Origin of the sequence: Dactylosporangium vinaceum (assembly GCF_019904175.1) — a bacterium.
Classification (GTDB): Bacteria; Actinomycetota; Actinomycetes; order Mycobacteriales; family Micromonosporaceae; genus Dactylosporangium; species Dactylosporangium vinaceum.
Window position 1 is genome coordinate 10,836,148 of sequence record NZ_CP061913.1, and the last position, 230,686, is coordinate 11,066,833.

Below are 230,686 nucleotides of genomic sequence, written 5' to 3' on the forward strand. Positions count from 1 at the left end.
GTCCGGGGCGACGGCTACTTCTTCGGCATCGAGCTGGTGAAGGACAAGGCCACCAAGCCGTTCTTCACCGAGGCCGAGTCCGAGGCCCTGCTGCGCGGCTTCCTGTCCAAGGCCCTGTTCGAGGCCGGCCTCTACTGCCGCGCCGACGACCGCGGCGACCCGGTCATCCAGCTGGCCCCGCCGCTGATCTGCGACGAGAGCCACTTCGCGGAGATCGAGCAGATCCTGCGCTCGGTACTCTCCGAGGCATGGAAGCACCTGTAGAGCGCACGCGGATCCGCCGCCTCCCCGACAAGGCGGTCCACGACCGCGCCGCGCTGCACGCCGTGCTCGACGCCGGGATGGTGGCCCACGTGGCATTTGTCCACGATGGACATCCGTTCGCCATCCCGGTGGCCTACGCCCGCGACGGCGAGTCGGTCCTGTTCCACGGCTCGACCGGCAGCCGCCTCTTCCGCCTCCTGGCCACGGGCGTGCCGTGCTGCCTGACCGTCACCCTGCTCGACGGGCTGATCCTGGCCCGCAGCGCGTTCGAGGCGTCGATGCGCTACCGCTCGGCGATGGTCCTCGGCGCCTGCGCCCCGGTCACCGAGAAGACCGAGGCGCTGCGGGCCGTGGCCGAGCACCTGATGCCCGGCCGCTGGGAGGTGATCCGCCCGCCGTCGGCCAAAGAGCTGGCGGCGACGTCGGTGCTGCGGCTGCCGCTCGACGAGTGGTCGCTGAAGGTGAGCGACGGCTGGCCCGAGGCCACGCCCGAGGACGAGGGCTGGTCCCCGCCGACAGGCGTCATCCCGATCCGCACCGAGCTCGGCGAGCTGATTCCGGGCGAGGTTACATGAGCATGAGCCTCTGGATGTCGGTGCTTCCACCGGAGGCTCCCCGCCCGCCGCTTCCGGGCGACGCGGAGGCCGACGTGTGCATCGTCGGCGCCGGGTTCACGGGGCTCTGGACGGCGTACTACCTCGCGGTGGCCGACCCATCGCTGCGCATCACGGTCCTGGAGGCGCAGACGGCCGGCTTCGGCGCCAGCGGCCGCAACGGTGGCTGGTGCTCGGCGCTGTTCCCCAAGTCCGTCGCCTATCTGGACCGCCGATACGGCCGCGCCGACGCCCTGGCCCTCAACGCGGCAATGGAGTCCACAGTGGACGAGGTGGGCCGGGTCGCCGCTTCGGAGGGCATCGACTGCGACTACGCCAAGGGCGGCACCGTCACACTCGCCCGCACCCCCGCCCAGCTGTCCCGCGCCCGCGCCGAGGTGGACGCGGCCGCGCACTTCGGCGTCGAGCTCCACCTGCTCACCGCCGACGAGGCCCGCACGCGCGTCGGCGCCACGAACGTCCTGGGCGCCACCTACACCCCGCACTGCGCCGCGATCCAGCCGGCGAAGCTGGTCCGCGGCCTCGCGGCGGCCTGCGAACGGCGGGGCGTACGGCTCTTCGAGCACACCCGGGTGACCCGGCTGTCCCCCGGCCGCGCCGAAACGCCGCTCGGGACGGTCCGCGCCCCGATAGTCGTCCGCGCCACCGAGGGATTCACCCCGCAGCTGCCGGGCCTGCGCCGCGCCATAGCCCCGGTGTACTCCCTGATGATCGCCACCGACCCCCTGCCCCCGGCGTTCTGGGCCGAGGCGGGCCTGGCCCGACGCGAAACGTTCGCCGACTTCCGCCACCTCATCATCTACGGCCAGCGCACCGCCGACGACCGCCTGGCCTTCGGTGGCCGCGGCGCCCCGTACCACTACGGCTCCACCGTCGACCCGACCTTCGACCGCGAGCCGAGGGTCTTCACCGACCTGCACCGCACGCTTGCCGAACTGTTCCCGGCCCTGGCCGCGGTGCCGATCGCCCACAGCTGGGGCGGCCCGCTGGGCATTGCCCGCGACTGGATGGCCTCGGTGGGCCTGGACGAGCCGACGGGCCTGGCCTGGGCCGGCGGCTACGTCGGCGACGGCGTGGGCACGACGAACCTGGCCGGCCGGACCCTGTGCGACCTGATCCGCGGCGAGCGCAGCGACCTGGTGCACCTGCCCTGGGTCGGCCACCGCTCCCCCCGGTGGGAGCCGGAACCCCTGCGCTGGCTGGGCGTGAACACCAGCCTCCGCGTCATGGCCGCCGCCGACGCCGCCGAGTCGCGCACCGGCCGCCCCTCGCGCCGCGCCGCCCTCATGTCCCGCCTGCTCGGCGACTGACCGGCCACCGCGTCCGGCGCCCGCCCGGCCGACGTCTCCGGTGCCCTGCTCATCAGCGTTGACCGGGCAGGCGGTCGCGCGGCGGCCCGGCGGGCCCGGCCGAGGTTGGTGGACCGGCACTAGTCGACAAGGCCGGCGCGGAAGGCGGCGATGGCCAGCTGGACGCGGTTGGTGGCGGCGAGCTTGTCGAACAGGTGGGTGACGTGGGTCTTGACGGTGGCCTCGCTCATGTGGAGGGTGGCGGCGATCGTGGCGTTCGCGTGGCCGTTGCCGATCTCGATCAGCACCTCGCGCTCGCGGTCGGTCAGGGCGTCCAGGCGGTCGAGGGCGGTCCGGCGGCGGGCGGTGCGGTCCTCGGCCGTGTAGCGGTCGATGACGCGGCGGGTCACGGCCGGGGAGAGCATGGCGTCGCCCGCGGCGGCCAGGCGGACCGCGCGCAGCAGCTCCGGTGGCGGGGTGTCCTTCAGCAGGAAGCCGGTGGCGCCCGTCTCCAGGGCGCGGAACACGGCGTCGTCCGTGTCGAAGGTGGTCAGGACCACCACCGCCGGCGGGTCGGGCAGGGCGCGGATGGCGGCGGTCGCGGCGAGGCCGTCCATCCTGGGCATGCGCAGGTCCATCAGGACGACAGCGGGCCGCAGTGACCGCACCGCCTCCAGCGCGGCCACGCCGTCCGGGGCCTCGCCGACCACCGCCAGGTCCTCGGCGGTGCTCAGGATCAGGCGCAGGCCGGCCCGGACCAGGGCCTCGTCGTCGACGAGCAGTACGTCGATCACCTCGGCACCTCCGCCGTCAGACACCATCCGCCATCATCCACGGGGCCGGCCTCCACCGTGCCGCCGACCAGGCGCAGGCGCTCCTTGAGGCCGATCAGGCCGGCGCCCGTCCCCGGGAGGTCCAGCCCGTGGTGGCCGTCGGCCGGGAGATTGCGCACGTCCACGACGAGCGTGTCGCCGGCGGTCAGGGAGACGGTGACCGGGGCGCCGGGGGCGTGCTTGCGGGCGTTGGTCAGGCCTTCCTGGACCACGCGGTAGACGACTCGGGCGGTGGCCGGGGGCAGCTCGCCGGCCTCGTCGTGGAGGGTGACCGGCTGGCCGGCCTGGATCGCGGCGGCCACGAGCGTCGGGAGGTCGGGCAGGTCGGAGGTGGGGGCGGCGGACTGCAGCACGCCCAGGACCTCGCGCAGCTCCTCCAGCGCCTCGCGGGCCGTCACCCGGATCAGGCCGGCGCCCTCGCGGACGCGGTCGTCGCCGGTGGCGATGAGCTCCAGGGCGCCGGCGTGCAGGGCGATGAGGGAGACCTTGTGGGCCAGGACGTCGTGCATCTCCCGGGCGATGCGGGTGCGCTCGTCGGCCCGCGCGCGGTCGTCGCGCAGGCGGCGCTCGGCGTCGGCCCGCTCGGCCCGGTCGCGCCAGGAGTCGGCCAGCTCGCGGCGGGTGGCGACGTAGACACCCAGCCCGGCCAGGAGCAGCGCGACGAGCGCCGCAGCCCCCATGTCCTGCGGCGCGACGCGGCCGGCGTCGATGAGCGACCAGGCGGCGTAACCGGCCAGGCCGGCGACGGGGAAGACCCAGGCGCGCGGGCGCGGCGCGTGGGCGGCGCCCGAGTAGACGCCGAACAGGATCGGCAGCGGGTTGCCGGAGAGCGCATAGGAGGCCGCGGCCACCAGCCCGGTCGCCACCGGCCGTCGACGCCGCCACCACAGGGCCGCGCTGCCGAGTGCGCCGGCGAGGCCGATGACGGGTGCCGGTACCGCCGACCAATGCCCTTTCACCGCCAGCGCGGCAAGCGCCAAGGAGGCCACCACCCAGGCGGCGTCGCCGATGCGTTCTCTGGTCATGGGCCAAATCTAAAAGCGCTGCCGGCGGTGTACCTCAGCCCGCGGTCGCGATGTCGCGCCGAGCTCCTGCGACTTTTGTCGTAGTCACCCGCCGACCGCGCTCCGATGTGGCGCCCGGCCCCGGACCGCCACCCTCGAACCCATGCGAAGGATTCCCGCTCTCCTGGCCGTCGCCTCGATCACCGTCATGACAGTCGTCGCGCCCACCGTCAAGGCGGCCGTCGCGGCACCGGCCGGCTGCGGGGACGTGCGCGCCGTCGGGAGCCTGTTCGACGAGAAGCTCGCGCCGCACATCCGCAACGACGAGATCCCGGGCGCGGTGGTGTCGGTGGTGGCGAACGGGCAGACCGTGTTCGACAAGGGCTACGGCCTGGCCGACATCGAGCACCGCACGCCGATGGACCCGCGGACCTCCGGCGTGCGCATCGCGTCGATCACGAAGCTGTTCACCTATACGGCGGTCATGCAGCAGGTCGAGGCCGGGCGGCTGCGGCTGGACGCGGACGTGAACACCTACCTCACCGCGTTGCGGATTCCCGCCACCTATCCGCAGCCGATCACCCTGCTCGATCTCATGAACCACACCGCCGGCTTCGAGGACCGGGTCATCGGCACCGGCGCCCGGTCGGCCGCGGACGTGCCGCCGCTCGGCGCGTTTCTGGCCGCGCACATGCCGCGGCGGATCCGCCCGCCCGGGGAGGTCTCCGCGTACTCCAACTACGGCGCCGCGCTCGCCGGCTACATCGTGGCCCAGGTGACCGGGGTGCCCTACGACCGCTACGTCCAGCAGCACATCCTGGACCCGCTCGGCATGGCGAACACCAGCGCGACGGAGCCGCCGCCGTTTCCGCCCGCCCGCAGCTACAACACCGAGGAGACCCCGGTGCGCACCGTGCCGTTCATCTTCGACCCGCTGACCCCGGACGGCTCCATCACGGCCTCGGCCGACGACATGGCCGAGTTCATGAAGGCCCACCTGGACGGCGGCGGCAAACTGCTCTCCCCCGCCACGGCCGCGCTCATGCACTCCCGCTCGTTCGCGGCCGACCCCCGGCTGGGCGGCTACGCCCACGGCTTCATGGACCGCACGATGAACGGCCACCGCGTCCTCATGCACGACGGCGGCTGGGAGGGGTTCGCCAGCCTGCTGCTGCTGGTGCCGGACTGCAACGCCGGCCTGTTCCTGTCGCTCAACTCGACGAGGGCGACCGACGCGCTGGACGTGGTGGCGGCCTTCATGGACCGGGTCGCCCCGAAGACGGCTCCCGAGCGCCGCGAGGCTCCCGCCACCGCCGCGCCGGAGCCGGGCTTCTACGCGCCGGCGCGGCACAACGACTCCACAGTGGAGCGTCTGCTCGTGCTGCTCGGCCCGCTGCGGCTGACCGTTGCCGGTGACGGGACGGTGCACTTCAAGGGCCACGAATACGCGGACGTCGGCGGCGGCCTCTACGCGCAGCGCGACGGCGAGGACCACCTGGTGTTCCGCGACGGGCGGGTGGCGACCGACGGGCCCGAGTACGAGCGGCTGGGCCCGGCCGACTCACTGCCGCTCAACCTCGTCGTGCTCGCGGCGTTCGTGCTCATCGCGCTGGGCACCCTCGCCGGCCTGCGGCGGCGGCCGCTGACGGCGGCGGCCTCGCTGCTCGGTGTGGTGTTCCTGGCCCTGCTGACGTGGACGCTGGGCTGGCACTCGCGGGACTTCATCTACGGGGCGCCGTGGTGGTTCCTGGCCCTGCTGACCCTGCCCGTCCTGGTGGTGCTCGGCTTCATCGCGGCGGTGGCCGAGACGATCCGGGGCTGGGCGCGCACCCGGCCGGGCGGCCGCATCCATCAGGTGGTGTCGCTCGGCGGCCTGGCCCTCGTCACCTGGTTCTTCTGGAACTGGAACCTGCTGGGGTGGCCGGTGTGAAACCAGCTAGCCCTCGAGGTCGTCCGGGGAGACGCCCAGGAGGTTGGCGACCTGCTCGAGGATCACGTCGTGGACCAGGTCGGCCAGGTCGTCGTGGTCGGCCGCGCGGAACTCGAGCGGGCGGCGGTACAGCACGATCCGGGGCGGCACGCCGTGGCGCCCCGGGCGGCCGGGCAGCAGCCGGGCCAGCGGGACCTCGCCGTCCTCGAGCACGTCGGAGTCGTACACGTTGAGGTCCGGCGGCACGTCCTCGACCGCGAACTCGACGCCGGCGAGCTCCTGGGAGAACCGCTGCTCGAGCTGCTCCACCGAGTCGAGGACGAGGTCGTCGAACATCTCGGCGCGGGTCCGGGACATCGGCAGGGACGCCGGCACCAACCGGCCGCGCAGGCCCCGGCCATGCCGATCGCGCCCGCGCCTTCCGGGTCCGCTGCGTCGTCGGTCTGGGCTCGCCACGATGTTCAGAGTAGCGCCGGGCGGCGGGATCGCCCGAGCGGGCGTGTCGGCGTGGTCACCCCGGCGTGTCGCGGGCCTTCCAGGACGACGCGAGGGGCTCGGAGCGATACCGTTCGGCCGTGAGGACCCCACGTCGATGCTCGCGCAACGGTTGCCCCCGATCGCCCGTTGCTACGTTGACGTACGTTTATGCCGAATCGACAGCAGTTGTCGGTCCGCTGGCCGCGTTCGCCGAGCCCCACTCCTATGACCTGTGCGAGTCGCACGCCCGCGGACTGACCGCGCCGCGGGGCTGGGACCTGGTCCGGCACGAGGGTGAGTACGGCCCCCCGCCACCGACGAACGACGATCTGGTAGCGCTCGCCGAGGCGGTGCGCGAGGCGGCCCGGCCGGCGCCCCACCGCGAGGAGCCCGACACGCAGCACCCGCTCGGCCGCCGCGGACATTTGCGGGTGATTCCCCCCGATGCCTAAAGAATCGCATACAAAAGGGCGCCGACCCCCAAATAGGAGATCGACGCCCTTTACTTGATAATCCGAACCTGCTATGCGGCGCGTCGCTTGAGTTTGCGGCGCTCGCGCTCCGAGAGTCCCCCCCAGATCCCGAAACGCTCATCGTGCCCCAGCGCGTACTCCAGGCAGTCCCCCCGCACCTCGCAGCGCGAGCAGATGCGCTTGGCCTCGCGCGTCGACCCGCCCTTCTCCGGGAAGAAAGCCTCCGGATCGGTCTGCGAACACAGGGCGCGCTCTTGCCACTCCGGAGCGTTACCCAGCAGGTCGGCCACGACTGGTCGGCCGTCCATCAGCGTGCCTCCTTCTTGCGCACCGGCGTCAGTGCCGGCGCAACCCCCCACGCGGAAGGCGCATGTCCTACAAGGTTGCTGTACCTCGGCGCGGTGTTCCTTATGTCCGCTTGGTGGGCTCTTGCGACTCACCCAGCGAACATCCCCCGTGAAATTACACGCGTGTAATGCGTGCGTCGTCAAGCCGAACCTGCTAAATAGGCCCGTTCTGGCGACCGCCTGCACCCCCGTGCCGTACCCATACCGACGGAGCCCCGCCCGAGGTAACGGGCGACACGCCGGACGCGCCGGAAGAGTCTCGGCAAGTTTTCTCAAGGCCCCCGCCGCCCGGCCGAAGGGGGCCGATGTGCGGCAAAAGCTGAGACCTACCCTCATGTCGGCCCGCCCATGATTCGTCGTCTGCTCCTTGGCGCGGCCGTCTCCATCGTCCTGTTCACCGTCGGCGTCGCCGGCCTGGGCTGGAAGCCCTACGTCGTGATGTCCGAGTCCATGGCGCCCGCGATGCACGCGGGCGATCTCGTGTTCGTGGACCCCAACGCCCAGTCCGTGGCGCAGTACGAGATCGTCACGTACGACGGACCGCCGGGCCCCATCACCCAGCGGGTGGTTTCCCAGCGCCCCGACGGAGCGCTGACGCTCAAGGGTGATGCGAACCCGCCCGCCGACTCACCCACCGTCGACCGCCACAGGGTGGTGGGCCCGGTGCGGCTGATCCTGCCCCACGCGGGCTGGCCGGTGATGCAGGTGCGCACCCACCCCGTGAAAATCGCACTCGGCGCGCTCCTGCTGGCGCTGCTCGTCCCCGGCCGCCGGATCTTCGGCCTGCTGCTGCTGGGCGGGCTGGTGGCCGCGGTGGCGATGGTCCCTACGACCGGCTGACGCTCCCGTAGACGGTCGTGCGCCGGCGGACCGGGCGGCCGGCGGCGTGGCCGATCGCCTCCAGCTCCTCGCGGGTGCGGGCGGAGCCGTGCTCGGAGCCGGCCATTCGCGAGATGGTCTCCTCCATCAGCGTGCCGCCGAGGTCGTTGGCGCCACCGCGGAGCATGGCGACGGTGCCCTCGTCGCCGAGCTTCACCCACGAGCACTGGATGTTCGGGATGCGGCCGTGCAGCAGCACCCGGGCCATCGCGTGCACCGCGCGGTTGTCGCGCCGGGTCGGGCCCGGCCGCGCGATGCCGGCGAGGTAGATGGGCGCGCTGTGGTGCACGAACGGCAGCGCCACGAACTCGGTGAAGCCGCCGGTGCGGTCCTGGATGCCGGCCAGCACCCGGAAGTGCCCGAGCCAGTGGCCGGGGTGGTCGACGTGGCCGTACATCATCGTGGAGCTCGACCGGATGCCGAGCTCGTGGGCGGTCGACACCACCTCGACCCACGCCGACGTCGGCAGCTTGCCCTTCGTGAGCACCCAGCGGACCTCGTCGTCGAGGATCTCGGCCGCGGTCCCGGGAATCGTGTCGAGCCCGGCCTCCTTGAGCTGGGTCAGCCAGTCGCGGATCGACACGCCGGCCTTCGCCGCGGCGGTGACGATCTCCATCGGGCTGAACGCGTGGACGTGCATGCCCGGCACCCGTGCCTTGATCGCGCGGACCAGCTCGGCGTAGGCCCCGACCGGCAGCTTCGGGTCGATCCCGCCCTGCATACAGACCTCGGACGCGCCGGCCTGCCACGCCTCCTCGGCCCGGTCGGCGACCTGCTCATAGGAGAGGCGGTAAGCGTCGGCGTCGCGCTCGCGCTGGGCGAAGGCGCAGAACCGGCAGCCGACGTAGCAGACGTTGGAGAAGTTGATGTTCCGGTTGATGACATACGTGATGTCGTCGCCGACCGCCTCCCGGCGCAGGTCGTCGGCGATGCGCACGAGCTCCTCCAGCCCGGCACCGTCCACATTGAACAGCGCCAGGGCGGCCGCCTCGTGCTCCGGGCGCAGCAGCGCACCGGGGTCGTGCGCGGCCAGATCGAGTCCACTGTGGACGTCGGATTCCAGACGCTCGGGAGCCTGCGTCCGTATCCGTCCGGCCACCGCTGTCCAGTCACCGTAGACGGTGTCGAAGTCACCGCGCCGGTCCGCGCTGCGGCCCTCGTCGTCGATCGCGGTGTGCAGGTCGGTGCGCCCGCTGTCCTCGTGCCCGCCGTCCGGCTCCTGCCACGGCCGGCCCACCGGCAGCGCGCCCTCGTCGGCGAGGAAGGAGTCGCGGTCGGCCAGCGCCTCGACGTGCGCGGTGAGGCGGGCATCCAGCCACGGGACGCCGCGGCGCGCGTACTCCGGATAGATGGTCAGGCGCTCTCGCAGTACGAAACCCGCGGCTTTGGTCTGTCGTGCCAGCTCGTCGAGGGCCGGCCAGGGCCGCTCCGGGTTGACGTGGTCCGGCGTCACCGGGGACACGCCGCCCCAGTCGTCGATGCCGGCCCGGATGAGCAGCGCGTACTCGTCGTCGATCAGGTTCGGCGGGGCCTGGATGCGGGCCTTCGGGCCGAGGACCAGCCGGGCCACGGCGATCGTCGCGGCCAGGTCCTGGAGCTCGGCGTCGGGCATCCCGCGCATCGCCGTGTCGGGCTTGGCCCGGAAGTTCTGGACGATCGTCTCCTGGATGTGGCCGAACTCGCGCATCGTGCGCCGGATCGCGAAGAGCGACTCGGCCCGCTCGTCGAGCGTCTCGCCGATCCCGATGAGGATGCCGGTGGTGAACGGCACGCCGACCCGGCCGGCGTCGTCGAGCACCCGGAGGCGCACGGCGGGCTCCTTGTCGGGTGAGCCGAAGTGGGGGCCGCCGGGCTCGGACCACAGCCGGGTCGCGGTGGTCTCCAGCATCATGCCCATGCTCGGCGCGACCGGCTTGAGCCGCTGCAGCTCGGCCCAGGACAGCACGCCGGGGTTGAGGTGGGGCAGCAGGCCGGTCTCCTCCAGCACCGCGATGGCGCAGGCCCGCAGGTAGGAGAGCGTCGAGTCGTAGCCGCGCTCGTCCAGCCAGCGCCGCGCCGAGTCCCAGCGCTCCTCGGGCCGGTCGCCCAGCGTGAACAGGGCCTCCTTGCAGCCCTGGGCGGCGCCGGCCCGGGCGATCGCGAGCACCTCCTCGATCTCGAGGTACTCGCTCGGCAGCCGGTGCGGCACCGTCGCGAACGTGCAGTAGTGGCACCGGTCCCGGCACAGCCGGGTCAGCGGGATGAAGACCTTCTTGGAGAAGGTGATGACGCCGGGGCGGCCGGCGTCGGCCAGCCCCGCGTCGCGGACCGCACCGGCGATGCCGAGCAGATCGTCCAGGGCCGCGCCGCGCGCGGTCAGCAGGACGGCGGCCTCCGTCGCGTCGAGCGTGCGGCCGTCCGCCGCCCGCCGCAGGGACCGCCGCATCGCGTTGCCCTCAGTACTTCTGCCCTCAGACGTCACCACCGAACTGTAGGCCGCCCGAGGGCGATTCCTCGCGCGCTCAGTGTGTGACGTGTTACCCGTGGCCGGGCCGGAGCGCGGCCACGGGTGCCTCACTCAGTTACCGGGCGGGATCGCCTGGGTGCGCTGCGTCTCCTCGCCGTCGTCCCCGCGCTTGTGCTCGGGCTTGAGCACCGTCGTGGCGTCGGGGTCGCCCGGCTCGGCGGCCGGCTCCGGGTCGGTCTTCACGATCGGCGCCTGCTGGGTGGCGTCGGCGTCGGTGTTCGCCGGGGTGAGGACCGCAGTACCCTCCTCCTCGGCGGCCGGGGCCGGGTGGGTCGACTGGCCGCCGGGCCAGCCGGCCGACGCGAAGCCGCCGGGCGGGGTCGAGGCGCTTGTCTCAACCGGCGACGCGGAGACCGGCTCGTCCTCGACCGGGGTCGGGGCGGGCGCGGTGTAGGCGGCGAACGGCGAGCTGAGCGGCGGGCCGGACGCCGGCCGGGCATCCGCGGCCGAGGCCGGGCTGTCCGCCGCCGGGGTCGCGGCCGCACCGAAGCTCGGCGCCGCGGCGGCCGGGGCCGTGTAGCCCGGGGTCGCATAGCCGGGGGTCGGTCCGCCGGTCGTCGGGGTGGCGTAGCCCGGGGTCGGGCCGCCGGTCGTCGGGGCGGCGTAGCCGGGGGTGGCATACGCGGCGGTGGCCTGCGCGGCCGGGGCGTCCGGGGCGGCCTGCTGCACCACCGGCGTGGCCTGCGTCGCCTGCGCCGAATGGGGCGGGTAGGCCGTCTGCGCCGCGACCGCCGGGTTGCTGCCCGTGGCCTGGGCGGCCTGCGCGGCCTGGGCCTGCTGGGCGGCGTACGCGGCCTGCTGCTGCGCGTAGTACGCCTGCTGCTCGGGCGTGGCCGCCGGCTGCCCGCCGGTGACGTAGCCGGTCTGCTGGGCCTGCGCCGCGGCGTACGCAGCCTGCTGCTGCTGCGCGTAGTAGGCCTGCTGCTGCTGGGTGTAGCCCTGCTGGTACGGGTAGCCGGGCTGGCCGTAGGGGGCGCCGACCGGCTTCGGGGCCGAGTAGGCGCCCAGGTAGACCCGGGCGGTGAGGAACAGCCCGAGGCCGATGAGGCCGAGCGCGGCCAGGTGCTCGAGGAAGCCGCCGAGAGCCCAGCCGACCGGGGCGTCGTCCTTGAAGTCGCCGATGAGCCCGCCGAGCAGCAGCACGAGGCCGATGATGGCGGCGATCGCGTATTCGATCATCGCGATCAGGACGACGGCCTTGGCCCGCGGGGTCACCGGGTCGAGCAGCAGGACGAGCACGACAGCGACGATCGGCAGCAGCACGACCTCGAAGCCGATGACGTTGCCGAACGAGGCGGTCGCGGTGGCCAGGAACGAGTTGAACAGGCCGGTGAGGAGGCGGACGAGCCCCGCCAGCAGGATCAGCCCGACGGCGCCGAGGAGGCCGAACGCGGCCAGCTCACGGTAGGGCTCCAGCAGACCGCGCGCCTTCTTGGCGTCCGGCGGTGCGACCGCGGGGGCCGGAACAGCCGAGACCGCCTGCGGAACGGCCTGGTACTGCTGCGCGGGCGCCGCGACGGGAACCGCCTGGGTCGGGGTCTGGTACTGGGCCGCGGCCGGGGTCTGGAACCCCCCGCTGGGGGTCGGATCGGGTGGCTGGGTGCTCACTGGCTCTCCCGAAGTTTCAACGGTCCGTGCAACAGGTCGCCAGCAGCCTAGCCGGAGACGGCGATTCCCGCGTGGGCGCCGGACCCCGAACGGCGCCGTAACGTGAGTGCGGCAGGATTGGACCCATGCGGATCGTGGTTCTTGCAGGTGGCATCGGCGGCGCGCGCTTCCTGCTGGGGGTGCGTGCGGTGGCCCGGGAGACGGGCGCCGACGTCACCGCGGTGATCAACGTGGGCGACGACGTGACCCTGCACGGGCTGCGCATCTGCCCCGACCTGGACAGCGTGATGTACACACTCGGTGGCGGCGCGGATCCGGAGCGCGGCTGGGGCCGGGTCGGCGAGACGTGGACGGTGAAGGACGAGCTGGCCGCGTACGGCGCCGAGCCCACCTGGTTCGGCCTCGGCGACAAGGACATCGCCACGCACCTGGTGCGCACCCGGATGCTGGAGGCGGGCTACCCGCTCTCCGCGGTCACCGAGGCGCTCTGCGACCGCTGGCAGCCGGGGGTCCGGATGCTGCCGGCCAGCGACGACCGCGTGGAGACGCACGCCGTCGTCGAGGTCGACGGGGCCACCCGGGCGATCCACTTCCAGGAGTGGTGGATCCGCTACCGCGCCGGCATCCCCACCCAGCGGTTCGTGTTCGTCGGCGCCGAGACCGCGAAGCCGGCGGCCGGGGTGCTCGACGCCATCGCGGCGGCCGACGTCGTGCTCGTGGCGCCCAGCAACCCGGTCGTGTCCATCGCGCCGATCCTGGCCGTGCCGGCCGTGCGCGAGGCCGTGGCCACCGGGCCGGCGCCGGTTGCCGGGTTCTCCCCGATCATCGGCTCCGCGCCGGTGCGGGGCATGGCCGACAAGTGCCTCGAGGTGATGGGCGTCGAGTGCAGCCCGGCCGGGGTCGGCGGGCTGCTCGGCGCCCGGTCGGCCGGCGGGGTCCTGGACGCCTGGCTCGTCGACGAGAGCGACGCGGGTGCGCAGGTCCCGGGGCTGACGGTCCGCGCGGTGCCGCTCTGGATGACCGACGAGGCGGCCACGGCCACCATGGTCCGCGACGCGCTCGCCACGGTCGGTGTGGCGTGATCCCGTCGCTGGAGATCCTGCCGGTCACCGGCATCGGCGAGGTGCGGCCGGGCGACAACCTGGCCGACGTCATCACCGGCGCGGCCGGCTTCATCCGCGACGGCGACGTGCTCGTGGTGACCAGCAAGATCGTGAGCAAGGCCGAGGGCCGCCTGGTCGACCTGCCGCCGGACGAGCCGGCCCGGGAGGCCGCCCGCGAGGCCGCGCTGCGGGCGGAGACCGTCCGGGTCGTGGCCCGCCGGGGCGCGACCCGGATCGTGCAGACCCACCACGGGCTCGTGCTCGCCGCCGGCGGCATCGACGCGTCGAACGTCGACGCCGCGCACCTGGTGCTGCTGCCGAAGGACCCGGACGCCTCGGCCCGGGCGCTGCGCGAAGAGCTGCGCGAGCGCTTCGGGCTCGACGTGGCCGTCGTCATCACCGACACGATGGGCCGGCCGTGGCGGCTGGGCCTGACCGACGTGGCGATCGGCGCCGCCGGCGTCGACGCGCTGCTCGACTACCGCGGACTGCACGACGCCTACGGCAACGAGCTGCAGCTGACCCAGATGGCCCAGATCGACCAGCTGGCCGCCGCGGGTGAGCTCGTGAAGGGCAAGACGGCGCAGGTGCCGGTGGCGATCGTTCGCGGGTTCGCGCCGCACTTCCCGGCCGCGCACGGCCGCGGCGCCGCCGAGCTCATCCGCGGCTCCGAGGCCGACCTGTTCTCCCTCGGCACCGCGGAGGCGACCGCGCGGGGCCTGCGGCTGGCCGGGGAGCTTCCGGACGCGACCGAGTTCGCGCCGGCCGACGCTGCGGTCCGCCTGCCCGATCTGCCGTTCCCGCGGACACGCAGCGTGACGGTTCCGGCGAACACCGTGGCCGCCGTCGTCGTGTGGGCACCCGCCGGCAATCTGCGGGCGGCGGCCGAAGCGGGCCGGCAGGCCGAGCGACTGCGGGCCGTCCTCGCTGCTGACGGGCTCGCGACGGCGTGGCTGGAAGTCACCGATCCGGCGGCCGTGGCGGGCGATGTGCCAGCGGGGGGCGAGCCCCTCGGCGTGCTCGCGATCGGGCGCGGTAGCCTACCGTCACTATGAGCCTGCACGAGAACGCTTTGGCTGTGCTGGAAGGGTGGGAGGCGCCGTCGGCGGAGGCCGAGGCGACCCGGAAGCGGTTCCTGGAGTTCGTCTTCCCGGACCCCACCACGGTCCTGCGGGAGCACGCCGGGGGCCACGTGACCGCGAGCGCCCTGATCGTGGACGCGGCGGCCGAGCGCGTGCTGCTGTGCCTGCACGGCCGGATCAACCGGTGGGTCCAGCTCGGCGGCCACTGCGAGCCGGAGGACACCACGATCGCCGGCGCCGCCCTGCGCGAGGCGACGGAGGAGTCGGGGATCCTCGGGCTGCGCATCAGCGAGGCCCCGATCAACCTCGACGTGCACCCGGTGCTCTGCTCGGGCGGGCAGTCGTTCCACTACGACATCCGCTACGCGGCGATCGCCCCGGCCGGCGCCGTCGAGAAGGTGAGCGCCGAGTCGAACGCGCTCGGCTGGTTTGCCCCGGACGACCTGCCCTCGCCCCTGGCCGACGCGACCGAAGTGCTTGTCGCGCCGGCGTTGGCCTGGGCGAAGCAGGGCTAGAGCAGCTCGCTGGAGCCGCGCTCCTTCAGGGAGTCGACGAGCTTCTTGACGTCCTGCGCGCGCGAGCGCGGGCAGATGAGCAGCGCGTCCGGCGTGTCGACGATGATCAGGTCACTGACGCCCACCGCGGCCACCAGCCGGCCCGAGCGCGGGACGACGACCACGCGCTCCGCGTCCTGCATGAGGACCGTCGGCTTGGCCGCGTAGGACGGGTCGTCGATGAGCCCGGCCAGCTCGACCACCACGTTGCCCTGGGTGTCGGTCTCGAGCAGCTCGCCGAGGGTGTGGAAGTCGCCGACGTCGTTCCAGCCGAAGTTGCCCGGCACCGTGCCGACCAGGCCGGCCGCGCCCGCGCCCTCCATGACGCCGAAGTCGACCGAGATCTTGGTCAGGCTCGGCCAGAGCTGGGCCAGGATCTCCTCGCGGTCGTGGGTGTCCCACGCCTCCGCGATGCGCCGCAGACCCTCGTGCAGCTCCGGCTGCTGGCGCGCGAGCTCGTCGAGGAAGACGTCGACCCGCCAGACGAACATGCCGGCGTTCCACAGGTACTCACCGGAGTCGACGTAGCGCTGGGCGACGTCGAGCTGCGGCTTCTCCGCGAACTCGGCCACCTTGCACACGTCGCCGGTGCCGGTGGGCTCGCCGACGTGCAGGTAGCCGTAGCCGGTCTCGGGGTGGGTCGGCGTGATGCCGATCGTCATGAGCAGGCCGTCCTCGGCGCCCTCGATCGCCCGGTGCAGGGTGTCCTGGAAGGCCGGCACGTCACGGACCAGCTGGTCGGCGGCGAAGGCGCCCATGACGGCGCTCGGGTCACGGCGGGCGATCACCGCCGCGGCGAGCCCGATCGCGGCGCAGGAGTCGCGCGGCGTCGGCTCGACGAGGATGTTGCCCTCCGGGAGGCCCGGCAGCTGCCGGGCCACGGCGGCCGCGTGCGCTACGCCGGTCACCACGTAGGTGCACTCGGGCGTCGCTAGGCCTTCGAGCCGCCCGTAGGTCGCCTGGAGCAGCGACAACGGGGTCCCGGTGAGGGCGTGGAGAAACTTCGGATGGCCGGCTCGCGACAGCGGCCAGAGCCGCGTGCCGCTGCCACCTGCAGGAATCACCGCGTAGAACACGGGCCCATCATGCCCGGAAAGGTGCACCGGTTGACAACTCGGGGGTGCCAATCCCGTTACCGAAATCGCCCAAAACCGTTTCGTATCGCCACCATCTTCGTCACCCAGGGTTAGAGACCGCGTGGGCCGGCCGCTCTGGCCCACGCGGCCAGATGGACTTCGGCGCTGGACTCCCAGGTGAACTCCTTGGCGCGCGCGGCGCCCGCCTTTGCCAAAGCGTTACGTCGCTCCGTGTCGTCGAGCAGCGCCGCCAGGTCACGGGCGATCTCCTCGGTGCCCGGCCCGGTGTACGCCACCGCGTCCCCGCCCACCTCGGGCAGCGACAGCCGGGGCGTGGTGAGCACCGGGGCGCCGCAGGCCATGGCCTCCAGGATCGGCAGGCCGAAGCCCTCGCCGAAGGACGGGTAGGCCGCGACCACGGCCCCGCCCAGGAAGCCCGGCAGGTCGGCGTAGCGCAGGTAGCCCGGCCGGAGTAACCGCAGGTGGCTCGGGACCTCGGCGATCGCGCCGTCGATCTCGTCGTCGTGGCCCTGGCCGCCGGCGACGACGAGCGCCGGCGGCTCCGGCCGGTCACGCACGGCCGAGATCCAGCCGCGGATCAGGCTCGGCACGTTCTTGCGCGGCTCCTTGGCGCCCAGGAAGGCGATGTACTCCGTCGAGCCGAGCCCCAGTCGCGCGCGCACCCGGGCCTTCTCGTCGTCGCTCGGCGCGTGGAACGCCTGCGGGTCGACGCCGTGGTAGGCCACGTCGATGCGGGTCGGGTCGGCGTCGAGCAGCCGGATGAGCTCGTCGCGGGTCGCCTTGCTCGGCACGATGACCCGGCTGGCCCGCCGCAGCGACGTCTTGATCGCCGAGCGGAAGAACGTGCGCCGGGACTTGTCGTAGTGCTCGGGCTCGGTGAAGAACGTCGCGTCGTGGACGGTGACGGTCACCGGGCAGCCGGCCCGCAGCGGGCACGTGTAGAAGGGTGAGTGCAGGACCTGGGCCCCGACCTGCTGGGCCAGCATCGGCAGACCGGTCTGCTCCCACGCCAGGCGGGCCGGGCGGTGCGCGGCCGCGGCCGGGGCCGCCATGATCCGGGCACTGGGCAGGAGCCGCCCGTAGCGCTCCGCGTCGGTGCGCTGACACACCACGGCCAGGTCGGTGTCGAGCGCGCCAAGCGCGCCCAGGAGACCGTCGACGTAACGCCCCACGCCGCCTCGGTCGGCTGGGACACTCGTGGCGTCAACGAGCACGCGTGGCGGACGGCCGGGGGTCACTTGGCGCTCCCTGTAGGACTCGACTACTGAACTCGGGTGGAACGGTCTTCGCGGCAAAGCCTACGCCCGATCCACCGGTGATCGATGTCCACGACGCGACTGGCTCACGAGTCCACCCAGGATTCAGCCTGAATGAATCCCGGTGCCGTCCGCAAAGTTCAAGTTTTGCTCAATTCAGCGGCATCGGTACGTCACCCGGCGCCCCCACCTCGTACTTCCCTACACCCTTCACGTCGAATCGCCCGTCGTGATACACCGCCAGGTCTGCCTTACCGTCCCCGTCGTACTGCCCGGGCACCGGTGTGTCGCCCGGATCGCCGAGCCTCGTCGAGATCTGGCGGCCGGCCGCCTGAGCGCCGATCGTGAACTGCTGGGTCGAGGGCGACCACACTGCCGCATCGATCTTGCCGTCACCGTCGTAGTCGGCCGGCACCGCGATGGCGCCGGGCTCACCGAACGTCCACTCGCGGATGGCCCGGACCGCCCACAGGCCCGTGGCCGGGCGCCAGATCGCCGGTTCGGCCCGACCGTCGCCGGTGTAGTCGCCGGGCACGGGCTGGTCACCGGGCTGGCCGAGCTGCTGCTCGCCGACGCCCTTGATGTACCAGATCCCGTTGCTCGGGCGGAATACGGCGAGGTCGGCCGCGCCGTCGCCGTCGTAGTCGGCCGGGGCCGGCACGTCACCGGGCAGCCCCCACTGGACCACCGAGCGGCCCTCGCCGGTCAGCAGCATCGTCCAGTTGCCGGTGATCGGCGACCAGGTGGCGACGTCGGCCTTGCCGTCGCCGTTGTAGTCGGCCGGCACCGCGATCTCGTTCGGACCCGAGGTGAAGATGGGCTGCGGGATGCCCTGCAGGCGCACGGTCCCGTCGGCCGGGCGGTAGGCGGCGAGCAGCGACCGTACGGTCGACGGCTTTGTCAGGTCCCCGAGCATTGCCGCCGCCCGGTCTCGGATGGCGGGCAGGACGTCCATACCCTTGGCGCCCGGGCACTCGGTCGGGTTCGTCTGCCGGTGCGGAAACACCCGCGGGACGGTGACGGTGGTGCCGACCGGATAGCGCGAGGTGGAGCCGCCCCCGGTGAGCGTCACGGTGCCGCGTGGGTCGATGGCCTGGCTCAGTGAAAGTTTCCATGCCGTGTACTTCGCGGCCGACTCCACCACGGCGTCGGGAACGGTGGCGGCGCCGTAGTCACCGATCATCGCGATGCCGGCGGTGCCGGTGTTGAAGCCGCCCGCCTGCGCGCCGACGACCGGCCGGGACAGCCCGCCGGCCCGGCCCTCCCAGAGCCGGCCGAACCGGTCGACGAGCACGTTGTAGCCGATGTCGCCCCAGCCGCGGCTCACCGTCTGGTACTGGTAGATCGAGCGCAGGATCTTCGGGACGTCGGCCTCGGCGTAGTCGTTGCCGGTGGCCGTGTGGTGCACCGCGATCGCCTTCACCATCGGGGCGTAGTCCGGCTTCCAGTTCATCAGTGTCTCGTTGGCGCCCCACGCGGCCCGGCGGTTGATGGCCGGCATGAACGGGCGCAGCGCCACCGGGGCGTCCTCGGCCACGGGCGGCGGCGTCGGCAGCACCGCATCGGCGGGTGCGCTGGTGGGGTCGATCAGATCGGCGGTGACATCGTGCGGGGCCGAGCCACCCGTGGAGCTGACGGAGACCTGCACGCCGTCGCTGGGCCCGACCCACACGAGGTCGGCGCCGCCGCGCTCGCCCGCTCCGCTCGCCGACGCGGACGGGGACGGCCGGCCTCGGGGCGCCACGGCCGCGTCCCGGTCGGCCTCCGCGGCCCCGACCGTCTGCCAGCCACTCCAGGCGCCGCCCACGGGGTGGTGGCGCACGGCCACGCTCACCGCGCCGACGCCGGTGGTCTCGCGCCAGGTGACGCCGACGGCGCTGAAGGGTGCGGTGGCCGGGCGGGTGACGGTGAGCGTCCGGCTGCGGGTCGTCCTGTGGTAGCCGCCGGCGAGCGGCACGTCCTCGAGCACGCCGCCCTGGGCGACCGCTCCGCTCGCGGGCCTGTCGAAGTCGCCGAGGGGCAGCCGGGTCACTGTCGTCGGCACGCCGGCGCCGCCCGGGGCCGTGGCCGCCGGGTTGGCCCACTCGACCGGCGCGGTGAGGCCGGGTGAGGCGACCGGCGGGTCGCTCGGGCGGGCCGCGGCACCGCCGCCGACGGCGCCCGCGGTGAGCAGTGCGAGCGAGCAGCCGGCGAGGGCGAGCACGCGGTTGTGTCGGTATCGTCGCGTTGCCCAGACACCCATCTCGCTTGCCCCATCTCGCTAGATATCCGGTGAGATGCTATGGAAGGGATTAATTGGACATATGGGGAATACAGTTCCTTCACTCTTTGCGGCAATTGTCGGTAAAGACCCGTCACTTCCGTTCCTGACGTTCTACGACGACGCGACCGGCGAGCGAACGGAACTGTCGGGCGCGACGCTCGCCAACTGGGTGTCGAAGACGGCGAACCTGCTCGTCGACGGCTGCGGCCTGGGCCCCGGCGACACCGCCGCGGTGCGGCTGCCGGCGCACTGGCAGACGGCGGCGATCCTGCTCGGCGCGTGGACGGCCGGGCTCACGGTGGCCTACGGCGAGCCGACCGCGGCCGGGGCCGACGTCGAGTTCGCGTCGCTGAGCGCGGCCGAGACCGGCGCGCCCGGGCCCGCGGACCGCTACGTGCTCGGGCTGGCGCCGATGGGGCTGCCGATGCGCGGCGGCGTCCCCGACGGCTGGGCCGACTACGTGGCCGAGGTGCGCCAGTTCGGCGACCACTACCCGGGCCCGGTCGGCGGCGCGGGCACCGAGGACCTGGTGGAGCGGGCCCGCGCCCTGGGCTACTCGGGGAGCCGGCTGCTCGTCGACGCGGTGGCCCACCCCGACCCGGTGGAGTGGCTGCTCGGCCCCCTGGCGGCCGGGGCCAGCATCGTGCTGAGCGTCAACAGCGACCCGGCGAAGCTCGCCGACCGCGCCTCGGCCGAAGGCGCGGCTCCGGTTTAGGGGCGGACGTCGACGAAGTACTGCAACGACTCGGGATTCGCCAGAGCACCCTTCGCCGCGGCCTGGTCAACCGGGGTTCCGGTCAGGATGCGCTTCACGGGCACTTCGAGCTTCTTCCCCGACAGCGTCCGCGGCACGGCCTCGACCTGGAACACCCGGTCGGGCACGTGCCGCGGGGACAGCGCCGTGCGCAGCTCCCGGGCGATGCGCGACCGCAGTTCGTCGTCGAGGGTCAGCCCGGGTGCGAGCACCACGAAGAGCAGCAGTTCCCCGGCCCCGCCCTGCGGGTCTTCGAGGTGTACCACCACAGAGTCCACGACCTCGCCGAGCCCCTCGACGACGGAGTAGAACTCGCTCGTGCCGAGCCGCACCCCGCCGCGGTTCAGCGTCGCGTCCGAGCGGCCGGTGATGACGCACGCACCGCGCTCGTCGATCGTGATCCAGTCGCCGTGCCGCCAGACGCCCGGGTAGGTCCCGAAGTACGCCTCGGCGTAGCGGCTCCCGTCGGCGTCGCCCCAGAACCCGACGGGCATGCTCGGCATCGGCGCGGTGATGACGAGCTCGCCGAGCTCACCGATGACCGGGGTGCCGTCGGCCGCGAACGCCTCCACCCGCGCGCCGAGAGCCCGGCAGGCGATCTCGCCGGCCCGGACCGGCAGGAGCGGGACGCCGCCGACGAAGGCGGTGCAGACGTCGGTGCCCCCGGACGCCGACGCCAGCAGCAGGTCGTCGGAGACAGTGGCGTAGACCCACTCGAAGCCCTCGGGCGGCAGCGGCGCCCCGGTCGAGCCGACCCCGCGCAGCCGGCTCAGGTCCGCGAGCTCCTTCGGCACCAGCCCGGCCTTGCGGCAGGCCAGCAGGAACGGGGCGGACGTGCCGAAGTAGGTCGTCCCGGTCTGCGCCGCGGCCCGCCACAGCCAGCCCGGGTCCGGAAACGCCGGGTTGCCGTCGACGAGCACGATCGCGGCGCCGACGGCCGGGCCGGAGACGAGGTAGTTCCACATCATCCACCCGGTCGTGGTGAACCAGAAGAAGCGGTCACCGGGCCCGAGGTCGTGGTGCAGGGCCAGCATCTTGAGGTGCTCGAGCAGGATGCCGCCGTGGCCGTGGACGATCGGCTTGGGCAGGCCGGTGGTGCCGGAGGAGTACAGGATGTAGAGCGGGTGCGCGAACGGGACCGGCTCGAACCGCAGCGGCTCGCCGGTCTCCGCGGTCAGCCCGGCCCAGCCGTCGTCCGCCTCGTCGAGGTAGCCGATGCGGACCAGGTGCTGCACCGACGGGAGCGCGGCCCGGATCGCCTCGACCTCGGCGGTGCGGTCGACGGGCTTGTCGCCGTACATGTACCCGTCCACCGCCACGAGCACTTTCGGCTCGATCTGCCGCCAGCGGTCGACCACCGAGCGGGTGCCGAACTCGGGCGCGCAGCTGGAGAAGATCGCGCCGAGGCTGGCCGTGGCCAGCAGGAGCACGAAGGTCTCGGGGATGTTCGGCGCATAGGCCGCGACCCGGTCGCCTTTCGTGACGCCGAGCCGCTCGAGCCCGGCCCGGGCCCGGCGGACCTGCTCGCGCAGCTCGGCCGCGGTCAGCTCGACCGGCCCGCGGGTCTGCGAACGGGCGACCACGACCGGCTCGTCGTCGGCCACGCCGGGCATGCGCAGGACGTTCTCGGCGTAGTTGAGCTCGGCCCCCGGGAACCACACAGCGCCCGGCATCCGGGCATCGGGCAGTGTGTCGGTGGGCGCCACATGGGCGACGACCTCGAAGTGGTCCCAGATCGCCCGCCAGAACGCGGCCGGCTCGTCGACCGACCACTGCCACAGCGCCTGGTAGTCGGCGAACGCGAGGCCCCGCTCGGCCTCCAGCCAGCGCAGGAACGCCCCGATCCGGGTGTGTTCGCGCACGTCGGTCGGGGGTTCCCAGAGCACCTTTGCCATTGGTCCATCTTGCCGTGCAGGTGAACGATCGCTCAGTGTGGGCGGCCCCTACCCGACCCCTCGGTCCGGTGTGGGCCGCCCCCGGTGCGGTTACGTCTCGAGCGTCTTACTTCTGGGCCTTCGGTGAGCCGTCCTTGAGCACCGGCGAGGAGGGGCGCGTGTCCGGGGCCGGGCGCGGCTGGGTGCCGTAGTCGACGAGGTTGACGTTGACCGTGGTGAGGACCAGGTTCTTCGCCGGCCAGGCACTGCCCGCGTAGCGGCCGGTGGCCGAGTCGAACAGCAGGCAGTCCAGGCTGCCGGCGGCGGCGTCGCGGTCCAGGCACAGCAGGTCGTACGGCCGGTTGTCGATCTTCGCCGTGGTCCCCTTCAGGTCCGGCATCTTGGCCAGCGCCCGGTAGATCGCGGTCCGCTGCTGCGGGGTCCAGAACGGCTCCGAGTAGTTGAGCAGCTCGAAGGCGTCCTTCCAGATCATGCCGTCGGCCGGCCGGTCCGGATACCGGGCCTGCGACCACTGGCGCAGGGCCGCGATCAGCTGGTCCGGGTCGGTGGGCAGGCTCGCCAGATACTGGGAGGTCGGCCGGTAGAGGCTCGCCGGCTCGGCCACGGCCGCGTCGATGTCCTGCTGGGTGCTCGTCGTGTCCATGGACTGCGTGTCGGTCCGCCGGATCCGCAGGGCGACAATTGTCTGCGGGTCCATCCAGACCTCGTGGATGTACTTCTCCGCGCCCCCGGTGAGGTTGTACGTCTTCACGTACAGGACCTGCCCGGCCCCGACCTGCATCGGCTGCGCGCCGGCTCCGGCTGCGGCCAGGCGATCCATCGCGGCGACCGCCTTGGCGTGCGTCGCGCCCCCGTCGCTGCTGACCTGGGCGTCGAGCGGCGCCCGGGTGCCGGGCGTCACCGGTAGGTCCTGAGCCTTCACGCCGCCCGCCGACTGGGCCGCCGATGGCCGCTCGGCCGGGGCCTGACCGCCGTCCTTCGCCGGGCCGCTGCCGTTGACCGCGACCGCCACGCCGACCACGACGGCGAGGGCCGCGGCGGCCCCGGCGCCCGCCAGCACCCACTGCCGGCGCCGGCTCGGCGGGCGGTACTCGCTGCTGGCCAGGCGGTACCGCCCGCGGACGAGTACACCTTCCGGCGGGTTGTCCAGAGCGCTGCGGAACTCGCGCAGTGCATGCAGATCTCGATCGTCAGTGCTGCTCATCGCCCACCCCTAGTTCTTCGACTCGTCGAGTGCCTTGCGCAACTTGGTGCGAGCCCGGTGCAGCGCCGACTGCACCGTGCCGAGGGGCAGGTGCAGCGCCTCGGCGATCTCCGCGTACGACAGGTCGGCCACCGCGTAGAGCAGCAGCACGTCGCGCTGGCGGGCCGGTAGCTTCGCCAGCACCCGCGCGATCGTGCGGGCCCGACGGCGGGCGTCGACCCGCTCGTCGGTGCGAGCCGCGTGACTCTCCGTCGACACCGGCACCAGCAGCGGGTCCGCGCCGGTCCGGGCCAGCGCCCGGTAGCCGCGCACCTCGTCGCGGCGATGGCGGAACAACACGTTGGTGGCGATGCCGAACAGCCACGGCAGCGGGTCGGCGCCGGCCTCCACGGTGTGCCGCTTCTCGTACGCAACGAGGAACGTCTGCGCCACCGCGTCTTCGGCCAGGTCCGGCCCCACCCGGCGGGCGCAGTAGCGGTAGAGCGCCTGCGCGTGCCGGTCGTAGAGGGCGCTGAAGCCGTCCGCGATCAAGAGGTTGCCTTCCGGGTCCACACACCTTCTTGTCCGATGCGGACGGTCGTGTTCCCGTAATTTTCCCTAGCGGCTCGATCGGTGCCGCTGGATGGCGTCCCGGCGGGCGAGACGGTGCTCGCGTCGGATTTCCGCCTCTCGCCACCGGCCCTCGTCGACCGGCGACTCGGGCCGGACGACCGGGACCGGCCGCGGCTTGCCTTCGGCGTCGATCGCGACGAACACGAGGTAGGCGGTGGCCACGACGAGCGGGGCCGACTCGCTGACCCGGTCCCACCGCTCCGACTCCAGCCGGACCCCTACCTCCATCGAGCTGGTGCCGGTCCAGTTGACCTGCGCATACGCGTGGACGAGGTCGCCTACGCGCAGCGGCTCCAGGAACGCGATCTCGTCGATCGAGGCGGTCACGGCGGTGCCACCACTGTGCCGCGCGGCCGCCGCTCCGGCCACGTCGTCGATGAACTTCATGATCACGCCGCCGTGGACTGTGCCGTACAGGTTCACGTCCACCGCCGTCATGATCCGGCTCAGCGTGACCCGCGAGTAACCGGTGGGACGGCTGGGCGGTCGGCCGGTGTGCTCGGTCATGACAAAGACGGTACGGTGCGAGCCATGCGACACGTCGGAAGCCTGATCGCGGGGATGTTGATCGCCCCGATCGCCTGGCTGCTGATCGCGATCGGTCAGCCAAAATCCGGGGAAACCGTCGACAAGTGGGTCAAAGCCGGCTCTTTCGACTCCGTCGACCTGCTGCTCCCCGCCGCATACCTGCTGGGCGCCGGCCTGCTCATCGGCCTGGTCGCCACTCTGCGCATCTCCCCGGTCGGGCCGATCGTCGCGGGCCTGGCGCTGCTGGCCACGTACGTCAGCCTGTTCATCGACCCGCTCTCGGTCATGAGCAGCCTGCCGGCCGACCTGAAGCTGGGCAGCCTCACGGTGGACCTCCGCATCCCGATCGTCAACGGCACCACCGCCGTGCTGGGGCTGGCACTGCTGATCGCCGCCTTCAGCATCAAGCGCTGGCGGACCTGGCCGGCCACGGTGCCCCTGATCGCGGAGCCGGCTGAGCCCGCCGACGTGCACGAGTACCCGCTGGGCCAGGGCCCGGGGATCGCGCCGCCGGTCGCCGCCCGGCCCGGCTACCAGCCGTCCTCGCCGACGACGGCGTTCCCGGCCGCGGCCGGCTCTTCGGCGACGACGGTGCTGCCGCCGCCTCCGGGGGCCGGGCCGTTCGCGCGGCCGGCCAGCGACGAGACGCAGCCGGTGCACCCGGTGCACCCGGTGTCCGGCAGCGGCGGCTACCCGGCCTACGCCCCGCCGGTCGTCTCGGGGCCGCCGGTGCCTTCCGCCGCGTCGGGGCCGCCCGTGGTGTCGGGACCCCCGATGTCCTCGCCGCCAATGTCCTCGCACCCGATGTCCTCGCCGCCGGTTTCCGGGCCGCCGCCGCACTCGCCGTTCGCACCGCCGGTTGCGCCGCCGCCGATCTCCGGGCCGCCGCAGTCGCCGTTCGCGCCGCCTCCGCTGCCGCCGACTTCCGCACCGCCCGTTTCGGGGCCGCCCGTCTCGGGGCCGCCCGGGCCGTTCCCGCCGACGCCGCCCGGTGTGGCGCCGCAGCCGGTCTTCACGCCGCCGCCGCTCTCGTCTGCTCCGGTCTCTTCGCCGCCACCGGTTCCTTCGGCTCCGCCAGTTCCTTCGGCTCCGCCGGTCTCTTCGCCGCCGCCGGTCCCTTCGGCTCCGCCGGCCGGTGGGAATCCGGCCTGGCTGACTCCGGAGTCGGGGGCCGCGCCGCCAGCTTCCATGCCGGCACCTGAGCAGGGGGCCGACGTGGGGGCTATCGGGTACAGCCGCGGTGCCGGCTCGCCGCCGCCGGCCGAGGAGGCCCCGCCGTCGTGGCCGGTCGCCCAGCCGACGTCGCCGCCGCCCGCCGACCTGGGCCCGTCCGGCTCGTGGCCGGTGGTTCCGGCGCCCGGCGGCTCGCCGGACACCGACGACGCCACCCGGCCGCTGCACAGCACGGCCTCCACAACGTCTTCGGCCTCCACGACGTCCTCCGCCTCCACCACCTCCGCGGCTCCCGCCTCGCCGCCGCCCGCCGCTGCGGCTCCGGCTTCGGCTTCGGCCGGCGACGCACCGCCCGCGCTGCCGACCCGGGCCGCGCGGGGGCGGGAGGAAGAGGAGGAGCAGTCGCTGCTGGCCGGCCCGTCGTTCGACGGCTTCGCCGTGCCCGGCCGGCCGGGCCGCGAGGAGGAGACCGAGGCGTTCCACCCGGGCCGCCAGTCCCCCACGCAGCCGCGCCCGCGCCACGCCGCCGCCGGCGAGCAGTCGATCGTCTCCACGAGCAACGACGCCACGACCGAGCACCGGAGCCGCTTCGAGCCGATGGCTCCCACGACGCCGCCGCCGACCGGGAGCGAGGGCGAGAAGACCACAGTCCTGCGGCCGTTCGCCAGCAGCAGCGACGTGGCCGCCGGCATGGGCGAGGCGACGACGAGGTTCGAGGCTCCCGTCCCGGACGCCGAGGCCACGGCCAACTTCGGCTTCGGCGGCGAAGCACTGACCCCCGCCGAGGCGGCCGAGCGCCGGTCCGCCTTCGCCCGCGGCGAGGCCGAGCGCCGAGCCACCGCCGCCCAGTCCCAGCTCGACCGCATCTCGGCCGAGCGGGCCACCCAGAGCCGGCCCGCCCAACCCCCGACCGACGAGCCGCCCGCCGCCGCGGACGCCTCCGCGGACCCGGACGCGACCTCGAAGCTCGAGAACGAGCCGCGCAAGGACAACACGGGCAACTCGCCCTGGGCCCAGCCCCCGCGCGAACGCTGACCCACCCGCACACCACTCCGGCCCCGCCGCTCCCACCGAGCGCCGGGGCCGGAACCACATTCGGCCCAGCTCCACGCCCCGACCGTCCCTCCCCACACCCGTTGCGCCGCGTCGCGCGCGGTCGCGGCCTCTCCCGCACCCGTCGCGGCCTATCGCGCACCCGTCACGGCCATCGATCTCTCGCGCCCGTCGCCCCCTCGCGGCCATCGCTTCCTCGCGGCCCGTCACGGTCGCCACTCCCTCGCGGCCCGTCGCGCCGTGTCGCGCGGTCACGGCCTCTCGCGCACCCGTCGCGGCCATCGATCTCTCGCGCCCGTCGCCCCCTCGTAGCCATGGCTTCCTCGCGGCCCGCCACGGCCGCCATGGCCGCCACTCCCTCGCGGCCCGCCACTCACCCGCGGCCCGCCACTCACTCGCCGCCGTCGCTCCCTCACCGCCCGTCGCTTCCCTCGTAGCCGTCTCGTCCATCACTCCCCTCACGCCCCTCACGGCTGTCGCGGCCTTCGCACGCTCGCAGCCCGTCGCGGCGCGGGTGCAGCACGGCGCGGCACGGCGCGGCGCGGCGCGGCACGGCGCGGCGCGGCGCGGCGCGGCACGGCACGGCACGGCACAGCGCGGCACAGCGCGGCACAGCGCGGCACAGCGCGGCACAGCGCGGCACAGCGCGGCACAGCGCGGCACAGCGCGGCACAGCGCGGCACAGCGCGGCACAGCGCGGCACAGCGCGGCACGGCACGGCACGGTGCGGTGTGCGGTGCGGGCCAGCGCTTCCCAGCACGGTGCGCGCCGGGGCCGGTCCAGCGCTTCACGGCACGGTGCGAGGCGGGCGGTCCGGCGCTTCACGGTCCGGCGCTCACGGCACGGCGCGGTGCGGTGCGGCACGGCGCGGCACGGCGCGGTGCGGTGCGGCACGGCGCGGCACGGCGCGGTGCGGTGCGGCACGGCGCGGCACGGCGCGGTGCGGTGCGGCACGGCGCGGCACGGCGCGGTGCGGTGCGGCACGGCGCGGTGCGGTGCGGTGCGGCACGGCGCGGTGCGGCACGGTGCGGTCCGGCGCTTCGCGGGACGGCACGGCACGGCACCGTCGCAGCGTGGTCCGGCGCTTCACGGAGCGGTGCGGCATGGTGCAGGGCGGGGCGGGCGGTCTGTGTGGTGTGCTCGCTGAGTGTTGGGCGGAGTGCTTGTGGGGCTCGATCGCTTTAAGGAAACCGACCCTTACATTTAATATTGTTAACTGATAGCGTCCCTGTTCATCGATCCATCGATGGGCAGGAGGTCCCGTGAGATCTCGTCGTCAGACATTCGCCCTGGTGACCGGGGCGGCCGCGGCAATTGTCGTCGCGTTGGCCCTCGCGCCAGTTCTCGGGGCCCAGGCCGCCACGAACGCCGCCGCTGCCGCCTGCAGCGCGCCGAACTGGGCCGAGGGCAACACGTATACGGCCGGCCAGCAGGTGACGTACGGCGGGCACACGTACCAGGCGCTGGTGACCCACACCGCCTATGTGGGCGCCGGCTGGAACCCCGCGGCGACGCCGTCGCTGTGGAAGGACCTCGGGGCGTGTACCGGCGGCAACCCGACCAGCTCGCCGTCGCCGTCGCCCTCGCGCACCGCCTCGCCGTCGCCGTCGGTCTCGCCCAGCCGGTCGGCGTCCGCGTCGGCGTCGGCCAGCCCGAGCAAGTCGCCGTCGACGACGCCGACCGGTGGTAGCTGCGGCGTGAAGTCGCGGCCGGCCGGGAAGGTGATCCAGGGCTACTGGGAGAACTGGGACGGCGCCTCCAACGGCGTGCACCCGGGGCTCGGCTGGATCCCGATCACGGACAGCCGGATCGCGCAGCACGGGTACAACGTCATCAACCTGGCCTTCCCGGTCATCCGCTCCGACGGCACCGTGCTGTGGGAGAACGGGATGGACGCCGGCGTGAAGGTGCCGACGCCGGCCGAGATGTGCCAGGCCAAGGCCAACGGCGGGACGCTGCTGATGTCGATCGGTGGCGCGGCGGCCGGCATCGACCTGAGCTCGTCGGCGGTGGCGGACCGGTTCGTCGCCACGATCGTGCCGATCCTGAAGGCCAACAACTTCGACGGTATCGACATCGACATCGAGACCGGGCTGAGCGGCAGCGGCAACATCGGCACGCTGTCGACGTCGCAGGCCAACCTGATCCGCATCATCGACGGCGTGCTGGCCCAGATGCCGTCGAACTTCGGCCTGACCATGGCGCCGGAGACGGCGTACGTGACCGGCGGCAGCGTGACCTACGGCTCGATCTGGGGCTCGTACCTGCCGATCATCAAGAAGTACCTCGACAACGGCCGCCTCTGGTGGCTGAACATGCAGTACTACAACGGCTCGATGTACGGCTGCGCCGGTGACTCGTACTCGGCGGGGACGGTCCAGGGCTTCACGGTCCAGACCCAGTGCCTCAACAACGGGCTCACGATCCAGGGCACCACGATCCGGATCCCGTACGACAAGCAGGTCCCCGGTCTGCCCGCGCAGTCGGGCGCCGGTGGCGGGTACATGGCGCCGTCGCTGGTGTCGCAGGCGTACAACAGCGTCTCCGGCATCAAGGGGCTCATGACCTGGTCCATCAACTGGGACGGCTCGAAGGGCTGGAGCTTCGGCGACAACGTGAAGTCGCTCGAAGGCCGGTAGTCAGGCGTTATGAGGGGCCGGGCGCGATGCCCGGCCCCGTTTTCATGCCGCCCGGTAGGCCGGCGGCGCCTCCAGCAGCGGCGGGATCGCGGCCGGATCGAGCGGCCGCTGCAGGTGAAAACCCTGACCCAGCGAACATCCCAGCTTCTGTACCGCCTCGAGCTGCGCCGCATTCTCGATGCCCTCGGCCACCACGCGAAGGCCCAGGATGTGCCCGAGCTCCAGGATGCTTGACAGCAGTGCCATGTCCCGCCCGGTGAGCTGGGTCCGGGCGATGAACGCGCGGTCCACCTTGAGCTCGTCCACCGGCAGGTCGCGCAGGTAGGCCAGCGACGAGTAGCCGGTCCCGAAGTCGTCGATCGACAGCTGGAGCCCGCGGGCCCGCAGCCGGTTGAGGGCCAGCACGGCCGGCTGCGGGTCACTCATCAGCACCGACTCGGTGAGCTCGAGCGTCACCGCGTTCGTCGGCAGCCCGGCCGCGGCCAGGATGCGGGTCACGTCCTCGACGAAGCCGGGCCGGACCAGCTCGCGCCCGGACACGTTGACGTTGAGCGTCAGCCCGGGCCGGCGCCGCCGCCAGGCCGCGACCTGCCGGGCCGAGTTGGCCAGGACCCACTGCCCGATCTCGGAGATCAGCCCGGACTCCTCGGCGATCGGCAGGAACTCGCTCGGCGTCACCACCCCGCGCTCGGGTGAGTGCCAGCGCAGCAGGGCCTCCACGCCGACGACCGACTCGACGTCGAGGCGGACCAGCGGCTGGTACTGCAGCGCGAACTCCCCGGCGGCCAGGGCCCGCTGGAGGTCGGCTCGCAGCGACAGGTAGTCCAGGGCGGCCGCGTGCATTGCCGGCTCGTAGACCACTACCCGACCGGGGCCGTCCTTCTTGGCCCGGTACATCGCGAGGTCGGCGCAGTTGAGCAGCTCGTCCGGGGCGGCGCCGGCGGTGCCGGGGAGGGCGACGCCGATGCTGGCCCCGATGTACACGCCGCGGCCCTTGACCCGGAACGGCTCCCGGACCGCGGCGATGATCCGCTCGCCGGTCGCCACCGCCGTGTCGCGGTGCGCGTCGGCCAGCAGCACCGCGAACTCGTCACCGCCGAGCCGGGCCACCGTGTCGCCGCTGCGGACCTGGGCCCGGATGCGCTCGGCCACCGCGGCGAGGAGCTGGTCGCCGGCGTCGTGGCCGAGGCTGTCGTTCACCGCCTTGAACCGGTCCAGGTCGATGAAGAGCACACCGGCCCGCGGGCGCCCGTTGAACGCCTTGAGGAACAGCGCGCGGTTGGGCAGGCCGGTGATGTGGTCGTGGTGGGCCTCGTGGACCTGCTCGACGGTCCGGGCGTCGGTGAGCGCCAGGCCGACCTGCTGGGCGAACGCCTCGACCTGGTCGGCGTGGTAGCCGGCCCCGGCGACCCGGGCCACGAGCGCGCCGGCGGTCTCGCCCGTCACGTGCACCGGCACGGCGATGACGGTCCGGCCCTCGGCGTCCTCGTCGACGTGCAGCTCGCCGGTGCGCATCGCCGCGGCGGCGGCCGGGTGGGTGGCCTCCGACTCGTTCAGGATCAGCTGCACGTTGGCCCCGCCGAGCAGCTCGGCCGCGGCTTCGGTGATCGTGTCGAGAATCTCCTGCAGCGGGCGCCGGCTGGAGATGGCCCGCTGGATGCGCAGCAGCGTCTCCACGAGCCGGGCCTCGCGCTCCCGCTCGGCCCGCAGCGTCTGCTCCGCGGCCAGGGCCCGGGCTCCGCGCAGGGCGGCGCCGAGCATCTGGGCCATGCCCTGCAGCGTCTGGCGCTCCTCGGGGCCGAACGCGTCGCCCGCCCGGCCGAGGATCAGGGCGCCGGGCAGCCCCGATCCGAGCTGCGACGGTACCGCGAAAACGTCGGAAAGCCCTTGCAGGCCCACTGTCGCGCCGGCCGGCGGCAGGGTCACCAGGTCCGGTCCGGGCGCCCGGCCGCCGAACCCCCAGGCGCCGCGGACGCGCCCGGCCAGCACGACGAGGCCGACCTCGGCCTCGATGATCTCCACCGCCCGCTCGACGGCGAGCGCGATGGCTGTCTCCTCGGAGGCGGCGGTGTTGACCGCGACGAAGTACTCCGTCAGCTGCTGCGTTGACCAGTTGGGCACGTCGCCCTCCTCAGGCCAGCGCCAGGGCGACCAGGGTGAGCTGGTGCAGGCCGGCCGCGCCGCGGATGCGGGCGATCTCGCCGAGCGTGTAGAAACCGGCGAACGGCCGGCCGAGCGCGGCGCGCATGGCCGCTACCTCCGCGGCGGTGCCGCCCTCGCCGAGGGTCAGCTTGCGCCCGCCGCAGTCGAAGGCGAGGGCGCCGAGCGGTTCGGCTCCCTGGAGACCGTCGACAGCGGCGCGCAGTGCGGCCGGCCCACCGGCCACGAGCTCGTCGCGCTCGGCCTCCATCAGCCAGACGAGGGCGCCCTGCTGGATTTCCGCGGTACCGAAGACCGATCGCTCTTCGTCGTCGCCCCCGTGCAGCGACCGGATGTCGAGCCCCGTGCGGCGGGCCAGCCCGACCGGGCACAGCTCGATCCCGCCCTGGAAGAGGTCGGCGGCGGTGCCGGTGACGCCACGGCGGCGCAGGAGGACGTCGAGGGCCGGCTCCCCGTCGAACTCGTAGATGCGGCCGCCGGTGGCGCGGGTCACCACGAGTGGCGGCTCGGCCGGCCGCCAGCCGTGGGCGACGCCGATGCCGATGGGCCGGTCCGAGCCGATGGCGACACCGACGACCCGGCCGGAGCCGCCGGTGGTGAGGCCGCCGACCAGTGGTACGGCCGCGCCGACGACCGAGTACGCGCCGCGGACGATCTCGTGCGGTCCGAGCGCCTCGCCGTCGGCGAGCAGCAGCAGGACCGAGTGGTGCGCGTCGACCTCGGCCATCATCTCGGTCATCGCCGTGGCCGCCTCCGCACCGGCGGCGCGGGCGCCGAGCGCACCGACGTCGGCCGTGTGGGCGCGCACGGTGAAGCCGGGGCCGCCGAAGGCCGCGACGGCCACGCCGTGCTCGGTCGCGCCGGCCGGGCTCAGCTCGCCGAACCCGGTGCCGGTGACGACCACCGCACCGCTCGCCTCGGCCCGCACGAGCTCACGGACGGCGGCCTCCATCGCGGCGGGGTCGTGCCCGCCGGATGTGAAGACGAACACCGCGGCGGGGGTACGCCCGGCGATCGCGGCGGCCGCGGCTTCCGCACCGGCCTTCGCGGAGTCGGCGGCCGTGCTGTGGCCGGCGCCGAACCAGCGCTCACTCGTGCTCGACATGGCACTGCTATCGGCCCGCGGCGGCCGAAGATGACTAGAGGCTCGCCGCGAATCCGTCGAGCAACCAGTCGAGACCCTCGTCGAAGTTGGCGATCCACTCCTCGATGCCCCCGCGCAGCAGTCCCGGCCGCCCGGCCTCGGCCAGCCGGGGCAGGTCTCCGGTCGCGACGAGGTCGGCGAAGTACGCGTCGGTCGTGGCCTTCCACTCCTCCTCGGTGAGGGAGTCGCGCTGCCGCGTCGCGAACTCCTGCGCGCCGAGCGTCACGAACCCCCAGAGGTAGGTGTCGACCGCCCGCAGCAGCCGCAGGGTCCGCTGCGGCGGCAGTCCGAGGCCGGCGACCGCCTGCAGGGACTGGTCGGCGTGCCGGGCCGCGTTGGGCCCGATCGGGGCCCGGGCCCCGAACACGCCCATCACCCACATGTGCCGGCGGCCGACCTCGATCTGGCGGTGCAGGACGGCCTTCAGCGCGGCCCGCCAGTCCTCCGGCAGTGCCCCGGGCACCAGCATCTCCCCCAGCACCCGGTCGACCATCAGGTCCACCAGGTCGTCCTTGCGCTTGAAGAACGAGTAGAGGCTCATCGGCCGGGCCGCGAGCTCGGCCGCCACCCGCCGCACCGATACCGCGTCGAGCCCCTCGCGGTCGGCCAGGTCCACCGCGCAGGCGACCACCGCGTCCCGGGTCAGCTTGGCCGGCCGGCCGGGGTCCGATTGCGTCCACACCGTCACTCCGGCATTGTACGGCGTACGACTTAGCGATACGGTGTATCAATGACCGATACGGCGTATCAACCGAGTGGGCGGCTGCCCCGGGATCTGCTCGCGCTCGTGGGGGCGATCCTGCTCGGCGTGTTCCTGGTCCAGATGGACTCGACGATGGTGAACATCGCGCTGGAGAGCTTCCGGCGGGACTTCGGGGCCGATCTCGGCACCGTGCAGTGGGTGAGTGCCGCGTACCTCCTGGCGATGGCCGCGGTGATCCCGGTGGCCGGCTGGGCGATCGACCGGTTCGGGGCCCGCTCCGCCTGGCTGGTGTCGCTCGGCCTGTTCACCCTCGGCTCGCTGCTGTGCGGGGTGGCCTGGTCGGCCGGCAGCCTCATCGCGATGCGGGTCGTGCAGGGCATCGGCGGGGGGATGCTCATGCCGCTCTTCCAGACGATCCTGGCCCGCCGGGCCGCCGGTCAGCAGTTCGGCAAGGTGATGGCGCTCGTCGGGCTGCCGATGCTGCTCGGGCCGGTGCTCGGCCCGGTGCTCGGCGGCGTCCTGGTCGACGGGGCCGGCTGGCGCTGGATCTTCCTGGTCAACCTGCCGTTCTGCGCGATCGCCGCCTGGGCCGCGCTCCGGGTGATGCCTGTCGAGCGGGTCGAGCGCCCGGCCCGCCTGGACGTGCTCGGCCTGACCCTGCTGTCGCCGGCCCTTGTCGGGATCGTGTGGAGCCTGTCCCGGGCCGGCACCGAGGGCGGCCTGCGCCCGCTGACCCTGCTCCTGCTGGCCGCGGGCTCGGCCTTGATGATCGCGTTCGTCGTGCACGCGCTGCGCAGCGCGGAGCCGGTCATCGACCTGCGCCTGTTCCGGAGCCGCAACTTCACGGCGGCGTCGGCCGTGATGTTCCTCGGCATGGTCGCGCTGATCGGGACCATGCTGCTGATTCCGCTGTACTACCAGCAGGTCCACGGCTACACCCCGCTGCACGCCGGTCTGCTCATGGCCCCCAACGGGGTGGGCTCGGCGCTCTCGCTGGCCCTGGCCGGGCGCCTCACCGAGCGCTTCGGCCTGCGCCCGGTCGCGCTCGCCGGAGCCACGCTGCTGATCGGCTCGACCCTGGCGCTCACGCAGCTCGACGGCGGCACCGATCAGTGGCTGCTGGCCGGCCTGATCGCGCTGACCGGGGCCGGCTTCGGGGCGGTCATGGTGCCAGCGCAGGGCGGCATCTACGCCGGGCTGACCCGGGCGCAGGTCTCGCACGCGACAGGCGCGGTGCGGGTCTTCCAGCAGGTCGGCGGCTCGTTCGGGGTGGCCCTGCTGGCGGTGTCGCTGCAGCGCAACGCGGCCGGGGCCCGCTCCGTGGACGCGCTCGGCGGCGCCTTCGGCACCACCTTCTGGTGGGCCGCCGGCGCCGCCGCGCTGACGCTCATCCCGATCCTGCTGTTCAGGCCGGCTGCTGCTGCTCCATCCGGGCCGCCCACGCCTGCCGGTGCCGCACGTAGCGGACGCTCCACAGCGCCAGCAGCACCATCGTCGTGACGAACAGGGCGGTCGAGGCGGTGACGGCGGCCGAGGTCGACAGGGCCAGCACCAGCGGGATGCGGACGACCGCGTCGAAGAGCAGGCCGCCGCCCCAGGCCGCGGACATCACCCGGAAGGTGTGCCGGAAGCCGGGCTGGTCGCGCCACTTTTGGTCAAACTCCGCGGCCCGGGCCGGGTCGCCCTCCTGCATCCGCAGGGCGGCGTGGTAGATCAGCGGGCGGCCGACGAAGCAGGACACGACGAAGGCCAGGCCGGCGATGCCGGTGCCGAAGGACTCCTTGACGAGGAGGAACTTCGGCGAGCCGGTCACGAACGAGAGGCCCAGGCCGGCCAGGAACACGCCGAGCATCACGGCGGCGAACATGTCGAACTTGCGGGCCCGGACCGCGACCCAGAGCATCCGGGCCAGGGCCGCAACCGACCCGCACAGGAGTGCGACGTAGTCGCTCGCACCGAGCCAGTGCGCCACGAAGTAGGCGCCGAGGGAAAGACCGACGTCCCACAGCAGGGACTTGAGGATGGCCAGGGCTCCGGGGGTTTTCATAATGCAACCGTGACATGTCACTTTCGACATGTCAAGCACGTCATGTCTTTCTCGACATGTCGAAGTCGAGAGGTTAGGCTTTGTCGCATGTCCCTCCGCCACGCCCTGCTGGGGCTGCTCGCCGACACCCCGCAGAACGGCTACGACCTGACCAAGCGCTTCGAGCGCACGCTGTCGGGCCACGCCTGGAGCGCGGGCCACAGCCAGATCTACCCCGAGCTCAAGCGGATGCTCGGCGATGGGCTGATCGAGGTCGTCGACGAGGGGTCCCGCGGCAGCAAGGTGTATGGCGTGACCGACCCCGGCCGCACGGAGCTGCGCCGCTGGATGTTCAGCCCGCTCGGCGACACGCCGCCGCGCAACGAGTTCGTGCTGCGCCTGTTCCTGATCTCCTCGCTCGACCTGCCCGACGTGCGCACGCTCGTCGACCAGATGGCGGCCGAGAGCGACAAGGAGGTCACCCAGATCGACGGCGCCATCAAGGAGATGGACGACGCCGGACTCCGCCGCGGTTATGCGCGCTTCGCGGCGGAGTTCGGGCGGCGGTACTTCGCCCTCCAGCGCGACTGGTCCCGCTGGGTGCTCGAGGAGCTGGAGAAGGACGACTAGCGCATCCCTCGGTACGCCCCGCGCAGCCGGTCGAGGCGCTGACGCTGCTCATAGGTCGCCCCGAGGCTGATGAGCAGCACGCCGGTGCCGGTGAAGAGCAGGAGCATCATCCAGAACGGCAGGCCGATCCGGAACAGCTCGTTCACGGTCGCGATCACCGTGACCGTGGCGCCCACCGCCACCGGGGCCTTCTGCTGCCGGGCCGCGCCGATGGCCACGCAGATGACCCCGGCCAGAATCAGCAGCACCCGGCGCAGCTCCGGCGAGTCGGGCTGCGCGACGGCGATCGCCAGGCTCGGGCCGAAGCCGGCCACCAGCGCCGGGCCGTAGGCCAGCCAGCTGCCCAGCTCGGGCCGGTTGCGGATCTCGATGAGCCCGGTGATCAGGGCGAGGGCGGCGAACGGGAGCGTGTACGCCTCCACCACCGCGACCCGCACCGTGATCAGCAGCAGCCAGATGGCGACCAGCTCGGCGATCGACGCGGCGACGATGAGCACCGTGCGCTGGCGCGCGCTGCGGCCCTTGCGCGCCGCCGACAGGCCGAGGATCGCCCCGACCGCGGTCAGCGCGGCCGCGGTGTGCGCCCACGAGCCGAGGGTGAGCAGCACCGCGATCCCGGCCCCGGCGTACCCGGCGGTCTCGACGGTCAGCGCCTCCCGGTTGATGCTGCGGGTGGGGCGCAGCCGCGGCAGCGCGGCCCCGAGCACCAGCAGCGCGGCGGCCACGATGAGCAGCGGGAACGCGCACTGCTTCAGGCCCAGGCCGGCGGCGAGCCCGGCGGCCACCGCGAAGCCCTGCGCGGTCGAGGCGGTCACGTGCCAGCCGAGCATCCGGCCGTTCGGGGTCCGGCCCCAGATGCCGGCGACCGCCCCGACCAGCACCGAGCCGGCCAGCCAGGTCAGGGTCTGGCTGCGGGTGGCCAGGCTGCCGGCGCCGCCCGCGCCCGCGGCCAGGACCGCGATCACGAACACCAGCCGGCGGGCACCGATCATGAGCCGGCCGTCGGGGCCGTCGGCCGCGGGCGGCACGGTGAGAGCCAGGCCGAGCCCGGCGATGGTGGCCACCAGCAGGGCCAGGGTCGGCTGCATCGGCCACGGCGCGTCGAGCGCGGCCGGGGCGATGAGCATCGTCAGGGCGGCGCCGGGCACCACGATCGCGACGGCCCGGTTGGCCATCGCCTGCCCGCTGCCGCCCAGGCCCACGGCCATCAGGGCCGCGGCCACGGTGAGCAGGAACGCGCCGAGCACGTGGGTGCCGTTGCCGGCGTACTGCGCGAACGACCCGAGGTCGGCGGCGTCGGCCGGGGTGCCGGTCCACGGGTGCTCGATCCACCGGTACGGCCCGATGAGCGCCGCGAACAGCGCGGGCGCGAGGAACACCACGACGATCGCCGCGGGGACCCCGGCCGCGGTGGCGACCCCGAAGGCGAAGTTGCGCGGGATGCGGACCTGGTCGCCGGCGGTGTCGACGGCGCGCGGCACACGCCCGGCCCGGTCCGGCCGGAAGCGCCCTTCGAGGTCGGGCTCTCGGGGGTTGTACCAGTTCGCCCGCAGCAGTTCGGCGAGCACGCCGAGCAGGGCGGCGGCCGCGGCGTAGACGACCGCGCCGTCGCGCTGGAAGAACAGGGCGGCGAGGGCGGTCGTGGTCGCGGAGACGGCGACCCCGGTGCTCACGTACGGCATGTAGCCGGGCGCCTGGTGCGCGCCGGCGGCCGCGGCGGCGAGGCCGAGGGCGGCGGTCGCGAGGGCGGCGACGAGGACGGTGCTGGGCCGCTCCGGGTAGAGGCTGCCGACCATCGCGGCGGCCGCGCCGGTGAAGGCGAAGAGCGCGCCCGCGACGCCGGCCCCGCCGACGACCGTCGACGGGCCCTCGTCCGGGTCATCGTCCTCGAACCGGGCGTCGGGAGTACCGATCCGGCGCACCGCCACCGCCCGGGCCAGCGCGGCGACGATGGCCGCGCTCACGCCGAGTGCGGCGAGCGTGCCGGCGGTCGCCCCGGGGCGCACGAGCGCCGCCCCGGCCGCGTAGAGCCCGGCGACCAGGGCCGCGCCGAGCCGGGTGTAGACGCCGCGCCAGCTGCGGGCGAAGCAGGCCCAGACGGCGACGCCGGTGGCCGCGGCCCAGCCGATGACCATCGGGGCCTGCCAGCCCAGGCCGAGTCCGATCGGAGCGCCGAGCGTGGCCAGGACGAGGGCGGCCGAGGCGATGTCGTCGCCGTAGGGCTGGGGCAGTGCGATCGCGGCCGCCCCGGCCAGCAGGAGCAGCGCGATCGGGATCTGCCAGCCGAACTGGGCCAGGCTGTGCGCGGACTCGGCCCAGCGCTCGTCGAGCGGGGCCGTCCACGGTGGGCTCGCGGCCCGGATCACCCCGATCGCGGCGACCACCGAGAGGGCGCCCGCATACAGTCCGGTGCCGAAGCCGACAACCGCGGCGCCCACGACCGGGCCGCGCCGCCACTCCTCCGGCAGCGACGAGCGGGCGGCGACGGCGACCAGGAACACCAGGAAGGCGAGGGTGACGACCTCGATGCCGGAGGCGGCCAGCGACACGGCCCGGGCGACCGCGCCGATCGCGGCGATCGTGACGGCCGCCGCGGCCGCGTCGGAGCCGGTGAAGGAGACGCCGAAGGTCTGCCGGTCGTCCATCCGCGGCGCCAGCCACAGCGTCACCGCGGCGACGACCATGAGCAGGCCGATGACGAAGTCGATGGTCGCGGCGCCGTCGGCCAGGACGGTGGCCAGGCCGACCGCGACCGCGCCGGCGGTGGCCCCGACCAGCAGCGGCACGCTCGGCTCACCGCCCCGGCGGTCGCGGGCCACCTGGGTCAGCGCGGCCACGCCGAGGCTTATCGCGAGAGCCAGGAAGCTGAGCACCAGCACGACCGTCGCGCCGCCGGGCAGGTCGCCGAAGACGATCGCGGCGGCCGCCGCGGCCGCGCCGGGCAGGGCGAACAGCGCGCCACCCGCGGCGGCGTCAGCGACCCGCTGCGTGGTCGCCATGCGGTTGCCGTCGGTCTGGTGGGGCCGCGGCAGCCAGGCGATGGCGGCCCCGGCGACGGTGATCGCGGTCAGGGTGAGCGCCGTCGCACCGGGCCGGACCAGGCTCGCCCCGGCCGCGTAGAGGCCGAGGACGAGCGCGGCGCCGAGGCAGACCCAGGCCGTGTGGGCGGCCCGGACGCGCAGCGCGGCCGCACCGGCGGCGATCGCCGCGCTGACCGCCAGGGCCGGGATCGCCAGCCAGCTCAGGCCGAGCGCGGCCGGCGCGACGAGCAGCGTGAGGGCCGCGCCGACGACGACGATGTCGGCCCGCAGCTCGTCCGGGGGCACCTCGGGCCCGGCACCGTCGCGCAGCGGCACGCTCACCGGGTCGGTCCGGCCGCTCAGCATGAGCACACAGGCGCCGGTGAGCAGCAGGATCGCGATGACGTACTGCCAGCCGTCCGGCCCGACGGCGTCGTGGATCCGGGTCTGGTACGCGCTCAGATCGGCCTTCCACACCGGCCACCCGGCCCGCAGTGGTGCCGCGATCCCCGGGTAGGCCCGCACGATCACCAGCAGCGCGGCGCCGGCGGCCGAGACCGACACGGCGTAGCGGGGCCCGCGGCGGGCGTCGGCCGGCAGGAAGGGCACCCCGGCGGCGGCCACGGTCACCGCGAGCGCCAGGAACAGCGGGGTGGAGCCGGGCAACCAGACGGCGCCGACCCGGGCGATGGCGACGATGACCGCGGCGGTGGCGACGCCTGCGGCGATGTCCGACAGTGTGCCCCGGCGCCAGGTCAGCGCTCCGCCGACGCCGAGCGCGGCCGCGATGAGCATGGCCGCGGCGGCCTGCAGGGTCGGCAGCTTCGCGTCGGTGGCCAGCATCCCGGCCCCGGCGGCCAGCAGCGCGACCCCGGCGGCCGCGGCGAACAGGACCCATGCGAAGTCACGCATCAGCCCGTCGGCGATGCGGTTGGTGCGGCCCGTGTGGGCGGCCTCGTCCTCGGCCGCGGCGTCCTCGTGGTGCGCGGCGATGCGGCGCTCGATCGACTGCTTGAGCCCGATCGCGAAGCCCAGATCGATGAGCGCGACGCCGCACAGCGCGACCGCCCAGCCGGTCGGGCCGTGGATCGCGTCGTAGAACAGCAGCGGCAGGACCGGCTGCAGGGCCAGCAGGGTCGCGAAGCGGGAGGCGATCAGGTGGCTCTTCATGCTGTACAGGGCGGCGACACCGGCCGTGAGCAGGCAGACCAGGCCGAGGTACGTGCTGAGCCGGGCCTGATCGGCACCGATCAGCCTCTCCGAGCGGACCACGTAGCCGTCGAGGAGCACGAGCAGCAGCGCGACCGAGGCGACGGTCTCGGCGGTCGCGCTCAGGCCGCGCCGCACCAGCACGAGCGGCAGCGCCAGGGCGATCGCGGTGATCGCGGCCAGGGACAGGATCCGCCCGGCGGTGCCGATGCTGCCGAACGCGTCGAGGGTGAGCACGATCGCGGCGCCGGCCAGCAGGAGCCCGCCCAGCGCCAGGACCGACGCCTGCATGCTGCTCTGGGTGGCCTCCGGCTGATCGCCGGGCGGGAGGGTCCGCTCGCCCCCGCGCGGGCGGCGGGGCGGCGGCGGGCCGTCGAACGGGGCGATGCGGGGGCGGCCGGCCGCCGGCACGTGCCCGCTCTCCGCCGGCTGCGCGGCCCGCGGCGAGAAGCGCTGCGGACCGGTCGGCGGGGCGGCGACACCGGTGTCGGTGGTGGCTCGCGTGCCCGCGCCGACGGCGGCCGGGGCCGCCTCGGTCACCGCCGGGGGGACGGCCTCACGCTGGCGACCGAGCAGCGGCCGCTTCGTCTTGGCCGCCTGGGCCGTCTGCTCGGCCTCGACGGCCGCGCGGACCTTGCGGCGGAGGCTGTCGCGCTGCGCGGAGGTGTGCGCGAGCTGCTTGCGCAGCATCTGTGTGTTTTCGGTGAGGTCCCGCTTCTTCTGCTCCAACGCGGCGACGGTCCGCTGGAACAGGGCGAGTGCGGCCGCGTCCGGGTCGTGCGGGCGGCCACACGAACGACAGCCGGTGGCCTCACTGGCCGGCCCGCCGCACGCCGGGCACGGGTACGTCTCCACGCCACTCCTCCCCCAGGCTTCCGACCGGAACCCCCTTCCCCGGGGGTCCCGGTCGTTCACGCCTTACTGGGAAGAATGCCTTGTTTCGCCGGGCGACGAAAGCGATGTGCTCGTTCGGGAGATTCTCTATGAAACGACGGGGCGACCCATGCCGCGGTACTCCCACCCCGCGGCGACCCAGACCGCCTGGTCGAGGCAGTTCCGGCCGTCGATGACCTTCTGCGCCGCTACCAGCGGGGCGACGGCGTTCGGGTCGGCGTTGCGGAACTCTTCCCACTCCGTGAGCACGCAGAGCAGGTCGGCCCCGGCCACCGCATCGGTGAGCGTCTTGGCGTAGGTCACGTCGTCGACCTCGGCCCGGGCCTGGTCCATGCCCTCCGGGTCGTAGACGGTGACGTCGGCGCCGGAGCGGGCGAGCTTGCGCACGACCGAGAGGGCCGGCGAGTCGCGCACGTCGTCGGAGTTGGGCTTGAACGTCGCGCCGAGCACCGTGATCTTGGTGCCGCCCAGGTCCGGGCCGGCCGGACCGTAGCCGCGGCCGAGCAGCTCGGCCGAGAGCTGGACGATCTTGTTGCGGCGGCGCTGGTTGATCAGGTCGACCTCGTGCAGGAACCGCAGCGCCTCGCCGACGCCGAGCTCCTGGGCCCGGGCCTGGAACGCGCGGATGTCCTTGGGCAGGCAGCCGCCGCCGAAGCCGACGCCGGCCCGGAGGAACTTGTTGCCGATGCGGGCGTCGTAGCCGATGGAGCGGGCCAGCTGGGTCACGTCGGCGCCGGCCGCCTCGCAGACCTCGGCCATGGCGTTGATGAAGGAGATCTTGGTGGCCAGGAACGCGTTGGCCGCGACCTTCACCAGCTCGGCGGTGGCGAAGTCGGTCACCACGACCGGCACCTCGCGGTCCTCGGTGACGGCCAGGTCGAACACGCCCTTGTGCGCGGAGTACAGCATCCCGGTCGCCCACTCGGACTTCACCCCGAAGATGACCCGGTTGGGCCGCAGCACGTCCTCGACGGCCACGCCCTCCTGGAGGAACTCGGGGCTCCAGGCGACCTCGACGCCGAGATCGGCGGTGACGTTGCGGGCGACCAGCTGCTCGATCCACTCGGCGGTGCCGACCGGGACGGTGGACTTGCCGACGATGAGCGCCTTGCGGGTCAGGTGCGGGACCAGGTTGGTGACGGCGCTCTCGACGTGCGACAGGTCGGCGGCCATGCCGTCGGCCCGCTGCGGGGTGCCGACGCAGATGAAGTGGATGTCGCCGAACTCGGCGACCTCTTCCCAGGAGGTGGAGAACCGCAGGCGGCCGGCCGACAGGTTCTTGCGCAGCAGCTCGTCGAGGCCGGGCTCGTGGAACGGCACGTCGCCGCCGGCGAGCTTGGCGATCTTCGCCTCGTCGATGTCGAAGCCGATGACCTCGTAGCCGAGCTCCGCGAAGCAGATCGCGTAAGTCGCACCGAGATATCCGGTGCCCAGGAAGGTCAACCGGGGCCGCGCCGATCCGGACGGCGGGGCAACGGCGGGTGAGGTGCTGGGGTACGCGATTGTCACGCCTGGTCTCCAACTCGATCGAGGTCCGCTCGGTGCGACCCTCACCTGGTGGGATCGGGCCGACGTCGCCACGGCGAGGATAGTCCCTTGCGAGGAGCCGTGCCTCCGACCGATTCATTACTCGTCGGTATGCTCACATCGGCGGGCCGCTGAACGGCGGTTCAGCAGCACTGCGACCAGGGGGTTTGCCATGTTCGACGCCTACTCGCTGCCCGAGGACCACGTCGCCGTACGTGAGGCCGTGCGCGCGGTGTGTGACGGCAAGGTCGCACCGAACGCCGCGGCGGCCGACGAAATGAGCGAGTTTCCCCAGGCCTCCTACGACGCGCTGCGCGCCTCCGACTTCCACGCGCCGCACATCCCGGTCGAGTACGGCGGCGCGGGCGCCGACGCCCTGGCCACCGCCATCGTCATCGAGGAGGTCGCCCGGGCCTGCGCCTCCTCGTCACTCATCCCCGCGGTCAACAAGCTCGGCACGATGCCCCTGCTCCTGGCCGCCTCCCCGGCGCTCAAGGAGCGCTACCTGCCTCCGGTCGCGCGCGGCGACGCGATGTTCTCCTACTGCCTGTCCGAGCCCGACGCCGGCAGCGACGCGGCCGGCATGAAGACCCGCGCCGAGCTCGACGGCGACACGTGGGTCCTCAACGGCGTCAAGCGCTGGATCACCAACGCGGGGGTGAGCGAGTACTACACCGTGTTCGCCGTCACCGACCCGGCCGCCCGCTCGCGCGGCATCTCCGCCTTCGTCGTGGAGAAGTCCGACGCGGGTGTGACGTTCGGCGCACCGGAGAAGAAACTGGGCATCAAGGGCAGCCCGACCCGGGAGGTGTACCTGGACAACGTCCGGATCCCGGCGGACCGCATCATCGGCGCCCCCGGCACCGGCTTCGCCACCGCGATGCGCACCCTCGACCACACCCGGGTCACGATCGCCGCCCAGGCCCTGGGGATCGCCCAGGGCGCGCTCGACTTCTCGCTGGGCTACGTCCAGGAGCGCAAGCAGTTCGGCAAGCCGATCGCCGACTTCCAGGGCATCCAGTTCATGCTGGCCGACATGGGCATGCGCCTGGAGGCCGCCCGTCAGCTCACCTACGCCGCCGCCGCCAAGTCCGAACGCGGCGACGCCGACCTGACCTACTTCGGCGCGGCGGCGAAGTGCTTCGCCTCGGACGCCGCCATGTCCATCACCACGGACGCCGTCCAGCTCCTGGGCGGCTACGGCTACACGCGCGACTTCCCCCTGGAGCGCATGATGCGCGACGCGAAGATCACCCAGATCTACGAGGGCACCAACCAGGTCCAGCGCATCGTCATGGCCCGCCAGCTCCTTAACGGCTAGCCAGCAACCTTTCCCTGCTTAGGCCGCTACTTTCAGTGGCCCTCACCTATCCATTCCCGCGAGGCGCGCCGAGATACCACTGATCTACGAGCACGCGGCTTCGGCCGGCTTGCGTGGCCGCGTCGATTCCGTTTCCGCAGGTGAGAGGCCAGGCCGCCAGACGGCGTCCACCCTCCGGTCGACTCGGTCGGCCGCGTCATTCCGGCGCAATCCTGGCCTCCAGCTGCACTATTGCAGATACATCGATGCAGGCTCTCCACTATGGACACGCGCCGTTGACCTCGACTGCATGTTGCGCACCGTAACGGCGGCCTTTGACGAGCAGGGTCGGTAGCATGGGCGTATGAGCGCGGAGGCCGTTGGCAGACATATGCCTGCCATCATCACGCTCGACGACCTGGCCGCCATGATCTCCGCCGACACACATGGCCGTCGGTATGAGACCAGTCCCGAGGGAGTGCTCTCCGTCGTACCACCCCCCGACAGCGAGCATGCCGTCATCGCCACACGTCTGATGCTGTGGCTCGGCCTCGCCGGCTGGCCCGCCGAGCAACTGATGCAGGCCGCCGGCATCCGCATCTCCGGCCCAGACGGCGACGGCGGCCGCATCCCCGATCTGACGGTATGGTCGCGACCCCAGCAGCACGCCGTATGGCTGGCCGTCACCGATCTCCTGCTCGTCATCGAAATCATGTCCCGCGGCTCCGAGGCAACCGACCGCGTCATCAAGGTCGACGAGTACGCGGCAGCGGGAATCCCTCAATACTGGACCGTGGCCCGCGACCCCGCGCAGACCGTAACTCTGCACTCATTGGAACTGGCCGGTAGATACGAACGAGCGGCACAAATGCCCCTCGCGTGGCTGCTCCAGACATCGCCCGGAGATCACCTTCCGCCAGTGTGACCGCAATCGAGCCTCCGGAAAGCCAGCGTCGCTGGCCCCGGCACCTTAGCTCAGTGTCGGTGGCTGTCGGCCTGTGGGCTGGCCACATCAGCAGGTCGAGCGAGATCGCCGAGGCTGGCAACCCCGTGTTGCGACCGTGCCGGTGCTGGCCTTGCCATGCTGAGCACCCGCACTGCGTCCGGATCGTCTGGCCCGACCCCGGATGATCGCGGCCCGCGCGTCCGCGATCCCGACCAGGATCGGCCCGGCCAGCCGGTGCGCGGTGGCCGCGTCGGTGTTTGCTTAGCAGGGGTCCGGTGCTTGGCGGCCACGCTGCACTGGCAGATGACACTTACGGATGGTAGTCGGTCAAATTCAGTTCTGAGATCTTCGCTCATATCCAAATAGTTCAGGATGTGATCTCTGGCGAATCCTGGACCGAGGTATCACGAGGTCAGTTTCCGCAACTAAGGACCTCTATACCCGCAGATCACCCAGATCTACGGGGGCACCAACCAGGTCCAGCGCATCGTCACGGCCCGCCAACTCCTCGCCGGCCGACGCCCCCGCGGCAGTCGGACGCCGACACGTCGCCGCGACAGGCGGCAAGGCTCGTCCGCCCGCACGGCGTGCCGGCGGCGGCGCATTCGGCGTTCAACCGGGCGTTGGTTGTCGCCGCACGAGGATCCGGGCCGAGCCGGTCGTCGACGGGTAGCTAGGACGCGGTCGCTCACAGTTCGACAGCCGCTGATACCCTCCCTGTCGATTGGAGGGTCTTCGATGGCTGCCGACACCTCGACGCAAGCCGAAGTCCACCTCACTGTCCGGCGGCCGCCCGCGGGGTTCTGGCTCCGCCCGCGGCTGCTCCTGTCGGTCGTACCGTTCGTGCTGGTGTTCGCGGTCGGGCTGGGGCTGCTCGCGCGGGCCGGCGAGGTGCTGCTGCCCTTCGAGCGGATCACGGTGGTCGAGGGCAGGCTCGCGTCGAAGGCGGACTTCTTCGCGGACCCGCAGGTGCAGCGGATCCTCCTGCGCCACCACGTGCGGGTGCACTTCACGCAGGGCGGGTCGCGGGACATCGCGCGGACGGCGCTGGACGGGCTCGACTTCGTGTTCCCGTCCGGGCAGCCCGCCGGGGACCTGATCCTGGAGCGGCTCAAGGAGCAGGGGCGCAGCACCACCGTCTACAAGCCGTTCACCAGCCCCATCGCCCTGGGCACCTACCGCGACTACGCGGAGGCACTGCGGGCGGCCGGGCTCGCCACGCCCGTCGACGACGGTGCCGGTCCGCTGTACTACCGGCTCAACCTCGGCGACTTCCTGACCGCCGTCGAGCAGCGGCGGCGGTGGAGGGAGCTGGCCGGGGGCGCGGTGGCCAGTGACAACCGGATCACCGCCTGGTCGCCGGACATCTGCCGGTCCAACTCGGCGGCCACCTACATGGCGCTCGTGGCCTTCGTGCGCAACCGGGCCGACGTGCCGCAGAGCGACGCCGAGGCCGAGCGGCTGGCGAACGAGGTCAAGCCGCTCGTCGGGGTGTTCGGGCTGCCGCAGGCGGACCTGTTCAACTCCTACGTCACGCCGGAAGGCAAGGGGCAGCCGATCGTGGTCGTGTACGAGCACCAGTTCCTGGCCTACCAGGCCCAGTTCCACGCGCGGACGCAGACGCTCGACCGGGATCGGGTGCTGCTCTACCCGTCGGTGAACTTCCGGACCGACCCCGTGTACATCCCGCTCTCGCGGACCGGCGAGGAGCTGGGCCGGCTCATCACGACCGAGCCGGACCTGCGCCACCGGGCGGTCGCGCTCGGCTTCCGGACCCTCAACGCCGACGCCGAGCCGGCCGGGCCGGAGTTCGGCGACTACCTGCGCAGCCAGGGCATCCCGGTCCCGACCTTCCTCACCGATGTCGGCACCAACGCGCAGCTGCCCCGCCTCGACCTTCTGGAGAAGATGATCACGATCACCGGGAACTGCGCATGAGGGCCTTCCGGATGGCATTGGCGGCGGTGGTACTGCTGGCCGGCGCCGGAGCCTGCACGAGCGAGGCGGCACAGCGGGTACAGCTGCGCATTGTCGCGTCTTCAGAGCTGGAAGGCGTCCGGCCGCTGCTGGCCGAGCTGAGCCGCGACACGGGAGTCGACGTCACGCTCGACGTGCGGGCGGGGCTGGACATGCTGCCACCGGCCGGGCTCGACAAGTCGTTCGATGCCGCGTGGCTGACGACCGGGGCCTACCAGCAGCTGCAGCTGCGCGGCGCCGACCGTCCACTTGCGACACCGACGATGCTGTCGCCCGTCGTCATCGGGGTGCGGCCCAAGGCGGCCGCGGCGCTGCGCTCGGCGGCGGGCGGGGCGGCGCTCACGTGGGCCGACGTCGCGGACGCGGCGGCGAGCGGCGCGCTGCGGCTGGCCATGGCCGACCCGAGCCAGGGCGGTTCGGGGCTGGCCGCGCTGATCGGGGTGGCGACCGCGGCGGCCGGGACGGGCTCGGCGCTGCGGCCGGAGGACGTGACATGCGACAGGCTGCGCGGGTTCTTCGCGGGGCGCTCGCTGACCGGGCCGACGTTCGCGACGCTCGCCGACGACTTCGTCAAGCGCCAGGACGAGCTCGACGCGCTCGTCGGCGAGGAGTCGGCGCTGCTCAAGCTCAACGACAGCGGGCAGCTCAAGGAGAAGCTGGAGCTGGTGTACCCGGCCGACGGCATCATCCAGGCCGACTATCCGCTGCAGCTGCTGCGGCCGGAGGCGCGGGTGGCCTACGACAAGGTGATCGGCTGGCTCATGGGGGCCCAAGGGCAGAAGCGGCTGACCGAGACGACGCTGCGCCGGCCCTTCGACCCGCGGGTGGCGCGCGACCTGCGGCTGCAGCGGCTGGCCGGCACCACCCTGTTCTACCCCGACCAGGTCGAGGTCGTCGACAAGCTGCTCTCCGACTACGCCGACCCGCGCTTGAGCATGCCCGACCACGTCTTCTTCGTGCTCGACTTCTCCGGCTCCATGCGCGGCGAGCGGATCGCCGCGCTGCGGGCCACGTTCGCCGGGCTCAGCGGCGCCGACCGCTCGGCCAGCGGCAAGTTCTTCCGGTTCTACCGCGGCGAGCGGTTCACCGTGGTGCGCTTCGGCGGCACCGTGCTCGGCGAGCAGACGTTCACCGTGGAGAACCAGGGCGCCCTGGACCAGCTCGGCGGCTTCATCGCGGCCGACGAGTTCGACGACAGCACCGCCGTGTGGTCGGCCCTCGACCACGCCGACATCGCCGCGGCGGCCGCGGCGACCGACCGCCCGGTCGCGGTCGTGCTCATGACCGACGGCCTGAGCAACGCCGGGATGGGCCTCGACGAGTTCCTGGCCCGGCACGACGCCGACCCCGCCCGCAAGGTGGTGCCGACCTACGCGATCCGCTACGGCGAGGCCGACGCCGCCGAGCTCGACCGGGCCGCGAAGGCGACGGGCGGCCGGATGGTCGACGCCAACGCCGTGTCCCTCCTCGACGCCTTCAAGGAGATCCGTGGCTGTCACTGACGCGGCGTGGTGGGGCGTGTGGTGGCCGTCGCTGCTGCTGTGGGCGGCGACAGCGGGCGCGCTCGTCGTCGCCGTGTCGATCGTCGTCGCGCAGATTCGCCGCTACCGCGGATTTCGGCGCCTCGACGTCGCGTTCTACCTCGACGAGACCGCGATCATGGACGTGTACCAGCAGATGCGGCGCGTGCCGGCGCTGCGGCGGGCGGTCAGCCACGAGATCAAGCGCAGCCGGAAGTTCGGCGTCCGCTCCACGGTGCCGGGCGTACCCGTCGGCGGCGACGCGGGCGGCCAGGTCGACGAGACGGTGGTCCGGCAGTACGTCGAGCAGGACGAGCCGATCACCGTCGTCGGCCTCATCGTCGACGTGCTCGAGAAGACCAGCAGCGTGGGCCGCATCGACCTGGAGCGGCTGACGTTCACGCCGAGCCACCCGGACGCCCCGGTCCCGTCGGCGGTCAAGGTCCACCGCGGCCGGGTCCGCCTGCGCGACCTCAAGTCGTGGGTGCTCGTCGACGGCCGCTTCGAGCGCGACGGCGCCCGGCCGGCGTTCCACGTCCGCGCCGACGACGAGGAGTCCGCCGCCGCCCGGGTCCGCGTCGACTGCGGCCCGGCGAGCGGCCTGCGCGGCGGCATCCCCGACGGGCCGTTCCTGGCCCGGTGCCTCGGCCGGGTCCAGGGCTGGGACCGGGCCGGGCAGGAGCTGGTGATCGACGCGTTCGCCATCTTCCGCTGAGCCGGCCGGTCAGCGCGGCGGGGCCGGGCTGTCCCGGGTGAACGGCAGGTCGGCGGCGAGCGTCTTGAAGTACCGCTGCGCCGACCACGCCTCCCGGTCGCCGATCACGTAGAGGCGGCGCTTGGCCCGGCTGACGGCCACGTTGAGCAGGTTCGGCCGGGCGGCCGCCCAGCGGCGGGCGCCCGGGCGGTCCGGGTTGCCGCCGAGCACCAGGATGACCACGTCGGCCTGCTTGCCCTGGGCGGTGTGCACGGTGCCGGCGGTGAGGCCCGGATAGCGGCGGCCCTGAGCGGCGATCCGGCGGGCGATGTCGCGGAACGGCGCGATGACCATCACCTCGGACATGTCCAGGCCGAGGGTGGCGAGCGCGCGCAGGATGCGGTCGAGCTGGCGGCCCTCGTCGGGGATCCAGTGGCCCTGGGCGGTGGCGCCGGCGATGTCCATCCACTTGGACTCGGGCAGCGTCGGGTGCTCGGCGTTGAAGCGGTCGCGGGCGGCGGTGCCGGTCCCGTTGATCATGAGGCCGTCGTAGGCGATGGCGTTGACGATGTCGAACATCGGCTGGTCGCAGCGGCGGTGGACGGTCAGCGGGACGCCGACCCAGGTGGACTCGCCGTCGGCGGTGGGCAGGTGGGTGCCGAGGCCGGTGAGGCGGTCGGCCAGGCGCTGCACCGAGGTGCGGCCGGTCAGCCACTCCTCGGACACGCCGAGCTCGCGGCGGATCGCCTGCTCGGCCCGGAACGGCAGCATGGTGACCGGCTCCAGCTGCAGCGGGTCGCCGACGACCACGGCCCGCTTCGTCCGCCACAGGGCGCCGGCGGCGTTCTGCGGGGTCGCCTGGCCGGCCTCGTCGATGAGCAGCCAGCCCAGCGCCTCCTGGCCGAGGTGGCCGAAGAGCCGGGCGTAGGAGGCGAACGTGGTGGACACGACAGGCACGACGAAGAACAGGCTCTGCCATGCGGCGAGGGCCGCGTCCTCGGCGATGTCGCGGGGCGCGTCGCCGCCGACGACGTCCATCGCCGCCTGAAGGTTGCGGCGCATGTCGCCGGCCGCGTGCCCGAGGAACGCCCCGTGCAGTGCGAGCGCGGCCAGGAACAGCTCGCTGCGGGCGGTGTTCCACTCCGGGTCCGTCCACAGCGCGGCCGGCTCGCGGCGCTCGCGGTCGCTCCACCAGGTGGCGTCCGGGTAGTAGCGGCCCAGACCCGCGCCGAGGCCGGTCAGCCGGTCGTCGAGGGCGGCCAGCCGCCCGCGCGCGGTGTGGTGGGCGGACTCGGCGTCGCTCAGGGCGCGCGCGGCCGCGGACACCTCCTGATCGGCCCGGGCCAGCTCCCGGCGGGCGGCCACGAGCGGCTCCGGTGTCAGGTCCGGCACCGGGACTCCAGCCGCCAGCAGCCGCGCGGCCTCGATCAGGTCGCGCTCGGCGTCGGCGGCGGCGCGCAGGGCCGCGTCGAGCTCCCGCTGGGCCGCGTCCAGCCCGGCCTGGGCCGCCGCCTGCGCCTGCCGGGCCGTCTGGACCTCGCCGTGCAGCCAGCGGTCCTGCTGTGACCACTTGCCGTCGGCCGCGCCGAGCGTCCGCAGCCGCTCCCACCAGTCCGGGCGCTGCTGCTGGTGCGCGGCGTGGGCCCACCAGCGCCGGCCCGCCTCGGCCGCGGCCGCGCGCAGGGCCTGCTCGGCGTTGGCCCGGCGGCCGGTGGTCAGCCGCTCGGCCTCGGCCCGGCGTTCGGCGACGGTCCGCTCGGCCGCCGCGCGCCGCTGCCGGGCCGCCTGCTCGGCCTGGCGCTGCTGCTCCTGAGCCTGGCGGGCGGCTTCGGCGGTCTGCTCGCGCTCGGCCTCGACCGCGGCCGCGCGCCGGGCGCGGGCGGTCTCCACCCGCGCGGCCGCCGTCCGGATGGCCGCCGCCAGGCTCGGCAGGTGCGCGTCGAGCTCGGCCCTTTGCCGGATGGTGCGGTACACCTCGGACCGCTCGGCCCGGATCGCCTCGACCCGCGCCTCGGCGTCGCGGAAATCGGCGGCGGCCCGCGCCCAGGACCGCTCGGGCGGGGTCTGCTCGTAGGACTTGAGCACCGTCAGGAGCCCGGTCCACGGGTTGTCGTCGTCGTCTTCCGGGGTGTGGTACCAGAACGCGTTGACGAACCGGCTGCGGTTGGCCTTGTTGCCGAGCCGGGCCGCGACGAGCGCCCAGGCCGCCCCGGGCACCGGCTCCTCGCCCTCCGGGGCCAGCAGCGCACCGGCGATCGCGGGGAAGTACCCGGCCGCGGCCGCCCGCTCGCGCCAGCACCCGGCGATCGCGGCGGCGGCCGGGATCTCGTCGGTGACGTTCTGCACGGCGCCGTTGTTGGCCGAGGCGACGACGATCTCGAAGCCGGTCAGCTCGGGCCGCCACACGTTGACGACCCGGCTGTACTGCCCCGTCTTCCAGCGCAGCTGCCGCCCGGTGAACGCCTGCCGGGGATCGGGCAGCGCGGCCAGCCGCCGGGCCCGCTCGACCACCAGCGCGGCGACGAGGTCGCGCAGCATCGTCGTCTTGCCGGTCCCGGGCGGCCCGTTGACCCCGAGGATCCCGGCGCCGGCGGCGCTCAGGCCGAGCGCGGTGTTGACGGCCAGCTGCTGGCTCAGCGCCAGCGCGTGCTCCGGATCGCTCGGCCAGCGGCCGGCCGGCACGGTGTCCGGCGCGGTCGCGGCGAACACCCGGTCGGTCCGCGCCCGGACGTCGACCCGCCCCGCGGTGTCGATCTCGGCCTCCGGGCGCAGGTACTCCCCCAGCGCCGCCCCGGCACCGCCCTTCGCCACCCGCTCGGCGACGAGCGCCAGGTCGGCCACGATGAAGCTGTTGAGGAACTCGTGCCCGCTCACCGCGTCGGCGCTGCGCCGGGCCACGATCTGGCTGCTGATGCGGATCTCGGCGCCCGACAGCGCGTCGCCGGTCCCCGCCGCGGCGACGGCCAGGGCCAGGCACTCCGCGAGCTCCTCGGGCCCGAGCAGGCGCGGCGGCCGCTCCGCGAACTCGCCGTCCGGCTCGGCCGGCTCGTGGGTGACCGCCTCCCGCCACAGCTCGCCGAACGCCATCGACGCGTCCTCGAACGCCGCGACCCAGTCCGTCGCCAGCCGCTCGGCCAGCACCTGTCCGGTGGCCCAGGCGCAGCTGGAGAGCACCTCGGAGCCGAGGACCGCGTGCCCGTCCTCGCCGACGGCGAACGCGGCGAACGCGCTCTCCCCGCCCGGGCGCTCGTCGTAGCTGTCCGGGTCGGGCGCCAGCATCCGCGACAGCACCGCGAACACCTCGTCGAGCCGGTAGATCCCCAGATACACGACGTGCCGCCACGCCTGGTTGGGCCGCAGCCGGCGCCGGGCGAGCTCGTGGCCGGGCTCCCACGGCAGCGGCGCGCCCGGCCGGACGGCGAACACGAGCTGCTCGCGGTCGACCTTCTCCACCTTCTGCGGGCTGAACATCTCGACCGTCTGCCAGAACTTGAGCACCTGCGCCCGTCGTGCGTCAGTCTCCCGCGCCAACCCCGGCCCCCACTCCGCCAGCCGTACCCCGGCACAGATCGTAGCGGGTCAATCGCTGAGGTACCGGACTCCGGTCAGCTCCTCCGCCGCCGTCCACAGCCGCCGGCCGGTCGCGGGGTCCGCCGCGGCTCGGCTGGGCTGGACCTCCGTGCTGCGGCCGCGGATCTCCCCGGGGCCGGCCGGGCCGAAGAACTGCCCGCCGCGCACGTCGGGTGCCGTCGCCGCCCGGAGCTGGGGCTGGGCCCCGCGCGCGACCGGCTGGGTCAGCAGCAGGAAGGTGCGGGACAGGGCCCGGCCCAGCGCGCCGCGGTGCTCCCAGGCCCGCGGGGTCAGGTTCGAGCGGGTGATGCCCGGGTGAGCGAGCACGCTGATGACCGGGGAGCCGGCCGCGCGCAGCCGCCGGTCCAGCTCCAGGCCGAAGATCGTGGTGGCGAGCTTCGACCGGCCGTACGTGCGCGAGGCGTTGTAGTCACGCACCGACATCAGGTCGCCGAAGTCGAGGGTCTTGCCCTTGTGCGTGATCGAGCTGAGGTTCACGATCCGGGGCCGCGCACCGGCGAGCCGGTCGAGGAGCAGCCCGGTGAGGGCGAAGTGCCCGAGGAAATTGGTCCCCAGGTGCAGCTCGAACCCGTCGGCCGTCTCCTGCCGGGGCCCCAGCAGGACCAGCCCGGCGTTGTTCACGAGCAGATGCAGCGTCTGTACTCCCTCAGCGAACGCCCGCACGGACGCCAACGAGGCCAGGTCGAGCGCCCGCACCTCGACGCGGGCCGCCGGGATCGCGCGGCGGATCTCCCCGGCGGCGCGCTCGCCCGCCGCGGTGTTGCGCACGGCCAGGATGACGTGGTCGCCGCGGCGGGCCAGTTCGGTGGCGGTGACCAGGCCGAGGCCCGAGTTGGCTCCGGTCACGACGGCGATGGTGTTCGGCATGCCCCGACGCTAGGTGCGCGTCGCCCCGGCTCACTCGCACGCGCATTCCTGGGTCCGCCAGACCCACCCAGGGTCATTGCCGCAGCGTCACTGCCGCGGCGTCGGCCCGGCGGCGCTCATGGCTGCGGCCAGACGTGCCACGACTTGATGTCGACGACCGCGGTGACCCGGCCGTTGCTCCGGTTCGCGTAGGGCTTGCCCGTGTAGTGGATGGCGATCCGGTCGATGTCGGCCATGTCCGTGTCGTCGTAGATCTCGGCGACGGTGCCGGTGACGGAGACGTGGGTGTACCAGTCCTCGCCGTCGAGCACCGTGAGGCTCACCCGCGGCTCCTGGCGCAGGTAGGCGAGCCGCTTGCGCCCTGCGTCCATGTTCACGATGATCCGGTCCTGCTCCAGCAGATACCAGGTGGCGACCGACACCGGCTGCCCGTCCGGGCGCACGGTGGCGATGACGGCGGGGTTGGGCCGGGCCAGGAGCTGCTGCAAATTCTCGGGAAGAGTCACGCCTTCCACCGTACGATGCCGATCATGACCCGGCTGCTCAATGTCATAGACGTCGAGGCGACGTGCTGGGAGGGCCCGCCGCCGCCCGGGCAGGTCAACGAGATCATCGAGATCGGGGTCTGCGTGGTGGACCTCGACGCCCGGGAGCGCGTCGGCCGCGACCGGATCATGGTGCGACCCGCCCGGTCGACGGTCAGCGCGTTCTGCACCCGCCTCACCGGCATCACCCCGGCCGAGGCGGCCGGCGGGCTCTCGTTCGCCGATGCGTGCGCACGGCTGCGCACGGAGCACCACTCGGATTCCCGCCCGTGGGCGAGCTGGGGCGACTACGACCGCAAGCAGTTCGAGCGGCAGTGCGGCGGGCCGGTGCGGTACCCCTTCGGCTCCCGGCACTACAACGCGAAGGCCCTCTTCGCCGAGGCCCGGGACGAGCGCAGACAGGGCATGGCCGGCGCGCTGCAAGCCGCCGGCCTGCCCCTGGAGGGCCGCCACCACAACGGCGCCGACGACGCCTGGAATATCGCCGCGCTCGTCCTGCACCTCGTCACCCGCGACCGCTGGCCCTCCTACGGGGTCTGACCCGCGCGGTCCACGACGGCGACGTGCAGCACGGCGAACGAGGAGAAGACGTCGCCCTTGTGGAGGCCATCGGCGGGTGAGTCGCGATACATGACCGCCCGGACGCCCAGGAACGCGTGGGTCTGCTTGTCGAAGACCAGCTCGGTGCGCATGCCCTGGACCTCGTCCAGCGCCACCGCCACACCGTGGCGGCCGGCCTGGTCGGTGACGTCGCCGACGACGTCGACGCCGGGGATCTTCGCCACCGCATCGAAGACGGCGGCGAGGGCGGCCGGGGACAGGTACGCCTCGCGGATCAGGTCGGCGGCCGTGGTGAACGCCTGCTGGTCGCGGGGGTTGCCGCCGCTGGAGTGCGCGTAGAGGTACTCGCGCATCCGATCGCTGTCGGTGGGCAGGTCGGGCAGGTAGCCGCGGACCGGCCGGCAGGCGGTGGTCTCGCTCTTGCCGCCCTTCGACTGGGTCTGCCGGCCGTTGCGGCAGCCGGGCACCGCGATGTCGGTCCGGTCGATGCGGATCAGGCCGTCCTGCGTGCCGTCGACGGACATCCAGACATCGCGGTGCCGGGTCTCCAACCTCGTCCCGGCCGGGCCGATCGCCACCCCCGAGTCGAATGATTCGACGTAGACGAACTGGTCGTCGCGCACCGTCACGTCCGGCCGGGTCAGGGCCGCCGCGGCCGCGCCGTGCAGCACCTCCGACGCCGCGGCCGAGGCGGCCGGCCGCCGCCCGAAGTCAGTGACCTGGGCGGTGAGCAGGGCGGCGGTGAGCGCTGCGGCAAGCGCACCGGCGAGGGCGAGCCGGCGCCTCCACGGGCTGCGGACCAGGCCCGTCAGCCCCCGTCGCCGGCGGGCCGGCCCGTCAGCGACGGCCTCGGCCGTGCGCAGTGCGCGGTGCCGCAGCCGCGGCGGCAGTTCGGCGCCCGGCGGGTCGAGGGCGGTGCCGAGCGAGTCGAGCAGGTGCATGTCGTTCACAACGTCTCCCGATCGAGTCCAGCGGCGCCGAGGGCCGCGCGGATCTGTTTGCGGGCCCGGTGCAGCCGCGAGCGCACAGTGCCCAGGCGGATCCCGAGCGTCTCGGCGACCTCGTCGTGGCTGCAGTCGCCCCATGCGATGAGCAGGAGCACGTCGCGGTCGCCCCGCGACAGGCGGGCCAGGGCGCCGGCCAGCGGGCCGTGCAGCGCCTGGGCGGACACGGCGGCGTCGACGCGTTCGGCGAAGCCCGGCTGGACCTCGTCGGCGCCGGCCCGGGCGAGCGCGCGATACCTGGCACTCTCGGCCCGGTGCCGGTGCGCCAACTCCCGGGTGAGGATCCCGAACAGCCACGGCCGCGCGCTGGGCCGCCCCGGGTCGTAGCGGTGCCGGCGCTGGAACGCGGCCAGGAACGTCTCCGCGACCGCATCCTCGGCCGGCTCCGGCCCGACCCGGCGGTGGGCATACCGGTAGAGCTGCGCGGCGTACCGGTCGTAGAGCACCGCGAAGTGTCGCGGGTCCCGCACGGCCGTCGCGTCGTCGACGCCGACGTCGAAGGTCATCACCACGATCCCATCCGACTTCCTCCCGTTGTAGCGCACGTGGGTACGACCATGTCTCTGCGCGAGGCCCGGTCTGCGTTCGCGGCCGGGCGACAACGGGCGCGGCGGCGGCCGGAAAGGTCGATCCGCGGCGGTCACGCGGGGCGGTCGAGGCACAACCAAATGCCGGTTTTTTCCGTTTATCCTCGGTGATCCTCCGTTGGACCTATCGAGCCCTCGTCGCCGCGACCGCCGTGGGCTCCGCACTGGTATTCGGCACCGCGGCCGCCGCCCCGCCCGGCGCCGTCCCCGCCCACGACCCGGCCCGCGCGGTCAGCAACGTGGTCATCACCGGCGTCACCGCCGCGACCCTGCTGCTCCTCCTGGCCGGCGCCGTCCTGGCCGCGGCCCCGCGCCTGCGCCGCCTGGTCCGGGTCCTCAACGCCCGCCGCTCCGTGCGCTAGGCCACCGACGAGGACGTCAAGGTGAGTCGCGCCGACGGCACGGGTGTACATATTTGGATCGCCAACTACGTTGATACAAGTCTGACCCGCCCGGAGCTGAGCACCGACGTGAATGCGCTGGTCGAGGTCGCGCGGTGGCCGGGCCCGACCTTCACGCCCTGACCGCGGGAAAAGGTCAGGCGTTTCGAACTTGGTGCGGTGACCCCACGCAGCCGTGTCGTAGCGGTACAGTGACCGCGACAACCGGACGGTGAGGGGGATCGATGTCCGATTACTCGGCGGTCGGCGGGGTCGAGTCATACGAGTGGAACCGGCGGGACAGCGCACGCTACGACGCGGCGCAGGAGGCCATCGAAGAGGCCATCGCCTGCTACACCCGCCTGCACAACCGGGCCGTCACCTCGGGCAACACCGCCGAGGCGGAGCGGCTGCGCAGTGAGCAGTACGCGTGCGTCACCGAGCAGAAACTCCTGCGCCCCGGCGACGCGGTGGCCGTGGACCGGGTCCTGGGCGAGTATCCGGCGCTCATCGCCTGGCTGCGCGACCGGATCGGTTGAGCACTCTCCGGTAGGTGCGGCGCGTGATCTCGGGCATGGTCCGTCGAGCCTAGAGAGCCGGGGCCGCCCCGCGCATCCATCGCGAGACATATCTTCGATACCTCTGACGGCCGACGCGGCTAGCGCGGCTAGGCAAGCACGGTGGGCGGCATGATGCAGCCCAACCGCTTGACCGCGTCGGCCGCTCTCCTCGGGGCCGTCGGCGCGTTGCTGGCCGCGGCGCCCGCGGCGGCGGCGCCCGACACGTCGTCCGGACGCCCGGGTGCGGCCGTGGACTGGAAGCCGTGCCCCGCGTACTCCGAGGGCGCGCTGCGGGCCCTGGCCCCGCCCGACAGGCTCGACCAGCTCAAGGCGCTGCTGGCCCGGCTGCAGTGCGGCACCGTCACCGTCCCCCTCGACTACCGCAGCCCACGCGGCCGCCAGATCACCGTCGCGCTGACCCGCCTGCCCGCCACCGATCGCGCCCACCGCCTCGGCAGCCTGGCCCTGAACCCGGGTGGCCCCGGTGGCAGCGGTTACCTGATGCCACTACAGGTCATCATCCAGAACGACGCGAACGCCGGGCTCAACACCCGCTACGACCTCATCGGCTTCGACCCGCGCGGCGTCGGCTACAGCACCAAGGTCGACTGCCCGCCGCCGGCCCAGCGCCCGGAGCGCGTGATCGGCACCCTGTCCAGGGACCAGGCCCGGCAGCTGTACTCCACCCAGGTCGCCGAAACCGCCGCGTGCGGCGACTACGACCCCTCCTTCCTCGGCCGGCTCACCACCGCCGACGTCGCTCGTGACCTCGACACGATCCGCGCGGCCCTCGGCGAGCGCCGGCTGAGCTTCCTCGGCGTCTCCTGGGGCACGTGGCTCGGTGTGGTGTACCGGACCCTGTTCCCGCACAACGTCGACCGCATGCTCCTCGACAGTGTCGCGATCCCGCGCTTCGACCTCACCTCCTTCGACAGCGGCCGCAACGCCGCCGCCGAGCGCAACGCCGGCCGGTTCGCCGACTGGCTGGCCGCCCGCGACTCGACGTACCACCTGGGCGCCACGGGGACCCGGGTGCGCGCAGCGATAGCGGCGATGGTGGCCGACTTCGACGCCCACCCGCGCACCTTCACCGACCTGCCCGAGCCGCTGGACGGCTCCCTCATCGCGCAGGCCGCGGCCGTGAACCACTACGACTGGGACCTGGCCGGGCAGATCCTCGGCGAACTGCGGACCGCCACCGGCCCGACGGCACCGCCGAAGACCAAGGAGGTCCTCGGTGGCGACGACGGCGGTCCGCAGGGCCCCCCACCGGCAGACCTCCCGGAGCAGACCAACCAGACGATGAACCACGCGGCGTTCTGCAACGAGGACACCGCCCGGCCCAGCTTCGACACGGCGTGGGCCGACTACCAGCGACGCTTGGCCGCGAACCCGATGACCGGCCGGACGCTGCGGTTCTCGGCCGGCTGCGCGGGCTGGCCGCTGCCGCCTCAGCCGGTGCGCATCGGCCCCGGCGGCGGCGAGCTGGTGCTGGCCGGCCACCGCTGGGAGACCCCGTCGCCCTACGAGTGGACGATCCAGACCCAGGCCCTGGCCGGCGGCCGGGTGTACACAGTGGACGACGACGTGCACGGCTCGGTCCTGCACGAGCCGGCGTGCGCCGCGGATGCGGTGCGGTTCTTCAACACGGGCCGCATCGACGCGGGCTGCCCCGGTGTCGTCTAGCGGTACTTGATGGGTACGTCGCCGGCGCTGGTTCGTGCAGTGACCGCCGCGCCGGCGTCGTACGCCCGTCGGCGTCTACTCCGGGGCGACGAGGGAGGCGGAGAGGGCGGCGTCCTTCTCCGCGACCATGGCCCGCAGCGACTCCTGGAAGTCGCGCACCTTCGCCAGCAGGGCCGGGTCGGTGGCGGCCAGGATGCGCACGGCGAGCAGGCCGGCGTTGCGGGCGCCGCCGATGGAGACGGTGGCGACGGGGATGCCGGCGGGCATCTGGACGATCGACATCAGGGAGTCGAGGCCGTCGAGGTACTTCAGCGGCACCGGCACGCCGATCACCGGCAGCGGCGTCGCCGACGCGACCATGCCGGGGAGGTGGGCGGCGCCGCCCGCGCCGGCGATGATGACCTTCAGGCCGCGGGCCACGGCGTCACCGGCGTAGTCGAGCATGAGGTGCGGGGTGCGGTGCGCGGAGACGACCCGGACCTCGTAGCCGACGCCGAACTCGTCGAGTGCCTCCGCCGCCAGCCGCATGACCGGCCAGTCGGAGTCGCTGCCCATGATGACGCCGACCTCGATCACTGGCGCGCTCAATGCTGGTACCCCTCCTCGAGAATGCGGGCGGCCCGGCGGGCGCGCCTGCGGCAGTCGTCCAGGTCGTCTCCCAGCACCGTGACGTGTCCGATCTTGCGGCCGGGGCGGACCTGCTTGCCGTACAAGTGGACCTTGGCTCCGGGCTCTTCGGCAAACAGGTGGTGCAGTCGTTCGTCGATCGACATGCCGCCCTTCTCACCGCCGAGGACGTTGGCCATGACGACGACGGGTGCGGTGAGGCGGGTGTCGCCCATCGGGTAGTCCAGGACGGCGCGCAGGTGCTGCTCGAACTGCGACGTGCGCGCGCCCTCGATCGTCCAGTGGGCCGAGTTGTGGGGCCGCATCGCGAGTTCGTTGATGAGCAGGCGGCCGTCGGTCGTCTCGAAGAGCTCGACCGCGAGCAGCCCGACGACGCCCAGCCCGGTGGCGATGTCGATGGCGAGCCGCTGCGCCGCGATCGCCGAATCTTCGTCCAGACCAGGAGCGGGCGCCAGTACCTCCACGCAGATCCCGCCCTCCTGGACGGTCTCGACCACGGGGTAGGCCGCGACCTGCCCGAGCGGCGAGCGCGCGACCACGGCCGCGAGTTCACGCTTGAGTGGCACCATCTCCTCGGCGATCACCTCGACGCCGGGCGGCACGTCGGCCATGGAGTTGGCGACGAACACGCCGCGCCCGTCGTAACCACCGGTGGCGGTCTTCACGATGATCGGCCACCCGACCTCGTCGCCGAACGCGGCGACGTCGCCATTTGTCCATCGCGGCATCGGGAACCCGAGCCCGCCGAGGTGCTCGCGCATGGCCCGCTTGTTCTGGGCGTACTGCAGGGCGTCGGCGCCGGGCAGGAGGTTGAACCCCTCGCCGGTCAGCTGCCTGATCAGGTCGCCGGGGACGTGCTCGTGGTCGAACGTGACGACGTCGCAGCCCTTCGCGAACTCCCGCAGCGCCTCGACGTCATCGTGCCGCCCGATCCGCACGTCGGCGGCGACGAGCGCGGCTCCGTCGTCGGGCGAGACGGCGAGCACGCGCAGCGATTGTCCAAGGGCGATGGCGGCCTGGTGCGTCATCCGGGCCAGCTGACCACCGCCCACCATGCCGACGACGGGGAGTCCGGTTCGGGTGTCCATAGGCTGGCCAGCCTATCGTCTGGCTCTCGCCGCCCGATGTTGGGCGAGGGGCCGATATGTCGGGCGCTGGCGCGCCGCGACATATCGGATTTATACCCCGACGCCAGGTATGTCGTATAAGGGACGGTTGGGCGCCGCGGCCTTCCGGATATGTCCGACGTACCCGGATCAGCGCGCGGCGCCCGTCGCGGTCAGACCGCCGGCCCGCGCCTGCGGAGCTCGTCCACGGACTCCATGGCCGATCGCAGCTCGGTCAGCCACGTGTCGGCGTGCTGCCCGACAAGCGCCACGCACCAGGCGAGCGCCTCGGAGCGGGACCGGGCCACGCCCGAGTCGACGAGCGTGTCGAGCACCTGGCGCTCGGCCTGCCGCAGGCGGGTCATCACCGGCGCCGAGTGGGTGGTGAACAGTTCGCGGGCCTCGCCGACCTGGACTCCCCAGGAGACTTTGCGGCGGTACCGCCGTTCGAGCTGCTGCGCGATCCCGATCCGCTGGTCCCGGGTGGTCTCCCGGAACCCGGCGATCCGCCCCTGCTCGGCGGCGGCCCGGTCGGCGTCGGACGCGTCATCGGCCAGGGTCGGCGCGCTGAGCCGGCCCACGATCAGGATCTCGTCGCGGTCGATAGTCACTTCGGCCGGCCCCTGGAACCAGGTCTCCGGCAGTGCCCCGCCGATCCAGGCGGTGGCGTCATCGGCGGGCGGGGGCTCACTGCGCGGCCCACCGCCCCGTCCCCAGGGGACGTCTCCTCGTCGCATCATCATGATTACACGATTACACCGTTGCACCTGTTAACCAAGACAGCGCGGGTACGCCGCCAGCGAAATGCCGCAGCAACCGGTAAATGGTGATGAGTCCGAAATATCAGGCGAGGAACGAGCCGGATATTTCGTGACCAGCCTCATGACCAGCCTTGACGTCGACCGAGAGACCGGCGTCAAGGCGGGACTCTAGCCCAGCTTCGCCACCAGATCCTCGAGCGCCGTCACGGGCGCATCGCACACGAACCCGCGGCACACGTACGCCGTGGCGACCCCATCGCGCAGCGGACGGGCCTCCAGCAGCGGCACGCCCGGCCGGTCCGGCGAGCCCGCGACCACCACGGCACCGGGCGGTGCGTGCCACCACGCCGCGGCCACGAGCGGATCGGCCACGTCGGCCGTGGCGATCGCGATCTCGAACGGGCCCGAGAGCAGCGCCTCCCCCGCCGCGGCCGCGTACCCGGTGAAACGGCCGTGCGTGGCGGCCACCGCCGACACCGTGGCCAGGGCGAGCAGGGCGGCCTCGCGGTAGGAGGTGTCGGCGGTGAGAGCCGAGTACGTCACGAGCGCCGCCGACACCGCGGACAGCCCCGACGGCGTCGCGTTGTCGGTGATGTCGGCCGGGCGGGCCACCAGCGTCTCGGCGTCGTCGGCGGTGTCGAAGAAGCCGCCGGAGTCGGGGTCGCGGAAGTGCTCCAGGGCCACGTCCAGCAGCTGCTTGGCCAGGCTGAGCCAGCGGCCGTCGCCGGTTGCCTGGTGGACCGCGCAGAACGCCTCGGCGACCGCGCCGTAGTCCTCGAGCACGCCGGCCGGCTCGCCCACCACGCCGTCGCGGGAGACGCGGCGCAGGCGGCCGTCGACGAGGTGGGTGTCGGCCAGGAACGACGCGGTCTCGACGGCAAGCGCGATCGCGTCCGCGTCGTTGTACGCCTTCCCGAACTCGACGAGTGCCGTGATCGCGAGCCCGTTCCAGGCCGCGACGACCTTGCCGTCGCGGGCCGGCTGCGGGCGTTTCGCGCGGGCGGCGAGCAGGCGGGTCCGGATGCCCTGCCAGCGCTCCACGTTGCCCGGGTCCTCGGGCAGCTGCAGGACCGACGCGCCGTGCTCGAACGTGCCTTCGGGGGTGACCTGGAGCAGGTACCGCGCCCACGCCCCGTCGATCTCGCCGAGGACTTCGTCGAGCTGGGCGGGCGTCCAGACGTACGTGAGCCCCTCCTCGCCGTCCGCGTCGGCGTCGAGCGCGGAGATGAAGCCGTGCCCGTCGTGCAGCTCCTGGGCGAGGAACGCGACGACCTCCCGCGCGACGCGCCGGCCGGTGTCGCTGCCGGCGATCCGGTCAAGGTGCGTGTAGACGCGCAGGAGCATCGCGTTGTCGTAAAGCATCTTCTCGAAGTGGGGGACGGTCCAGGTGCCGTCGACGGCGTAGCGGGCGAACCCGCCGGCGAGCTGGTCGTACATGCCGCCGCGGGCCATCCGCTCGCACGTGTGCCGCACCGCCTGGATCACGGCCTCGTCGCGGGTGCGCTGGTAGTGCCGGAGCAGGAACAGCAGCGCCATGTGCGGCGGAAACTTCGGCGCCCCGCCGAACCCGCCGTGCTCCGCGTCGTAGGACGCCATCAGGGTGGCGGCGGCCTGGTCGAGTACCCCCTCATCCATGGGGTTCGACGGGGGTCGCTCGGAGACCTTGCGGATCGCGTCGACCACTGCCGCGCTCTGCTGCAGCACCCCCTCCCGCTGCTCGCGCCAGGCCGCCGCGACCGCCTCGACCAGCCGCACGAACGCCTCCCGCGGGAAGTAGGTCCCGCAGTAGAACGGCTCCCCGTCGGGCGTCGCGAACACCGTCATCGGCCAGCCGCCCTGCCCGGTCATGGCCTGCGTCGCCGTCATGTACACGGCGTCGACGTCGGGCCGCTCCTCCCGGTCGACCTTGATCGGCACGGTGAGCGCGTTGACGACCCCGGCGACGCCCTCGTGCTCGAACGACTCGTGGGCCATGACGTGACACCAAATTGAGTTGCGGAAGCTACCAGTGGCAAGACGCATACCCGATAGAGATCAGAATCGGGACGTCTCGCCGCTTGGCTTCCGCAAAGGCATCACCTCCCCAGGGCCACCAATCCACAGGATTGTTGGCGTGCTGGAGGAGGTACGGCGAAGTCGCACTCCCAAGCCGGTTCATGCACCAACCCTCTCATACCGCCAGCGGATCGGCTGCGGCCGAGAACAAGGCCTAGGATCGGCGAAAATATCGCGGCGGCGAGGATCTGAGGAGAGCGAAAAATCCGAGGGAGCGAAAAAGCTGGACAGGCGAAGATATTCTCGCTTAGAGTTCAGGTAGCCCCGCCCGGAGGAGTAGCAATGCCTGTCGCTGCATCGACACACAAGGTCGAGAAGTTCTACGAGGCGATTCCCGTCTCACAGCTGAAGGTGGACAGCAGCCTTGACGCCCAGCGGATCTTCCAGCCCGAGTGGGCCAACAAGCTGGAGAAGATCTGGGACCCGAACCTTCTGCTGGTGGCTACGGTGTCTCGCCGAGTGGATGGCGACTACGTTCTCGACGGCCAGCACAGTAATGAGGTCGCCCGACGCATCGAGGGCCCGGACTTCCTGCGCGACTGCATGGTCTACAAGGGACTTACAACCGAGATGGAGGCCAAGCTGTTTCTCGCCGCCAACCGGGACCGTAAGCCGGTCAAGCCCTATGACAACTTCCGCGTCATGATCACCGCACATGATCCGCTCGCCATCCAGGTCGACGCAGAGGTCCGCAGCGTAGGTCTCGAAGTATCAAACGGCACTTCCACCAACCGTGTTGGAGCGGTGCAAGCGCTGATGCACCTCGGTTCCCGACGTAGCGGACTGATCGCCCGAGTGTTGACCGTGGCGGAGAGCTCCTGGGGCCGTGACGCTGGCACCTGGGACAACATGATGCTGCGCGCACTTGGCATGGTCCTAGTCGGCAATTGGGACAAAGTCGATGACAAGCGGCTGGTCAGGACCCTTGAGAAAGCTCCCGTCACTCGTTGGAAGGCCAATGCAATCGGCGCAACCACCGCTGGCGGCGGATCATCGTCTCGCTCAACGCCGCTGGCCGGCAATATCGTTACCGAGTACAACAAGCGCCTTGGGCCGGACCGCATGCTGGTCGCCCCGTAGGCTTCAGAGAGGCTGATCGGGCGGTCGCCGCGCCGTCCTTCCGTCGCAAGGCGTAAGTGGCGTCCGAGCAAGAGCCTGCCACCCCGGAGCACCTGACCCACGGAGCTTGCAGCGTCTATGCCCAAAAAAACGGCCCCCTAGGGGGCCGTCCTCGGCGTATCTCTCGCCGTTGTACCCCGAAGTCTACACCCCTGAAGTCGGCAGCGCACTCCTGGTGCACACGCCGACCCCTGCCATCCGCCAGACGGCGACTCGGCGCACCTACAGAAGGGTGAATGAGAGTGGCCATGGTCGCTGCCTACATCGATGGCTTCAACCTCTACTACGGCATGAAGTCGACATATCGTCGCAAATACATGTGGCTCGATGTCGTCGAGCTCGTCCGTCAACTCCGCCCCGGCGATCAGGTCGCGGTTGTCCGCTACTTCACCGCCATCGTCAAGGATGAGCCAGCGGCCGCTGCGAACCAAACCACCTACCTTGATGCCCTCAATGCGCACAACGGCGTGCTGGTTGATGCGCACGTTGGCCGTTTCAAGATCAAGACCATCGGGCGGTGCAAGGTATGCCGTCAGGACTTTCAGTGCACCTGCCCGGCGATCTACCAAAGCTACGAGGAGAAGGAGACCGACGTCGCCCTTGGTGTGGCGATGGTCGAGGATGCCGCCCTCGGCGTCGGAGACATCTCGCTGTTGATCAGCGCCGACTCCGACCTGCTGCCAGCTATCCGATCGGTGCAGAAGATCACCCCTGGCCGAGGGATCTATGTCGCCCTGCCGCCCTCCAATCAGCCCCGGTTCCGGTCAATCCCCGGTGCGGGCGTCTTTCACATCCGCGAGGCCGCTCTCCGTGCCGCCCAGTTGCCGCCGATCGTCAGTCACCCGAGCGGCCGCGCCCTCAGCCGCCCGACCAAATGGCACTGACTCAGTAAAGCCCATTGCCAGGCGTCCGCCTAGATCTCTTCATGCGGGCGATGCCATGGCTTGTTGGCGGGTGCGGTCTCACGTCGTCGACGTCGAGCACGGCTTGACGCACCTTGTTCTGCTCTGCCGTTGGCGGATGCAGGCTTGTAGGTTTGCGGGTCACTGACACCAGTGGCAGGCCGCGTACCCGACCGAGATGAGCACCGGCACGTCCCGCCGCCGCGCCTCCGCGAACGCCTCGAGCGACCACTGCCACCAGTCGACCGGGTTGTCCTTGTGCTGCTGCAGGTAGGGCGAGGTCGCGCCGGCGAGACGGTTGGCCATGCGAGTCAGGCTACCCAGGGCTGCTCGGTGCATGCCCGCAGCACGAGAAGGTCCAGCGCGTCGACGGCGGGCTGGGTCGGGTCGGCGGCGCGCAGGCGGGCCAGGCCGCGCTCGTAGGCCGCGTCGTCGATGAGCATCAGCGGCGTGTGGGCGGCGCGGTCGAGGTGCTCCACGAACCCGCCGAGCGTCGGTGCGGTCACCTGCGGGACGGGTTCGAGCGCGATCGTGCGGAATCCGGCGGTACCGAAGTCAGCGGCGATCGACGCCGCCGAGGGGTAACGGGCGTCGAGCGCGGTCGCCGCCTCCGGGAAGTAGTGGAAGAGCGAGATGCGGTCCAGGCGGCCCGCGAAGGCCGAACGGATCAGCACGCGGCCGCCGGGGCGCAGGACGCGGCGGATCTCGGCGGCCGCGGCGGGCCGGTCGGGAATGTGGTGGACGACCGTCGAGAGCCAGACGGCGTCGACGCTGTTCGCGGCCAGGGGAATGGCGGCCGCGTCGCCGGCGAGGAGCGGCTCGGCGGCGGCTTCGCGCATGGCCGGGGACGGTTCGACGCCGATGACGATGAAGGGGTACCACCGCCGGAATGCCGCCATCCAGTGACCGGTGCCGGCGCCGAGGTCGAGCAGGACGGCCCGTTCGTCGAGCGGCAGATGGTGCCGGATCCGCTCGCGCCAGGCGGCCAGCCCGTCGTCGTCGAGGTGCCGTCCGGCCACGAACGCTGTCGCCGCCCTCGCATCGTATTCAAGAAGCCCCACGCGAACAGTCTGGACAGCGGCGCCCGTTCGTGCCACAGTTCTAGAACAGTCGACAGTTCTAGAACAGTAGGAGGTTGTCGTGCCCGAGTTGCTGATCCGCCCGCGCCGCGACGTCGTCCGGGGCCCGCTCATGGGCGACCCGGGGGCGTCGGGACGCTTCGGGGAGTACGGCGGACGCTATATCCCGGAGTCCCTGATCGGCGCGTGCCGCGAGGTCGAGGAGGCGTTCCGCGAGGCGTGGGCCGACCCCGGGTTCCGCGGGCAGCTCGACCGCCTGCTGGCCACGTACGCCGGGCGCCCCACCCCGCTCACCCCGGCCATCCGGCTCTCCGCCGAGCTCGGCCTGACAGTGCTGCTCAAGCGCGAGGACCTGACCCACACCGGCTCTCACAAAATCAACAACGTGCTCGGCCAGGCGATGCTGGCCAAGCGCATGGGCCGCACCCACCTGATCGCCGAGACCGGCGCGGGCCAGCACGGCGTGGCCACGGCGACCGCCGCCGCGCTGTTCGGCCTCCAGGCGACTGTGTTCATGGGCGCGAAGGACATCGAGCGCCAGGAGCTCAACGTCTTCCGCATGCGCATGCTCGGCGCGCAGATCGTGCCGGTGACGAGCGGCGCGCAGACGCTGAAGGACGCGACGAGCGAGGCGATGCGCCACTGGGTCGGCGCGGTCGACACCGCGCACTACTGCATGGGCTCCGTGCTGGGCCCGGCGCCGTACCCGTGGATGGTCCGCGAGTTCCAGCGCGTCATCGGCGACGAGGCCCGCCGCCAGTGCGCCACCGAGCTGCCCGCGGCGGTCCCCGACTACGTCGTCGCCTGCGTGGGCGGCGGGTCCAACGCCGCCGGCACGTTCGCCGGCTTCGTCGACACGCCGGCCCGGCTCATCGGCGTGGAGGCCGACGGCGGTGCCGGTGCGAGCAAGGGCCGGTTGGGGGTACTCCACGGAGTGCGCTCGATGTTCCTCCAGGACGACGACGGCCAGGTCACGGAGGCCCACTCCATCGCGGCCGGCCTCGACTACCCGGGCATCGGCCCCGAGCACGTCCACCTGCGGGACCTGGGCCGCGCGCGCTATGTCACGGTCACCGACGACGAGGTGGTGGCGGCGGCCGTCCGGCTGGCCCGCACCGAGGGCATCATCGCCGCCCTCGAGTCCGCGCACGCCCTGGCCTGGATCATGCGCGGCGAGCTCCCGCCCGGGTCGACGGTCATGGTGACGCTGTCGGGCCGCGGCGACAAGGACCTGGGATCGCTGAAGGGGGCGCTGTGAAACTGCTGATGCCGTACATCACGGCGGGCATCACGCCCGACTGGACCGCGTACCTGCCGGCCTTCGCCGCCGCCGGCGCCTCCTACATCGAGGTCGGGCTCCCGTTCTCCGACCCCACCCTGGACGGCACGACGATCCAGGAGGCCACCGCCGTCGCCCTGTCCCGCGGAGCGACACTGGACCGCATCCTGCAAGACCTGGAAGCGGTTGCAGTGGGGGTACCGCTCGTCGCTTCGACCTACGCCAACCTCGTCATCCGGGCCGGGGCGGCCGAGTTCTGCTCCCGCCTGCGCAAGGCCGGATTCACCGCGCTCATCGTCCCCGACCTGCCGCTGGAGGAGTGCGCGGAGGTGGCCGAGCACATCGACCTGATCCTGCTGGCCTCCCCCGCCACGCCCGACGCCCGCCTGGCCGAGATCGCCCGTCAGAGCCGCCACTTCGTCTACGCCGTGACGGTCATGGGTACCACCGGCGAGCGCACCGAGCTGGCCGCCTCCGCCGCGACCCTGGCCGCCCGCCTCAAGCAGCGGACCGATCTGCCGGTATTGCTAGGATTCGGCATCTCGACGCCCGAGCAGGCGGCCGAGGCCGCGTCACTCGCCGACGGCGCCGTCGTGGGCGCGGCCCTCATGCGCCGAATCCTGGACGGCGCCGGCCCGGACGAGGCCGCCGACTACGTCCGGGCCCTGAGGACGGCGATGTCAGGAGGATGATCCACGTGCCCCGCGACGGCGAACCCCGCTACCGCCACATCGCCGCCGACCTGGCCCGGAAGATCCGGACCGGCGCCTACTCCCCGGGCGAGGCCCTGCCGTCCCAGCGCGACCTCAGCACCGCGTACGGCGTGACCCTCATGACCCTCCGCCAGGCCCTGCGCCAGCTGAGCGACGAGGGCCTGATCGTCCAGCAGCCGGGCCGCGGCACGTTCGTCTCCCCGCCGCACCTGGCGTATCGCCTGGGCTCCCTGCGCAGCCTGACCGACGACCTGCGCGACCAGGGCTTCCCGGTCCGCACCACCGTCATCGCGGTAACCCTGGCCTCCTCCCCCCGCTTCGGCGACGGTGCGCTGCGCCTGGAGCGCGTCCGCGAGTTCGCCGGGCGCCCATCGGTCCACCAGGTCTCCTGGGTCCCGTCGCCCTTCGCCGCCCCGCTGCTGGAGGTGGACTTCACGACGACCGCCCTGTACACAGCCTTGGCGGCGGCCGGCATCCCGGTCGCGCGGGCCACGGAAACCATCAGCCCCGGCCTTCTGGACGCCACCTCCCGCCCCCACCTCCACGAACCGGCGAACACTGCGGTGTTCGTCAGCACGCGGCTGACGTACACAGTGGACGACACCCTGGTGGTGGACGACCGAGCGGTGATCCTGGGCACCGCCATGGAGATCCGAGCCGAACGGGCCGCCACAGCCCTCTCCATGACCTGGTCCGGCACCAAGTCCTGACCCACCGTCCCCCTCAACTCCCGACCCCCGCTCCTCTCCCACACAAGCACCACGGAGTCCACCCGCGACGTCCACGGCACCGCCCGCTCAGGACCTTGCCGGAAGTCCTGTCCGCTGCGCCGACTCAGATGGCCGGGCCGTCTGCGCGACAGTCGCCGGGGTTACGCACAGGACTTCTGAGTAGGCGCTCAGACATGCCCCCGCAGCGATTCGTCATAGGTCACAACGGAATCCCTACCGACAACTCCCCGCGCCGCCCGCTGAAACGCCGTGGCCTGACTGCGCCGCTTGAGCTGCACCACCACTTCCCCACACCCACTGCGCCCGTCGAGCCGCGCCATAGCCGCCGCAGGCAGCAAGGCAACCGCATCCGGCTGCCCCGAGGGCCGAGCGACAACTCCCACCACGGTCCCGGCCACTCCCCGCCCGCCCCGGGTAACGGTCACCCGCTCCCCAAGCCGCAACCCCCGCCCATCAACCGCCAACATCTCAGCATCACCCTGCACCCCCCGCCCCTGCACCAACGCCGCCCGCTGCAATCCAGCACTCTTGACCGCCGTCAACACCGTCACCTGGCCGAGATTCAACCGCCCGGTAGCGATGCCGACGTCATAGAGCGTGTCATCGCACTCAACCGCCGCCGCCTCAGGCAACTGCCCGAGCCGCTCCACCTGCACCGGCGTGAACCGCCCCACCAGCCGCACATCAACCCCACCGGGCAGATCCGCAAACCGCTCAGTCCCCCCGCCACGATCAACGACCACGAACGCCCCGACAGCCGCGACCGCAAACCCCGCCATCCCAGCAATCCCCCGCCTGCTCACAATCCGTGACGCTAAGCCACCCCACCGCCAACCCCCGAACACCACTCCGGCGTGTCGCCCCCTTGCCCAGCGGAAACCCATCCCGCCCCTCCACCCACCCAGCGCACCACCGCAGCCCCGCCCCGACATCCGGCATGTCCCCGCCCGGCGTCAGCTCGGCACCCCAATTCGCCAGCGTCCCGACGACGTACTTTCAGCCGCCGCCCTGATCACCGGCCGCGGCGTGCGACATCCAGGACGGCATCTACGAAGTCGACGCCCCCAGCCGCCGCCACCAACAACAACAACAACACCAAAACCACAATCACCAGCCCACCGCTACCCGGACCAACACCAACCACGGCAACCGAGCTCAGCGCCCCGCACCAATGACCACTACAACCCTTAGGCCCGACCGCGGCCCCGAACGTGCAGGCATACCAACATCGACCATGCCCTACTCCAAGGGGTCCGGTGGGTTAGCCGAGATCCGATCCAGATATCGCAGCACCGCCGCCACACGCCGATCCTGCTGGTGCGCTCCAGGCGGCAACCCGAACTTGGAGAACACCGAGTTGATCTGATTGCTGACCGACTTCTCGGCAAGCATCAGCTCCTCCGCGATCGCCGCGTTGGACCGCCCGAGCGCCATCAGCCGCAGCACATCCAGCTCGCGCGGCGTCAACCCGTCAAACTCGGCCCGCCCGTCAAGCAGCTGTCCCACGACCTCGGGGTCCATGACGGTCCCCCCGCTCGCCACCTGCCGCACCGCCTCGGCGAACTGCGCAACCTCGCCAACCCGATCCTTCAGCAGATACCCAACCGCGCCCGCGCTGTCCGACAGCAGCTCCCGTGCATACATCCGCTCCACGTACTGCGACAACACCAACACCGGCAACCCCGCCACAATCCGCCGCGCCGCCAGTGCAGCCCGCACCCCTTCGTGCGTGAACGTCGGCGGCAGCCGGACATCGATGACCGACACATCGGGCCTTACCGCAACGAGCTTCTCAGCCAACCCCTCCCCCGAGGCCAATGTCTCCACGACCTCAAACCCGAACGCGGTGAGCATCCGACTCATCCCGTCCCGCAGGAGGGCCTGATCCTCCGCGATCAGGATCCGCACGACAACTCCATCGTCAGGACGGTCGGGCCGCCGAGCGGACTTGAGACGGACAGGCTGCCGTCGAACGCTGACAGCCGCCGCTGGATGCCCTGCAACCCGGTGCCGCGCGCCGGGTCGGCACCGCCGCACCCGTCGTCCGACACGTCGATCGCCAGCCGCTCACCGAGGTCGACCACGCGGATGCCGATCCGTTGTGCGCCGCTGTGCTTGAGGGCGTTGACGAGCGACTCGGCGATCACGAAGTACGCCGCGGACTCCACCGCCAGCTTCAGCCGCCGCTCCAGCCGCAGGTCCAGATCCACCGGTAGCCGGCTCGTCAGCCGCAGCGCCTCGATCGCCGCGCCCAGGCCGCGGTCGGCCAGCACCGGCGGGTGGATGCCGCGCACCAGGTTTCGCAGCTCGGTCAGCGCCGTCGCGGTGTCGGCCCGCGCCTCCGCCAGCAGTACCTTCGCACTGTCCACATTGGTGTCGATGACGTGCTCCGCCATCCCGAGGCTCATCGAGACCGAGACGAGCCGGGCCTGGGCGCCGTCGTGCAGGTCGCGCTCGATGCGCTGCAGTTCGGCCGCCGACGCGTCGACGGCGCTGGTACGGCTCGTCGTCACCCACGCCAGCCGCGCCTCCAGATTCTGCCGCCGGCGCTCGAGCAGGCTGACCGCCAGGAGCCCCTGCCATCCGACCAGGCGCCGCGCAACCCAGGGCAGCACCAGCACCAGCCCGATGCCGACCGGCACGAGCACCCAGGTCAGCGGCCCGGATCGCCCGGTCAGCTCCAGCACGGCCGGGTCGAACGAGGTCGGCTTCGGCAGCAGCACCAGGAGCATCGGGGCGGCGACGAACTGGATCGCGCTCAGCCATCCGCCCACCACGACGACGAGCGAGCCGACGCCGAGGGGGAACTGGGCGAGCACCCAGGCCAGATCCCGCCAGGTCTGGGGATCCTTCACGGCCGTGCGCAGCCAGGCGAAACCGAATCTCGGCGGCTCCACATAGATGTCGACAGTCCTCCATCGGGTTGTCCCGAACCGACGGTGCTGCACGTCCGCGAGCCCGCGCGCCGCCAGGATCACACCGGCCAGGAGCAGGAGGCCGAGCCCACCGACGAGGCTCAGCGGACCTGACAGCAGGAACAGCACCAGCAACGGCGGTGCGGCCAGGCCCAGCACCGCCCCGAACGCAAGCGATCGCACATCGTCAAGGTGCGCCTTGATTCTCCCCGTCACGCCTCGAAGGTAGGCGGCGGCTCGGTCGTGAACCAGGGTGCCTGCACCCCGATTGGATTCAGGTGCCTGCACCCTGGGCCCGCACCCACCCCAGCAACCATCCTCGACGCCGACACCAACGACGAGGAGCCTCGATGCGACGAATGTGGAAAGCGGCCGCGGCCCTGGTGGTCGGCTGCATGGCGACGCTGATCCCGGTCAATCCAGCGCACGCGGAGGCCGGCGACACAACCAGCGCCGATGTCACGTTCACCGGCAGCGGCGGCGTGGTCCTGCACGGCACCGTGCGCACCCCGCCCGGCGCCAACGGTCGCCATCCGGCGATGGTGATGCTCGAGGGCGCGGGCAACCGCGGACGTGACTATCTGCGGACGGAGGCGGAGGTGTTCGCCCGCCGCGGAATCGTCACGCTGATCTACGACAAGCGCACGGAGGGATACTCGCTGCTGCACCGCGACTACTCGGTGCTGGCCGACGACGCACTCGCGGGCCTGCAACTCCTGCGCTCCAGGCCGGACGTCGACCCCGCGCAGCTGGGCATGTGGGCCCTGTCGGAAGGAGCGTGGGTCGCACCGATCGCCGCCAACCGCTCGGACGACGTGAAGTTCCTGATCACGGTCGGCGCGGTCGGGACCACTCCGGCCGCCCAGACCGCGTGGGGATACGACCAGTACCTCCGCCACGCGGGAGTCGCCGACGCGGTGTCCCGGGCGCTGCGCATGGACGTCCTGCCCGCTGCCATCGCGGCCGGCCTCTTCCCCGAGGACGACTTCGACGGGGTACCGCAGTGGCGGCGGGTGCGGCAGCCGGTCCTGGCCGAGTGGGGCGAGCTCGACCGCGACAGCGTGCCCGCACAGAGTCGGCAGATCATCGGAGACGCGCTGGTGGCGGGGGGCAACTCGCGGTACCAGAGCCGAATCGTGCCGGGGACGAACCACAATCTGCACACCACCAGGGCCGAGGGCTTCGACCGGCAGCCGGAGATGCCCGACGACTATGGAGCCGTCGAGACGGCCTGGATCGAGTCCGGCCGCATCTCCGAGGTGACAGTCGCCCCGGCCTCGGACTCGGCGGCCGATCCGGTCGTCGCGGCGCCGTGGTACCACCGGCCGGTCGCGTTGACGGTCATGACGGTGCTGCTGCTCGCCGGGTTCCTGGTTGCGCCGATCCGGCGGCGGGAGGGGCGTACCGGCGCGGTGTGGCCGGTGCGGACGCTGGCGGTCGTGGGGCCGGTGGCCATGGTGGGCACTGTCGGGTACCTCATGTTCCTGCTCGCCTCCGCCGGCAAGGTCATCGGCCCGGTGGTGCTCGGTCGCCCTATCCCGTGGTTGGCGCTGGAGCTGCTCACCATCGGTACCGCCGCGGCGGGCATCACAGCGGCGGTCTCGTGGTGGCGATCGGGCCGCAGCCGGCGTGGCCGCGTGCGTCTGGGGATGGCCGTCGGTGCGGCGGTTCTGCTGGTGCCGTGGGTCGCGTCCTGGGGGCTGCTTGCGCCCTGACGATCGCGACTCATGAGGCATGAGCCATACGGACATGAGGGGCGATGCAGACGTGGCAACCGGCGGAGGGCAGTGTCCGTCGGGCGTAGGAGGGGTCGTCATGGCTGTTCCCCGCCTCCTCGTACGGGTCAGGTATGAGGCGCCGCCAAGACCGGCAAGCCCGTCGAGGAAGTGCTCGGAGGCGGCGAGGGGTGGAGGTGGGCCCGGTTGGAGCAGTTGGACGGAGTCACCGGCCGGAGCGCGGATGGGAAGAGCACGGATGGGCGTCCGGTCTGAGTCACGCGGCTGGGGTCCAGTGGGGGTCACGGCCGAGGTAGCGCAGGAGGGTGGCGGTGGTGTCGTCGGCGGGAGTGGAGGGGATCACGGCGGCGTACGCGCCCCAGGAGCGGAGGGGTTCGACCAGTTCCTGCGCGGCTTTCAGGAGATCGGCGGCGAGGTCGTTGGTGAGCAGGGAGGGCTGGGCGGTGGCTTTCGCGATATCCCAGGCGTGCACGGCGGCGTCCAGGGCGCAGGCGCTTGCGGCCAGCCAGCCCGGGAGGTTGCCCTGCGGGAGGGGAGTCGGCACTTCGACGGCGTCCGCGGGGACGGTTGACCAGGCGGCGGCCGCGGTCTGGAGGGTTTGCTCCGCGAAGGCGGCCATGTCGGTCTCGGGGAGGTGTCCGGACGGGGAGAAGGGGTCGAAGGTGGGGCCGCCGGTGCCGGTGAGGGCGGCGGCGTAGCCCAGTTGGTCGCCGGCGGCGTGCTGAAGGACCTGGGCGACGTTCCACTGGGTGCATGGAGTCGGGCGGGTCCAGTCCTCGGGCTTGAGGGCCGCGATCACGGTGCGGAGGGCTCGGTGGGCTTCGTCCAGGACGGGCCAGGTGTTCGTCATGCACTGACTCTATCAGAACGGAATAGTCTGTTCCAATAGCGAGGCGAAGGAGGAGGTCGAACTATGTGACCATCGACGTGACGGGCGATTGAAGGTCAGCGGGCGCGGTTGATTCGCTGGCGCCACCCACAACCCGCGCGCCTATGGCAATCCGCTGTCGTGGTCGGCCTGGTTGGAAGCGACCTCAATGCGAGGGACTGCGCCACTGCCGGTGCCGTGTCAGTCCGGGCGGCGATTGAGGGCGTTGGGCGGCTGGCGGTCCGGGCGTCGGGGCCTAGCGTCGGCGGTTCGGCGGACCGCATGGGGAGTACGGCTGTCGCTGCGCCTCGGACTCGTCGCACTGAATGGTGAGCACGGCCGTCGCTGCCGCTCGGCTCAAAGACTCGTCGGCTCAAAGGCTCGCCGGCTCGGTTGACTCGGTTGCGTGGATTCTGGATGTCCGTGCAGGTCTCCACGTTGTCGGATCGACCTGATGGCGGGTTGCTGCGGAGCGCTTCATGGCTCGCGTCGCTACACGGGTTCAGAGTCCCGGCGGTGTTGCGGAGGTTTGGCTGGGTCTTGTCGCTGGGCTTCGCTGCAGGACCGCAGCCGGACCCGCCGCCGCATTGCGGAGCAGCGGCGGGCGGGTCGGCGTTCCCGGTCTGGCCGGGTGCGGCTGGATTGGACGCCTCTCAGCGGGCCCCGCCTGGTCGCGCTGCGCCTGGCCGACCGCTTGGCCGTCACTCGTGGTCCTCGCGGCGGCCGTGTCCAGACGCCGGCGTGGTGCCGGTGCGGGCGTGGCGTGGCGTGGGCGTCGGCGGGGCCTCTGGACTTCAGGCGCCGCGTTGCCCTCTCGCTTGCAGCCGGCCGTCGGGCGCGACTCGTCGTGCGGAGCTGCGCCCTCGTAGTGCCGGACTGCGCGGCCCGGGGTGCAGGGGGCGCTAAGCCCCCTGCCCGGGGCGGGAGCGAAGCGGCCTCGGAACCGCTCACCGCTGCCGCTATTGCCGTCCTTGTGGTGGGTGGTCCCGTGCGGCCCTTGGGCCGCAACGCGTGGGGGTCTCAGCCGCCGAAGGGCTCGAAGTCGATGACCTTCACCTTGATGTTGGCGCCGTTGGGGGCCGTGTAGGTGACGTTGTCGCCGCGCTTCGCGCCGAGGATCGCCTTGCCGAGTGCGGACTCGGGGCTGTAGACGGTCAGGTCGGTGGTCGCGGCGATCTCGCGCGAGCCCAGGAGGAACTTCTCGGTGTCGTCCTCGTCGTCGTCGAACTGGATCGTGACGACGGTGCCGGGCGCCACCGCGTTCGAGGTCGGGGCGTCGCCGACGACCGCCTTCCGGAGAAATTCCTTGAGGTACAGGATGCGGCCCTCGGCCTTGCCCTGCTCCTCGCGGGCGGCGTGGTAGCCGCCGTTCTCGCGCAGGTCGCCCTCTTCGCGGCGTGCGTTGATCTCGGCGGCTACCGCCGGGCGGTTGGCGATGAGCTCGTCGAGCTCCGCCTGCAGCCGGTCATAGGCGTCCTGCGACAGCCAGGTGGTGGCCTGGTTGCCGTCGGTGGTCGACACTGAAGATCTCCTTACGGGCACGCTCGGTCAAACCACCAAAGTACCAGTGACCCGCATCACCGCGGCCACTTGAATTTGGGGTCGCGTTTGTCTATTTGTTCAGAGGGCCGCAGGCCGGGACCTCGACTGTGACCGGACGATCACTCGTAGCGAGCCGATATGTGACGTACGCCTCTGCCCCCGGCGGCACCTCCACCTGGGCCAGCCCGACCTCCTGGCCGCTGGCCGACCGGGCCCGGACGCTGCAGGTCGCGCGCTGGTCGGCGGCCTTGCGCACCACGAAGTCGACGGTGATCCCGTCGTCGGTGACGTTGTAGAAGCGCTGGACCTGCGGCTCGTAGTCCTGCGGGCCGTACTGCACGTACAGCTGCCAGGCGACCGCCAGGCCGGCCGCGGCCACCGCGGCGGCGAGCACGACTGTCAGGATGCGGCGTCGGGGCTGCGGCTCCCGGCGGCGCCCGTAGCGGCCCGGCGGGTATTTGGTTGTGGCGTGCGTCTCGTTCCCAGCGGTCACGGGAGTGCGTCCTCGTCGTTTTTTGTCAGAGGTAATGACCACAATAGGGTCGTGACATTCCAGCGCTCCGCGGTGGGTCTCTTTGGAGGGGAAAGCTCGTGACCGAGCAGTTGCGGTTGATGGCGGTGCACGCTCATCCCGACGACGAGTCGAGCAAGGGTGCGGCCGCCATGGCGATGTACTCGGCCGAGGGCGTCGACGTCCTGGTGGTGACCTGCACCGGGGGTGAGCGCGGCAGCGTGCTCAATCCGAAGCTCGACCGGCCGGAGATCTGGGAGAACATCGCCGAGATCCGCCGGGCCGAGATGGACCGGGCCCGCGAGATCCTCGGCATCCGCCAGGCGTGGCTGGGCTTCGTCGACTCCGGCCTGCCCGAGGGCGACCCGCTGCCACCGCTGCCCGACGGGTGTTTCGGCCTCATGGACCCCGAGGTCGCGGCCGAGCCGCTGGTCAAGCTCATCCGCGAGTTCAAGCCGCACGTCATCACGACGTATGACGAGAACGGGGGCTACCCGCACCCCGACCACGTCATGACACACAAGATCAGCATGGTCGCGTTCGAGGCCGCCGCCGACCCGGACCGCTACCCGGACGCGGGCGAGCCGTGGCAGCCGCTGAAGCTGTACTACAACATGGGCTGGTCGTTCAAGCGGATGACGCTGTTCCACGAGGCCATGCTGGAGCTCACCGGCGAGTCGCCCTACACCGAGTGGCTCAAGGAGATGCAGGAGCGGCGCACCGCGCGCGAGGGGCAGCCGGAGTGGCCCGACCCGGACAAGCGGGTCACGACCAAGGTGCCGTGCGGCGACTTCTTCGAGGCGCGCGACGACGCACTGCGCGCTCACGCGACACAGGTCGATCCGGACGGGTTCTGGTTCGCCGTGCCGCTCAATCTTCAACAGAAGATCTGGCCCACCGAAGACTTCGAGCTCGTCAAATCGTTCGTCGAGACCTCCATGCCGGAAGACGATCTCTTTGCCGGCGTAAGGTAAGGCGTATGAGCGCATTGGACGTTCTCGCCGAGAACAACTTCGGCGACACCCGCTCCGGGGGCCTGGCCGGCCCCATGGGGCTGCTCATCATCGTGCTCCTGGGCATTGCGACGGTTTTCCTGATCCGCAACATGACCATGCGAATCCGCCGCCTCCCGGCCGAGTTCCCCGACCCCGATGCCCCCAAGGACGCCGTGAAGCAGGACGACACCGCCGCGTCCGAGTAGTCACGCCGGCCGAATTTCCCGGCCCCGCGCCCCCAAAGTCGCCGTGAAACAAGTCGACGCTGCCCGGCCCCACGCCCCTGGGGGATGCCGCAAAGCAGGATGGCGGCTGCTCCGTCTGAGTAGTCGCGCACGTTGATCTGAGTTAGAAACGCATCGCCTGCCACTGTTGTCCCAATCCCGGGTGGCTTAGCCTTCACGAGGTGCGCGTTCGTTTTCGCCAGGCGTGCACCCCTGGGGGCAGGGAAGGGGGCACGTGGTGATCGCCTTGGCGCGCGCCCATCGTGCACTGCCGTCCCGCCTGGTCGTTCTCATGGTCGCGGCGGCGGGCCTGATCGTCATCACGGCCCTCGTGGCCTCCCGGCGCCTGCCCGAGGGCACGGTGGCCGCCGCGTTGAATCGGTTCAGTATCGAGGGGCTGCCGGCGGTACCGACGGCGATGCTCACCGGGGCCGCCGTCGCGATGGTCTCGCAGCTGGCCCGGCTGCGGGTCCGGGCCGGCGGCGGCCTGGCCCGCCTGGCCTGGGGCGAGGCCGCGGTCGTGGTCCTGCTGGCCTTCCTGCCGCCGGAGCTCGTCCCGCCCGTCGCCCTCCTGGGCTTCGCCGGTGCGCACGCCGCGCTCCACGTGTTCGACGCCCGGGCCAGCCGCGCCCGCCCGGTCCGCGAGAGCATCTACGGTGTCGCCGCCCTGACCGTCGGCGCCGGCCTGGCCACGCTTGTCATGGTCCTGATCTGGGGCAACGGGGCCGACCGCGCCGGCCTGCCGCCACGCTTCATCGTCGCGCTGTGCGTTGCCGCGGCCGTGTACTTCGTCGCCACGTTCGCCCTTGTCGTGCTGCGCATCGTCGCCGCCGGCGGCGACCTGCGGGCCAGCGTCACCACGATGGTCACCAGCACCCCGCTGATGCTCGTCGGCAACGTCACGGTGGGCCTGGTCGTCGTATGGGCCTGCGCGACGAGCGGCTTCCTGCTCCTCCTGCTGCCGCCGGTCCTGTGGCTGATGCACCAGTTCTACGCGAACCGCATCGGCGAGGACGACGAGCGCCGCACCTGGTCCGAGTTCGCCGACGTGGCCCGCGACCTCAACCGCCTCGACGAGCGCGACGCCGCCCGGGCCGGGATCGCCGGCGCCGTCCGGCTGTTTCACGTGCCCGCCGCCCGGATCGTCCTGGCCGGCGGCCGGACCCACGGCGACCTGCCCCCGGGCCCGTATTCGAGCCGCACCCTGACCGTCGGCTCGGTCGCGGTCGGCGAGCTCCACCTGGCCGGCCCGGAGCCCCACCGCCCGCGCGACCGCCTGATGCTCGCCACCTTCGGCGACGCCCTGGCCGCCGCGATGCACGACGCCATCACGCACGGCGAGCTGCGCGCGATGAGCGAGCGCACCACCTACGACGCCGTCCGCGACCCGCTGACCGGCCTGTTCAACCGGGCCGCCCTCCTGGGCCGGGGCAACGTCCAGCTGGCCGCCCGCCCCGCGGCCGACCCGGTGGCCCTGCTCCTGCTGGACGTGAACGACTTCAAAGAGGTGAACAACGCCCTCGGCCACACCGCCGGCGACGAGGTCCTGAAGGTCATCGCCCGCCGGGTCCAGTCCGCCGGCGCCTCCGACGACCTGCACGCCCGCCTGGGCGGCGACGAGTTCGCCGTCCTCATCACCGACCTCGGTGCCGGCGCCGACGACCTCGCCCTGGCCGCGGCCGTGGAGCGGGCCCGCCGGCTGGGCGCCCAGATCGCCGCCCCGATGCAGATCGACGGCGTGGTCCTGTCCAAGGAGACCTCGATCGGTGTCGTGGTCGCCCCCGCCGGCTCGGCCGACCTCACCGAGCTCCTGCGCCGGGCCGACATCGCGATGTACCAGGCGAAGGACGGAGGCCAGCCGGTCGCCTGGTACGACCCGGCCCGCGACGACGCCAGCACCGACCGCCTGGCCCTGCTGGCCGAGCTCCGCGAGGCGCTGAACGCCACGAACTCGGGCGACGAGCAGCTGACCCTGGACCTGCAGCCGGCCATCGCGCTGACCACCGCCTCGTCGGTGACGAGCGTCGAGGCCCTGCTCCGCTGGCGCCACCCGCGCCGCGGCCGCCTGATGCCGGCCCAGTTCCTGCCCGCGGTGGAGGCGAGCGAGCTGATCGCGCCGCTGACCCACTGGGTGCTGGAGCGGGCCATCTTCCTGGCCTCGGGCTGGCGGCGGGCGGGCCTGGCCACCCCGGTGTCGGTGAACATCTCCGCCCGCAGCCTGGCCGAGCGCCAGCTCCCCGAGACGATCAAGGATCTCCTGGCCCGGCACCGCTTCCCGGCCGAGCTCCTGGTCCTGGAGATCACCGAGACCGTGATGCTGTCCAACTCGGGCGTGATCGACGACGTCCTGTCGCGCATCCGGCGGCTGGGCGTGCAGCTGGCGGTGGACGACTTCGGCACCGGCTACTCCGCGTTCACGGTGCTCACGAAGCTGCCGGTCCAGGAAGTCAAGATCGACCGCGAGTTCGTGGCCCAGATGCTCGACTCCCCGAAGGCCGCCGCCATCGTCCAGACCACCGTCGACCTGGGCCGGAGAATCGGCCTGCGGGTGGTCGCCGAGGGCGTGGAGCACCCCGAGCAGCGCATCCGCCTGGCCGAGCTGGGCTGCACGGCCGCCCAGGGCTTCCTCTTCTACCCGCCGCTGTCCCCGGACGGCCTCCAGGCCGTTCTACGCGAACGCCGCCAGCTCCAGCGCCGCCACCTGAGAGCCGAGGGCACCGGCTGACCGGCGCCGACTCCCCCGGCGTTGCCGCGCAGGCGCGCTCAGGTGCCGAACGTGACCGTGTAACCCGCCGACCGCAGCGCGTTCACGAGCCGGTCGGAGTGCTCGGAGCCGCGCGTCTCCACGGAGAGGCCCAGCTCGACCTCGCCCAGCTGGAGGCGCGGGTCCTGGCGCCGGTGGGCGACGTCGACGACGTTGGCGCCCTGCTCGGCGATGTACGACAGGAGCTTCGCCAGGTGGCCGGGCCGGTCGCCGCAGCGGACGGTGAAGGTGAGGTACCGGCCGGCCGCGGCCAGGCCGTGCTCGATCACCCGGACCATGAGCATCGGGTCGATGTTGCCGCCGGAGAGCACCGCCACCACCGGCGTCTCCACCTGGACGGCCCCGGCGAGCAGGGCGGCCACGCCGACGCTCCCGGCCGGCTCGACGACCATCTTCCCGCGCTCCAGCAGCATCAGCAGCGCCCGGGAGATGTCCTCCTCGGTGACCGTGACGACGTCGTCGACGAGCTTGGCCACGTGCGCGAACGTGATGTCGCCCGGCCGGCCGACCGCGATGCCGTCGGCGATCGTCCCGAACTGCTCCAGGCGCACCGGCTTGCCGCGGGCCAGTGACTTCGGGAACGCGGCGGCCCCGGACGCCTGGACGCCGATGACCCGCACGTCGGGCCGCAGGGTCTTGACGGCCACGGCCAGGCCGGAGATCAGCCCGCCGCCGCCGGCCCCGGTGATCACGGTCTTGACCTCGGGCACCTGCTCGAGGATCTCCAGCCCGACGGTTCCCTGGCCGGCGATCACGTCGGCGTGGTCGAACGGGTGGATGAGCACGGCTCCGGTGCGCTCGGCGAACTCCTGCGCGGCGACAAGGGCCTCGTCGACTGTCGACCCGGCGAACTCGACGGCCGCGCCGTAGCCGCGGGTCGCCGCGATCTTCGGCAGCGGGGCGCCGAGCGGCATGTAGACGGTGCTGCTGATGCCGAGCAGGCTCGCGGCGAGCGCGACGCCCTGGGCGTGGTTGCCGGCGCTCGCGGCCACCACGCCGCGCCGCCGCTCCTGCGGGGAGAGCCGGGACAGCCGCACGTAGGCGCCGCGGACCTTGAACGAGCCCGCGCGCTGCAGGTTTTCGCACTTGAGCAGCGCCGGGCCGGCGAGCTTGGCGGACAGGGGCCGGGAGGGTTCCACGGGCGTCAGGCGGATCACGCCGGCCAGCAGTTCCCGGGCCGCTTCGATCTCGGCGAGGGTGACGAGATCCGATGCAACGGTCATGCCCTGATCGTGCCACCAACCAGCGCCACCGCATCGTCGCGGGCCCCCAGCCGCCGCCGGCCGACTGCGTCTCCACCGGCGAGGCCTGTGTCGCCTGACAGCCGCGCGACCCGGCCGTACTGCGCGCTCGTGACCCGGGCGATGAAGAGCAGCGCAAGCACCGCGACAAGCACGAACAGGGCGGCCGAAGGCAGGTACAGCAGCACCTCCCGGCCGAACAGGTGGGCCGCGAGCGCGTCGTCGACCGGGTGCCCCGAGCGGGCCTGCGCGCGCACGTCGGCGATCTCCCCCGCCGTGGACCGCCCGCCCAGCCAGGCCAGCAGCAGCGCCAGGCCGCCGGCCAGGACCGCGCCGCGCAGCGCCCAGGTGAGCGTCGTCATCCGGCGCCGCACGTCGGGCGCGCGCCCGATGCTGTCCACCACCCGCCGCGACCGCACCCCGAACCCCTGCAGGTTCTTGCGGGCCCGGCTCGACCAGCCGGCCCACGCCACCGCGAACGCGAGGGCGAACCCACCCAGCAGGACCCCGGCCACCAGGCGCAGCGCCGTGGCGAGTGCCGTTGTCGCAGGACCCGGATGGTGTACCGCGTGAAGGTCGACGACCGGCAGGAAGGCCATCGCGAGATTCGTCAGGGCCGCGGCGGCCGCGAACACCATGGCCGCCGTCGCCCACGAGGAGATGGCCCGGATCACTTGCGCTGCGCCGCCATCCGGGGCCAGCCGGGGGCGTGGCGCCGCCAGGGTGCGGCCTGCTCGATCTGCCCGGCCAGGGCGAGCAGCAGCAGCTCGGAGCCGGGCGGCCCGACGAGCTGCACCGCCGCGGGCAGGCCGTCCGCGCGCACCCCGACCGGGATGACCAGGCCGGGGAAGCCGGCGAAGTTCCAGGGCGCGGCGTAGGGGGCGTAGCGGGTGTTGACGAGCATGTTCGCCGACCACGAGCGGGCCGACAGGCGATCCGCGGGCGGCGGGGCGGCGGCCAGCGCCGGGGTCACGAGCACGTCGTAGCGCCCGGCCTCGAACCAGTTCCGGCAGCGCTCCCGCCAGGCGGCCCGGTCGGCGTCGCGGACGAGGCCCTGCCGGAGCGCCTGCTCGCCGAGCGTGATGTGGCGGCGGGTCCGCGGCTGCAGCGCCGCCCGGTCCAGCTCGGCGGCGTCGGCCGCGGCCGCCGCGAACCACGTGGACAGGGCGCGGGCGGCCAGCGCCGGCGGGTACTGCGGATCGGCCTTGAGGGCTCCGTGGCCGTGTGCGAGCACGAGACGTACAACATCCGAAACGCCCTTTTTGGCGGCGGCGTCCGCGAACACGCCGGTGACGGGGCTGCGCAGCGAGACCGCGATCCGCAGGCCGCGCGGCTCCGTGAGCGCCGCCGGAGTGCGGCCGGAGAGCACGGCGTAGCCCAGGTGCGCGTCGGCGACGGTCGTGGCCAGGATGCCGTTCTCGGCCAGGCCGTACCAGTCGTTGACCCCGAGCCCGGCCGGCACCGCGCCGCGGCCCGGCTTCAGGCCCACGATCCCGCAGCAGGCGGCCGGGATCCGGATCGAGCCGAGCCCGTCGTTGCCGTGGGCGATCGGCACCAGCCCGGCCGCGACCGCCGCCGCCGAGCCGCCGGAGGAGCCGCCGGGCGTGCGGTCGGTCCGCCACGGGTTGCGGGTGACGGTCTCGGCGTCGTCGGTGGTGGCCCAGAGGCCCAGCTCCGGCATCCGGGTCACGCCGACCACGACGGCCCCGGCCCCGCGCAGCCGCCGGACCACCTCGTGATCGGCGTCGGCGACCGGGCGCCGCGCGGCGGCCGAGCCGTTCCACGTCGGCAGCCCGGTGACCGCGACGTTCTCCTTCACCGCGACCGGCACCCCGGCCAGCGCCAGGTTGGCCAGGTCCGGCTGGTCGTCGACGATCTCCGCCTCGGCGATCGCGGCGCCGCTGCGGACCTCCCGGAACGCGCCGATGATCCGGTCATAGGCCCGGATCGAGTCCAGGTGGTCGGCCACGACGGCGGTCGCCGAGGTGTCGCCGCGGCGCACCGCGCGGGCGATCTCCCGGGCCGTCGCGCCGACCCAGGCGGTGGAGCGGTGCAGCATCGTCGACACCCTTTCCCGTACCTCGCTGGCGGTGCGGTGCGGTCTAGTGTGTCAACGAGCGAGGGCTTGCTCCAGATCGGCCAGAAGATCGTCGATCGTCTCGATTCCGACAGACAACCGGACGAGGTCGCCCGGTACCTCCAGCGGGCTCCCGGCGGCGCTCGCGTGGGTCATGCGGCCGGGGTGCTCGATCAGGGACTCGACGCCGCCGAGCGACTCGCCGAGCACGAACAGCTTCGCGCGGTTGCAGATCGCGACGGCGTGCTCCTCGCTCTGGGCGCGGAAGCTCACCATCCCGCCGAAGCGGCGCATCTGCTTGGCCGCCGTCTCGTGTCCGGGGTGCTCGGGCAGCCCGGGGTACAGAATCTGGCCCACGCTCTTGCTTCTCGACAGGAACTCGACGACCTTCTCGGCGTTGTCGCAGTGGCGGTCCATCCGCACGCCGAGCGTCTTGATCCCGCGCAGTGTGAGCCAGGCGTCGAACGGGCCGTTGATGGCGCCCATCGCGTTCTGGTGGAACGCGAGCTCGCCCATGAGGGCCTCGTCGGTGCCGATGAGCGCGCCGCCGACGACGTCGGAGTGCCCGCCGAGGTACTTCGTCGTCGAGTGCACGACGACGTCCGCGCCGAGGTGGAGGGGCTGCTGGAGGTACGGCGAGGCGAACGTGTTGTCGACGACGAGCAGCGCGCCGCGGTCGTGGGCGGCCTGGGCCAGCGCGGCGATGTCGGCGATCCCGAGCAGCGGGTTGGTCGGCGTCTCCACCCAGACGATCCGGGTCTTGTCGGTCATCGCCGCCCGCACCGAGTCGACGCTGTGAATCGAGGCGGCCGTCCAGTTGAGGCCCCAGCGCTCGGCGACCTTCGAGAACAGCCGGAACGTGCCGCCGTAGGCGTCGTCGGGGATGATCACGTGGTCGCCCGGCCGGCACACCGTGCGCAGCAGCGTGTCCTCGGCGGCGAGGCCGGAGGCGAACGTCAGCGCCCGGCGGCCGCCCTCGAGCGCGGCCAGGCACTCCTGCAGCGAGTCGCGCGTCGGGTTGGTGGTGCGGCTGTATTCGTACCCCTGCCGCGGGCTTCCGACGGCGTCCTGGGCATACGTACTGGTCTGGAAGATCGGCAGCACGACCGCGCCGGTGACCGGGTCCGGCTCCTGGCCGGCGTGGATCGCGAGTGTATCGAAGCCGTGGGTCATTTCTCCGACCCTAGTCTTGGATAGTGTGGGGCTCGTGTCGGAGTGCCTGTTCTGCTCGATCGCGTCGGGCGCCGCGCCCGGGTTCCTGGTGGCCGCCACGGACACCGCCGCCGCCTTCCTGGACATCCGGCCGGTGTTCAAGGGCCATGTGCTTGTCGTGCCGCGCACCCATGTCGTGACGCTCGTGGATCTACCCGAGGCGGACATCGCCAGCTATTTCGGGTTTGTGCAGAAGATCGCGGCGGCCGTGGAGACCGGGCTGTCCGCCGGCGGCACCTTCGTCGCCATCAACAACCGGGTCTCACAGAGCGTGGCCCACCTGCATACCCATGTGGTACCGCGAACGAAGGGCGACGGGCTCAAGGGCTTCTTCTGGCCGCGGACGAAATACGCGTCCGACGACGAGGCGTTGTCCTACGCGGAGAAGGTCGCAGCCGTAATGAGCTCATAAGGCACAGCGGCGTTGGACGAGGCAAACTTGAGCCTAGACGCATCAAGTTCTAAGGAGCGGATCGTGTTCCTGCGGTACACCAAGCAGCTTGACCTGCCGACCGCCGAGTCGGCCCTCACCGGGCGCGACACCCAGATGCCCGTAGCCGCGAAGCACACCGTCCTCGGCACCCCGCTGCGCGGCCCGTGGCCGGCCGGCCTGGAGGTCGCCTACTTCGGCATGGGCTGCTTCTGGGGCGCCGAGCGCATCTTCTGGCGCATCCCCGGCGTGCACTCGACAGCCGTGGGCTACCAGGGCGGCTTCACGAAGAACCCGACGTACGAGGAGACCTGCTCGGGCAACACCGGCCACACCGAGGCCGTCCAGGTCGTCTACGACCCGGCCCGCGTCTCGTACGAGACGCTGCTCAAGGCGTTCTGGGAGAACCACGACCCGACCCAGGGCATGCGCCAGGGCAACGACGTCGGCACGCAGTACCGCTCGGCGATCTACACCACCACCCCGGCCCAGGCCGCCGTGGCGGCGTCGTCGCGCGAGGCGTTCCAGCCGGTCGTCAGCAAGGCGGGCCGCGGCCAGATCACCACCGAGATCAAGCCGGCCGGGCCGTTCTACTACGCCGAGGACTACCACCAGCAGTACCTCTCCGACTCCAAGAACCCCGGCGGCTACTGCAACCACGGCCCCAACGGCCTGACCTGCCCCATCGGCGTGGGCACGCTCCCCGCCTGACCGTGCTCCGCCTGGCTTTTCCTTCCGCCGGGGCGGCATAGTGCGGCGGTGACGATTCCGAGAGCGGTCGCGGTGGTGACCGAAGCGCGTCGAGTGCTGGTGATCAAGCGGTTCCTTCGCCGGCACTCGTCCGCCGCCTGCGTCATGTGCGCGGAAGACGGCCGGCCCGGGCCCGACTGCCCGGGCCACCACTATGCGGTGCTCCCCGGCGGCGGCGTCGAGGCCGGGGAGAGCGCCGAGGCGGCGGCCGTACGCGAGCTGGCCGAGGAGACAGGCCTCGCGGCCACGATCGCCGGCCGGATCTGGACCAGCCAGGAGCGCGGCCGCACCGGCTTCTACTTCCTGATGGCCGACGTGACGGGCGTGCCGGCCCTCTCCGGCCCCGAGGCCGTCGCGAACGGCCCGGACAACAGCTTCGAACTGCTGTGGGCCACACCCGCCGAGTTCGAACCGCTCAACCTGCGCCCCGCCGACGTCCGCCCCGTGCTGACCGCCCTGCTCGCCACCTGAGCCGCGAGGCCCGGGCCGGGGCGGCCCACCGGACCCCGGCCGTGAAGCGGCATCGCGCCGATCGCCCTTTTCGCCCATTTCCAAGGTAATACGAGCGGATCTCGCGGATTGCCAGTTTTGAGAACCTTTCAGGTACCCCGCTGCTACTTTGAGTGACGTCCCGGATGCTGTGCGCTACCTCTGCAGGGAATCGCGCCCCCACCGAGCACTCCCACACCGTGGCAATCAACGGAGGAGACACTCAAGTGCAAGTCAGAAAGCGACTCGCCCGCGCGGCCGTCGTCCTGGGCGTGGTAGCGGCCGGTCTGGTCGCCACGTCAGCCCCAAGCTTTGCGGCCACCGACCCGATCACGACGGTCACCCCGGCCCATGGTCCGAGCGGCGGCGGCAACATCATCTCGCTCACGCCGACCACGGCGAGCAAGTTCAGCGGCGCCAGCGGCCCGGTCGCGCAGTTCTCGGCGACAGCGTGCGCCGACCCGTACGACGCCCCGGTGCCCATCGCGTCGGCGTCCGGCTCCATCACCGCCGGTATCGTGCAGGCCACCACGGTCGCCGTCAGCGGCAGCAACCTGAACGTCACGGTGCCGTCGTCGCTCAACCTGCCGCCCGACGTGACGGCGCCGGCCTCCTTCTACGTCTGCGTCTACGACGGCTCCACGGTCGGCACGACGGCCCTGCTGGCCAGCACGGCCACCGCCGCGTACACGGTGAACCCGATGCTCGTCGCCAGCCCGACGAGCGGCGCCAGCGGCGGTACCTACAACGTCGACCTGATCACGGCGAACGCGGCCTTCACGCCGTACTCGACGAGCTACACGGTGCAGTTCCAGGCCAAGACCGCGGCCGGAGCCGTCTGCGCCGCCACGCCGCCGAGCGCCTCCGCGCCGAGCGCGTCGAACTCGACAACCATCACCGGCGGCGTGATCCAGGTCCCGGCGGCCAACCTCCAGGTGCCGTCGTCGCGGACCATGAAGGTCAACATGCCGGCGACGATGATCCAGCCGTATCTGACGACGCTGCCGACGGTCATGAGCACCGACTTCAACGTCTGCGTGTACGCCAGCAACGCCCTGGTGGCCGAGACGCTGACGAGCTCGCCGTTCAACCTCAGCGGCAACGTCGCGCTGAGCGCCGCCACGGGCTCCAGCGCCGGCGGCAACTCGATCACGCTTACCGCGTTCGCCCCGATCTTCACCAGCGGCCAGACGTTCGTGCAGTTCCAGAGCACCACCACGGCCCCGGGCCAGTGTGACCAGTTCCCGCAGTCCAGCGGTGCGATCACGCCGAACGTGTCGGCGATCCGGTTCATCTCGACCTCGAAGATCGCGGTCACGGTGCCGGCGATCGCCGCCAACTCGTACAAGGTCTGCGTCTACGACTCGGCCAACGCCAGCTCCGGCAATCACCTGGTGGCCCAGGGCTACAGCACCTACGTCTCGGGCAACATCCCGGCGATCGTGTCGGTCCTGCCGGCCACCGGCCCGGCGCAGGGCGGCTCCACGATCGTGGTGACCGGCACCAACCTGCCCAGCACGCTCGGCACGATGACCGCCGCGATCGGCGGCGTGCCGATGACGATCACGGCCCAGACCTCGAGCAGCTTCACGGCGGTCACGCCGGCGCACGCTCCGGGCACCGGCTTCGACATCACGATCACGCTGACGAACGGCACGACCTACACCGGCAAGCAGCTGTTCACGTTCACCAACGGCATCACGGTGACCCCGAACACCGCGCCGAACTCGAAGGCGACAGGCACCGACCTGGACATCCAGGGCGTGGGCTTCCTCGACCTGACCTTCGCCGCGCCGGGCAACTACGACTCGTTGAGCACCAAGGCGCACGTGTACCTGGTCAAGGGCACCTACGACCCGAAGGGCTCGGGCACCACGAAGACCGTCGGCCCGACCGCCGAGTGCGCGGACGTGCTCGTCGTCTCCGACACCAACCTGATCTGCACGCTGTACACGATGGGCAACGGCCCGCTGCCGTCGACCACCGGCCGCAGCGTCCAGGGCTGCACCGGCTCGAACGCCGGCACCACGCTGACGCCGGGCGGTGCCTGCACGTTCAGCGCGGCCGACGTCGGCCTGACGATCATCGGCACCGGCATCCCGGCCGCCACGACCATCACCGCGGTCAACGCCGGCACCGGCGTGGCGACGATCAGCAAGCCGATGACGGGTGCGGTCACCGGTACCACGGTGGTCAACGTCTACTCGGCGACGGGCGTGAAGGCGCTGACCGACGCGGCCGGCGCCAGCGGCCAGAAGGTGCTGACCACCACCACGGCGATGTTCGCCGCGACGGACGTCGGCAAGGCGGTCTCGGGCGCGAACATCCCGGCCGGCACGGTCATCACCGGGTTCACCGACACGAAGACCGTGACGCTGTCGAACAACCTCAGCGGCCTGCAGAACGCCGCGGGCAGCCTCGCCCAGCCGATCTACGTGTACGGCACCGGCGCGATCCCGAACGGGACCTACACGGTCACCGTGGTGAGCAGCGGCGCGGTCAACGCGAACGTGGTCTCGGCCACCAACCCGAACGCCGCGAACTACATGCAGTCGATCCTGTCGAGCGGCTCCACGTTCACCGTGGCCGACTACAACTAGTGGCCATCGTCTAGACGGTCCGACCACACACGAACGGCCCGGGGTCGCGAGACTCCGGGCCGTTCGCCGTGCGGGTGAGCATGCACAACAGCGTTGGTATTGGCAGGCGAGGGCACAATTCGCGATATATGCGGGGGAACCACGAGAAGTGCCCTCGCCTGCCGGGTAGACCCGCTCGATCCCTGGGGAGGACGCCTGGCCGGAGGCGTTCGGAGCCGGCGGAGGCATGCCGGCAACCGTGTCCGAGCGGGTCTTTGTGTAGCGGGACTGCACTGCACTGGCGGGGCGCACTGGAGTCTCGCTCGGTTCAACGATCGGTTCAGAGGAAGGTTCCTCGGTTTCCACCGGCGCGATGCCAGCCGCCGCGCTTCTCACTCGGACGGCCGAGGTCGATGCGCCAATCGGGCATGGTGCGCAGGCTGTACAGGTCGTGGCGGGCGGTCCACGCCTCGTTCCACGGGCGGCGCGACGCCTCGGCGGCGTTCTGCGCGAGCCGGCGTGGGGCGCAGGGCCACTCACGCCCGCACCAGAGGCACTGCCCCTCACCGTCGGACTCGCTGTGCCGAGTCAGGATCTGCGTGGCGTCCCGCCACAGCAGTCGGTCGACGACGTCTGTTGGCTCGGACTGGTCAAGACTGACCAACTTCCCTACCCCCAGTCTCATGAGGTTCCTGAGCACCTCCGGACGAAACGTTAAACAATCGGGCCGGACGGTGGAGCGGACAACAAGTGCGACTCTCTTCCGACCACACGAAAGGGGACGGCGTGGCGCGGCGGATAATGGCCGCCATGGAAAGCGCCCTCTTGCAGCGGATCCGCGCCGCAGTCATCGGAGACGACCAGGTGATGTGGGGGCCCTACGGCGCCCGTCGCGTGACCTACGCGGACTACACCGCCTCCGGCCGGGCGCTCGACTTCATCGAGCGGTTCATCCGTGAGGAAGTGCTGCCGCGGTACGCCAACACGCACACGGAGTCGTCGGGCACCGGGCTGCAGACGACCCGGCTGCGCGAGGATGCCCGCCAGATCATCAACGAGGCCGTGGGCGGCGGGGCCGACACCGTCGTGATCTTCACCGGGTCCGGCTCGACCGCGGCGATCGACAAGATGGTCCACATCCTCGGCCTGCGGGTGCCGGCCGGGCTCGACGACCGCTACGACCTCTCGGCCCACATCCCGCCGGCGGATCGCCCGGTCGTGTTCATCGGCCCCTTCGAGCATCACTCCAACGAGTTGCCGTGGCGCGAGTCCATCGCGGATGTCGTCGTCATCCCCGAGGATCACAACGGCCACATCGACCTCGACCGGCTCCGCGCGGAACTCGCCCGGCACGCCGATCGGCCGCTGAAGATCGGATCGTTCTCGGCGGCCTCCAACGTGACCGGGATCGTGAGCGACACGCACGCGGTCTCGGCGCTGCTGCACGAGCACGGCGCGCTGTCGTTCTGGGACTTCGCGGCCGCGGCGCCCTACGTCGACATCGAGATGTCAGGGCCGCCCGGCCAGGAGAAAGACGCCGTGTTCATCTCCCCGCACAAGTTCGTCGGCGGCCCCGGTACCCCCGGCGTCCTGGTCGTCCGGAAGGAACTGCTGACCAATCGCGTCCCGACAGTGCCCGGTGGCGGGACGGTGGACTACGTCAACCCCACCGACCACCACTACATCGCCGACCCGGCCCACCGCGAGGAGGGCGGCACCCCGGCCATCGTCGAGTCGATCCGGGCCGGCCTGGTCTTCCAGCTCAAGCAGGCGGTCGGCACCGGCACCATCCGGGCGCTGGAGGAGCGGTTCCTGCACGAGGCCATCGCGTCGTGGCAGACCAACCCCAACATCGAGATCCTCGGCAACCTGGACGCGTCCCGGCTGTCGATCGTGTCGCTCGTCATCAAGAAGCCCGGCGGCCGGTACCTCCACCACAACTTCGTCGTCAGCCTGCTGAACGATCTCTTCGGCATCCAGGCGCGGGGCGGATGCTCCTGCGCCGGCCCCTACGGCCACCGGCTCCTGGGCATCGACGTCGAGCGCTCGCACCGGTTCGAGCAGGAGATCATCGCGGGCTGCGAGGGGATCAAGCCGGGCTGGGTCCGGGTCAGCTTCAACTACTTCATCTCGTCGGCGGTGTTCGAGTACATCGTCGAGGCCATGCATTTCGTCGCCACGCACGGCTGGGCATTCCTGCCGCAGTATCGCTTCGACCCCTACACGGGCCTGTGGAAGCACCGCGACGGCGTGGTGGAGCCGCCGCTACGCCTCGCCCAGCTGACGTACGCCGACTCCGGCGAGCTGACGTGGCCGGCCCGGCACGAGCGGGCCCCGGAGTCCGACCTGTCCGGATATCTGCGGTACGCACGGTCGCTCGTCGAGGCGCTGCCGGTCGTCGAGGAGCCGGACGGGGTCGTCTCGGCCAACTTCGAGGCGCTGCGCTGGTTCGACCTGCCGGCGAAATCGCTGTTGGCGTAACGCTGGGCGGCATGCGCGGGGCCTGGGCCGTGTTCGGGTGGACATGGATCCCGAAACCGATGACCCAGAAATCGATGCGCTCGACGCGTACAGCCGGGTCGTCTCCACCGTGGCGGCCACCCTGCTGCCGAGCGTGGCCAGCCTGACCGTGCGCAGCCGCCGCGGCGAGGGGGCCGGCTCGGCCGTCGTCTACACCTCCGACGGCTTCACCCTGACCTCGGCCCACGTCGTCGCCGGGGCCGACGGTGGCGTGGCCGAGTTCACCAACGGCGTCGAGACCCGCTTCGACGTCGTCGGCGCCGACCCGCTCTCCGACCTCGCCGTCCTGCGCATCCGCGAGCCGGGCGGGCCGCCGGCGACCCTTGGCAACGCCGACGACCTGCGCATCGGCCAGCTCGTCGTGGCCGTCGGCAACCCGCTGGGCCTGGCCGGCTCGGTCACCGCCGGCGTGGTCTCCGCCCTGGGCCGCTCGCTGCCGGTCCGCGACGGCCGCCACCTGCGCCTGGTCGACGACGTCATCCAGACCGACGCCGCTCTCAACCCCGGCAACTCGGGCGGGGCGCTGTCCGACTCGGCCTCGCGGGTGGTCGGCATCAACACGGCGGTGGCGGGGATCGGACTGGGGCTGGCGGTGCCCATCAACAACACGACGCGCGTGATCCTGTCCGAGCTCATGTCCACCGGGCACGTGCGCCGCGCCTGGCTCGGGGTCGCGGGGGCCACGGTGCCGCTCCCCCAGCCGCTTGCCGCGCGGCTGGGGCAGTCGAAGGCGCTGCGGCTGGCCGAGGTGGTCCCGGGGAGCCCGGCGGGTGAGGCCGGGCTCTACGTGGGCGACGTGGTGCTCAGTGCCGGCGGGAAGCCGATCACGGGCGTGCAGGACGTGCTGAAGCTGATGCTCGGCCCGGCGATCGGCGCCCGCCTGCCGATCACCGTGCTACGCAAGGGTGCGCTCGTCGACGTGGTGGCGGTACCGGCGCCGCTCGATTGATCCCGGCGCTTACGCCAGGCGCTCGATCACCATGGCCATGCCCTGGCCGCCGCCCACGCACATCGTCTCCAGGCCGATCGACTTGTCGTGCCAGTTCAGCGAGTTGATGAGCGTGCCGGTGATGCGGGCGCCGGTCATGCCGAAGGGGTGGCCGACAGCGATCGCGCCGCCGTTGACGTTGAGCTTCTCGACGGGGATGCCCAGCTGGCGGTACGACGGGATGACCTGGGCGGCGAACGCCTCGTTGATCTCGACCAGGTCGACGTCGTCGATGGTCATGCCGGCCCGCTTGAGGGCGCTGCGGGACGCCTCGACCGGGCCGATGCCCATGATCTCCGGGGACATCGCTGTCACGCCGGTGGAGACGATCCGGGCCAGCGGGGTGATGCCGAGCTCGCGGGCCTTGACGTCGCTCATGACGATGACCGCGGCAGCGCCGTCATTGAGGGGGCAGCAGTTGCCGGCGGTGATGCGACCGTCGGGGCGGAAGACCGGCTTGAGCCCGGCCACGCCCTCCAGCGTCACGCCCGGGCGCGGGCCGTCGTCGGTGGCGACCACCGTGCCGTCGGGCGTGGTGACCGGCGTGATCTCGCGGGCCCAGAAGCCGTTCTTGATGGCCGCCTCGGCGAGGTTCTGCGACCGCACGCCGAACTCGTCCATGTCCTCGCGCGTCACGCCCTCGATCTCGGCGAGGTTTTCGGCGGTCTGCCCCATGGCGACGTAGATGTCGGGCAACTGGCCGTCCTCCCGCGGATCGTGCCAGGCCTCGCCGCCGCCCTCGGCCCGCTTGACCGTGCGCGCATACGCCTCGGCGAACGCCGGATTCTGCCAGGGGCCGCCGACGGCCGCCTGGGCGTCAGGCGGAAGAGCATCGGAGTTTCCCCGGGCGTACCGCGACACGCACTCCACCCCCGCCGAGATGAACACGTCGCCCTCGCCGGCCTTGATCGCGTGGAACGCCATCCGGGTCGTCTGCAGCGACGAGGCGCAGTAGCGGGTGGTGGTCGCACCGGGAAGGTGGTCGAACCCGAGCAGGGTGCTGACCACCCGGGCCATGTTGAAGCCCTGCTCGCCGCCGGGCAGGCCGCAGCCCAGGTACAGGTCCTCGATCGCCCGCGGATCGAGCTGCGGCACCTTGTCGAGCGCGGCACGGACGATGGTGGCAGCAAGATCGTCGGGGCGGAGGTCGCGCAGCGATCCCTTGACGGCACGGCCGATCGGGGACCGGGCGGTGGCAACGATGACAGCTTCCGGCATACCGGAGATGCTACTCGGAGGTAACCCGCCACAAACCCGGCCCACCGAGCCAGAATTGTCACACCGGGTGCACAAACCCGCTGAAGATCAGGTCAGGTGCGCCAGCAGGTCCTGCCGCGTGATGACCCCGGCCGGCTTGCCGTCGATGAGCACCACGGCGGCGTCGGCCTTCTCCAGCAGCGCCACCGCCTCGCTCACCGGCTGCCCACCGCCGATCATCGGTAGCGGGTCGGCCATGTGGCGCTCCACCATGTCGTGCAGGTGGGCCTGGCCCGAGAAGAGCGCGTCGAGCAGGTCGCGCTCGGCGATCGCCCCCGCCACCTCGCCGGTGACGACCGGCGGCTCGGCCTTGAGGACGGGCAGCTGCGAGACGCCGTACTCGCGCATGTAGTCGATCGCGTCGCGCACCGTCTCGTTGGGGTGGATGTGCACCATGCCGGGGACGCGGCCGTCCTTGCCGATCAGGACGTCGGCGACGGTCGGCGTCTGGTCGGCGGTGTGCAGGAAGCCGTACCGGGCCATCCAACCGTCGTTGAAGATCTTGGAGAGGTACCCCCGGCCGCCGTCGGGGAGCAGGACGACCACGACGTCGTCCGGGCCGGCCGCGCGGGCGACCTTCAGCGCCGCGGCCACGGCCATGCCGCAGGACCCGCCGACGAGCAGGCCCTCCTCGCGGGCCAGGCGGCGGGTGAGGTCGAACGACTCCTTGTCGGACACCTCGACGATCTCGTCGCAGATGGTCCGGTCGTACGTGGTGGGCCAGAAGTCCTCGCCGACGCCCTCGACCAGGTAGGGCCGGCCGGTCCCGCCGGAGTACACGGAGCCCTCCGGGTCGGCCCCGACGATGCGCACCCGGCCCTCGGACGCCTCTTTCAAGAACTTTCCAGCGCCCGAGATGGTACCGCCGGTCCCCACCCCGGCCACGAAGTGCGTGACGCGACCGTCGGTCTGCTGCCAGACCTCGGGCCCGGTGGTCTCGTAGTGCGAGCGCGGGTTGGCCGGGTTGGCGTACTGGTCCGGCTTCCACGCACCGGGGATGTCCCGGGCCAGGCGGTCGGACACGTTGTAGTAGGACCGCGGGTCCTCCGGCGCGACGGCCGTGGGGCAGACGACGACCTCGGCCCCGTAGGCGCGCAGGACGTTCTGCTTGTCCTCGCTGACCTTGTCGGGGCAGACGAAGACGCAGCGGTACCCCTTCAGCTGCGCCACCAGCGCCAGCCCGACTCCGGTGTTGCCGGACGTCGGCTCGACGATGGTGCCGCCCGGCTGGAGCAGGCCCGCCTTCTCGGCCTCTTCGACCATCCGCAGCGCGATACGGTCCTTCACGCTCCCGCCCGGATTCAGGTACTCGACCTTGGCCAGGACGGTGGCGGAGATGCCGGCGGTCACGTTGCGGAGCCGGACGAGGGGGGTATTGCCCACCAACTCGACGACGTTGTCGTAGTAGCGCACGCCGCCAGCGTAGCGGGCCTATCGGATGACGTGTCCCGGGATCACTGTCTCGCGCCGCTTCTCCCACTCGAGGAAGCGCTCCAGCTCGTCCATCAGGGCGCCGGCGAAGTACCCGGCCACGGCCAGGTCGTCGACGAGCCCCAGCACGAACAGGAACGCCTCGGGCACCGCGTCGATCGGGGAGATGATGTACGCCCCGGCCACGGCCAGCATCGCCAGCCGCTTCCCGCCGTCGTACTCACCCTTCATCGTGGCCTTGACCATGCGCGGAATCGCCGCGATGCGCCTCCCGACACCCGGTGTGTCCGGTCGGAACACACGCGCGAGCGCCGTCCACGCCAACCGCCGCCGCAGCGCCCTGTCCGCCATGATGACCACCCTCTCTGCCCTTGCCTATGAATGTAACGGTGGCTGTCATCAGGTGCCGGAGTAAGAATTGCGTCATGGACCTTGATGAGGCTCGGACGGTACTGACGGACCAGCACCACGCCGTCCTGGCCACCCGCCGCAAGGACGGCGGCGTGCAGATGTCGCCGGTCGCGGTGGCCGTCGACGCCGAGGGCCGGGCGGTGATCAGCAGCCGGGTGCCGGCGTACAAGGTGCGCAACCTGCAGCGCGACCCCCGCGCGGCGCTCTGCGTGCTGCCCGACGGGTTCTTCGGCCGCTGGATCCAGGTCGAGGGCGAGGCCGACATCGTGCTGCCGCCGGACAGCGTCGAAGGTTTGGTCGACTACTACCGGCGGGCAACCGGAGGGGAACACCCCGACTGGGACGATTACCGGGCGGCGATGATCCGGGAACAGCGGGTCCTCATCCGGGTCACCCTGCACCGGGCCGGACCGGACAAGTCGGGATGAGGTCAGGTCGGGGTAGGGACAACGGCGGCGAATACTTGGGGGGCGGAGGTTAGCCTCGGGTTCGCGAGGACCGTGGGGTCGGAAAGGTCGGGGGCGGTGAAACTGCAGTCGGAGCAGGTCAAGCGGATAGCAACGGCGGCGGCGGTCGGCGGCGGGGGCGTGGCCGGGGCGGGCGTGTTGTTCTACGGACTGGTACTCGGCCAGGCACTCCTGGCCCGCAAGACGATCCCCCAGGTGGTGAGCCCACCCCCGCGCGCCGACGGCCTGTACGGTGCCGACTTCGGCGGCGAGCCGGTGCGGCTGGTGGTGCTCGGCGACTCGTCGGCCGCCGGTTACGGTGCGGAGAGCCCCAGCGAGACCTTCGCCGCCGCGGTCGCGGCCGGCCTGGCCGAGCAGCTGCAGCGCCCGGTGCGGATGCGCTGCCTGGCCGTGGTCGGCGCCGAGTCCAAGGGCCTCCCGCCGCAGACCGAGGTAGCCCTCCGCCAGCGGCCGGACATCGCCGTCATCTGCATCGGCGGCAACGACGTGACCCACCGGGTCCGCATCCCCACCGCCATCCACCACCTCGTGCGCTCCGTGCGGATGCTGCGCGACGCGGGCGTCGAGGTCGTCGTCGGCACCTGCCCCGACCTTGGCACGATCCGCCCGATCCAGCCGCCGCTGCGCTGGCTGGCCCGGCACTGGAGCCGCCAGATGGCCACCGCCCAGACCATCGCCGTCGTCGAGGCCGGGGGCCGCACGGTGTCACTCGGCGACCTGCTGGGCGAGCTCTTCTACGCCGAGCCCGACCGCATGTTCAGCCTGGACCGCTTCCACCCGTCCGGCGCCGGCTACCTGGCCGCGGCCCAGGCCGTTCTGCCGACCGCGGTGGCCGCCCTGACCGAGCCCGACCACCCGGCCGGCCTGCCCGCGACCGCGGAGGACGCCCTGACCGCCGGCGAGGGCGTGCGCTCCCTGCCCCAGGCCGCCGCCGAGGCCGCGCACAGCCCCGGCACCGAGGTCAGCGCCGCCCAGGTGGCCGGCCACGACCGCGGCCCCGGGGGCCGCTGGGCCCAGCTGCGCCGCCGCGTCTGGCTCCGCCTGCCGCAACAGTCCGCCCGCACGCCCGACCGGACCGCGGAGGCGGCATGAGCGCCCAGGCCGCTTCGTGCCCGTCCGCGCCTTCAGACCCCGGCCGGGAGGGCTCAGCGCGACGCCGCCGCTTCCACCGGCACCGGCCCGATCTCGGCAGCCGCCCGGTCGGCGCGGGGGTTGCTCCGGTCCGCGCGGAAGCTCCCGCTGCCCTGGTCCGCGCGGAAGTCCCCGCCGCTCTGGTCCGCGCGGAAGCTCTCACTGCCCTGGTCCGCGCGGAAGCTCCCGCCGCTCTGGTCCGCGCGGAAGCTCTCACTGCCCTGGTCCGCGCGGAAGTCCCCGCCGCTCTGGTCCGCGCGGAAGCTCTCACTGCCCTGGTCCGCGCGGAAGCTCCCGCCGCTCTGGTCCGCGCGGAAGCTCTCACTGCCCTGGTCCGCGCGGAAGCTCCCGCCGCTCTGGTCCGCGCGGAAGCTCTCACTGCCCTGGTCCGCGCGGAAGCTCCCGCCGCTCCGGTCCGCGCGGAAGCTCTCACTGCCCTGGTCCGCGCGGAAGCTCCCGCCGCTCCGGTCCGCACGGCCGCCGACCCGGTCGATGCCGGCCCCGCTTGGGTCGGTGCAGGCCGCGCTCGGGTCGGTGCGGGCCGCGCTCGGGTCGACGCCGGCCGCGCTCGGGTCGACGCCGGCCGCGCTCAGGTCGACGCCGGCCGCGCTCAGGTCGGTGCGGGCTGCACTCGAGTCGACGCCGGCCGCGCTCCGGTCGACGCCGGGCGCGCTTGGGTCGACGCTGGAGCGGCTGCGGTGCCATCATGAGCGTCCCCCGGAATTCGCCGGTCGTTGTGATGGGGTTCATTCGTCCAGATTTGCCCCTTGTTCGCACCGCCCGGCCCATGATTCGATGGACTGCCGGACACTTGCCGGAACGGAGGTGACGGCGTGGGTGTCGTAAAGCGCCTGGCCAAGCTCACGGGTTTCACGGTGGCCGCCGGTGCGGTCGGCGGGGCCGCCGTCCTCACCGCGCAGGCCGTCGCCGCGCGGACGCGCAACTACGCCAAGCCCGACATGCGCCTGGCGATGCGCTCGTCGATCGGCGGCACCGGCAAGCCCCCCATGCGCCTGGTCCTGCTGGGCGACGCGACAGCACTCGGCGTGGGCGTCGACCGCGTGGCCGACACGGTGGGCGGCCAGCTCGCCGCGCTCCTGGCCGAGGGCTCGGCCGGCCGCCGGGTGGAGCTGTCGAGCGTCGCAGTGGCCGGATCGAGGTCCTCGGACCTGGCCACCCAGGTAGCCCGCGCCCTGGTCGGCCCGGCTCCAGACGTGGCCCTGGTGCTGGTCGGCACCAACGACGTCACCCACCTGACCGGCATCACCGAGGCCGCCGAACACCTGGGTGCCGCCTGCCGCCGCCTCTACGACGCAAACATCCCCGTGGTCGTCGGCACCTGCCCCGACTTCGGCGCCCTGCGCGCCTTCGCCCCACCCCTACGCCAACTCCTGGGCCTACGCAGCCGCCGAGTAGCCCGCCTCCAGGCCGCCGCCGCCGGCGCCGAGGGCGCCGTGGTCGTGGACCTGGGCGCCCGCACAGGCCCAGTCTTCCGAGCCGACGAGGGCACCCTGTGCCACGACGGCTTCCACCCCTCAGCCGACGGCTACCGAGTCTGGGCCCACGCCCTCCTACCCGCCATCGAGGAAGCCGCCACCGTCCGCCGCACAGCATGACCCACTGAGGCCCGCACCAACGCTCCACCACAGCCGCCAGCACCGCCCGGGCTCACCCCACCGCATCCGTGCGCATGCCCTCCTCCCCACCGCATCCGTGCGCACGCCCCTCCTCCCCACGTCGAACAAGCCGCCACCGCGGCGCCGGCGTGCACACCGCGGTCGACACGAACCCGGGCCGGAAGTACAGCGGTCGACGGCGGCCGGTAGCACCGGGTGGTGACGCATTCGAAGGCCGGACTCGGCCCAACTCATGGCGCAACTGATTCCTCACTGCTGCATCCTCTGGCCCGTATTACTCGACCGGTACGCCAATCCGGCTGCGCTATAGGCGTCGCAGTGCGCTAGACGGTCGACAAACGAGCTCCGATCAAACAACGGCAAGTGCTGAGCGCCCCTTCCCAGTTCGTGGTTCGAGAGAAGCGTATGGATCGCGGCGTTAGCCCAGCGTTAAGGATTTTGCTAACGCTGGGTTAACACCGGGGCCGGGATGATAGTCATGTGGCTGGTCAGATGAGTCTGTTCGATCGGGCGGAAGTGGCCTTGATGCGCGATCGGACTCGTGTGCGGAATTATTCTCCGGCGAATGAGGAGTTTCGGCGGGAGCACGCCCGGCATCGGGATTGGGGCTTGGCGCAGCGGCACGCGGCCAAGCTCCGGCGCCTGCGCGACCGCGCGATTCAGGCACCCGCAACGGCCCCCACTCCGCAGCTGACACTCGCGCCGGTCACTCCGGCCACAACCACAACCACCGCTATAGCCCCGGCCGCGCCCGAATCTGAGCACCAGCCGCCCGTCGAACTGGTAACGACTGTCGAACCCGCGCCGGCCGCCGCCCCTGCGCTGACTATCGAGCTCGCGCCGGCTATCCGGCCCGTGTTGGCTGCCGAGTTCGCACCGGCTGCCGCACCTGCGCCGGCTGTCGAACTCCCCGCGCCGAATGCCAAGCTCGCAGCCACTGGCAAACCCACGCACGCCAGTCGCGCCTTGCCCGAGGCTGCACCGGCTGTCGAGCCCGCGCTAACTCGCGAGCCCACACATGTCGGTCGCGCCTTGCCCGAGGTCGCACCGGCTGTCGAGTCCGCATTAACTGGCGAGCCCACGCACGCCAGGCGCTCCTCCCCTAAGGCCCGGGCTGGTTGCCGAGTCCGCGCCAACCGGCTGGTCCGTGTACGCCGGACACGCCCTGCCCGAGGACCGCTGGCTGCCGAGTTCGTGGCGGCTGGCGAGATTGCGCGCATCGGCGCGGCTTGTCCGAGGGCATGCGGGGCTTTCTGCGGCTCTGGTCGCGGCTATCTCGGCCGCCCCCCCCTCGGCCACGAATCTGTGCCGGCCGTCGAGGTATCGCGTAGGTAGAGCCCAGAGGGACGTGCACCGCAGCAGGAAATGTCCCTGCGGGGACAGAGCTGAATAGCGTGGGCCCGACCGTTGTTTGGGGTGCCGTTTGCTCGCGGACTTCATCGGATTTTGGCACCGGAGGGGGTTGGTGGTTATGAAAAGTCGGTTCGGCGCTGGCGCGTTTTGGGTGCTGGGGGCTCGGCGGCTATTCGCTCGCGTATTGGTGGCGGCGATGGCGCGCCTATGGAAACAATGGTGAAGTGTGCGGATCGGCCTGACGATTGGGTGGGCCGAGCTGCGGTTGTAGTGCCCCGGTTGTTCAGCGCCCTCGTGTTGTATTGAGCGCGCCATGCCGCGTTCTGCGCCCAAGAGGAGAACGGAGAAGCGTAGAAACGGGCTCACGGTCGGTGGTCAGCTGAAGGCGCCGCGGAGTGCCGCGATGCGGGCTGCTGCTTCCTGCTGGACTTCGGGTGGGGCGTAGCGGGCCAGGTCGGCGGCTATGACCTGGAGTTGGTCGGGTAGGGCCAGGTCGTTGTCGAGGCGCGGTACCGGTAGCGGCGGGCGGGCCTCGGCCTCGGCGGTGCGGTCGGCCAGCCACTGGATGAGGTCGTGCATGAGGTCGGCGCGGGAGGCCCCGGACAGACCGGACGCCGCCCATCGGGGCGGCGTCCAGTGTGAGACCTGGCCGACCAGCTTGCGCACGGCGGCGCCCAGCTGATCGTTGGTGGGCATCAGCGGCGTAGGTAGCTCAGCAGGCGCAGGATCTCGTAGTACAGGAAGATCAGGCCGACCAGGATGCCGAAGGCGCAGTACCAGGCGTACTTCTCGGGCATGCCGTAGCGGGTGCCCTGCTCGATGGCGTCGAAGTCCAGGATGAACGTCAGGGCGCCGACGCCGATGATGACCAGGCTGAACACGATCGGCAGCCAGCTGACCTGGCCGTTCTGGCTGTACTCGCGCAGGCCCAGGTTGACGCCGAACAGGTAGAACAGCCAGTTGGCGAAGGCCAGGACCATGACGCCGATGAGGGCGCCGATGACGAACTTGGTGAAGCGGGGCGTCGCGCGCAGGACCTTCAGCTTGTAGAGCACCGCCATCACGGCGAAGATGCCGAACGTGCCGATGACGGCCTGCAGGACGATGCCGGAGTAGAAGCTCTCGAACGAGCGGCTGATGACGCCGAGCGCCACACCCTGCAGGACCGCGTAGGGCACGATCACGGCGGGGCTGGTGATCCGGCGGAACGAGATGACGAGGCCCAGGACCAGGCCGGCCAGGCTGGACACGATGGCCGCGAAGAAGGTCAGGCCGCTGCTCGGGGGCAGCAGGATCCACGACGCGGCGCCGACGACGCCTGTCACGGCCAACAGCGCGACGGTGCGGACGACGACGTCGTCCATGGTCATGGCGCGCGTGGGCGCGCCGGTCTCATAACGGGAAGCCCGCGCCGCCTCGCCAAGGCGGGTGAGCACCGGGTTCGAACTCTGCACGATCGGCCTCCATGGGCTCTCATCCACGTGTAGACCCAGAGTACCGCGAAGGAGCGCAAGAGAAACGGGCACCATACAGCGCAACGTGATGGTATGGACAAAACTCGTGCCCGGGGCGGGGTTCGAACCCGCATGCCTTGCGGCAGCCGCTTTTAAGGCGGCCGTGTCTGCCGTTCCACCACCCGGGCGTTGAACGCGATCTCACGGTAGCCCGTCCGATGAACTGTCAACACCGACAACGGGTTGGCCGTTACTGTCGTCCGGGTGACCAGCGGCCCACAGACCGACGAGGCGGGTACTGCTCCGGTTGACCATGAAACACCGGCCAATTCGCCGATGCGCTGGGGACGTCCATGGATTAGCGACGTCGCCGCGTGCGCGTTCATGGTGCTTGTCGCGGCCTTCGTCACCAGGGGCCTGCTGGCCGATCCGGCCGGTCGCGCCCTGAGCCTCAACCCCGGTGACCAGGCACTCGACGAGTGGTTCCTCGCCTACGCCACTCGAGCCTATCGCGGTGACTTCGCCTTCGTGACGGGTGCCCTGAACGCACCCGAGGGCATCAACGTCCTGGGCAACGCCTCGCTCATCGGGCTCGGGCTGCTGTTCGCCCCGCTGACCCTCGCGTTCGGCGCACCTGTGACGTTCGCGGTGGCGACCGGGTTCAACCTCGCGGCCAACGGCGCCGGCTGGTACCTCCTGCTCTCCCGCACCGCCCGCCTGCACCGCCTGGCCGCAGGCGTCGGCGGCGTCTTCTGCGGCTTCGCGCCGGGCATGGTCAGCCAGTCCAACGGCCACCTGCACATGACCGCGGCCTGGCTGGTCCCGGCCATCGTCTGGTGCGTCGTCACCCTCGCCCAGGGGACCCGGACGGTCCAGCGTGGCCTGCTGCTGGGCGGGCTCGTCGTCGCCCAGTTCTTCCTCGGCGAGGAGGTGCTGCTCCTGACCGCCGTCGCGCTCGCGCTGTTCTGCCTCGCCTTCGTCGCGACCTGCCGCCCGATCCCGCGGCACGTCCTGCCGTCGCTGGGCCTGGGCCTGGTCATCGCGGGCGGGGTGGCGCTGGCGCTGCTCGCGTACCCGATCTGGGTGCAGTTCCGCGGCCCGCAGAGTGCCCCCGGCGCCGTGTTCCGGCCGGAGTTCTACTCGGCCGACCTCAAGAGCTTCGCCGCCCTGTCCCCGCTGTCACTGGCCGGCGGCAACGGGGCGACCCGGCTGGCCAGCGGGCCCTCGGAGTACACGGCCTTCTTCGGGGCGCCGGCGCTCATCGCGGTGCTGGGCGCGACGCTGTGGATGTGGCGGCGCCCGGCCGTCGTGGCCTGCACGGTGGTGTCGATCGTGCTGTGGGCGCTGGCGCTCGGGCCGCACATCGTGGTCGGGCACGAGCGGACCGAGCAGTGGGCGCCGTACTCCCTCATCGCCGGCACCCCGATCGTGGAGTGGGCTCTGCCGACCCGGTTCGCCCTGGCCACGGTGCCGCTGCTCGGCTTCGTGCTCGCGTCGGTGGTGCACGCGGCGATCACCCAGACCGAGACCCTCAAGGTGCTCGTGCCGGTCGCGGTCATCGCCGCGCTCGTCCCGCTCGCGCCGCGCCCGCTGCCGACCGCGGACCGGGCCCCCGTGCCGCGGTTCTTCACGGAGGGGTACTGGCGCGGCTACGCCCCGCGCGACGGCACGATCGTCCCGGTGCCGCTACCGGACTGGCGCGACCCCCAGCCGATGCGCTGGGCGGCCGCGACGAACGTGGCCTTCGCGACGCCGCAGGGCTGGTTCATCGGCCCGTACGGCACCGACGGCACGTCGGCCGTCGGTGTCTTCCCGCGGCCGACGTCACAGCTGCTGCACCGCGCGCTCGCCAACGCCAACCCCCCGGCGCTCACCGACCAGGACCGTATCGACCTGCGCCGGGACATCGCCTTCTGGCACGCGTCCTGCTTCGTGCTCGCCGACGGCCAGGCCGAGGCCGGGGCGCTGCACAGCACCCTCGACGCCCTGCTCGGCCCCGGCGAGCACGTGGCCGACGTCTGGGTCTGGCGGGCGCGCGCCTAGGCGGCCTTGCGCTTGCTGTCGAACAGCGGGATCGGCTGTGCGACCTCCACGAACGCCTCCCGCGGCTCGTGCAGCGAGCCCAGCGCCACGACCTCGCGGCGCAGTACGAGCTGCAGCGTCCAGTCGACGAGCACCCGGATCTTGCGGTTCAGGGTCGGGATGCGGCTCAGGTGGTACGTCCGGTGCATGAACCAGGCCGGCAGCCCTCGGACCTTGATGCCGTACACCCGCGCGGCGCCCTTGTAGAGCCCGAGCCCGGCCACCGAGCCCACGTGCTTGTGCCGGTAGTCGACGGGCTCGCGCCCGCGCACGACCGCGGCGATGTTGTCGGCCAGCCGGGACGCCTGGCGCACCGCGTGCTGGGCGCTCGGCGAGCACAGCGCGGCCGGGTCGGACGAGGTCAGGTCGGGCACCGCCGCGCAGTCGCCGGCGCTCCAGGCGCCCTCGACGACGTTGCCGTCGGCGTCGACGACCTGGAGGGTGGGCTTGCAGGTGACGGCGCCGCGCGGGGTGCGCGGCAGGTCGGTCTGCTCCAGCATCGGGTGCGGCTTCACGCCGGCCGTCCACACGATGGTGTCGGCCTCGAAGGCGTCGCCGTCGGAGAGCTTCACGAGGCCGTCGACGCACGACTCGAGCCGGGTGCCGAGGCGGATGTCGATGCCGCGCCGGGTCAGCTCGACGGCGGTGTAGGCACCCATCTCCGGGCCCACCTCGGGCAGGATCCGGTTGGCCGCCTCGACGAGGACGAACCGCACCTCGTCGCGCGGGATCTCGGGGTAGTACCGCAGCGCGCCGCGGACCATGTCCTCCATCTCGGCCAGGGCCTCGACGCCCGCGTATCCGCCGCCGACGAACACGAACGCCAGCGCCCGCCGCCGGGTGGCCTCGTCGTCGGTGGTCGCGGCGACGTCGAGCCGGTCGAGCACGCTGTTGCGCAGGAAGACGGCCTCGCCGATGGTCTTGAAGCCGACCGCCTGCTCGCGCAGGCCGGGGATCGGCAGCGTGCGCGACACCGAGCCGGGCGCGACGACGATGTGGTCGTAGGCGACCTCGCGGGCCGGCCCGATGATCGGCTGGACGATCGCGACCTTCCGGGCGTGCTCGATGCTGGTGACCGTGCCGGACAGCACGTGGCAGCGCTCGAGCTCGCGGCGCAGCGGCACGACGGCGTGCCGGGGTGAGATGTTGCCCGCCGCCGACTCGGGCAGGAACGGCTGGTAGGTCATGTGGGGCTGGGGGTCGACCACTGTGACCTCAGCCTCGTGGAGGTTGAGCTTCTTGGACAGGCGCAGGGCGGCATAGAGCCCGACGTGCCCGGCGCCGACGATGAGGATTCGCTTCGCAGCCACGCCTCAACGCTAGGGACGTGACGGCGCTCTCTTCAGCCTGGTCACGGACAATGTAACGCCCATTACCAAGGGTGTAACCGCCACCACAGCAGGCTCGCGCCCCCCCGGGACCCCCTGCGACGCAGACGGCTACTGGGAGGCCCGGCGGGCGACCAGATACGCCAACGCGCCGGCCGCCAGCACTCCGACCAGTGACGCGGCCAGGAACACCGGGCCCAGCGTCACCTTCACCACGAGCAGCATGACCACGCTGACGAGCGCACTGACGGCCACGACACCCAGCGCCCGCAGCAGCCAGCCGCTCAGCACGCCCGGGGACACGATGGCGTCGTACGGCAGGACGGCGGCCAGCGCGGCCAGTGAGTGCATGAGGTACAGCGTCGTCGACAGCCCGACCAGGTGCGGGATGGAAGGGATGTAGCCGTATACGAACTTGCCGATCAGAAAGCCGAACGCGCACGAGAAGATGGCCAGCCCGACCAGCCGGGTGCGGGTGAAGACGGCGGGCAGCAGCGCCACGATGCCGGCCAGCACGATCCCGGCGAAGTTGCGCATGACCTCGGGCGGGAACGCGAGGACCAGGCTCAGCGCGGCGAACACCGCGATCGCCGCCCGGATCATCAGCGGACCGGCGGCGGCCCGCTCGGCCATGTCGCGGACCCGGCCGACCCGGCCCGCGAAGTAGTCCTGGAGATCCTCGATCATGACGTCGTCACCGTCCGCCCCACCGCGAGGCGGGCCACGCCCCGCAGGACCTCGTCCAGGCTGCCGGCGCCGCCCCAGGCGACCACCGGCACACCGTGCTCGCGCAGCTGGCCGATGATCGCCTCGCGCTCCAGCCGCCACATGCGCCAGGCCACGTCGCCCCACTTGCCTATCGCGCGGACTCGCAGTACAGGGTCCGCGAGCGTGTCGACGGCGACCACGAATCGACCGGCCCGGGCCAGGTTGGCCAGCATCGCCGCGCTGCGCACGTCCAGCAGCGGGGTGAGCACCATGACAAGCGCATTGCCCTGGATCAGCTGCGGCCCGAACGACGAGGGCGGCGGCTCGTCCCCACCCTCGCCGGCCGCCACGTCGAGCAGGAACTCCAGCGTGGTCATGTAGTGCCGGCGACCGCTCGCGGCGCGCAGGTGGCGGACGGTCCCGCCGTACTGCAGCAGCGCCACCCGGTCGCCGCGATGCAGATAGTGCTCGGCGATGCCGGCCGCGGCCCGCACGGTGATGTCGAGCACCGAGGCCCGCCCGTCGATCCCACCCGAGCGGCCCGCCTCGTGCAGCGCGTCGAGGAGCACGACGACCTCGGCATCGCGGTCGGACAGGGTGCTGACCACGTGGATCTCGCGCGTGCGCAGCGAGACCCGCCAGTCGATGCGGCGCAGCCGGTCGCCGGGCCCGAAGCGCCGCACGCCCGCGAGCTCGCCGCCCTCGCCGGGGCGCCGGGAGCGGTGACCACCGACGTGCCCGGCGGCCCGGGGCATGGCCTCGGCCGCGTCGAAGCTCTCGGTCGCCGGGTAGGCCTTCAGCGGCAGCGGTGGCGTCGACACCGCCCGGCCGAGCAGCAGCCCGTCGGAGGCGACGGCGTGCGCGGTGACCGGGCCGAGCGGGTGGCGGCCCCAGCGCAGGACCCGGCCCTCCAGGTCCACGCCGGAGATCGTCCGGCCGTCGACGTTCACCGCGTATGGGCGGTCAGTGTGCTTGAGACGGACCCAGCGCGGTATCACCGAGCGGACCACCACCAGGTCGAACCCGGCCGGGTTGGGGTTGCCGATGTTGATCGTGACACCGAGGTCGGCCCCCTCGACCAGGAACGGCTCCGCGGCCGTCACCTCGACCGTCGGCGCCCGCCGAGGCCGGCGCACCAGCGAGACAGCGGTGCCGATGGCGAACGGCGTGGCGATGACCACCAGGTCGAACTGGCCGGTGAGCACGGCGACGAGCATGAGCACCCCGGCGACCAGCACGGCCCGGCCCAGGGCGCGGGTCGGGTCGAACGCCCGGTCGGGCCAGCGGGTCTCGTTGGACTCAGCCACGCCTTCCGCCGTAGGTCGGCAGCGCCCCGCTGGCCGGGGCCGGCGTCTGGGCCAGCACCTCGCCGACCACCGAGCGCGGGTCGATGCGCTTGAGCCACATCTCCGGCCGCAGCGAGATCCGGTGGGACAGGGCCGGGATGGCGACCGCCTTGACGTCCTCGGGCACCACGTAGTCGCGCCCGCTGAGGGCGGCCGACGCCCGCGCCAGCAGCAGCAGCGCGAGCGAGCCGCGGGGCGAGGCCCCGACCAGCACGTGCGGGTGGACGCGGGTGGCCGCGGTCAGGGCGACGATGTACCGCCCGATCGAGTCCTCCACCATGACGTCCTCGAGCGCACCCTGCATGGCCAGCAGCGTCTCGGAGTCGACGACGGGCTCGAGGTTCGCCTCCTCCTGGCGGCGCGACATCCGCCGGCGCAGCACGTCCCACTCCTCGTCGGCCTCCGGGTAGCCGAACGACACGCGCAGCAGGAACCGGTCGAGCTGGGCCTCGGGCAGCGGATAGGTGCCCTCGTACTCGATCGGGTTGGCCGTGGCCAGGACGTGGAACGGCGCGTCCAGCCGGTAGGTGGCGCCCTCGACCGAGACCTGCCGCTCCTGCATCGCCTCCAGCAGCGCCGACTGCGTCTTCGGCGGCGTCCGGTTGATCTCGTCGGCCAGCAGCAGGTTGGTGAAGACCGGCCCGGCCCGGAACGAGAACTCGTGGTTGCGCTGGTCGTACAGGAACGAGCCGGTGACGTCGGCCGGCAGCAGGTCGGGGGTGAACTGCAGGCGGCGGAAGCCGATGCCGAGCGCCTGGGCGAACGAGCGCGCGGTGAGCGTCTTGCCCAGGCCCGGGAGGTCCTCGAGCAGCACGTGGCCGCCGGCCAGGATGCCGGCCAGGACCAGCTCCAGCGAGTCGCGCTTGCCGACGACCACCGTGCCGACCTGGTCCAGGACCACCTTGGCGATCCGGCCCACCTCGCCCGGAGCGAGCGTCTTCATAGCGCCTCCACCTTCGCGACGATCGATGCTATGTCCTGCGGGCTGGGCACGCGGGACGGCGTGTAGTGCAGCAGCTTCCAGAGGTCCTCGCCGACCAGCTTGCGGGCCTGCTCGGGGTGGCCGGCCAGGGTGATGCCGTGGCGCTGGCGGAGCCGGGCGTCGACGAGGTCGGTGAACCGGGGCACGACGACGGCCGAGAAGCGGTTGGGGTCGCGCTCACCCCAGACGAACCGGTCGTCCCACTTGGCCACGGCCAGCAGGATGCCGTCGCCGGTCGGAATCGCGTCGCGCAGGTCGCGGCGGCCCGGGGAGCGCGGCGGCCCCGGACGCTCCGGGCGCCGGCCGGCCGGCTCCAGGCCGATGCCGGTCACCGTGGCCGGCAGCTCCTCCGAGCGCACCTGCACCAGCATCTCGCGCATGACCTGCACGGCGACGATGGTGAGCAGCATCAGCGGATACGACACCTGGTAGCCGAAGATGTACAGCAGGGCGTAGGCGACGGTGGTCAGCGCGACGGCTACGAAGAGCCGGCGGACCCACCAGCGCCAGTCGAACGGGCGTGCCGGGCGGCGGGCCGGGCGGGGCGGCTGCTCCCGGCGCGGGACGGGCGGGCCGTCGTCGAACAGCTCGTCGAGGCCGACCACCTGCTCCTCACGGGGCACGGCGCTCACCTCCCACCGGCGGTGCGGCCCCGGCGGCCTGACCCGCGAGCTCGGTGCGGATCTGGCGCAGGGCCCCGATAGCGTCCTGGCGTGAGCGCTCGCCGACCGGGTGGGTGGCGTAGCGGGCTTCGCGGTACACCTCAGCAAAGCCTTCGAGTGTCGGGCGGCTCACCTGGTGGGCCGAGAGCAGCCGGGTCACCAGCTCGGTGGGGCTGTCACCGGTCAGGCGCGGGGTGCCGGCGGCCGCGGCGGCCCGCTCCAGGCGCACCCAGCAGGCGATGACGGCCCGGCGGGGATCGGTGTCGGTGTCGCTGAGCTCGACGATGCCGGCCTCGACAGCGGCCATGACCTCCTCGGCCGAGCCCTGGACCATCGGCCGCGGCGCCTCCGGCTCGACGAAGATCCGCGGTTTCTGCTTCGTCGAGCGGTTCGTCACCAGGAACCAGATCAGGCTGCCGACGAGCGCGAGCACGAGCGCCCCGCACAGCAGCGTCCCGCCCAGGATGGCCCAGTCGGGCAGCCCGCCGCCGCCGTCGGTGTTGCTGTCGCCGGCCGGCTCGGGCACGTCCTGATGCTCGGGTGCCAGGACGCTCGGCGTCGGCTCGGGGACAGCGGGCCCCGGCACCGGCACCCGGGTGATCTCGGGCGAGGACATGGACGCGGCCAGGCCGCCGATGAGGAGGACGGCGATGACGCCCAGCACCGGCAACCAGCGGCCGAAGGTGCGGTCCATGAGATCCCGTCGCTCTTAAGTGACCCCGGCGAGCTGCTTCGCCCGGGTGAAGACCTCGTCAAGCATTCCTGGCGTGAGCCGACCGGTAAAGGTGTTCTGTTGACTCACGTGGTAACAACCGAGCAACGCGGGAGCACCTTCGGCCTGCCACAGGGCGCCGTGGCCGAACGGTACCTTCCGCGCCGGTGCTACACCGTAGACGGCGCGGAGGGCAGGCCAGAAGGCGGCCCACGCGAACGCACCGAGCGCGATGACCACGCGCAGGTCAGGGGCGATTTCCCGCAGCTCACGGTGCAGGAACGGCGCGCACGTGTCGCGCTCCTCGGGCGTGGGCTTGTTGTCCGGCGGGGCACACCGCACGGCGGCGAAGATCCGGGTGGCGGTCAGCGTGAGCCCGTCGTCACGGGCCGTGCTCGTGGCCTGGTTGGCCAGGCCGGCCCGGTGCATCGCGGCGAAGAGCACGTCACCGGAGCGGTCGCCGGTGAAGACCCGGCCCGTGCGGTTGCCGCCGTGCGCGGCCGGGGCGAGCCCGAGGATGCCGATGGGCGCCCGGTGCGGGCCGAAGCCGGGCACCGGGCGCCCCCAGTACTCCTGATCGCGGAAGGCGGCCCGCTTGGTGGCCGCGACCTCCTCCCGCCACGCCACGAGCCGCGGGCAGCGGCGGCACTCGGAGATCTCCTGATCCAGCTCGTCGAGTGCGTCTCCCACGCCCTCGACGTTAGCGGGGCGGCGACACCGACGGGCTCCCGGAGGGGCTGGGGCTCGCGCCGGCGGAGGGGACGGTGCTCACCGATGGGGCGGAGCTCGCCGAGGGGTCGACCCGGCCGAGCGGGCACAGCGGGTAGGCGGGCCTCGTCGTGTGCACCCCGCCGGTGTCCTGATCGTTGTCGCAGCGGTAGGGGTCGCCGATGGTGATCGCGTTGCCGTCCTGGTCGTACAGCGTGACGTTGTGCAGCGGACGGCCGTTCTCGTCGACCGGGTAGACGTCGATCACGTTCGAGTACGGGTTGTAGGAGCCGTTGTCGTAGGACCGGCTGGAGTCGGAGAGGCGCCACAGGGAGCCCGGGAGGTTTACCGCGATGAACAGCAGGCCGAGCACCGCGACCACGCTGACCCCGATGCCGACGGTCCTGGGCACGCGGGGCCGGCCGGTGGCCCCGATGCGCACGGAGAACACCGCGGCGGCGGCCATGAGCACCAGCCCGATCGGATCGTCCAGGCGGTCGGTGGGAATGATGTCGAGCGCGAAGATCAGCACGACGATCGCCACCCCGCGGGCGATCCACCAGGCCGGGCGGAGCAGGCGCAGGAAGTCGGTGGCCCGCTCGTAGCCGATGACCTGCCCGGACCGCTCGTCGAGCGTGCCCAGGCGCAGCCGCAGCAGCTCGACGTCGATGCCGCCGCGGGCCGCCGCCGGGGCGCGCCCGGCCTCGATGCCGGCCGCCGCGCGCAGCTCGGCCGCGTAGGCGTCGGGCGGGCCGAGCCGCTCGACGAGCGAGCCGCCCTGCTCCTCGAGGACCTCCGCGAAGTGCGCGGGCAGGTCCTCCATGAGGTCGTCGCGCACGTCCGGGGGCAGGTCGGCGAGCGCGGCCGCGACCCGCTCCAGGTAGTAGTCGATCTCCAAGCTGGAGCCACTCGGCGCAGTCGTCATGCCGCCTCTCCCCCTATGAGCGTCTGCATCGTCTGCGCGAAGCCGTGCCAGACCTTGCCGGACTGGGCGAGCTGGGCCCGGCCGGCGGCGTTGAGCGCGTAGTACTTGCGGTGCGGCCCCGACTCGCTGGGCACGACGTAGGTGGTCAGGGCGCCGGCCTGGAAGAGGCGGCGCAGGGTGCCGTAGACGGAGGCGTCGCCCACCTCGTCGAGGCCGGCCGAGCGCAGCCGGCGCAGGATGTCGTACCCGTAGCCGTCCTCATCCCGCAGCACGGCGAGCACGGCGAGGTCGAGCACCCCCTTCAGCAGCTGAGTGGTGTCCACGCCAAGCAGAGTAGTACGCAATGCACAGTAGTATCAAGCGCGGAGGTCGGGGCGCCGGGCCTGCTCCGACCTGCACCCTCGCGGCGCGGCGGCAGATCGACCGGGTGGCACGCGAAAGGCGGCCCACCACCGGCGGACCGCCTTACGGAGAAGAGTGTGGTTACTTGGCGTCGTCGAGGCAGAGGGCGTCGCCGCTGGTGACGTCGGTGCCCTGCCAGAGCACGTACTTGGCGTCGGACCAGGCGTCACACACGGTGGCCTCGTCCTTGAGCGCCTCGGTCTGCGAGACACCGTTCTTGATACCGACGACCTTGTACTTCGCGGTCGAGTCGTCGCACTTGACGATCTTGACCTTGACGTCCTTGGACGTCGAGTCGCCGATCGAGTCACCGGCCAGGCAGTCGCCGACGGCCGCGTTCTTCGGGTCCGAGTTCACGCTGTCGACGATGTCGTTCCAGGTGCTGCGGGCGAAGAGGAAGATGCCGCCGCAGCAGACGAGCGTGAGGACCAGGATGACACCCACGACGATCAGGATGATCTTGCCGGCGCTGCTCTTCTTCGGCGGCGGCGGGGCGCCGAACGGGGCACCGGGAGCACCCGGGGCACCGTAGGCCGGCGGCTGGTCGTACGGCGAGCCGGACGCCGGAGGCTGTCCGTAGGCCGGGTCGTACGGGGCACCCGACGAGGGCTGCTGACCGTACGGCGCGCCCGACGCGGGCTGCTGGCCGTACGGCGCGCCCGACGACGGCGGCTGCTGGCCATAGGGAGGCTGCTGCCCGTACGGCGGCTGCTGCCCATACGGCTGGTCACCGCCGTATCCCCCGCCACCGGGTGGCGGGTAGCTGCCGGGCGGCGGGTACTGATCAGACATGCGTTTCCTTCCGGGGTATGCCGCAAAGATCACCCTAACGGGCAAAAAGACGGTTGAGCTTGGGAAACCGACCTCCGACCCACTGGAGACGGCTCACGATAGCCGGAGAGGGCCAGCCCGCGCAGCACAGAGCGTGCTCGTATTACGGTGTGCGCCGTGACCGATCTGTTGAAACGGCTCGCCGCGGGGCCCGGCGTCTACCGCGGCCGCGGCGACGGGCTGGAGTCCGGACCTTTCGTGGCCCGGATCAAGGTGACCTCGGTGGTGCGCGGCAACGCCATCACGCTCGACTATGAGGCGGTCAGCGACAGCAAGGGACTGCAGCACGTCGAGCACACGATCCTCACCGCGAGCGAGGCCGGCCGGCTGGAACTGCACGTCACCTGCCTCGAGCTGCCCGGCGTGACGCGGTTCGTGCAGAGCGAGCCCGGAGTCTTCAACGCATACGAGGGCGCCCTACCAGCCAAGATCATCATCACGATGCCGAGTGACGGCGTGCTCACCTACGGCTGGTGGTACGCCCGCGACGACGCCGAGCCGCGCGAACAGTCCCGGGCCGAGGTCCGCCGCACGGGCTGACCAGCTCTGACACAAATCCGACAGCGCAACGTTACGGTTGGCATCGCAACTTACGAGAGCGACAGCGCGATGCCGTCCAGAATGTCGGACTCCGAGGCGATCACCGAGTCGATGCCCGCGGACGAGCCGAGCTGCTCGACGATCACCCGCAGGATCAGCGCCCCCGCGCCGATGACGTCGGCGCGGCCGGGGTGCATGACCGGGTGCTCCAGCCGCTGCGCGGCGCTGCGCCCGAGCAGGTCGGCGGTCACCTTCGCCACGTCCGCGGCGGAGATGCGGGCCCGGTGGATGCGCTTCGGCTCGTACTCCCCCAGCCCGAGCGCCAGCGCGGCGACTGTCGTCACCGAGCCGGCCAGGCCGACGAGCGTGGCCGCCCGCGCCCCGTCGACCGAGGCCAGCGCCCGGTCCACGGCGGCCGCGACGTCGGCCTCGGCCGCCGCGATCTCCCCGGCCGTCGGCGGGTCGGAGTGCAGGTGCCGCTCGGTCATCCGCACGCAGCCGATGTCGACGCTTATCGCCGCCTCGACGTCGCCGGCGCCCAGCACGAACTCGGTCGAGCCGCCCCCGATGTCCACGACCAGGAACGGCGCCGCGGCCGTCAGCCCGCGCACGGCGCCGGCGAAGGACAGCCGGGCCTCCTCGTCGCCGGTGATCACCTCGGGCGCGAAGCCGAGCGTGTCGAGCACCATGGCCCGGAAGTCGGCCGCGTTCTCGGCGTCCCGGGAGGCGCTGGTGGCCACCATCCGGGCCGCGTCGACACCGGCCGCGGCGATCTCGGCCGCGTAGTCGACAAGGGCCACCCGGGTCCGCTCGATCGCGGCCGGAGCCAGCCGTCCGGTCTGGTCGACACCCTCACCCAGCCGGACGATCCGCATCTGCCGGGTCACGTCCGAGATGTCGGACTGTTCGGAGACGTCGGCGATCAGGAGCCGGACGGAGTTGGTGCCGCAGTCAATGGCCGCCACTCGTTTCACGGTCAAAGCCTACAAATGCAGCAGCATGCGGTGGTTGCCCAGGGTGTTGGGCTTGACCCGCTCGAGGTCGAGGAACTCCGCGACCCCCTCGTCGTAGGAGCGCAGGAGCTCCTCGTAGACCGGGTGGGTGACCGGGGTGCCATCGATCGGCACGAAGCCGAACGAGCCGAAGAAGCGGGTCTCGAAGGTCAGCACGAACACCCGGCGCACCCCGATCTCGCGGGCGGCGTCGAGCAGCTCGGCGACGATCCGGTGGCCGATCTTGTGCCCGCGCAGGAGCGGGTCGACCGCGACCGTGCGGACCTCGGCCAGGTCCTCCCACATGACGTGCAGCGCGCCGCACCCGACTATCGCACCGTCATCCGTGCGCTCGGCCACCCAGAACTCCGGCACGGCCTCATACAGGGCGACGGTGGGCTTGGACAGCAGCCGGCGGTCGGCGACGTACATCGCGACGAGCCTCCGGATGCCCCGGACGTCGGCGGTTCGTGCCCGCCGGACGATTACCTCCATGGCGCAAGGGTAGTGGCGCGCGGATGTGGCTTCTGACACGCGATCGGGTGCTCATCCTCACCACGGCGCTCATGACGGCGGTGGCCGCCACCATGACCGTGCTCTATATCAACAAGAGCCCGCAGCCGATGACACCCGTGGCGAGCACGACCGGCCCGCCGAAGGCCAGCCCCGGGGCGAGCGCCCGGGCCACCGCCGCCCCCGGCACGGTGAAGGCCGACTACGCGGTGCGCAGCAAGTGGAAGGACGGCTTCAACGCCGAGGTCACCGTCACCAACCTGGGCAGCCGGCCGCTCATGGGCTGGATCGTGCAGCTGGAGCTGCCCAAAGACGTCGACGTCACCTCGACGTGGGGCGCCAAGACGGAGCAGGCGCCCGGGCGGCTGGTGCTGCGCTCCCAGGCGTACAACACCTACCTGGAGGCGGGCGGCGCGATCCGGATGGGCTTCGAGGCGAAAGGGCCGGCACAAGCACCTACCAGCTGCTCCGTCAATGGCACGGCGTGCTGAGTCATTAATCCGACTGTTTGCACGTGGCGGGCATCCGACCCCGCTTCGGCAAGAAGTCTGACGTACCTTCTTTGGGTGCTGACCCCACCGGCCGGACTCCCCGAGGACGCGCTCGGGGCCCTGATCGGCCGAGAGTGGGGCATTCCGGTCAAATCGCTCGGCTACCAGCCCGTCGGCTTCGGCTCCCATCACTGGGAGGTCGTCGACACCGCGGGCTTCCGCTGGTTCGTGAACGTCGACGAGCCGGCCGACCCGGCCAAGCTCGACGCGTCGCTGCGCACGGCGGCCGACCTCCACGCCACCGGGCACGCCTTCGTCGTCGCCCCGATCCCGGCGCTGAGCGGGGCCAGCACGGTGCACCACGGGCCGTTCACGATCGCGCTGTACCCGTTCGTCGAGGGCGCCAGCTTCGACTGGAACGCGTTCACCGGCCCGACCCACCGCCAGGCCACCCTGGACATGATCATCCGGCTGCACACGGCGCCGCCGATCGCGCGCCGGCACGCCCGGGTGGACGACTTCGCGGTGCTCTACCGCGACGAGGTCGAGCAGGCATTGCGGCAGCCCGGCGAGTCGGCGGGCTGCGGACCCTACGCGGTGCCGGCTGCCGACCTCCTGGAGGAGCACCGCCGGCCGCTGCAGAGGGTCCTGGCCCGCTACGACGAGCTGGTGCTGCAGAGCCGCACCGAGCCGGTCCGGGCCGTGCTCACCCACGGCGAGCCGCACTCGGGCAACACCATGCGGACCCCGACCGGGTGGCGGCTCATCGACTGGGACACGGTGCTGGTGTCGCCGCCGGAGCGGGACCTGTGGCTGATCGAGCCGGGCGACGGGTCGATCTTCGCGGCCTACGCCGAGGCCACCGGCGTGCTGGTCCGCCCGTCGACGATCATGCTGTTCCAGCTGCGGTGGGCGCTGTCGGACATCGCTGTCGAGGTGCGCCGCTTCCGCCGGCCGCACACGGGGACGCAGGACGAGGCGGAGGGGTACGAGATCCTGCGGTCAGTCGTCACCAGCATCGAGTGAGTCCGCCGGGGCACTGTCCGGCGCAGACGCGGCCGGCCGGTCGACGCAGGGGCCCTGGGCCCACCACTCGCCGGCCAGCTTGACTGTCTCGTCACCGAACGGGTTGACGCCCTCACCCACGGCCAGGGCGTGGCCGAGGTGGACGTGCAGGCACTTCACCCGGGTCGGCATGCCACCGGCGGAGACGCCGTCGATCTCCTGGACGTGGCCGACCGACTCGCGGCGGCGCAGGTAGTCCGCGTGCGCCAGCTGATACTGCGCGGCCAGCTCCGGGTCCGCGGCCAGCCGGGCGCCCATCTCGCGCATCAGGCCGGACGACTCCAGGCGGCTGCACTCGTGCACCGCGCGCGGGCAGGTCAGGTAGAACAGCGTCGGAAACGGGGTGCCGTCCGGCAGCCGGGGCGTCGTCTCCACGACGTCGGGCAGGCCGCAGGGGCAGCGGTGGGCGACCGCGCGGGTGCCGCGGGGCGTGCGGCCGAGCTGGGCCGCGACCACCGCGAGATCCTCGTCGGTGGCCGGCTGGAATTCCGTCACTGCTTGTCCGCCGCCTCGATACTCGACCAGAGCTTGCCGTACCAGGGCCGGGGCGGCTTCGGGGCGCCCGGGACGTCGTCGGGGTCGGCCTCGGCGTTGTTGGCCGGGTCCACGACCACGTAGGGCTTCTCACCCGGCAGCACCATGTGCAGCCGCTGGCGGGCCTGGGAGATCACGTATTCGGGATCGTCCCACTTCTTGGCCCGGGCCTGCATCTCGGCGACCTTCGCGGCCTGGTGCGCCTGGCTCTCCTCGAGGGCCGCGATCTCGGCCTGCTGGGCCAGGTAGACCCGCACGGGGTACGCGTAGGCGAGCAGCAGCACCAGCAGGACCAGGCTGAGCACGACGGCGCGGCTGGTGAACCGGCGCGGCTGCGGTGCCCGGGTGCGCATCGCGGCGCCGCCGGGCGAGACCGCCCGCCGGGCCACGGGCCGGGACGGTGCGCGGCCGGCGCGCTGGGAGCCGCGCGCCGCAGCCCGGGGAGAAGCGCCGCGTGGGCCGCCGCTGCGCCCGCCCGGCCGCCTGCGTGGCTGCATCGCTCCTCCCGGAGTCCGTACGGCCCGCGGCCCCAGAGCGTGAGGCCGCGGGCGGTCAAGAACGGTTAACGGTACCGCGGGAAGGCGCCCCGGCCCGCGTAGCGCGCCGCGTCGTCCAGCTCGTCCTCGATACGGAGCAGCTGGTTGTACTTCGCCACCCGCTCGGAGCGGGCCGGCGCGCCGGTCTTGATCTGACCGGTGCCCAGGGCCACGGCGAGGTCGGCGATCGTGGTGTCCTCGGTCTCACCGGAGCGGTGCGACATCATCGTGCGGAAGCCCGCGCGGTGCGCGAGGTCCACGGCGTCGAGGGTCTCGGTCAGCGAGCCGATCTGGTTGACCTTCACCAGGACCGCGTTGGCCGTGTCGGTGGCGATGCCCCGGGCGATGCGCTGCGGGTTGGTGACGAACAGGTCGTCGCCGACGATCTGGATGCGCGAGCCGAGGGCGTCGGTCATCGCCTTCCAGCCGTCCCAGTCCTCCTCGTTCAGCGGGTCCTCGATCGAGACGATCGGGTACGCGTCGACGAGCTGGGTGTAGTACGCGATCATCTCGGCGGACGACTTGGTGCCGCCCTCGAACGCGTAGTTGCCGTCCTTGTAGAACTCGGTGGCGGCCACGTCGAGCGCGAGCACGATGTCGCTGCCCAGCGAGTAGCCGGCCTTCTCGACGGCCTCGGCGATCAGGTCGAGCGCGGCCGCGTTGGTCGGCAGGCTCGGGGCGAAGCCGCCCTCGTCGCCCAGGCCGGTGGCCAGGCCCTTCTTCTTCAGCACGGACTTCAGGGTGTGGTACACCTCGGCACCGGTCCGCAGCGCCTCGCGGAACGTCGGGGCGCCGATCGGCGCGATCATGAACTCCTGGATGTCGACGTTGGAGTCCGCGTGGGCCCCGCCGTTGAGGATGTTCATCATCGGCACCGGCAGCAGGTGCGCGTTGGGGCCGCCCAGGTACTTGAACAGGCTCAGGCCGGCCGAGTCGGCGGCCGCCTTGGCCACGGCCAGTGAGACGCCCAGGATCGCGTTGGCGCCGAGCTCCGACTTCTCCGGCGTGCCGTCGAGGTCGAGCATGGCCTGGTCGACGAGGCGCTGCTCGGTGGCGTCGAACCCGCGGACGGCCTCGGCGATGCGCTCGTTGACGTTCTCGACGGCCTTCTCGACACCCTTGCCCAGGTAGCGCTTGGTGTCGCCGTCGCGCAGCTCGTTGGCCTCGAACGCGCCGGTGGAGGCGCCCGAGGGAACCGCCGCCCGGGCCAGCGTCCCGTCGTCGAGAACGACCTCGACCTCGACCGTCGGGTTGCCCCGCGAGTCGAGGATCTCCCGCGCGCCGATTGCTTCGATAGTGGCCACTGTCGTGTCACTCCTTGCAGAATTTTGTTTGGTCGGCCGCCACGGTGCGGCACGGACAGTATTTCGCGCTCCCCTCGGTCGCTCCCCAGCGGGGGGCTCCGCCCACCCGCACCCCCTGGCACGCATTGGTCACCGTTGTGGGCCGGGAGCCCGCTCGGGAGCTGCGCACGGCCTTCGCCAGGCGCAACGCACCACCGCCGCGGGAGTCAGTCGAGATCCAGCAGCGTGCGCAGGTGGCGCGGCGGCGGGGAACCGTGCGCGAGCATCCGGTCGTGCCAGTCGCGCAGCGTGACGCCGGACGGCCGGGCATCGGCGATCTCCCGGATTTCGGTGTACCCGACGAAGTACGTCGAAAGCTGGGTCGAGCTGAGCAGCGCGCGGCGCCACTTGCCGGCCGCCTCGCCCTCCTCCTGGAAGCCGCGCTCCATCATCAGGGTCATCGCCTCGGACTCGGTCATCCCGTCGCAGTGGACGCGCTGGTCGATGATCGCGTTGATGCTCATCCGGAGCTGCATCTTGAGCTGCTGCAGGCGCACCGGCAGCCCGCCGAAGCCCCGGTCGGCCATGAACTCCTCGGCGTAGACGGCCCAGCCCTCGACGAACGGCCCGCTCCAGCCGATGGCCCGGGCGCGGGTGCGGCCGCGGAACCGCCGGGCGTGGGCCAGCTGGAGGTAGTGCCCGGGCGTGGCCTCGTGGACGGTGAGGTCGCGCAGCATGTGGCTGTTGTACTCGCGGAAGAACGACGCCACCCGCCCGTCCGACCAGTCCGAGGGGGTCGGTGAGATGCAGAAGAACGTCGGCAGCTCGGCCGGCTCCAGCAGCCCGGGCGGGTCGCAGTAGGCCACCGCGACGCCCCGCGCGAACTCGGGCATCTCCATGATGACGAGCGGGTCGTCGATGAGCGTGATGAGGTCGTGCTCCCGGGCGAACGCGGTCGCCTCGTCGAGCGACACCTTGGCCAGCTCGACGATCGTGTCGTTGTCCGGCGCGTCGGCCGCGGCCTGCGCGAGCGCCGCCCGCACCGTCGCGTCGCTCTGCGGCCCCCCGGTCAGCTCGGCCGCGGTCGCCCGCAGCGCCGCGCTCACCCGCTCCAGGTTGGCCTCGGCCCGCTCCAGCACGGTGGCCGCGCCGAGCTCGGTGTCGAGCGTGTGCCAGAGCCGCGCCTCCCACAGCCGCCGCCCGAGGCGCGGGTCGCGGTCGGACGACTCCAGGCGGCCCTTCAGCCACTCCGCGAACGCGTCGAGCTCGGCCGCGGCCCGCTCCTGCGCCGGCGCGACCACTTCGGCCATCCCCGGCGCCTCCTTGAAGAGCTCGTTGAGCTCCTCGCGCACCAGCCTTGCGGTACCCCCGAACTGGCCTATGGCGGTTTCGACGTGCACCCGGGGCGCGTCGCCAAGCACTTCGCGCGCGGTGGCGAGGGAGTCCGGAATCGCACTGAGCCGGGCCGCGATCGACATGAGCCGCTCCTCGGCCGGCGCGAAGGGCCGCGAGATGAGCCCGTGCAGCAGCGAGCCGGGGTTGTGCACCAGCGGGTTCCACTCGTGCTCGCGGATCTCGGTCCGCTCGAACAGCATCCGCTCCACCCGCGCCAGCAGCACCGCGTGGTCGACCTGGTCCTGCGGCTCGAGCTCGTCGACGTCGACCTGGCTCAGCGCCGCCGCCGCGTCCCGCAGCATGTCGACGTCTCCGGCCACCCCCTCCGCGGAGTAGTCCGGCAGCCGCGTGTCGAACCGATGATCCCCGGCGCTGGCCGCGAGCGCGGGCGCACATTCGAGCAGCGCATCGGCGACGTGCTCGGCAAGTGGAACGAATTGCTGCGACATGCCTCCGACGGTAGCCGCTACCCCACCCACCGAGCAGCACCACGGCGGCGACTGTCACAGGAGCGTCGCCAGCTTCCGGACGGCGGTCGTCAGCTCGTGCGGGGTGTGGGCGGCGTAGCCCAGGACCAGGCCGCCCGGGCCGGACTTGCGGATGCGCAGGGTGGACAGGGCCAGCGGGCCCAGGCCGGCCGCCGCGGCCCGCTCGGCCAGAGCCAGATCGTCGACGCCGGCCGGGAGCTCAACGACCAGGTGCAGGCCCGCCGCGATGCCGGTGATCCGGGCGCGCGGCAAGTGGCGGCGCAGGGCTGCGACCATGGTGTCGCGGCGTTCCCGGTGGAGGCGGCGGGCCCGGCGCAGGTGGCGGTCGTAGCCGCCGCCGGACAGGAACTCGGCGAAGGCCAGCTGCTGCAGCGCCGGGCCGCCGTTGTCGGCGTCGTGCTTGGCTGCGTACAGGTCGGGCAGCCAGTCGGGTGGGGCGGTCAGCCAGCCCAGGCGCAGGCCGGGAGCCAGGACCTTGCTCACCGAGCCGACCAGGGCGACGCGGTCCGGGGCCAGGCCCTGCAGGCAGGCTACGGGCTCGCGGTCGTAGCGGTACTCGGCGTCGTAGTCGTCCTCGACCACCAGGGCGTCCGTGCGGCGGGCCCAGGCGATCACCTCGGCTCGGCGGCCCGGGGCCAGCACCACGCCGGTCGGGAACTGGTGGGCCGGCGTGAGCAGGACGGCGCGGACCCGGGTGCGGGTCAGGGCGGCCACGTCCAGGCCGTCGGCGTCGACGGGAACGGGGATCACGTCCAGGCCCAGGCGGGCCAGGTGGTCGCGGAGGGCGGCCGAGCCCGGGTCCTCCAGGGCGATCCGCCGGGTGCCGCGGGCCAGCAGGACCCGGGCCAGCAGGGCCAGGCCCTGGGTGACGCCGGCGGTGACGATCAGGCCGTCGGGCGGGATCAGGGCGGCGCGGACGCGGCCCAGGTAGCCGGCCAGCTCGGTGCGCAGCCTCGGTACGCCCGTCGCGTCGCCGTAGTCGAAGTCGGCGTCCAGGGCGCTCGTCAAGGCCGTCTCGTATGCGCGGCGCCAGGCGGTGCGCGGGAAGGCGCCCAGGTCGGGGACGCCGGGGCGCAGCGGGGCCACGGCGGCCCGGCGCTCGACCAGGTCGCCGCGGCGGCGGGGGACGGCCGCGGCCACCTCGGCGACAACGGTGCCCGAGCCGCGCCGGCTGACCAGGCGGCCCTCGGCGGCCAGCTGCTCGTAGGCGCCGACCACCAGGCCGCGCGAGACGCCCAGGTCGGCGGCCAGGTCACGGGTCGAGGGCAGGCGGGTCCCGGGCGCCAGGCGGCCCTGCCTGATCGCTTCCCTCAGCGCTCCGACGAGCTGCTCCCCCACCCGCGGCCGGGTGCGGTCGAGCTCGACGAGCGCCTCCCACACCGACACGAAAGTGGCCCCCTAAAAGCCGCACTCGGTGGCACTGTAGCGGGTACCACTGGCGCTCGTAAGGTCTCGCTCATGACCCGTCGCCACACCATGTACTGCATGCTGACCTGCGCGATTCTCGGCAGCTCGTTCGTGGTGAGCCGATCGATCGTCGCGTATCCGATCCTCACCGGCCAGGCGATTCGTTACGCGCTGGCCGCCCTCGCCCTCTTCGCGCTGGTGCTGCGCGAGCGGGCCCGGATTCACCCGTCCGGGAGCGAGATCGTCAGGCTCGCGCTCGTCGCCGCGACCGGGCTCGTCGGGTTCAACCTGCTCCTCCTGTACTCCCTCAAGCACGCGGACCCGGCCGTCATCGCCACCATCGTCGGCGTCAGCCCGCTGCTCCTGGCGCTGCTGGGTCCGCTGCAGGAGGGTCGCCGCCCGGCGCCGCGGCTGCTCGGCGCGGCCGCTGTCGTCGTCGTGGGAGCCGCGCTTGTCTCCGGCTTCGGCGCGCACGACACCAAGGGGCTCGTCGCGGCCGTCGGGGTGCTGCTGTGCGAGGCCGCCTTCTCGCTGTTGGCGGCGCCGCTGCTGCCCCGGCTGGGGCCGGTGCGCGTCTCGGCGTGGAGCACGGCTCTGGCGGTACCACTGCTGCTGGTGCTGTTGCCCTTCACGGCGGAGCGCCCGCGCCTGCCGGACCCGTCGGAGGCGGCCGCTGTCGCGTTTCTCGGGCTGATCCTGACGGTCGTGGCGTTCGTCTGCTGGTACACGGGGGTGGCCGGGCTGGGGGTCGACCGGGCGGGCGTGTTCGTGGCCCTGGTGCCGGTGTTCGCGCTGATCACGGCGGCGATCGTGGACCGCGCGCTCCCGGGCCCGGCGAAGATCACGGGGGTGCTCCTGGTCGGCGCCGGTCTCCTGATCGCTGCGGCCGGTTCAACATCGCGTGTTAAGCAGGATGGATGCAACGCACCGCGCTCGTCCTCGGCGCCGGAGGGATCACCGGCGTCGCCTGGCAACTCGGCATCCTCATCGGCCTGCACGACAGGGGTGTCGACCTCGCCCGGGCCGACCTGATCCTCGGCACGTCCGCCGGCGCCATGACCGGCGCCCTCATCGCCGCGTTCGGTGATCCGCGCACCGCGGCCGCCGTCGAGGCGCCGCTCGGGCCCGCCGACCCGCCGCTGGAGGCCGACTGGAGCCTCGGCCCGATCGCGTTCGGGCTGCTGCAGGACGAGTCGCTGGACCCGGCCGACATGCGCCGGCAGATCGGTGCCATAGCCCTGCGGGCCGCGGTGGGGCCGCCGGAGCCGTGGCTGGCCGCGTTCGGGCGGCGGCTGCCGATCGAGGGCTGGCCGGAGCGGCTCACGGTGACGGCCACCGATTGCCGGACCGGGGATCCGGTCGTCTGGAATGCCGCTTCGGGTGTACCGCTGGTCCCCGCCGTCACCGCCAGCTGCGCGGTGCCGTGCCTCTTCCCGCCGATCCCGGTCAACGGCGGGCGGTACATGGACGGCGGGCTGCGGTCCCGGACCAACGCCGACCTGGCCGCCGACTACGACACGGTGACAGTGCTGGCGCCCCGGATGCCGCTGCTCCAGCGGGAGTCGCTCGACCCCCGGTTCACGGTCATCGAGCCGGACGCGGCCTCGACGGCGGCGATCGGCGGCAACGTGTTCGACGGCGGCCGCTGGGCCCCGACCCTGGCCGCGGCCGAGCGCCAGGGCCGGGAGCTGGCACTACTTTGAGCCCTTGGCCGCCATCGGCTTGAAGTACGCGTCCTGGGCGATCGACGAGCGGAACGCCTCGAGCACGCCCGGGTCGTCGGACACCATGTACTGGTTCGTCGGGCCCTTGTTCTCGGTGGGGTCGGACTCGAAATAGAGCACCGCGCGGATCTGCGGGTTCACCTTGAACGTCATCGAGGCGTCCCGCAGCCACGCGGCCCGCTGCTCGGTGCCCCAGCTGCGGGCGATGCCGAACTCGCCGATCATCACCGGCTTGCTCGGGTGCTTCGCGCAGAACTCGAGGAACGGGCGCATCAGGTCGCCGATCTCGCCGTACTTCGTGCCGGCGTAGACGTCCACGCAGGCCCAGTCGACCTGGTCGTCACCGGGGTAGAAGTCGGCCGCGTAGCCGCCCTGGAAGCCCTCGGCCGTGGGGCACCACACCCATGACGCGTTCGTCGCGCCCTCCTGGTTGAAGATGTTGCGCACGTACTTCCACGCCGCGATGTAGTCCGCCCCGGACCACATCTGGGCCCGCAGGTTGGGCCGGTCCATCTCCCAGCGGTAGCGCAGCAGCACCGGGCGCCCGAACGCCTTGAGCTCCTTCGCCCGCTGGCGGATCAGGTCGTCGTAGCGGCCCATCGTGATGAGCCGGGTGTCGCCGCCGGCCCACGACAGCATCATGGTGCTGCCGCGGGCCGCGAACGCACGGTCGGAGTCGTTGATGAAGTTCTCGTCGAAGCGGCGGTACGTGTTGACGATCGCCATCTTCCGCCCGAGCTCCTGCTCGTAGGCGGTCATCGCGGCCAGCCGGCCCGGCTCGGTGAGGTGGTCGGGCCGGACCCAGGCGCCGAGGTAGGAGCCGTGCTTCGGCGGACCGACGGGGCCGGCCGCGAACGGCCCCTGCGACGTCGCGATGGCCGGGGGCGACCCCTTGTCCACCGTGTCCACTGTGGACGAGGGGGCCGCCGACGGCGGCTGCTCGCGCTTACCCTGTTGCAGCACGACAAGCGTCACTGTCGCCGCGACCGCGACGAGCACGGCCACGACGACACCGGTCACGACGATCCGCTTCACAACCAACTCCTACTTGGGGATCCTCCTGGCTACATAGAGAACGTCGGTAGCCACCCCGGAGAGACGGCGTGAGCGGGTGGCGAGGTCGTCGGCCCGGCGGGCCATGGGCCGCAGCCACTCCCGGCGGTAGGCGCCGGCCGGGAACACGGCGAAGCCGCGGCGGTCGATGACCTCGAAGCCGTGCCGGGCCAGCAGCTGCTCGACCTCGGCGTGCTGCAGCTCGGCGAACCACGTGTTGCCGCGGTGCCGGCGGTGGCGCAGGTGGCGCAGCGACGAGCGGTTGCCGTGGTTCTCCACGACGAGCAGCCCCGAGTCGGCCTCCGGCAGCAGCCGGGCGGCGAACGCGATCGCTCGGTCGCGCACGTCCTTCGGGGCGTTGAGCAGCAGCCGGAACACCGTGACGAGCGCCGGCCCGTCGGTGGTGGCCGGCTCCGGCACCGGCCCGTCCTCCGCCACCTGGTGCAGCTTCGCGTAGACGCCCGCCTCCCGGGCCTTGGCGAGCATCTGCTCCGAGGTGTCGTACCCGTGCGCGGCCCGCACCACGCCGTGCAGCAGCTTGATGGCCCGCCCGGTGCCGCACGCGAAGTCGTGCTGGACCGGGCGCCGCGCCGTGAACTCCCGCCGCACCAGCCGGCGCAGGAAGGCCCGCTGCCGCCCGCTCACCGCCGTTGCGTAGGTCTCCGGCGCGTACACCACCCGCTCGTACTTGTCGACCGCCGCCTCCGACTGGAAGACCTCCGCGTAGTCCGTTCTCATCGTCCTCGCCCCCCTTGCATCAGCACTGTTCTCAAGCGCACCGCCGCGTAGCAGTACGCGACGGCACCCGCCCCCGTGGCGGCGAATTTCACGATCAATCCGGGGTGCAGCGGCCACAGCACCAGCTGCGGCACGGCGAAGCACGCGGTCGCCATGGCGGCGGCGATGAGCGTGGCCCGGCCGAAGGGGTGCAGCCCCAGCCCGCGCACGACCTGCACGAGCGGGACCAGGTTGTTCACGAGCACCGCGGCCGCGAGGCCGGTGGCCGCGCCGAACGCGCCGCTGCGGGGGATGAGCAGCGCGTCGACGCCGAGCATGACGAGCAGGGCCAGGCCGACGTTGGCCAGGTTCCACCAGGTCCGCCCGGCCATGGCCAGCACCACGTCGACCATGCCGCAGGCGGTGGCCACGAGCATCGCGGCGGCGAGGACGCGCACGACGCCGACGCCGTTCTCGTAGTGCTCGCCGAAGAGGCCCAGGTACAGCGGGGCGTAGGTGAACACGAGGATGTACAGCGGCCAGCAGCACAGCACGACCCACGCCGTCGCCTGCCGGTAGAGCAGGTTGGCGCCGTCGGTGTCGCGGACCGCCAGGCGCTCGGCCAGCCGCGGCTGGACCGACTGGGAGACGCCCTGGTTGACGAACTGGCCGAGGATGACGAACCGGCCGGCGACCGCGTACATGGCGGCGGGGGCGAGGCCGGCCAGCGCGGCGACCATGAGCACGTCGACGCGCTGGAGGGCCATCTGGGCGAAGCTGGCGACGGCCCTGGGCGTGGTGAAGTACCAGAAGCGCCTGGGCGTGAAGTCGGTCTCGTCGGACTTGTCGAGGCGCAACGTGCTTTTCAGGGATCGCATGGCATAGCCCGCGAGCAGCGCCGTCGGGATGTACGGCAGGGCCCACAGCCCGGCGAAGACCTGCTCGCCCCAGCCCGCGGCCCAGACCAGCACCAGCAGCACCAGCTGGGCGGCCGGGCGCATGACCCGGTCCAGCAGCACCGTGGGGCGCATGGAGCGCAGCCCGCGGGTGGTGGACAGCAGCACGTCGGTGAACGCGGCGGCCGGCAGGAACAGCGCGAGGGCGCGCACCAGGTCGGGCCGCCCGGGCAGCAGGTCGGCGGCGAACCAGAGCCCGGCGGTGATGCACAGCGCGGCCACCGCGACCGGGGCCATCGCGATGCGCAGGCACTCGCCGAACCGGGACAGGTCGCCGACCGCGCGCATCCGGGCCGGCCAGTACACAAGCGACGTCTGCACGCCGAGCTTGGCCACCGTCACGCCCAGGCCGAACGTGGCCGTGGCGGCGAAGAACGCGCCGGCCGCGTGCGGGTCGAGGGCGCGCGCGGCCAGCCAGGTGACGCCGACGCCGGCCAGGCCGGTGCAGACGGTGCCGGCCAGGTTGGCGATGCCGCCGCGGGCCGCACCGCGCAGCATCCCGCCGGGCGACTCGGCCGTGGGCCGCTCGAGCGTCCGCAGCCCGCCCGAGCCGGACCACGTGGTGGTCACTGCCGCATCCAGGAGGGCTTGTACCCCAGGAAGTTCGCCAGCCGCTCGTCGTAGGGGGCGTAGTGCGCGGCCAGCTGCTGGGCGATCGAGTCGTCGAGGCGGTTGCGGGGCCGGGCGTTGTGCCTGTCGAAGAGCGGGTAGGAGTTGACGTGCGGCAGGCCGAGGAACTCCACCACGGCGTCGTAGACCGGCTCGGGCCGCTCGAAGAACTCGCTGCTGTCGATGACGTGGATGCGGTCGCGGCCGAGCAGGCGGGCCATCGGCTCGATGTACTCGATGTACTCCCCGCGGGCCCGGTAGGCATGGTGCTGGTGGGCGAAGCTGTAGGCGAACGGGTCGGCCAGCAGCTTGTCCCGCTGCCCGTCCAGCCGCTCCTGCTCCAGCTCCAGGGCCCGGGCGAACTCGACCTCGGGCTCGAAGCCGCGGGCGACCTCGTGGGCGTGCTGGGAGTAGGCCCGCTCGACCGGGTCGCGCACGAGCACCACGAGGCGGACGCCGGGCAGGTCGGCGGCGATGCGGGCCAGGGCGTGCGGGTGGTACATGTAGTACGGGCTCGACTCGAACGTCTGGGCGGGCACGCCGAACTCGGCCCGGACCCGTTCGGCCCGGCGCTGCAGGGGGAAGTGCCCGCGGTACCAGCGAAGGCCGTGGTGGTATCCGACGTCGAAGTAGTGCACTCCCTTGTGCAGCACCGCCTTGATGACCGCGGGGTGCGCGGCGAGCGCGCGGTAGAGCGAGGTCGTGCCGCACCGCTGCCCGCCGCAGATGAGGAACTGCGGCAGCATCCGCCGCCCGGCCGTGAGCTGGCCGTAGTTGCGGGATCCGAAGTGGACGATGCGCTTCATCGTCTCGGGTACCTGCACGGGCATGGTTACAGCGCCTCCACTCGCGCGACGAGGACGGGCAGCAGCCAGCTGCCGAGGACGCCCAGCCGGGCGCCGGCCTCCGCCTGCCGGTCGGTGACGTACCGGGTGGCCAGGTCGATGAGGTACAGCAGGGCGGTCACGTCGACCGCCTGCCGCCCGGCCACGCCGAAGGGCAGCAGCAGGTCGGGCGCGGCCGCGACGAGCTCGTTGACGGCGTCGCCGGCCGAGGGCGCGCGGGCGATGCCCAGCTGCAGCGCGTGGTGCAGCCCGTCGTAGCCGACCGGGACGCCGGGGGTGAACCGCTCCCAGTCCCAGACCAGCACCGAGCCCTCGACGGTGGCCATGTTCCACGGCGACCAGTCGCCGTGCCAGGAGCCGAAGCGCAGCTCGACGTCGCCGGCGGCGCGGGCGACGCGCTCCGCGGCGGTGCGCAGGGCGGCCCCCTCCGCATGCCCCTCGACCGCGTCGAGGCGCGCGCGCAGCCGGTTCCAGTAGCCGCTGCCGTTGAGGCGCCCCTGGCCGGTACCGCAGCAGCGCGCGACCTCGAGCATGGCCGCGGCCAGTCGCGAGGCCGGCATGGCCACGCGGGGCTGCCACACGGGGAGCGCGGACTGCACCAGCACCTCGTGCTCGCCCCACTGCCCGGCGTGCAGCACCGATGGCACCTGGATCTGGGTCAGGCCCGCGGCCCCGACCGCGGCGAGCGCGTCGGCCTCGGCCCGCACGAGCCGGCGGGTCAGCGCCGCGGTCCCGAGCTTCGCGAAGGCGAGGGTGCGCCCGGCCCCGTCGAGCAGCTGCAGCACCGGCTTGCGGTTGGCCCGTGCGGGTCCGATGTGGACACTGAGCCGCAGCCCGGCGCCGAGGTGGCGGGCCAGGTAGGCGTCGATGCTGTCGGCACCGGGCCGGACCGTCAGGCGGTCGCGCAGCAGCATCCCGGACGCGCCGGTGCGCAGCGCGGCCACGACGGCGTCCCGCTTCAGCCGGGCCAGACGCGACTGCGGTTCGGCGTAACGGCGCACGGCTCCGGCGGCGACGCGGCGGTCGTCGGCCGGGACCAGGAGCCGGGGCTTGCGGGCGTTGGGTATCACCAGGTACTCGGTGGCGGTGGGCCCGGAGCCGGGGTACAGCACGCTCAGGACTTCCTCGATGTACCTGGCGCGCAGCTGCTCGTCGTCCACCTGCAATGCGGCCGGCGCGGTCTTGATCGGACTCATGGCTGGCTGAAACCCCTCTGCTGGTTGCGCCACAGGACGGCATACGCCAGGAACGTCAGGGCCAGCGGGGTGACCAGGCTGTTGTACCAGAGCATGGCCGCGAAGCTGGACACGAGCGCGGCGCCTCCGGCGAGCCCGATCGGGCTGGTGTCGCGCCGGAACCGCCACAGGCCGGCCAGGAAGAAGCCGAGGTAGGACAGGGTGCCGAGCAGCCCGTGCGCGTAGAGCAGCTGCCAGAGCTGGCCGTTGCCGCCGATGGTGAAGTTGCCGCAGCGCTCGCAGTCGGCGCTCTCTCCGACGGCTATCGAGTTGCGCCCGCCGATGGTGCTGCGGGTGGAGCCGAAGCCGATGAGCGGCGACTCCTGCATGCCGGTGACGGCTTTCACGGTGGTGTACATCCGCACGCCGTTGGACTTGCCGTTGTCGACCCGCGCGTTCACGACGTCGCCGAGCGGGGTCACGGCCAGGGCCACGGCCAGCCCGACCGCGACGACGGCGATGAGGCCGAGCGCGGCGAGGCGGCCCTTGAGCGCGAGGCGGACGGCCACGTAGAACGCCATCACGCCGAGGCCGATCCACAGGCCGCGGTTGAGCGAGTAGACGATCGGGACGACTGACACGAGCAGCGTCGCCGCCGCGAAGATCTTCGTGCGCCGCTTGCGGGCCAGCCAGAAGCCGGCCACCGCGAGCCAGCCCACCAGGAGGCAGACGTTGTTGCCCCAGGTGTTGGTGTATCCCCACGGCGCACCCGGCCGCGGCGTCTCCCCGCCGAGCAGGTTCATGATCTGCGCCGCCGTCGGGTGCATCATCGACTGCACGAACCCGTCGTTGCGCACGTGCTTGGGCAGCAGCAGCTCGAACGGTGCGGTGAACTCGAAGCGCGGCGCGAGCATGCCGAGCACACCGCCGGCGACGGTGACCACGAACAGCCAGCTGAGCAGCCGGACCAGGCGCTCCTGGGTGAGCGCGCGGCGCTCGACGTTGCCGGCGTAGACGAGCAGCACGGTGAGGGCCGCGTAGCCGCCCAGGCGGAACGCGTAGGACACGAAGCGGCTGTGCCACGTGCCGGGGACGGTCCCGGCCGGGTCGGCGCCGAGCGTGAACAGCCCGAAGCCGACGACGGCCAGGAACAGCAGCCAGAGCATGAAGGCCGGCGGCAGCTTGACGACGTGCCCGGCCGCGCGGTGGCGGATCAGCGACCACAGCATGGGGACAGCGGCCAGGAAGAAGATCAGGACGCCGAGGCCCAGGGCCCACCACAGCGGGTACAGCAGCAGGATGCCGGTGATGGGCCAGGCGTTGAGCCGGTGGACCCGGCGGCGGACGGAGGGCGGCGCGCCGAGTGCCGGCTCGGCGGAGGGGTGGCTGGTCAGCATGGTCATCGGCGCTTGTCGGCACCGTTCTCACTGGGGGCCTCGGCCGGGATGCGCGTGACCGAGATCGTGGCGCGGGCCGGCCGGCTCGGCGGCGGCACGGTCTTCGTCTTGTTGACCGGCGGCGTCTGGGGGGTGCTGCGGATGCGCTTGGGCTCTTCTTCCTTCTCCGGCTCCTTCGCCGGGATCTTCTCGATCACCGCGGTCATGTCGTCGGCCATCGTCGGCAGAGCCGGGGCGGCGGCTTGATCGTCGGAGGCCCGCGGCGCGGCGAGCTTCGGCAGCACCACCGCGCCGAGCAGCGGGGTGCCGACCCGGCGCAGCTGATCGGCGGCGTCGGCGATCTCGGTGTTGCGGGTCCGGCGCAGCTCGACCGCGACGATCGCGGCGTCGGCCAGCGCGGCCAGGCTCTGGGCGTCGGCGCTGGTGGCCGTCGAGGGCGCCTCGACCACCACGTAGGCGGCCCGCTCCCGCAGCGTGGCGAGCGTGTCGCGCAGGGCCTGCGACTGCAGCAGCCCGCCGGCGCTGGCGGTGCCGCCGGTGGTCACGACGCTGAGGTTGGGGTGGCGGGGCGCGCGCTGGGTGGCGCTGCTGAGCGAGAAACGGCCGGCCAGGACGTCGGAGAGGCCGGGGACCGCACGCACGCCGAGCATCCGGTTCACCGAGGCGGTGTCGACCATGCTGTCGGGTAGGTGGGCGCAGACGAGTACGGTCTCGGCGCCGGTGCGGGCGAACGCGGCGGCGAGGTTGGCCGCGACGACCGTCGACGCGGCACCCCGGCTCGCCCCGGCGACGACCACGACCTGGCCGGCGAGCGCGACCCGGGCGTCACCGCCGGCCGGGGCCGGGATGCTGGCCAGGACCTCGTTGCGCAGCCGGTTGAAGATCCGCCCGCCCGCGCCGAACGGCGCGAAGACGTCGTCGAGGCGCGGCTTGACCCGGCCGGGTACCGCCGCGAGCACGCCCATGTCGACCCGGCGGGGCAGGTCGGAGGGGCGGCGCACGCGCTGGTCGAGCCGCTCGCGCAGCATCGCCGCGCCGACGCCGAACAGCAGGCCGACCATGGCGCCGCTGGCCAGGTTGAGCAGCCGGTTGGGCTTGACCGGGGTGCTCGGCAGGTCGGCGTCCCGGGTGATCTTGCCCGCGCTGACCGTCGTGGTGAGCAGCTGGTTGAGCTGGCCCGCCAGGGTGTTGATCTGCGCGGTGGCGGTGCTGCGCTGGCTCTCCAGGTTGGGCCGGTTGGGGTCGGTCTGCTTGAGCACCGCGAGCTTGGTGTTGATCTGGGTCAGCCCGGCGTTGAGCTGGTTGATCTTGTCGTTGAGGATGGCGATGCGCCCGGCCACGTCGGCCTTGGCGGACTCCTCGCGGTTGCGCAGGTACGCCTCGGCGAACGCGTGCGAGCCGGCTTGGGCCTGCCCGGCGGTGCTGGCCGAGAACGTGATGACCAGGAAGGTCGTGTTCGGCGGCACCTCCACCCGCACGCTGGCGGCGAGCGTGTCCGGTGGGACCGTCGAGCGCATCAGGGCCGCGGCGTCGGTGGCGACGGTGGTGCTGGCGACCAGCTGTGCCTCGTTGTCGAGGTTGATGTCGCCCTTGGTGCGCCCGGAGGTGGAGTTCGCGTCCTGGCCGTTGCCGATCGGCGAGACGAGCACGGAGGTCGACGACTCGTACACCTTGGTCTGCAGGCTGGTGAACTGCATCGCGCCGGCCACCCCGACCAGGACGAGCACCAGCACCAGCCACCAGTGGCGCCGGGCCATGCCGAGGAGATCGACGCCGGAGGAGTCGGGTTCGGCGGTGTGCAGGCGGTTGGCGTCCATTGAGCGGCGGCCCCTTCGGCGTCAAGGTTCTCCAGCCCTTAACGCCGTCACCGCACACTTCGTAGTGGGCGATTCGCCCTATTCACCCGTCCGTCTCGTCAGGGGATCGGCCGGGGGTCGAGCCAGCCGTTGCTCCCGAGGTAGCGCAGGACCGTCGTGACCGCCTCGCCCTGGGAGCGGTCGGTGGTGTCGATGGTGAGCTCCGCGTCGAGCGGCTCCTCGTACGGGTCGTCGATGCCCGTCATGCCCTTGATGATCCCGGCCCGGGCCTTCGCGTAGAGCCCCTTGCGGTCGCGGCGCTCGCACTCGGCCAGCGGCGTCGACACGTGCACCAGCACGAACCCGGCCCCGGCGTTGTGCGCGAACTGGCGGGCGGCCGCGCGGGCGTCCCGGTAGGGGGCGATCGGGCAGCAGATGGCCACCCCGCCGTGCCGGGCGGCCTCGGCCGCGACCCAGCCGATGCGCCTGACGTTGGTGTCGCGGTCCTCGGCGGAGAAGCCCAGCCCGGCCGAGAGGTGGCGGCGCACGATGTCGCCGTCGAGGAGGGTGACGGTGCGCTCGCCGGTCTCCAGCAGGACGTCGGCCAGGCCGGTGGCCATGGTGGACTTGCCGCTGCCGGACAGGCCCGTGAAGAACACCACCAGGCCGCGCTGCCGGCGGGGCGGGCGGGCCCGGGCCAGCTCCCGGGCGACCGCGGGCGGGGTGTGCCACTCGGGCAGGATCGTGCCGCGGTCCAGGTGATCGTCGATCTCGGCGAAGGTCAGCGGCAGGCGCCGGTGCCGGGGCGGGATGTCGTCCAGGGAGCGCCACTGGCCGTCCCGTCCGTCATAAGCCAGCTCCCGTGGTACCAGCACACGCAGGCCGCCACCGGAAAGCATCGACTCGCTGGAGGCGAGCAGGTGCGTGACCCCGTAGGACGCGGCGACCCGGGTCCGCAGCATCGCGTCGCGGATGTCGTCGCCGTCATGGTGCGGCAGGGGCAGGGCCACGATCGTCGAGGCCGGCATCCGGTCGCGGGCCGCCAGGACGCAGCGCACGAGCGCCTCCGGGGCGAGGCCGTCGGGGCCGGGGCCGTCGACCGGGATCAGCACCACCAGGTGGGCGGCGAGCGTCCGGGCCGCCCGCGCGATCTGGGCCAGCTGCGGGCGGTGCAGCGGCCGGTCGGCGATCACCCCGAGAATCCGCCCGGCCGGCAGCGAGCCGCGGACCTCGGCCGGGGTCCGGCGCATCCGGCGGAACGCGCCGTGCCCGCCGTCGCCGAGCCGGCGCACCCGCCCGGCCACGCCCATCGTCGTCTTGCGGGCCGGGTACACCTCGGTCGTGTCGAGCGCCGCGACCGGTGCGCCCTCCAGGTCGGCCAGGATCAGCACCCGTTTGCGCGGGTCGGCCACGTCGAGCTGCTCCGCGACGGGGCGGGGCAGCTCCAGCGTCACCGGGACCGGCCAGGCGGTGCCGTCGGCGAGCCGCCCGGTCCGGCGCAGCGCGATCAGGTCGGCCGAGCCGAGGAAGCCGGTCAGGGGCGCGTACGCCCCTGACACCAGCAGCTCCAGGTCGGCGAGCTCGGACGGTTTGGGCGTGTAGGTAGGAGCGTCGCGTAGTACGTCATCCGGCAACGCAAATCCATCTACAGACACCCCGCAAGACTGCCATAGGCCTCAGCCGGTGTTGCGCATGCCCGCCGCGATCCCGTTGATGGTCGTCAACAGCGCCCGCTCCAGGGCCGGGTCCGGCGACGAGCGGCGGCCGGTCGGCCAGTTGCCGCTGTCCGCCGACTTGCTGGCCCGGTACTGGTCGAGCAGCGACACCTGCAGGTGGTGCAGCGGCAGCAGGTAGCTGTCGCGGACCCCGAGCGTGCGCTGGAGCACCGGCTGGCGGTCGAGCAGCGCCGCCTCGCCGGTGATCGCCAGGACCTCGGCGACCGTCTGCTCGTACTCCGCGCGGATCACGTCGAAGACCGGCTGCAGCGGCTCGGGCACGAGCGTCCCGACGTAGCGCCCGGCGATCTCCAGGTCGGTCTTGGCCAGCATCATCTCCACGTTGGACAGGAACGTCGCGAAGAAGTGCCACTTCTCGTGCATCTCCCGCAGCACGTCGCCCAGGCCGGCCTCGCGGGCCGCCTTGAGGCCGCTGCCGACGCCGAACCAGCCGGGCACGATCTGCCGCGACTGCGTCCAGCCGAACACCCACGGGATCGCCCGCAGCCCGGACAGGCCCGCGTCGGCGTTGGGGCGCTTGGCCGGCCGCGAGCCGATGTTGAGCGCGCCCAGCAGCTCGGTGGGGGTGGCCGCCCAGAAGTACGCCGGCAGGTCGGGGTTCTCGACAAGGGCCCGGTAGTTGGCGAAGGCCGCCGTCGACACCGTCTCCATCGCCGAGTCCCAGCGGGCCAGGGCCTCGGCCGGCTGGCGCGGCTCGGTGTGCAGCAGCGCGCTCTGCAGGACCGCGGCCAGCGTCAGCTCGAGGTTTTCCCGGGCCAGGGCCGGCAGCGTGTACTTGTCGGAGATGACCTCGCCCTGCTCGGTCACCTTGATCGCGCCGTCGAGCGTGCCCCACGGCTGGGCCAGGATCGCCTCGTGCGTCGGGCCACCGCCGCGGCCGACGGTGCCGCCCCGGCCGTGGAACAGCCGCAGCCGCACCCCGTGCCGGGCCGCGACGTCGCGCAGCTGGCGCTGGGCCTTGTGGATCATCCACTGCGAGGTCGTGATGCCGGCGTCCTTGTTGGAGTCGGAGTAGCCGAGCATCACCTCCTGGACGTCTCCGCGGGCGCGCACGATCGCGCGGTACACCGGGATGGACAGCAGCTCATCGAGCAGCTCACCGGCCATCTCCAGCTCACGGGCCTGCTCGAGCAGCGGCGCGAACCCGACCCGGGCCCGGGCCGACTCGATGGAGGCGCCGCCGAAGCCGGCCCCGGCGCTCACCTCGACAAGGCCCCATTCGCGGGCCAGGACCACGGCGGCGAGCACGTCGTCGATGCCCGTGGTCATGGAGATGATGTACGTCTCGACGACCTCGGGCCCGAAGCGCTCCTGCACCTCGCGGATGGCCGCGAACACCTCGAACGTCTTGCGCGCGGTGTCGGTCAGCCCGGTGTCGCGGGTCGCGAGCGGGCGGCGGCCGTTGAGCTCGTCGGTGAGCAGCTGCTGGCGGGCGTCGCGGCTCAGCGCCGGGTAGTCGACCTCGCCGACCCGCTTGTACAGCTGGGCCAGCACGTCGTGGTGCGCGTCGGCGTGCTCCCGGACGTCGAGCGTCGCCAGCTGGAGGCCGAACGCCGACAGCGTGCGGATCGCCGAGGCGAGCTTGCCGGTCGCGGCCAGCTGACCGCCGTTGCGGGCCAGCGACGCGCGCATGAGCTCCAGGTCGGCGATGAGCTCACCGGTGCCGAGGTAGTCCCGGCCCGGCTTGTGCGGGGTGCCGGTGGCCAGGCGGGCCCGGGTGTGGCCGAGCTTCAGGCGGATGCAGCGCAGCTTGAGGCGGTAGGACTCCTCCATGTTGACCCGGCGGTAGCGGGCCGGCAGCTCCGGGAGGTTGTCGAGGTCGGCGGCGAGGCTTGCCGACAGGTCCAGGGAGACGCCGCGCAGGCGCTTGGACACCGAGATCTCGTCGATGAGCGTGTCGATCACGCCCTCGGCCATCCGGATGCCGTACTCGTGCTGGATCAGCAGCACGTCGCGGGTCACGGCCGGGGTGACGAACGGGTTGCCGTCGCGATCGCCGCCGATCCACGAGCCGAAGCTCAGCGGGCGGGCCGTCGGCGGCAGCTGTACCCCGAGATCGCGCAGCGTGTCGTAGAGGTCGTCGAGCACCTGCGGGGCGGCGCCCTCGGCGAGGTCGGCCAGGTAGTAGACCGCGTTGCGGGCCTCGTCGCTGGGCTCGGGCCGCTCCAGGCGCAGCTCGTCGGTCTGCCACAGCAGGTCGAGCAGCTCGGCCAGGCGCCGGTCGGTGCGGGCGGTGCGGGTCTTGTCCGGCTCCAGCGAGCCGTCGAGCGCGGTGGCCAGGGCCTCGGCGTCGAGCTCGTCGCCGACGGCGCGCAGCTTCGTCAGGATCGAGCGGCGGGCGGCCTCGGTCGGGTGCGCGGTGAACACCGGGCGCACCGCCAGCTTCGAGGCGATCGAGCCGATCTCGCGCACGCCCACGCCGCGGTCGGCGATCAGCTTCGCCGCGCGCTCCAGCCAGCCGCCCTCGCGGACCCGGATCCGGCGCAGCTCGCGCGCCCGGTGGACCTGCTCGGTGATGTTGGCCAGGTGGAAGTAGGTCGAGAAGGCCCGGGCCAGCTGGGTGCCCGTGACCACATCGAGGCCGTGCAGGCGCTCGGCGGCCGCCTCCGGGTCGGTGCGCACCGTCGCCCGGACCTCTTCGACGAGGTCGAGCAGCTGCTGGCCGTCCTGGCGGACCAGGCTCTGGCCGAGCAGCGAACCGAGGCGGCGGATGTCGGCGCGCAGGGCTGCGTCGGCGGCGTCCGCGCGCGACTGTTCGAGGGCGTCGGCAGACATGTGTCCCCTCCAAGGTGTTCGGCTCGGCTGGGGGACGGCGCTGTCCGGTATTTCACTGTTTTTATCCCTGTCGTACCCGGGCATCGTATCGGCTCCGTCTTCCCGCCGTGCTGTTCCGGTGAGCCACGTCTCGGTTTCTTGTCGTGTTCGGCCGATCGCGTTTTTGTCATACCCTCCGGCTACTCTTGAGTCTGCATCGACCACCCCCGCCCGCTCCGGGCGCCGGGGTTGTTTGCCGTGCGTCTTCGTTCTTCCTGAGACAGTGCGTTTCGTTGTTCCTGAGACATTGGGCGGAAATCACCATGAAGCTCGCAGGACTCTCCGCCGCCGCGCTCGCCGACCCCGCCCTCACCCGGGCCCGTGACCTCGCCCGCTCCGGCCACAGCGACCAGGTCGACCTGACCGGGCCGCCGGCCGTGCGGGCCTTCGTCGCCGCCACCATCGCCGCCGAGCGGCCCGTGCTGGCCGTGACCGCCACCGGCCGCGAGGCCGAGGACCTGGCCGCCGCCCTCGCGTGCCTGCTGGAGCCGGAGTCCGTGGCCGTGTACCCGTCGTGGGAGACCCTCCCCCACGAGCGGCTCTCCCCGCGCTCGGACACCGTCGGCCGGCGGCTGTCGGTGCTGCGCCGCCTGGCCCACCCGACAGCCGACGCGCCCCGGCCGCGGGTCGTTGTCGCCCCGGTCCGCTCGGTCCTCCAACCCCAGCTCAAGGGCCTCGGCGACCTGGAGCCGATCGAGCTGCACCCCGGCGGCTCGGCCGACCTCGACGCGCTCACGCAGCGCCTGGCCGAGCTGGCCTACGCCCGGGTCGACCTGGTCACCAAGCGCGGCGAGTTCGCGGTCCGCGGCGGCATCCTCGACGTCTTCCCGCCGACCGAGGAGCACCCGCTGCGGGTCGAGTTCTGGGGTGACGAGGTCGAGGAGATCCGCTCCTTCGCCGTCGCCGACCAGCGCACGATCGAGAAGGTCGAGCGGCTGTGGGCCCCGCCGTGCCGGGAACTGCTGCTCACCGACCAGGTCCGGGAGCGGGCCGCGGCCCTGTCCACCGACCACCCGCAGCTGGCCGAGATGCTCGACAAGCTCGCCGGCGGCATCCCCGTCGAGGGCATGGAGTCGCTGGCCCCGGCCCTGCTCGGCGGCACCGACTCCCTCGAGCTCGTCCTGCACTGCATGCCCGAGGGCACCCACGTGCTGCTGTGCGACCCGGAGCGGATCCGGACCCGGGCCCACGACCTGGTCCGGACCAGCGACGAGTTCCTGGAGGCCAGCTGGGCCGCGGCCGCGGTGGGCGGGAAGGCCCCGATCGACCTCGGCGCGGCGGCGTTCCGCCACCTGGGCGATGTCCGGGCGGCCGCCGCCTCGCTGGGCCAGCCGTGGTGGTCGCTGAGCCCGTTCGCCGCCACGCTCGATTCGGCCGCTCCCGACGAGCCCTGGCGTCTCGGCGAAGACGCCGTCGTCGCCGTCTCCGATGATGCTGTGGCCATAACGCTCTCGGCTCAGGCCGTGCCGCTGTACCACGGCGAGACGGCCCGGGTGGTCGACGATCTCAAGCGGCTGACCTGCGACGGCTGGCGGGTCGCGCTGGTGTTCGAGGGCACCGGACCGGCCCAGCGCGCCGCCGAGGTGCTGCGCGGCTCCGACCTCGGCGTCAACGTCGTCGACCGGATCGACGCGCCCCCGGCGACGGGCGTCGTCACCGTCACCACCGGATCGCTCGAGCTCGGGTTCCTCGACGAGGGGGCCCGGCTCGCGGTCATCACCGGCACCGACATCTCCGGCGGCCGCGGCGCGTCCACCAAGGACATGCGCAAGATGCCCAGTCGGCGGCGCAACCAGATCGACCCGCTGGAGCTGCGGGCCGGCGACTACGTCGTGCACGAGCAGCACGGCATCGGCCGCTACGTGGAGATGGTCCAGCGGACGGTGAACGGGGCCGACCGGGAGTACCTCGTCCTGGAATACGCCGCGACCAAGCGCGGCCAGCCCGGTGACCGGCTCTTCGTCCCCACCGACCAGCTCGACCAGCTCTCCCGCTATGTCGGCGGCGAGGCCCCCACCCTGCACAAGATGGGCGGCTCCGAGTGGCAGAAGGCGAAGTCGCGGGCCCGTAAGGCGGTGCGGGAGATCGCCGCGCAGCTGATCCAGCTGTATGCGGTACGACAGAATTCGCAGGGTCATGCTTTCGGGCCGGACACCCCGTGGCAGCGGGAGCTCGAGGACGCGTTCCCCTATCAGGAGACGCCCGACCAGCTCGCCGCGATCGAGGAGGTCAAGGGCGACATGGAGAAGTCGGTCCCGATGGACCGGCTGATCTGCGGCGACGTCGGCTACGGCAAGACCGAGATCGCGGTGCGGGCGGCGTTCAAGGCGGTGCAGGACGGCAAGCAGGTCGCCGTGCTCGTGCCGACCACGCTGCTGGCCCAGCAGCACTTCAACACGTTCTCCGAGCGCGTCTCGCAGTTCCCGGTCGAGGTCCGGCAGCTGTCGCGGTTCCAGACGCCCACCGAGACCAGGCTGACGATGGAGAAGGTCACCGACGGCACCGTCGACATCGTCATCGGCACCCACCGCCTCCTGCAGACCGCGACCCGGTTCAAGCAGCTCGGCCTGGTGATCGTCGACGAGGAGCAGCGCTTCGGCGTCGAGCACAAGGAGTTCCTCAAGCAGCTGCGCGCGTCGGTCGACGTCCTCACCATGTCGGCCACCCCGATCCCGCGCACGCTGGAGATGGCGATCACCGGCATCCGCGAGATGTCGACGATCGCCACCCCGCCCGAGGAGCGCCACCCGGTCCTCACGTTCGTCGGCGCCCAGGACGACAAGCAGGTCTCCGCGGCCATCCACCGCGAGCTGCTCCGCGACGGCCAGGTCTTCTACCTGCACAACCGGGTCGAGTCGATCGAGCGGGCGGCCCGGCGGCTGCGGGAGCTGGTGCCCGAGGCCCGGATCGCCGTCGCGCACGGCCAGATGACCGAGGACGCCCTCGAGAAGATCATGGTGGGGTTCTGGGAGAAGGAGTACGACGTCCTCGTCTGCACCACCATCGTCGAGAGCGGCATCGACATCCCCAACGCCAACACCCTGATCGTCGAGCGGGCCGACCTGCTGGGCCTGGCCCAGCTGCACCAGATCCGGGGCCGGGTCGGCCGCGGCCGCGAGCGCGCCTACGCCTACTTCCTGTACCCGCCCGACAAGCCGCTCACCGAGCACGCCCACGAGCGGCTGGCCACGATCGCGCAGCACACCGAGCTGGGCGCGGGCATGTATGTGGCGATGAAGGACCTCGAGATCCGCGGGGCCGGCAACCTCCTCGGCGGCGAGCAGTCCGGCCACATCGAGGGCGTCGGCTTCGACCTCTACGTGCGCATGGTCGGCGAGGCGGTCCAGCAGTTCAAGGGCGAGCGGCCCGAGGAGGACGAGCCCGACGTCAAGATCGACCTGCCGGTCGACGCGCACCTCCCGCTGGAGTACATCGGGGCCGAGCGCCTCCGCCTGGAGATCTACCGCAAGATCGCCGGGGCCAAGGACGACGCCGCCCTCGACGAGATCGTGGCCGAGATGAAGGACCGCTACGGCGAGCCGCCGGAGCCGGTCGCCAACCTGCTGGCCGTGGCCCGCTTCCGCTTCCTGGCCCGCGCTTACGGCCTGACCGACGTGTCGCTGCAGGGCAAGCACGTCCGCTTCGGCCCGCTGCCGCTGCCCGACTCGAAGCAGATGCGCCTGAAGCGGCTGTACCCGGAGTCGGTGTACAAGGCCGCGGCGGACACGGTCTCGCTGCCCCGCCCGTCGACCCGCCGGGTCGGGGGCGAGCCCATGCGTGACACGCAGTTGCTGGACTGGGCGGCGGAGCTGCTGCGGACCGTTCTGGGTGACCCCGTCGCGGCGAAGCCGTGATTCGGGCGACGGCCGTGAGATCGTTGCGCACTATGGGTGCTCGTCGTCTCGCGGCCGTCTTTGCCCTGACCGTCGCCGCCGGTTCCGCACTGGCGGGTTGCCGCTCCCAGCCGGACGTCGCCGTGTATCTGGGTGATCGGACGGTCTCCACGGCCGAGGTCGACCGGATCGTCAAGGACGTCAACGCCGAGGCCGACCGCCGCATCGCCGACTGGGGCCGCAAGCGCGCCGCCGACCCCAACCTCCTACCGCCGCCGATCGTCCACACGACCGGGGACGAGGTCGTCTCCCTCATCGTCCTGGCCGACGCCGGGCAGCGGATCATCGCCGAGCGCGGCCTCGGCACCCGCACCGCGCCGGCCGACACGATTGCGGAGACCTTCGGCCTGCCGCCGACCGACACGTACGTGCAGCTGTGGACGCGGTACCTCACCGGCCTGCAGTCAGTGGCCGCCGCCGAGCTGGCCCGCCCCCTGACCGACGACGAGGCCGACCGCCTCTTCGAAGCCGGCGCCGCCGACCCCGACGCCGACTACGACGAGGCCGTCCACACCTTCAAGACCAACATCAACCTGGGCCCGCTCTTCGGTGCGCAACGCCGCTTCGGCGACGTGCTCGACGCGGGGACCATCGCCGTCAACCCGCAGTACGGCCCGGTGGTCATGCCCGTGGTCATGGAGGGCCGCCACCTTGCCGTAGACTTCCCGGAGCACTTCGAGGAGGGCTGACGGCCGTGGCGGGCAGCGTGATCTTGCTGGTGACCTCTCCCCGTCTCCCGGCCGAGGTGCTCACCGCACAGGCCTGGGACCTGGTCCGCGCCCACCCTGTCCTGACCGCCTCCGAATCCGCGCAGGTCTCCGCGCTGCGGGCCGCGGGCGCTTCGGTCACGGTCATGGCTCCCTCCGTCGACGAGCTGCTGGCCCACGTCGACGCGCACGGCACCGTCGTGTGGCTGGCCTCTCCGCCTTCCTCGTCCCCTTCCGCCTCGCAGTCCTCTTCCTCCTTGTCCTCTTCCTCGGACGACGGCTCATCCGATGCGCGGTTCGCCCGGGAGCTCGGCCTGCGCCTGGCCCGCGAGCCCGGCCTGGCCGAGCTCGAGCTGGTGTACGGCTCGTGGGACCCGGCGGGCGCCCGCCTCCTGGACGTGGTCACGGTGATGGACCGCCTGATGCACCCCGAGGCCGGCGACCCGTGGAAGCGGGCCCAGACCCACGCGAGCCTGGCGCACTTCCTGCTCGAGGAGTCATACGAGCTCTACGACGCCATCCGCGACGACGACACATCCGCGGTCCGCGAGGAGCTGGGCGACGTGCTGCTCCAGGTGATCCTGCACGCCCGCCTGGCCGAGGAGACGTCCGGCTTCACCATCGACGACGTGGCCGGCGACCTGGTGGCCAAACTGATCCGCCGCAACCCGCACGTCTTCGCGGACACGGAAGTCGGCGGCATCGACGAGATCATCGCCAACTGGGAGCAGATCAAGAAGGCCGAGAAGTCTCGCGCCTCGACTGTGGACGGCGTGGCCCTCTCCCAGCCGGCGCTTGCGCTTACCGCGAAACTGCTCCAACGCGTGGAGCGGGCCAGCCTGCCCGTACCTCTACCCCCACCGACGTCACTGGGCGGCCGCCTGTTCGCGGCGGTGGCCGAGGCCAGGTCAGCGGGCGAGGACGCAGAGGCCGCACTCCGAGAAGCCGCACTCCACTACATGGACACAGTCCGCGCGACGGAGCTGAACTCGTAGCTACGTAGGGTTGTTGTTGCGTTACTATTTGCGCTTTACTCCAAGGTCGATTAGGACGTGTGAGCTAAGCTAGAAGTGCAAATTGGGAACGGCGCCGGCAGTCACACACGGGCCGAACCCCACGTTTGGGAGCGCCTTCACTCAACCGCAAATCGCGTAGACCAGCCCCGATACGCCGAGCCGGCCTCTCGCGCTTTGCCAGCTTGGATGCGCGCGTTACCAGCCTCGATGCGCGTGTCCTTGCCGGAAGCGTCGGCGGGGTTGCTCACGCCGCCGTGTTGGTGGTGGTGGTCAGGCCCAGCGGCGTTGGCGTTGCGCCTGCGCAGGTGGTTATGCAAGTCGTATTGGTCCAGGACGAGTAGGTCGGGGTGCAGCTCAGCTCGACCTGGTTGTGAACGGCTGGGGCCCGGATCTGCTTGCCCTTACGCGCGGGCACGTTGATCCAGGATCACAGAGATCGGCCGCACTGTCTGGCCGTGCCCTGCGGATCGGTTGCCGCGGCCACGGGTGTTACCGGCGGGTTTGCGGTGCCCCATGACGCCCCCGTGGTGTCTTCGACGGCGCTTTCGCAGGTGGTTTGCGCAGGCTTCTACCGGGTGAACGGTTGCCCGAGCGCCTGAGGGGCCGACTAGACGAGTGAGTTCGAAGTCTGGTCAGCGGTCGTAGGCGATCAGTGACCTGGTCATGGGTTGTCTGCGGCGCGGTTGTGCCAGATCGCGGCGTTCATGGCCTGGAGGCGTTGAGCGACGCGGGCTGCGACGCCTTCGATGCTGCGGCCGCCGTGCAGTTCGAGGTCGAGCTGGCCTTTCAACGTGGTTGACCGAGCGGTACGACGGGCGTAGCAGCCGCGCTCCGCGCTCGGCCGGCCACCGGTCCGGTTCCGCGGACACATAGTCCTTGTCCGCGACGATCAGCCGACCGGGTCGCTCGGTCATCAGGTCCGGGTCGTGGTCCAGGACCGCCGTCAGGACCTGCCGTTCGTCGACCTTCGGGGACCCGTTAGGACTTACTCGTCCAGAAGCGAACCTTGGACGGCTTTGCGGTCCCGGGCGGCAGGTTGCGCGCGGCGGGTGGGCGGTGATTGGACGTCTCGAGGCCGGTTGGCTGGTGGTCGGGATTTTCGCCGGTTTGGGCGGCCGGTGGGAGAGCGCTAATTTTTGTCCCGATTTATTGCTTTTGAGGTAATTAGGCGCGGTGGGCTGGGCGGCGGGTTAGGCGGTGGTGGAGGGAACGGGCCAGGAGGGCGGCGGCGAAGGGGGCGTCTTCGCGTAGGTAGCGGCGGGCCAGGCGGCGGGGTTCGCGGGCCAGGCGGTCCAGCCACTCCAGGCCGGCCTTCTGCAGCGCTGGGCGGGCGCGCTGGACGTCGCCGGCGACGAAGTTCACGGCTGCGCCGCAGCCCAGGAACCAGGTGGACGGGAGTGCCTCGCGCAGAGACGCGATCAGGTGCTCCTGGCGGGGGAAGCCGATTCCGACGTACACCATCTGGGGTTGGGCCTTGATGACGCGGGCGCAGACCGACCGCAGGCGGCGCGGGTTGTGGTCGAAGCCGAACGGTGGGCAGTGGGCGCCCGCGATGCGCAGGCCGGGACACTCCGCGGCCAGGCGGGAGGCTGCTCGGCGGGCGCCGTCGGGCTCGTCGCCCTGCGCCGGGGTGCCGCCCAGGACGAAGACGCTGCCGCCGCGGGTGGCCAGGCCGCGGGAGAGGGACCAGATCAGGTCCGAGCCGGGCACGCGGGCCGGGAGCGCCCGGCCGGCCAGGCGGGCGGCCCAGATCAGCGGTGCGCCATCGGCGACCACGAGGTCGGCCGCGCTGAGCTGGGCGCGGAGAGCTTTGTCGCGGGCGACCTGGCGCAGGATGTCGACGTTCGGCGTGACGATCCAGCCGCCGCGGCCACGTTCGAGTGCGGTGAGCACGCGGGCCACCACCTCGTCCTCGGTGACGGGGTCGATCGGCAGTCCACCGACGGGGACCCGGCGGGTGTGGGAGTAGCTGCGCAGCATCGTTCGTCCGCAATTCCTCGTTAGACCTCACAGATGCCAGCGAAACTGGCATATCTACCAAAACGACCAAGGAGGACGCTTTGGTACGCGTTCTGTTCCTCGGGGGGCTGGGGCGAAGCGGCACCACGCTGCTCGAACGCCTGCTGGGGGAACTGCCCGGCGTGTGCCCGCTTGGGGAGGTCGTGCACCTCTGGGAGCGCGACATCGCCGGCGACGAGCGGTGCGCGTGCGGGGACCACTTCTCCGAATGCGGGTTCTGGCAGGCGGTCGGCGAGAAGGCGTTCGGCGGCTGGCAGCACGTCGACGTGTGGCGGGTGCTGGCGCTGCGGCACGCGGTCGAGCGCACGCGGCACATTCCGCGGCTGGCCAGCCTGCGGATGAGCCCGGCCCATCGGCTGCTGGTGGAGGAGTACGCCGACTGGTACGCCCGGCTGTATGAGGCGGCCGCGATCGTCTCCGGGGCCGACGTGCTCGTCGACTCCTCGAAGCACGCCGCGCTCGCCTACTGCCTGCGCTTCGCGCCGAGCATCGACCTGCGTGTGGTGCACATGGTGCGGGACAGCCGGGGCGTGGCGTACTCGTGGACGAAGAAGGTCTCGCGACCGGAGACGGACAACGCCGAGGAGATGACGCGGTACTCCCCCGGCCGCTCGGCTCTGCTGTGGAACGCGCACAACATGGCGTTCTCGGCGCTGCATCGCTGCGGGGTGCCGGTGCAACGGGTGCGGTACGAGGAGCTCCTGGATCAGCCGGAGACGACCCTGCGGGAGCTGTCGAAGTTCATCGACATCAAGCCGGGGGGCCTGTCGTTCATCAACGACGGCGTCGCCGAGCTCGGGGCGTGCCACAGCGCGGCGGGCAACCCGATGCGGTTCACCGTCGGCCCGGTGCCGCTGCGCCGCGACGACGCCTGGCGCACGGCGCTGCCCCACAGTCAGCGCCGGGTCGTGAGCGCCCTGACCGCGCCGCTGCTCGGCGCCTACGGGTACCGGGGGGTCCGATGATCCCGACCGGCCACTGGCCCAGCGTGGGCGTGATCATTCCGACCCGCAACCGCCCCGAGCTGCTGCGGCGCGCGGTTGCCGGGATCGTGGCGCAGGACTACCCGGGCCCGGTCCGGACCATCGTGATCTTCGACCAGCACGATCCGGACGCGAGCCTGTGCCGGGGTGGTGAGCGGCCGCTCGACGTGCTGCCCAACCTGCGCAAGCCCGGCCTGGCCGGCGCCCGCAACACCGGGATCGTCGCGCTGGACACGGACCTGGTCGCGTTCTGTGATGACGACGACGTGTGGCTGCCGACGAAGCTGCGTCGCCAGGTGCACGCGCTGCAGCAGCGGCCGCAGGCGGAGTTCTGCACGTCGGCGATCGAGGTGGAGTTCGGCGACCGGCTCACGCCGCGGCTGGCGGGCGCCTCGCTCGTCGGGCTGGACGACTTGATCCGCTCGCGCATGTCGATGCTGCACTCCTCGACGTTCCTGGTCCGGCGGGCCGCGTTCGCGGCCGACGAGATGGGCCTGGTCGCCGAGGACGCGCCCGGCAGCCAGAACGAGGACTGGGATCTGCTGCTGCGGGCCGTGAAACGCGGCGAGATCGTGCACGTGGACGATCCGCTGGTGCGTGTGCTGTGGGGGCGGACTTCGATGTTCGCGTACGAGTACGGGACAAAAATGGCCTCTCTGCGCTGGATGATGTCCCGCCATCCGGAGATTGCCGGATCCACCACGGGTGCGGGTCGGGTCTACGGGCAGCTGGCGTGCTGGTCGGCCGCCACCGGCAATCGGCGCGACGCGTGGCGGTGGACGAAGGCGGCGATGCGCTCGAACTGGCGCGAGCCGCGCGCGGCTATCGCGTTGGCCGCGGTGACGGGCGTCGTGAAGGTGGAAAGCGTGCTCGGCGCGCTGCACCGCCGGGGTCGCGGCATCTGAAGGCCGCTGCCAGAGCACCCTTGACGCGTAATAGTTGATGTCGGATAGTTGGGCTCAACTATTACGCGTCGAGGGAGCTTGTCATGAGCCCACGCACCATGGCCGCCGGAGCGGTCGCCGGCCCGATCCTGTTCACCGTGGCGTGGCTGATCCTCGGCTTCGTCAGCCCGGGGTTCACGCTGTTCGACGTCCGCGTGGAGCCGTACTCCGCGATCAGTGCGCAGATCAGCGGACTCGGCCTGGGCCCGACCGCGCCGTACATGAACGCGGCGTTCGTCCTCACCGGCGTCCTGCTCGGCGTCGGGGTCGTGGGCAGCCTGCGGTGCATCACCGCACTGACACCGAGGTCGCGGCGGACCCTGACGGCGCTGCTCTCGCTGGTGGCGATCGGCTGCGCGGCGGACGGCATCTTCACGCTGGAGTCCTTCAAGCCGCACCTGCTGGGTGCCATGCTCGCCTTCTGCAGCCCCGTCATCAGCTTCTGGGTCACCGGCTCGGCGCTGCGCCGAATTCCAGGCTGGCGGCGGTTCGGCACCTGGCTGCGGTTCGCGGCGCCGGTGACGCTCGGGCTCGTCGCGGTCTATCTGGCGACGTTCGACCCCACGGTCGAGGGCTCGACGACAGGCGTGTCCGGGCTGCTCGAGCGCATCGTCGTCATCGAGATCCTCGGCTGGTTCGCGGCACTCGGCTGGCTGGCCCGCCGGCGCGCATTTTCCGGGCCGACCGGGGTCGACGGTGGGCACGGCTCGGCCATGCAGTACGCTCGTACTGCTAAGCGGCCACGAGGACTTTGAGTGTCCGTCCGGTGGAGCGCGGCGAAGAGTGCTGGAATCAGCGAGGACTGTCCGACGGCGGAGTCGCGGGAGGGCAGCGCGAGAGGAGCGCCCGGCCGATGGCGAAGATCAAGGTAAACAACCCTGTCGTCGAGCTCGACGGCGACGAGATGACCCGCATCATCTGGAAGCAGATCCGCGAGCAGCTGGTGCTGCCGTACCTCGACGTCGACCTGAAGTACTACGACCTGTCGATCGAGTACCGCGACCAGACCGACGACCAGGTCACGGTCGACGCCGCGAACGCCATCAAGCAGTACGGCGTCGGCGTGAAGTGCGCGACGATCACGCCCGACGAGGCGCGCGTCGAGGAGTTCTCGCTCAAGAAGATGTGGCGCTCGCCGAACGGCACGATCCGCAACATCCTCGGCGGCGTGGTCTTCCGCGAGCCGATCATCATGTCCAACGTGCCTCGGCTGGTTCCCGGCTGGACCAAGCCGATCATCATCGGCCGGCACGCCCACGGCGACCAGTACAAGGCGACCGACTTCGTGGTGCCCGGCCCGGGCAAGGTCACCGTCACCTACACCCCGGCCGACGGCGGCGCTCCGATGGAGTTCGAGATCGCCAACTTCCCCGGCGGCGGCGTCGCCATGGGCATGTACAACTACGACGACTCGATCCGCGACTTCGCCCGCGCGTCGTTCCGCTACGGCCTCGACCGCGGCTACCCGGTGTACCTCTCCACGAAGAACACAATCCTGAAGGCGTACGACGGCCGGTTCAAGGACCTGTTCGCCGAGATCTTCGAGACCGAGTTCAAGGACGACTTCGCGAAGGCCGGCATCACCTACGAGCACCGGCTGATCGACGACATGGTCGCCGCGGCGCTGAAGTGGGAGGGCGGCTTCGTGTGGGCCGCCAAGAACTACGACGGCGACGTCCAGTCGGACACCGTCGCGCAGGGCTTCGGCTCGCTCGGCCTCATGACCAGCGTCCTCATGACCCCGGACGGCAAGACCGTCGAGGCCGAGGCCGCCCACGGCACCGTCACCCGGCACTACCGGCAGTGGCAGAAGGGCGAGAAGACCTCGACGAACCCGATCGCGTCCATCTTCGCCTGGACGCGCGGCCTCGCCCACCGCGGCAAGGTCGACGGCACCCCCGAGGTCACGAACTTCGCCAACACCCTGGAGCAGGTCTGCATCGACACCGTCGAGGGCGGCCAGATGACCAAGGACCTGGCGCTGCTGATCTCCCGCGACGCCCCGTGGCTGACGACCGACGAGTTCATGAACGCGCTGGACCAGAACCTCGCGAAGCGTCTCGCCGCCTGATTGCACCCTCCGACCATGAGGCTCAGCCGTTTCGGCTGGGCCTCATGGCGTTCATGCGGTCAGCACGCCGATGCCCAGGCTGAGCGCACCCGCGGCCAGGGCGGCCGCGCCCAGCCAGACCAGCGCGATCGCGCCGTTCGGCCGCGTGCGGTCCTTCCCCGCCGACGAGGCGAAGAACCCGCCGGGCATCAGGATCGCCGCGGCCAGGATTCCGGCCCGCCCGAGCCAGCCCACGACGCCGTCGAGCCGGGCGAGGTCGGCGTAGAGCACGCCGACCAGACCCAGTGTGACCAGGACGCCGGCGTGTGCGTGCCCGGCCCGCGCGAACGCCTGCTGGAACGGTGTCATCGGCACGGCTCCGCGCACGACCCGGGTCAGGAAGTATCCGCCGAACTCGATGGTGACGATCGACAACAGCGCGATCCCGGCCAGGATCCGGCCCGCGTCAGTGAACTCGAACTGCATAACGCTCTCCCCCGTCACTGCCTTGGTAGGCTATGCCAGTGACGGTAGCGGGCGGCGGCATCACTGGTCAAGTCGCGATAGACAGTTACGTGGCGGACTGGGTCGAACTCTGTCTGGAGCTCGTCAACGACCTGGCCATCGACGCCCGGCAGGGCCGCCCGATCGCCGGCGACACCGGTCTGGGCGAGGCCTTCGAGGAGCTGGCCGGCAACGCGCTGACCCGGCAGTTCGAGCTGTCCCTGGCCGACGTCGACGACCTCGCCTCGGCGGCCCGGCGCCTGCACATCGCGATCGAGGCCTGTATCGCCGGCGACATGCTGATGGCGGCCTTCGCGCTCAATACGGTGCTGGCGGAGTTCGGGGCAGTACCGAACCTGCATGCCGCGCCCGGTGAAGCGCCGCACCTGGCGTTCCACGCGGCCGACGCGCCGATCGTCGACGCCTGGGCCGCCGAGTCCGCGACCGCGCTGGCCTTTCTCGTCGGCACCCACCAGACGCATCGGCTCGGCCAGTGCTCCGCGGACGTCTGCGACGCCTACTACCTCGACTCCACGAAGAACGCGTCGCGCCGCTTCTGCTCACTCGCCTGCCAGAACCGCGCGAAGTCGGCCGCCTACCGGCAGAAGCGCCGTGACCGGCCCAGGTGAGAAATTGTCGTACCCACCCGTCATCCTGTCCTCGTGAACCTCACCGCACGCGCAGCCGGCGTCGTCGTCGTCGGGCTCGGTATGGTCGCGACCATCACCGGCCTGGCGCTGCCGTGGACGATCGCCGGCGGCCGGCACCCCGACCTGACGACCATCGCCGGCGTCGCGTTCCTCGGGCCGCTGCTGAGCGCGCTGTGCCTCGTCTACGCCCGCTCCGACCCGCGCCGGTCCCGGATGGTCGCGATCGTCGCGGGGGTGGCCGGCATCGCGGCGGGCGTGATCGCGGTGGCGCTGGCCCGCCTGGTGGAGCCGAGCGCCGGCATCGGGCTCGGCGGGCCGGTCACCGTCGTGGGGGCCGCGGCGCTGGTCCTGGGCTGGGCGGTGCTCGTCGCGACAGGTGTGGGCCGCCTTCCAGGCGCTGACTGGCGGCATTGGGCTCCTGCGGGCATTTTTTCGGTGGTACTCGCACTGCTGGCGGGGTTCGCCATCTCCTGGGCACGCGAAGGAAGGTTCGTGGACGCCACGACGGCCGGCGGCGCCACTGCGGGCCCGCAGACGCAGACGTGGCCGCAGCCCTTCGCGGGTGTGCAGCTCGTCGGGGCCCGCAAGGACCGGGCGCTCGTCCGCGCCGCCGACGGCGTCCGGGCGGTCCGGCTCAGCAGCGGCACCATCGCCTGGCAATACCTGCGCTCGGACCTGCCCACGCAGGCCGCGGGGCTGGTCGACGACGCGGTGGTGCTCGCGTTCGGGACCGACGACGGAGTGCTCGTCACCGCCCTGGACGCGGATACGGGCGCGGAGCGGTTCTCGAAGCGGTACCGGTCGGGGAAGATGGCGACGGTCCACGCCGCCGGCCGCACCGCGATCCTGTCCGGGACGGGGTCCGGCGCGGGCGTCGTGCTCGGCATCGACGCGCGCGACGGCACCGAGCGCTGGCGCTGGACCCCGGCCCGCGGGGGCGCCCCCTGCGACGTCACCGACCTGGCCGGCTCCCCCGACACCGCCGTGGTGGCCCTGCGCTGCCGCGCTCAGGGCGTCGACGACGTCGCCGTCGGCCTGGCCGCCGCGACCGGCGCCGAGACCTGGTCCTGGCACGCGATCCAGCGGGGCACCGCCGAGCTGCGAGTGCTCTCCGTCGGCCCCGGCTTCGTCACCCTGACCGGCGCCGCACCACAGCGGGCGACGTACATGGACGCGGCCAACGGCTCCGTCGGCACCCGCCACGACGCCCCCGGCACCCTCTCCGCCGCCGCCGGCGCCAGCCTCATCTACGCCGACCCCGGCTCCGCGCAGGCCCACCTGTCCTCGGTCGAGGCCCAGACCGGCAAGGTCCAGTGGAACGTGGGCCTGGGCGGCCTGGGCGGCTACCAGCCGGTCGCCATGACCGCAGCGGAGGGCTACGCCTACGTGCTGTGGCGCAACACGGCGGGCGCCCTCCGGCTCCTGACCATCGCCACGGCCGACGGCTCGACCAAGGAGGAGCGAGCCGTGGCCTGCAACACCGCCTGCCCCGAGGCCCAGCTCACCGCCACCGCCGGCCACGCCGTGATCGCCACGCGAGAGGAGAAGTCCACCCGGCTGTACCTGACCGTCACCTGACCCGCCTACCGCCGATCCCGCACCCGCCGCCTTGCCTCGCCTCGCAGCGGGCCGGCTTCACCGTGCGCGACGAGCTACACCACGAGGTACACCGATGATCGGCGCCGGCGACCTGCGCCCGGCGGGGCCTGAGCTACGACGCCTCGCTTGCTGCGCTGCGTCGGTTGATGCGGTGTCTGGCTCGCGCGCTGCCTGGCTTGCTGCGCTCTGCTTCGGTTGCTGCTGTGCTTCGGTTGCTGCGGTGCCTGGCTCGTTGCGGTGCCTGGCTCGCTACGGTGCCTCGCTTGCTACGGTGTCTGGCTCGCGCGCTGCCTGGCTTGCTGCGCTACCTCGGTTGCTGCGCTCGACCCGGCTCGCTGCGGTGCCTGGCTCGCTGCGGTGCTTCGCTTGCTGTGCTCGGTGCGGCAACGCCCGCCGGCCAGCCGCGCGACGGGCCGTCCGCTCCGCCAGGCTCATCAGCTCTCGGCTGATCACCGGGCCGCGCTTCGGTCGGTCGCCGGCGGCCTTACGAACGAGCCGCGCGCGGCGGGCCAAGCGGGTGGGGCTGCTGTGTGGCGCTCGTTCGCCGCACTGCGGTCGGCAATTCGCCTCGGTTGATCGGGTGATGAACTGCTCCATCGCACCTCAGGCACCGCGCCGCCTCAGGATGACTCCGCTGCCGAATTCGCCGCCGCACTCCAGCCGCCACACCCACAGCCCGCCGCGCTCCAAGCCGCACCGCGCAAACCTCGCCCCGCCAGTCGGTCAGCGGACCGTTTCGCCACGCCGAAGCTCGCCGCCGCGCCCTCAGCCGCCGCACCCACAGCGCGCCGCACTTCAAGGCGCACCGCGCGAACCTCGCTCCACCAGTCGATCCGCGGGCCATTTCGCCACACCGAAGCTCGCTGCCGCACCCCAGCCCTCGCGTCGCACGAGGAGCGCCGCACGAGGAGCGGGGCACGAGGAGCGCCGCACGAGGAGCGCCGCACGAGGAGCGGGGCACGAGGAGCGGGGCACGAGGAGCGCCGCACGAGGAGCGGGGCACGAGGAGCGCCGCACGAGGTGTGGAGGCGATGGAACGCTTCGCCGTGCTTGGAGTCGACGCGGTGCACCCCTCAAGTTGGGCGTCAGGCGTTTGTCGAGCGGCGTTCGGCCAGGTCGACCACGTTCGCCAGGAGCATGGCTCGGGTCATCGGGCCTACGCCGCCCGGCATCGGGGCCAGGTAGCCGGCGACCTCGGCCACGTCGGGGGCTACGTCGCCCACCAGGCGGGCCTTGCCTGTCGTTTCGTCGACGATCCGCGTCACGCCCACGTCCAGGACGGCGGCGCCCGGCTTGACCATGTCGCGGGTCAGGAGGGCGGCGGAGCCGGCGGCCACGATGATGATGTCGGCGGTGCGGGTGTGGGCGGCCAGGTCGCGGGTGCCGGTGTGGCACAGGGTGACCGTGGCGTTCTCGGATTTGCGGGTGAAGATCAGGCCCAGTGGGCGGCCGGCGGTGGTACCGCGGCCGATGGCTGTCACCTCGGCGCCGTTGATGGGGACGTTGTGGCGGCGCAGGAGCTGGACGATGCCGTTCGGGGTGCACGGGAGGGGGGCCGGGATGTTCAGGACCAGGCGGCCCAGGTTTGTCGGGTGCAAGCCGTCGGCGTCCTTGTCGGGGTCGATCAGCTCCAGGATGCGCTGCTCGTCCAGGCCGGCCGGCAGTGGCAGCTGCACGATGTAGCCCGTGCAGGCCGGGTCCTCGTTCAGGGCGCGCACCGCCGCCTCGACCTCCTGCTGGGTGGCGGTCGCGGGCAGGTCGTAGCGGATCGAGGCGATGCCGACCTCGGCGCAGTCGCGGTGCTTGCCGGCGACGTACGCGTGTGAGCCCGGGTCGTCGCCCACCAGGATCGTGCCCAGGCCGGGCGGCGCGGGCAGCGCGGCCACCCGCGCGCGCAGCTCGTCCTTTATGGCGGTCGCCGTTGCCTTACCGTCGAGAATCGTTGCCGTCACGGAACCCGATCCTGCCATTAGAGTGCAGGGCGTGCTGGTCCGGCGCGGCGTTGTCGCCCTCTTCACCCTGCTTGCCCTCGCGGCGTGTGGCGATGACGCCAGCGACGACCCGCATGGGCTGCTGCCGCAGGTGTCCGCCAGTCAGGCCCGGCAGGCCGGCGACGGCGGTGGCGGTGGCGGGGACAGCGCGGCCGGGCTCGAGGCCAAAGGGTCGGCCGGCGGGAGCACCAAGGACCGGACGACCGCGTTCGTGCAGAAGCTGCCGGGGACGTTCGGGATCATCGTGCGCGACCGGCAGAGCGGGACCGTGTTCAAGGCCGGCAACACCACGGCGACCACGTGGACGGCGTCGACGATCAAGCTGGCCATCGCGACCGACCTGCTGGAGCGGCAGCAGGCCAAGGAGATCACGCTCGACGCGACCGACAGGGGCAACCTCGACAAGGCCCTGATCAACTCCGACAACGACGCCGCCACGGCCCTGTGGAACAAGTACGCCGGGGCCGGCACTGTCGCCAAGTACAAGGCGCAGTACGGGATGGGGAGCCTGGCCGTCGTCGACGGGATGGACACGTTCTGGCGCAACCTGCGGTGCAGTGCCGAAGACCTGCAGAGCCTGATGTCGTACGTCCTGGAGAAGCTCGACCCCACGAGCCGGACCTACCTCGTGACAACCCTGCGCAAGGTCGCCGGCAACCAGCACTGGGGTGTCTGGGCGGCCGGGTCGGGGCTCAAGCCGGGCAACAAGGACGGGTGGGTCGAGAAGCCGGTCAACGGCACCGACGTCTGGATGACACACACCGTCGGCTTCGCCGGTGACTCGGAGCGGTACGTCGTCGCCGTCGTCTACGAGCAGAAGCCCGGCGGATCCCTGGAGAAGGGCGCGCACGCGGTGAGCGACGCCGTGGCCACCTACTTCGGGGCCAAGGTGCCGGCCCCCGTCACGCTGCCGTAACGGGGACCGGCCGGCCTGCGCTAGTGGAAGAAGTGCCGGGTGCCGGTGAAGTACATCGTCACGCCCGCAGCGTTGGCGGCCGCGATGACCTCTTCGTCGCGGATCGAGCCGCCGGGCTGGACTATCGCCTTCACGCCCGCGGCGATCAGGGCCTCGGGGCCGTCGGCGAACGGGAAGAACGCGTCCGAAGCGGCGACCGAGCCTCTGACCCGCTCCTCGCCGGCCCGGCTGATCGCCAGGCGGACCGAGTCGACCCGGTTGACCTGGCCCATGCCCACGCCGACCGTCGCACCGCCGGACGCGAGCAGGATCGCGTTGGACTTGACCGCGCGGACCGCCCGCCAGGCGAAGGCGAGGTCGCGGAGGGTCTCCTCGTCGGCCGGCTCGCCGGTGACGAGGGTCCAGCGATCGACGGCGTCCCCGTCCGCGTCGATGCGATCGGCGGCTTGGACGAGTACACCCCCGGAGATTTGCCGCTGTTCGAAGGACGCGGGCGTCCAGGCCGGAGCGCGCAGGATCCGCAGATTGCGGCGGGCCGAGAGCAGCTCGAGCGCGTCGGAGGAGTAGGACGGCGCGACGACGACCTCGGTGAAGATCTCGCTGATCTGCTTGGCCAGGTCGGTGGTGACCTCGGCGTTGACCGCGATCACGCCGCCGTAGGCGCTTACCGGGTCGCAGGCGTGGGCCTTGCGGTGGGCCTCGGCGACGTCGGCGCCGATCGCGATGCCGCACGGGTTGGCGTGCTTGATGATCGCGACGCAGGGGTCGGTGAAGTCGTGCGCGGCGCGCCAGGCGGCGTCGGCGTCGACGTAGTTGTTGTAGGACATCTCCTTGCCGCCGAGCTGCTCGGCCTGGGCCAGGCCCGGGGCCGCCGCGGGGTCGGTGTAGAGGGCGGCCGCCTGGTGCGGGTTCTCGCCGTAGCGCAGGGTCGCCGCGTGGCGCAGGGCCGTGCCCGCGAACCGCTTGTCGTCGCGGGCGAACCAGGCCGCGACGGCGACGTCGTATTCGGCGATGTGGGCGAACGCCTGACCGGCCAGCGCCCGGCGCTCGTCGAGGGTGAAGCCGCCGTCGGCGACGGCCTGCAGTACCGAGTCGTAGGAGGCCGGCGAGGTGACGACGGCGACGCTCGGGAAGTTCTTGGCCGCCGCGCGGACCATGGCCGGGCCGCCGATGTCGATCTGCTCGACGCACTCGTCGTCGGTGGCGCCTGACGCGACGGTGTCCGTGAACGGGTACAGGTTGGAGACGAGCAGCTCGAACGGCTCGATGCCGAGCTCGCCGAGCTGGGCGGCGTGGGCCTCCAGGCGCAGGTCGGCCAGCAGGCCGGCGTGGACCTTCGGGTGGAGGGTCTTGACCCGGCCGTCGAGCGTCTCCGGGAACCCGGTCAGCTGCTCGACCCGGGTGACCGGCAGGCCGAGGGCCTCGATGCGGCCCGCGGTCGAGCCGGTGGAGACCAGCTCGACGCCGGCCCCGGCGAGGGCGCGGGCGAGCTCCTCGAGACCTGTCTTGTCGTACACGCTGATGAGCGCGCGCCTGATGGGACGGCGGTTAGCCACGGCCCAGCCTGACCTTTCGTTCGTTGACGGTCCAGCCGTCGCGTGCCATCCGCCCGACCGTGTCGACCAGCTGGCGGCGCTCGGCCACTTTGATCCGCTCCAGCAGCGTGTCCTCGGTGTCGTCGTCGAGGACCGGTACCGCGACCTGGGCGATGATCGCCCCCGTGTCGACGCCGCTGTCGACGAAGTGCAGCGTGGCCCCGGCGAGCTTGACGCCGTAGGCGAGCGCGTCGCGGGGGCCGTGCGTGCCCGGGAACGCGGGGAGCAGCGCGTTGTGGGTGTTGATATAGCGGCCCTCGTACTCCCCCAGGAACCGCGGCCCGACGAGCTTCATGAACCCGGCCGAGACGATCAGGTCGGGCTTGTATCGGGAGCACTCGGCCAGCAGGGCGGCGTCCCAGTCGTCGCGGGTCGCGAAGTCGGCCACCCGGGCCACGAACGTGGGCACGCCGTGACGCTCCGCACGCGCCAGGCCCTCGACCGCGGGGCGGTCGGCACCGACGGCCACCACCTCGGCCCCGTAGGCCGGGTCGGCGGCCGCGTCGAGCAGGGCCTGCAGGTTTGACCCCGAACCGGACACGAGCACGACAAGCCGAACTGTCACCACGAAACTCTAACGACCCGGTCGGCCCTGCTCAGCGGCGGGTCGCCGGGCATTTGCGGATAAACGTGTCCAAAGTACATTACGCGACTGCGCAGAGTTGATCCGGGCGGTTAGGCTGCCGTGGTTCTATATCCCCTCGGGATTACCCTGGTGCGGACCACCACCCAGCGATAGTCCCCAGCTTTAGGAGCCAGAAGTCATGGGCTACCCACCACCGGGCCAGGATCCGTACGGGCAGCAGCCCAACCAGGATCCCTACGGTCAGCAGCCGCAGTACGGACAGCCGCAGCAGCCGCAGTACGGGCAGCCGCAGCAGCCGGGTTACCAGGACCCGTACGCGCAGCCGCAGCAGCCCGCGTACCAGGACCCGTACGCGCAGCCGCAGCAGCCGGCCTACCAGGACCCGTACGCGCAGCAGCCCCCGGTCTCGGGCACACCGTACCCGACCTCGGGCGGTGGCTACCCCACGTCCGGCGGCGCCTACCCGACCTCCGGCGGCGCGTACCCGCAGCAGGGCTACCAGGCGGGCTACGGCGCGCCGGCGCAGCCGCAGAACACGCTCGGCCTGGTCGGCATGATCCTGGGCATCGCCTCCATCCCGCTGGCGTTCTGCTGCTCCATCGGCCTGCCGCTGGGCATCGCCGCGGTGATCTGCAGCTACCTGGGCCAGAACAAGGTCAAGCAGGGCCTCGCGAACAACGAGGGCAACGCCAAGGCCGGCCTCATCTGCGGCGCGATCGGCATCGGCCTCACGATCATCGTGATCATCGGGTCGTTCGCCCTCAACTGGGGTCTGTACAGCTACCCGTAACAAGCACCACCCGCTGACGGGCGCGCGAGCTACTCGCGCGCCCTTTTGGCGCGCAGGGCCAGCTTCGTGGCCGCCGTCGACAGCAGCGCGCCGATCGCGACCATGAACATGGCGACGAACCCGACAGCGCCCGACTGCGGCCCGACGTCGCTGAGCCCGCTCGCCCCCAGCGACCCGCTCGCCGCCCGGCTGACCAGCGCGAGCAGCGCCCCGGCCACCGGGCCGGCCAGCCCGGCCGCGCCGAGCAGCGCATACCAGGAGCGGTCGGGGTCGAGCCGCTGCGAGCGCCGGGCCAGCAGCCAGCCCGCGATCAGCGCGGCCAGCAGCGGCAGGCCGAGCAGCAGCGGCGCGTAGCCGGTGGCCGGCGTCGAGGGCAGACCGGCCAGCAGGGGTACCGCGGGCAAAGGGCCGACTGTCACGTGGGCCGCGCTGATGTACGTCTCCGAGCCGATGGTGAAGCCGGGCCCCACCAGGTAGCTGGCCGTCCACGCGGTGACGTCCGGCGCAAAGAACCCGCACACCACGACCAGCCCGATCTGCCCGGCGATGCCGGTGTGGTAGTCGTCGATGATCTGGCTGGCGTCGCCGCCGCTGAACGCGACAGCCATGCCCGTCGTCGCCGCCCCGGCGCCCAGCACCAGCAGGGCCGCGACGGCCCCGGTCCGGGTGGCGTCGCGCAGCACCCGGGGTGTGCGGGAGGCCAGCCGGGCGATGCCGCGGGCCTCGGCGAACGCCCCGAGCAGGCCGCCGGCCAGGCCGAACGCGCCGAACGTCAGCGCCGCCCGGACGGCGGAGACCTCGACACCGCGGTGGTCGGCGATCAGCGCGGCCGCGGCGCCGAGCACGGCGTAGACGACCCCGACCCCGAGCCCGGCGCGCGCCGCCGGCCAGGGTGACCAGGGCCGGCCGCGGTGATGGGCCCGGGCGCCGATCGCCCGCGCGGTGTGCACGCCGGCCCGGTAGACCCGCCACGCGGCGATCACGGTGAGCCCGAGCGGGGCGAGACTGATCGGGCCGATGCCGGTCTGCAGGGGCACCCAGTGCGCCAGCAGCCACCCGGCGAGGCCGAGGCGCAGCACCTCGGGCAGCGGGGCGTCGGCGCCGTCCATCGCGAACAGGCCCCAGACCACGAACAGGGTCGGCACCAGCGAGACGAGCGCCGCCCACAGCGAGTTGACCACCGCCGCCAGCGCGAGCGGGGCACGCCGGGCCGGGCGCTTGGCGGGGTCCTTGCCTCGCACCGCGCGCCGCTGGATCGGCAGCTTGACGGTCTCGCGGTCAGCGAGCCGGGTCTGCGCCCCCTCGTCCGGGTCTTCAGGGGTGGTCGGCATCGCCTTGTACTCTGCCAAAGTCCGGACGGCCGGTCACTAACCCCGGCCGTCCGGACTGCTGGTCACGATGATTTTGTTCAGAGCGCGGTGACGATGTCGCGCATGAGGTTGGCCGTCTCGGTCGGGGTCTTGCCGACCGCGACACCGGCCGCCTCGAGCGCCGCCTTCTTCGCGTCGGCGGTGCCCGCCGAGCCGGAGATGATCGCGCCGGCGTGGCCCATGGTCTTGCCGGGCGGGGCCGTGAAGCCCGCGATGTAGCCGACGACCGGCTTGCGCACGTTGGCCTTGATGAAGTCCGCGGCCCGCTCCTCGGCGTCGCCGCCGATCTCACCGATCATGACGATGGCCGCCGTCTCGGGGTCGCCCTCGAACGCGGCCAGGGCGTCGATGTGCGTCGTGCCGATCACCGGGTCGCCGCCGATGCCGATGGCCGTCGAGAAGCCGATGTCCCGAAGCTCATACATCATCTGGTACGTGAGGGTGCCCGACTTGCTCACGAGGCCGATCTTGCCCGGGCCGGTGATGTCGGCCGGGATGATGCCGGCGTTCGACTTGCCGGGGCTGGCGATGCCGGGGCAGTTGGGCCCGATGATCCGCGTCGCGTTGCCCGTCGCCTGCGCGTGTGCCCAGAAGTAGGCGGTGTCGTGGACCGGCACCCCCTCGGTGATGACCACGGCGAGCGGGATCCGCGCGTCGATCGCCTCGATCGCGGCCGCCTTGGTGAACGCCGGCGGGACGAAGATGACGCTGGTGTCGGCGCCGGTCTGCTCCATCGCCTCACCGACGGAGGCGAACACCGGCAGCTTGGTGCCGTCGAAGTCGACCTGCTGGCCCGCCTTGCGCGGGTTGACGCCGCCGACCACGTTCGTGCCCGCGGCGAGCATCCGCCGGGTGTGCTTGGAGCCCTCGGCGCCGGTCATGCCCTGCACGATGACCTTGCTGGACTCGGTGAGCCATACCGCCATGGTCGTTACACCCCACTCGCTGCGAGCTCGGCGGCCCGGCGGGCGGCGCCGTCCATCGTGTCGACCCGCTCGATAAGCGGGTTGGCGGCCTCATCGAGGATGCGGCGGCCCTCCTCGGCGTTGTTGCCGTCGAGGCGGACGACAAGCGGCTTGGTGACCGCCTCGCCCCGGTCCTTGAGCAGCTGCAGCGCCTGCACGATGCCGTTGGCCACCGCGTCGCAGGCGGTGATCCCGCCGAACACGTTGACGAAGACGCTCTTGACGGCCGGGTCGCCCAGCACGATCTCCAGGCCGTTGGCCATGACCTGGGCGCTGGCGCCGCCGCCGATGTCGAGGAAGTTGGCGGGCTTGCTGCCGAGGCCCTCGCCGGCGTACGCGACGACGTCCAGGGTCGACATGACCAGGCCCGCGCCGTTGCCGATGATGCCGACGTTGCCGTCGAGCTTCACGTAGTTGAGGTTCTTCTCCTTGGCCGCCTGCTCCAGCGGGTCGGCCGCGGCCTTGTCCTCGAGCTCCGCGTGCTCCGACTGGCGGAAGTCGGCGTTGGCGTCGAGGGTGACCTTGGCGTCGAGGCAGAGCACGGTGCCGTCGGGGGTCTTGGCCAGCGGGTTGACCTCGACGAGCGTGGCGTCCTCGGCGACGAACGCCTGCCACAGCTTGACCGCGATCGACACGACCTGGTCGGCGACGTCGGCCGGGAACTTCGCCTGCTCGACGATCTGCCGGGCGAGCGCCTCGTCGACACCCTTCGCCGCGTCGATGGCGACCTTTGCCACCTTCTCCGGGGCGTCGTGCGCGACGGTCTCGATCTCCATGCCGCCGGCGACGCTGGCGATGCACAGGAACGTGCGGTTCGCGCGGTCGAGCAGGTAGGAGAAGTAGTACTCCTCGGCGATGTCGGCCGTGGTGGTGACCATCACCTTGTGGACCGTGTGGCCCTTGATGTCCATGCCGAGGATGTTGGTCGCGTGGGTGGTCGCCTCGTCGGCGTTCTCCGCGAGCTTGACGCCGCCGGCCTTACCGCGGCCCCCGACCTTCACCTGGGCTTTGATGACGACCCGGCCGCCGAGTTCTTCGGCGATCGCCCGGGCCTCTTCCGGGGTCTCGGCGACACCGCCGCCCAGCACGGGCAGCCCGTGCTTGGCGAAGAGGGCGCGCCCCTGGTACTCGTACAGGTCCACAGTTGGTCCCGTTCCGTCAACCGTGCCGCCTGCCCCATCGCGAGGACGGCTCAACGATCGCAGCCTAACCACGGCCTCACCCGCCGGCACCGCGCGGGTTGCCGATGTGCCCCATTCCACTCTCTGTGACGTTTTCGCCGCTCTGTTTGCACTTCCAGGTGACACGCGAGTGATCGCGTAACCGCCCCGGCGGACCGTCGTTGAGAGCAGTGTCGGCCCGCCCACGGGAAAACCTGGGGGCGCGGCCGGCACCAGAAACGGCCGATGCCCTGTCGGTCGAGGGGTGGCGGCGGGGCATCGTGCGATAGAGGGGCCGGACGTGTGAGGGGTGCGTCCGGCCCCTCCCCCTGTCTTCATTCAGGCGGGGGAGCGAGCTCCACCCGCACCCCCCTCAAGCTGACCCGAATCCCTGCGGGAAACCGAATTACTTGTCGCTGACGCGCGTCTATTCGGCCGCCAGATTCTTTTGCGCCCAGTCGACGATCGACTGCGTCGTGGCGCCCGGGGTGAAGATGGCGGCGACACCCAGCTCCTCGAGCTCGGGCAGGTCCTCGTCCGGGATGATCCCGCCGCCGAACACGGTGACGTCGGCGGCGCCCCGCTCGGCCAGCAGCTCGATGACCCGCCGGAACAGGGTCATGTGGGCGCCCGACAGCACCGACAGGCCGACGGCGTCGGCGTCCTCCTGGATCGCGGTCTCCACGATCTGCTCAGGCGTCTGGTGCAGGCCGGTGTAGATGACCTCCATACCGGCGTCGCGCAGGGCCCGGGCGACGATCTTGACTCCTCGGTCGTGCCCGTCGAGTCCAGGCTTGGCGATGACGACGCGGGTCCGCGCGCTCATCCTCACGGTCCTTCCCGGCCGTTCGTGGCGGCCACAGTCAGGCGACACCGCACCGTTGCGGCGATCTCAGCCGAAGGTACCGCAGCTCTATCGGGTTTATCGGGGACCGACGCAACGACCGCATCACAGCACGGTTACGCACAACCAACCCGGCGGGCATAAACGCGCACGTGAATCGGCGCGGCGCTTGTGCAAAAGATTCGGAGGTGTCTACGGTGACGATCGGCTCAAACGCTTGATGACTTCTTTTCGCAATTGTACCGCCAATCAGTCGCCAAATCTTTCGGAGGTTCGCGGTGCCCTCAGCAACCCAGCGCGCGAACTATCGGGGCCGGCGGCGTATGGAGAATCGGCGCAGCCGATTCCTGGCGGTGCTGACAACGGCGGTCGTCGCGTCCGGGGTTGTCGCAATGGGCACGGCCACGACGCTGCCCGACCCGCACACCGACGGCCTGACGATGGAGTCGGCCGGCAACTACGGCGACATCACCACCCGTTCGGGCGAGCGAGCCTCACGCGGCGACGCGAAGACCACGCTCTCCACGGCCAACCAGCCGGCGCCCGACGTGTGGATCCTGCCGCTGCACAACTACACGCTCACCTCGTTCTACGGCGAGCGCTGGGGCCGCCTGCACCCCGGCGTCGACCTGGGCGCCGCCACGGGCACCCCATTCGTCGCCGCCGCCGCGGGCAAGGTCATCCTGTGCCGCTGGAACGCCGGCTACGGCAACAACGTCATGATCGACCACGGCGGCGGCATCGTCACCGTCTACGGCCACGCCTCCAAGCTCCTGTGCAAGGAGGGCCAGCAGGTCAAGGCCGGCGACCGGCTGGCGCTGGTCGGCAACACGGGCCACTCGTTCGGCTCCCACCTCCACTTCGAGGTGCGCGACAACGACAAACCGATCGAACCCCTGGCCTTCATGCGCAAACACGGCGTCGACATCCAGCAGCACACCGAGGCCATCTACTCATAGCCTTTTTCAGGTTTCACATTTCTGCGCGACCGGCCTTTCGAGCTCAGCTTCACGCCTTTAGCGCCCACCTTTCCCGGCCCCACCTTTCCGCGCTCACTTCTCCGCTTCCCGACCCGCCGCGGACGCAATAGAGACACAGTGGCGCCAGGCTCTCGAAAGACACTCGAGCGCCGGTACCTTCCGGGACGCTCCAGCCCCAGGCTTTCGAAAGGCGTTGCAACGCCGAGCCTTCAGAGGCCGCTCCAGCATCGACCTCTTGAAAGCGCGACGACGCCGGGTCTAAGGGCCACTACGAGACCGGGTCCTCGACGAGCGCTCCAGCACCAGGCCCTCGACATGCGCTGCAACACCGGGCCATCAAGGGCGCTACAACGCCAGGTTCTCAGAGGCGCGCCGGCGCCGGGCTTTTCCGGGACCCACGGACGCCGAAGGGAGACGCCCCGGCGTCGACCGGTGTCTCGCGGGAGGAGCGGTCGCAAGCCCCACGGACCCGAGCAATGCAATTGCTCCGCTTTGTCATGAAGCTCTGCCAGAAGCTCGCTCGTCAAGGCTTCGACCTACTCCCCGCTTCGGCCCATCCCTCACTGCGGCCGATCGCGCGGCTGCGGCCGATCGCGCGGCTGCGGCAGGGCGTTCGCTGCGGCCGGGCGTTCGCTGCGGCAGGACGTTCGGCGCCGCTACAGCTTCTCGATCGCCGCGTGCCTCAGCACCAGCCACACCACCTGATCGCCGAAGTCGATCTGGGCCTGGGCCCGCGGCCCGGCGCCCTCGACCGCCAGCACCCGGCCGAGCCCGTAGCGCTGGTGGTTGACGCGGTCGCCGACGGCGAAGTTGGGGACCTCGCGCTGCAGCTCGCTGGCCGTGGACAGCTTGGACGGGTCGAGGCCCAGCTTGGCCGCCAGCTGCGCGGCCTTGGGCGTGTTGCCGACGAACGACGAGGTGCGCGACTGGGTGGCGCCCGACGAGCGGCCGCCGACGCCGGCGCGGCCGGACCAGCTCGTGTACGCGGCGTCGGTGCGCTCCCAGCGGACAAGCTCCGGGGGGAGCTCCTCCAGGAAGCGCGACGGCGGGTTGTAGGAGGGGGCGCCCCACGCGGAGCGGGTCACGGCGCGGGAGATGTAGAGGCGCTGGCGAGCCCGGGTGATGCCGACGTAGGCCAGGCGGCGCTCCTCCTCCAGCTCCTTCTTGTCGCTCATCGCGCGCTGGTGCGGGAAGATGCTGTCCTCGAGGCCGGTGAGGAAGACGACCGGGAACTCGAGGCCCTTCGCGGTGTGCAGGGTCATGAGCGTGACGACGCCCGTGTGGTCGGGGTCGTCGGACGGGATCTGGTCGGCGTCGGCGACGAGGGAGACCTGCTCCAGGAAGCCGGCGACGCTCGGGGGCGGCGCGACGGTGGCGTCGCCCTGCTCGGCCGCGACTGCGATGGTGGCCTCGGCGCGCTCGGTGTATTCGCGGGCGACGCTGACGAGCTCCTGGAGGTTTTCGACGCGGCCGGCCTCCTGCGGGTCGGTGCTCTCCTCGATCTCGGCGAGGTAGCCGGAGCGATCGAGGGCGGCCTCGAGGACCTCCTCGGGCATCGCCGTCGTGGCCAGGGTGCGCAGGTCGTCGAGCAGCGCCACGAACTCGTTTATCGCGTTGACGGCGCGGGTGGAGATGCCGGGGGCCTCGCTCGCCCGGCGCAGGGCGGCGCCGAAGGAGATGCGGTCGCGGCTCGCGAGGGCCTCGACGCACGCCTCGGCCCGGTCGCCGATGCCGCGGCGCGGGGTGTTGAGGACGCGGCGCACGCTCACCGTGTCGTCCTCGTTGGCCACGGCCCGCAGGTATGCCAGCGCGTCGCGGACCTCCTTGCGCTCGTAGAAGCGGACACCACCGACGACCTTGTAGGGCAGGCCGAACCGGATGAACATCTCCTCGAACACGCGGGACTGCGCGTTGGTGCGGTAGAACACCGCGACGTCGGCCGGGCGGACGCCCTCGTTGTCGGAGAGCCGGTCGATCTCGCGGGCCACCCAGTCGGCCTCGGCGTGCTCGGTGTCGGCGACGTAGCCGACGATCTGCTCGCCCTCGCCCTGGTCGCTCCACAGCCGCTTCGGCTTGCGCTCGGTGTTGCGGCCGATCACGGAGTTGGCCGCGGACAGGATCGTCTGGGTGGAGCGGTAGTTCTGCTCCAGCAGGATCGTGCGGGCGTTGGGGTAGTCGCGCTCGAACTCCAGGATGTTGCGGATCGTCGCGCCGCGGAAGGCGTAGATCGACTGGTCGGCGTCGCCCACCACGCAGAGCTCGCCGGTGTCGCCGACCAGCTCCTTCACCAGCATGTACTGCGCGTGGTTGGTGTCCTGGTATTCGTCGACGAGCACGTGCCGGAAGCGCCGGCGGTAGCTCTCGGCGACCTCCGGGTGGCTCTGCAGCAGGTGGACCACCCGCATGATCAGATCGTCGAAGTCGAGCGCGTGGGCCTCGGTGAGACGCTGCTGGTACAGCGTGTACGCCTCCGCCAGCGCCCGCTCGGCCGGCCCCTTGGCGGTGCCGGCGAACTTCTCGGGATCTATGAGCTCGTTCTTCAGGTTCGACACCTGCGTCGCCAGGCCCCGGGCCGGGTAGCGCTTCGGGTCGAGGTCCAGCTCCCGGGCGACGAGCTGCATGAGCCGGCGCGAGTCGTCGGCGTCGTAGATCGAGAACGTCGACTTGAGCCCCGCGTGGTCGTGCTCGTTGCGCAGGATCCGCACGCAGGCCGAGTGGAACGTGGACACCCACATCAGCCGGGCGCGGTTGCCCACCAGCTTGGCGACCCGCTCCTTCATCTCGCCGGCGGCCTTGTTGGTGAACGTGATCGCGATGATCTCGCCCGGGTGCACGTGGCGCGCGGCCAGCAGGTAGGCGATCCGGCTCGTCAGCACCTTCGTCTTGCCGGACCCGGCGCCGGCCACGATGAGCAGCGGCTGCCCCTCGTGCGTCACCGCGTCGCGCTGGGGGCCGTTGAGCCCGTCCAGCAGGTCGCGCATCGGAGGTCGGGCGGGCACCGCCGGAGCTTCGGGCTGCGGCGGGCGAGACTGAGGTACTTCGAAGAGAGCATGCATCGCAGGCGCGACTCTACGCCGCCGGTGTGACAGTTTCCGGGGCGCGACACCCCTTGCGGTTCGTACGGGTGGCCGAAAACCGACGCGTCCCAAGTTTCGGCAACGTCTTTCCGGTCGCCTGGGCGCCGTGCCATACTCGGCTACGTGATCGAGCGGGCGCGCTACTTTTTTTACGGCTACCGGAGTCCGGCAGCCGTAGGTCGCGCCTGATCGCAAAACCTACCGACGCCCCGGGCTCCGAGCCCGGGGCGTTCGCGTTCCCGGGGCCGGAGGCACCAGGCCCGAAACACAAGGGACGAGCAGAAATGGTCACCACCACCATGGAGCAGCAGCAGCCCGCCGCCACCCCGGACGAGCACATTCAAGGTCTGCGACAGCGCATCGACGAGATTGACTCCGCCATCGTGGCTCTCTGGAAAGAGCGCGCCGCGATCTCCCAGGAGGTCGGCAAGACCCGCGTCGCCGCCGGTGGCACCCGTCTCGTCCTCTCCCGCGAGCGCGAGATCCTCGAGCGCTTCTCCCAGGACCTCGGCGCCGACGGCACCCAGCTCGCTCTGCTCATCCTGCGCGCGGGCCGCGGACCGCTGTAGCGGCGGACGGGTCGCGGCAAGCGGTACAAATAGGAACATGACCTTTCCTCCATCGGCCGTGCCGCTCACCGACGTGCAGCGCGCGCTGTGCGTCCTCGCGCACCCCGACGACGTCGACTTCGGCTCCGCCGGCACGATCGCGACCTGGGTCGATGCCGGCATCGAGGTCAAGTACCTCCTCGTGACCAGGGGCGACGCGGGCGGCTTCGACGACACGCCCCGCGCGGAGATGCCGATCCTGCGCGAGCGGGAGCAGCGCGCCGCCGCCGCGGCCGTGGGGGTCAAGCAGGTGGAGTTCCTGGAGGGGTACCGCGACGGCGTCCTCGAGCCGACGATCGGGCTGCGCCGGGACATCACGGCGGCCATCCGCCGTTTCCGCCCCGACCGGGTCCTGACCAGCTCGCCGCTGCGCCGCTGGGAACGCCTGGCCGGCCCGAGCCACCCGGACCACCTGGCCGCGGGCGAGGCGACGACGTGCGCCGTGTATCCGGACGCCCGCAACCCGTTCACGTTCACCGACATCGGCCTGGACGCCTGGACGGTCCGCGAGATCTGGTACAGCGGCGGCCCGAACCCCGACCACATCGTCGACATCACCGACGTCTTCGACCGCAAACTGGCCGCCCTGCGCGCCCACGCCTCACAGACCAGCCACCTGGACGGCTTCGAGGAGATGCTGCGCGACCGCCACGCCCAGGTCGCCCGGGCCGGCGGCCTTGCCGAAGGCCGGCTCGCCGAGGGGTACTCGGTCTTCTCGACGGCCTGAACGCCTGCTTTCCCGACATGTCGGACACTGCGTGCCTCGACATGTCGTATTTATCGCCTGCCGGGGTATAAGTCGGATAAGTCGCGGCGCGCCAGCGCCCGACTTATCGCGACACGCCGGAGAACGGTTGTGGCAGCGAGCGCCGCGCGCGGCTGAACGTCGAGCCAGCGTCGATTGCGGCGGCGCGCTCGGTGTTGCCGGCGGAGCTGCGCCGATAGGCCCATTCGATTCGCGATGCGGTTGAAGCGTTCGACCCTGCCGTTGGGTCCAGTGGCAGTGGGGGTTTGACGCACTGCTGGACGGGCGCTGAGGTCGGTGACGGGCTGCTGGAACACCGTGCCGGCGCGGTCGACGGCGGCGGCGTGGACGTAGGAGTGGCCGATGTCACGGACCGGTTCGCTGCGGCCAAGGAGGCAAGCGGGAAGTCGGGGGTCGGCCTGCGCCGCGGCCGGACGGAGCACCGCGGCGCAGGTCGGTGGCGCTGTGCTCAGTGCCAGGTGGCGATGACCGTCTGGCCGCCGATCACGCGGTCGCCCGGGGCCACCTCGGCGGTTGCCCGGTCGGCCGGCAGGTAGACGTCGGTGCGGGAGCCGAAGCGGATCAGGCCGAAGCGCTCGCCCTTCGCCAGCAGGGAGCCGATGGGGGCGCGCTGGACGATGCGGCGGGCGATCAGGCCCGTGCGCTGGACCACCGCTACGGGGCCGTGGGCGGTCTCCAGGAGGGTGTAGGCGGCCACGTTGTGCTCGGCCTCCGGCTTCATGGCGGCCGCGTAGCCGCCGTCCTCGACGAAGTAGTCGATGACCTTGCCGGCGACCGGGGCGCGGTTCACGTGGACGTCGAGGACGGAGAGGAAGACGGCGATGCGCAGGAACTCCTGGTCGCCGAAGCGCTTGTCGTACAGGCGCTCGACGCCCAGGACCTTGCCGTCGCTCGCCGCCACCACGGCGGAGGCGTCCTCGGGGACGTCGCGCTGCGGGTCGCGGAAGAACGCCGCCACCGGGGCCGCGGCCAGGGCCGGGACCAGCCACAGCTTCGACTTCGGGCGGGCCGCCTTGGCCAGTGCGGCCAGGCCCAGGGCGATGCCGGCCGCGGCCACGCCGTTGGAGTCGATGTTCATGCCCCGGGTCAGCGGCACGCTCGACGGGCGCAGGGCGGGCAGCAGGTTCGCGGCCGCGCTGTGGTGGGCCGGGGTGTGCCGGAGGCGGTGGACGCGGACCGGAGGGACGTTGCGCAGGACCAGGTCGCTGCCGACGCCGTACAGGGCGGCCTGCCGCTCGACCTCGTCGGCCGCGCCGCTGGGCAGGCGGGTCGCGGGCACCACGACGGTGAGCACGCCGCCGTCGGCGACCAGCTTGGCCAGGCCGGCGAGCACCTCGCGGGCGTCCTCGGCGGTGCCGCTCAGCGCCTCGGCCAGGATCACCACGTCGGCGGGCTCGGCGGCGTCGATCGAGTCGATCACCCGGGTGCGCTCGACGACCCAGCGGCCCTGGCGCTCCACGTGCTCGCGGAGGGCGGCGCCGCCGCCGGGGCCGGGGGCGACGACTGTCAGCCGGTCGTCGGGCAGCAGCGCGTCGATCACCGCGGCCAGGGCCGGGGAGCCGGCGACGGCGCCGACCACCAGGCCGGTCTTGGGGCCGCCGTGGCGGGCGAGCTCGGAGGCGAGGACCCGGGCGGCCCGGTCACCGATCTGGGTCGGGCGGCGGGAGGCGCCGGACGGGCCGCCAACGGGAAGCTGGGTCATCTCGGAAGGGCTCCTCAAAAGGTTGTCTGGGCTACGTAGGGTTTCGGCCCGGCAACGGACAGCTGGCCGACGGGGTATCAACCCCGTCGGCCAGCATATTCCGTGCCGCGATGCGCCGTTCTCCATCCTTGACCGCCGGCCCGGGCCCCCGCCCGAGCCGAGCCTGACCCCCCGCCAGGCTCAGTCGGCGTCCAGGTCGTAGTCGGGCCCATCGCCGTTCGGCCCGGCCGTGCTGCGCTGCGGTTTGTCCGAGCGCAGCGCCCCCAGCAGGCCGAGCCCTCCGAACAGGATCAGGCCCACGGCCACGATCCAGCCGGCGTTCAGGTGGACCGAGACGGCCTGGTTGAAAAGCCAGACCACCACGATTCCCAGGAAGATCAGGCCGAACGTCAGCGAGACGCCGTCCAGACGGTGCGGCTTCATCGGTCCACCCTCACATCGCCGAATTGCAGGTCCAGGTCCAGGATCAGTGCGCCGCCCTTGCCCTTGCCGTCGGCCCCGTAGTCGGTGACCGTGGTCGTCTGCTTGAAGCCTCCGCACTGGGTCTCGAAGACCTGGCAGTCGCCGGCCTGGAGGTGCACGTTGACCGTCACGTCCACGTTCTCGGGCACCGTGATCCGCATGTCGCCGGCCCCGGTGTGGAACGCGATGGCGATCGGTGACTCCTGCCCCGCGAAGTTGAGTTCCGTGAGGTCGGCCCGGATGTCGCCGATATCCGTGGAGTATTCGTCCTGCAGCTCCGAGAAAGAGCTAGGAGCGATATTCACATTGGCTGTACTGCGAGGCAGCGCGGTCTGCGCCGCCGCTGTCGCGATGGCCAGGGCGATGCTCAGCACCACGCCGAGCAGGATGAGCACCCGGGCCCGGCCCAGCCACGCACCGGTGACGAGGCCGAGGGCGGTGATGGCCAGCGGCACCGCGAAGTACGTGCTCGGCTTGAAGTCGACAACCGTCACGTCGAGCGCCGCGAGCACACCGAGCGCGAGCAGGATCAGCGAGAACGTGATCCGGCCCAGGCGGGACTTCTCCTTGGGCTTCTTGACCTTCGGGACAACCCCCAAGCCGGGGTACGGCGCGCCGGGTACACCGGGCGGGTAGCCGAGACTCGCGGCGTACGGGCTGCCGCTGAACGGGCCGCGCGGCGCGAACGGCGGGCGGTACCCGGACTGGGCAGTCCCCGGCATCGGGGGCAGCGGCGGCAGGGGTGGCAGCGGCGGGAACGGGGTCACGGTGGGCCCCTTCGGCTCCGCATACGCGGTCGGCGGCTGCAGCGGCGGACCCGGCTCGCCGTCCGGCGCCACGGCCGTCTCGCCGGCCAGGTCCTGGGTCGTGCCCACGCCGCCCGGCCGCGGCGCGGACGCCTCGGCGGCACCGGTCATCTCGGGATCTCCTGTCGCGGTCGGCGCCGACGGGCGCGATGGTGCGGACCCGAACGACGGCGACCCGAACGACATGGGGCCGAACGAAGGGGCCGGGCCGGGCTGGTACTGCGGTGCCCCGTACGGTGCGCCGGCCGCCGCGAACGGGCCCGGGGCCGGGTTGGGGATCGGCGGCGGCACGAACGGGCCGGGCGGCGGCGACTGCTGGCCGCCGGCGCCCTGGCCCCGCACGACGAGGGCGACGACGCCGATGACCACGGCCAGCCCGACAAGCGCGGCCCCGAAGTTCTGGGACATGACGAGCAGGAACGCGAGCACCGCGAACACGCCGATGATGATCGCCACGGGCGCCGAGGTGCCGGAGCGGCCGCGGCCCAGCAGCGCCTCCAGCGGCGAGCCGGTGTCGCCCTCGGCGGGCAGCAGGAGCCAGCCCAGCAGGTACGCGACGATGCTCACGCCGCCGGCCAGCGTCAGCACGGCGAAGATCACCCGCCAGAGGGTGGGGTCGGTGTTGGTGGCCCGGCCGATGGCGGCGCAGACACCGGCGACGTACCGGCCCTGCTGCGGCCGGACGAGCAGGGCCCGGTTGAACCCGGCCCCGAACGGCGGCGGCGGAGCTCCGAACGGCGGCGCACCGAACGGCGGCGGCATCCCTCCCCCCGGCGGCATACCCCCACCCGGAGGCGGTGTGGCCCCACCGAACGGCGGCGCCGACGGCGGAGCGTCCTCGGCGGCCGGCGGCGGCGTGGCGGCGCGCTCGTCAGTGGTCTCCGTGATCCTCGTGGTCTCTGCGGTGTCAGTGGGCCCCGCGGTGTCAGTGGGCCACTCGAACGTCGCCGACGGGCCCGACGGGGTGTAGTCGGCGGCGAAGCTCGGGGCGACGGCCTCCGGCTCGTCCTCGTCGATCTTCCCGGCGACCGGGCCGGCGTCACCGGCGTCGCGGGCGTCGCCGACCTCGTCCGCGTCGGCGGCCTTCACCGCCGGTGAGGTCTCGGCGTCGGGGTCCGGCGCGGTGCCGGCCGCCGCGGCGGCGGGCTCTGTGGTGTCGGCGGCTTCGGGAAGTACCCCCGGAGCAGGCTTTGCGGTTTTTGCATCGCCGGCGCCGAGGGAAGCGGCGGCGGCGGCCGGCTCGTCAGCGGCGGGCGGGTTCGTCATGCCGTCAATGCTCGCGGACTCGACCCGGGACCGCCTCAGGCATCGACCCTGAGGGCACCCTGATTCTGCGGCTCCGGGCCGCTCGGAGTGGTTTTGGGCGGTGCATCCGTGTGACGATTCGGGGGTGAGCAGCCCGTTCCCCGTACGCCGCCTGTACCGCGAACCCGCCGACCGGGTCGTCGGAGGCGTCGCCGCCGGCCTCGCCGCGCACCTCGGTGCGTCGGTGGTGCTGGTGCGCGTGGCGTTCGTGGTGCTCGCGGCGTTCAACGGGCTGGGGGCGCTGCTCTACGCCGCGTTCTGGGCGGTCCTGCCGATGCCACCGCACGGGCGGGGCGGCGGGCGCAACGTCAACCAGCTGTTCTCGTTCCTCGCGCTCGGCGTCGGCATCGTCGTGCTGCGGCTCATGGTGCAGCCGGAAGGCGGCGGAGGCGTCTCGGCGGTGATCGGCTGGCTCGCCGCGATCATCGCCCTCGGCGCCGGCATCATCTGGCACCAGGCCGACCCGAAGCGCCGGGAGCGCTGGTCGGCGGCCGTGCCGGGAATGCCGTGGCTGGGCGCGGTGATGGACACCAACCGCAAGTCGTATCTGGTGCGCTTCGTCGGCGGCGGCCTGCTCGTGGTGGCCGGGATCATCGGCGTGTTCGTGGTCGGGGTGCCGCTGCGGGGCGTGCCGTTCTCCTCGATCGGCTACGGCCTGGCGTTCGCCGCCGTGGCCCTCGCTGGCGTCGGGCTGGCCCTGGCGCCGCTGCTGTACCGCATGTTCACCCAGCTCAGCACCGAGCGCGAGGCCCGGGTGCGGGAGCAGGAGCGGGCCGAGCTGGCGGCGATGATCCACGACCAGGTGCTGCACACGCTCGCCCTGATCCAGCGCAACGCCGGGGACGTCAAAGAGGTCCAGCGGCTGGCGCGGGGGCAGGAGCGCACGCTGCGCAACTGGCTGTACAAGCCGACCGCCTCGCCCATGGAGAAGTTCAGCGCCGCCCTCGAGGAGGCGTCGGCCGAGGTCGAGGACACCTTCGCGATCGCCGTCGAGACGGTGGTCGTCGGTGACGTGGACGTCGACGAGAAGGTCGGCGCGATCGTCGCCGCCGCCCGGGAGGCGCTCGTCAACGCGGCCAAACACGCCAAAGTGCAGACGATTTCCCTGTACGCCGAGGTCGAGCCCGACTGCGTGAGCGTCTTCGTGCGCGACCGGGGCGCCGGCTTCGACCTGGCCGCGGTGGACGATGATCGCCACGGGGTCCGCGGCTCGATCATCCTGCGCATGCAGCGCCACGGCGGCAGGGCCGAGATCCGCAGTACCCCTGGTGAGGGCACCGAAGTGCGCCTCCACATGCCGATCGACACCGAGGCCAAGCGCCGCAAGCCGGCGACAGCATCGGCTTCAGCTACGGCCCCGAGCGAAGGCGGAGAACGATGAGCACCGACGAGACCACCCAGCGCCTGCGCGTGTTCCTGGTCGACGACCACGCGATGTTCCGCGCGGGCGTCCGCGCCGAGCTCGGCCTGCACGTCGACGTGATCGGCGAGGCGAGCGCCGTGGCCGAGGCGGTCCAGAAGATCTCCGCCCTGGAGCCTGACGTCGTCCTCCTCGACGTCCACATGCCCGACGGCGGCGGCCGCGCGGTCCTCGACGCCATGCGCCGCACCCACCCGAACGTCCGCTTCCTGGCCCTCTCGGTCTCCGACGCCGCCGAGGACGTGATCGGCCTGATCCGCGCCGGCGCCCGCGGCTACGTCACCAAGACCATCTCCCCCGACGAGCTCGCCGACGCCATCCGCCGCGTCGCCGACGGCGACGCCGTCTTCTCCCCGCGCCTGGCCGGCTTCGTACTCGACGCGTTCGCCGCCCGCCCCGACACCCCCGTCGCCGACCCGGAGCTGGACCAGCTGACCAACCGCGAGCGGGAGGTCCTGCGGCTGCTGGCTCGGGGGTACGCGTACAAGGAGATCGCGAAGGAGCTCTTCATCTCGATCAAGACGGTCGAGACGCACGTATCGAACGTGCTGCGCAAGCTGCAGATGTCCAACCGGTACGAGCTGTCGCGCTGGGCCGCGGATCGCCGGCTCGTCTGAGCCGCCGCGCTTTCTGGTCAGGCGTCCGCCAACGGCCAGGTCGCGGTAGCGGACACAGACACCGATTCCTGGCCTGCAGTCAACCGGCGGGCCGTCAACGGCCGCATCGCCGGGTCGGTGTCCAGCAGCGCGTATGTGGGTCCACCCCACGCGTGACCAGCGGGCTCGTCGGACACCGCCCGACGGCTCCCGCTGCACGTGACCGCCCGGCGGGCACCCGTCGCATGCCGGTGTGCCCGACTGACCGTGGAATCGACACTCACCGGCCAATCGATACTCCTGGCAGCATCAGCAGCCGCCCGGACCTGCACCCACGCCCCGTCCCGCCATCGGACCCCGGCCACGAGGTCTCTGCTGCACCGCCCACTGCGCGCCGGTCAGGTCATGGCGCCTCGCTACCGCCACCCTCGCCATGAGGTCTTCAGTTATCGACCACCGCCACACCAACACACGGACGCCTTACGAACACGGGTTAGCGCGTGACACCTGCCGCAGCAAGGGCCGTCCGGCGTGTCCCCGATAAGTCGGGCGCTGGCGCGCCTCGACTTATCGGACTTATACCCTGTCCCCGGTTTCAAGGGATCGTTGCAACACCTGACCTGATCAGGGGTTGTCATGTTCAAGATCCGGGAGAGTCGTCGCCCGCAGGGATGTATGCCGTTGCTGGCTGAGCGCGCTGCCTATTTCGAGTTCGTTGGGCAGGGGGTGCGGACGGGTGTGGCGTGCCGGCTGGTCGGGGTGGCGGAGCGGACGGGGTGGCGGTGGCGGCGGGTAGCCGCCGAGGCGGCCGCTGCGGAGGCGGCTGTGGTGGCGGCTGTGGTGGCGGCGCGGCCACCGGTGGTGGTCTCGGGCCGGTAGCTGTCTGTGGATGAGCGGGTGGTGATCGCTGACCGGGTCCGGGCCGGGGTGTCGCAGGCGGCGATCGCCGCTGAGCTCGGCCGGCCGCGGTGCACGATCAGCCGGGAGATCGCCCGCAACGGCGACCCGGACGGCGGGTATCAGCCGTTCGCGGCGCAGCAGCGGGCCGAGCGGCGCCGGCCCCGGCCGACACTGCGGAAACGTGCTGGGAACCCCGCCCTGCGCGACGCGGTCCAGGACCTCCTCGCGGGCTGGCACAGCCCGGCCCAGATCAGCGCCCGGCTGCGCCGCGATCACCCCGACCGACGCGAGCTGCGCGTGTCCCACGAGACCATCTACCAGGCGTTCTACGTCCAGGGCCGGGGGGCACTGCGCCGGGAACTGGCCGCGGCGTTGCGGACCGGCCGGGCCGTGCGCCGGCCCCGCAGCAGCACGGCCCGCGGGTCGCGGTTCACCGCGCCGATGCTGATGATCAGCGACCGGCCCGCCGAGGCCGACGACCGCGCGGTCCCCGGCCACTGGGAAGGCGACCTGATCATCGGCAAGGACGGCCAGTCCGCGATCGGCACCCTCGTCGAACGCGCCACAAGATATGTGCTGCTCGTGCACCTCGGCAACCGTGGCCGCAGCGCCGAAGTCGTCCGCGACGCCCTCCTCGACACCGTCGCCACCCTCCCGCAGCACCTGAAACGGTCCCTGACCTGGGACCAAGGCTCGGAAATGGCGCTGCACCACGAGTTCACCCCGGCCACCGACATGCCCGTGTACTTCTGCGACCCGCACAACCCCTGGCAACGCGGATCGAACGAGAACACCAACGGCCTGCTCCGCCAATACTTCCCGAAAGGCACCGACCTCACCGAGCACAGTCCCGAACACCTCGCCGCAGTCGCCGCCCAGCTCAACGGCCGCCTCCGCCAAACCCTCAACTGGGACACCCCAGCCGAACGCCTCGCACAAGTCCTCACCATCACCAACTGAAAACACTGTGTTGCAACAACCCCTAGAAACCGCCGACAGGCGATAAATCCGATATGTCGCGGCACGAAGTGCCCGACATATCGGTAAAGAGTAATTCGTCCGCACGGGAGCCCGAAGCCAAGACCTCGCAACCGCCGCGATGGTGGAGCCCATGCGACAGGAGATGCGCCCGCGCGGGCGGTGGTGACGTGGCCGGCCTGTGCGGTTACGTCGTGGGATCACGGGCGGAAACGGCGATCGGCCCCGGCTCCAAGCGTGCGGAGCGGGGCCGATCCCGAGCAGTCGAAGGTCAGGCGGTCTGGCTGTTGCGCTGCTTCAGCCAGAGGAGCGGGCCGCTGATCAGGTAGGCCAGCACCACGACCACGAAGGTGACGCGGTAGTTCACCAGGGCGCCGACGACCGGAAGCACCAGCAGCCACGGCGGGAGCTTCAGGAGGCGGGCCAGTTTCGCGTACGGGAAGCTGGAGACCATCGCCAGGCCCAGCAGCACGACGCCCGCGACGCGGAGGGCGGCCGGCATCTCCGGGGCGATGAGGGTGCCCAGGGCCAGGACGGCGGCGCACATCGTGGTCGGGACGCCGCAGAAGAAGCGGCCGTCCTTCGGTGAGACGTTGAAGCGGGCCAGGCGGATCGCGGCGGCCGCGGCGACCAGGGCGCAGGCGGGGACGAGGAGCCAGCCGGGGGCCGAGCCGTTCAGCCAGGCGTAGACCACGACCGGCGCGGCCAGGCCGAAGGAGCACATGTCGGCCAGCGAGTCCATCTGCGCGCCGAAGGGGCTGGCCACGCCGAGGCGGCGGGCCAGGAAGCCGTCCAGGCCGTCGAAGATGACGCAGGCGATGAGCAGCGAGGCGGCGACGCGCACGTCGCCCTGGTTGACCGCGATGAAGATGGCCGACAGGCCGAGCATGAGGCTGCTCAGGGTGCAGGCGTTGACCAGGGCGAAGCGGATGCGGCGGGCGACGGTGCGCTCGCCGGGCAGGAGGGGGATGGCGAGCGCGGCGGGCTCGTCGACCGGCGGGATGACCGGGGTGGTGACCGGCGGAGGGCTGACCGGTGCCAGGGTGGTCAGGTCTCGTGACAGTCCGTCACGACGGCGCATCCGCAGGCGGGGCAGGCGGACGCGGCCGGTGCGGGTGTCGGTCTCCGCGGCGGGCACGAGCAGCGAGGTGGCGCCGGCAACGTTACCCTCGCCGCGGCGGGCGACCCGTCCGGCGAAGAGCACCTGACGGGCGAGCGAGCCGCTGCGTCGCAGCCGCCCCGCCCATTGCCGTCCGCCACCGGGGCGCGGGCTGTCCGTGGTGCGTCGTCGCTGCCAAGGTGTGCTCGGCACTGATCCTCCATGTAGGAACGAGGTTCCCACGGTCCGTTTTTCGGGGCCTTTCGACCCGCGATGTCCGTTTCGCGAGTAGGTCTCGCGATCTACACGGTCTCATATCAGGTCGCGATTGGCGATGCCTCAGGTAGGAAACCGCCGGTTAGGACGAACCGTAGAACTACTCAGTGTAGTTTTTTGTTAACCTCTAGTCCATTGTAACGACGCTTGTCACTCGCTCGTTGCGGACAGTCCTGTAGCCCACTGGACAACTTCGGTGACCGTCAGGCCCGCTACCTCGCCGGGCTCGAACCAGGCCGCGCCGGCTGTCGATCCGCCGACCTCCTCCGTCACGCTCGGTGTCGATGGCTCAGGCACCAGCACCCGGTAGAGGGCACGGACGGCGTGCCAGTTCATGGGGTACCCCTCCGGCCCCACGAGCCCCGAGGAGCGCCTGTGTGTCACGCCGAGCAGCTCGACGATCCGGCCGCGCTGACCCGTCTCCTCGTACAGCTCCCGCAGCAGCGCGTCGGCCGGCTGCTCGCCGACGTCGGTGCCGCCACCGGGCAGGTGCCACCGGCCGGCGCCGGGGAAGCCCTTGGCGATCTCGGTGAGCAGGACGCGGCCGGCCGGGTCGGTGACGTACCCGTACGCCGCGAACCGCTGGCCCTTCGGCAGGTCGGAGCGCGCCTCGACGAACGCGTCGGCCACCTCACCGGCGGAGGCGGGGACGACGTCGTAGACGACCCGGTCCTCGTGGAGGCCGGGCGTCGTCAGTGCGAGCACTTCCCGTACCCGCGAAACGACAACCGGTGTGCCGGAGCTCTCACGGAACAGCCGCACCACGGCGGACGCCGGGTTTTCGCCGTGGCGGATCGGTCCGCCGATCTCCTCGGCCGCGTCCGGCAGCCGGCCGTAGACGGTGATCACCCGTGTCTGCGTCATGGTGATCAGCGTAGGCCGACCCCGCGGAGGGCCTCCTCCGTCACCTCGGTGAGGGGCAGCTCGTCGAGCTCCTCGGGGTCGAACCAGCGGGCCTCCGCGGTCGAGCCGCCGACGTCGTGGATCACCGGGCGGCTGGAGCGGGCGACCTGGACGCGGTAGAAGGCGCGCACGCCGTGCCAGTCGATTGGGTAGCCCTCGGGGCCGAGCTGGGCGGCGTCGCGGTGGCTGGCCACGCCGAGCAGTTCGACGATCTTCCCCTCCTGGCCGGTCTCCTCGACAAGCTCGCGGATGAGGGCGACTCCGGGCTGCTCGCCGAAGTCGGTGCCGCCGCCGGGCAGGTGCCAGCAGCCGCCGCCCGGATACCCGTCGGAGATGCGGGTGAGCAGGACGCGGTTGCGCCGGTCGGTGCACACCGCATACGCGGCGAAGCGCTGGGCCCGGTGCAGCCCGTCGGGGCCGGGCACCGCATAAAAGGACGGGATCTGGGGGGTACCGTCAGGGCGCACATCGGCCGCCGCCTCCGGCAGACCGAGCGCGTCGGCGGTGAACCGGCGCAGCGGCAGCGTCTTGGCCTCCTCCAGCGTCACCCAGCGGGCCAGGTCGGTGGGCTGGCCGACCCGGTCGCGCAGCGCACCGCCGCGGACCGACACCTCGTAGATGAGCCGGTCGGTGTGGATCGTCAGCTCACGGGCCGGCAGCGCCCGCATGTCGGCGAGCACGTCGCGCAGCTTGACCACGGCGACGGACAGGCCGGTCTCGGCGGCGGTCTCCCGCACGACGGTGTCGACCGGGTTCTCACCGTGGTCGACGGCGCCGCCGGGCAGCGACCATACGCCGGGCGTTCCGGACTTGGCCGAGGCCCGCACGAGCAGGAACGTGTCGCCGTCCGCGCATACGCAGTAGGCCGCGATGCGCCGCAGCGGTTGTAACGCTGGAGTCACGGAGATAAATTGTCCGGCTTTTGACGGCCAGAGCAAGAGGTCAGACACCCTGAAGAGGGATTCATTCCCATTCAATGGTGCCCGGCGGCTTGGACGTAACATCCACGACCACGCGGTTGACCTCCCGGACCTCGTTCGTTATCCGGGTCGAAATCTTGGCGATCAGCTCGTGCGGCAGCCGCGACCAGTCGGCGGTCATCGCGTCGTCGCTCGAGACCGGGCGCAGCACGATCGGGTGCCCGTAGGTGCGGCCGTCGCCCTGGACGCCGACACTGCGGACGTCGGCCAGCAGCACCACCGGGAACTGCCAGACGGTCCGGTCCAGGCCGGCCGCGGTGAGCTCCTCGCGGGCGATGAGGTCGGCCGCACGCAGGATCTCCAGCCGCTCCTCGTCGACCGCGCCGATGATCCGGATCGCCAGGCCCGGCCCCGGGAAGGGGTGGCGCATGACGATCTCCTCGGGCAGGCCCAAGGCGGCGCCGATCTGGCGGACCTCGTCCTTGAACAGCGTCCGCAGCGGCTCGACCAGCTGGAACTGCAGGTCGTCGGGGAGCCCGCCGACGTTGTGGTGCGACTTGATGTTGGCCGTGCCGGTGCCGCCGCCGGACTCGACGACGTCCGGGTAGAGCGTGCCCTGGACGAGGAACTCGACGTGGTCCTCGGCGTCGAGCTCGCGGGCCGCGGCCTCGAACGTGCGGATGAACTCGCGCCCGATGATCTTGCGCTTCTGCTCCGGGTCGGTGACCCCGGCCAGCGCGCCGAGGAACGTCGCGGACGCGTCGACCACCTTGAGGTTGATCGCGGTCGCGGCGACGTAGTCCTTCTCGACCTGCTCGGCCTCGCCCGCCCGCAGCAGCCCGTGGTCGACGAAGATGCAGGTCAGCTGGTCGCCGACGGCCTTGTGCACGAGGGCCGCGGCCACGGCGGAGTCGACGCCGCCGGACAGCCCGCAGATCACCCGCTTGGTCCCGACCTTCTCCCGGATCGCCGCGACCTGCTCCTCGATGATGTTGTTCGAGGTCCAGGTCGGCTCCAGGCCGGCGATGTCGTAGAGGAACCGGCGCAGGATCTCCTGGCCGTGCGGCGTGTGCGCGACCTCGGGGTGGAACTGCACCCCGGCCAGGCGGCGCTCGGTGTCCTCGAACGCGGCGACCGGCGCGCCCGGCGAGCCGGCGGTCACGGTGAAGCCGGCCGGGGCGGCGGTGACGCAGTCCCCGTGGCTCATCCAGACCGACTGGTGGGCTTCCAGGTCGCGCAGCAGCACTCCCCCGCCGGCCGCGATCGTCAGCGGGGTCCCGCCGAACTCGCGGTTGCCCGTGTGGGCGGCCTCGCCGTGCAGGGCGACGGCCATCGCCTGGAAGCCGTAGCAGATGCCGAAGACCGGCACGCCGGCCGTGAACAGCGCGGGGTCGACCTGCGGCGCGCCCTCCTCGTAGACCGACGAGGGGCCGCCGGACAGCACGATCGCGGCGGGGCGCTTGGCCAGCATGTCCGCGACGGGCATCGAGCTCGGCACGATCTCCGAGTAGACGTTCGCCTCGCGCACCCGGCGGGCGATCAGCTGGGCGTACTGGGCCCCGAAGTCGACGACGAGAACCGGTGGAGGCGTTGTCATGCCGAAAAGGGTAGTCGCAGCGCCGCCGGTGCCTCCGCCGGGACCGCGGGACGTGACGGAGGTATCGGCGCGACCGGGCGGTAGCGCGCGCCCAGCTCGGGGCGCGGGTCGGGCTCGCCTCGGTTGGGCCACATCGACGCCGCCCGCTCGGCCTGGGCGGCGATCGTCAGCGACGGGTTCACCCCCAGGTTGGCCGAGACGGCGGCGCCGTCGGCCACGTGCAGCCCCGGGTGGCCGAACACGCGCTGGTAGGCGTCGACGACACCGGTCTGCGCGGAGTCACCTATCGCGCAGCCGCCGAGGATGTGCGCGGTGAGCGGGATGTTGAACACCTCCGACCAGCCGCCGCCGGGCAGTCCGCCGATCTCCTCGGCCAGCAGGCGGACCGCCTCGTTGCCGGCCGGGATCCACGCCGGGTTGGGCTCGCCGTGCCCCTGCGTCGTCGTGAGCCGCCGCCGCCCGGTCCACGAGCGCCTGTAGTGCACGTCGAGCGAGTTGTCGAGGGACTGCATGACGAGCGCGATCACCGTCTTGTGCGACCAGCGGTGCACCGAGAGGACCCGCAGGTGCCGGATCGGGTGGCGGAAGAACGCGCCGAACCAGCGCAGCGGGCGCCACGGTCCGCCGTCCGTGAGCACGGTCTGCAGCAGGCCCATCGCGTTGGAGCCGGGGCCGTAGCGGACGGGCTCGATGTGCGTGCGCGCATCCGGATGAAACGAGCTCGTGATGGCCACACCATCGGTGAAGTCGGTCCCCTTCCGCAGGGACCGGGCGCCGACGATCGACTCCGAGTTGGTCCGGGTCAGCTTGCCGAGCCTTGGTGAGAGCTTGGGCAGTACCCCCTCGGCCTGCATTTTGAGCAGAAGGCGCTGGGTGCCGAGCGCTCCGGCGGCGAAGATCACCTGGTCCGCTTCGAACTGCCGGCGACGGCGGCGCCGGTCCGTCCCCCGGGTCGCGACGACGTAACCGCCGCCGGCCGCGGGCCGCACCTGCGTCACCGTCGTGAGCGGGTGCACGCTGACACCGAGCCGCACCGCCAGGTGCAGGTAGTTCTTCACCAGCGTGTTCTTGGCGCCGACGCGGCAGCCGGTCATGCAGGAGCCGCAGTGCTCGCAGGTCTGGCGGATCGGGCCGGCGCCGCCGAAGTAGGGGTCGACGCCGGGCCGGCCGAAGTACACGCCGACCGGTGTGGGGTGGAAGGAGTCGCCGACGCCCATCCGCTCGGCGACCTTGCGAAATGCGCGGTCGGCGGCCGTGGTGCGGGCGTAGGTCGTCACCCCCAGCATCCGCTCGGCCTGGTCGTAGAACGGGGCGAGCTCGCGCTCCCAGTCCGTGATGGCGCGCCACTGCGGATCGTCGTAGAAGGCCGGCATCGGCCGGTACAGCGTGTTGGCGTACACCAGCGAGCCGCCCCCGACCCCGGCGCCGGCCAGCACGAGCACGTTGCGCAGCATGGTGATCCGCTGGATGCCGAAGCAGCGCAGCGCCGGCGCCCACAGGAACCGCCGGGCATCCCACGATGTCTTGGGAAACTCGTCGTCGGCGAAGCGGCGCCCGGCCTCCAGGACGGCTACCGAATACCCCTTCTCGGCCAGCCGCAACGCCGTCACACTGCCGCCGAACCCGGACCCGATCACCACAACGTCGTAGCGCATGCCCCATGATACTCACCGGTAACTTAGTCGGAAGCCCCTTCGGTTTCCGCGGTCGATTGCGGCAGACTGGGCAACTATGGCGAGACTTCCCGGCGGGCTGCCCGTCTGGCGTGGTCGCCGGCTGCTGGGTGGCGCGGAACCGCCGTCGTCACCGCCCACCCTGCCGGCCGTCGATGCGGCTCATCACGCGGCACTGCACTCGGTGGTCCTCGACGCGCTGAAGTTCGCCGACGCGGCCCCGCCGCACTCGGTGCACCTCGGCGGCGCGGCCACCGTCCGCACCGACGGCGGCTTCCTGGTCATCGGCCTGCCGCTGGTCTGGGGCCTGTCGGGCGACGAGCTGCGGGTGCTGCTGGCCCACGAGCTGGCCCTGCCGCCGTCGCGCCACCCCGACCTGGTCCGCAACCTGCTCAACGCCCGCCGCCACACGGCCCACTCGGAGAAGGCGGCCGCCCGCCACGCCCGCCTGGTCGGGGCGACGGGCGAGCTCCTGGCCGAGGCCGAGCAGGTCCGCGACGCCACCGCGATCACCGCCGCCGGCGGCGGCCTCTCCGCCGTCGAGGACGCGGCCCGGGCCCTGCTCAAGGCGGCCGCGACGGAGGCGGGCTTCGCCGCGTTCGCCGCCGCACCGCTGGCCTCCGGCACCGCCCCGACCCTCGACACCGGCTCCCTGCCCACGACCGCCATCGTCCGGGCCGAGGACCTGCACGCGGCCTGGCAGCTGCGCCTGGCCCGCTGGGGCGCCCCGGCCGCCCGCCTCTCCCGCGAGGACCTGGCCGCCCGCCACCCGGGCCTGGCCGAGGAGCTGCTCACTCCGTCGATCGTCTCGCTCGTCACGCTGGACCCGGACGCGGTCCCCCTCGACGAGCTGGGCCCGGCCACCCTGCGCACCCTGGCGGCCGAGGTGCTGCCGGACTCGGCCGACCCGTGGGTCCGCCTGGCCGACCTGCCGGTCGAGTCCTACCTGCCGGACGTGGAGCGGCGGGCCCGGCAGTACGTCGAGGCGGTCACCGAGGTCCTGGGCCGCACGCCCGACGACCGTGACGAGCTGGCCGGGACGCTGCTGCGCCGCCCGGTGGACGTGGAGCGAGCCCGGCGCGGCCTGCCGCCCGAGGCCGACGCGGAGACACCCCCGCCGTGGATGGGCGCGGCGCTGCTGGCGGTCGTGGTGGAGTACGCCCTGCTCCGCAAGGGCTGGCGGCGCGAGCACCCGCTGCTGCCCCGCTGCCTGGTCGCGCCCGACTCGGCGTCGAGCATCGACCTGAACGAGCTGGTGCGCAGCGACCCCGGAGCCCTCGTCACCCACCTCGGGTAGGCCGGGCCCGCCGCCTACAGCGCGAGGGCCTGGCTGAGCGCCAGCTCGGCCGGGTGAATGAGCGTGTAGCCGTTCTGCGTGCGCTGCTCCACGACCCCACCGGCCAGCTGGTTCACGCCGTTGCCGTCGAAGCGGACGCCGTTCCAGGGCATGATCATCTGGGTCGCCGGGAGGTTCAGCTGCTGCACGGCGTTGCGGACGGCCTGCTTCGAGTATTCGGCCGACTGGTCCATCGCCAGGGCCAGCGTGAGCGTCGCCATGAACGCGTCGGCCGCCACCTCGGTCAGCTTCGTGTGGAACGCCTGCTCGAACATCGCGCCGATGACCTGGGCGATCGGGTTGCGGGCGGCGAACTCGTTCGACCAGCCGGAGGCGCGCAGGGCCGTCGGGTTCTTCACGGCGTCGAGCGCGCCGACGGCCGGGCCCATGGCGATCACCGGTGCGGTGCCCTTGAGCTTCACGGCCAGGTCGTTGGCCGCGCTCGCCTCGGCCGGGCTGGTGACGACGGCGAGGACCGCGTCGCCCTTCTGGACCTGGCCGTTGGGCTGGCCGGCCTCGCTACCGGTGAGCGGCAGGATCTTGTCCTTGCCGGCCACGTCGTAGCCGGCCGCCTGGCTGAGGTCCTCGATGGAGTTCTTGAGGCTGGCGACCTCGTCGCCGAGCGGGCCCGCCGGCGTGCCGGCCGCGGTGACGATCCGCTTGATCTGCTTGTCGCCGCCCCGCTGGCGGTAGAGCAGGTCGAGCGCGGTGGTGACCTCGCGGCGGTCGGTGGGCTGGATGCGGAAGTGCCCGGTGCGGTTGAGGTCGCCGAACGTGTCCGAGGTGCTCAGCGCGTCGACGAGCGAGACGCCCTGCAGGTCGGCGACCCGGCTGGTGGCCAGGGCCACGTCGATCGTGTCGGCCAGGACGAGCCCGAGGGCACCGTCGTCGATGAGCTTGCCGGCCTCTTTCTCGATCTTCTCCGGCGCACTCTCGGTGTTGCCGGTGAGCAGCGTCAGCTTGGTGCCGTTGCGCAGGCCGGCCCCGGCGCCCAGGGGCAGCGGCAGCGGCTTCGTCGGAATGTCCCGGTTGACCACCTCGATGGCCAGTTTGGCGCCCAGGGTGGCCTGCTGGCCGAGCTGCGCGTTGGGGCCGCTCGTCGGGACGAGCAGGCCGATGGCCACGGTCGTGGGCGCGGTCGCGGCCGGCTTCTCCGCACCGGAGGTGCAGGCCGACATGAGTAACGCCGACGCCAGCACCAGGGCGGTCACTGCGGGCCGCAGGCCCCGGGTGAGCACGGCGTATGACTCCTCGCGAAGCGTGGCTGGTCGGACGGCCGTATCCTTCCCCTCTGGTCAATGGCTAGCAAGTCCGGTGTCCGGCTTCGAGTATTGTGACCTGCGCCACTATGAGGCGGTTGGACAGTCGCCGCAACCCTGGTTTGATAAGTCCCGCACGCTGCTCAGCAGCGCGATGACGCATGCGAAAGGTGTGGAGGGGTGCAGACCTTCGCTACGCCGCCTTCGACGAGGGCTCCGGCCGTCGTGATGAAGGTGAACAGCCATCGCCGTCGGCGGCCGGGGGAACCGCAACGGCGCAGCGCATCGCTTTTCCGGGTGCGCGACTGGCGCGTGCCCACGAAGCTCGCCGCCGTCCTGGTGCTGCCCGCCGTGGCCTTCCTGGTGATCGCCGGCGTGCAGATCAACGTCTCCGTGCAGGACGCGACGAAGCTGGACCAGTTCGCCCAAGGGGTCAAGGTCGGCCGCCAACTGACCGATCTCATCCACCAGTTGCAGCTGGAAAGGGACCGAACGGTCGGATTTATTGCCAAGTCGAACGGCGGCGCTCAGCCGTCCGGCGCGAACCCGGCCGCCGACGACCTGGCCTCCAGCCAGGCGGCGACCGACGCCTCACTGCGCGCCTTCTCCGAGCAGGCCCGCCCGCTGCTGCGCAACCCGATCTTCAGCGGTGTGCAGAACCGGATGGCCGCCGACTTCACCGACCTCGGCCTGGTCCGCGACGGCGTGGCGCACCGGTGGCTTCGCGAGGAGGCGGTCTTCGACCAGTACTCCATCACCATCCAGCACCTCTTCGAGCTGGTGCCGGACCGGCCCGACATCGGCGGCGACTCGCAGTCGGTGGCCGAGGTGGCCTCGCTCATGGACCTCGCCCAGGCCAAGGAGCTCAAGGACCAGCTGCGCGGGCGGATCTTCGCCGCGGCCAGCGCCGGCAAGTTCGCGCCCGACGACTTCGAGACGTTCTCCGAGATCCAGGCCCGGCAGATCGCCGCGGTCGAGCGCTTCCGCAGCTCGGCCAGCCCGCGCCACCTCGCGATCTACGACAAGAACCTGCGCCAGTCAGCCGTCTCGACTGTCGCCCGGCTCCAGCAGGACATCATCTCCCGGGCCCGGGGCGCCGCGGTCGGCGTCAGCGCCGAGGACTGGTGGCGGGCCAGCACCCAGGAGCTGGAGTATCTGCGCAGCATCGAACGGCTGATGCTCGAGGACGCGATCAAGGGCGCCGGTGACCGCAGCGGCACCCAGCGCACCAACGCGATCGTCGCCACCTCGGCGATCGTGCTGGTCATGCTGCTGGCGCTGCTGTTGTCCTGGCTCATCGGCCGGTCGATGGCCCGCTCCCTGCGCCAGCTGCGGGCCCAGGCCCTCGACGTGGCCCAGCACCGCCTGCCCGAGGCGATCCAGCGGCTGCGGACGCTTCCCCGGGGCGAGACGGTGACCGTCGACACGACCACCCGGGTGCGCTCGTCCGACGAGATCGGCGAGGTCGCCGACGCGTTCACCGCCGTGCACCGCAGCGCGGTCAGCCTGGCCGTCGAGCAGGCGGTCATGCGGCGCAACGTCAACTCGATGTTCGTCAACCTGGCCCGCCGGTCGCAGACGCTCGTCGAGCGCCAGCTGCAGCTGCTCGACCAGCTGGAGTCGGCCGAGACCGACCCGGAGCAGCTGGCGAACCTGTTCCGGCTCGACCACCTGGCCACCCGCATGCGCCGCAACGACGAGAACCTGCTGGTCCTCGCGGGTAGTGAGGCGACGCGACGATGGGCCCAGCCGGTGTCCCTGTCGGCCGTGATGCTGGCGGCGATGGCGGAGATCGAGCAGTACGCCCGAATCCGCCACGACGTGTCGAACGACGTGTTCATCGTCGGCCACGCCGTATCCGACATCGTCCACCTCTTCGCCGAGCTGCTGGAGAACGCGACGACGTTCTCGCCGCCCGACACGGTGGTGACGGTCACCGGCTGGCCGGCCCAGCAGGCCCGCGAGGCCACGATCGTCATCGAGGACAAGGGCATCGGGATGACCGACTCCGGCCTCATCGAGGCCAACGAGCGCGTCTCCAGCCCGATCGCGATCGACGTGGCCGCCTCGGAGCGGATGGGCCTGGTCGTGGTCGGCCACCTCGCCGACCGGCACGGCGTGTCGGTGCGGCTGACGGCGAGCGAGAGCGGGGTCACGGCGTACGTGACGCTGCCGGCGCGCCTGCTCGCGGCCGCACCGGACGGCGCCGGGCTCTACGGCAACAATCCGGCCGGCCGGCTCGCCGGCGCCGCCCGCCTGCCGATCCCGGTCGAGGGCGGCGTCGACGCCGGGGACACGACCGGCCCGGAGCCGGAGGGGCCGACAACGGCGCTGCCCGCGCTGACCGCCGGCCCCGCCACCGACTCGGAGCCGGCGGCCGGCGACGAGGCGGACCCGGACGTGCCGGCGGTCGCCGCGCCGCCGGTGCCGCAAGAGGCTCCCGTGTCGGCGGTACCCGTCTCCGCGGTGCCGGTCTCCGCAGCACCGGTCTCCGCGGTACCGATCTCCGCGGTGCCGGTTTCGGCGGCCCCCACCTCCGCCCCACCCAACGGCGGTCCGGCAAATGGGGCGAAGCCCCGCCCAGCCCGGGCCGAGGAGATCATCGGGGCGGCGACCCGCGGCACCAACGGCGCGCCCGCCCCGGCCGCGAAGGGCACCCGCTGGTGGTCGCGCGGCGGCGGTGGCGGAGAAGCGCCGAGGCCGGCCATCAAGATCCCGGCCCAGCGCGAGCCGGTCACGGCCGGCACGAGCAACGCGGGCCTGCCGATCCGGGTCCCGCTGGCCCAGCTGCCGGGCGACCCCAACGAGCCGGCTCCGGCGCCGGAGGATACCCAGCCGGTCACCATGCCGCACACCGAGCCGGACCCGGCCAGCGTGGGCAGCATGCTCACCCGGTTCTACAGTGGCGTGCATCGGGCCGCGAACGAGGACGAGGTCCCCACGGTGCCGATCAACGAACATCGAGGGAGCACGGCGTGACCCTGAGCCAACAAGCACGGGACCTGAGCTGGCTGATCAACGCGTTCACCGAGCGGGTGCCCGGCATCGCCCATGCTGTTGTCGTCTCTTCCGACGGCCTGCTGGTGGCCGTCTCGGACCATCTGCCCCGTGACAGCGCCGACCAGCTGGCCGCGGTCACGTCGGGCCTGGTCAGCGTCACCAGCGGCGCCGCGCGGATCTTCGACGGCGACGAGGTCAAGCAGACGGTGGTCGAGATGGGCCAGGGCTTCTTCCTGGTCATGTCGATCCGCGACGGCTCGATCCTGGCCACGCTGGCAGGGCGCGACGCGGACATCGGCGTTGTCGGCTACGAGATGGCCCGCCTGGCCAAGCAGGCCGGGGAGATGCTGACGCCGGCGCTGCGGGCCGAGCTCCAGCAGGCGCTGCCCCGGTAGTCGCCATCCCCCGACAGCACCTCCGGGCGAGCCCGGGACGGTTCTCCAGCCGTCTCGAGCTCAACCTGGCCCAATCGTGCGAATACCCCGTCCGGCGAAAAGTCCGATATGTCGAGGCGCGCAGCGCCCGACATATCGCTCCCCGGAGCGCCAGGTGCGCACAAAAGGGCTCTCTTGACTGATCTGTGGGTTGGTTGGGGTGGCCATCGCCCGTGCAGGGTGGGTCGGTGGCCGCCCAGGCAGAGCATGGCCAAGGAGATGAGCGCGCCGGCGGAGTGGAACCCGAACGCCATCCGGGTGATCAGCCGGATTTTGGTGTTCGTCGACTCGATCCGGCCGTTGGACAGACCCGTCGGTGATGGTGGCCAGGATCGCCGCACGGTGAGCGGTGATGCGGCGTTGCAGGGTGACGAACGCCGGGATCCGGCTGCGGCGGGCCCAGCTGGTCCACGGGTCCAGGGCTACCACGGCGTCGTCCGGACTGACCTTGGCGATCTGGAGCACTGCCCGTAGCCCTTCCTTGAGCAGGTGGGCGCGGTAGAGCATCGGGCTGGTCCTGGCGATCCAGGCCAGCTTGGCGGTCTGTTGCTCGGTGAGGTTGCTGGGGTTCTTCCACAGCGCCCACCGGCAGCGTGCGTGCGTGCCGCGCCGACGGCTCGCTGGGTGGTCTTGCCCGGGCCCTGCACGTGCCGTCTGCTGCCGCCCGCTTCGTGGCGGGCGAGGTTCCACGCCTGCCGGCGTACCTGATCGAGGGCGTCGGTGGCCCAGGACACGACGTGGAACGGGTCCGTGCACACGACCGCGGCCGGACAGCGGCGGGCGACGACATCGGCGATCCAGTCCGCCCGCCAGCGGAGATGTGGATGATCTGCGCGCTGCGCGCGGTCCCCAGCGCGTCGAAGAACGCCCGCAGCGTGGCCCGATCACGGCCTGAGCTGGCCCGTACCAGCCGGCCGGAGTCGTGACAGACCACCACGGTCAGGTACTTGTGACCCTTCTTCCAGGAGATCTCGTCGATGCCGATGCGGCGCAGCCGCCACCACGACCCCGTGCCACGAACAGCACACCCGCGGCGCGTCGGCCTCCACGAACACCCGCACCCGGCCCAGGTCCAGCGCCCGCCAACGACGGCGCCCTCACTGTCGTCGAAGACGACACACTCAACGACCGCCTTCTCGACTCCCGCCAGCCGGGCCCATAACCTCGCCCTACGCACGCCGTCCTCCCGCCACCTCAGCTCCGACCTTCGACAAGCCAGAACCTAGGCAGGACAACGGCGTGCGCTATTCACGACGCGCTGCACCACCCACAGAAGCGTCAGGTGAGCCACAAAAGGAGGCCCTAAGGCCCCCTCAGTGTGAAATTTACAGATTCGCGCTATTTGTCAAGAATCAGACCGACCTTCTGGAACTCCTTCAGGTCGCGGTACCCGCACTTCGCCATCGCCCGCCGCAGACCGCCGAAGAGGTTCAGTGCGCCGTCCGGGTCCTCGGAGGGGCCGTAGAGGACCTTCTCCAGGGTGCCGAGCGTGGCCTCGGCCGAGCCGAACGAGCCGCGCGGCAGCTTCGGGTGGCTGGCCGCCGAGTGCCACCAGGCTCCGCCGGCCGGCGCGGTCTCGCTGCGCGACAGCGGCTCGCCGACCATCACCGCGTCGGCGCCGCAGCCCAGGGCCTTCGCGATGTCGCCCGAGGTCTGGATGTTGCCGTCGGCGATGATGTGCACGTAGCGGCCGCCGGTCTCGTCCAGGTAGTCGCGGCGCGCGTCGGCGGCGTCGGCGATCGCCGTCGCCATCGGCACCCGGATGCCGAGCACCCGGTCGGTGGTCGACCACTCGTCGGCGCCGATGCCCACGATGACGCCGGCGGCGCCGGTGCGCATCAGGTGCAGCGCGGTCTGGTAGTTGGTGCAGCCGCCGACGATGACCGGCAGGTCGAGGTCGGCGATGAACTCCTTGAGGTTGAGCGGCTCGTCGGTGGTCGAGACGTGCTCGGCCGAGACAAGCGTGCCCTGGATGACCAGGATGTCCACGCCGGCGTCGAGGATGACCGGGGCGAGGGCCAGCGTGTGCTGCGGCGAGACGCGCACGGCGACGGTGATGCCGCCGTCGCGCATCTCCTTGACCCGCTCGCCGATCAGCTCCGGCTTGATCGGCTCCGCGTAGACCTCCTGGAGGCGGGCGGTGGCCGGCGACTCGTCGTCGAGCCCGGACAGCTCCTCCAGGATCTTGGTCGGGTCGGCGTAGCGGGTCCAGAGCCCCTCGACGTTGAGCACGCCGAGCCCGCCGAGCCGCCCGAGCGCGACAGCGGTGGCCGGGCTCATCGTGGCGTCGGAGGGGTGGGCCACACATGGGATCTTGAACGGGTAGGCGTCGAGCTGCCAGTTCGTGGACACGTCGTCGACGTCGCGGGTGCGGCGCGTCGGGACGATCGCGATGTCGTCCAGGTGGTACCCCCGCCGGGCGCTCTTGCTCAGCCCGATCTCGACCACGTCACGCATTGTCAGCTCCTGTTAATCCGGGGTGTACACCGCGCACAAGTATCTAGCGCGAGTGGTAGTTCGGGGCCTCGACGGTCATCTGGATGTCGTGCGGGTGGCTCTCCTTGAGCCCCGCAGCGGTGATCCGGATGAGCCGGCCGCGCTCGTGCATGTCCGGGACCGTGGCCGCGCCGACGTAGCCCATGCCGGAGCGCAGGCCGCCGACCAGCTGCTGAGCGACCGAGGAGAGGGGGCCGCGGTAGGCCACCTGGCCCTCGATGCCCTCGGGGACGAGCTTGTCGTCGGAGTTGACGTCGTCCTGGAAGTAGCGGTCCTTGGAGTACGAGCGGGCCTGGCCGCGGGACTGCATGGCGCCGAGCGAGCCCATGCCGCGGTAGGTCTTGAACTGCTTTCCGTTGATGAAGATCAGGTCGCCCGGGCTCTCCTCGCAGCCGGCCAGCAGGCTGCCCAGCATGACGGTGTCGGCGCCGGCCGCGATGGCCTTGGCGATGTCGCCGGAGTACTGCATGCCGCCGTCGGCGATGACCGGAACTCCCAGCGGCGCACAGGCCCGGGACGCCTCCATGATGGCCGTGATCTGCGGCACACCGACACCGGCGATGACCCGGGTGGTGCAGATCGAGCCCGGCCCCACGCCGATCTTGACCGCGTCGGCCCCGGCCTCGGCGAGCGCCTTGGCGCCCTCGTAGGTGGCCACGTTGCCGCCGACGACGTCGACCGACGTCTCCTTCTTCAGCCGCTGGACCATCTCCACGACCTGCCGGTTGTGGCCGTGGGCGGTGTCGACCATGACGATGTCGAGCCCGGCGTCGATGAGCGTGCGGGCCCGCTTGTAGGAGTCCTCGCCAACGCCCACCGCGGCGGCCACGCGCAGCCGGCCGGCCTCGTCCTTCGTCGCGTGCGGGAACTTCTCGCTCTTGGAGAAGTCCTTTACGGTGATCAGCCCGCGCAGCTTGCCGGCGCCGTCGACGATCGGCAGCTTCTCGACCTTGTGCTGGCGCAGCAGCGCGAGGGCCTGGTCCTTGCTCACGCCGACCGGTGCGGTGATGAGCGGCGCGACGGTCATGATCTCGCGGACCCGGATGTTGGGGTCGGACACGAAGCGCATGTCGCGGTTGGTGACGATGCCGACGAGCTGGCCGTCGGTGTCGGTGACCGGCACACCGGAGATCCGGTAGCGCCCGCAGAGCCGGTCGACCTCGCCCAGCGTGTCGTCGGGCGAGCAGGTCACGGGGTTGGTGACCATGCCGGCCTCGGACCGCTTCACCAGGTCGACCTGGATGGCCTGGTCCTCGATCGACAGGTTGCGGTGCAGCGTGCCGATGCCGCCGTTGCGCGCCATGGCGATCGCCATCCGGGCCTCGGTGACGGTGTCCATGGCTGAGGACACCAGCGGTATCCGGAGGGTGATGTTGCGGGTGACCCGGCTCGACGTGTCCACAGCGCTCGGGACGACGTCCGACTCGCCCGGAAGCAGCAGCACGTCGTCAAAGGTCAGGCCCAAAGGCAGCACGTCAGGTCGCGAGAAATCCATGAAGCGCATCCCAGCTCTCGGTCGTCCGGCGGGTGCGTCTCATCGTACTTCTGCCCCGGCGGCGCACCCGTCCGCCATGGCAGAGCCGTGCCCGGGCCCACATCGGGGCCGAAAAGGTCTACCGTTGAGGCGTGCACGAAGAGCCCATCGACCCGTTCGCCGGCGACCCGGCCGATCCCTCGGCCGAGCTCGACGAAAGCGGGAACGAAGACCCGTTGACGGCCGCCGAGCGCCAGGACGTTCTCGAGGACCTTGCGGACCTCGAGATCTACCAGGCGCTGCTCACGGCGATCGGCGTGCGTGGGCTCGTGATCGAGTGTGAGGACTGCCACGAACCGCACTATTTCGACTGGGACCTGCTGCGGGGCAACTTGAAACACCTGCTCACGTCCGGTCGTCCCCGTGTGCACGAGCCCGCCTTCGACCCCGACCCCGACCATTACGTCACATGGGAGTACGCGCGGGGTTACGCTGACGGGGTCCACGACGCACTCGCGAGTGCGACCGACGACGGTGAAAGCTGATCTGCCCGTCGTTTAGGTTTGCCGGGCGGCGGGTACCGCTGCGGCATGCCCAGGATGGCCCTCGCTAGCTCACGAGCCCGGCTCGGAACGCCGCCGCTACGGCGTGTGCCCGGTCGCGTGCACCGAGCTTCCGGAACAGCCGGCGAGCGTGCGTCTTGACCGTATCCTCGGAGACGAACAGCTCGCGGCCGATCTCGGCGTTGCTCTTGCCGTCCGCCATCCCGCGCAGCACCTGCAGCTCGCGCTCGGTCAGCTCGACCCGCCGCCGCGGGGGCTCGCCGGCAACGTCGCCGCGCTGGGCCGGCACGCCCGCTCCGGCGACCCGCGCCCCGGGCACCCCGACAGCGGTCCTGGCCGCGCCGGGCGGTAGCCCGCGGCCGGCCTGCATCATGCCGCCCGCCGCCTGGGTCGGCGCACCCATGCGCGCCTGCAGCACCGGCTCGCCGTTGCCGCCGCGGCCCACCTGGCTCAGCACCAGCAGCACCGCCTTCGCCAGCGTCGTGACCGGGTCCGCCGTGTCGACGCGGATGACCGCCCGCGCGCCGGCCGCGATCGCCGCGGCGGCCGCCCGGGGCTCCTCCGTGCCGAAGAAGACCACCGTCGCGCCCGGCGCCACGGCCAGCACGCGGCGGGAGAACTCCGCGCTGTCGGGCCGGGCCAGCGTCGGGTCCGCCAGCACCAGGTCGGCCGGCTGCTCAGAAAGACGCGCCAGGGCCTCGACCATCGTGACGGCGGTCCGCACCGCGTGTGCCACTCCCAGCCTGGCCGCGGCTGCGGCGACCGTCTGTGCCGCGACCTGTGTTCGCACACACACCAAAATCGTACGCACCGTCGTGCTCCTCTCTCTCGTAGAGAGAAACACGAAAAGGCGAGATCTAGACGCGGTTTCGCAGCGATTGGCCTTCGAGAAATTGACCGACGACATGCCGTTACCTGTGGCGGTCTCGCGCGTTGTACAGGGATTGTGCAACGCACGAATTCCAGGCCACATGCCTGGAAGGAGGAGCGAATGACGAATGTTACTCGCCTGCCCGGTCCGATCGCGGACATTTGGGACTGGCAGCGACTCGGCCTGTGCCGCGGGCGTGACAGCGCCCAGTTCTTCCATCCGGACGGTGAACGCGGCGCGTCGCGCGGCCGCCGGGAAACGGCCGCCAAGAACGTCTGCCGGGCGTGCCCGGTCCGCGCGGAGTGCGCGGCCCAGGCGCTGACGACCCGCGAGCCCTACGGCGTGTGGGGCGGCTTCACCGAGGGCGAGCGGCTCCGGCTGCTGGCGCTGGGCTGGGAGGACGCGGCCGACCGCCGCAACACGCGGGTCGACGTCGCGCGCCTGGAGGCCAAGCTGGGCCTGCGCCCGACCGCACCCACGCCGGCCCCGAACGCGGGCGCTCAGCAGCCGCTGCGCGCCGTGCCGGGCCGCCCGGGCTCGACGCACCCGGCGCCGGGCGTGCCCTCGCAGCGGCGCCCGCAGGTGTCGGCCGGCAACTCCCGGTCGCGCACCGCCGCCCGGTAGAGCCGCTACTTCACTTCCACGTCAATCGAGTGCCAACCCGTGGCGCCGTCGGGGTCCGGCGGCGCCACGGCGTCGGTCTGCGTGTCGCCGCCGTTGTCCGTGGCCCGCACGGTGATGCGGTGCTTGCCCGGGGTGGCCGGCCACTTGAACGTCCACTGGCGCCAGGTGTCGATCGACGGCACGGGCAGCAGCGTCGCGCTCTGCCAGGGACCGTCGTCAACCCGAATCTCCACCTTGGAAATGCCGCGCCGCTGCGCCCAGGCGACGCCGCCAATCATGATCTCGCCGGCCCGTGGACTGCTCCCGTCCCGCGGCGTGTCGATTCTTGACTCGGTCTTGATCGGCCCCTGCGCCGACCATCCGCGCTTGATCCAATAGGCGTCGAAATCGGCGAACGACGTCAGCTCCAGTTCGACGAGCCATTTCGTCGCGGAGACGTACCCATACAGACCCGGCACCACCATCCGCACCGGGAAACCGTGCTCGACCGGGAGCGGCTCCCCGTTCATGGCGATCGCGAGCATGGCGTCGCGCCCGTCCAGCAGGGCGGCGGTCGGGGTGCCCGCGGTGAACCCGTCGATCGAGCGGCTCACCACCTGGTCGGCGCCCGCCTTGGGCCGGGCCTCGGCCAGCAGGTCGGCCACCCGCACGCCCTGCCACTTGGCGTTGCTGATGAGGTTGCCGCCGACCTCGTTGGAGACGCAGGCCAGGGTGATGTACCGCTCGATCATGGGCCGCTTCAGCAGCTCGTCCCAGCTGATCGTGAGCTCCTTCTCGACCCGGCCGTAGATGCGCAGCTTCCAGTCCTCGGTGGTCAGCTGCGGCACCACGAGCGCCGTGTCGATCTGGTAGAAGTCCTTGTTCGGCGTGACGAACGGGGCCAGATCGGGCAGCGTGGCGTCGGCGTCGGGCGGCAGCGGCGCCACGGTGTTGGGCGGCACGCTGGGCAGCTGGACGTTGGCCCGGTCCGCCTCGACCCCGCGCCGCGTCGACCACCAGCGGCTGGCGAACCCGAGCACGGCCGCGCCGAGCAGCGTATATCCGGCCGAACGCAGAAACGCGCGGCGCTCCTCCGGGTCGGCGTTGTCGCCGGCCTCGAGCGTGAACAGCCAGTGCAGCACGCCGGCACCCGCAGCCGCTCCGACAAGGGTGGGGACGAAGGCGTACCAGGGCGCATTGTGGCGGCTGAGGGCGGCGGCGATCCCGATGACCCCGAAGACACCGATGCCGAGATATCCCCACAGGCGCCGCTGCCGCGCCAGCACCCCGATCCCGGCGGCAAAGGCGGTCAGGACGACGAGCGTCCCGATGCTCAGAGCCAGCTTGTCGTAGGTGTAGAAGACCGCGACCGCGAAGTCCTTGACCTTGGCCGGAACCGCGTCGATGACCACGCCACCGACGCTGACCAGAGGCGACGTGGTGGCCCCGGTGAGAATCGCGACCGCCTCGGCGACCCCGACCGCTACTCCCGCGGCGGCGATTCCGGCCAGGGCGGCGAACCTGCGAGTGTGCACGCCCTAAGCATGCGGCGGTCATCCCGGCCGCACCAAGCCATGTAATGGGACGCTAAGAAATGCGAGGGCCCCGAGCGATGATCGCCCGGGGCCCCGTGTTGCAAGTCCGGTCAGAAGCCCGGGCCGTGCGAGTGGCCGTGACCGTGGCCACCGGCGGGAGCCGGCTCGGCGGCGGCCGGCTTCTCGACGATCAAGCTCTCCGTGGTGAGCAGGAGAGCGGCGATCGACGCGGCGTTGGAGACCGCGCTGTGGGTCACCTTCACCGGGTCGACGATGCCTGATTTGACCAGGTCGACGTACTCGCCCGTGGCCGCGTCGAGGCCGTGGCCGAAGTCGAGCGCCTTGACCTTGCCGACCACGACGTAGCCGTCGAGGCCCGCGTTCTGGGCGATCCACCGCAGCGGCTCGACCAGGGCCTTGCGCACGATCGACACGCCGACCTTCTCGTCGCCGGTCAGGCCCAGGTCGCCGTCCAGGACGGAGGCCACCTGCGCGAGAGCGGCGCCGCCGCCGGGGACGATGCCCTCCTGGACCGCGGCCTTGGTCGCCGAGATGGCGTCCTCGATGCGGTGCTTGCGCTCCTTCATCTCGACCTCGGTCGCCGCGCCGGCCTTGATGACCGCGACGCCGCCGGAGAGCTTGGCGATGCGCTCGTTCAGCTTCTCCTTGTCCCAGTCCGAGTCCGACGCCTCGACCTCCTTGCGGAGCTGCTCGACGCGCGCGGTCACCTCCGACTGCTCGCCGCCGCCGTCCACGATCGTGGTCAGGTCCTTGGTGACCACGACGCGCCGGGCGGTGCCGAGCTGGTCCAGGGTGGCGCTCTCGAGCTTGTAGCCCAGCTCGGGAGCGATCAGCTCGGAGCCGGTCAGGATCGAGATGTCCTGCAGCATCGCCTTGCGGCGGTCGCCGAAGCCGGGGGCCTTGACCGCGACGACCCGGAAGGTCTTGCGGATGGCGTTCACGACGAGGGTCGACAGGGCCTGGCCCTCGACGTCCTCGGCGATGATCAGCAGCGGCTTGCTGTTCTGGACGATCTTCTCCAGGAGGGGCAGCAGCTCCTCGATGGCGGAGATCTTCTGGGTGGTGAGCAGGACGTACGCGTCCTCCAGGACCGCCTCCTGCGCCTCGCCGTCGGTGACGAAGTGCGGGGAGATGAAGCCCTTGTCGAACTGCATGCCCTCGGTGATCTCGAGCTCGGTGGTGAGCATCGAGCCCTCTTCGACGGTGATGACGCCGTCGCGGCCGACGCGCTCCATGGCCGAGGCGATCAGGTCGCCGATGGTGGCGTCCTGGGCGGAGATGGTGGCGACCTGGGCGATCTCGGTGTGGCTGTTGACCGGGGTCGACTTCTCCTTGAGCGCCTTCACGACCGCGGCCGTGGCCTGCTCGATGCCGCGCTTGATGCCGGCCGGGTTCGCACCGGCGGTCACGTTGCGCAGGCCCTCACGGACCAGCGCCTGCGCCAGCACGGTGGCGGTCGTCGTGCCGTCGCCGGCCACGTCGTTGGTCTTGGTGGCGACTTCCTTGACCAGCTGTGCGCCAAGGTTCTCGTAGGGGTTGGCGAGCTCGATCTCCTTGGCGATCGTCACGCCGTCGTTGGTGATGGTCGGGGCGCCGAACTTCTTGTCCAGGACGACGTTGCGTCCCCGGGGGCCAAGCGTGACCTTGACCGTGTCGGCCAGGCGGTTGACGCCGTGCTCCAGAAGGTGGCGCGCCTCGTCGGAGAAGCTCAGGATTTTCGCCATGCTTGTTGATTCCCTTCAAAGCGACACCGCCCCGGAGCCGACAGGCGACACATGCCTCGTCGGTCGAGGCGTAGTCGACCGGCGGCTCGCGCCTACGCGCGGTCCGGGGCGGTGGCCACTGCTTCTAGAAAACTCTTACTTCTCGATGACGGCGAGCACGTCGCGGGCCGAGAGCACCAGGTACTCCGAGCCGGCGTACTTGACCTCGGTGCCGCCGTACTTCGAGTAGATGACGGTGTCGCCGACCTTCACGTCAATCGGGACCCGGTTGCCCTTGTCGTCGATGCGACCCGGGCCGACCGCGATGACGGTGCCCTCCTGGGGCTTCTCCTTCGCGGTGTCCGGAATGACGATGCCCGAGGCGGTGGTCGTCTCAGCCTCGTTGGCCTGGACCAGGATGCGGTCCTCGAGCGGCTTGATCGCAACCTGCGTCGCGGTAGTCACGGGCATACCCTCCTGGGGTATCGAGCTTGCTTATCGAGTGCCCGGTGAAGCCGTCGTCGCGGGTGCCGGCCCCGGCCGGGTATGTCTGGCACCCTCGGCATGAGAGTGCTAACTCGGAGGTTATGCCGGTGGCTAGCACTCCGTCAACTAGAGTGCCAGACACGCCACGAAATCACCCGAGGAAAAACCGTGCGCTTAGAGGACGTTCAGGCCCTGACCAGCGCGGACGGGCAGGATGCGCTGGCCGCCGCGGCCACGCTGGCGGCAAGCTCGCCGCTGGTGGCGGCCGAGAAGCTGCGCGCGCAGGGCTTCTCGCCGGCCCTGGCTGCCGCGGCGCTCACGCAGGCCGAGCTGCGGCGCCGGGCGGTGGCGAAGTTCGGCCCCGACGCGCAGCTGATGCTCTTCACCCGGGCCGGCCTGGAGCAGGCGACCCGGGCCCCGGTGGCGCGGCGGCGGGCTGAGCGGCTGGCCGCGGCCGGTGCGCGCCGGGTGGCCGACCTGGGCTGCGGCGTGGGCGCGGACACGATCGCGTTCGCGCGGGCCGGGCTGCGGGTGCTGGCCGTGGACGCCGACCCCGTGACGTCCGCCGTGACCGCCGCCAACGTCAAAAGCCTCGAACTGGACGATGTCGTACTCGTAGAAGCCCGCGACGCCACCGAAACCCCTCTGGTCGCGGTGGAAGCGGTGTTCTGCGACCCGGCCCGCCGGACGTCGGGCGGCCGCCGGGTGTTCGACCCGCGCGCCTACTCCCCGCCGTGGGACTTCGTCACCGCCCTGCCCGCCCGGGTCTCCAACACCGTGCTGAAGCTCGCGCCCGGCATCGACCACGCCCTGTTGCCGAAGGGCGCCGAGGGCGAGTGGGTGTCGGTCGACGGCGACGTGGTGGAGGCGGCCGCCTGGTGCGGCCCCCTGGCCGAGGTGCCCCGGCGGGCCACGCTGCACCGGGGCGACCAGATCCACGAGCTCACCGGCGGCGGCGACCGGCAGGCCCCGGTCGGCCCGGTCGGCGCCTACCTCTACGACCCCGATGGCGCCGTGGTCCGCTCGCACCTGGTGGCGGAGCTGGCGGAGCAGCTCGACGGCCACCTGCTCGACGAGTCGATCGCCTACGTGACCACCGGGTCGGATGTGCCGACACCCTTCGCCCGGAAGTACGAGATCATCGACCGGCTGCCCATCGCCCTCAAGAAGCTGCGCGCCGCACTCCGGGAGCGCGGCGTCGGCGCCCTGCAGATCCTCAAGCGCGGCTCCGCCCACGACGTGGACGAGCTGCGCAGGCAGCTGAGGCTGGAGGGTGGGGCGAGCGCCTTCCTCGCGCTCACGAGAATCGCCGGCGAGCCGGCCGCGCTCCTGCTCAGACCAGCGGATGGCCCAGGCGGCGCTGCAGGTCGTTGAGCGTGTCCGCGGCCAGGAGGTCCGGCGAGCGCAGGCCCAGCTGGCTCAGCAGCTGCCGGCCCGTGTCCCGGCACATCTCGTAGGTCAGGCGGTCGTTCAGCCAGCGCAGCCACTCCACGATGTCGTTGATGTAGAAGGCCACGATCTGCTCGGAGTTGCGCTGCCGCCGCTCCTCGGCCACCACCAGCAGCGCCGCCGCCAGTCGCCGGTGCGCGAAGTCGTGGCCGCTCAGCGCGTCGGCGAACGCGTCGGCCCGGTGCCGGGGCGCGGTCGGCGAGACGGTCAGCTTGGGAAACGGCGGCTCGCCGGCGGTCCACACCTGGGCGCTGCGCGGCACGAACTCGGGCTCGAACACGATCTCGACCCGGGACGCGTGGCCGGGGTCGTCCACCGCGACCAGGACCCGCGGGCAGTGGCTGGTGACCTTCGTGACGTACCGCGAAAGCCCCGACCCCTCCTCGACGCAGAACTTGGCGTCCGGCAGCTTGAGCGGGCCGTCGAAGACCAGCTTGCCGACCCGCGGCCCGGCGCCCTGCCACAGCCGCACCCGCACGGGACCGACCTGCGGGCGGGCCGCGATGCGCACGTGGTGCTCGGTCGCGGTGACCGGGCCGTCGCCGTCGAACACCGCCAGGTCCACGCTGCTCGTCGCGCCCAGGAACAGGTGGCCGTGGCCGAGGTACAACTGGACCGAGCCGATCTGCATCTCGCTATTGTGGGCCAGTGGCGAGCAAGGGTACCCCGGCGACCGCGATGCTGACACGCGCCAAGATTGCGTTCACCCCGCACACCTACGAGGTCGACCCCCGGGCGGCGTCCTACGGCGAGGCCGCCGCCGCGGCGCTGGGCGTGGAGCCGACCCGGCTGTTCAAGACCCTGGTGACGACCGTCGACGGGCAGCTCACCGTCGGCGTGGTGCCGGTCTCGGCGTCCCTGGACCTCAAGGCCCTCGCGTCCGCGGTCGGCGGGAAGCGGGCGGCGATGGCCGAGCCGGCCGCGGCCGAGCGGGCCACCGGCTACGTGACCGGCGGGATATCCCCGGTCGGCCAGCGCTCCCGGCTGCCGATCGTGATCGACGCCTCGGCCGAGGAGCTGGCCACGATGTACGTCTCCGGCGGCCGCCGCGGCCTGCAGATCGAGCTCGCCCCGGCCGACCTGGTACAGGTCACGGGCGCGACCCTGGCGCCGATCGCGTCGCGGCCGACGGCATCGTCGTGAAACCATGACGGCCGTGCGGGCATCGGACGAGGACCGGCGACGCGTGATCGGTGTGCTCCAGCGGCACACCGAGGAGGGCCGCCTGACCCTGGAGGAGTTCTCCGACCGGGTCGGGACCGTGTATGCGGCGAAGACCCTGGACGACCTGCGCGCGGCCGTCGTCGATCTGCCGGCGATCACCTCGCTGAAGAAGCCGGCGCCGACACCGCCGCCGGCCGCGTCGGCGCACGACCGCCAGCTGCTACTGACCTTCGGGCTGGCGATCGCCGCCGTGGTGATCATCGGGATCATCTACGCCCTGCTGAAGTGACAGGCCGTGCCACGAGCGCCACAGCGCGGCGTAGGCCCCGCCGGCCGCGACCAGCTCGTCGTGGCTGCCCAGCTCGCTGATCCGGCCGTCCTCGACGACGGCCACCCGGTCGGCGTCGTGCGCGGAGAAGAGCCGGTGCGCGATCGCGATGACCGTGCGCCCCTCGAGGGCCCCGGCCAGCGACCGCTCCAGGTGACGGGCCGCCCGCGGGTCGATGAGCGACGTCGCCTCGTCCAGGACGAGCGTGTGCGGGTCGGCCAGCACCAGCCGGGCCAGGGCCAGCTGCTGGGCCTGGGCGGGCGACAGCGACAGGTCCGCGGTGTCCAGCCCCTCGGGCAGCGCGAGGGCCCAGTCCAGCGCGTCCACCGTCTCCAGCGCGGCGCACAGCTCGGCGTCGGTCGCACCCGGCCGGGCGAGCGTCAGGTTGTCGCGGAGGCTGCCGATGAACACGTGGTGCTCCTGGGTGACGAGCGCGACGTGGCCGCGCAGCTCGTCGAGGGGCAGTGCCTCCAGGGGTACCGTCCCGAGCTCGACCGCGCCCGCCCGCGGCGCGTGGACGCCGGCGAGCAGCCGCCCGAGCGTTGACTTGCCGGCTCCCGAGGGCCCGACCATGGCGAGCCGCTCCCCGGGCCGCACGGCCAGGTCAATGCCGTGCAGGACGTCGCGGCCGTCCACATAGGAGTACCGCACGTCCCGAGCCACCAGCACCTCGTCCACCGGCTTCGGCCCGTCCGCGGGCACCGGGGCCCCGGCCGCCGCCCGCACCCCGATGACCCGGGCGAACGACGCCTGGCCGAGCTGCAGCATGTCGATGTAGCTGAGGATGCGGTCGAGCGGGTCGATTATCGACACGAAGTAGAGCACCGCGGCCGTCACCTGCCCGACCGAGGCCCACCCCTCCATCACGAACCAGCCGCCGGCCAGCAGCGCGACAGCGGCCGGCACCGCGTAGCCGAACTCGGAGAGCGGGAACCAGAGCGTGCGCAGCTTCAGCGTGTACATCGCGGCCGCGTAGGTGCCCTCCAGCTGCTCCTGCGTCCGCCGGATCCGCCGCTGCTGCCAGCCGAGGGTCTCCACGGTCCGCGCGCCCTCGACCGTCTCGGCCAGTCCGTCGGCCATCCGGGCCAGGGCCGCCGTCTCGCGCAGATATCCGGCGTTGGCGCGGTTGAAGTACCACCGCGAAGAAAGGTAGATGACAGGCACGCCGACGAGCGCGGGCAGCAGCAGGATCGGCCCGACCAGACCCACGGCGGCGAGCGTCAGCAGCATCTGCAGCCCGCTGACGACGATCATGGGCAGCGCGATCTGGACGGAGTCCGACGTCTGCGCCACGTCCCGCGAGGCCCGGCTGAGCAGGTCGCCCGTCCCGGCCCGCTCCACCGTTGACAGCGGGATCGCCAGCACGCCGTCGACGAACTCCTCGCGCAGCCGGGCCAGCACCCGCTCGGCCAGCTGTGCCGCCGCGACCCGCGCGCAGCGCACCAGCACCGCCTGCGCGACCACGAACCCGGCGATGGCCAGCGCGATCCGGTCGACGGTCACGGTCGAGGTGCCCGCGGCCACCCGCTCGACGAGCAGGCCCAGCAGCGGCGGTGCGGCCAGCCCGGCGGCAGCCCCCGTCACGTGCAGGGCCAGCACCCCGGCCAGCCGCCCCGGATAGTCGGTGAACAGCGCCCGCAGATAGGCCCGCACCTGCGGCCGCGACGCGATCGGCAGCACCTCAGCCCTCCCCGCGGGTGACGGTGGCCGCGTACGCCGGGCAGCTGTCCAGCAGTTCCCGGTGCGGCCCGGTCGCGGCGACCCGGCCGTCGGCGTCGACGAAGGCCACCGTGTCGGCCCGGTCGAGCAGCAGGGGGCTCGTCGTGCAGACCACCGTCGTGCGCCCCTTGCGCCGCTGCGGCAGCCGCTCGGCGATCCGCGCCTCCGTGTGCGCGTCGACGGCGCTCGTCGGTTCGACGAGGACGAGCACCGGCGGGTCCAGGGCCAGCGCCCGGGCCAGCCGCAGCCGCTGCTGCTGCCCGCCGGAGAAGTCCCGCCCCCGCTCGGCGATCTCGGTGTCCAGCCCGTCCGGCAGCGCCTCGACGATGTCCACGGCGGCCGCGTCGGCGAGCGTGTCCCCGGCGCCGACCTCGTCGCGCAGCGGCCCGCGGAACAGCGTGGCGTCGTTGTCCGCGAGGAGGATGCGGCGCCGCACCTCTTCGAGCGCCATCGCCTTCAGCGGTACCCCGCGCACACGCACGTTCGACGCCGGGTCCAGCAGCGCGAGGCGCTCCGCGATGGCCGCCGCGTCCTGCGGCCTGACCGCGGCCACGGCCGTGAGCCGGTGCTCCTGCACCAGCAGGCCGGAGTCGGGGTCGTCCAGGTCGCCCTCCTGGACCGGTACCGATGCCGCCGTTTCGGGAAAATCGGGCTCGACGCGCAGGACGGCCACCACCCGCCCGGCGGCCACCAGGCCCCGGGTCAGCTTCTGGGCAAACTCGGTGAGCGTCCGCAGCGGCCCGATCAGGAACGCCGCGTAGGCGTAGAAGGCCACCAGCTCGCCCGGCGAGATCCGCCCGCTCACCGCGAACCGCGCCCCCAGCCACGTGACGAGGGCGATGAAGCACCCGGGCAGCAGGATCTGCGCCGCCTCCAGCGTGGCCTCGACCCGCGCCACCCGCACCCCGGCGAACCGCACCCGCTGCGACTCCACCCGATACCGCCGCGAGAACTCCTGCTCCCCGCCGACCCCGCGCAGCACCCGCAGCCCGGCCACGATGTCGGCGGCCCGCCCGGTGAGCTCCCCCGACAGTTCCCGCTGATGCCGCCGCCGCTGATGCAACGGCCGCAGCAGCACCCCGACGACCACGACGAGCACCGGCACCCCGAGCACGACCACGAGCCCGAGCGGCACCGACACCCGCAACAGCAGCGCGGTCACCACGACGATCGCCACGACCGACCCGCTGGCCCGGGCGGTGACGTCGATGGAGTACCCGATGTGGTCGAAGTCGGTGGTCCCGATGCTCACCACTTCCCCGGCCGCCACCCGCTTCTGCAGCGCCGCCCCGAGCCGGGTTGCCTGCCGCGCCGTGACCTGCACGGTCCGGAACCCGGCGCTGAGAAAGTTCGAGACCGCGAACCGATGCCGCATGATCCCCGTGAACGCCGTGGCGGCCCCGAGCCCGAGGACCGCCGTCCCGGCCCGGAGCAGCCCGCCGCGATCGTGCCGCGCGAGCGCATCCACCCCGCCCCCGATGGCCGCCGGGACGAGCGCCTGACTGACCATCCACAGCACGCCGAACGTCACACCACCGGCGATGAGCCCCAACTGCCCCCGCACGATCCAGACCAGATACCGAAACGCCGACCGGCTGTCCGGCTCCCCGGGCTCATCTTGAGGCAGTCTTCGCACAGCCCCCGACGGTAACCGCACTTCACCCCGGAACGCCTTACATTTTCCGCGGCCCGGGAGGGCTCGGCTAGCGGTCGACCTCGGTGAAGTCCCAGAACTGGGGTTTGCGGGCGACCAGGTGCGACGGCGGGTCGGCGAAGGGCTCCGGGGTGCTGCCGCGCCACTTGGAGATGACCACCAGGCGCTGGTCGGTCGAGGAGTAGACCTCGCTGCTCAGGTGCAGCGGGCTCACCTCCACGCGGGGCAGCATGGCGTCGCAGACCCAGGACAGGAGCTCTCCGAACGCCTCAGGGTGCGCCCGTACCTCCCACATGCGCACGATCACGGCGGTGGACTCTACTACCCCCATGTCACGCCGTCACAAGCGTGATCGGCATCGCCGAGTCCGACGGCAGGCCCAGCCGGCCGGGCTCGGCGCCGGAGGCGACCAGGTGGGAGCCGAGCGCGGCCACCATCGCGCCGTTGTCGGTGCACAGGTTGGGGCGCGGGACGCGGACCGCGATGCCGTACTTCTCCGCCCGCTGCCCGGCCAACGCGCGGATCCGGGAGTTGGCCGCCACGCCGCCGCCGATGACGAGCGTCTCGATGCCGTGCTCCCGGCAGGCGTCGATCGCCTTGGCCGTCAGGACGTCGCAGACCGCCTCCTGGAAGCTGGCCGCCACGTCGTTGACCGGCACCGGCTCGCCGCTGCGCGCGCGGGCCTCGACCCAGCGGGCGACGGCGGTCTTCAGGCCGGAGAAGGAGAAGTCGAAGCGGTGCTCGGCCAGGTCGCGGGGGCCGGTGAGGCCGCGCGGGAACGGGATGACCACCTGGCCCTCGCGGGCCGCGCGGTCGATCGGCGGGCCGCCCGGGAACGGCAGGCCCAGGAGGCGGGCCACCTTGTCGAACGCCTCGCCGGCGGCGTCGTCGATGGTGGCGCCCAGCGGGGTCACGCCGGCGGCCAGGTCGTCGACGCGCAGGAGCGAGGAGTGCCCGCCGGAGACCAGCAGGGCGATCGCGGGCTCGGGCAGGGCGCCGTGCTCGAGTGTGTCGACGGCCACGTGGGCGGCCAGGTGGTTGACGCCGTAGATCGGCTTGCCCGCGGCGAGCGCGTAGGCCTTGGCCGCGGCCACGCCGACCAGCAGGGCGCCGGCCAGGCCGGGGCCCGCGGTCACCGCGATGGCGTCCACGTCGGCGAGCGTCACGCCGGCCCGGTCGAGGGCCCGTTGCACCGTCGGGACCATGGCCTCGAAGTGGGCCCGGCTGGCCACCTCGGGCACCACGCCGCCGAAGCGGGCGTGCTCGTCGACGCTCGACGCGATCTCGTCGGCGAGCAGCGTGTGCCCGCGGACGATCCCGACGCCCGTCTCGTCGCACGACGTCTCGATACCCAGAACCAAAGGCTCAGTCTTCACGCATCATCACCAGTGCATCCGTGTTGCTGGGCTGGTAGTAGCCGCGGCGGATGCCGACGGCCTCGAACCCGTACTCCGCGTAGAGCCGCTGCGCCGGGCCGTTGTCGACCGCGACCTCGAGCAGTACCTTCGGGGCGCCGCGGCGCTCGGCCTCGGCCAGCAGGGCCTCCAGCAGCCGGCGGCCGACCCCCCGGCGCTGCGCGTCCTTGCGCACGCCGATGTTCTGGACCCACGCCTCGTCGGGCGCCGTGACGGCCAGCCCGGCGTAGCCGACGATCCGCTCGCCGTCCAGCGCGACCAGGTAGTGGTGGCCGAGGGCCAGCTCGTTCCAGAACATGCCGGCCGACCAGCGCTCATCGCCGAACAGCTCGTCCTCGATCGGCAGCAGGTCCTCGATGTGGAACCAGCGCATCTCGGCCAGGACCGCGACGCTCACTGCAGGGCCGGCTTACGCTCTCCGGGCAGCATCGCGTCCGGGCGGCGCAGGTACAGCGGCGTCAGGGTCTCCCCCGGCGCCTTGCCGCGCACCCGGTCGGCCGCGAGCTCGGCCAGGGCCAGGGCGGACGGGTAGCGCGGGCCGTCGACCGGCAGATGCAGCACCTCGGCGTACTTCTCCGCGCCGTCCCCCGCCGCGAGCGCGACGCCGTCGAGCGCGACGGCGTCCGGGCGGGCCACGTCCGGGCCGGCGATGCGCTGCCCGTCGGCGTACACGGCCCAGTAGATCTCCTTGCGCCGCGCGTCAGTGCCGACGAGCGCCCGGCCCGGCAGCCGCAGCCCGATCGCGTCGAGCGTGCACACCCCGTAGACGGGGATGGCGAGCGCGTGGCCGAGCGCGGCGGCGGTGACCATCCCGGCGCGCAGGCCGGTGAACGGGCCGGGGCCGACGCCCGCGACGACGGCGGCCAGGTCGCCGGGGGCCGCGCCGCTCTCGGCCAGGACGGCGTGGATCTGGGGCGCCAGCAGCTCACCGGCGCCGCGCGCGTCGATCGTGACCCGCTCCGCGAGCAGCGTGACCCCGTCATCGATCTTGGCCAGCGCCGCTGTCACCGCCGCCGTCGCCGTGTCCACCACCATCACCAGCACGCAGCCAACTCTAAAACCAGTTAACAGGGCCGCAACGAGAAGGCCCTAGCATCGGCGGCTATCGACGCCGGGAGAGAGCCGCCATGACCGAACCGATCCTGGTCGTGGACATCGGGTCGTGGGCCCTGTCCGCCGCCGTAGTCCTGCCCGACCGGGTCCACCCGGTGCGCGAGCCGGTGAGCGGCGCACTGCGCTGGCCCGCGGCCAGTCCCGAGCGGCTCGGGGCCGCGCTGAGCGCGATCGCGACGGAGGCCAGGCCCGTCGCCCGGCTGGTGCTGAGCGCGCCTGTGACGTCCCGGGCCGCCGCGCTCGAAGCGTCAGCGCAGGCCGGCTTCCCCGACGCCGAACTGGTCCCGGACGCCGGCGCCGCCGTGCTGGATCCGCTGACGCTCCTGGAGGTGCCGGAGGGCGGATTCGTGCTCGTGTGCGACCTCGGGCAGACGTGGACTGTGACTGTTGCGCAGATGCAGCACGGCCGGCCGGTGTCGCTGAGCCAGGAGAGCTCCGGCAGCGGCCGCGACCTCGACGTCATGCTCGTCGCCGACCTGCGGGCCCAGCTCGCCCAGTGGGTCGAGCCCGCCTTCGCCGCCGGCGGCGACGTCAGCCTGCGGGCCAACCTCCACGCACTCGACGTCGTCCGGCGGCTCAAGCATCGCCTGGCCGACGTCATGGAAGCCGAGGAGGAGGTGGAGGCCGGGGTGCCGCCGTACCGGCTGGATCGCCGCCGCCTCGACCAGCTCACCGAGCCCGGAGCCCGGTGGCTGGTGGCGAGTGCCCGGGCGGTCGTGGCGCGGGCCGGCCTCGGTCCGAGTGACGTGGTGACAGTCCTGCTCGTCGGGGGCGCGGCCCGGCTGCCGGGGATCGGACCGGCGCTGCACAACGGCCTCGGGCGGCCGGTGACGCGGCCCGCGGATCCGGAGCTGGCGGTGTTGCGCGGCGCGGCGGCCTGGGTGCGCTCCCGTCCGGCCCGCACGGTGCCGGCCGAGCCACCGGCCTGGCGGGTGGAGCCGCTGACCTGGACCGTTCCCGGCGGGCGCGGGCGGCTGGTGCGCTGGCTGGTGCAGGAGGGTGAGGCGTACGGTCGCGACACCCTCTTGGCTCAGGTGCGCACAGCCGACGACAGCGTTTATGACCTCACGTCCGGCCGCAGCGAGGGCATCCTGCTGGAGCAGCGGGTCGCGGCCGGCGGCCTGATCGACTCGGGGATGGTGGCCGCGCACGCCCGCCTGGAGCCCGCGGGCGTCGAGCGGTTTCAGCTGGCCAAGCGCCATCGGCTCCGGGCCACCGGCGACTGGCTGCTCATGCCCGACCGGCGCACGCTCGTGGAGTGCTCGAGCGACGGCGAGTACGTCAAGGTGCGCACGATCGCCAGCGGCGCCCTCGTCGCCGAGCTGCGGCCGGGCCGCGGGACGAAGCAGAAGCGGCAGGCGCAGCTGGCGCTCGGGCCGGGGCAGCAGCTGGCGCTCGTGACGTGGGACGCCGAGGGCCACTTCAGCGTGTGGGACGTGTTCTCCGGACGGGTCACGGCGAGCTTCTCGGACGGGCACAAGCCGGATGCGGTACTGCTGAACGAGGCCGAGTGGCGCCTGGTGACAACCGGCGCCGGGGCGGCCCACGTGGGTCGCTACCGCCGGGACGTGGCGACGGTCTGGGACCTCAGCACCGGCGCCCGCCTGGACCGGATCGTGGGCGAGGACCTGTCCCGGCGGTTCACCGGCTACGCCGAGGCCAGCCAGGCCGACGCCTTCGCCCCGGAGATGAAGAGCCCGGACGGCCGGCTCTACGCGGCGGCGGCGGACGGCGCGCTGTCGGTCCGCGACCTGGAGACCGAGGCCGAGGTGTTCCGCACCGAGCTCGGCGCGGCCCGGCGGGTCAGCACCGCCTTCTGCCACGAGGGCCGGCACCTGCTGGTCCGCGGCACCGACGACGAGAGCACCTGGGTCGACGTCTACGAGGTGCTACAGCCCGCCTGAGATGCGATCGGCCCAGTCGCCGCCGCGCGGGGTGAGCGACACCACCCGGGAGTCGTCGTCGCGGCGCTCGAGGCGGACCTCCAGGTGCTCGTCGCTGAGCTGCTCGACCAGGCCCTCGCCCCACTCGACGAGCGTCACCGAGTCCTCGAGCGTGGCGTCGAGGTCGAGCGCGTCCACCTCGCCGATCGGGTCGGCGACGTTGCCGAGCCGGTAGGCGTCGACGTGCACCATCGGCAGCGAGCCCCCGCGGTCGGGGTCCGGCTGGTGTACGCGGGCGATGACGAACGTCGGCGAGGTGACGTCCCCGCGCACGCCCAGCCCGGCGCCGATGCCCTGGGCCATTGCCGTCTTGCCCGCGCCGAGGGGACCGGTGAGGACGATCAGGTCGCCTTCTCGCAGGACCCGGGCCAGGGCCCGGCCGAAGTCCCGGGTCTCATCCACGGTCGCCAGCACTCGCGTCACTGCAGCACCTTCGTGAGGAACGTGTCCATGGCGTCGTTCACCTCGTCGGCGTGCTCCAGCAGGACCACGTGGCCGGCGTCGGGGACGATCACGAGCTCGGCCTCGGGAAGGACCGACGTGATCTCGTAAGTGTGGGCCAGCGGCGTCAGGAAGTCCTTGTCGCCGCAGACCAGCAGCACCGGCACCGACTGGAGCGGGCCCAGCACGAGCAGCCGCGAGTGCGTGTAGAGGGTGCGCAGGTAGCGGGCGATGACCTCGGTCGACGTGGTGGAGTTCATCCGCTCGACGTACGAGACCAGGGCCGGGCTGGGGCGGGTGGTGCCGAAGCCGTAGCGGCGGGTCAGCAGCCAGGCCAGGTCGGCCGAGGCGCGGCGGCCGCGGTCGATGACGGCCGAGCTGATCGGGCCGGCCAGGCCGACGAGCGGCAGCAGCGGGCGGCGGAACCGGGCCACGACCTCGGGGAAGCCGAACGTGACGGTGTCGAGCTTGCCGGCCGAGGTGGAGATCAGCACGCACGCGGCGACCCGCGACTCGAACAGCTCGGGCATCTGCTCGGCCAGGGCCATGATCGTCATGCCGCCCATGGAGTGGCCGACGAGCACTACCGCGTCCTCGTTCGTGCAGGTGGCCTCCAGGACCGCCCGCAGCCCCGCGCCGAGGGAGTCGATGGTGTACTCCCCCTTCTTGAGCCGCCCCGACTTCCCGTGCCCCGGCTGGTCGTAGATGACCATGCGGTACTTGCCCTCGAAGTACTTGCGCTGGAAGTGGAACGTGCCCATGTCCAGGCAGAACCCGTGCACGAAGACAAGCGTCGGGCGGTCCTCGCCCGGCGGGCCGTCCACGATCTCGACGTGCAGGTCGATGCCGTCGTCGGTGGTGACTGTCAGCTCCTCGTCGGCCGCCCAGACCCCGAACTCCTCGTCGGCGTAGGGGTCGTCGGCGTTCTTGGAGCGGCGCACGAGGTAGCGCTCCGTGGCCACTCCCGCGGCGACGCCGGCCGCGGCGAGGCCGACGATCGCCCCGACGATGCCGGCCTTGCGTTTGCGGTTGGTTCGCGCCACCTCGGTACCCATGCTGAAAGCGTAAACGGTCGTTACCGGCGAGTTAAGGTCCCGACGGCTTCGCGCAGGTGAGCGGCCACGTCGGTGGCGGTGACGGGGCCGGAGTCGGCGGCCCGGCGCCCGGCCAGCCCATGGACGTATGCCGCTGCCACCGCCGCGTGCTCGGCCTGCAGGCCGCCGGCCAGCAGCGCGCCGAGCAGCCCGGCCAGGACGTCGCCGGAGCCGCCGGTGGCCAGCGCCGCGGTGCCTGTCGGGTTGACGAACACCCGCCCGTCCGGGGTGGCCACGATGGTGCGGTCGCCCTTGAGCAGGACGGTCGCGTCGATCCGCTCGGCCAGGGCCTTGGCCGCGCCGATCCGGTCGTCGCCGGGCGCACCGCCGAACATCCGCTGGAACTCCCCGTCGTGCGGGGTGACGACGGTGGGCGCGTCCCGCTCGCGCATCCAGTCGGCCAGCCGGGCGTCGGCGAGCAGCGTGAGCGCGTCGGCGTCGAGGATGGCCGGCACCGGCGCGCCGAGCACGGCCCGCAGCTCGCCGTAGCCGCGCTCGTCGGTGCCGAGGCCGCTGCCGCAGACCCACGCCTGGACCCGGCCGGCGTCGGAGACCTTCTCGGTGGCGATGACCGGCGGGTGGTGGTACCGCACCACGTGCGCCGCGCTCCCCGCGTAGCGCACGAGCCCGGCCGGCCCGGCGAGCGCGCCGGCGGTGGAGAGCACCGCCGCACCCGGGTACTTGTCGGAGCCGGTCGCGACCCCGACGACCCCGCGGGAGTACTTGTTGTCGGTCGCCCGCGGACGCGGCCACCAGCCGGCGATGTCGGCCGCGTCCGGCACGTAGAGCGCGGGGTCGCCATCGAGATGGTCCTCGAGGCCGATATCGATAAGCTCCAGGATTCCGGCGTGTACCGCCCCCGCTCCGACGAGCAGCCCCGGCTTGAGGGCCCCGAAGGTCACGGTGATGTCGGCGTGCACCGCCATGCCGCCCACGGCCCCGGTGTCGGCGTCCACGCCCGACGGCATGTCCACGGCGATGACGGGCGCGCGGTGCAGCACGTCGGCGAGGTCGGCGACGCGCGCCGCGATCGGCTCCCGCAGCCCGCCCTGCCCCCCGATGCCGAGGATGCCGTCAACCACCACGTCGGCCCGGCCGGCCGACGGTCCGGGAGCGTCGTCGTCGAGGCGCCCGCCGGCCCGGTAGAGCGCCTCGGCGGCCGCGCGGTGGACCCGGTCGGGGCTGAACACCAGCGCGTCGACCCGGGCCCCACGGGCGGCCAGCCGGGCCCCGGCGTAGAGGGCGTCGGCGCCGTTGTTGCCGGGGCCGACGAGCAGCAGGACCCGGCTCCCGTACACCCGGGGCAGGGTGTCGGCGATGCGCCGGGCCAGGCCGGCGGCGGCGCGCTGCATGAGCGCGCCGCCGGGCAGCGTCTTCATCACGGACTCTTCGGCCGCGCGCACCTGCGCGACCCGCCAGGCTGTCCTCACCCGACAACCCAATCACATGGGGTTCACTCCACGGTGACCGACTTGGCCAGGTTTCGGGGCTGGTCGACGTCGTGGCCCCGGGCCGAGGCGATCTCGCAGGCCAGCACCTGCAGCGGGACCGTCGTGACGAGCGGGGCCAGCAGGGTCGGGGTGATCGGGACGTAGAAGAGGTGGTCGGCGTAGGGCTTCACGGCCACGTCGCCCTCCTCCGCGATCACGATCGTGCGAGCGCCACGGGCCCGGACCTCCTGGATGTTGGAGACGACCTTGTCGTGCAGCACGCCGCGGCCGCGGGGCGAGGGCACCACGCAGATGACGGGTGTGCCCTCGTCGATGAGCGCGATCGGGCCGTGCTTGAGCTCGCCGGCCGCGAACCCCTCGGCGTGCATGTACGCCAGCTCCTTGAGCTTCAGCGCACCCTCCAGGGCCACGGGGTAGCTGACGTGCCGGCCGATGAACAGCACGCTCTTGGCCTCGGCCAGGTCGCGGGCGAGCTCGCGGATCGGGGCCATCATCGACAGCACCTGCTCGATCTTCTCCGGCATCTCCTGCAGCTGGGCGATGATCGCGGCGACCTCGTCGGCGTACTTCACCCCGCGCACCTGGGCCAGGTGCAGCCCGACGAGGTAGCAGGCGACCAGCTGGGTCAGGAACGCCTTGGTCGACGCGACGGCGATCTCCGGCCCGGCGTGGGTGTAGAGCACGGCGTCGGACTCGCGCGGGATGGTCGAGCCGTTGGTGTTGCAGATCGCCAGGACCCGGGCCTTCTGCTCCTTGGCGTGGCGCAGGGCCATCAGGGTGTCCATGGTCTCGCCGGACTGGGAGATGGCGACCACGAGCGTGGAGCGGTCGAGCACCGGGTCCCGGTAGCGGAACTCGCTGGCCAGCTCGACCTCGCAGGGGATGCGGGTCCAGTGCTCGATGGCATATTTGGCGACCATGCCCGCGTGGTAGGCGGTGCCGCAGGCCACGATGAACACCTTGTCGACGTCGCGCAGGTCCTGGTCGGTCAGGCGGACCTCGTCGAGCATCAGGTCGCCGGTCTCGTTGAGCCGGCCCAGGAGCGTCTCGGCGACCGCGTGGGGCTGCTCGGCGATCTCCTTGAGCATGAAGTACTCGTAGCCGCTCTTCTCGGCGGCGGAGGCGTCCCAGGTGATGTGGAACGGCTTGCCCTCCACGGGGTTGCCGTGGAAGTCGGTGATCACGATGTCGGTGGGGCTGATCAGCACGACCTGGTCCTGGCCGAGCTCGACCGCCTCGCGGGTGTGCTCGATGAACGCCGAGACGTCGCTGGCCAGGTAGTTTTCGCCCTCGCCGCGGCCGACGACGAGCGGGGAGTTGCGCCGGGCGCCGACCACCACGCCGGGGGCCTCGACGTCGACGGCGAGCAGCGTGAACGCGCCCTCCAGGCGGCGGGAGACGATCCGCATGGCCTCGGCCAGCTTCTCGCCCGGCGTGGCGCCGGCGGCGTCCTGCAGCGCCCGGGCCAGCAGGTGGGCCGCGCACTCGGTGTCGGTGTCGCTGGCGAACTCGATGCCGTCGTGCTCGAGCTCGGCGCGCAGCTTGGCGAAGTTCTCGATGATGCCGTTGTGGATGACCGCGACCCGGCCGTCGAACGAGCGGTGCGGGTGCGCGTTGCGGTCGGTCGGGCCGCCGTGCGTGGCCCAGCGGGTGTGCCCGATGCCGGTGGCGCCCACCCGGAGGCCGTGCGCGCCCTCTTCGGCCAGGGCCTTTTCGAGGTTGGCGAGCTTGCCGGCGCGCTTGGCGGTGAGCAGCTCACCGGGCCGGCGCCGGCCGGCCGCGTCCCCATCGTCGGTGTCGCCCGACAGGACGATCGCGACGCCGGCGGAGTCGTAGCCGCGGTACTCCAGGCGGCGCAGCCCGTCCAGCACGATGTTCAAGGCCGGCCGGGCGCCGGCGTACCCCACGATTCCGCACATGCCCGTACCGTAGCAGAATTTCGAGCAGAACCCGTGCGCGAAACTGTCGCATACGCGCACGGGAAATGCGCACGAAAGGTTGACCCTAGATGAGCGAGGAGCGGATCTGTGCTCCGCCGTCAACCACCAGGGTCTGGCCCGTCATCCAGCGTGACGCAGAACCGGCCAGGAAGGTGATCACTTCCGCGATGTCCTCGGGCTCACCGATGCGGCCCAGCGGGAGCTTGTCGTTGAGGTAGTCCTCGTTGTTCTCCCACAGCCCCTTGGCCAGGTGGGTGCGCACGATCCCGGGGGCGACGGCGTTGACCCGGATCGGGGCGAGCTCGGCCGCCAGCTGCCGGGTCAGGTGGATGAGCGCGGCCTTGGTGGCGTTGTAGTAGCCGATCCCGGGCTCGGTGAGCACCCCGCCGACGGAGGCCACGTTGACCACGGTGCCCGTCCCCCGCTGCGCCATCGAGGCCTTGTAGACGAGTTGGGTCCAGAGCACCGGGCCGAACTGGTTGAGCCGGACCGTCTTCTCCGCGCGGACCGGGTCGATGTCCATGAGCGGCCCGAAGTAGGGGTTGGTGCCGGCGTTGTTGACAAGCACGTCGATCGCCCCGAAGCGGGCCATGGCCGCGTCGACCACCGCGGCCGCCTGCTCGGGCTCGGCGGCGTGGGCGGCGTGGGTGAGCACGCCGACGGCCGGGAACTGGGCGGTGATCTCGGCCGCGACCTCGTCCAAGGTCTCGATCTTGCGTGAGGTCAGCACGACGTTGCAGCCCTCGGCGGCGAACGCGAGCGCGCTCGCCTTGCCGATACCGCGGGACGCGCCGGTGACGATCACTGTGCGGGCATCTGTCATGCGCGCACGTTACTACTGAGTAGGCGAGACCATCCGCACGATGTGAGCGATTCGCTCCGCGGCTTCCTTGGCGATCTCCTGCGTGCCGGCCTCGACCATGACGCGCACGAGCTGCTCGGTGCCGGAGGGGCGCAGCAGGACCCGGCCCTCGCCGCCCAGCTCGGCCTCGACCTGCTTGGCCGCGTCGAGCACCTGGGGCGAGCGCGCCGCGGCCGCCCGGTCCAGGACCGGCACGTTGATCATCACCTGAGGCAGCCGATGTACCACTGACGCCAGCTCTTTGAGGCTCTTGCCGGAGCTTTCCATGCGCCCCATGAGGTGCAGTGCGGTGAGCACGCCGTCGCCGGTCGTCGCGAACGCCGGCATCACGATGTGCCCGCTCTGCTCGCCGCCGAGCGCGAGCCCCTTGGCCCGCAGCTCCTCCAGGACGTAGCGGTCGCCGACCTTGGTCTCGAGCAGCCGGATGCCGGCCTCGGCCATCGCCAGCTTCAGGCCCAGGTTGCTCATCACCGTCGCGACGAGCGTGTCGTCGGTCAGCCGACCGGCGTCGCGCATCGACAGCGCGAGGATCGCCATGATCTGGTCGCCGTCGACCTCGGTGCCGTCGCCGGCCACCGCGATGCACCTGTCGGCGTCGCCGTCGTGGGCGATGCCCAGGTCGGCGTTGTGCTCGACGACGGCCTGGCACAGCTGCGCGATGTGGTTGGAGCCGCAGTCCTCGTTGATGTTGAGGCCGTCGGGGTCCGCGTTTATCGCGATGACGTTGGCGCCGGCGCGGCGGTAGGCCTCGGGCGCGGCCGACGAGGCGGCGCCGTTCGCGCAGTCGACGACGACGGTGAGGTCGGCCAGCGGGCTGGGCAGCGAGGTCAGCAGGTGCCGCACGTAGCGGTCCTCGCCGTCGGGGTAGTCGGTGACCCGGCCGACCCCGGCGCCCGTGGGGCGGCGGTGGGTGCCGTTGTCCATGAGGCGCTCGATCTCGTCCTCGACCTCGTCGGGCAGCTTGTGCCCGCCCGCGGCGAAGAGCTTGATGCCGTTGTCGGGCATCGGGTTGTGCGAGGCCGAGAGCATCACGCCGATGTCGGCCTCGAGCACGCCGGTCAGGTACGCCACCGCGGGCGTCGGCAGCACGCCGACCCGCACCACGTTGGCGCCCGCGCTGGTCAGGCCGGCCACCACGGCCGCCTCCAGCATCTCGCCGCTGGCCCGCGGGTCACGCCCGACGACCGCGACCGGCGCGTGGGAGTGGTCGTGCTCGAACAGCGCCTGGGCGGCCGCGATGGCGACCGCCATTGCGAGCTCGGGAGTCAGGTCGGCGTTGGCCCGCCCACGAACTCCGTCGGTGCCGAAGAGTCGCCCCATCGCGATACCTCCCAAGTCGAACCCGCCGCGCGCACGCCCGGCAGCACAGCCTCGCAACCGCCCCGCAACACGAAACGGCCGGGTGCCCACCTCCAGGGTGGCACCCGGCCGACGCGCTTCGTTAGCGCTTCGAGTACTGAGGAGCCTTACGGGCCTTCTTGAGACCGTACTTCTTGCGCTCGGTCGCCCGGGCGTCACGAGTCAGGAATCCGGCCTTCTTGAGCGCCGGACGGTCGTCGGGGTCGTTCTCGATCAGGGCCCGGGCGATCGCGAGGCGCAGGCCGCCGGCCTGGCCGGTGGTGCCGCCGCCGCGCAGGTTGGCGAAGACGTCGAACTGCTCCGCCTTCTCCACGATCACCAGCGGCTCTTTCACCGACTGCTGGTGCACCTTGCTGGGGAAGTAGTTCTCCAGCTCGCGGCCGTTGAGCAGGAACTTGCCGGAGCCGGGGACCAGGCGGACCCGGACGATGGCCTCCTTGCGGCGGCCGACGGTCTGGATCGGCTGGCCGGCGCGGCGGGCCCGGGTGGGCGCCGTGCTGGTCGCGGTCGCGGTCGCGGTGGCCGTCGCGGCGGGGGCCGGAGCGGCCGCAGCCGGGGCGGCGGGGGTCTCGACGGTCTCGACGGCCTCGGCGGCCGGCGTCGGGTCGGCGGTGGTCTCGTCCGTCACGCTCAGTCCTTCGTCCGCGCTCACTGCGCGATCTGCTTGATCTCGAACGGCTGGGGCAGCTGAGCGGCGTGCGGGTGCTCGGCGCCCGCGTAGACCTTCAGCTTGTGGATCTGGCGCGCGCCCAGCCGGTTGTGCGGCAGCATGCCCTTCACCGCCAGCTCGATGGCCCGCTCGGGGTTCTTGGTGAGCAGCTCCTCGTAGCCGACCCGCTTGAGACCACCCGGGTAGCCCGAGTGGCGGTAGGCCACCTTCGTCTGCCGCTTGTTGCCGGTCAGCGCGACCTTGCCGGCGTTGATCACGATGACGAAGTCGCCGGTGTCCACGTGCGGGGCGAACGTCGGCTTGTGCTTGCCGCGCAGCAGCGTCGCCGCGTGCGTGGCGAGGCGGCCGAGCACAACGTCGGTGGCGTCGATGACATGCCACACGCGCTCGATCTCACCCGGCTTCGGGCTGTACGTACCCACAGTTCTACCTTGTCTTCCGCAATCGTCGGTCCGGGGTGCGTCTCGATGACGGCGCTGAACTGAAATTAGCCCGGGCGCACGGTCACCCAGCGTACCCGAACAATGGGGACGCCTTGTCATCGCACAACAGCGATCCACGATACTCGGCGTCCCCAGCGGGATCCAAATCGGGTCGCCTACCGCCTTACACCCCCGAGAGCCTGCGCGGCGAGCGGCGCAGATAGACCAGCCACGTCACCAGGAAGCATATGGCGTAATACCCGATAAAAGCGATATAAGCGCCATCACCGGTTTTGTACGCCAGGAACGACTGCCGGAACGCGAGGTTCACCAGCACCCCGCCGGCCGCACCGATCGCCCCGGCCACGCCGATGAGCGCTGTCGCCAGCCGCCGGGCCTCGCGCTCGTCGTCCGGAAACTTGGCCCGGAAGATCGCCGGGATCATCTTGTACGTCGAGCCGTTGCCGAGCCCGCTGAAGATGAACAGCAGCACGAACCCGGTCACGAACAGTGGTAGCGAGTGCCGCTGGGACGCGAGCAGGACCAGCCCCGCGCCGAGCGCCATCGCCACGAAGTTCCAGAAGGTGACGACCGCGCCGCCGAGCCGGTCCGCCAGGATGCCGCCGATCGGGCGGATCAGCGAGCCGAGCAGCGGGCCGAGGAACGTCAGGTAGGCCGCCTGCACCGGGGTGGAGAAGTCGGACTTGAACTGCACCTGCAGGACCTGCCCGAAGGCGAAGCCGAAGCCGATGAACGAGCCGAAGGTCCCGATGTAGAGCAGCGACATGATCCAGGCGTGCCCGTTCTTGATCACGTCGCGCATGGCCCGCTTGTCGTTGGAGGCGTGCGTCAGGTTGTCCATGTAGATCGCGGCCAGCGCCGCGGCGATGACGATCAGCGGCAGGTAGATCAGGACGATGTACCGCGGGTGGGCGGCTCCGGCGGTGGCCAGCACCAGCAGCCCGATGAGCTGGACCGCGGCCACGCCGATGTTCCCGCCGCCGGCGTTGATGCCGAGCGCCCAGCCCTTGAGCCGCTGCGGGTAGAAGGCATTGATGTTGGCCATCGAGGAGGCGAAGTTGCCGCCGCCGACACCGGCCACGGAGGCGCAGATGAGCAGCGTGGTGAACGAGACTCCGGGCTCCAGGATGATCCCGGCGAAGATCGTCGGGACCAGGAGCATGAGGGCGCTGAAGATCGTCCAGTTGCGCCCGCCGAAGGTGGCGACGGCGAACGTGTACGGCAGCCGCAGCACCGCCCCGACGAGCGTAGGCGCGCTGGTGAGCAGGAACTTCTGGGCCGGGTCGAGCCCGTAGCGCGGTCCGAGGAAGAGCACGAACACCGACCACAGGCTCCAGATCGAGAAGCCGATGTGCTCGGAGAGGATGGAGACGACCAGGTTGCGGCGGGCGATCTTCGCGCCGCCCTCGGCCCAGAAGGCCGGGTCCTCGGGGTGCCAGTCGTCGATCCAGCGGCCGCGGCGCGGCTCGGGCTGAGACTGCGGTTTGTCCACGGCAAGCGTCATGGTCGTGGATGCTAGGGACGGCCCGTTTCGGCTCGTCGCACCCAAGTTGTCGGCGTCGAAACGTTTACCCCACGAGGGCGGATCGGCTCTTGTGAGGATCCGCCCTCGCGGGATTCGTCGCTTACGCCTTCGTGAAGGTCCAGGTGCCGGTGTCGGTCTCGCCCGCGGGCGGCGAGAGCTTGAGGGTGCCGCTGCCGCACTCGTACTGGCTCTTCTTGAGGATCGGCTGCGCGTCCACGGCCCCGCCGGTGTTGGCGGTGCCGGTGCCGGCGAACTCGGCGATCGAGACCTTGTCGGCCACGCGCTGGGCGACCGGCGCGGTGAGGTCGACGGTCACCGTGAGGGTGGTGAAGTCGACGGAGCCGCTCGGCTCGAGCGTGCCGGTGGTGCCGGACGGGCTCTTGACCGCGCCGTTGACCTTGCCGCCGTAGCTGAAGCTGCCCTTCACGGCGTTGCCGGAGACGGAGAACGTGAAGGTCACCGGCTGCATGGCGCCGAAGTCGACGAGCGTCTTGCCGCCGGAGTCGATCGTCAGCATGGTGCCGCCGCCACCGGTGAAGTCGCCGCCCACCGGGCCGGTGAGCTTGCCCGTGATGCTCGTGGCTTTCCAGGAGCCGACCAGGCACGACGCCACAGTCCCCTGGCCGCCGCCGGTGGTGCCGCTGGTGGTGCCCGAGGCGCCGGTGGAGGCGCCGCCCGAGGGGCCGGTGCCCGTGGTGCCGGTCGCGCCGGACGCTCCGGCCGAGGCCCCGGTGCCGGGGCCGGCCTTGTCGCCACTACATCCGGTGAGCCCGATGCTGAGCGCCGCAACGGCCGCTAGTGCGGCCTTGCCGGTCGTGCGCATCTGCTTCCTCCTCGCTGCTTTATAGGGGTCCATGGTTCTTTACCCCGCCACGGACCGCCGCCAATCTACAGTGTGGATATCTGGCACAACGCTTCGGTAACGTCCAGGCCGGGCCCCGTGTGAGCCGCACTTAGCAGGCCCGAAACATTCGGGACTTTGCGGCGAAACCGCCCCCCGGCAGCCTTTGGGCCATGTCCGCTGCGGTCAGTGAATCAGGCTCGTCGATGAAAGTGGTCGTCGTCGGCCACGGCATGGTCGGGCACCGGTTCACGGAGGCCCTGGCCGCCCGCGACCCCGGCCGCCGGTGGCAGGTCACAGTACTGGCCGAGGAGGGTCGCCGGGCCTACGACCGGGTGCGCCTCTCCGCCTACTTCGACGGCGTCTCGGCCGAGGAGCTGACCTACGGCGTGCCCGACGGCGTCGAGGTCCGGCTGGGCGAGCCCGCGCTCTCGATCGACCGGGCCGGGCGCAAGGTCACCACGGCGCAGGGGGTGTACGAGTACGACGCCCTCGTGATCGCGACCGGCTCGTCCGCGTTCGTGCCGCCGATCACCGGCGTGGATCAGGCGGGCGTCTTCGTGTACCGCACCCTCGACGACCTGGAGGCGATCCGCGAGCACGCCCGGGGCCGGGAGGTCGGCGCGGTCATCGGCGGCGGCCTGCTCGGTCTGGAGGCGGCCAACGCGCTGCGCCTGCTGGGCCTGCGCACCCACGTGATCGAGTTCGCGCCGCGGCTCATGCCGGTGCAGGTCGACACCGCGGGCGGAGCGGTGCTGCGCAAGTACGTCGAGGACCTCGGCGTGACCACCCACCTCGGCGCCGGCACCACCGCCATCCGCTCCACGGGGTCGAGCGGACGGCTCGGGCTCACGCTCTCCGACGGCGCCCACGTGCCCGCCGACATCGTGGTGGTCGCGGCCGGCATCCGGCCCCGCGACGACCTGGCCCGGGCGGCCGGGCTGGCCACCGGGGCGCGCGGCGGCGTGGTCGTCGACGCCGGCTGCCGGACCGCGGACCCGGCGATCTACGCGATCGGTGAGTGCGCCGAGATCGACGGGCGCTGCTACGGGCTCGTCGCACCCGGCTACGCGATGGCCGAGGTGGTCGCCGACCGGCTGCTCGGCGGGGCGGCCGAGTTCCCCGGGGCCGACACGTCGACAAAGCTCAAGCTGCTCGGGGTCGACGTGGCCAGCTTCGGCATCGCCCAGACCGAAAAGGGCCAGCGCGACGACCTGCTCGACATCGTGTACCTCGACGCGGCGAACGGGCGCTACGCGAAGCTGGTGCTGTCCGACGACGCCCAGACGCTGCTCGGCGGCATCCTGGTCGGGGACGCGAGCGCGTATCCGACCCTGCGCGCCAGCGTCGGCGGACCGCTGCCCGGCCACCCGCTCGCGCTGCTGGCCGGCTCCACGGACATGGGCGACGTGGCGCTGCCGTCCGACGCCCAGGTCTGCAGCTGCAACGCGGTCACCCAGGGCCAGGTGGTGGCCGCGATCCACGAGGGCTGCGCCGACGTGCCCGCGATCAAGGAGTGCACCCGGGCCGGCACCAGCTGCGGGTCGTGCGTGCCGCTGCTCAAGCAGATCCTGAAGCAGCAGGGCGTCGCCGCCTCCAAGGCGCTGTGCGAGCACTTCGACTACTCCCGGGCCGAGCTCTTCGACATCGTGCGCGTCCGCGAGGTACGCACGTTCTCGCAGCTCATCGCCGAGCACGGCCGGGGCCGCGGCTGTGACGTGTGCAAGCCGACAGTCGCCTCGATCCTCGCCTCGCTGCACAACGACTACGTGCTCGACGGCGAGCAGGCCTCTCTGCAGGACACCAACGACCACTTCCTGGCCAACATCCAGCGCAACGGCACCTACTCGGTCGTCCCGCGCATCCCCGGCGGCGAGATCACGCCGGAGAAGCTGATCGTGATCGGCGAGGTGGCCCGCGACTTCAACCTCTACACCAAGATCACCGGCGGGCAGCGCATCGACCTGCTGGGCGCCCGGGTGGAGCAGCTCCCGGCGATCTGGAGCCGGCTGGTCGCGGCCGGGTTCGAGTCCGGGCACGCCTACGGCAAGGCCCTGCGCACGGTGAAGTCGTGCGTCGGGTCGACCTGGTGCCGCTACGGGGTGCAGGACTCGGTCGGGCTGGCCATCGAGCTGGAGCTGCGGTACCGGGGGCTGCGCGCTCCCCACAAGCTCAAGTCCGCGGTCTCCGGCTGCGCCCGCGAGTGCGCCGAGGCCAAGGGCAAGGACTTCGGGATCATCGCCACGGACCAGGGCTGGAACCTTTACGTCGGCGGCAACGGCGGCTTCCGCCCGCGCCACGCCGACCTGCTGGCCTCCGACCTGACGACCGAGGAGCTCATCCGCACGATCGACCGGTTCCTGATGTTCTACATCCGCACCGCCGACCGCCTCCAGCGCACCTCGGCCTGGATCGAGGGCCTGGAGGGCGGCCTGGACTACGTCCGCGCGGTCGTCGTCGAGGACTCCCTCGGCATCGCCGACGAGCTCGACGCGCAGATGGCCCGGCACGTCTCGTCGTACATGGACGAGTGGCGGGCGACGGTCGAGGACCCCGAGCGCCTCGCCCGCTTCGTGTCGTTCGTCAACGCCCCCGGCACCCCCGATCCGACGATCTCCTTCGTTTCCGAACGCGGGCAACCGGTGCCCGTCGTCCTAGGAGCGCGCCAATGACCTGGACCGTTGTGTGCCCGTACCTTCGCCTGGAGCCCGACCGCGGGGTGGCCGCCCTGGTCGGTGGCGAGCAGGTGGCACTCTTTCGCACCTTCGACGGTTCGCTGCACGCCATCGGCAACGTCGACCCGATAAGCGGGGCGGCCGTGCTGTCCCGCGGCATCGTCGGCAGCCGCGGCGACCGCCCGGTCGTCGCCTCACCCATGCACAAGCAGGCCTTCGACCTCACCACCGGCGAGTGCCTGGACGAGCCGGAGATCCGCGTCCCGGTCTACGCGGTGCGGGTCAGCGACGGGATGGTCGAGATCGGCGACCCGACCGAGGTGACAGCGTGAGCGCGACAAGCCGGCTGGAGTCCCGGCCGGCGTCCGACGAGGAGCTGCCGCTGGCCGGGTTCACGGTGGCCGTGACCGCGGACCGGCGCCGCGACGAGCTCAGCGCCCTGCTGGAGCGGCGCGGGGCCCGGGTGGTGCTGGCCCCGGCCCTGCGTATCGTGCCGGTCGCCGACGACACCGAGCTCAAGGCGGCCACCGTGTCATGCGTGGACGTGGCCCCGGACATCGTCATCGCGACCACCGGCATCGGCCTGCGCGGCTGGATCGAGGCGGCGGAGGGCTGGGGTCTCGGGGAGGCGCTGCGCACCCGGCTCAGCGAGGCGTACCTGATCGCGCGGGGCCCCAAGGCCAAGGGAGCCGTGCGGGCGGCCGGGATGCTGGAGAACTGGTCCCCCGAGACCGAGAGCTGCGACGAGGTCCTCGACTACCTGACCACCGGCGGGTTCCCGGGCGGGCTCGCGGGCCGGCGCATCGCCCTGCAGCTGCACGGGGAGCCCCACCCGGAGTTCACCTCGGCCCTGCGCGATGCGGGCGCGATCGTCGTGGAGATCCCGGTGTACCGCTGGGCCCCGCCCGTCGACCCCGCGCCCCTGCGCCGGCTGGTCGACCTGATCTGCTCGCGCCTGGTCGACTCGGTCACGTTCACCTCGGCGCCCGCGGTCAGCTCCCTGCTGCGCGTGGCCGGCCCCGAGGCGCCGGACGTGCTGGAGGCCCTGCGCACCGACGTCCTGGCCGCCTGCGTGGGCCCGGTGACCGCGGCCCCGCTGCAGCGCCTGGGCATCCCCGTGGCGGCGCCGGCCCGGGCCCGCCTGGGCGCTCTGGTCCGCATCCTGGTGGACGAGCTGCCGAAGCGCTCGCCCACCCTGCAGGTCGCCGGGGCCGCGGTGACCCTGCGCGGCCACGCGGCGATCATCGACGGCCACCTGAAGCCGCTCGCCCCGGGCCCCATGGCCGTGCTGCGGGCCCTGGCCGCCTCGCCGGGCCGCGTCCTGTCCCGGGCCGCCCTGCTGCGCGAGCTGCCGCGCGGCGCCGATGAGCACGCGGTGGAGATGGCCGTGGCCCGCCTGCGCGCCGCCCTGGGCGGCTCCGCGTTCGTCCAGACCGTGGTCAAACGCGGCTACCGCCTCCGGGTCGACTGACGCAACCCCCGGGTCGAGCGGTCTACTGGAGGTAGTGCTCGACCTCGTCGATGGAGTGGGCCTCGACCTCGTCCGGGGAGACGCCCTGCTGCTTCGCCGCGCGCCGGCGGCGGAGCAGGTCCCACAGCTGGTCGAGGTGCTCCTCGACCGCGCGCAGGCGCTCGTGCTCCTCCTGCTCGGTGATCTTGCCGGCCTGCACCTGGGTGCGCAGCTTGTGCTCCTCGTCCACCAGGGTGGAGATCTGGTGGATCAGCGTCTTCTCGTCCATGACAGGCAATCATCCACCACGTCAGCGCAGCGTGAGCGAGGACCAGCCGAACTGGTCGATGGGTCCCGGGCCGTTGCCCAGGCGCCACTCGGCCGCGTCGCCGATCGCGCGGCCCACGAAGCCCTTGGCCCAGGCCACCGCGGCGTCGGCGTCGTCGGCCGCGGCCAGGCGGGCGGCCACGGCGGTGGCGAACGTCGCGCCGCTGCCGTCGGTGTTGCGGCTGGAGATGCGCGGGCTGTGCAGCACCCGGGCCTCGCCGTCGGCCCACAGCACGTCGATCGCGTCCGCACCGGCCGCGAAGTCGCCGCCGGTGATCACCACGCAGCGCGGGCCCCGGGCGGAGAGCTGCGACGCCGCCGCCGCCATGTCCTCCGGCGTGACCACGTCCCAGCCGAGCAGCGCCGACGCCTCCTCCCGGTTGGGGGTCAGGACGCTCGCGTGGGGCAGCAGCCGCTCGTACGCCGCGATCAGCCCCCGCCGCGACCCCGTCGCCGCCGTCAGCACCGGGTCGACGACCAGGTTGGGCAGCGCGCCGTTGCGGGCCCGGGCGGCGATCGCCACCGCGGTCTCCGGCGTGGGCAGGATGCCGGTCTTCACCGCCGCCACCGGCAGGTCGTCCAGGACGCTGGTGAGCTGGGCGGTCACGACGTTCGTCGGCTGCGGGTACAGGTCGGCCACGTCCCGGGTGTTGCGCGACACCACGGCCGTCACCACCGAGGCCCCGTGCATCCGCAGCGCGGCCAGGGTGCGCAGGTCGGCCTGCAGGCCCGACCCGCCGGACGAGTCGGAGGCCCCGATGGTGAGAACGACAGTCGGCTGCACGGGCGATAGGTCACCACGGAGAGTGACGTATCACCCGCACAATCAGTCCGATTACGAGCGGCCCTCCCAGACCGGCTCCGGCACCTCCACCACCTCACCGTCCGCGCGGAAGAGCACGTAGCGGTCGAAGGAGCGGGCGAACCAGCGATCGTGGGTCACCGCGATGACTGTCCCGTCGAAGCCGCGCAGGCCCTCCTCCAGCGCCTCGGCGCTGGCCAGGTCCAGGTTGTCGGTCGGCTCGTCGAGCAGCAGCAGCGTCGCCCCGGACAGCTCCAGCAGCAGCACCAGGAACCGCGCCTGCTGCCCACCGGAGAGCGTGCCGAAGCGCTGGTCGGCCTGGCCCGCCAGCTCGTAGCGGCCGAGCGCCGGCATCGCCTGCGGGCGGGGCAGGCCCTGCCGCCAGTCGTCGCCCCGCCAGAGGATCTCGGCGAGCGTCTTGTCCAGCAGCTCGGGGCGGTCGTGCGTCTGCGAGAAGTGGCCCGGGCGGACCCGCGCGCCGAGCCGGACCCGCCCGCCGTGCGCCACCGGGGTCAGCTCGGCGTTGATCTGCGGCCCGTCGGGGTCGGACCCGCCCCGGGCCAGCAGCCGCAGGAAGTGCGACTTGCCGGTGCCGTTGCCGCCGAGGACGGCCACGCGGTCGCCGTACCAGATCTCCAGGTCGAACGGGAACGTCAGGTTTTCGAGCTCCAGCTCCTCGCACATGACCGCGCGCTTGGCCGTGCGGCCGCCCGACAGCCGCATCCGGATGTTCTGGTCCTTCGGGGGCTCCGGGGGTGGGCCGGCCTCCTCGAACTTCTTGAGGCGGGTGACGGCGGCCTGGAGGCGGGACGCGAGACCGTCGTTGTAGGCGGCCTTGGTGCGGTACATCAGGACGAGGGCCTTGAGTTTTTCGTGCTCTTCGTCCCATCGCCGCCGCAGCTCGTCGAGGCGCTCGTGGCGGGCGGTGCGGGCCTCGTGCCAGGATTCGAACCCGCCGGGGTGCACCCACGCCGAGCCGCCCTCGACGGCGACCACGCGATCGGCCGAGCGGGCCAGCAGCTCGCGGTCGTGTGAGACGTAGAGCACGCTCTTCGACGACTCGCGGAGGCGCTCCTCCAGCCAGCGCTTGCCGGGCACGTCGAGGAAGTTGTCGGGCTCGTCGAGGAGCAGCACCTCGTCCTCGCCGCGCAGGAGCAGCTCCAGCGCGAAGCGTTTCTGCTGGCCGCCGGAGAGCGTCCGGACCGGCCGGTCGCGGGTCTCGTCCCAGGGCAGGCCGAGCGTGGCGACGCTGACGGTGTCGAAGAGGACCTCGGCGTCGTACCCGCCCGCCTCCCCCCAGGCCGCCAGCGCATTGGCGTATCGCAGCTGCGCCTTCTCGGTCCCGTCGGCAAGTGCGTGCTCGGCCGCGGCGAGCCGCAGACCGACCTCCTTCAGGCGCGCCGGTGCGAGGTCCAGGGCCAGGTCATACAGCGTGCGGTCGTCACCGATCATGCCGATGAACTGCCGCATCACGCCGAGCCCGCCGGAGCGCGCCACCGCGCCCTCGTGCACCGGAAGGTCACCCGCGACCATCTTCAGCAGGGTGGTCTTGCCTGCTCCGTTGGGCCCGACAAGGGCCACCTTCGCGCCCTCGCCGACCCGGAACGAAACCTCGGAGAAGAGCTCACGGCCGTCCGGCAGCGTGTGCCCGACCCCTGCGACGTCCACATATCCCACGTGCAGAAGCTTCAGGCTGCGGCGGTACCCCGCGAAAGGGGTTTTTGGACTTTGAGCACCCGGAAGCCTTTGCGGCTGGCGTGCCGCTCGGCCGCGTACCCCTGCTCGACGAGCCAGCGCTGCAGCGAGTCCCCGCCCAGGTTCTTGCCCACGACCAGCCACGCGACCCCGTCCGGGGCGAGCCGGGGCAGCCAGCGCAGCAGCAGCTCGTGCAGCTCGGCCTTGCCGACGCGGATCGGCGGGTTGGACCAGATCTGCGCGAACCCGACACTCTCCGGCACGTCGTCGGGCCGCGCGGCGACGATGTTCTTCCCGGCGGCGTTCTCCCGGACCAGCTCGAGTGCGCGCTGATTCACATCGATCGCATACACGGTCGCCCGCGGTGCCGCCGTCGCCAGCACTGTCGCGATCGGCCCGTAGCCGCAGCCGAGGTCCAGCAGCGCCCCCTCGGTCGTCACAGAGGGTAGCGGCGCCTCCGCAAGGAGTGTCGCCGTGCCCGGATCAAGCCCGCGCCAGGAGAACACCCCCGACGCGCTGACGAGGCGAAACTGCCGGTCAAGCGCCTCGAAGACGACCTCGTGCCGCTCGTGCGCAACGGCCGGGTCGGCCGTGAAGTAGTGCTCGCCTGCCACCGAGTGCCCTTCCTGAGGCGCCGCTTTGCCTGGGTGCGGCTTTTCCTTAGGCGCCGCCCGCCAACGCATTGTCCTCGCGCAGGTGACGGCCGGTTTCGGGGCCCACCCGTTCGGATTGTGCCGACCCTCGCCGACAAGCCACCGCCCCGGTGCGTCGGCTACCCTGTGCGACATGACTTCTCGGGACGAGCAGCGCCGCAAGCGGCGATCCGACTCGTTCCGCCGGGACGAGGCGGACGAGGCCGACGACTGGCTGGCCGGCCTCCGCGGCAGCAGCCGCGGCGAGCCCGACCCGTTCGAGCCCGCCGGCCCCGACCCCCGCGACCTGGACGACCGCCGCTTCGACGGCCCCGCCGGCGCCTACGACCGCCCCCTGGAGCGCCCGGCCCGGATGGAGCGCTCGGGCGAGGTCCGCGCCGCCCGCACCGGCGACATCCGCGAGCCCCGCACGGGCGACGTCCGCGGCCGCCGCACGGCCGACGACTCCCCGAGCGGCGTCTACACCACCGGCGACATCCGCGCCCGCCGCGCCGCCGACGACTCCCCGAGCGGCGTCTACACCACGGGTGACATTCGCGGCCGCCGCTCGCCGGGCGACTCACCCAGCGGCGTGTTCGGCCCCGGCTCCCTTCCCCCGGCTCCGCCACCCGCCCGTCCCGCCAACGTCGACGGCTGGTCGGCGCCCGACGCCTCCACCACGCCGACCGGCCGCCGCCGCCGGGCCGAGGACGACTCCCCCGGTGGCGCCTATCGCCGGCCGGCCGACGACTCGCCCAGCGGCGTCTACCGGCGCAGCGCCGACGACTCTCCGAGCGGGGTCTACCGGCGCAGCGCCGACGACTCACCCGGTGGTGTCTCGCGCCGAGCCGCTGACGACTCGCCCAGCGGGGTCTACCGCCGATCCGTCGACGACCCGCCCGGTGGGGCCTACCGCGGGGCCGGCGCCTATCGCGGGGCTGACGACTCCCCCAGCGGGGTCTACGGCTCACCCAGCGGCGCGTACGGCCGCGGCCCGGTCACGCCGCCGCCGGCCGCCCGCCCGCCACTTGACCAGCAGCTCACCGCCCCACAGGTGCCGGTGAGTCCCCCCGTCGAGACGCCCGGTAGCGGGGGCCGGCGCCGGGCCCGCGAGGAGAGCTCGTACGACGCCGGCCCGCAGCTCACCCCGATCATCAAGCCGCTGGCCGAGCTGACCGCACCGGCCCCGACCACCGAGCCGCCCCCGCTGGTCCCGATCTTCCCGAACATGCGCCCGGACGCCTCACCGACAAGCGGGGCCGCCCGCCGAGCCCGCCGCGCCGCCGAGGAGCAGCGAGCCAACCGAACCGGCGACCTGGGCCCCCGCACGGGCGACCTCGGCCCGCGCACCGGCGACCTCGGCCCGCGGACAGGCGATCTCGGCTCCCGCACCGGCGACCTAGGCCCCCGCACGGGCGACCTCGGCCCGCGCACCGGCGACCTCGGCCCGCGCACGGGTGACCTGGGTGCCAGGACCGGGGATGTCACCGGTGGCCGCCGCCGCGCACCCGCCGACGAGGTCGAGCTCGGCCGCAGCGGACCCGAGGGTGTCTACCGTGGCGAGACGGCGATGTTCCGCCCGGTCGACGACACCGGCACCCGGAGCCGCCGCACCGCCACCAACGGCGCATCCGCGAGCGAGACCGCGATGTTCCGCCCCGGCGAACGCCCACGCGGCAACCGCGGCCGGACACCGTACGACGACGACCCGCGCGCCTTCGAGTCCGCGGCGCCGCCCGACACCCGCCGCGACGACAGCGGTGTGCGCCGCCGCGAGGAGGTCGCCCGCCGCCGGCCCGCCTACGACGAGCCGCCGCAGCAGCGCCGGGCCCTCGACGACGACATCGCGTACGACCCGTACGACCCCTACGACGAGCCCTCCGAGGTCCGCCGTGGACGCGGCGGTCGCGGCACCGGGGAGTACACCGGCGACTACACAAGCGGCGGCACCCGCCGGCCCGCCCGCGAACTGCGGGACCGCCCGGACCCCGACCGGCTCGACCGCGACCTCCCGCGTGGCCGCGAGCGCATCCGCGAGCTCGACCGCCCGGAGCCGCCGGACCGCCTCGACCGCCCGCGCTCCAACCGCATGGTCGTCGACCCGGTCCGCACCGGCCCCCGCCCGCACCGCTGGATCGCCATGCTCAGCGTCATCGCGGTCCTGGTCGTGCTGAGCGCCTGCGGCGTCGGGACCTGGTTCATCCTCAAGGACGAGAAGAACGGCCCCGACTCGGCCAAGTCCGGCCAGACGTCGGCCCCGAAGAAGCGCGACATCAGCAGCCGCGCCGTCGACCCGAAGGCGCTCACCGAGGCCGAGGTGTTTCCGCAGAACAGCATCGTCGCGGTGCCGAACGAGCCGCCGTACGTCATCCTCGCCACCAAGGCGTCGAACGACTGCAAGGTCGCCGCGACCGAGGAGCTGGCGACGCTGCTGGCCGGCGCGGGCTGCACCGAGGTCGTGCGGGCCACGATGAAGTCGCCGAACGAGGAGTACCTCATCACGGCCGGCATCTTCAACGTCACGAGCGAGCAGGTGGCGGCCAAGACCTTCGACGGCATCAAGCCGATCGTCGACGGCCAGAAGGGCCGCTTCGCGGGCATGAGCGTGGGCGCCGGCACCGGCACCGACGCCCTGGTCCGGGCCCCCACCCAGCTCGGCTGGAACTACAAGGGCCACTTCATCACGTACTGCGTGATCGCCCGGGTGGACGGCAACAACTTCGCCCAGGGCGACCCGTATCCGAACCAGATCACGTACGACATCGTCGAGACGTACCTGGACAACGGGATCATCGAGAACCGCTCGATCATCCAGCCCGAGGCCACGCCCGCCGCCTCGCTCCCGGGCGCCCAGCCGAGCTGACCGCCCCCGCGACGGGCCCACCGCCCGACCCCGTCACCTGAGTAGTGCGCCGAGCCGGGCCGAGCGTGCAGTGTTCCGGCGGCAGCTATCCGGCGAGCGCGGCCAGCGCGGCTTCGGCGCACTCGTCGTCCTGCCCCGGCACCGTGCCACCGCTGACCGCCAGCGCGCCGACGATCGTCTCCCCGCGCCGCAGGAGCACCGCCCCCGCGCCCACCAGGATGGGCACCGGCAGCGCCTGACCCAGCTGGGCGAAGAACCCCGGCGACGTCTCCTGCATCGTGCGCAGCACGGCCCCGTCCCGCCGGAACAGGGCGACGCTCGCCGCCTTGGTCTCGGCGATCCGCGCCGACAGCGGCGGCGCGCCGTTCATCCGGCCGAGCGCCTGGAGGTGCCCGCCCTCGTCGACGACGGCCACCGTGACGAACGCGGCGAGCTCCCCGGCCCGCTCGTGCGCACCGGCGATGACCGTCTGAGCCTCATCAAGCGTGAGCGGCATGGCACATCCCCCGAAGTTATGTGGACAGCTGTCCGTGCATGGACGAGCGTATTGCTGGAGGTGCCTCCGGCACAAGGGCGCGTGGCTACGATGGTCGGGCGATGAACGACGAGACCCCGGCCACCCCGCGCCGCCCGAACGCGCGCGGCCAGGGAGAACGCCTGCGGGAAGAGATCATCTCGGCCGCCGCGAAGATGCTCGGCGAGCTGGCCGACGACGAGACCCTGTCGCTGCGCGCGGTCGCCCGCGCGGTGTCGATCTCCCCGACCTCGGTCTACCTGTACTTCTCCGACCGCGACGCCCTGGTAGCGGCCACCATGCACAGGTGCCACACGGAGATGCTCAAGGCCGCCGACGACGCCGACGCCGCCCAGCCGAGCCCCGCCCTGGGCCTGCGCGCCCGGATCCTGGCCCAGGCCGCCTGGGTCCAGGACCATCCCGGCCTCTACAAGGTCATGCATGAGAGCAGGGTCGGCATGCCGTTCAAGGAGATCCTGTTCAACCGCATGACCGCCTCGATCCAGCGCTGCATGGACGCCGGCGTCGCCACGCCCGGCGACGCCGCAACCGTCGCGCTGGACCTGCGAACGGCCGTGATCGGCATGCTCTCGCTGCGCATCAACGAGCCCGACCTGCCGTGGCCACCGTTCCCCGAGCAGGCCGACCGCTTCCTGACCAAGCTCGTGGGCCTGGAGCTGCCGGCCCGGGCCTGAGCTACAGGTCGCGGCGGCGGCGGGTCAGCTCGGCCCGGGACCTCAGGGCGGCCGGGTCGAGCGGGTAGACCACCTCGACGAGGGTCAGGCCGTGGGCGGGGGCCACGACGACCTCGT

Annotated in this window: 195 protein-coding genes, 1 tRNA gene and 6 pseudogenes (2 of these 202 running past the window's edge); 78 read left to right on the forward strand and 124 right to left on the reverse strand. The window is 72.1% G+C overall.

The features are described from left to right. The 3 genes in view from Dvina_RS48715 to Dvina_RS48725 are tightly spaced (at most 2 nt apart) and all read left to right on the forward strand, a layout consistent with a single transcriptional unit that may run on beyond the window. Positions 1 to 264, forward strand: the final stretch of a protein-coding gene (locus Dvina_RS48715) for an aspartate aminotransferase family protein (protein ID WP_223098720.1). Its footprint begins 1,119 nt before the window's first position; only the last 264 of its 1,383 coding nucleotides appear in the window; the start codon falls outside the window, past its left edge; the stop codon is at positions 262 to 264. Beyond that, positions 249 to 839 carry a pyridoxamine 5'-phosphate oxidase family protein gene (locus Dvina_RS48720; RefSeq protein WP_223098723.1) on the forward strand — a complete coding sequence of 197 codons (591 nt, stop codon included), beginning with the start codon at positions 249 to 251 and terminating at the stop codon, positions 837 to 839. The genes Dvina_RS48715 and Dvina_RS48720 overlap by 16 nt, the downstream gene beginning before the upstream one ends. Positions 840 to 841: 2 nt before the next feature. Beyond that, the gene (locus tag Dvina_RS48725; protein ID WP_223098727.1) at positions 842 to 2,188 is read left to right on the forward strand and encodes an NAD(P)/FAD-dependent oxidoreductase; all 1,347 of its coding nucleotides are present in this window, start codon (positions 842 to 844) and stop codon (positions 2,186 to 2,188) included. Between the two features lie 119 nt (positions 2,189 to 2,307). Here the strand turns inward: Dvina_RS48725 and Dvina_RS48730 are convergent, their stop codons facing one another. Together Dvina_RS48730 and Dvina_RS48735 are read right to left on the reverse strand one after the other, a co-directional pair. Beyond that, the gene (locus Dvina_RS48730; protein WP_223098731.1) at positions 2,308 to 2,988 is read right to left on the reverse strand and encodes a response regulator; all 681 of its coding nucleotides are present in this window, start codon (positions 2,986 to 2,988) and stop codon (positions 2,308 to 2,310) included. After that, positions 2,958 to 4,025, reverse strand: coding sequence for a sensor histidine kinase (locus tag Dvina_RS48735; protein WP_223098735.1), 1,068 nt, complete (start codon positions 4,023 to 4,025; stop codon positions 2,958 to 2,960). The genes Dvina_RS48730 and Dvina_RS48735 overlap by 31 nt, the downstream gene beginning before the upstream one ends. 142 nt (positions 4,026 to 4,167) lie before the next feature. Here Dvina_RS48735 and Dvina_RS48740 point away from each other — a divergent pair, with 142 nt between their 5' ends. After that, the gene (locus Dvina_RS48740) at positions 4,168 to 5,934 is read left to right on the forward strand and encodes a serine hydrolase domain-containing protein (RefSeq protein ID WP_223098737.1); all 1,767 of its coding nucleotides are present in this window, start codon (positions 4,168 to 4,170) and stop codon (positions 5,932 to 5,934) included. A 6-nt stretch (positions 5,935 to 5,940) separates the two neighbouring features. Here the strand turns inward: Dvina_RS48740 and Dvina_RS48745 are convergent, their stop codons facing one another. Continuing rightward, on the reverse strand, positions 5,941 to 6,390 hold the full coding sequence (locus Dvina_RS48745; protein WP_223098739.1) for a metallopeptidase family protein: 450 nt from the start codon (positions 6,388 to 6,390) through the stop codon (positions 5,941 to 5,943). A 119-nt stretch (positions 6,391 to 6,509) separates the two neighbouring features. Between Dvina_RS48745 and Dvina_RS48750 the strand changes: the two genes are divergently transcribed. Continuing rightward, a complete protein-coding gene (locus tag Dvina_RS48750; protein WP_223098740.1) occupies positions 6,510 to 6,863 on the forward strand; it encodes a DUF3499 domain-containing protein in 354 nt (117 codons plus the stop codon). A 71-nt stretch (positions 6,864 to 6,934) separates the two neighbouring features. Here Dvina_RS48750 and Dvina_RS48755 read toward each other — a convergent pair whose 3' ends face one another. Further along, positions 6,935 to 7,192, reverse strand: a complete 258-nt coding sequence (locus Dvina_RS48755) for a WhiB family transcriptional regulator (protein WP_223098741.1) — start codon at positions 7,190 to 7,192, stop codon at positions 6,935 to 6,937. A 387-nt stretch (positions 7,193 to 7,579) separates the two neighbouring features. On the opposite strand from Dvina_RS48755, the gene Dvina_RS48760 reads away from it, so the two are divergent. After that, positions 7,580 to 8,071: a signal peptidase I gene (locus Dvina_RS48760; protein ID WP_223098742.1), complete on the forward strand. Its 492-nt coding sequence runs from the start codon at positions 7,580 to 7,582 to the stop codon at positions 8,069 to 8,071. Here the strand turns inward: Dvina_RS48760 and Dvina_RS48765 are convergent. Both Dvina_RS48765 and Dvina_RS48770 read right to left on the reverse strand, forming a co-directional pair. Further along, a complete protein-coding gene (locus tag Dvina_RS48765) occupies positions 8,058 to 10,535 on the reverse strand; it encodes a bifunctional FO biosynthesis protein CofGH (RefSeq protein ID WP_223106145.1) in 2,478 nt (825 codons plus the stop codon). The genes Dvina_RS48760 and Dvina_RS48765 overlap by 14 nt on opposite strands. A 132-nt stretch (positions 10,536 to 10,667) precedes the next feature. Next, positions 10,668 to 12,224 (reverse strand): hypothetical protein, encoded by a 1,557-nt coding sequence (locus tag Dvina_RS48770; RefSeq protein ID WP_223098743.1) that lies wholly within the window; start codon positions 12,222 to 12,224, stop codon positions 10,668 to 10,670. Between the two features lie 125 nt (positions 12,225 to 12,349). On the opposite strand from Dvina_RS48770, the gene cofD reads away from it, so the two are divergent. The 3 genes from cofD to Dvina_RS48780 are packed head-to-tail and all read left to right on the forward strand — an operon-like array spanning position 12,350 to position 14,924. Next, positions 12,350 to 13,306 carry a 2-phospho-L-lactate transferase gene (gene cofD / locus Dvina_RS54955; protein WP_246655811.1) on the forward strand — a complete coding sequence of 319 codons (957 nt, stop codon included), beginning with the start codon at positions 12,350 to 12,352 and terminating at the stop codon, positions 13,304 to 13,306. Further along, positions 13,303 to 14,382 carry a coenzyme F420-0:L-glutamate ligase gene (locus Dvina_RS48775; RefSeq protein ID WP_246655812.1) on the forward strand — a complete coding sequence of 360 codons (1,080 nt, stop codon included), beginning with the start codon at positions 13,303 to 13,305 and terminating at the stop codon, positions 14,380 to 14,382. Before cofD ends, Dvina_RS48775 begins: the two co-directional genes overlap by 4 nt. Continuing rightward, the gene (locus Dvina_RS48780) at positions 14,379 to 14,924 is read left to right on the forward strand and encodes an NUDIX hydrolase (protein WP_223098745.1); all 546 of its coding nucleotides are present in this window, start codon (positions 14,379 to 14,381) and stop codon (positions 14,922 to 14,924) included. The genes Dvina_RS48775 and Dvina_RS48780 overlap by 4 nt, the downstream gene beginning before the upstream one ends. On the opposite strand, the gene Dvina_RS48785 is transcribed toward Dvina_RS48780, so the two are convergent. From Dvina_RS48785 to Dvina_RS48795, 3 genes are all read right to left on the reverse strand, one after another. Continuing rightward, on the reverse strand, positions 14,921 to 16,039 hold the full coding sequence (locus tag Dvina_RS48785) for a mannose-1-phosphate guanylyltransferase (protein WP_223098746.1): 1,119 nt from the start codon (positions 16,037 to 16,039) through the stop codon (positions 14,921 to 14,923). The two genes, Dvina_RS48780 and Dvina_RS48785, sit on opposite strands and share 4 nt — an antisense overlap. 110 nt (positions 16,040 to 16,149) lie before the next feature. Further along, entirely contained in the window at positions 16,150 to 17,298 is a 1,149-nt protein-coding gene (locus Dvina_RS48790; protein WP_223098747.1) for a glycosyltransferase family 4 protein, read from the reverse strand. Between the two features lie 169 nt (positions 17,299 to 17,467). Next, positions 17,468 to 19,519: an FG-GAP-like repeat-containing protein gene (locus Dvina_RS48795; RefSeq protein WP_223098748.1), complete on the reverse strand. Its 2,052-nt coding sequence runs from the start codon at positions 19,517 to 19,519 to the stop codon at positions 17,468 to 17,470. A 100-nt stretch (positions 19,520 to 19,619) separates the two neighbouring features. On the opposite strand from Dvina_RS48795, the gene Dvina_RS48800 reads away from it, so the two are divergent. Further along, complete coding sequence (locus Dvina_RS48800) at positions 19,620 to 20,294, forward strand: TIGR03089 family protein (RefSeq protein WP_223098749.1); 675 nt, start codon at positions 19,620 to 19,622, stop codon at positions 20,292 to 20,294. On the opposite strand, the gene Dvina_RS48805 is transcribed toward Dvina_RS48800, so the two are convergent. The 4 genes from Dvina_RS48805 to Dvina_RS48820 all read right to left on the reverse strand — a co-directional run bounded on the left by Dvina_RS48805 (position 20,291) and on the right by Dvina_RS48820 (position 24,551). Further along, positions 20,291 to 22,228 carry an acetoacetate--CoA ligase gene (locus Dvina_RS48805; protein WP_223098751.1) on the reverse strand — a complete coding sequence of 646 codons (1,938 nt, stop codon included), beginning with the start codon at positions 22,226 to 22,228 and terminating at the stop codon, positions 20,291 to 20,293. The genes Dvina_RS48800 and Dvina_RS48805 overlap by 4 nt on opposite strands. Before the next feature lie 106 nt (positions 22,229 to 22,334). After that, positions 22,335 to 23,432, reverse strand: a complete 1,098-nt coding sequence (locus tag Dvina_RS48810; RefSeq protein WP_223098752.1) for a hypothetical protein — start codon at positions 23,430 to 23,432, stop codon at positions 22,335 to 22,337. 9 nt (positions 23,433 to 23,441) lie between these two features. Beyond that, entirely contained in the window at positions 23,442 to 23,984 is a 543-nt protein-coding gene (locus tag Dvina_RS48815) for an RNA polymerase sigma factor (RefSeq protein ID WP_223098753.1), read from the reverse strand. A 45-nt stretch (positions 23,985 to 24,029) separates the two neighbouring features. Next, on the reverse strand, positions 24,030 to 24,551 hold the full coding sequence (locus tag Dvina_RS48820; RefSeq protein ID WP_223098754.1) for an acyl-CoA thioesterase: 522 nt from the start codon (positions 24,549 to 24,551) through the stop codon (positions 24,030 to 24,032). A gap of 24 nt (positions 24,552 to 24,575) precedes the next feature. Between Dvina_RS48820 and Dvina_RS48825 the strand changes: the two genes are divergently transcribed. Together Dvina_RS48825 and Dvina_RS48830 are read left to right on the forward strand one after the other, a co-directional pair. Next, positions 24,576 to 26,780 carry a hypothetical protein gene (locus Dvina_RS48825; protein WP_223098755.1) on the forward strand — a complete coding sequence of 735 codons (2,205 nt, stop codon included), beginning with the start codon at positions 24,576 to 24,578 and terminating at the stop codon, positions 26,778 to 26,780. Positions 26,781 to 28,123: 1,343 nt separating this feature from the next. After that, positions 28,124 to 29,437, forward strand: a complete 1,314-nt coding sequence (locus Dvina_RS48830) for a carbohydrate-binding protein (RefSeq protein ID WP_246656687.1) — start codon at positions 28,124 to 28,126, stop codon at positions 29,435 to 29,437. Between the two features lie 42 nt (positions 29,438 to 29,479). Here Dvina_RS48830 and Dvina_RS48835 read toward each other — a convergent pair whose 3' ends face one another. The 3 genes from Dvina_RS48835 to Dvina_RS48845 are packed head-to-tail and all read right to left on the reverse strand — an operon-like array spanning position 29,480 to position 33,429. Beyond that, on the reverse strand, positions 29,480 to 31,558 hold the full coding sequence (locus Dvina_RS48835; RefSeq protein ID WP_223098757.1) for a putative bifunctional diguanylate cyclase/phosphodiesterase: 2,079 nt from the start codon (positions 31,556 to 31,558) through the stop codon (positions 29,480 to 29,482). 10 nt (positions 31,559 to 31,568) lie between these two features. Further along, positions 31,569 to 32,702 (reverse strand): FIST signal transduction protein, encoded by a 1,134-nt coding sequence (locus Dvina_RS48840; protein WP_223098759.1) that lies wholly within the window; start codon positions 32,700 to 32,702, stop codon positions 31,569 to 31,571. A 34-nt stretch (positions 32,703 to 32,736) separates the two neighbouring features. Beyond that, positions 32,737 to 33,429, reverse strand: a complete 693-nt coding sequence (locus tag Dvina_RS48845; RefSeq protein WP_223098761.1) for a TetR/AcrR family transcriptional regulator C-terminal domain-containing protein — start codon at positions 33,427 to 33,429, stop codon at positions 32,737 to 32,739. 42 nt (positions 33,430 to 33,471) lie between these two features. On the opposite strand from Dvina_RS48845, the gene Dvina_RS48850 reads away from it, so the two are divergent. After that, entirely contained in the window at positions 33,472 to 34,944 is a 1,473-nt protein-coding gene (locus tag Dvina_RS48850; protein WP_223098763.1) for an MDR family MFS transporter, read from the forward strand. Here Dvina_RS48850 and Dvina_RS48855 read toward each other — a convergent pair. Beyond that, a complete protein-coding gene (locus Dvina_RS48855; protein ID WP_223098765.1) occupies positions 34,850 to 35,491 on the reverse strand; it encodes a VC0807 family protein in 642 nt (213 codons plus the stop codon). The genes Dvina_RS48850 and Dvina_RS48855 overlap by 95 nt on opposite strands. Positions 35,492 to 35,578: 87 nt before the next feature. Here Dvina_RS48855 and Dvina_RS48860 point away from each other — a divergent pair, with 87 nt between their 5' ends. After that, positions 35,579 to 36,100 carry a PadR family transcriptional regulator gene (locus tag Dvina_RS48860; RefSeq protein ID WP_223098767.1) on the forward strand — a complete coding sequence of 174 codons (522 nt, stop codon included), beginning with the start codon at positions 35,579 to 35,581 and terminating at the stop codon, positions 36,098 to 36,100. On the opposite strand, the gene Dvina_RS48865 is transcribed toward Dvina_RS48860, so the two are convergent. After that, on the reverse strand, positions 36,097 to 41,184 hold the full coding sequence (locus Dvina_RS48865; protein WP_223098770.1) for an SCO7613 C-terminal domain-containing membrane protein: 5,088 nt from the start codon (positions 41,182 to 41,184) through the stop codon (positions 36,097 to 36,099). The genes Dvina_RS48860 and Dvina_RS48865 overlap by 4 nt on opposite strands. A gap of 126 nt (positions 41,185 to 41,310) precedes the next feature. Further along, on the reverse strand, positions 41,311 to 42,732 hold the full coding sequence (locus Dvina_RS48870) for a UDP-glucose dehydrogenase family protein (RefSeq protein ID WP_223098772.1): 1,422 nt from the start codon (positions 42,730 to 42,732) through the stop codon (positions 41,311 to 41,313). Between the two features lie 190 nt (positions 42,733 to 42,922). Between Dvina_RS48870 and Dvina_RS48875 the strand changes: the two genes are divergently transcribed. The 5 genes from Dvina_RS48875 to Dvina_RS48895 all read left to right on the forward strand — a co-directional run bounded on the left by Dvina_RS48875 (position 42,923) and on the right by Dvina_RS48895 (position 49,208). Further along, positions 42,923 to 44,071: an acyl-CoA dehydrogenase family protein gene (locus tag Dvina_RS48875; protein WP_223098775.1), complete on the forward strand. Its 1,149-nt coding sequence runs from the start codon at positions 42,923 to 42,925 to the stop codon at positions 44,069 to 44,071. Positions 44,072 to 44,414: 343 nt separating this feature from the next. Beyond that, positions 44,415 to 44,975, forward strand: a complete 561-nt coding sequence (locus Dvina_RS48880; protein ID WP_223098777.1) for a Uma2 family endonuclease — start codon at positions 44,415 to 44,417, stop codon at positions 44,973 to 44,975. Positions 44,976 to 45,734: 759 nt separating this feature from the next. Continuing rightward, entirely contained in the window at positions 45,735 to 46,934 is a 1,200-nt protein-coding gene (locus Dvina_RS48885) for a hypothetical protein (protein ID WP_223098780.1), read from the forward strand. Then, a complete protein-coding gene (locus tag Dvina_RS48890; protein WP_223098783.1) occupies positions 46,931 to 48,475 on the forward strand; it encodes a substrate-binding domain-containing protein in 1,545 nt (514 codons plus the stop codon). The genes Dvina_RS48885 and Dvina_RS48890 overlap by 4 nt, the downstream gene beginning before the upstream one ends. Then, positions 48,462 to 49,208: a hypothetical protein gene (locus tag Dvina_RS48895; RefSeq protein WP_223098786.1), complete on the forward strand. Its 747-nt coding sequence runs from the start codon at positions 48,462 to 48,464 to the stop codon at positions 49,206 to 49,208. The genes Dvina_RS48890 and Dvina_RS48895 overlap by 14 nt, the downstream gene beginning before the upstream one ends. Positions 49,209 to 49,217: 9 nt before the next feature. Here Dvina_RS48895 and Dvina_RS48900 read toward each other — a convergent pair whose 3' ends face one another. From Dvina_RS48900 to Dvina_RS48910, 3 genes are all read right to left on the reverse strand, one after another. Then, entirely contained in the window at positions 49,218 to 52,685 is a 3,468-nt protein-coding gene (locus Dvina_RS48900; protein WP_223098789.1) for a DEAD/DEAH box helicase, read from the reverse strand. An 81-nt stretch (positions 52,686 to 52,766) separates the two neighbouring features. After that, complete coding sequence (locus tag Dvina_RS48905; protein WP_223098790.1) at positions 52,767 to 53,645, reverse strand: oxidoreductase; 879 nt, start codon at positions 53,643 to 53,645, stop codon at positions 52,767 to 52,769. Positions 53,646 to 53,761: 116 nt separating this feature from the next. After that, a complete protein-coding gene (locus Dvina_RS48910; protein WP_246655813.1) occupies positions 53,762 to 54,151 on the reverse strand; it encodes a PPOX class F420-dependent oxidoreductase in 390 nt (129 codons plus the stop codon). A gap of 24 nt (positions 54,152 to 54,175) precedes the next feature. Between Dvina_RS48910 and Dvina_RS48915 the strand changes: the two genes are divergently transcribed. Continuing rightward, on the forward strand, positions 54,176 to 54,730 hold the full coding sequence (locus Dvina_RS48915; RefSeq protein WP_246655814.1) for a 3'-5' exonuclease: 555 nt from the start codon (positions 54,176 to 54,178) through the stop codon (positions 54,728 to 54,730). Here Dvina_RS48915 and Dvina_RS48920 read toward each other — a convergent pair. Both Dvina_RS48920 and Dvina_RS48925 read right to left on the reverse strand, forming a co-directional pair. Beyond that, a complete protein-coding gene (locus Dvina_RS48920; RefSeq protein ID WP_246656688.1) occupies positions 54,718 to 55,692 on the reverse strand; it encodes a CU044_5270 family protein in 975 nt (324 codons plus the stop codon). The two genes, Dvina_RS48915 and Dvina_RS48920, sit on opposite strands and share 13 nt — an antisense overlap. A gap of 5 nt (positions 55,693 to 55,697) precedes the next feature. After that, positions 55,698 to 56,261 (reverse strand): RNA polymerase sigma factor, encoded by a 564-nt coding sequence (locus Dvina_RS48925; protein WP_223098793.1) that lies wholly within the window; start codon positions 56,259 to 56,261, stop codon positions 55,698 to 55,700. Positions 56,262 to 56,449: 188 nt separating this feature from the next. Between Dvina_RS48925 and Dvina_RS48930 the strand changes: the two genes are divergently transcribed. The 3 genes from Dvina_RS48930 to Dvina_RS48940 all read left to right on the forward strand — a co-directional run bounded on the left by Dvina_RS48930 (position 56,450) and on the right by Dvina_RS48940 (position 58,968). Beyond that, complete coding sequence (locus tag Dvina_RS48930) at positions 56,450 to 56,704, forward strand: hypothetical protein (RefSeq protein WP_223098794.1); 255 nt, start codon at positions 56,450 to 56,452, stop codon at positions 56,702 to 56,704. 263 nt (positions 56,705 to 56,967) lie between these two features. After that, a complete protein-coding gene (locus Dvina_RS48935; protein ID WP_223098795.1) occupies positions 56,968 to 57,261 on the forward strand; it encodes a hypothetical protein in 294 nt (97 codons plus the stop codon). A gap of 150 nt (positions 57,262 to 57,411) precedes the next feature. After that, on the forward strand, positions 57,412 to 58,968 hold the full coding sequence (locus Dvina_RS48940; RefSeq protein WP_246655815.1) for an alpha/beta fold hydrolase: 1,557 nt from the start codon (positions 57,412 to 57,414) through the stop codon (positions 58,966 to 58,968). Positions 58,969 to 59,043: 75 nt separating this feature from the next. On the opposite strand, the gene purE is transcribed toward Dvina_RS48940, so the two are convergent. The 4 genes and pseudogenes from purE to Dvina_RS48960 all read right to left on the reverse strand — a co-directional run bounded on the left by purE (position 59,044) and on the right by Dvina_RS48960 (position 63,620). Beyond that, a complete protein-coding gene (purE, locus tag Dvina_RS48945; RefSeq protein WP_390891083.1) occupies positions 59,044 to 59,523 on the reverse strand; it encodes a 5-(carboxyamino)imidazole ribonucleotide mutase in 480 nt (159 codons plus the stop codon). A gap of 29 nt (positions 59,524 to 59,552) precedes the next feature. After that, on the reverse strand, positions 59,553 to 60,683 hold the full coding sequence (locus Dvina_RS48950) for a 5-(carboxyamino)imidazole ribonucleotide synthase (protein WP_223098796.1): 1,131 nt from the start codon (positions 60,681 to 60,683) through the stop codon (positions 59,553 to 59,555). A 191-nt stretch (positions 60,684 to 60,874) separates the two neighbouring features. Next, positions 60,875 to 61,444 (reverse strand): hypothetical protein, encoded by a 570-nt coding sequence (locus tag Dvina_RS48955; protein WP_246655816.1) that lies wholly within the window; start codon positions 61,442 to 61,444, stop codon positions 60,875 to 60,877. Between the two features lie 186 nt (positions 61,445 to 61,630). Continuing rightward, a pseudogene (locus Dvina_RS48960) lies at positions 61,631 to 63,620 on the reverse strand (thioredoxin domain-containing protein). Positions 63,621 to 63,799: 179 nt separating this feature from the next. On the opposite strand from Dvina_RS48960, the gene Dvina_RS48965 reads away from it, so the two are divergent. Further along, positions 63,800 to 64,597 (forward strand): DUF6551 family protein, encoded by a 798-nt coding sequence (locus tag Dvina_RS48965; protein WP_223098797.1) that lies wholly within the window; start codon positions 63,800 to 63,802, stop codon positions 64,595 to 64,597. A 287-nt stretch (positions 64,598 to 64,884) separates the two neighbouring features. Next, complete coding sequence (locus tag Dvina_RS48970) at positions 64,885 to 65,520, forward strand: NYN domain-containing protein (RefSeq protein WP_223098798.1); 636 nt, start codon at positions 64,885 to 64,887, stop codon at positions 65,518 to 65,520. Positions 65,521 to 65,685: 165 nt separating this feature from the next. On the opposite strand, the pseudogene Dvina_RS48975 reads toward Dvina_RS48970, so the two are convergent. Together Dvina_RS48975 and Dvina_RS48980 are read right to left on the reverse strand one after the other, a co-directional pair. Further along, a pseudogene (locus Dvina_RS48975) lies at positions 65,686 to 65,844 on the reverse strand (DUF255 domain-containing protein); the annotation flags it as partial. Between the two features lie 5 nt (positions 65,845 to 65,849). Next, positions 65,850 to 66,599, reverse strand: coding sequence for a class I SAM-dependent methyltransferase (locus Dvina_RS48980; RefSeq protein WP_223098800.1), 750 nt, complete (start codon positions 66,597 to 66,599; stop codon positions 65,850 to 65,852). A 130-nt stretch (positions 66,600 to 66,729) separates the two neighbouring features. Between Dvina_RS48980 and trpB the strand changes: the two genes are divergently transcribed. From trpB to Dvina_RS48995, 3 genes are read left to right on the forward strand one after another with little or no spacing between them, the layout of a single operon-like run. After that, positions 66,730 to 67,875: a tryptophan synthase subunit beta gene (gene trpB / locus Dvina_RS48985; protein WP_223106150.1), complete on the forward strand. Its 1,146-nt coding sequence runs from the start codon at positions 66,730 to 66,732 to the stop codon at positions 67,873 to 67,875. Beyond that, entirely contained in the window at positions 67,872 to 68,588 is a 717-nt protein-coding gene (gene trpA / locus Dvina_RS48990) for a tryptophan synthase subunit alpha (RefSeq protein ID WP_223098801.1), read from the forward strand. The genes trpB and trpA overlap by 4 nt, the downstream gene beginning before the upstream one ends. After that, on the forward strand, positions 68,585 to 69,319 hold the full coding sequence (locus Dvina_RS48995) for a GntR family transcriptional regulator (RefSeq protein ID WP_223098802.1): 735 nt from the start codon (positions 68,585 to 68,587) through the stop codon (positions 69,317 to 69,319). The genes trpA and Dvina_RS48995 overlap by 4 nt, the downstream gene beginning before the upstream one ends. Positions 69,320 to 69,507: 188 nt before the next feature. On the opposite strand, the gene Dvina_RS49000 is transcribed toward Dvina_RS48995, so the two are convergent. The 3 genes from Dvina_RS49000 to Dvina_RS49010 form a co-directional block, all read right to left on the reverse strand. Further along, entirely contained in the window at positions 69,508 to 70,119 is a 612-nt protein-coding gene (locus tag Dvina_RS49000) for a hypothetical protein (RefSeq protein ID WP_223098803.1), read from the reverse strand. 460 nt (positions 70,120 to 70,579) lie between these two features. Continuing rightward, a complete protein-coding gene (locus Dvina_RS49005; protein WP_223098804.1) occupies positions 70,580 to 71,248 on the reverse strand; it encodes a response regulator transcription factor in 669 nt (222 codons plus the stop codon). Continuing rightward, entirely contained in the window at positions 71,236 to 72,471 is a 1,236-nt protein-coding gene (locus Dvina_RS49010; protein ID WP_223098805.1) for a sensor histidine kinase, read from the reverse strand. The genes Dvina_RS49005 and Dvina_RS49010 overlap by 13 nt, the downstream gene beginning before the upstream one ends. Before the next feature lie 134 nt (positions 72,472 to 72,605). On the opposite strand from Dvina_RS49010, the gene Dvina_RS49015 reads away from it, so the two are divergent. After that, positions 72,606 to 73,970: an alpha/beta hydrolase family protein gene (locus Dvina_RS49015; RefSeq protein WP_223098806.1), complete on the forward strand. Its 1,365-nt coding sequence runs from the start codon at positions 72,606 to 72,608 to the stop codon at positions 73,968 to 73,970. A 277-nt stretch (positions 73,971 to 74,247) separates the two neighbouring features. Here Dvina_RS49015 and Dvina_RS49020 read toward each other — a convergent pair whose 3' ends face one another. From Dvina_RS49020 to Dvina_RS49030, 3 genes are all read right to left on the reverse strand, one after another. Further along, entirely contained in the window at positions 74,248 to 74,841 is a 594-nt protein-coding gene (locus tag Dvina_RS49020) for a TIGR03086 family metal-binding protein (RefSeq protein ID WP_223098807.1), read from the reverse strand. Between the two features lie 1,038 nt (positions 74,842 to 75,879). After that, positions 75,880 to 76,380: a transcription elongation factor GreA gene (gene greA / locus Dvina_RS49025; RefSeq protein ID WP_223098808.1), complete on the reverse strand. Its 501-nt coding sequence runs from the start codon at positions 76,378 to 76,380 to the stop codon at positions 75,880 to 75,882. 91 nt (positions 76,381 to 76,471) lie between these two features. Continuing rightward, complete coding sequence (locus tag Dvina_RS49030; protein ID WP_223098809.1) at positions 76,472 to 76,894, reverse strand: DUF4307 domain-containing protein; 423 nt, start codon at positions 76,892 to 76,894, stop codon at positions 76,472 to 76,474. 98 nt (positions 76,895 to 76,992) lie between these two features. Here Dvina_RS49030 and mca point away from each other — a divergent pair, with 98 nt between their 5' ends. The 3 genes from mca (at position 76,993) to Dvina_RS49045 (ending at position 80,856) form a co-directional block, all read left to right on the forward strand. Then, the gene (gene mca, locus Dvina_RS49035) at positions 76,993 to 77,886 is read left to right on the forward strand and encodes a mycothiol conjugate amidase Mca (RefSeq protein ID WP_223098810.1); all 894 of its coding nucleotides are present in this window, start codon (positions 76,993 to 76,995) and stop codon (positions 77,884 to 77,886) included. Positions 77,887 to 77,891: 5 nt separating this feature from the next. After that, a complete protein-coding gene (locus Dvina_RS49040) occupies positions 77,892 to 78,113 on the forward strand; it encodes a hypothetical protein (protein WP_223106259.1) in 222 nt (73 codons plus the stop codon). Between the two features lie 256 nt (positions 78,114 to 78,369). After that, positions 78,370 to 80,856 carry a putative bifunctional diguanylate cyclase/phosphodiesterase gene (locus tag Dvina_RS49045; RefSeq protein WP_223098812.1) on the forward strand — a complete coding sequence of 829 codons (2,487 nt, stop codon included), beginning with the start codon at positions 78,370 to 78,372 and terminating at the stop codon, positions 80,854 to 80,856. Between the two features lie 38 nt (positions 80,857 to 80,894). Here Dvina_RS49045 and ilvA read toward each other — a convergent pair whose 3' ends face one another. From ilvA to Dvina_RS49065, 4 genes are read right to left on the reverse strand one after another with little or no spacing between them, the layout of a single operon-like run. Then, a complete protein-coding gene (gene ilvA, locus Dvina_RS49050) occupies positions 80,895 to 82,118 on the reverse strand; it encodes a threonine ammonia-lyase (protein WP_223098814.1) in 1,224 nt (407 codons plus the stop codon). Further along, entirely contained in the window at positions 82,115 to 82,810 is a 696-nt protein-coding gene (locus Dvina_RS49055) for a hypothetical protein (RefSeq protein WP_223098817.1), read from the reverse strand. The genes ilvA and Dvina_RS49055 overlap by 4 nt, the downstream gene beginning before the upstream one ends. Then, entirely contained in the window at positions 82,807 to 84,195 is a 1,389-nt protein-coding gene (locus Dvina_RS49060) for an amidase (protein WP_223098820.1), read from the reverse strand. Before Dvina_RS49060 ends, Dvina_RS49055 begins: the two co-directional genes overlap by 4 nt. A 51-nt stretch (positions 84,196 to 84,246) precedes the next feature. Next, positions 84,247 to 85,386, reverse strand: a complete 1,140-nt coding sequence (locus tag Dvina_RS49065; RefSeq protein ID WP_223098823.1) for a cystathionine gamma-synthase — start codon at positions 85,384 to 85,386, stop codon at positions 84,247 to 84,249. Between the two features lie 34 nt (positions 85,387 to 85,420). On the opposite strand from Dvina_RS49065, the gene Dvina_RS49070 reads away from it, so the two are divergent. The 4 genes from Dvina_RS49070 (at position 85,421) to Dvina_RS49085 (ending at position 89,694) form a co-directional block, all read left to right on the forward strand. Next, positions 85,421 to 85,837: an HIT family protein gene (locus Dvina_RS49070; RefSeq protein WP_223098826.1), complete on the forward strand. Its 417-nt coding sequence runs from the start codon at positions 85,421 to 85,423 to the stop codon at positions 85,835 to 85,837. A gap of 63 nt (positions 85,838 to 85,900) precedes the next feature. Continuing rightward, positions 85,901 to 86,566 (forward strand): peptide-methionine (S)-S-oxide reductase MsrA, encoded by a 666-nt coding sequence (gene msrA, locus Dvina_RS49075; RefSeq protein WP_223098829.1) that lies wholly within the window; start codon positions 85,901 to 85,903, stop codon positions 86,564 to 86,566. A 48-nt stretch (positions 86,567 to 86,614) separates the two neighbouring features. Beyond that, positions 86,615 to 87,076: an NUDIX domain-containing protein gene (locus tag Dvina_RS49080; protein ID WP_246655818.1), complete on the forward strand. Its 462-nt coding sequence runs from the start codon at positions 86,615 to 86,617 to the stop codon at positions 87,074 to 87,076. Positions 87,077 to 87,321: 245 nt separating this feature from the next. Continuing rightward, positions 87,322 to 89,694 carry an IPT/TIG domain-containing protein gene (locus Dvina_RS49085; protein WP_223098831.1) on the forward strand — a complete coding sequence of 791 codons (2,373 nt, stop codon included), beginning with the start codon at positions 87,322 to 87,324 and terminating at the stop codon, positions 89,692 to 89,694. Positions 89,695 to 90,013: 319 nt separating this feature from the next. Here Dvina_RS49085 and Dvina_RS49090 read toward each other — a convergent pair whose 3' ends face one another. Continuing rightward, positions 90,014 to 90,373, reverse strand: a complete 360-nt coding sequence (locus Dvina_RS49090) for a hypothetical protein (RefSeq protein WP_246655819.1) — start codon at positions 90,371 to 90,373, stop codon at positions 90,014 to 90,016. 110 nt (positions 90,374 to 90,483) lie between these two features. Between Dvina_RS49090 and Dvina_RS49095 the strand changes: the two genes are divergently transcribed. Both Dvina_RS49095 and Dvina_RS49100 read left to right on the forward strand, forming a co-directional pair. Further along, complete coding sequence (locus Dvina_RS49095) at positions 90,484 to 92,154, forward strand: aminotransferase class V-fold PLP-dependent enzyme (protein WP_223098833.1); 1,671 nt, start codon at positions 90,484 to 90,486, stop codon at positions 92,152 to 92,154. 43 nt (positions 92,155 to 92,197) lie between these two features. Beyond that, complete coding sequence (locus Dvina_RS49100) at positions 92,198 to 93,142, forward strand: S1C family serine protease (protein WP_223098835.1); 945 nt, start codon at positions 92,198 to 92,200, stop codon at positions 93,140 to 93,142. Between the two features lie 9 nt (positions 93,143 to 93,151). On the opposite strand, the gene Dvina_RS49105 is transcribed toward Dvina_RS49100, so the two are convergent. The 3 genes from Dvina_RS49105 to Dvina_RS49115 form a co-directional block, all read right to left on the reverse strand. Next, a complete protein-coding gene (locus Dvina_RS49105; protein ID WP_223098836.1) occupies positions 93,152 to 94,399 on the reverse strand; it encodes an acetyl-CoA C-acetyltransferase in 1,248 nt (415 codons plus the stop codon). Between the two features lie 87 nt (positions 94,400 to 94,486). Further along, entirely contained in the window at positions 94,487 to 95,851 is a 1,365-nt protein-coding gene (locus tag Dvina_RS49110; RefSeq protein WP_223098837.1) for a cystathionine beta-synthase, read from the reverse strand. Positions 95,852 to 95,869: 18 nt separating this feature from the next. Beyond that, positions 95,870 to 96,220: a YkvA family protein gene (locus tag Dvina_RS49115; RefSeq protein ID WP_223098838.1), complete on the reverse strand. Its 351-nt coding sequence runs from the start codon at positions 96,218 to 96,220 to the stop codon at positions 95,870 to 95,872. Between the two features lie 74 nt (positions 96,221 to 96,294). Here Dvina_RS49115 and Dvina_RS49120 point away from each other — a divergent pair, with 74 nt between their 5' ends. From Dvina_RS49120 to Dvina_RS49130, 3 genes are all read left to right on the forward strand, one after another. Beyond that, a complete protein-coding gene (locus Dvina_RS49120) occupies positions 96,295 to 96,708 on the forward strand; it encodes a PPOX class F420-dependent oxidoreductase (RefSeq protein ID WP_223098839.1) in 414 nt (137 codons plus the stop codon). A 96-nt stretch (positions 96,709 to 96,804) separates the two neighbouring features. Beyond that, positions 96,805 to 97,839, forward strand: a complete 1,035-nt coding sequence (locus Dvina_RS49125) for an SGNH/GDSL hydrolase family protein (protein WP_380026772.1) — start codon at positions 96,805 to 96,807, stop codon at positions 97,837 to 97,839. 872 nt (positions 97,840 to 98,711) lie between these two features. Next, positions 98,712 to 99,494 carry an SGNH/GDSL hydrolase family protein gene (locus tag Dvina_RS49130; RefSeq protein ID WP_223098842.1) on the forward strand — a complete coding sequence of 261 codons (783 nt, stop codon included), beginning with the start codon at positions 98,712 to 98,714 and terminating at the stop codon, positions 99,492 to 99,494. 1,749 nt (positions 99,495 to 101,243) lie between these two features. On the opposite strand, the gene Dvina_RS49135 is transcribed toward Dvina_RS49130, so the two are convergent. The 3 genes from Dvina_RS49135 to Dvina_RS49145 form a co-directional block, all read right to left on the reverse strand. Then, positions 101,244 to 101,564, reverse strand: a complete 321-nt coding sequence (locus Dvina_RS49135) for a hypothetical protein (RefSeq protein ID WP_223098845.1) — start codon at positions 101,562 to 101,564, stop codon at positions 101,244 to 101,246. After that, positions 101,564 to 102,322: a Bax inhibitor-1/YccA family protein gene (locus Dvina_RS49140; protein ID WP_223098848.1), complete on the reverse strand. Its 759-nt coding sequence runs from the start codon at positions 102,320 to 102,322 to the stop codon at positions 101,564 to 101,566. The genes Dvina_RS49135 and Dvina_RS49140 overlap by 1 nt, the downstream gene beginning before the upstream one ends. Positions 102,323 to 102,429: 107 nt before the next feature. Then, positions 102,430 to 102,510 (reverse strand) — tRNA-Leu (locus Dvina_RS49145). Positions 102,511 to 102,658: 148 nt separating this feature from the next. Between Dvina_RS49145 and Dvina_RS49150 the strand changes: the two genes are divergently transcribed. Beyond that, positions 102,659 to 104,365 (forward strand): hypothetical protein, encoded by a 1,707-nt coding sequence (locus Dvina_RS49150; RefSeq protein WP_223098851.1) that lies wholly within the window; start codon positions 102,659 to 102,661, stop codon positions 104,363 to 104,365. Here Dvina_RS49150 and Dvina_RS49155 read toward each other — a convergent pair. The 10 genes from Dvina_RS49155 to Dvina_RS49200 form a co-directional block, all read right to left on the reverse strand. Continuing rightward, on the reverse strand, positions 104,362 to 105,714 hold the full coding sequence (locus Dvina_RS49155; protein WP_223098853.1) for an NAD(P)/FAD-dependent oxidoreductase: 1,353 nt from the start codon (positions 105,712 to 105,714) through the stop codon (positions 104,362 to 104,364). The genes Dvina_RS49150 and Dvina_RS49155 overlap by 4 nt on opposite strands. A gap of 129 nt (positions 105,715 to 105,843) precedes the next feature. Then, positions 105,844 to 106,419 (reverse strand): hypothetical protein, encoded by a 576-nt coding sequence (locus tag Dvina_RS49160; RefSeq protein WP_223098855.1) that lies wholly within the window; start codon positions 106,417 to 106,419, stop codon positions 105,844 to 105,846. Further along, positions 106,416 to 107,747 (reverse strand): DUF58 domain-containing protein, encoded by a 1,332-nt coding sequence (locus Dvina_RS49165; RefSeq protein ID WP_246655820.1) that lies wholly within the window; start codon positions 107,745 to 107,747, stop codon positions 106,416 to 106,418. Before Dvina_RS49165 ends, Dvina_RS49160 begins: the two co-directional genes overlap by 4 nt. Beyond that, positions 107,740 to 108,729: an AAA family ATPase gene (locus tag Dvina_RS49170; protein ID WP_223098857.1), complete on the reverse strand. Its 990-nt coding sequence runs from the start codon at positions 108,727 to 108,729 to the stop codon at positions 107,740 to 107,742. The genes Dvina_RS49165 and Dvina_RS49170 overlap by 8 nt, the downstream gene beginning before the upstream one ends. Beyond that, entirely contained in the window at positions 108,726 to 109,391 is a 666-nt protein-coding gene (locus tag Dvina_RS49175) for a hypothetical protein (RefSeq protein ID WP_223098859.1), read from the reverse strand. The genes Dvina_RS49170 and Dvina_RS49175 overlap by 4 nt, the downstream gene beginning before the upstream one ends. Further along, entirely contained in the window at positions 109,381 to 110,124 is a 744-nt protein-coding gene (locus tag Dvina_RS49180) for a DUF4129 domain-containing protein (protein WP_223098861.1), read from the reverse strand. The genes Dvina_RS49175 and Dvina_RS49180 overlap by 11 nt, the downstream gene beginning before the upstream one ends. 15 nt (positions 110,125 to 110,139) lie before the next feature. Then, positions 110,140 to 110,832 carry a uracil-DNA glycosylase gene (locus tag Dvina_RS49185; RefSeq protein ID WP_223098863.1) on the reverse strand — a complete coding sequence of 231 codons (693 nt, stop codon included), beginning with the start codon at positions 110,830 to 110,832 and terminating at the stop codon, positions 110,140 to 110,142. Between the two features lie 10 nt (positions 110,833 to 110,842). Beyond that, on the reverse strand, positions 110,843 to 111,775 hold the full coding sequence (locus tag Dvina_RS49190) for an HAAS signaling domain-containing protein (protein ID WP_223098865.1): 933 nt from the start codon (positions 111,773 to 111,775) through the stop codon (positions 110,843 to 110,845). Next, positions 111,772 to 112,098: a PadR family transcriptional regulator gene (locus Dvina_RS49195; RefSeq protein WP_223098867.1), complete on the reverse strand. Its 327-nt coding sequence runs from the start codon at positions 112,096 to 112,098 to the stop codon at positions 111,772 to 111,774. The genes Dvina_RS49190 and Dvina_RS49195 overlap by 4 nt, the downstream gene beginning before the upstream one ends. A gap of 160 nt (positions 112,099 to 112,258) precedes the next feature. Further along, the gene (locus Dvina_RS49200) at positions 112,259 to 112,969 is read right to left on the reverse strand and encodes an LppU/SCO3897 family protein (protein ID WP_223106260.1); all 711 of its coding nucleotides are present in this window, start codon (positions 112,967 to 112,969) and stop codon (positions 112,259 to 112,261) included. Positions 112,970 to 113,125: 156 nt separating this feature from the next. Between Dvina_RS49200 and Dvina_RS49205 the strand changes: the two genes are divergently transcribed. Next, positions 113,126 to 113,548: a hypothetical protein gene (locus Dvina_RS49205; protein ID WP_223098869.1), complete on the forward strand. Its 423-nt coding sequence runs from the start codon at positions 113,126 to 113,128 to the stop codon at positions 113,546 to 113,548. A gap of 50 nt (positions 113,549 to 113,598) precedes the next feature. On the opposite strand, the gene Dvina_RS49210 is transcribed toward Dvina_RS49205, so the two are convergent. Together Dvina_RS49210 and Dvina_RS49215 are read right to left on the reverse strand one after the other, a co-directional pair. Further along, a complete protein-coding gene (locus tag Dvina_RS49210; protein WP_281428419.1) occupies positions 113,599 to 114,513 on the reverse strand; it encodes a Ppx/GppA phosphatase family protein in 915 nt (304 codons plus the stop codon). A gap of 18 nt (positions 114,514 to 114,531) precedes the next feature. Further along, entirely contained in the window at positions 114,532 to 115,035 is a 504-nt protein-coding gene (locus Dvina_RS49215) for an amino-acid N-acetyltransferase (RefSeq protein WP_223098874.1), read from the reverse strand. A gap of 23 nt (positions 115,036 to 115,058) precedes the next feature. On the opposite strand from Dvina_RS49215, the gene Dvina_RS49220 reads away from it, so the two are divergent. Further along, positions 115,059 to 115,544 (forward strand): cellulose binding domain-containing protein, encoded by a 486-nt coding sequence (locus Dvina_RS49220; RefSeq protein ID WP_223098877.1) that lies wholly within the window; start codon positions 115,059 to 115,061, stop codon positions 115,542 to 115,544. 75 nt (positions 115,545 to 115,619) lie between these two features. Further along, positions 115,620 to 116,570, forward strand: coding sequence for a phosphotransferase (locus Dvina_RS49225; RefSeq protein ID WP_223098880.1), 951 nt, complete (start codon positions 115,620 to 115,622; stop codon positions 116,568 to 116,570). Here Dvina_RS49225 and Dvina_RS49230 read toward each other — a convergent pair. From Dvina_RS49230 to pdxR, 5 genes are all read right to left on the reverse strand, one after another. Continuing rightward, complete coding sequence (locus Dvina_RS49230) at positions 116,547 to 117,104, reverse strand: DUF501 domain-containing protein (protein ID WP_246655821.1); 558 nt, start codon at positions 117,102 to 117,104, stop codon at positions 116,547 to 116,549. The two genes, Dvina_RS49225 and Dvina_RS49230, sit on opposite strands and share 24 nt — an antisense overlap. Then, positions 117,101 to 117,532, reverse strand: a complete 432-nt coding sequence (locus Dvina_RS49235; protein WP_246655822.1) for an FtsB family cell division protein — start codon at positions 117,530 to 117,532, stop codon at positions 117,101 to 117,103. Before Dvina_RS49235 ends, Dvina_RS49230 begins: the two co-directional genes overlap by 4 nt. A 173-nt stretch (positions 117,533 to 117,705) precedes the next feature. Then, complete coding sequence (gene eno, locus Dvina_RS49240) at positions 117,706 to 118,983, reverse strand: phosphopyruvate hydratase (RefSeq protein WP_223098885.1); 1,278 nt, start codon at positions 118,981 to 118,983, stop codon at positions 117,706 to 117,708. A gap of 206 nt (positions 118,984 to 119,189) precedes the next feature. Beyond that, positions 119,190 to 120,806, reverse strand: a complete 1,617-nt coding sequence (locus tag Dvina_RS49245) for a DUF885 domain-containing protein (protein WP_223098888.1) — start codon at positions 120,804 to 120,806, stop codon at positions 119,190 to 119,192. A 54-nt stretch (positions 120,807 to 120,860) separates the two neighbouring features. Beyond that, positions 120,861 to 122,231, reverse strand: a complete 1,371-nt coding sequence (gene pdxR, locus Dvina_RS49250; protein WP_246655823.1) for a MocR-like pyridoxine biosynthesis transcription factor PdxR — start codon at positions 122,229 to 122,231, stop codon at positions 120,861 to 120,863. Between the two features lie 72 nt (positions 122,232 to 122,303). Here pdxR and Dvina_RS49255 point away from each other — a divergent pair, with 72 nt between their 5' ends. After that, the gene (locus Dvina_RS49255) at positions 122,304 to 123,284 is read left to right on the forward strand and encodes a DMT family transporter (protein WP_223098891.1); all 981 of its coding nucleotides are present in this window, start codon (positions 122,304 to 122,306) and stop codon (positions 123,282 to 123,284) included. Further along, positions 123,170 to 123,955, forward strand: a complete 786-nt coding sequence (locus Dvina_RS49260) for a patatin-like phospholipase family protein (RefSeq protein WP_223098894.1) — start codon at positions 123,170 to 123,172, stop codon at positions 123,953 to 123,955. Before Dvina_RS49255 ends, Dvina_RS49260 begins: the two co-directional genes overlap by 115 nt. On the opposite strand, the gene Dvina_RS49265 is transcribed toward Dvina_RS49260, so the two are convergent. The 9 genes from Dvina_RS49265 to ppc all read right to left on the reverse strand — a co-directional run bounded on the left by Dvina_RS49265 (position 123,947) and on the right by ppc (position 137,035). Beyond that, complete coding sequence (locus Dvina_RS49265; protein WP_223098896.1) at positions 123,947 to 125,011, reverse strand: glycoside hydrolase family 26 protein; 1,065 nt, start codon at positions 125,009 to 125,011, stop codon at positions 123,947 to 123,949. The two genes, Dvina_RS49260 and Dvina_RS49265, sit on opposite strands and share 9 nt — an antisense overlap. A gap of 9 nt (positions 125,012 to 125,020) precedes the next feature. After that, the gene (locus Dvina_RS49270) at positions 125,021 to 125,767 is read right to left on the reverse strand and encodes a methyltransferase domain-containing protein (RefSeq protein ID WP_223098898.1); all 747 of its coding nucleotides are present in this window, start codon (positions 125,765 to 125,767) and stop codon (positions 125,021 to 125,023) included. After that, positions 125,764 to 127,272, reverse strand: coding sequence for a lipopolysaccharide biosynthesis protein (locus Dvina_RS49275; RefSeq protein WP_223098900.1), 1,509 nt, complete (start codon positions 127,270 to 127,272; stop codon positions 125,764 to 125,766). Before Dvina_RS49275 ends, Dvina_RS49270 begins: the two co-directional genes overlap by 4 nt. Next, positions 127,269 to 128,141, reverse strand: coding sequence for a sulfotransferase domain-containing protein (locus tag Dvina_RS49280; protein ID WP_223098902.1), 873 nt, complete (start codon positions 128,139 to 128,141; stop codon positions 127,269 to 127,271). The genes Dvina_RS49275 and Dvina_RS49280 overlap by 4 nt, the downstream gene beginning before the upstream one ends. Positions 128,142 to 128,143: 2 nt before the next feature. Next, positions 128,144 to 129,352 carry a hypothetical protein gene (locus Dvina_RS49285; protein WP_223098905.1) on the reverse strand — a complete coding sequence of 403 codons (1,209 nt, stop codon included), beginning with the start codon at positions 129,350 to 129,352 and terminating at the stop codon, positions 128,144 to 128,146. After that, the gene (locus tag Dvina_RS49290) at positions 129,349 to 130,734 is read right to left on the reverse strand and encodes an O-antigen ligase family protein (RefSeq protein WP_223098908.1); all 1,386 of its coding nucleotides are present in this window, start codon (positions 130,732 to 130,734) and stop codon (positions 129,349 to 129,351) included. Before Dvina_RS49290 ends, Dvina_RS49285 begins: the two co-directional genes overlap by 4 nt. Further along, positions 130,731 to 132,545: a Wzz/FepE/Etk N-terminal domain-containing protein gene (locus Dvina_RS49295; protein WP_223098911.1), complete on the reverse strand. Its 1,815-nt coding sequence runs from the start codon at positions 132,543 to 132,545 to the stop codon at positions 130,731 to 130,733. Before Dvina_RS49295 ends, Dvina_RS49290 begins: the two co-directional genes overlap by 4 nt. Positions 132,546 to 132,643: 98 nt before the next feature. After that, on the reverse strand, positions 132,644 to 134,179 hold the full coding sequence (gene cysC / locus Dvina_RS49300) for an adenylyl-sulfate kinase (RefSeq protein WP_223098913.1): 1,536 nt from the start codon (positions 134,177 to 134,179) through the stop codon (positions 132,644 to 132,646). A gap of 21 nt (positions 134,180 to 134,200) precedes the next feature. Then, the gene (ppc, locus tag Dvina_RS49305; protein ID WP_223098915.1) at positions 134,201 to 137,035 is read right to left on the reverse strand and encodes a phosphoenolpyruvate carboxylase; all 2,835 of its coding nucleotides are present in this window, start codon (positions 137,033 to 137,035) and stop codon (positions 134,201 to 134,203) included. A 302-nt stretch (positions 137,036 to 137,337) separates the two neighbouring features. On the opposite strand from ppc, the gene mfd reads away from it, so the two are divergent. From mfd to Dvina_RS49320, 3 genes are read left to right on the forward strand one after another with little or no spacing between them, the layout of a single operon-like run. Beyond that, positions 137,338 to 140,928 (forward strand): transcription-repair coupling factor, encoded by a 3,591-nt coding sequence (gene mfd / locus Dvina_RS49310; RefSeq protein ID WP_223098917.1) that lies wholly within the window; start codon positions 137,338 to 137,340, stop codon positions 140,926 to 140,928. A 32-nt stretch (positions 140,929 to 140,960) separates the two neighbouring features. Continuing rightward, on the forward strand, positions 140,961 to 141,656 hold the full coding sequence (locus Dvina_RS49315; RefSeq protein ID WP_223098919.1) for a hypothetical protein: 696 nt from the start codon (positions 140,961 to 140,963) through the stop codon (positions 141,654 to 141,656). A 5-nt stretch (positions 141,657 to 141,661) separates the two neighbouring features. After that, positions 141,662 to 142,669, forward strand: coding sequence for a nucleoside triphosphate pyrophosphohydrolase (locus tag Dvina_RS49320; protein WP_223098920.1), 1,008 nt, complete (start codon positions 141,662 to 141,664; stop codon positions 142,667 to 142,669). Between the two features lie 653 nt (positions 142,670 to 143,322). Here Dvina_RS49320 and Dvina_RS55900 read toward each other — a convergent pair. Together Dvina_RS55900 and Dvina_RS49330 are read right to left on the reverse strand one after the other, a co-directional pair. Continuing rightward, positions 143,323 to 143,664, reverse strand: a pseudogene (locus tag Dvina_RS55900) (IS982 family transposase); the annotation flags it as partial. A gap of 190 nt (positions 143,665 to 143,854) precedes the next feature. Then, on the reverse strand, positions 143,855 to 144,670 hold the full coding sequence (locus Dvina_RS49330) for a WecB/TagA/CpsF family glycosyltransferase (RefSeq protein ID WP_223098922.1): 816 nt from the start codon (positions 144,668 to 144,670) through the stop codon (positions 143,855 to 143,857). Between the two features lie 80 nt (positions 144,671 to 144,750). Between Dvina_RS49330 and Dvina_RS49335 the strand changes: the two genes are divergently transcribed. The 4 genes from Dvina_RS49335 (at position 144,751) to Dvina_RS49350 (ending at position 148,707) form a co-directional block, all read left to right on the forward strand. After that, positions 144,751 to 145,674: a sulfotransferase gene (locus Dvina_RS49335; protein ID WP_223098924.1), complete on the forward strand. Its 924-nt coding sequence runs from the start codon at positions 144,751 to 144,753 to the stop codon at positions 145,672 to 145,674. Between the two features lie 29 nt (positions 145,675 to 145,703). After that, complete coding sequence (locus Dvina_RS49340; RefSeq protein WP_246655824.1) at positions 145,704 to 146,597, forward strand: glycosyltransferase; 894 nt, start codon at positions 145,704 to 145,706, stop codon at positions 146,595 to 146,597. An 83-nt stretch (positions 146,598 to 146,680) separates the two neighbouring features. Continuing rightward, positions 146,681 to 147,391: a DUF998 domain-containing protein gene (locus tag Dvina_RS49345; protein WP_223098928.1), complete on the forward strand. Its 711-nt coding sequence runs from the start codon at positions 146,681 to 146,683 to the stop codon at positions 147,389 to 147,391. A 98-nt stretch (positions 147,392 to 147,489) separates the two neighbouring features. Further along, positions 147,490 to 148,707, forward strand: a complete 1,218-nt coding sequence (locus Dvina_RS49350) for an NADP-dependent isocitrate dehydrogenase (RefSeq protein WP_223098931.1) — start codon at positions 147,490 to 147,492, stop codon at positions 148,705 to 148,707. A gap of 51 nt (positions 148,708 to 148,758) precedes the next feature. On the opposite strand, the gene Dvina_RS49355 is transcribed toward Dvina_RS49350, so the two are convergent. Further along, positions 148,759 to 149,172 carry a hypothetical protein gene (locus Dvina_RS49355; protein ID WP_223098934.1) on the reverse strand — a complete coding sequence of 138 codons (414 nt, stop codon included), beginning with the start codon at positions 149,170 to 149,172 and terminating at the stop codon, positions 148,759 to 148,761. Positions 149,173 to 149,261: 89 nt separating this feature from the next. On the opposite strand from Dvina_RS49355, the gene Dvina_RS49360 reads away from it, so the two are divergent. Together Dvina_RS49360 and Dvina_RS49365 are read left to right on the forward strand one after the other, a co-directional pair. Beyond that, entirely contained in the window at positions 149,262 to 149,819 is a 558-nt protein-coding gene (locus Dvina_RS49360) for a CGNR zinc finger domain-containing protein (protein ID WP_223098936.1), read from the forward strand. A gap of 33 nt (positions 149,820 to 149,852) precedes the next feature. Then, positions 149,853 to 151,418 (forward strand): PQQ-binding-like beta-propeller repeat protein, encoded by a 1,566-nt coding sequence (locus Dvina_RS49365; RefSeq protein ID WP_223098939.1) that lies wholly within the window; start codon positions 149,853 to 149,855, stop codon positions 151,416 to 151,418. Positions 151,419 to 152,524: 1,106 nt separating this feature from the next. On the opposite strand, the gene Dvina_RS49370 is transcribed toward Dvina_RS49365, so the two are convergent. Beyond that, positions 152,525 to 153,391, reverse strand: coding sequence for a bifunctional methylenetetrahydrofolate dehydrogenase/methenyltetrahydrofolate cyclohydrolase (locus tag Dvina_RS49370; RefSeq protein ID WP_223098941.1), 867 nt, complete (start codon positions 153,389 to 153,391; stop codon positions 152,525 to 152,527). A 31-nt stretch (positions 153,392 to 153,422) separates the two neighbouring features. On the opposite strand from Dvina_RS49370, the gene Dvina_RS49375 reads away from it, so the two are divergent. Next, positions 153,423 to 154,346 (forward strand): serine hydrolase, encoded by a 924-nt coding sequence (locus tag Dvina_RS49375; protein WP_223098943.1) that lies wholly within the window; start codon positions 153,423 to 153,425, stop codon positions 154,344 to 154,346. Positions 154,347 to 154,366: 20 nt separating this feature from the next. On the opposite strand, the gene purH is transcribed toward Dvina_RS49375, so the two are convergent. Next, complete coding sequence (purH, locus tag Dvina_RS49380; RefSeq protein ID WP_223098945.1) at positions 154,367 to 155,902, reverse strand: bifunctional phosphoribosylaminoimidazolecarboxamide formyltransferase/IMP cyclohydrolase; 1,536 nt, start codon at positions 155,900 to 155,902, stop codon at positions 154,367 to 154,369. After that, the gene (gene purN / locus Dvina_RS49385) at positions 155,895 to 156,506 is read right to left on the reverse strand and encodes a phosphoribosylglycinamide formyltransferase (RefSeq protein ID WP_380026784.1); all 612 of its coding nucleotides are present in this window, start codon (positions 156,504 to 156,506) and stop codon (positions 155,895 to 155,897) included. Before purN ends, purH begins: the two co-directional genes overlap by 8 nt. A gap of 199 nt (positions 156,507 to 156,705) precedes the next feature. On the opposite strand from purN, the gene Dvina_RS49390 reads away from it, so the two are divergent. Continuing rightward, positions 156,706 to 157,317 carry a DUF4190 domain-containing protein gene (locus tag Dvina_RS49390; protein ID WP_223098950.1) on the forward strand — a complete coding sequence of 204 codons (612 nt, stop codon included), beginning with the start codon at positions 156,706 to 156,708 and terminating at the stop codon, positions 157,315 to 157,317. A 29-nt stretch (positions 157,318 to 157,346) separates the two neighbouring features. Here the strand turns inward: Dvina_RS49390 and Dvina_RS49395 are convergent, their stop codons facing one another. The 4 genes from Dvina_RS49395 to icmB all read right to left on the reverse strand — a co-directional run bounded on the left by Dvina_RS49395 (position 157,347) and on the right by icmB (position 161,638). Continuing rightward, the gene (locus Dvina_RS49395) at positions 157,347 to 158,648 is read right to left on the reverse strand and encodes a cell division protein PerM (RefSeq protein ID WP_223098951.1); all 1,302 of its coding nucleotides are present in this window, start codon (positions 158,646 to 158,648) and stop codon (positions 157,347 to 157,349) included. Between the two features lie 77 nt (positions 158,649 to 158,725). Beyond that, entirely contained in the window at positions 158,726 to 159,613 is an 888-nt protein-coding gene (sucD, locus tag Dvina_RS49400; RefSeq protein WP_223098952.1) for a succinate--CoA ligase subunit alpha, read from the reverse strand. Positions 159,614 to 159,618: 5 nt separating this feature from the next. Beyond that, the gene (sucC, locus tag Dvina_RS49405; RefSeq protein WP_223098953.1) at positions 159,619 to 160,794 is read right to left on the reverse strand and encodes an ADP-forming succinate--CoA ligase subunit beta; all 1,176 of its coding nucleotides are present in this window, start codon (positions 160,792 to 160,794) and stop codon (positions 159,619 to 159,621) included. A gap of 445 nt (positions 160,795 to 161,239) precedes the next feature. After that, entirely contained in the window at positions 161,240 to 161,638 is a 399-nt protein-coding gene (gene icmB, locus Dvina_RS49410; RefSeq protein ID WP_223098955.1) for a coenzyme B12-dependent isobutyryl CoA mutase small subunit, read from the reverse strand. Between the two features lie 410 nt (positions 161,639 to 162,048). Here icmB and Dvina_RS49415 point away from each other — a divergent pair, with 410 nt between their 5' ends. Next, positions 162,049 to 162,615, forward strand: coding sequence for a M23 family metallopeptidase (locus Dvina_RS49415; RefSeq protein ID WP_246655825.1), 567 nt, complete (start codon positions 162,049 to 162,051; stop codon positions 162,613 to 162,615). 677 nt (positions 162,616 to 163,292) lie between these two features. Here the strand turns inward: Dvina_RS49415 and pcrA are convergent. Next, positions 163,293 to 165,692 (reverse strand): DNA helicase PcrA, encoded by a 2,400-nt coding sequence (gene pcrA / locus Dvina_RS49420; RefSeq protein WP_223098959.1) that lies wholly within the window; start codon positions 165,690 to 165,692, stop codon positions 163,293 to 163,295. Positions 165,693 to 165,997: 305 nt separating this feature from the next. Between pcrA and Dvina_RS49425 the strand changes: the two genes are divergently transcribed. Together Dvina_RS49425 and Dvina_RS49430 are read left to right on the forward strand one after the other, a co-directional pair. Next, the gene (locus tag Dvina_RS49425; protein ID WP_223098961.1) at positions 165,998 to 166,282 is read left to right on the forward strand and encodes a chorismate mutase; all 285 of its coding nucleotides are present in this window, start codon (positions 165,998 to 166,000) and stop codon (positions 166,280 to 166,282) included. Positions 166,283 to 166,319: 37 nt separating this feature from the next. Further along, the gene (locus tag Dvina_RS49430) at positions 166,320 to 167,048 is read left to right on the forward strand and encodes a PIG-L deacetylase family protein (protein WP_246655826.1); all 729 of its coding nucleotides are present in this window, start codon (positions 166,320 to 166,322) and stop codon (positions 167,046 to 167,048) included. A gap of 487 nt (positions 167,049 to 167,535) precedes the next feature. Here the strand turns inward: Dvina_RS49430 and Dvina_RS49435 are convergent, their stop codons facing one another. The 3 genes from Dvina_RS49435 to Dvina_RS55460 form a co-directional block, all read right to left on the reverse strand. Then, complete coding sequence (locus tag Dvina_RS49435) at positions 167,536 to 168,789, reverse strand: phosphatidylserine decarboxylase (RefSeq protein ID WP_223098963.1); 1,254 nt, start codon at positions 168,787 to 168,789, stop codon at positions 167,536 to 167,538. Positions 168,790 to 168,969: 180 nt separating this feature from the next. After that, complete coding sequence (locus Dvina_RS49440; RefSeq protein WP_223098966.1) at positions 168,970 to 169,212, reverse strand: hypothetical protein; 243 nt, start codon at positions 169,210 to 169,212, stop codon at positions 168,970 to 168,972. Continuing rightward, positions 169,209 to 171,323, reverse strand: coding sequence for a PspC domain-containing protein (locus tag Dvina_RS55460; RefSeq protein ID WP_223098969.1), 2,115 nt, complete (start codon positions 171,321 to 171,323; stop codon positions 169,209 to 169,211). Before Dvina_RS55460 ends, Dvina_RS49440 begins: the two co-directional genes overlap by 4 nt. 124 nt (positions 171,324 to 171,447) lie before the next feature. On the opposite strand from Dvina_RS55460, the gene Dvina_RS49450 reads away from it, so the two are divergent. Both Dvina_RS49450 and Dvina_RS49455 read left to right on the forward strand, forming a co-directional pair. Next, positions 171,448 to 172,743 (forward strand): sensor histidine kinase, encoded by a 1,296-nt coding sequence (locus Dvina_RS49450; protein WP_223098972.1) that lies wholly within the window; start codon positions 171,448 to 171,450, stop codon positions 172,741 to 172,743. Further along, positions 172,740 to 173,399 carry a response regulator gene (locus Dvina_RS49455; RefSeq protein ID WP_223098975.1) on the forward strand — a complete coding sequence of 220 codons (660 nt, stop codon included), beginning with the start codon at positions 172,740 to 172,742 and terminating at the stop codon, positions 173,397 to 173,399. The genes Dvina_RS49450 and Dvina_RS49455 overlap by 4 nt, the downstream gene beginning before the upstream one ends. Before the next feature lie 143 nt (positions 173,400 to 173,542). Here Dvina_RS49455 and Dvina_RS55580 read toward each other — a convergent pair. Continuing rightward, a pseudogene (locus tag Dvina_RS55580) lies at positions 173,543 to 173,813 on the reverse strand (IS5 family transposase); the annotation flags it as partial. Between the two features lie 450 nt (positions 173,814 to 174,263). On the opposite strand from Dvina_RS55580, the gene Dvina_RS49460 reads away from it, so the two are divergent. Further along, the gene (locus tag Dvina_RS49460) at positions 174,264 to 175,238 is read left to right on the forward strand and encodes an IS30 family transposase (protein WP_425516507.1); all 975 of its coding nucleotides are present in this window, start codon (positions 174,264 to 174,266) and stop codon (positions 175,236 to 175,238) included. Between the two features lie 289 nt (positions 175,239 to 175,527). Here Dvina_RS49460 and Dvina_RS49465 read toward each other — a convergent pair whose 3' ends face one another. The 5 genes from Dvina_RS49465 to Dvina_RS49485 form a co-directional block, all read right to left on the reverse strand. Next, positions 175,528 to 176,490: a CDP-alcohol phosphatidyltransferase family protein gene (locus Dvina_RS49465; RefSeq protein WP_380028167.1), complete on the reverse strand. Its 963-nt coding sequence runs from the start codon at positions 176,488 to 176,490 to the stop codon at positions 175,528 to 175,530. A gap of 291 nt (positions 176,491 to 176,781) precedes the next feature. Beyond that, complete coding sequence (locus tag Dvina_RS49470) at positions 176,782 to 177,495, reverse strand: NUDIX hydrolase (RefSeq protein WP_223098978.1); 714 nt, start codon at positions 177,493 to 177,495, stop codon at positions 176,782 to 176,784. 5 nt (positions 177,496 to 177,500) lie between these two features. Beyond that, positions 177,501 to 178,436, reverse strand: coding sequence for an NUDIX domain-containing protein (locus Dvina_RS49475; protein WP_223098981.1), 936 nt, complete (start codon positions 178,434 to 178,436; stop codon positions 177,501 to 177,503). Positions 178,437 to 178,497: 61 nt separating this feature from the next. Further along, positions 178,498 to 180,051, reverse strand: coding sequence for a glutamine-hydrolyzing GMP synthase (gene guaA / locus Dvina_RS49480; protein ID WP_223098984.1), 1,554 nt, complete (start codon positions 180,049 to 180,051; stop codon positions 178,498 to 178,500). Then, positions 180,048 to 181,706, reverse strand: coding sequence for an FAD-dependent oxidoreductase (locus Dvina_RS49485; protein WP_223098986.1), 1,659 nt, complete (start codon positions 181,704 to 181,706; stop codon positions 180,048 to 180,050). The genes guaA and Dvina_RS49485 overlap by 4 nt, the downstream gene beginning before the upstream one ends. Before the next feature lie 76 nt (positions 181,707 to 181,782). Between Dvina_RS49485 and Dvina_RS49490 the strand changes: the two genes are divergently transcribed. After that, entirely contained in the window at positions 181,783 to 183,021 is a 1,239-nt protein-coding gene (locus tag Dvina_RS49490; RefSeq protein WP_223098988.1) for a M48 family metalloprotease, read from the forward strand. Positions 183,022 to 183,035: 14 nt separating this feature from the next. Here the strand turns inward: Dvina_RS49490 and Dvina_RS49495 are convergent, their stop codons facing one another. Further along, positions 183,036 to 184,298, reverse strand: a complete 1,263-nt coding sequence (locus Dvina_RS49495; protein ID WP_223098991.1) for an ABC transporter substrate-binding protein — start codon at positions 184,296 to 184,298, stop codon at positions 183,036 to 183,038. A 318-nt stretch (positions 184,299 to 184,616) separates the two neighbouring features. Here Dvina_RS49495 and Dvina_RS49500 point away from each other — a divergent pair, with 318 nt between their 5' ends. Both Dvina_RS49500 and Dvina_RS49505 read left to right on the forward strand, forming a co-directional pair. Continuing rightward, positions 184,617 to 187,298, forward strand: a complete 2,682-nt coding sequence (locus Dvina_RS49500) for a sensor histidine kinase (RefSeq protein WP_223098994.1) — start codon at positions 184,617 to 184,619, stop codon at positions 187,296 to 187,298. Next, positions 187,295 to 187,714 (forward strand): roadblock/LC7 domain-containing protein, encoded by a 420-nt coding sequence (locus Dvina_RS49505; RefSeq protein ID WP_246655828.1) that lies wholly within the window; start codon positions 187,295 to 187,297, stop codon positions 187,712 to 187,714. The genes Dvina_RS49500 and Dvina_RS49505 overlap by 4 nt, the downstream gene beginning before the upstream one ends. 206 nt (positions 187,715 to 187,920) lie before the next feature. Here the strand turns inward: Dvina_RS49505 and Dvina_RS49510 are convergent. The 3 genes and pseudogenes from Dvina_RS49510 to guaB form a co-directional block, all read right to left on the reverse strand. Beyond that, positions 187,921 to 188,930, reverse strand: a pseudogene (locus Dvina_RS49510) (ISL3 family transposase); the annotation flags it as partial. Between the two features lie 161 nt (positions 188,931 to 189,091). Beyond that, positions 189,092 to 190,210 (reverse strand): GuaB3 family IMP dehydrogenase-related protein, encoded by a 1,119-nt coding sequence (locus tag Dvina_RS49515; RefSeq protein ID WP_223098996.1) that lies wholly within the window; start codon positions 190,208 to 190,210, stop codon positions 189,092 to 189,094. A 43-nt stretch (positions 190,211 to 190,253) separates the two neighbouring features. Continuing rightward, positions 190,254 to 191,753 carry an IMP dehydrogenase gene (gene guaB, locus Dvina_RS49520; RefSeq protein ID WP_223098998.1) on the reverse strand — a complete coding sequence of 500 codons (1,500 nt, stop codon included), beginning with the start codon at positions 191,751 to 191,753 and terminating at the stop codon, positions 190,254 to 190,256. A 122-nt stretch (positions 191,754 to 191,875) separates the two neighbouring features. Here guaB and Dvina_RS49525 point away from each other — a divergent pair, with 122 nt between their 5' ends. After that, entirely contained in the window at positions 191,876 to 192,268 is a 393-nt protein-coding gene (locus tag Dvina_RS49525; protein ID WP_223099000.1) for a DUF5319 domain-containing protein, read from the forward strand. A gap of 64 nt (positions 192,269 to 192,332) precedes the next feature. Here the strand turns inward: Dvina_RS49525 and Dvina_RS49530 are convergent, their stop codons facing one another. Continuing rightward, positions 192,333 to 193,097 (reverse strand): helix-turn-helix transcriptional regulator, encoded by a 765-nt coding sequence (locus tag Dvina_RS49530; protein WP_246656694.1) that lies wholly within the window; start codon positions 193,095 to 193,097, stop codon positions 192,333 to 192,335. Between the two features lie 180 nt (positions 193,098 to 193,277). Between Dvina_RS49530 and Dvina_RS54980 the strand changes: the two are divergent. Then, a pseudogene (locus Dvina_RS54980) lies at positions 193,278 to 193,643 on the forward strand (WhiB family transcriptional regulator); the annotation flags it as partial. A 143-nt stretch (positions 193,644 to 193,786) separates the two neighbouring features. On the opposite strand, the gene Dvina_RS49540 reads toward Dvina_RS54980, so the two are convergent. From Dvina_RS49540 to groES, 3 genes are all read right to left on the reverse strand, one after another. Beyond that, a complete protein-coding gene (locus Dvina_RS49540) occupies positions 193,787 to 195,295 on the reverse strand; it encodes a molybdopterin-dependent oxidoreductase (protein ID WP_246655829.1) in 1,509 nt (502 codons plus the stop codon). 110 nt (positions 195,296 to 195,405) lie between these two features. Then, positions 195,406 to 197,040, reverse strand: coding sequence for a chaperonin GroEL (groL, locus tag Dvina_RS49545; protein WP_223099006.1), 1,635 nt, complete (start codon positions 197,038 to 197,040; stop codon positions 195,406 to 195,408). 135 nt (positions 197,041 to 197,175) lie between these two features. After that, positions 197,176 to 197,490 (reverse strand): co-chaperone GroES, encoded by a 315-nt coding sequence (groES, locus tag Dvina_RS49550; RefSeq protein ID WP_223099008.1) that lies wholly within the window; start codon positions 197,488 to 197,490, stop codon positions 197,176 to 197,178. Positions 197,491 to 197,673: 183 nt separating this feature from the next. Here groES and Dvina_RS49555 point away from each other — a divergent pair, with 183 nt between their 5' ends. Then, positions 197,674 to 198,879 (forward strand): class I SAM-dependent methyltransferase, encoded by a 1,206-nt coding sequence (locus Dvina_RS49555; RefSeq protein ID WP_223099009.1) that lies wholly within the window; start codon positions 197,674 to 197,676, stop codon positions 198,877 to 198,879. Here the strand turns inward: Dvina_RS49555 and Dvina_RS49560 are convergent. Then, complete coding sequence (locus Dvina_RS49560) at positions 198,839 to 199,585, reverse strand: hypothetical protein (RefSeq protein WP_223099010.1); 747 nt, start codon at positions 199,583 to 199,585, stop codon at positions 198,839 to 198,841. The two genes, Dvina_RS49555 and Dvina_RS49560, sit on opposite strands and share 41 nt — an antisense overlap. Before the next feature lie 17 nt (positions 199,586 to 199,602). On the opposite strand from Dvina_RS49560, the gene ybaK reads away from it, so the two are divergent. Both ybaK and Dvina_RS49570 read left to right on the forward strand, forming a co-directional pair. Continuing rightward, positions 199,603 to 200,097: a Cys-tRNA(Pro) deacylase gene (gene ybaK / locus Dvina_RS49565; protein ID WP_223099011.1), complete on the forward strand. Its 495-nt coding sequence runs from the start codon at positions 199,603 to 199,605 to the stop codon at positions 200,095 to 200,097. A 13-nt stretch (positions 200,098 to 200,110) separates the two neighbouring features. Beyond that, positions 200,111 to 200,407, forward strand: a complete 297-nt coding sequence (locus Dvina_RS49570) for a DUF1707 SHOCT-like domain-containing protein (protein ID WP_380028151.1) — start codon at positions 200,111 to 200,113, stop codon at positions 200,405 to 200,407. Here Dvina_RS49570 and Dvina_RS49575 read toward each other — a convergent pair. The 6 genes from Dvina_RS49575 to tsaB form a co-directional block, all read right to left on the reverse strand. Then, positions 200,339 to 202,126 carry an ABC transporter ATP-binding protein gene (locus Dvina_RS49575; RefSeq protein ID WP_223099013.1) on the reverse strand — a complete coding sequence of 596 codons (1,788 nt, stop codon included), beginning with the start codon at positions 202,124 to 202,126 and terminating at the stop codon, positions 200,339 to 200,341. The genes Dvina_RS49570 and Dvina_RS49575 overlap by 69 nt on opposite strands. Position 202,127: 1 nt before the next feature. After that, positions 202,128 to 203,801: an ABC transporter transmembrane domain-containing protein gene (locus Dvina_RS49580; protein WP_223099014.1), complete on the reverse strand. Its 1,674-nt coding sequence runs from the start codon at positions 203,799 to 203,801 to the stop codon at positions 202,128 to 202,130. Between the two features lie 67 nt (positions 203,802 to 203,868). Next, positions 203,869 to 204,126: a hypothetical protein gene (locus Dvina_RS49585; RefSeq protein WP_223099015.1), complete on the reverse strand. Its 258-nt coding sequence runs from the start codon at positions 204,124 to 204,126 to the stop codon at positions 203,869 to 203,871. 25 nt (positions 204,127 to 204,151) lie between these two features. Then, positions 204,152 to 205,195, reverse strand: coding sequence for a tRNA (adenosine(37)-N6)-threonylcarbamoyltransferase complex transferase subunit TsaD (gene tsaD, locus Dvina_RS49590; protein WP_223099016.1), 1,044 nt, complete (start codon positions 205,193 to 205,195; stop codon positions 204,152 to 204,154). Continuing rightward, positions 205,185 to 205,607, reverse strand: a complete 423-nt coding sequence (gene rimI, locus Dvina_RS49595; RefSeq protein WP_223106160.1) for a ribosomal protein S18-alanine N-acetyltransferase — start codon at positions 205,605 to 205,607, stop codon at positions 205,185 to 205,187. Before rimI ends, tsaD begins: the two co-directional genes overlap by 11 nt. A 20-nt stretch (positions 205,608 to 205,627) precedes the next feature. Continuing rightward, positions 205,628 to 206,278 (reverse strand): tRNA (adenosine(37)-N6)-threonylcarbamoyltransferase complex dimerization subunit type 1 TsaB, encoded by a 651-nt coding sequence (gene tsaB / locus Dvina_RS49600; protein WP_223099017.1) that lies wholly within the window; start codon positions 206,276 to 206,278, stop codon positions 205,628 to 205,630. A gap of 83 nt (positions 206,279 to 206,361) precedes the next feature. Here tsaB and Dvina_RS49605 point away from each other — a divergent pair, with 83 nt between their 5' ends. Beyond that, positions 206,362 to 208,251: an Hsp70 family protein gene (locus tag Dvina_RS49605; RefSeq protein ID WP_223099018.1), complete on the forward strand. Its 1,890-nt coding sequence runs from the start codon at positions 206,362 to 206,364 to the stop codon at positions 208,249 to 208,251. Here the strand turns inward: Dvina_RS49605 and tsaE are convergent. From tsaE to Dvina_RS49655, 10 genes are all read right to left on the reverse strand, one after another. Beyond that, positions 208,237 to 208,713 (reverse strand): tRNA (adenosine(37)-N6)-threonylcarbamoyltransferase complex ATPase subunit type 1 TsaE, encoded by a 477-nt coding sequence (tsaE, locus tag Dvina_RS49610; RefSeq protein WP_223099020.1) that lies wholly within the window; start codon positions 208,711 to 208,713, stop codon positions 208,237 to 208,239. The two genes, Dvina_RS49605 and tsaE, sit on opposite strands and share 15 nt — an antisense overlap. Continuing rightward, complete coding sequence (locus Dvina_RS49615; protein ID WP_223099023.1) at positions 208,710 to 209,786, reverse strand: alpha/beta fold hydrolase; 1,077 nt, start codon at positions 209,784 to 209,786, stop codon at positions 208,710 to 208,712. Before Dvina_RS49615 ends, tsaE begins: the two co-directional genes overlap by 4 nt. 20 nt (positions 209,787 to 209,806) lie before the next feature. Beyond that, positions 209,807 to 211,255 (reverse strand): NAD(P)H-hydrate dehydratase, encoded by a 1,449-nt coding sequence (locus tag Dvina_RS49620; RefSeq protein ID WP_223099026.1) that lies wholly within the window; start codon positions 211,253 to 211,255, stop codon positions 209,807 to 209,809. 23 nt (positions 211,256 to 211,278) lie between these two features. Beyond that, entirely contained in the window at positions 211,279 to 213,195 is a 1,917-nt protein-coding gene (gene glmS / locus Dvina_RS49625; RefSeq protein WP_223099030.1) for a glutamine--fructose-6-phosphate transaminase (isomerizing), read from the reverse strand. 85 nt (positions 213,196 to 213,280) lie between these two features. After that, positions 213,281 to 214,039, reverse strand: a complete 759-nt coding sequence (locus tag Dvina_RS49630) for an SDR family oxidoreductase (RefSeq protein ID WP_223099032.1) — start codon at positions 214,037 to 214,039, stop codon at positions 213,281 to 213,283. A 12-nt stretch (positions 214,040 to 214,051) separates the two neighbouring features. Next, positions 214,052 to 215,398: a phosphoglucosamine mutase gene (glmM, locus tag Dvina_RS49635; protein WP_223099034.1), complete on the reverse strand. Its 1,347-nt coding sequence runs from the start codon at positions 215,396 to 215,398 to the stop codon at positions 214,052 to 214,054. 121 nt (positions 215,399 to 215,519) lie between these two features. Continuing rightward, a complete protein-coding gene (gene rpsI / locus Dvina_RS49640) occupies positions 215,520 to 216,065 on the reverse strand; it encodes a 30S ribosomal protein S9 (protein WP_306425148.1) in 546 nt (181 codons plus the stop codon). 20 nt (positions 216,066 to 216,085) lie between these two features. After that, on the reverse strand, positions 216,086 to 216,529 hold the full coding sequence (gene rplM / locus Dvina_RS49645) for a 50S ribosomal protein L13 (RefSeq protein ID WP_246655830.1): 444 nt from the start codon (positions 216,527 to 216,529) through the stop codon (positions 216,086 to 216,088). 184 nt (positions 216,530 to 216,713) lie between these two features. Further along, positions 216,714 to 218,054 (reverse strand): nitrate/nitrite transporter, encoded by a 1,341-nt coding sequence (locus Dvina_RS49650; RefSeq protein WP_223099038.1) that lies wholly within the window; start codon positions 218,052 to 218,054, stop codon positions 216,714 to 216,716. Between the two features lie 121 nt (positions 218,055 to 218,175). Next, positions 218,176 to 218,898: a hypothetical protein gene (locus Dvina_RS49655; RefSeq protein WP_223099039.1), complete on the reverse strand. Its 723-nt coding sequence runs from the start codon at positions 218,896 to 218,898 to the stop codon at positions 218,176 to 218,178. A 191-nt stretch (positions 218,899 to 219,089) separates the two neighbouring features. On the opposite strand from Dvina_RS49655, the gene nirB reads away from it, so the two are divergent. Genes nirB through Dvina_RS49670 form a run of 3 tightly spaced genes read left to right on the forward strand, consistent with a single transcriptional unit; the run spans position 219,090 to position 223,062 of the window. Continuing rightward, entirely contained in the window at positions 219,090 to 221,588 is a 2,499-nt protein-coding gene (gene nirB, locus Dvina_RS49660; RefSeq protein WP_380028140.1) for a nitrite reductase large subunit NirB, read from the forward strand. After that, positions 221,585 to 221,923 (forward strand): nitrite reductase small subunit NirD, encoded by a 339-nt coding sequence (gene nirD, locus Dvina_RS49665; RefSeq protein WP_223099040.1) that lies wholly within the window; start codon positions 221,585 to 221,587, stop codon positions 221,921 to 221,923. Before nirB ends, nirD begins: the two co-directional genes overlap by 4 nt. Next, positions 221,920 to 223,062 carry a uroporphyrinogen-III synthase gene (locus Dvina_RS49670; RefSeq protein WP_246655831.1) on the forward strand — a complete coding sequence of 381 codons (1,143 nt, stop codon included), beginning with the start codon at positions 221,920 to 221,922 and terminating at the stop codon, positions 223,060 to 223,062. Before nirD ends, Dvina_RS49670 begins: the two co-directional genes overlap by 4 nt. 22 nt (positions 223,063 to 223,084) lie before the next feature. Here Dvina_RS49670 and Dvina_RS49675 read toward each other — a convergent pair whose 3' ends face one another. Genes Dvina_RS49675 through Dvina_RS49690 form a run of 4 tightly spaced genes read right to left on the reverse strand, consistent with a single transcriptional unit; the run spans position 223,085 to position 226,479 of the window. After that, positions 223,085 to 223,330 carry a DUF2630 family protein gene (locus Dvina_RS49675; protein ID WP_223099041.1) on the reverse strand — a complete coding sequence of 82 codons (246 nt, stop codon included), beginning with the start codon at positions 223,328 to 223,330 and terminating at the stop codon, positions 223,085 to 223,087. A gap of 21 nt (positions 223,331 to 223,351) precedes the next feature. Further along, on the reverse strand, positions 223,352 to 224,152 hold the full coding sequence (gene thiD / locus Dvina_RS49680; RefSeq protein ID WP_223099042.1) for a bifunctional hydroxymethylpyrimidine kinase/phosphomethylpyrimidine kinase: 801 nt from the start codon (positions 224,150 to 224,152) through the stop codon (positions 223,352 to 223,354). Between the two features lie 51 nt (positions 224,153 to 224,203). After that, complete coding sequence (locus tag Dvina_RS49685) at positions 224,204 to 225,847, reverse strand: ABC-F family ATP-binding cassette domain-containing protein (RefSeq protein WP_223099043.1); 1,644 nt, start codon at positions 225,845 to 225,847, stop codon at positions 224,204 to 224,206. An 11-nt stretch (positions 225,848 to 225,858) separates the two neighbouring features. After that, on the reverse strand, positions 225,859 to 226,479 hold the full coding sequence (locus Dvina_RS49690) for a class I SAM-dependent methyltransferase (RefSeq protein ID WP_223099045.1): 621 nt from the start codon (positions 226,477 to 226,479) through the stop codon (positions 225,859 to 225,861). A 172-nt stretch (positions 226,480 to 226,651) separates the two neighbouring features. Between Dvina_RS49690 and Dvina_RS49695 the strand changes: the two genes are divergently transcribed. Beyond that, on the forward strand, positions 226,652 to 229,360 hold the full coding sequence (locus Dvina_RS49695; RefSeq protein ID WP_223099047.1) for a hypothetical protein: 2,709 nt from the start codon (positions 226,652 to 226,654) through the stop codon (positions 229,358 to 229,360). A gap of 85 nt (positions 229,361 to 229,445) precedes the next feature. On the opposite strand, the gene Dvina_RS49700 is transcribed toward Dvina_RS49695, so the two are convergent. Further along, on the reverse strand, positions 229,446 to 229,856 hold the full coding sequence (locus tag Dvina_RS49700) for a GlcG/HbpS family heme-binding protein (RefSeq protein ID WP_223099049.1): 411 nt from the start codon (positions 229,854 to 229,856) through the stop codon (positions 229,446 to 229,448). A gap of 101 nt (positions 229,857 to 229,957) precedes the next feature. On the opposite strand from Dvina_RS49700, the gene Dvina_RS49705 reads away from it, so the two are divergent. Then, positions 229,958 to 230,569: a TetR/AcrR family transcriptional regulator gene (locus Dvina_RS49705; protein ID WP_223099052.1), complete on the forward strand. Its 612-nt coding sequence runs from the start codon at positions 229,958 to 229,960 to the stop codon at positions 230,567 to 230,569. Position 230,570: 1 nt separating this feature from the next. Here the strand turns inward: Dvina_RS49705 and truA are convergent, their stop codons facing one another. Beyond that, on the reverse strand, positions 230,571 to 230,686 hold the 3' portion of the coding sequence (truA, locus tag Dvina_RS49710; RefSeq protein ID WP_223099054.1) for a tRNA pseudouridine(38-40) synthase TruA. 694 nt of this gene lie beyond the right edge of the window; the window shows 116 of its 810 coding nt (coding positions 695–810); its start codon lies beyond the right edge, outside the window; the stop codon is at positions 230,571 to 230,573.

Bases quoted from the DNA above. Each gene is read 5' to 3' on its own strand.
- Dvina_RS48720 (WP_223098723.1), top strand. From the start codon at position 249: ATGGAAGCACCTGTAGAGCGCACGCGGATCCGCCGCCTCCCCGACAAG.
- Dvina_RS48725 (WP_223098727.1), top strand. From the start codon at position 842: ATGAGCCTCTGGATGTCGGTGCTTCCACCGGAGGCTCCCCGCCCGCCG.
- Dvina_RS48730 (WP_223098731.1), bottom strand. From the start codon at position 2,988: ATGGTGTCTGACGGCGGAGGTGCCGAGGTGATCGACGTACTGCTCGTC.
- Dvina_RS48735 (WP_223098735.1), bottom strand. From the start codon at position 4,025: ATGACCAGAGAACGCATCGGCGACGCCGCCTGGGTGGTGGCCTCCTTG.
- Dvina_RS48740 (WP_223098737.1), top strand. From the start codon at position 4,168: ATGCGAAGGATTCCCGCTCTCCTGGCCGTCGCCTCGATCACCGTCATG.
- Dvina_RS48755 (WP_223098741.1), bottom strand. From the start codon at position 7,192: ATGGACGGCCGACCAGTCGTGGCCGACCTGCTGGGTAACGCTCCGGAG.
- Dvina_RS48760 (WP_223098742.1), top strand. From the start codon at position 7,580: ATGATTCGTCGTCTGCTCCTTGGCGCGGCCGTCTCCATCGTCCTGTTC.
- Dvina_RS48765 (WP_223106145.1), bottom strand. From the start codon at position 10,535: ATGCGGCGGTCCCTGCGGCGGGCGGCGGACGGCCGCACGCTCGACGCG.
- cofD (WP_246655811.1), top strand. From the start codon at position 12,350: ATGCGGATCGTGGTTCTTGCAGGTGGCATCGGCGGCGCGCGCTTCCTG.
- Dvina_RS48780 (WP_223098745.1), top strand. From the start codon at position 14,379: ATGAGCCTGCACGAGAACGCTTTGGCTGTGCTGGAAGGGTGGGAGGCG.
- Dvina_RS48800 (WP_223098749.1), top strand. From the start codon at position 19,620: ATGGGGAATACAGTTCCTTCACTCTTTGCGGCAATTGTCGGTAAAGAC.
- Dvina_RS48805 (WP_223098751.1), bottom strand. From the start codon at position 22,228: ATGGCAAAGGTGCTCTGGGAACCCCCGACCGACGTGCGCGAACACACC.
- Dvina_RS48810 (WP_223098752.1), bottom strand. From the start codon at position 23,432: ATGAGCAGCACTGACGATCGAGATCTGCATGCACTGCGCGAGTTCCGC.
- Dvina_RS48820 (WP_223098754.1), bottom strand. From the start codon at position 24,551: ATGACCGAGCACACCGGCCGACCGCCCAGCCGTCCCACCGGTTACTCG.
- Dvina_RS48825 (WP_223098755.1), top strand. From the start codon at position 24,576: ATGCGACACGTCGGAAGCCTGATCGCGGGGATGTTGATCGCCCCGATC.
- Dvina_RS48840 (WP_223098759.1), bottom strand. From the start codon at position 32,702: ATGTCGAGCACGAGTGAGCGCTGGTTCGGCGCCGGCCACAGCACGGCC.
- Dvina_RS48850 (WP_223098763.1), top strand. From the start codon at position 33,472: ATGACCGATACGGCGTATCAACCGAGTGGGCGGCTGCCCCGGGATCTG.
- Dvina_RS48855 (WP_223098765.1), bottom strand. From the start codon at position 35,491: ATGAAAACCCCCGGAGCCCTGGCCATCCTCAAGTCCCTGCTGTGGGAC.
- Dvina_RS48860 (WP_223098767.1), top strand. From the start codon at position 35,579: ATGTCCCTCCGCCACGCCCTGCTGGGGCTGCTCGCCGACACCCCGCAG.
- Dvina_RS48875 (WP_223098775.1), top strand. From the start codon at position 42,923: ATGTTCGACGCCTACTCGCTGCCCGAGGACCACGTCGCCGTACGTGAG.
- Dvina_RS48880 (WP_223098777.1), top strand. From the start codon at position 44,415: ATGAGCGCGGAGGCCGTTGGCAGACATATGCCTGCCATCATCACGCTC.
- Dvina_RS48885 (WP_223098780.1), top strand. From the start codon at position 45,735: ATGGCTGCCGACACCTCGACGCAAGCCGAAGTCCACCTCACTGTCCGG.
- Dvina_RS48890 (WP_223098783.1), top strand. From the start codon at position 46,931: ATGAGGGCCTTCCGGATGGCATTGGCGGCGGTGGTACTGCTGGCCGGC.
- Dvina_RS48905 (WP_223098790.1), bottom strand. From the start codon at position 53,645: ATGCCGAACACCATCGCCGTCGTGACCGGAGCCAACTCGGGCCTCGGC.
- Dvina_RS48915 (WP_246655814.1), top strand. From the start codon at position 54,176: ATGACCCGGCTGCTCAATGTCATAGACGTCGAGGCGACGTGCTGGGAG.
- Dvina_RS48920 (WP_246656688.1), bottom strand. From the start codon at position 55,692: ATGCACCTGCTCGACTCGCTCGGCACCGCCCTCGACCCGCCGGGCGCC.
- Dvina_RS48925 (WP_223098793.1), bottom strand. From the start codon at position 56,261: ATGACCTTCGACGTCGGCGTCGACGACGCGACGGCCGTGCGGGACCCG.
- Dvina_RS48935 (WP_223098795.1), top strand. From the start codon at position 56,968: ATGTCCGATTACTCGGCGGTCGGCGGGGTCGAGTCATACGAGTGGAAC.
- Dvina_RS48940 (WP_246655815.1), top strand. From the start codon at position 57,412: ATGATGCAGCCCAACCGCTTGACCGCGTCGGCCGCTCTCCTCGGGGCC.
- purE (WP_390891083.1), bottom strand. From the start codon at position 59,523: ATGGGCAGCGACTCCGACTGGCCGGTCATGCGGCTGGCGGCGGAGGCA.
- Dvina_RS48950 (WP_223098796.1), bottom strand. From the start codon at position 60,683: ATGGACACCCGAACCGGACTCCCCGTCGTCGGCATGGTGGGCGGTGGT.
- Dvina_RS48955 (WP_246655816.1), bottom strand. From the start codon at position 61,444: ATGATGATGCGACGAGGAGACGTCCCCTGGGGACGGGGCGGTGGGCCG.
- Dvina_RS48965 (WP_223098797.1), top strand. From the start codon at position 63,800: ATGCCTGTCGCTGCATCGACACACAAGGTCGAGAAGTTCTACGAGGCG.
- Dvina_RS48970 (WP_223098798.1), top strand. From the start codon at position 64,885: ATGGTCGCTGCCTACATCGATGGCTTCAACCTCTACTACGGCATGAAG.
- trpB (WP_223106150.1), top strand. From the start codon at position 66,730: ATGGGCGACCCGGGGGCGTCGGGACGCTTCGGGGAGTACGGCGGACGC.
- Dvina_RS48995 (WP_223098802.1), top strand. From the start codon at position 68,585: ATGATCCACGTGCCCCGCGACGGCGAACCCCGCTACCGCCACATCGCC.
- Dvina_RS49000 (WP_223098803.1), bottom strand. From the start codon at position 70,119: ATGGCGGGGTTTGCGGTCGCGGCTGTCGGGGCGTTCGTGGTCGTTGAT.
- Dvina_RS49015 (WP_223098806.1), top strand. From the start codon at position 72,606: ATGCGACGAATGTGGAAAGCGGCCGCGGCCCTGGTGGTCGGCTGCATG.
- Dvina_RS49020 (WP_223098807.1), bottom strand. From the start codon at position 74,841: ATGACGAACACCTGGCCCGTCCTGGACGAAGCCCACCGAGCCCTCCGC.
- Dvina_RS49040 (WP_223106259.1), top strand. From the start codon at position 77,892: ATGAGCGCATTGGACGTTCTCGCCGAGAACAACTTCGGCGACACCCGC.
- ilvA (WP_223098814.1), bottom strand. From the start codon at position 82,118: ATGACCGTTGCATCGGATCTCGTCACCCTCGCCGAGATCGAAGCGGCC.
- Dvina_RS49060 (WP_223098820.1), bottom strand. From the start codon at position 84,195: ATGCTGCACCGCTCCACCGCCTGGGTCGGCGCGACGGCCCGGGAGATC.
- Dvina_RS49065 (WP_223098823.1), bottom strand. From the start codon at position 85,386: ATGACCCACGGCTTCGATACACTCGCGATCCACGCCGGCCAGGAGCCG.
- Dvina_RS49095 (WP_223098833.1), top strand. From the start codon at position 90,484: ATGGAAAGCGCCCTCTTGCAGCGGATCCGCGCCGCAGTCATCGGAGAC.
- Dvina_RS49100 (WP_223098835.1), top strand. From the start codon at position 92,198: ATGGATCCCGAAACCGATGACCCAGAAATCGATGCGCTCGACGCGTAC.
- Dvina_RS49105 (WP_223098836.1), bottom strand. From the start codon at position 94,399: ATGCCGGAAGCTGTCATCGTTGCCACCGCCCGGTCCCCGATCGGCCGT.
- Dvina_RS49115 (WP_223098838.1), bottom strand. From the start codon at position 96,220: ATGGCGGACAGGGCGCTGCGGCGGCGGTTGGCGTGGACGGCGCTCGCG.
- Dvina_RS49120 (WP_223098839.1), top strand. From the start codon at position 96,295: ATGGACCTTGATGAGGCTCGGACGGTACTGACGGACCAGCACCACGCC.
- Dvina_RS49135 (WP_223098845.1), bottom strand. From the start codon at position 101,564: ATGCCCACCAACGATCAGCTGGGCGCCGCCGTGCGCAAGCTGGTCGGC.
- Dvina_RS49150 (WP_223098851.1), top strand. From the start codon at position 102,659: ATGCGCTGGGGACGTCCATGGATTAGCGACGTCGCCGCGTGCGCGTTC.
- Dvina_RS49160 (WP_223098855.1), bottom strand. From the start codon at position 106,419: ATGATCGAGGATCTCCAGGACTACTTCGCGGGCCGGGTCGGCCGGGTC.
- Dvina_RS49170 (WP_223098857.1), bottom strand. From the start codon at position 108,729: ATGAAGACGCTCGCTCCGGGCGAGGTGGGCCGGATCGCCAAGGTGGTC.
- Dvina_RS49180 (WP_223098861.1), bottom strand. From the start codon at position 110,124: ATGGACCGCACCTTCGGCCGCTGGTTGCCGGTGCTGGGCGTCATCGCC.
- Dvina_RS49190 (WP_223098865.1), bottom strand. From the start codon at position 111,775: ATGACGACTGCGCCGAGTGGCTCCAGCTTGGAGATCGACTACTACCTG.
- Dvina_RS49200 (WP_223106260.1), bottom strand. From the start codon at position 112,969: ATGTCTGATCAGTACCCGCCGCCCGGCAGCTACCCGCCACCCGGTGGC.
- Dvina_RS49215 (WP_223098874.1), bottom strand. From the start codon at position 115,035: ATGGAGGTAATCGTCCGGCGGGCACGAACCGCCGACGTCCGGGGCATC.
- Dvina_RS49220 (WP_223098877.1), top strand. From the start codon at position 115,059: ATGTGGCTTCTGACACGCGATCGGGTGCTCATCCTCACCACGGCGCTC.
- Dvina_RS49245 (WP_223098888.1), bottom strand. From the start codon at position 120,806: ATGTCGCAGCAATTCGTTCCACTTGCCGAGCACGTCGCCGATGCGCTG.
- Dvina_RS49255 (WP_223098891.1), top strand. From the start codon at position 122,304: ATGACCCGTCGCCACACCATGTACTGCATGCTGACCTGCGCGATTCTC.
- Dvina_RS49260 (WP_223098894.1), top strand. From the start codon at position 123,170: ATGCAACGCACCGCGCTCGTCCTCGGCGCCGGAGGGATCACCGGCGTC.
- Dvina_RS49270 (WP_223098898.1), bottom strand. From the start codon at position 125,767: ATGAGAACGGACTACGCGGAGGTCTTCCAGTCGGAGGCGGCGGTCGAC.
- Dvina_RS49280 (WP_223098902.1), bottom strand. From the start codon at position 128,141: ATGCCCGTGCAGGTACCCGAGACGATGAAGCGCATCGTCCACTTCGGA.
- Dvina_RS49285 (WP_223098905.1), bottom strand. From the start codon at position 129,352: ATGAGTCCGATCAAGACCGCGCCGGCCGCATTGCAGGTGGACGACGAG.
- Dvina_RS49290 (WP_223098908.1), bottom strand. From the start codon at position 130,734: ATGACCATGCTGACCAGCCACCCCTCCGCCGAGCCGGCACTCGGCGCG.
- Dvina_RS49295 (WP_223098911.1), bottom strand. From the start codon at position 132,545: ATGGACGCCAACCGCCTGCACACCGCCGAACCCGACTCCTCCGGCGTC.
- ppc (WP_223098915.1), bottom strand. From the start codon at position 137,035: ATGTCTGCCGACGCCCTCGAACAGTCGCGCGCGGACGCCGCCGACGCA.
- mfd (WP_223098917.1), top strand. From the start codon at position 137,338: ATGAAGCTCGCAGGACTCTCCGCCGCCGCGCTCGCCGACCCCGCCCTC.
- Dvina_RS49315 (WP_223098919.1), top strand. From the start codon at position 140,961: ATGGGTGCTCGTCGTCTCGCGGCCGTCTTTGCCCTGACCGTCGCCGCC.
- Dvina_RS49330 (WP_223098922.1), bottom strand. From the start codon at position 144,670: ATGCTGCGCAGCTACTCCCACACCCGCCGGGTCCCCGTCGGTGGACTG.
- Dvina_RS49345 (WP_223098928.1), top strand. From the start codon at position 146,681: ATGAGCCCACGCACCATGGCCGCCGGAGCGGTCGCCGGCCCGATCCTG.
- Dvina_RS49350 (WP_223098931.1), top strand. From the start codon at position 147,490: ATGGCGAAGATCAAGGTAAACAACCCTGTCGTCGAGCTCGACGGCGAC.
- Dvina_RS49355 (WP_223098934.1), bottom strand. From the start codon at position 149,172: ATGCAGTTCGAGTTCACTGACGCGGGCCGGATCCTGGCCGGGATCGCG.
- Dvina_RS49390 (WP_223098950.1), top strand. From the start codon at position 156,706: ATGGGCTACCCACCACCGGGCCAGGATCCGTACGGGCAGCAGCCCAAC.
- Dvina_RS49395 (WP_223098951.1), bottom strand. From the start codon at position 158,648: ATGCCGACCACCCCTGAAGACCCGGACGAGGGGGCGCAGACCCGGCTC.
- sucD (WP_223098952.1), bottom strand. From the start codon at position 159,613: ATGGCGGTATGGCTCACCGAGTCCAGCAAGGTCATCGTGCAGGGCATG.
- icmB (WP_223098955.1), bottom strand. From the start codon at position 161,638: ATGAGCGCGCGGACCCGCGTCGTCATCGCCAAGCCTGGACTCGACGGG.
- Dvina_RS49415 (WP_246655825.1), top strand. From the start codon at position 162,049: ATGGGCACGGCCACGACGCTGCCCGACCCGCACACCGACGGCCTGACG.
- pcrA (WP_223098959.1), bottom strand. From the start codon at position 165,692: ATGCATGCTCTCTTCGAAGTACCTCAGTCTCGCCCGCCGCAGCCCGAA.
- Dvina_RS49425 (WP_223098961.1), top strand. From the start codon at position 165,998: ATGGTCACCACCACCATGGAGCAGCAGCAGCCCGCCGCCACCCCGGAC.
- Dvina_RS49430 (WP_246655826.1), top strand. From the start codon at position 166,320: ATGACCTTTCCTCCATCGGCCGTGCCGCTCACCGACGTGCAGCGCGCG.
- Dvina_RS49435 (WP_223098963.1), bottom strand. From the start codon at position 168,789: ATGACCCAGCTTCCCGTTGGCGGCCCGTCCGGCGCCTCCCGCCGCCCG.
- Dvina_RS49440 (WP_223098966.1), bottom strand. From the start codon at position 169,212: ATGAAGCCGCACCGTCTGGACGGCGTCTCGCTGACGTTCGGCCTGATC.
- Dvina_RS55460 (WP_223098969.1), bottom strand. From the start codon at position 171,323: ATGACGAACCCGCCCGCCGCTGACGAGCCGGCCGCCGCCGCCGCTTCC.
- Dvina_RS49455 (WP_223098975.1), top strand. From the start codon at position 172,740: ATGAGCACCGACGAGACCACCCAGCGCCTGCGCGTGTTCCTGGTCGAC.
- Dvina_RS49470 (WP_223098978.1), bottom strand. From the start codon at position 177,495: ATGACGCAGACACGGGTGATCACCGTCTACGGCCGGCTGCCGGACGCG.
- guaA (WP_223098984.1), bottom strand. From the start codon at position 180,051: ATGACAACGCCTCCACCGGTTCTCGTCGTCGACTTCGGGGCCCAGTAC.
- Dvina_RS49485 (WP_223098986.1), bottom strand. From the start codon at position 181,706: ATGCGCTACGACGTTGTGGTGATCGGGTCCGGGTTCGGCGGCAGTGTG.
- Dvina_RS49490 (WP_223098988.1), top strand. From the start codon at position 181,783: ATGGCGAGACTTCCCGGCGGGCTGCCCGTCTGGCGTGGTCGCCGGCTG.
- Dvina_RS49515 (WP_223098996.1), bottom strand. From the start codon at position 190,210: ATGCGTGACGTGGTCGAGATCGGGCTGAGCAAGAGCGCCCGGCGGGGG.
- guaB (WP_223098998.1), bottom strand. From the start codon at position 191,753: ATGCGCTTCATGGATTTCTCGCGACCTGACGTGCTGCCTTTGGGCCTG.
- groL (WP_223099006.1), bottom strand. From the start codon at position 197,040: ATGGCGAAAATCCTGAGCTTCTCCGACGAGGCGCGCCACCTTCTGGAG.
- groES (WP_223099008.1), bottom strand. From the start codon at position 197,490: ATGCCCGTGACTACCGCGACGCAGGTTGCGATCAAGCCGCTCGAGGAC.
- Dvina_RS49560 (WP_223099010.1), bottom strand. From the start codon at position 199,585: ATGCAGATCGGCTCGGTCCAGTTGTACCTCGGCCACGGCCACCTGTTC.
- rimI (WP_223106160.1), bottom strand. From the start codon at position 205,607: ATGCGCTGGTTCCACATCGAGGACCTGCTGCCGATCGAGGACGAGCTG.
- Dvina_RS49605 (WP_223099018.1), top strand. From the start codon at position 206,362: ATGACCGAACCGATCCTGGTCGTGGACATCGGGTCGTGGGCCCTGTCC.
- Dvina_RS49615 (WP_223099023.1), bottom strand. From the start codon at position 209,786: ATGGGTACCGAGGTGGCGCGAACCAACCGCAAACGCAAGGCCGGCATC.
- glmS (WP_223099030.1), bottom strand. From the start codon at position 213,195: ATGTGCGGAATCGTGGGGTACGCCGGCGCCCGGCCGGCCTTGAACATC.
- Dvina_RS49630 (WP_223099032.1), bottom strand. From the start codon at position 214,039: ATGACAGATGCCCGCACAGTGATCGTCACCGGCGCGTCCCGCGGTATC.
- glmM (WP_223099034.1), bottom strand. From the start codon at position 215,398: ATGGGGCGACTCTTCGGCACCGACGGAGTTCGTGGGCGGGCCAACGCC.
- Dvina_RS49650 (WP_223099038.1), bottom strand. From the start codon at position 218,054: ATGACGCTTGCCGTGGACAAACCGCAGTCTCAGCCCGAGCCGCGCCGC.
- Dvina_RS49655 (WP_223099039.1), bottom strand. From the start codon at position 218,898: ATGCGCACGACCGGCAAGGCCGCACTAGCGGCCGTTGCGGCGCTCAGC.
- nirB (WP_380028140.1), top strand. From the start codon at position 219,090: ATGTCCGCTGCGGTCAGTGAATCAGGCTCGTCGATGAAAGTGGTCGTC.
- nirD (WP_223099040.1), top strand. From the start codon at position 221,585: ATGACCTGGACCGTTGTGTGCCCGTACCTTCGCCTGGAGCCCGACCGC.
- Dvina_RS49675 (WP_223099041.1), bottom strand. From the start codon at position 223,330: ATGGACGAGAAGACGCTGATCCACCAGATCTCCACCCTGGTGGACGAG.
- Dvina_RS49695 (WP_223099047.1), top strand. From the start codon at position 226,652: ATGACTTCTCGGGACGAGCAGCGCCGCAAGCGGCGATCCGACTCGTTC.
- Dvina_RS49700 (WP_223099049.1), bottom strand. From the start codon at position 229,856: ATGCCGCTCACGCTTGATGAGGCTCAGACGGTCATCGCCGGTGCGCAC.
- Dvina_RS49705 (WP_223099052.1), top strand. From the start codon at position 229,958: ATGAACGACGAGACCCCGGCCACCCCGCGCCGCCCGAACGCGCGCGGC.